Source organism: Meishania litoralis, assembly GCF_042611095.1.
Classification (GTDB): Bacteria; Bacteroidota; Bacteroidia; order Flavobacteriales; family Flavobacteriaceae; genus Meishania; species Meishania litoralis.
The window spans coordinates 576,714-807,399 of the sequence record NZ_JBHFPV010000001.1; the positions used below are offsets into that span (position 1 = coordinate 576,714).

The 230,686-nt window shown below is 43.2% G+C and carries 203 protein-coding genes and 3 tRNA genes (2 of these 206 only partly in view); 79 read left to right on the plus strand and 127 right to left on the minus strand.

What is annotated here, in order from left to right:
* The 4 genes from fabD to ACEZ3G_RS02645 form a co-directional block, all read right to left on the minus strand.
* Positions 1-618: the 5' portion of an ACP S-malonyltransferase gene (fabD, locus tag ACEZ3G_RS02630; RefSeq protein WP_432423921.1), read on the minus strand. The gene continues 267 nt to the left of window position 1, outside the view; 618 of the gene's 885 nt are visible here — the first part of the coding sequence; the start codon lies at positions 616-618; its stop codon lies beyond the left edge, outside the window.
* A 139-nt stretch (positions 619-757) separates the two neighbouring features.
* Positions 758-1,267 carry a gamma carbonic anhydrase family protein gene (locus ACEZ3G_RS02635; RefSeq protein ID WP_432423922.1) on the minus strand — a complete coding sequence of 170 codons (510 nt, stop codon included), beginning with the start codon at positions 1,265-1,267 and terminating at the stop codon, positions 758-760.
* Between the two features lie 26 nt (positions 1,268-1,293).
* Entirely contained in the window at positions 1,294-2,022 is a 729-nt protein-coding gene (locus ACEZ3G_RS02640) for a LytR/AlgR family response regulator transcription factor (protein ID WP_432423923.1), read from the minus strand.
* 87 nt (positions 2,023-2,109) lie between these two features.
* Positions 2,110-4,314, minus strand: coding sequence for a tetratricopeptide repeat-containing sensor histidine kinase (locus ACEZ3G_RS02645; RefSeq protein ID WP_432423924.1), 2,205 nt, complete (start codon positions 4,312-4,314; stop codon positions 2,110-2,112).
* 260 nt (positions 4,315-4,574) lie between these two features.
* On the opposite strand from ACEZ3G_RS02645, the gene ACEZ3G_RS02650 reads away from it, so the two are divergent.
* A complete protein-coding gene (locus ACEZ3G_RS02650) occupies positions 4,575-5,759 on the plus strand; it encodes a vWA domain-containing protein (protein WP_432423925.1) in 1,185 nt (394 codons plus the stop codon).
* Between the two features lie 48 nt (positions 5,760-5,807).
* Here the strand turns inward: ACEZ3G_RS02650 and ACEZ3G_RS02655 are convergent, their stop codons facing one another.
* On the minus strand, positions 5,808-6,818 hold the full coding sequence (locus ACEZ3G_RS02655; protein WP_432423926.1) for a PorP/SprF family type IX secretion system membrane protein: 1,011 nt from the start codon (positions 6,816-6,818) through the stop codon (positions 5,808-5,810).
* Between the two features lie 119 nt (positions 6,819-6,937).
* Here ACEZ3G_RS02655 and ACEZ3G_RS02660 point away from each other — a divergent pair, with 119 nt between their 5' ends.
* From ACEZ3G_RS02660 to ACEZ3G_RS02675, 4 genes are all read left to right on the plus strand, one after another.
* The gene (locus tag ACEZ3G_RS02660) at positions 6,938-7,840 is read left to right on the plus strand and encodes a NifU family protein (protein WP_432423927.1); all 903 of its coding nucleotides are present in this window, start codon (positions 6,938-6,940) and stop codon (positions 7,838-7,840) included.
* A 77-nt stretch (positions 7,841-7,917) separates the two neighbouring features.
* Positions 7,918-8,118, plus strand: a complete 201-nt coding sequence (locus tag ACEZ3G_RS02665; protein WP_432423928.1) for a dodecin family protein — start codon at positions 7,918-7,920, stop codon at positions 8,116-8,118.
* 219 nt (positions 8,119-8,337) lie between these two features.
* Positions 8,338-9,180, plus strand: a complete 843-nt coding sequence (locus tag ACEZ3G_RS02670) for a mechanosensitive ion channel family protein (RefSeq protein ID WP_432423929.1) — start codon at positions 8,338-8,340, stop codon at positions 9,178-9,180.
* A 119-nt stretch (positions 9,181-9,299) separates the two neighbouring features.
* Positions 9,300-10,007: a hypothetical protein gene (locus ACEZ3G_RS02675; protein ID WP_432423930.1), complete on the plus strand. Its 708-nt coding sequence runs from the start codon at positions 9,300-9,302 to the stop codon at positions 10,005-10,007.
* Between the two features lie 797 nt (positions 10,008-10,804).
* On the opposite strand, the gene tsaB is transcribed toward ACEZ3G_RS02675, so the two are convergent.
* The 17 genes from tsaB to cyoE all read right to left on the minus strand — a co-directional run bounded on the left by tsaB (position 10,805) and on the right by cyoE (position 26,609).
* Entirely contained in the window at positions 10,805-11,482 is a 678-nt protein-coding gene (gene tsaB, locus ACEZ3G_RS02680) for a tRNA (adenosine(37)-N6)-threonylcarbamoyltransferase complex dimerization subunit type 1 TsaB (protein ID WP_432425137.1), read from the minus strand.
* 85 nt (positions 11,483-11,567) lie between these two features.
* Positions 11,568-12,998, minus strand: coding sequence for a TolC family protein (locus tag ACEZ3G_RS02685; protein WP_432423931.1), 1,431 nt, complete (start codon positions 12,996-12,998; stop codon positions 11,568-11,570).
* A 28-nt stretch (positions 12,999-13,026) separates the two neighbouring features.
* Positions 13,027-14,178: an efflux RND transporter periplasmic adaptor subunit gene (locus tag ACEZ3G_RS02690; protein ID WP_432423932.1), complete on the minus strand. Its 1,152-nt coding sequence runs from the start codon at positions 14,176-14,178 to the stop codon at positions 13,027-13,029.
* 33 nt (positions 14,179-14,211) lie between these two features.
* Positions 14,212-15,474: an ABC transporter permease gene (locus ACEZ3G_RS02695; protein WP_432423933.1), complete on the minus strand. Its 1,263-nt coding sequence runs from the start codon at positions 15,472-15,474 to the stop codon at positions 14,212-14,214.
* Position 15,475: 1 nt separating this feature from the next.
* A complete protein-coding gene (locus ACEZ3G_RS02700) occupies positions 15,476-16,705 on the minus strand; it encodes an ABC transporter permease (RefSeq protein ID WP_432423934.1) in 1,230 nt (409 codons plus the stop codon).
* On the minus strand, positions 16,698-17,399 hold the full coding sequence (locus ACEZ3G_RS02705) for an ABC transporter ATP-binding protein (protein WP_432423935.1): 702 nt from the start codon (positions 17,397-17,399) through the stop codon (positions 16,698-16,700). The genes ACEZ3G_RS02700 and ACEZ3G_RS02705 overlap by 8 nt, the downstream gene beginning before the upstream one ends.
* Before the next feature lie 106 nt (positions 17,400-17,505).
* On the minus strand, positions 17,506-18,618 hold the full coding sequence (locus ACEZ3G_RS02710) for an efflux RND transporter periplasmic adaptor subunit (RefSeq protein ID WP_432423936.1): 1,113 nt from the start codon (positions 18,616-18,618) through the stop codon (positions 17,506-17,508).
* Between the two features lie 68 nt (positions 18,619-18,686).
* Positions 18,687-19,946 carry an ABC transporter permease gene (locus tag ACEZ3G_RS02715; RefSeq protein WP_432423937.1) on the minus strand — a complete coding sequence of 420 codons (1,260 nt, stop codon included), beginning with the start codon at positions 19,944-19,946 and terminating at the stop codon, positions 18,687-18,689.
* A gap of 54 nt (positions 19,947-20,000) precedes the next feature.
* Positions 20,001-21,248 (minus strand): ABC transporter permease, encoded by a 1,248-nt coding sequence (locus ACEZ3G_RS02720; RefSeq protein WP_432423938.1) that lies wholly within the window; start codon positions 21,246-21,248, stop codon positions 20,001-20,003.
* Positions 21,249-21,369: 121 nt separating this feature from the next.
* On the minus strand, positions 21,370-21,582 hold the full coding sequence (locus tag ACEZ3G_RS02725) for a hypothetical protein (RefSeq protein WP_432423939.1): 213 nt from the start codon (positions 21,580-21,582) through the stop codon (positions 21,370-21,372).
* Positions 21,583-21,596: 14 nt separating this feature from the next.
* A complete protein-coding gene (locus ACEZ3G_RS02730; protein ID WP_432423940.1) occupies positions 21,597-22,124 on the minus strand; it encodes a DUF420 domain-containing protein in 528 nt (175 codons plus the stop codon).
* 1 nt (position 22,125) lies between these two features.
* Positions 22,126-22,851: an SCO family protein gene (locus ACEZ3G_RS02735; RefSeq protein ID WP_432423941.1), complete on the minus strand. Its 726-nt coding sequence runs from the start codon at positions 22,849-22,851 to the stop codon at positions 22,126-22,128.
* Positions 22,841-23,485 (minus strand): hypothetical protein, encoded by a 645-nt coding sequence (locus ACEZ3G_RS02740; RefSeq protein ID WP_432423942.1) that lies wholly within the window; start codon positions 23,483-23,485, stop codon positions 22,841-22,843. Before ACEZ3G_RS02740 ends, ACEZ3G_RS02735 begins: the two co-directional genes overlap by 11 nt.
* A 124-nt stretch (positions 23,486-23,609) precedes the next feature.
* The gene (locus ACEZ3G_RS02745) at positions 23,610-23,993 is read right to left on the minus strand and encodes a cytochrome C oxidase subunit IV family protein (protein ID WP_432423943.1); all 384 of its coding nucleotides are present in this window, start codon (positions 23,991-23,993) and stop codon (positions 23,610-23,612) included.
* A 63-nt stretch (positions 23,994-24,056) separates the two neighbouring features.
* Positions 24,057-25,031 carry a cytochrome c oxidase subunit 3 gene (locus ACEZ3G_RS02750; RefSeq protein WP_432423944.1) on the minus strand — a complete coding sequence of 325 codons (975 nt, stop codon included), beginning with the start codon at positions 25,029-25,031 and terminating at the stop codon, positions 24,057-24,059.
* 96 nt (positions 25,032-25,127) lie between these two features.
* Positions 25,128-25,709 (minus strand): cytochrome c oxidase subunit 3, encoded by a 582-nt coding sequence (locus tag ACEZ3G_RS02755; RefSeq protein ID WP_432423945.1) that lies wholly within the window; start codon positions 25,707-25,709, stop codon positions 25,128-25,130.
* Positions 25,710-26,609, minus strand: a complete 900-nt coding sequence (gene cyoE, locus ACEZ3G_RS02760; protein WP_432423946.1) for a heme o synthase — start codon at positions 26,607-26,609, stop codon at positions 25,710-25,712.
* 114 nt (positions 26,610-26,723) lie between these two features.
* On the opposite strand from cyoE, the gene ACEZ3G_RS02765 reads away from it, so the two are divergent.
* Complete coding sequence (locus ACEZ3G_RS02765) at positions 26,724-27,608, plus strand: MBL fold metallo-hydrolase (RefSeq protein WP_432423947.1); 885 nt, start codon at positions 26,724-26,726, stop codon at positions 27,606-27,608.
* Positions 27,609-27,675: 67 nt separating this feature from the next.
* On the opposite strand, the gene ACEZ3G_RS02770 is transcribed toward ACEZ3G_RS02765, so the two are convergent.
* The 13 genes from ACEZ3G_RS02770 to ruvB all read right to left on the minus strand — a co-directional run bounded on the left by ACEZ3G_RS02770 (position 27,676) and on the right by ruvB (position 49,432).
* Complete coding sequence (locus ACEZ3G_RS02770; protein WP_432423948.1) at positions 27,676-28,395, minus strand: energy transducer TonB; 720 nt, start codon at positions 28,393-28,395, stop codon at positions 27,676-27,678.
* Positions 28,396-28,449: 54 nt separating this feature from the next.
* On the minus strand, positions 28,450-28,851 hold the full coding sequence (locus tag ACEZ3G_RS02775; protein WP_432423949.1) for a VanZ family protein: 402 nt from the start codon (positions 28,849-28,851) through the stop codon (positions 28,450-28,452).
* Positions 28,844-29,224 (minus strand): glycine cleavage system protein GcvH, encoded by a 381-nt coding sequence (gcvH, locus tag ACEZ3G_RS02780; protein ID WP_432423950.1) that lies wholly within the window; start codon positions 29,222-29,224, stop codon positions 28,844-28,846. The genes ACEZ3G_RS02775 and gcvH overlap by 8 nt, the downstream gene beginning before the upstream one ends.
* A gap of 228 nt (positions 29,225-29,452) precedes the next feature.
* Entirely contained in the window at positions 29,453-36,682 is a 7,230-nt protein-coding gene (gene sov / locus ACEZ3G_RS02785; protein ID WP_432423951.1) for a T9SS outer membrane translocon Sov/SprA, read from the minus strand.
* Between the two features lie 5 nt (positions 36,683-36,687).
* Positions 36,688-37,269 (minus strand): Holliday junction branch migration protein RuvA, encoded by a 582-nt coding sequence (ruvA, locus tag ACEZ3G_RS02790; RefSeq protein ID WP_432423952.1) that lies wholly within the window; start codon positions 37,267-37,269, stop codon positions 36,688-36,690.
* 118 nt (positions 37,270-37,387) lie between these two features.
* Positions 37,388-39,694: an NADP-dependent malic enzyme gene (locus tag ACEZ3G_RS02795; RefSeq protein ID WP_432423953.1), complete on the minus strand. Its 2,307-nt coding sequence runs from the start codon at positions 39,692-39,694 to the stop codon at positions 37,388-37,390.
* Between the two features lie 128 nt (positions 39,695-39,822).
* Positions 39,823-41,142 carry an MFS transporter gene (locus tag ACEZ3G_RS02800; protein ID WP_432423954.1) on the minus strand — a complete coding sequence of 440 codons (1,320 nt, stop codon included), beginning with the start codon at positions 41,140-41,142 and terminating at the stop codon, positions 39,823-39,825.
* A 198-nt stretch (positions 41,143-41,340) separates the two neighbouring features.
* On the minus strand, positions 41,341-42,258 hold the full coding sequence (queG, locus tag ACEZ3G_RS02805) for a tRNA epoxyqueuosine(34) reductase QueG (protein WP_432423955.1): 918 nt from the start codon (positions 42,256-42,258) through the stop codon (positions 41,341-41,343).
* Positions 42,259-42,503: 245 nt separating this feature from the next.
* Positions 42,504-43,766: a Kelch repeat-containing protein gene (locus ACEZ3G_RS02810; protein WP_432423956.1), complete on the minus strand. Its 1,263-nt coding sequence runs from the start codon at positions 43,764-43,766 to the stop codon at positions 42,504-42,506.
* Positions 43,767-44,165: 399 nt separating this feature from the next.
* On the minus strand, positions 44,166-44,753 hold the full coding sequence (locus ACEZ3G_RS02815) for a c-type cytochrome (RefSeq protein ID WP_432423957.1): 588 nt from the start codon (positions 44,751-44,753) through the stop codon (positions 44,166-44,168).
* A gap of 26 nt (positions 44,754-44,779) precedes the next feature.
* Positions 44,780-45,343 (minus strand): hypothetical protein, encoded by a 564-nt coding sequence (locus ACEZ3G_RS02820; RefSeq protein WP_432423958.1) that lies wholly within the window; start codon positions 45,341-45,343, stop codon positions 44,780-44,782.
* Positions 45,344-45,491: 148 nt separating this feature from the next.
* Positions 45,492-48,356 (minus strand): hybrid sensor histidine kinase/response regulator transcription factor, encoded by a 2,865-nt coding sequence (locus ACEZ3G_RS02825; RefSeq protein ID WP_432423959.1) that lies wholly within the window; start codon positions 48,354-48,356, stop codon positions 45,492-45,494.
* Positions 48,357-48,409: 53 nt separating this feature from the next.
* Positions 48,410-49,432, minus strand: a complete 1,023-nt coding sequence (gene ruvB, locus ACEZ3G_RS02830) for a Holliday junction branch migration DNA helicase RuvB (protein WP_432423960.1) — start codon at positions 49,430-49,432, stop codon at positions 48,410-48,412.
* A 141-nt stretch (positions 49,433-49,573) separates the two neighbouring features.
* Between ruvB and pckA the strand changes: the two genes are divergently transcribed.
* Together pckA and ACEZ3G_RS02840 are read left to right on the plus strand one after the other, a co-directional pair.
* Positions 49,574-51,169 (plus strand): phosphoenolpyruvate carboxykinase (ATP), encoded by a 1,596-nt coding sequence (pckA, locus tag ACEZ3G_RS02835; RefSeq protein ID WP_432423961.1) that lies wholly within the window; start codon positions 49,574-49,576, stop codon positions 51,167-51,169.
* Positions 51,170-51,289: 120 nt separating this feature from the next.
* Positions 51,290-53,554 (plus strand): acyl-CoA dehydrogenase family protein, encoded by a 2,265-nt coding sequence (locus ACEZ3G_RS02840; RefSeq protein WP_432423962.1) that lies wholly within the window; start codon positions 51,290-51,292, stop codon positions 53,552-53,554.
* A 9-nt stretch (positions 53,555-53,563) separates the two neighbouring features.
* On the opposite strand, the gene ACEZ3G_RS02845 is transcribed toward ACEZ3G_RS02840, so the two are convergent.
* The 9 genes from ACEZ3G_RS02845 to ACEZ3G_RS02885 form a co-directional block, all read right to left on the minus strand.
* On the minus strand, positions 53,564-54,385 hold the full coding sequence (locus tag ACEZ3G_RS02845; protein WP_432423963.1) for a GIN domain-containing protein: 822 nt from the start codon (positions 54,383-54,385) through the stop codon (positions 53,564-53,566).
* A 166-nt stretch (positions 54,386-54,551) separates the two neighbouring features.
* The gene (locus ACEZ3G_RS02850; RefSeq protein WP_432423964.1) at positions 54,552-56,372 is read right to left on the minus strand and encodes a cytochrome c oxidase subunit I; all 1,821 of its coding nucleotides are present in this window, start codon (positions 56,370-56,372) and stop codon (positions 54,552-54,554) included.
* A gap of 39 nt (positions 56,373-56,411) precedes the next feature.
* The gene (locus ACEZ3G_RS02855) at positions 56,412-57,470 is read right to left on the minus strand and encodes a cytochrome c oxidase subunit II (protein WP_432423965.1); all 1,059 of its coding nucleotides are present in this window, start codon (positions 57,468-57,470) and stop codon (positions 56,412-56,414) included.
* 28 nt (positions 57,471-57,498) lie between these two features.
* On the minus strand, positions 57,499-58,830 hold the full coding sequence (locus ACEZ3G_RS02860) for a quinol:cytochrome C oxidoreductase (RefSeq protein WP_432423966.1): 1,332 nt from the start codon (positions 58,828-58,830) through the stop codon (positions 57,499-57,501).
* 13 nt (positions 58,831-58,843) lie between these two features.
* Complete coding sequence (locus ACEZ3G_RS02865) at positions 58,844-59,404, minus strand: c-type cytochrome (protein ID WP_432423967.1); 561 nt, start codon at positions 59,402-59,404, stop codon at positions 58,844-58,846.
* A gap of 2 nt (positions 59,405-59,406) precedes the next feature.
* The gene (locus ACEZ3G_RS02870; protein ID WP_432423968.1) at positions 59,407-59,937 is read right to left on the minus strand and encodes a DUF3341 domain-containing protein; all 531 of its coding nucleotides are present in this window, start codon (positions 59,935-59,937) and stop codon (positions 59,407-59,409) included.
* A 2-nt stretch (positions 59,938-59,939) separates the two neighbouring features.
* Positions 59,940-61,694 (minus strand): NrfD/PsrC family molybdoenzyme membrane anchor subunit, encoded by a 1,755-nt coding sequence (gene nrfD, locus ACEZ3G_RS02875; RefSeq protein WP_432423969.1) that lies wholly within the window; start codon positions 61,692-61,694, stop codon positions 59,940-59,942.
* 37 nt (positions 61,695-61,731) lie between these two features.
* A complete protein-coding gene (locus tag ACEZ3G_RS02880; protein ID WP_432423970.1) occupies positions 61,732-64,893 on the minus strand; it encodes a TAT-variant-translocated molybdopterin oxidoreductase in 3,162 nt (1,053 codons plus the stop codon).
* A 32-nt stretch (positions 64,894-64,925) separates the two neighbouring features.
* A complete protein-coding gene (locus ACEZ3G_RS02885) occupies positions 64,926-66,299 on the minus strand; it encodes a cytochrome c3 family protein (RefSeq protein ID WP_432423971.1) in 1,374 nt (457 codons plus the stop codon).
* A gap of 232 nt (positions 66,300-66,531) precedes the next feature.
* Here ACEZ3G_RS02885 and ACEZ3G_RS02890 point away from each other — a divergent pair, with 232 nt between their 5' ends.
* Positions 66,532-66,903, plus strand: a complete 372-nt coding sequence (locus ACEZ3G_RS02890) for an SPOR domain-containing protein (protein WP_432423972.1) — start codon at positions 66,532-66,534, stop codon at positions 66,901-66,903.
* 34 nt (positions 66,904-66,937) lie between these two features.
* Here the strand turns inward: ACEZ3G_RS02890 and infB are convergent, their stop codons facing one another.
* From infB to rimP, 3 genes are all read right to left on the minus strand, one after another.
* Complete coding sequence (gene infB, locus ACEZ3G_RS02895; RefSeq protein WP_432423973.1) at positions 66,938-69,583, minus strand: translation initiation factor IF-2; 2,646 nt, start codon at positions 69,581-69,583, stop codon at positions 66,938-66,940.
* 76 nt (positions 69,584-69,659) lie between these two features.
* On the minus strand, positions 69,660-70,892 hold the full coding sequence (nusA, locus tag ACEZ3G_RS02900) for a transcription termination factor NusA (protein WP_432423974.1): 1,233 nt from the start codon (positions 70,890-70,892) through the stop codon (positions 69,660-69,662).
* A gap of 13 nt (positions 70,893-70,905) precedes the next feature.
* Positions 70,906-71,367 carry a ribosome assembly cofactor RimP gene (gene rimP, locus ACEZ3G_RS02905; protein WP_432423975.1) on the minus strand — a complete coding sequence of 154 codons (462 nt, stop codon included), beginning with the start codon at positions 71,365-71,367 and terminating at the stop codon, positions 70,906-70,908.
* A 172-nt stretch (positions 71,368-71,539) separates the two neighbouring features.
* Between rimP and ACEZ3G_RS02910 the strand changes: the two genes are divergently transcribed.
* On the plus strand, positions 71,540-72,892 hold the full coding sequence (locus ACEZ3G_RS02910) for a cation:proton antiporter domain-containing protein (RefSeq protein ID WP_432423976.1): 1,353 nt from the start codon (positions 71,540-71,542) through the stop codon (positions 72,890-72,892).
* Positions 72,893-72,921: 29 nt separating this feature from the next.
* Here ACEZ3G_RS02910 and ACEZ3G_RS02915 read toward each other — a convergent pair whose 3' ends face one another.
* Together ACEZ3G_RS02915 and ACEZ3G_RS02920 are read right to left on the minus strand one after the other, a co-directional pair.
* Complete coding sequence (locus tag ACEZ3G_RS02915; RefSeq protein ID WP_432423977.1) at positions 72,922-78,153, minus strand: Ig-like domain-containing protein; 5,232 nt, start codon at positions 78,151-78,153, stop codon at positions 72,922-72,924.
* 276 nt (positions 78,154-78,429) lie between these two features.
* Positions 78,430-78,501 (minus strand) — tRNA-Gln (locus ACEZ3G_RS02920).
* Positions 78,502-78,696: 195 nt separating this feature from the next.
* Here ACEZ3G_RS02920 and ACEZ3G_RS02925 point away from each other — a divergent pair.
* The gene (locus ACEZ3G_RS02925; protein WP_432423978.1) at positions 78,697-82,062 is read left to right on the plus strand and encodes a protein O-mannosyl-transferase family; all 3,366 of its coding nucleotides are present in this window, start codon (positions 78,697-78,699) and stop codon (positions 82,060-82,062) included.
* Between the two features lie 78 nt (positions 82,063-82,140).
* Here ACEZ3G_RS02925 and ACEZ3G_RS02930 read toward each other — a convergent pair whose 3' ends face one another.
* The 3 genes from ACEZ3G_RS02930 to ACEZ3G_RS02940 form a co-directional block, all read right to left on the minus strand.
* Positions 82,141-82,437, minus strand: a complete 297-nt coding sequence (locus ACEZ3G_RS02930) for a thioredoxin family protein (protein ID WP_432423979.1) — start codon at positions 82,435-82,437, stop codon at positions 82,141-82,143.
* A 96-nt stretch (positions 82,438-82,533) separates the two neighbouring features.
* Complete coding sequence (locus ACEZ3G_RS02935) at positions 82,534-83,757, minus strand: metallophosphoesterase (protein WP_432423980.1); 1,224 nt, start codon at positions 83,755-83,757, stop codon at positions 82,534-82,536.
* Positions 83,758-83,812: 55 nt separating this feature from the next.
* Complete coding sequence (locus ACEZ3G_RS02940; RefSeq protein WP_432423981.1) at positions 83,813-84,535, minus strand: copper homeostasis protein CutC; 723 nt, start codon at positions 84,533-84,535, stop codon at positions 83,813-83,815.
* A 40-nt stretch (positions 84,536-84,575) separates the two neighbouring features.
* Here ACEZ3G_RS02940 and ACEZ3G_RS02945 point away from each other — a divergent pair, with 40 nt between their 5' ends.
* The 3 genes from ACEZ3G_RS02945 to ACEZ3G_RS02955 all read left to right on the plus strand — a co-directional run bounded on the left by ACEZ3G_RS02945 (position 84,576) and on the right by ACEZ3G_RS02955 (position 88,932).
* On the plus strand, positions 84,576-85,571 hold the full coding sequence (locus ACEZ3G_RS02945) for an isoaspartyl peptidase/L-asparaginase family protein (RefSeq protein ID WP_432423982.1): 996 nt from the start codon (positions 84,576-84,578) through the stop codon (positions 85,569-85,571).
* A gap of 39 nt (positions 85,572-85,610) precedes the next feature.
* Complete coding sequence (polA, locus tag ACEZ3G_RS02950; protein ID WP_432423983.1) at positions 85,611-88,445, plus strand: DNA polymerase I; 2,835 nt, start codon at positions 85,611-85,613, stop codon at positions 88,443-88,445.
* Positions 88,446-88,587: 142 nt separating this feature from the next.
* Positions 88,588-88,932, plus strand: coding sequence for a T9SS type A sorting domain-containing protein (locus ACEZ3G_RS02955; RefSeq protein ID WP_432423984.1), 345 nt, complete (start codon positions 88,588-88,590; stop codon positions 88,930-88,932).
* A gap of 162 nt (positions 88,933-89,094) precedes the next feature.
* Here the strand turns inward: ACEZ3G_RS02955 and ACEZ3G_RS02960 are convergent, their stop codons facing one another.
* Positions 89,095-89,592 carry a hypothetical protein gene (locus ACEZ3G_RS02960; protein ID WP_432423985.1) on the minus strand — a complete coding sequence of 166 codons (498 nt, stop codon included), beginning with the start codon at positions 89,590-89,592 and terminating at the stop codon, positions 89,095-89,097.
* Between the two features lie 51 nt (positions 89,593-89,643).
* Entirely contained in the window at positions 89,644-92,295 is a 2,652-nt protein-coding gene (locus ACEZ3G_RS02965) for a DUF5916 domain-containing protein (protein WP_432423986.1), read from the minus strand.
* A gap of 257 nt (positions 92,296-92,552) precedes the next feature.
* On the opposite strand from ACEZ3G_RS02965, the gene rplM reads away from it, so the two are divergent.
* The 4 genes from rplM to tsf all read left to right on the plus strand — a co-directional run bounded on the left by rplM (position 92,553) and on the right by tsf (position 95,688).
* Complete coding sequence (rplM, locus tag ACEZ3G_RS02970) at positions 92,553-93,008, plus strand: 50S ribosomal protein L13 (RefSeq protein WP_432423987.1); 456 nt, start codon at positions 92,553-92,555, stop codon at positions 93,006-93,008.
* Positions 93,008-93,394: a 30S ribosomal protein S9 gene (rpsI, locus tag ACEZ3G_RS02975; protein WP_432423988.1), complete on the plus strand. Its 387-nt coding sequence runs from the start codon at positions 93,008-93,010 to the stop codon at positions 93,392-93,394. The genes rplM and rpsI overlap by 1 nt, the downstream gene beginning before the upstream one ends.
* 230 nt (positions 93,395-93,624) lie before the next feature.
* Positions 93,625-94,791, plus strand: coding sequence for a 30S ribosomal protein S2 (gene rpsB / locus ACEZ3G_RS02980; RefSeq protein ID WP_432423989.1), 1,167 nt, complete (start codon positions 93,625-93,627; stop codon positions 94,789-94,791).
* Between the two features lie 72 nt (positions 94,792-94,863).
* Positions 94,864-95,688 carry a translation elongation factor Ts gene (gene tsf / locus ACEZ3G_RS02985; RefSeq protein ID WP_432423990.1) on the plus strand — a complete coding sequence of 275 codons (825 nt, stop codon included), beginning with the start codon at positions 94,864-94,866 and terminating at the stop codon, positions 95,686-95,688.
* 79 nt (positions 95,689-95,767) lie between these two features.
* On the opposite strand, the gene ACEZ3G_RS02990 is transcribed toward tsf, so the two are convergent.
* The 5 genes from ACEZ3G_RS02990 to ACEZ3G_RS03010 form a co-directional block, all read right to left on the minus strand.
* On the minus strand, positions 95,768-96,610 hold the full coding sequence (locus ACEZ3G_RS02990) for a DUF4097 family beta strand repeat-containing protein (RefSeq protein WP_432423991.1): 843 nt from the start codon (positions 96,608-96,610) through the stop codon (positions 95,768-95,770).
* Complete coding sequence (locus tag ACEZ3G_RS02995; RefSeq protein WP_432423992.1) at positions 96,611-97,477, minus strand: DUF4097 family beta strand repeat-containing protein; 867 nt, start codon at positions 97,475-97,477, stop codon at positions 96,611-96,613.
* A 42-nt stretch (positions 97,478-97,519) separates the two neighbouring features.
* On the minus strand, positions 97,520-98,326 hold the full coding sequence (locus ACEZ3G_RS03000; RefSeq protein ID WP_432423993.1) for a hypothetical protein: 807 nt from the start codon (positions 98,324-98,326) through the stop codon (positions 97,520-97,522).
* Between the two features lie 4 nt (positions 98,327-98,330).
* Complete coding sequence (locus tag ACEZ3G_RS03005) at positions 98,331-98,885, minus strand: RNA polymerase sigma factor (RefSeq protein ID WP_432423994.1); 555 nt, start codon at positions 98,883-98,885, stop codon at positions 98,331-98,333.
* A 137-nt stretch (positions 98,886-99,022) separates the two neighbouring features.
* On the minus strand, positions 99,023-100,891 hold the full coding sequence (locus tag ACEZ3G_RS03010) for a M61 family metallopeptidase (protein WP_449288536.1): 1,869 nt from the start codon (positions 100,889-100,891) through the stop codon (positions 99,023-99,025).
* A gap of 161 nt (positions 100,892-101,052) precedes the next feature.
* On the opposite strand from ACEZ3G_RS03010, the gene pyrH reads away from it, so the two are divergent.
* From pyrH to ACEZ3G_RS03040, 6 genes are all read left to right on the plus strand, one after another.
* Positions 101,053-101,760 (plus strand): UMP kinase, encoded by a 708-nt coding sequence (pyrH, locus tag ACEZ3G_RS03015; RefSeq protein ID WP_432423996.1) that lies wholly within the window; start codon positions 101,053-101,055, stop codon positions 101,758-101,760.
* Between the two features lie 43 nt (positions 101,761-101,803).
* The gene (frr, locus tag ACEZ3G_RS03020) at positions 101,804-102,358 is read left to right on the plus strand and encodes a ribosome recycling factor (RefSeq protein WP_432423997.1); all 555 of its coding nucleotides are present in this window, start codon (positions 101,804-101,806) and stop codon (positions 102,356-102,358) included.
* 279 nt (positions 102,359-102,637) lie between these two features.
* On the plus strand, positions 102,638-105,052 hold the full coding sequence (locus tag ACEZ3G_RS03025) for an efflux RND transporter permease subunit (protein ID WP_432423998.1): 2,415 nt from the start codon (positions 102,638-102,640) through the stop codon (positions 105,050-105,052).
* 71 nt (positions 105,053-105,123) lie between these two features.
* Positions 105,124-106,557: an asparagine--tRNA ligase gene (gene asnS, locus ACEZ3G_RS03030; protein ID WP_432423999.1), complete on the plus strand. Its 1,434-nt coding sequence runs from the start codon at positions 105,124-105,126 to the stop codon at positions 106,555-106,557.
* Positions 106,558-106,597: 40 nt separating this feature from the next.
* Positions 106,598-108,055 carry an RNA polymerase factor sigma-54 gene (gene rpoN, locus ACEZ3G_RS03035; protein WP_432424000.1) on the plus strand — a complete coding sequence of 486 codons (1,458 nt, stop codon included), beginning with the start codon at positions 106,598-106,600 and terminating at the stop codon, positions 108,053-108,055.
* A complete protein-coding gene (locus tag ACEZ3G_RS03040) occupies positions 108,055-108,660 on the plus strand; it encodes a hypothetical protein (RefSeq protein WP_432424001.1) in 606 nt (201 codons plus the stop codon). Before rpoN ends, ACEZ3G_RS03040 begins: the two co-directional genes overlap by 1 nt.
* Before the next feature lie 19 nt (positions 108,661-108,679).
* Here ACEZ3G_RS03040 and ACEZ3G_RS03045 read toward each other — a convergent pair whose 3' ends face one another.
* The 10 genes from ACEZ3G_RS03045 to ACEZ3G_RS03090 form a co-directional block, all read right to left on the minus strand.
* Entirely contained in the window at positions 108,680-109,174 is a 495-nt protein-coding gene (locus ACEZ3G_RS03045) for an ExbD/TolR family protein (protein ID WP_432425138.1), read from the minus strand.
* 11 nt (positions 109,175-109,185) lie between these two features.
* A complete protein-coding gene (locus tag ACEZ3G_RS03050; protein WP_432424002.1) occupies positions 109,186-109,794 on the minus strand; it encodes an ExbD/TolR family protein in 609 nt (202 codons plus the stop codon).
* Between the two features lie 175 nt (positions 109,795-109,969).
* Positions 109,970-110,650 carry a porin family protein gene (locus ACEZ3G_RS03055; RefSeq protein ID WP_432424003.1) on the minus strand — a complete coding sequence of 227 codons (681 nt, stop codon included), beginning with the start codon at positions 110,648-110,650 and terminating at the stop codon, positions 109,970-109,972.
* A gap of 83 nt (positions 110,651-110,733) precedes the next feature.
* The gene (locus ACEZ3G_RS03060; protein WP_432424004.1) at positions 110,734-111,216 is read right to left on the minus strand and encodes an ExbD/TolR family protein; all 483 of its coding nucleotides are present in this window, start codon (positions 111,214-111,216) and stop codon (positions 110,734-110,736) included.
* A gap of 26 nt (positions 111,217-111,242) precedes the next feature.
* On the minus strand, positions 111,243-111,851 hold the full coding sequence (locus tag ACEZ3G_RS03065; RefSeq protein WP_432424005.1) for an ExbD/TolR family protein: 609 nt from the start codon (positions 111,849-111,851) through the stop codon (positions 111,243-111,245).
* Positions 111,852-111,858: 7 nt separating this feature from the next.
* On the minus strand, positions 111,859-112,290 hold the full coding sequence (locus ACEZ3G_RS03070; RefSeq protein ID WP_432424006.1) for a hypothetical protein: 432 nt from the start codon (positions 112,288-112,290) through the stop codon (positions 111,859-111,861).
* Positions 112,291-112,314: 24 nt separating this feature from the next.
* Entirely contained in the window at positions 112,315-113,064 is a 750-nt protein-coding gene (locus ACEZ3G_RS03075) for a MotA/TolQ/ExbB proton channel family protein (RefSeq protein WP_432424007.1), read from the minus strand.
* A gap of 87 nt (positions 113,065-113,151) precedes the next feature.
* A tRNA-Ser gene (locus ACEZ3G_RS03080) sits at positions 113,152-113,239 on the minus strand.
* A gap of 69 nt (positions 113,240-113,308) precedes the next feature.
* A complete protein-coding gene (locus ACEZ3G_RS03085) occupies positions 113,309-114,337 on the minus strand; it encodes an asparaginase (RefSeq protein WP_432424008.1) in 1,029 nt (342 codons plus the stop codon).
* Between the two features lie 5 nt (positions 114,338-114,342).
* Entirely contained in the window at positions 114,343-115,110 is a 768-nt protein-coding gene (locus tag ACEZ3G_RS03090) for a TatD family hydrolase (RefSeq protein WP_432424009.1), read from the minus strand.
* 37 nt (positions 115,111-115,147) lie between these two features.
* Here ACEZ3G_RS03090 and ACEZ3G_RS03095 point away from each other — a divergent pair, with 37 nt between their 5' ends.
* Positions 115,148-115,600 carry a retropepsin-like aspartic protease gene (locus tag ACEZ3G_RS03095; protein ID WP_432424010.1) on the plus strand — a complete coding sequence of 151 codons (453 nt, stop codon included), beginning with the start codon at positions 115,148-115,150 and terminating at the stop codon, positions 115,598-115,600.
* 30 nt (positions 115,601-115,630) lie between these two features.
* On the opposite strand, the gene odhB is transcribed toward ACEZ3G_RS03095, so the two are convergent.
* From odhB to ACEZ3G_RS03110, 3 genes are read right to left on the minus strand one after another with little or no spacing between them, the layout of a single operon-like run.
* Complete coding sequence (odhB, locus tag ACEZ3G_RS03100) at positions 115,631-116,872, minus strand: 2-oxoglutarate dehydrogenase complex dihydrolipoyllysine-residue succinyltransferase (RefSeq protein WP_432424011.1); 1,242 nt, start codon at positions 116,870-116,872, stop codon at positions 115,631-115,633.
* A 21-nt stretch (positions 116,873-116,893) separates the two neighbouring features.
* Positions 116,894-117,859, minus strand: a complete 966-nt coding sequence (locus tag ACEZ3G_RS03105; protein WP_432424012.1) for a peptidoglycan DD-metalloendopeptidase family protein — start codon at positions 117,857-117,859, stop codon at positions 116,894-116,896.
* On the minus strand, positions 117,856-120,672 hold the full coding sequence (locus tag ACEZ3G_RS03110) for a 2-oxoglutarate dehydrogenase E1 component (protein ID WP_432424013.1): 2,817 nt from the start codon (positions 120,670-120,672) through the stop codon (positions 117,856-117,858). The genes ACEZ3G_RS03105 and ACEZ3G_RS03110 overlap by 4 nt, the downstream gene beginning before the upstream one ends.
* Before the next feature lie 120 nt (positions 120,673-120,792).
* On the opposite strand from ACEZ3G_RS03110, the gene ACEZ3G_RS03115 reads away from it, so the two are divergent.
* Positions 120,793-121,308 (plus strand): alpha-ketoglutarate decarboxylase, encoded by a 516-nt coding sequence (locus ACEZ3G_RS03115; protein ID WP_432424014.1) that lies wholly within the window; start codon positions 120,793-120,795, stop codon positions 121,306-121,308.
* A 69-nt stretch (positions 121,309-121,377) separates the two neighbouring features.
* Here ACEZ3G_RS03115 and ACEZ3G_RS03120 read toward each other — a convergent pair whose 3' ends face one another.
* The 4 genes from ACEZ3G_RS03120 to ACEZ3G_RS03135 form a co-directional block, all read right to left on the minus strand.
* Positions 121,378-121,731 (minus strand): hypothetical protein, encoded by a 354-nt coding sequence (locus ACEZ3G_RS03120; RefSeq protein WP_432424015.1) that lies wholly within the window; start codon positions 121,729-121,731, stop codon positions 121,378-121,380.
* A 15-nt stretch (positions 121,732-121,746) separates the two neighbouring features.
* Entirely contained in the window at positions 121,747-123,021 is a 1,275-nt protein-coding gene (locus tag ACEZ3G_RS03125) for a metal-dependent hydrolase family protein (protein ID WP_432424016.1), read from the minus strand.
* Positions 123,022-123,118: 97 nt separating this feature from the next.
* Complete coding sequence (galE, locus tag ACEZ3G_RS03130) at positions 123,119-124,135, minus strand: UDP-glucose 4-epimerase GalE (RefSeq protein WP_432424017.1); 1,017 nt, start codon at positions 124,133-124,135, stop codon at positions 123,119-123,121.
* Positions 124,136-124,188: 53 nt separating this feature from the next.
* The gene (locus ACEZ3G_RS03135) at positions 124,189-125,343 is read right to left on the minus strand and encodes a DegT/DnrJ/EryC1/StrS family aminotransferase (RefSeq protein WP_432424018.1); all 1,155 of its coding nucleotides are present in this window, start codon (positions 125,341-125,343) and stop codon (positions 124,189-124,191) included.
* A gap of 92 nt (positions 125,344-125,435) precedes the next feature.
* Between ACEZ3G_RS03135 and ACEZ3G_RS03140 the strand changes: the two genes are divergently transcribed.
* The 4 genes from ACEZ3G_RS03140 (at position 125,436) to ACEZ3G_RS03155 (ending at position 128,598) form a co-directional block, all read left to right on the plus strand.
* Positions 125,436-126,671, plus strand: a complete 1,236-nt coding sequence (locus ACEZ3G_RS03140) for a 3-deoxy-D-manno-octulosonic acid transferase (protein WP_432424019.1) — start codon at positions 125,436-125,438, stop codon at positions 126,669-126,671.
* A gap of 17 nt (positions 126,672-126,688) precedes the next feature.
* A complete protein-coding gene (locus tag ACEZ3G_RS03145) occupies positions 126,689-126,934 on the plus strand; it encodes a hypothetical protein (RefSeq protein WP_432424020.1) in 246 nt (81 codons plus the stop codon).
* Positions 126,935-126,994: 60 nt separating this feature from the next.
* The gene (locus ACEZ3G_RS03150; RefSeq protein WP_432424021.1) at positions 126,995-128,317 is read left to right on the plus strand and encodes a sugar porter family MFS transporter; all 1,323 of its coding nucleotides are present in this window, start codon (positions 126,995-126,997) and stop codon (positions 128,315-128,317) included.
* Between the two features lie 152 nt (positions 128,318-128,469).
* Entirely contained in the window at positions 128,470-128,598 is a 129-nt protein-coding gene (locus ACEZ3G_RS03155) for a hypothetical protein (RefSeq protein WP_432424022.1), read from the plus strand.
* 121 nt (positions 128,599-128,719) lie between these two features.
* Here the strand turns inward: ACEZ3G_RS03155 and ACEZ3G_RS03160 are convergent, their stop codons facing one another.
* On the minus strand, positions 128,720-128,944 hold the full coding sequence (locus ACEZ3G_RS03160) for a hypothetical protein (protein ID WP_432424023.1): 225 nt from the start codon (positions 128,942-128,944) through the stop codon (positions 128,720-128,722).
* Between the two features lie 587 nt (positions 128,945-129,531).
* Between ACEZ3G_RS03160 and msrB the strand changes: the two genes are divergently transcribed.
* The 7 genes from msrB to ACEZ3G_RS03195 all read left to right on the plus strand — a co-directional run bounded on the left by msrB (position 129,532) and on the right by ACEZ3G_RS03195 (position 136,045).
* Positions 129,532-129,981 carry a peptide-methionine (R)-S-oxide reductase MsrB gene (gene msrB, locus ACEZ3G_RS03165; protein WP_432424024.1) on the plus strand — a complete coding sequence of 150 codons (450 nt, stop codon included), beginning with the start codon at positions 129,532-129,534 and terminating at the stop codon, positions 129,979-129,981.
* Positions 129,982-130,044: 63 nt separating this feature from the next.
* Entirely contained in the window at positions 130,045-131,583 is a 1,539-nt protein-coding gene (locus ACEZ3G_RS03170) for a protein adenylyltransferase SelO (protein WP_432424025.1), read from the plus strand.
* Positions 131,584-131,615: 32 nt separating this feature from the next.
* Positions 131,616-131,888, plus strand: coding sequence for a peptide methionine sulfoxide reductase (locus tag ACEZ3G_RS03175; RefSeq protein ID WP_432424026.1), 273 nt, complete (start codon positions 131,616-131,618; stop codon positions 131,886-131,888).
* Between the two features lie 103 nt (positions 131,889-131,991).
* Positions 131,992-132,504 carry a peptide-methionine (S)-S-oxide reductase MsrA gene (gene msrA, locus ACEZ3G_RS03180; RefSeq protein WP_432424027.1) on the plus strand — a complete coding sequence of 171 codons (513 nt, stop codon included), beginning with the start codon at positions 131,992-131,994 and terminating at the stop codon, positions 132,502-132,504.
* A 186-nt stretch (positions 132,505-132,690) separates the two neighbouring features.
* Entirely contained in the window at positions 132,691-133,029 is a 339-nt protein-coding gene (locus ACEZ3G_RS03185) for a hypothetical protein (protein ID WP_432424028.1), read from the plus strand.
* 38 nt (positions 133,030-133,067) lie between these two features.
* The gene (locus tag ACEZ3G_RS03190; RefSeq protein ID WP_432424029.1) at positions 133,068-135,467 is read left to right on the plus strand and encodes a TonB-dependent receptor; all 2,400 of its coding nucleotides are present in this window, start codon (positions 133,068-133,070) and stop codon (positions 135,465-135,467) included.
* Positions 135,468-135,487: 20 nt separating this feature from the next.
* Complete coding sequence (locus tag ACEZ3G_RS03195; RefSeq protein WP_432424030.1) at positions 135,488-136,045, plus strand: type 1 periplasmic binding fold superfamily protein; 558 nt, start codon at positions 135,488-135,490, stop codon at positions 136,043-136,045.
* 175 nt (positions 136,046-136,220) lie between these two features.
* Here ACEZ3G_RS03195 and ACEZ3G_RS03200 read toward each other — a convergent pair.
* A tRNA-Leu gene (locus ACEZ3G_RS03200) sits at positions 136,221-136,302 on the minus strand.
* A gap of 122 nt (positions 136,303-136,424) precedes the next feature.
* Here ACEZ3G_RS03200 and ACEZ3G_RS03205 point away from each other — a divergent pair.
* A complete protein-coding gene (locus ACEZ3G_RS03205; protein WP_432424031.1) occupies positions 136,425-137,813 on the plus strand; it encodes a dipeptidase in 1,389 nt (462 codons plus the stop codon).
* A 99-nt stretch (positions 137,814-137,912) separates the two neighbouring features.
* Here the strand turns inward: ACEZ3G_RS03205 and ACEZ3G_RS03210 are convergent, their stop codons facing one another.
* Positions 137,913-138,491 (minus strand): PhnA domain-containing protein, encoded by a 579-nt coding sequence (locus ACEZ3G_RS03210; protein WP_432424032.1) that lies wholly within the window; start codon positions 138,489-138,491, stop codon positions 137,913-137,915.
* Between the two features lie 116 nt (positions 138,492-138,607).
* Between ACEZ3G_RS03210 and ACEZ3G_RS03215 the strand changes: the two genes are divergently transcribed.
* The 3 genes from ACEZ3G_RS03215 to ACEZ3G_RS03225 all read left to right on the plus strand — a co-directional run bounded on the left by ACEZ3G_RS03215 (position 138,608) and on the right by ACEZ3G_RS03225 (position 142,721).
* The gene (locus ACEZ3G_RS03215) at positions 138,608-138,973 is read left to right on the plus strand and encodes a BlaI/MecI/CopY family transcriptional regulator (RefSeq protein ID WP_432424033.1); all 366 of its coding nucleotides are present in this window, start codon (positions 138,608-138,610) and stop codon (positions 138,971-138,973) included.
* 2 nt (positions 138,974-138,975) lie between these two features.
* Positions 138,976-141,414, plus strand: coding sequence for a M56 family metallopeptidase (locus tag ACEZ3G_RS03220; protein WP_432424034.1), 2,439 nt, complete (start codon positions 138,976-138,978; stop codon positions 141,412-141,414).
* A gap of 206 nt (positions 141,415-141,620) precedes the next feature.
* Complete coding sequence (locus tag ACEZ3G_RS03225) at positions 141,621-142,721, plus strand: DUF4407 domain-containing protein (RefSeq protein ID WP_432424035.1); 1,101 nt, start codon at positions 141,621-141,623, stop codon at positions 142,719-142,721.
* Between the two features lie 5 nt (positions 142,722-142,726).
* On the opposite strand, the gene ACEZ3G_RS03230 is transcribed toward ACEZ3G_RS03225, so the two are convergent.
* The 3 genes from ACEZ3G_RS03230 to ACEZ3G_RS03240 form a co-directional block, all read right to left on the minus strand.
* Positions 142,727-143,098: an Hpt domain-containing protein gene (locus ACEZ3G_RS03230; protein WP_432424036.1), complete on the minus strand. Its 372-nt coding sequence runs from the start codon at positions 143,096-143,098 to the stop codon at positions 142,727-142,729.
* A 289-nt stretch (positions 143,099-143,387) separates the two neighbouring features.
* On the minus strand, positions 143,388-144,470 hold the full coding sequence (locus ACEZ3G_RS03235; RefSeq protein ID WP_432424037.1) for a sialidase family protein: 1,083 nt from the start codon (positions 144,468-144,470) through the stop codon (positions 143,388-143,390).
* Between the two features lie 35 nt (positions 144,471-144,505).
* Positions 144,506-145,354: an AraC family transcriptional regulator gene (locus ACEZ3G_RS03240; RefSeq protein ID WP_432424038.1), complete on the minus strand. Its 849-nt coding sequence runs from the start codon at positions 145,352-145,354 to the stop codon at positions 144,506-144,508.
* A gap of 124 nt (positions 145,355-145,478) precedes the next feature.
* Here ACEZ3G_RS03240 and ACEZ3G_RS03245 point away from each other — a divergent pair, with 124 nt between their 5' ends.
* Both ACEZ3G_RS03245 and ACEZ3G_RS03250 read left to right on the plus strand, forming a co-directional pair.
* Complete coding sequence (locus ACEZ3G_RS03245; protein ID WP_432424039.1) at positions 145,479-146,402, plus strand: dihydrodipicolinate synthase family protein; 924 nt, start codon at positions 145,479-145,481, stop codon at positions 146,400-146,402.
* Positions 146,399-147,889 carry a sodium:solute symporter family transporter gene (locus tag ACEZ3G_RS03250; protein WP_432424040.1) on the plus strand — a complete coding sequence of 497 codons (1,491 nt, stop codon included), beginning with the start codon at positions 146,399-146,401 and terminating at the stop codon, positions 147,887-147,889. The genes ACEZ3G_RS03245 and ACEZ3G_RS03250 overlap by 4 nt, the downstream gene beginning before the upstream one ends.
* Positions 147,890-147,918: 29 nt before the next feature.
* On the opposite strand, the gene ACEZ3G_RS03255 is transcribed toward ACEZ3G_RS03250, so the two are convergent.
* The 14 genes from ACEZ3G_RS03255 to ACEZ3G_RS03320 form a co-directional block, all read right to left on the minus strand.
* On the minus strand, positions 147,919-149,691 hold the full coding sequence (locus tag ACEZ3G_RS03255) for a MutS-related protein (protein WP_432424041.1): 1,773 nt from the start codon (positions 149,689-149,691) through the stop codon (positions 147,919-147,921).
* A 44-nt stretch (positions 149,692-149,735) separates the two neighbouring features.
* Positions 149,736-150,221, minus strand: coding sequence for a DinB family protein (locus tag ACEZ3G_RS03260; RefSeq protein WP_432424042.1), 486 nt, complete (start codon positions 150,219-150,221; stop codon positions 149,736-149,738).
* Positions 150,222-150,223: 2 nt separating this feature from the next.
* Positions 150,224-150,583 carry an MmcQ/YjbR family DNA-binding protein gene (locus ACEZ3G_RS03265; protein WP_432424043.1) on the minus strand — a complete coding sequence of 120 codons (360 nt, stop codon included), beginning with the start codon at positions 150,581-150,583 and terminating at the stop codon, positions 150,224-150,226.
* A gap of 9 nt (positions 150,584-150,592) precedes the next feature.
* Positions 150,593-151,123, minus strand: a complete 531-nt coding sequence (locus ACEZ3G_RS03270) for a GNAT family N-acetyltransferase (RefSeq protein WP_432424044.1) — start codon at positions 151,121-151,123, stop codon at positions 150,593-150,595.
* Between the two features lie 2 nt (positions 151,124-151,125).
* Complete coding sequence (locus ACEZ3G_RS03275) at positions 151,126-151,518, minus strand: Dabb family protein (RefSeq protein WP_432424045.1); 393 nt, start codon at positions 151,516-151,518, stop codon at positions 151,126-151,128.
* Positions 151,519-151,615: 97 nt separating this feature from the next.
* Complete coding sequence (locus ACEZ3G_RS03280; RefSeq protein WP_432424046.1) at positions 151,616-152,239, minus strand: DUF4230 domain-containing protein; 624 nt, start codon at positions 152,237-152,239, stop codon at positions 151,616-151,618.
* The gene (locus ACEZ3G_RS03285) at positions 152,232-152,591 is read right to left on the minus strand and encodes a DUF4260 domain-containing protein (RefSeq protein ID WP_432424047.1); all 360 of its coding nucleotides are present in this window, start codon (positions 152,589-152,591) and stop codon (positions 152,232-152,234) included. The genes ACEZ3G_RS03280 and ACEZ3G_RS03285 overlap by 8 nt, the downstream gene beginning before the upstream one ends.
* Complete coding sequence (locus ACEZ3G_RS03290; RefSeq protein WP_432424048.1) at positions 152,588-153,340, minus strand: cyclase family protein; 753 nt, start codon at positions 153,338-153,340, stop codon at positions 152,588-152,590. The genes ACEZ3G_RS03285 and ACEZ3G_RS03290 overlap by 4 nt, the downstream gene beginning before the upstream one ends.
* 159 nt (positions 153,341-153,499) lie before the next feature.
* Positions 153,500-154,660, minus strand: a complete 1,161-nt coding sequence (hemW, locus tag ACEZ3G_RS03295) for a radical SAM family heme chaperone HemW (RefSeq protein ID WP_432425139.1) — start codon at positions 154,658-154,660, stop codon at positions 153,500-153,502.
* A 60-nt stretch (positions 154,661-154,720) separates the two neighbouring features.
* Positions 154,721-155,323, minus strand: a complete 603-nt coding sequence (gene ruvC / locus ACEZ3G_RS03300; RefSeq protein ID WP_432424049.1) for a crossover junction endodeoxyribonuclease RuvC — start codon at positions 155,321-155,323, stop codon at positions 154,721-154,723.
* 146 nt (positions 155,324-155,469) lie between these two features.
* A complete protein-coding gene (locus ACEZ3G_RS03305; protein WP_432424050.1) occupies positions 155,470-155,946 on the minus strand; it encodes a hypothetical protein in 477 nt (158 codons plus the stop codon).
* Between the two features lie 37 nt (positions 155,947-155,983).
* Complete coding sequence (locus ACEZ3G_RS03310) at positions 155,984-157,054, minus strand: tetratricopeptide repeat protein (RefSeq protein WP_432424051.1); 1,071 nt, start codon at positions 157,052-157,054, stop codon at positions 155,984-155,986.
* 83 nt (positions 157,055-157,137) lie between these two features.
* Positions 157,138-158,691: a TonB family protein gene (locus ACEZ3G_RS03315; protein WP_432424052.1), complete on the minus strand. Its 1,554-nt coding sequence runs from the start codon at positions 158,689-158,691 to the stop codon at positions 157,138-157,140.
* A gap of 10 nt (positions 158,692-158,701) precedes the next feature.
* Positions 158,702-159,064, minus strand: coding sequence for a BlaI/MecI/CopY family transcriptional regulator (locus tag ACEZ3G_RS03320; protein ID WP_432424053.1), 363 nt, complete (start codon positions 159,062-159,064; stop codon positions 158,702-158,704).
* Between the two features lie 231 nt (positions 159,065-159,295).
* On the opposite strand from ACEZ3G_RS03320, the gene ACEZ3G_RS03325 reads away from it, so the two are divergent.
* Positions 159,296-159,805, plus strand: coding sequence for a DUF456 domain-containing protein (locus tag ACEZ3G_RS03325; RefSeq protein ID WP_432424054.1), 510 nt, complete (start codon positions 159,296-159,298; stop codon positions 159,803-159,805).
* Between the two features lie 4 nt (positions 159,806-159,809).
* Here the strand turns inward: ACEZ3G_RS03325 and ACEZ3G_RS03330 are convergent, their stop codons facing one another.
* Both ACEZ3G_RS03330 and ACEZ3G_RS03335 read right to left on the minus strand, forming a co-directional pair.
* Positions 159,810-160,361, minus strand: coding sequence for a nitroreductase family protein (locus tag ACEZ3G_RS03330; protein ID WP_432424055.1), 552 nt, complete (start codon positions 160,359-160,361; stop codon positions 159,810-159,812).
* A 151-nt stretch (positions 160,362-160,512) separates the two neighbouring features.
* Entirely contained in the window at positions 160,513-161,277 is a 765-nt protein-coding gene (locus tag ACEZ3G_RS03335) for a LamG domain-containing protein (RefSeq protein ID WP_432424056.1), read from the minus strand.
* Positions 161,278-161,429: 152 nt separating this feature from the next.
* Between ACEZ3G_RS03335 and hutH the strand changes: the two genes are divergently transcribed.
* From hutH to hutG, 4 genes are all read left to right on the plus strand, one after another.
* Positions 161,430-163,010 (plus strand): histidine ammonia-lyase, encoded by a 1,581-nt coding sequence (hutH, locus tag ACEZ3G_RS03340; RefSeq protein ID WP_432424057.1) that lies wholly within the window; start codon positions 161,430-161,432, stop codon positions 163,008-163,010.
* A gap of 4 nt (positions 163,011-163,014) precedes the next feature.
* Entirely contained in the window at positions 163,015-164,262 is a 1,248-nt protein-coding gene (gene hutI, locus ACEZ3G_RS03345) for an imidazolonepropionase (RefSeq protein ID WP_432424058.1), read from the plus strand.
* A gap of 106 nt (positions 164,263-164,368) precedes the next feature.
* Positions 164,369-166,372 (plus strand): urocanate hydratase, encoded by a 2,004-nt coding sequence (locus ACEZ3G_RS03350; RefSeq protein ID WP_432424059.1) that lies wholly within the window; start codon positions 164,369-164,371, stop codon positions 166,370-166,372.
* A gap of 5 nt (positions 166,373-166,377) precedes the next feature.
* Positions 166,378-167,343, plus strand: a complete 966-nt coding sequence (gene hutG / locus ACEZ3G_RS03355; protein ID WP_432424060.1) for a formimidoylglutamase — start codon at positions 166,378-166,380, stop codon at positions 167,341-167,343.
* Positions 167,344-167,376: 33 nt separating this feature from the next.
* Here hutG and ACEZ3G_RS03360 read toward each other — a convergent pair whose 3' ends face one another.
* From ACEZ3G_RS03360 to ACEZ3G_RS03375, 4 genes are all read right to left on the minus strand, one after another.
* A complete protein-coding gene (locus tag ACEZ3G_RS03360; RefSeq protein WP_432424061.1) occupies positions 167,377-168,264 on the minus strand; it encodes a hypothetical protein in 888 nt (295 codons plus the stop codon).
* Between the two features lie 15 nt (positions 168,265-168,279).
* Entirely contained in the window at positions 168,280-169,437 is a 1,158-nt protein-coding gene (locus ACEZ3G_RS03365; protein WP_432424062.1) for a homogentisate 1,2-dioxygenase, read from the minus strand.
* Positions 169,438-169,811: 374 nt separating this feature from the next.
* Positions 169,812-170,732: a universal stress protein gene (locus tag ACEZ3G_RS03370; protein WP_432424063.1), complete on the minus strand. Its 921-nt coding sequence runs from the start codon at positions 170,730-170,732 to the stop codon at positions 169,812-169,814.
* Between the two features lie 408 nt (positions 170,733-171,140).
* The gene (locus ACEZ3G_RS03375) at positions 171,141-171,830 is read right to left on the minus strand and encodes a Crp/Fnr family transcriptional regulator (protein ID WP_432424064.1); all 690 of its coding nucleotides are present in this window, start codon (positions 171,828-171,830) and stop codon (positions 171,141-171,143) included.
* A gap of 120 nt (positions 171,831-171,950) precedes the next feature.
* On the opposite strand from ACEZ3G_RS03375, the gene ACEZ3G_RS03380 reads away from it, so the two are divergent.
* The 13 genes from ACEZ3G_RS03380 to ACEZ3G_RS03440 all read left to right on the plus strand — a co-directional run bounded on the left by ACEZ3G_RS03380 (position 171,951) and on the right by ACEZ3G_RS03440 (position 185,114).
* Positions 171,951-174,347, plus strand: a complete 2,397-nt coding sequence (locus ACEZ3G_RS03380; RefSeq protein ID WP_432424065.1) for a heavy metal translocating P-type ATPase — start codon at positions 171,951-171,953, stop codon at positions 174,345-174,347.
* 72 nt (positions 174,348-174,419) lie between these two features.
* Positions 174,420-174,638: a cbb3-type cytochrome oxidase assembly protein CcoS gene (gene ccoS, locus ACEZ3G_RS03385; RefSeq protein WP_432424066.1), complete on the plus strand. Its 219-nt coding sequence runs from the start codon at positions 174,420-174,422 to the stop codon at positions 174,636-174,638.
* A 12-nt stretch (positions 174,639-174,650) separates the two neighbouring features.
* A complete protein-coding gene (gene ccoN / locus ACEZ3G_RS03390; protein WP_432424067.1) occupies positions 174,651-176,852 on the plus strand; it encodes a cytochrome-c oxidase, cbb3-type subunit I in 2,202 nt (733 codons plus the stop codon).
* Between the two features lie 100 nt (positions 176,853-176,952).
* The gene (locus tag ACEZ3G_RS03395) at positions 176,953-177,150 is read left to right on the plus strand and encodes a CcoQ/FixQ family Cbb3-type cytochrome c oxidase assembly chaperone (protein ID WP_432424068.1); all 198 of its coding nucleotides are present in this window, start codon (positions 176,953-176,955) and stop codon (positions 177,148-177,150) included.
* On the plus strand, positions 177,147-178,106 hold the full coding sequence (locus tag ACEZ3G_RS03400; protein ID WP_432424069.1) for a cbb3-type cytochrome c oxidase N-terminal domain-containing protein: 960 nt from the start codon (positions 177,147-177,149) through the stop codon (positions 178,104-178,106). The genes ACEZ3G_RS03395 and ACEZ3G_RS03400 overlap by 4 nt, the downstream gene beginning before the upstream one ends.
* 54 nt (positions 178,107-178,160) lie before the next feature.
* Positions 178,161-179,579: a cytochrome c oxidase accessory protein CcoG gene (gene ccoG / locus ACEZ3G_RS03405; protein WP_432424070.1), complete on the plus strand. Its 1,419-nt coding sequence runs from the start codon at positions 178,161-178,163 to the stop codon at positions 179,577-179,579.
* Between the two features lie 6 nt (positions 179,580-179,585).
* Positions 179,586-180,032, plus strand: a complete 447-nt coding sequence (locus ACEZ3G_RS03410) for a FixH family protein (protein ID WP_432424071.1) — start codon at positions 179,586-179,588, stop codon at positions 180,030-180,032.
* 1 nt (position 180,033) lies between these two features.
* Entirely contained in the window at positions 180,034-180,738 is a 705-nt protein-coding gene (locus ACEZ3G_RS03415) for a sulfite exporter TauE/SafE family protein (RefSeq protein WP_432424072.1), read from the plus strand.
* Between the two features lie 17 nt (positions 180,739-180,755).
* Complete coding sequence (locus tag ACEZ3G_RS03420) at positions 180,756-181,244, plus strand: GTP-binding protein (protein ID WP_432424073.1); 489 nt, start codon at positions 180,756-180,758, stop codon at positions 181,242-181,244.
* A 58-nt stretch (positions 181,245-181,302) separates the two neighbouring features.
* Positions 181,303-182,772, plus strand: coding sequence for a vanadium-dependent haloperoxidase (locus ACEZ3G_RS03425; protein ID WP_432424074.1), 1,470 nt, complete (start codon positions 181,303-181,305; stop codon positions 182,770-182,772).
* 136 nt (positions 182,773-182,908) lie between these two features.
* Positions 182,909-184,180 carry an acetyl-CoA hydrolase/transferase family protein gene (locus tag ACEZ3G_RS03430; RefSeq protein WP_432424075.1) on the plus strand — a complete coding sequence of 424 codons (1,272 nt, stop codon included), beginning with the start codon at positions 182,909-182,911 and terminating at the stop codon, positions 184,178-184,180.
* Positions 184,181-184,192: 12 nt separating this feature from the next.
* Positions 184,193-184,693 (plus strand): ClbS/DfsB family four-helix bundle protein, encoded by a 501-nt coding sequence (locus tag ACEZ3G_RS03435; protein WP_432424076.1) that lies wholly within the window; start codon positions 184,193-184,195, stop codon positions 184,691-184,693.
* A gap of 16 nt (positions 184,694-184,709) precedes the next feature.
* The gene (locus ACEZ3G_RS03440; protein WP_432424077.1) at positions 184,710-185,114 is read left to right on the plus strand and encodes a group III truncated hemoglobin; all 405 of its coding nucleotides are present in this window, start codon (positions 184,710-184,712) and stop codon (positions 185,112-185,114) included.
* Here the strand turns inward: ACEZ3G_RS03440 and ACEZ3G_RS03445 are convergent.
* The 9 genes from ACEZ3G_RS03445 to ACEZ3G_RS03485 form a co-directional block, all read right to left on the minus strand.
* Positions 185,111-185,893 (minus strand): ABC transporter permease, encoded by a 783-nt coding sequence (locus tag ACEZ3G_RS03445; protein ID WP_432424078.1) that lies wholly within the window; start codon positions 185,891-185,893, stop codon positions 185,111-185,113. The two genes, ACEZ3G_RS03440 and ACEZ3G_RS03445, sit on opposite strands and share 4 nt — an antisense overlap.
* Positions 185,886-186,596 (minus strand): ABC transporter ATP-binding protein, encoded by a 711-nt coding sequence (locus ACEZ3G_RS03450; protein WP_432424079.1) that lies wholly within the window; start codon positions 186,594-186,596, stop codon positions 185,886-185,888. The genes ACEZ3G_RS03445 and ACEZ3G_RS03450 overlap by 8 nt, the downstream gene beginning before the upstream one ends.
* Positions 186,593-187,831 carry a nitrous oxide reductase family maturation protein NosD gene (locus ACEZ3G_RS03455; protein ID WP_432424080.1) on the minus strand — a complete coding sequence of 413 codons (1,239 nt, stop codon included), beginning with the start codon at positions 187,829-187,831 and terminating at the stop codon, positions 186,593-186,595. Before ACEZ3G_RS03455 ends, ACEZ3G_RS03450 begins: the two co-directional genes overlap by 4 nt.
* Positions 187,831-188,124: a cupin domain-containing protein gene (locus ACEZ3G_RS03460; RefSeq protein WP_432424081.1), complete on the minus strand. Its 294-nt coding sequence runs from the start codon at positions 188,122-188,124 to the stop codon at positions 187,831-187,833. Before ACEZ3G_RS03460 ends, ACEZ3G_RS03455 begins: the two co-directional genes overlap by 1 nt.
* A gap of 23 nt (positions 188,125-188,147) precedes the next feature.
* On the minus strand, positions 188,148-188,582 hold the full coding sequence (locus ACEZ3G_RS03465; protein WP_432424082.1) for a nitrous oxide reductase accessory protein NosL: 435 nt from the start codon (positions 188,580-188,582) through the stop codon (positions 188,148-188,150).
* A gap of 2 nt (positions 188,583-188,584) precedes the next feature.
* Positions 188,585-189,178 (minus strand): hypothetical protein, encoded by a 594-nt coding sequence (locus ACEZ3G_RS03470; protein ID WP_432424083.1) that lies wholly within the window; start codon positions 189,176-189,178, stop codon positions 188,585-188,587.
* Positions 189,179-189,272: 94 nt separating this feature from the next.
* A complete protein-coding gene (gene nosZ, locus ACEZ3G_RS03475; RefSeq protein WP_432425140.1) occupies positions 189,273-191,177 on the minus strand; it encodes a Sec-dependent nitrous-oxide reductase in 1,905 nt (634 codons plus the stop codon).
* A 75-nt stretch (positions 191,178-191,252) separates the two neighbouring features.
* Positions 191,253-191,840 (minus strand): fasciclin domain-containing protein, encoded by a 588-nt coding sequence (locus tag ACEZ3G_RS03480; RefSeq protein ID WP_432424084.1) that lies wholly within the window; start codon positions 191,838-191,840, stop codon positions 191,253-191,255.
* 9 nt (positions 191,841-191,849) lie between these two features.
* Complete coding sequence (locus tag ACEZ3G_RS03485; protein ID WP_432424085.1) at positions 191,850-192,362, minus strand: c-type cytochrome; 513 nt, start codon at positions 192,360-192,362, stop codon at positions 191,850-191,852.
* A gap of 123 nt (positions 192,363-192,485) precedes the next feature.
* On the opposite strand from ACEZ3G_RS03485, the gene ACEZ3G_RS03490 reads away from it, so the two are divergent.
* Positions 192,486-192,917 (plus strand): RrF2 family transcriptional regulator, encoded by a 432-nt coding sequence (locus ACEZ3G_RS03490; RefSeq protein ID WP_432424086.1) that lies wholly within the window; start codon positions 192,486-192,488, stop codon positions 192,915-192,917.
* Positions 192,918-192,990: 73 nt separating this feature from the next.
* Entirely contained in the window at positions 192,991-194,382 is a 1,392-nt protein-coding gene (locus ACEZ3G_RS03495; RefSeq protein WP_432424087.1) for a Gfo/Idh/MocA family protein, read from the plus strand.
* A 98-nt stretch (positions 194,383-194,480) separates the two neighbouring features.
* Here ACEZ3G_RS03495 and ACEZ3G_RS03500 read toward each other — a convergent pair whose 3' ends face one another.
* From ACEZ3G_RS03500 to ACEZ3G_RS03515, 4 genes are all read right to left on the minus strand, one after another.
* Complete coding sequence (locus ACEZ3G_RS03500; RefSeq protein ID WP_432424088.1) at positions 194,481-195,302, minus strand: universal stress protein; 822 nt, start codon at positions 195,300-195,302, stop codon at positions 194,481-194,483.
* Between the two features lie 17 nt (positions 195,303-195,319).
* Positions 195,320-196,681, minus strand: a complete 1,362-nt coding sequence (gene hemN, locus ACEZ3G_RS03505) for an oxygen-independent coproporphyrinogen III oxidase (RefSeq protein WP_432424089.1) — start codon at positions 196,679-196,681, stop codon at positions 195,320-195,322.
* Between the two features lie 86 nt (positions 196,682-196,767).
* Positions 196,768-197,148 carry an iron chaperone gene (locus ACEZ3G_RS03510; RefSeq protein ID WP_432424090.1) on the minus strand — a complete coding sequence of 127 codons (381 nt, stop codon included), beginning with the start codon at positions 197,146-197,148 and terminating at the stop codon, positions 196,768-196,770.
* An 8-nt stretch (positions 197,149-197,156) separates the two neighbouring features.
* Positions 197,157-198,758, minus strand: coding sequence for a sulfatase family protein (locus tag ACEZ3G_RS03515; protein ID WP_432424091.1), 1,602 nt, complete (start codon positions 198,756-198,758; stop codon positions 197,157-197,159).
* 166 nt (positions 198,759-198,924) lie between these two features.
* Between ACEZ3G_RS03515 and ACEZ3G_RS03520 the strand changes: the two genes are divergently transcribed.
* From ACEZ3G_RS03520 to ACEZ3G_RS03535, 4 genes are all read left to right on the plus strand, one after another.
* On the plus strand, positions 198,925-199,809 hold the full coding sequence (locus ACEZ3G_RS03520; RefSeq protein WP_432424092.1) for a nucleotidyltransferase family protein: 885 nt from the start codon (positions 198,925-198,927) through the stop codon (positions 199,807-199,809).
* Positions 199,787-200,881 (plus strand): phosphotransferase enzyme family protein, encoded by a 1,095-nt coding sequence (locus ACEZ3G_RS03525; protein WP_432424093.1) that lies wholly within the window; start codon positions 199,787-199,789, stop codon positions 200,879-200,881. Before ACEZ3G_RS03520 ends, ACEZ3G_RS03525 begins: the two co-directional genes overlap by 23 nt.
* 113 nt (positions 200,882-200,994) lie before the next feature.
* Complete coding sequence (locus ACEZ3G_RS03530) at positions 200,995-202,008, plus strand: zinc-binding alcohol dehydrogenase family protein (RefSeq protein WP_432424094.1); 1,014 nt, start codon at positions 200,995-200,997, stop codon at positions 202,006-202,008.
* A 9-nt stretch (positions 202,009-202,017) separates the two neighbouring features.
* Positions 202,018-203,472 (plus strand): tagaturonate reductase, encoded by a 1,455-nt coding sequence (locus ACEZ3G_RS03535; RefSeq protein WP_432424095.1) that lies wholly within the window; start codon positions 202,018-202,020, stop codon positions 203,470-203,472.
* Between the two features lie 14 nt (positions 203,473-203,486).
* Here the strand turns inward: ACEZ3G_RS03535 and ACEZ3G_RS03540 are convergent, their stop codons facing one another.
* Genes ACEZ3G_RS03540 through ACEZ3G_RS03560 form a run of 5 tightly spaced genes read right to left on the minus strand, consistent with a single transcriptional unit; the run spans position 203,487 to position 208,441 of the window.
* Positions 203,487-204,644 carry an alpha-hydroxy acid oxidase gene (locus tag ACEZ3G_RS03540; protein WP_432424096.1) on the minus strand — a complete coding sequence of 386 codons (1,158 nt, stop codon included), beginning with the start codon at positions 204,642-204,644 and terminating at the stop codon, positions 203,487-203,489.
* Between the two features lie 34 nt (positions 204,645-204,678).
* Positions 204,679-206,001 carry an L-fucose:H+ symporter permease gene (gene fucP / locus ACEZ3G_RS03545; RefSeq protein WP_432424097.1) on the minus strand — a complete coding sequence of 441 codons (1,323 nt, stop codon included), beginning with the start codon at positions 205,999-206,001 and terminating at the stop codon, positions 204,679-204,681.
* An 18-nt stretch (positions 206,002-206,019) separates the two neighbouring features.
* Positions 206,020-206,799: an SDR family oxidoreductase gene (locus ACEZ3G_RS03550; RefSeq protein ID WP_432424098.1), complete on the minus strand. Its 780-nt coding sequence runs from the start codon at positions 206,797-206,799 to the stop codon at positions 206,020-206,022.
* A 9-nt stretch (positions 206,800-206,808) separates the two neighbouring features.
* Positions 206,809-207,663 (minus strand): fumarylacetoacetate hydrolase family protein, encoded by an 855-nt coding sequence (locus ACEZ3G_RS03555; protein ID WP_432424099.1) that lies wholly within the window; start codon positions 207,661-207,663, stop codon positions 206,809-206,811.
* A gap of 4 nt (positions 207,664-207,667) precedes the next feature.
* Complete coding sequence (locus ACEZ3G_RS03560; protein WP_432424100.1) at positions 207,668-208,441, minus strand: SDR family NAD(P)-dependent oxidoreductase; 774 nt, start codon at positions 208,439-208,441, stop codon at positions 207,668-207,670.
* Between the two features lie 301 nt (positions 208,442-208,742).
* On the opposite strand from ACEZ3G_RS03560, the gene ACEZ3G_RS03565 reads away from it, so the two are divergent.
* The 5 genes from ACEZ3G_RS03565 to ACEZ3G_RS03585 all read left to right on the plus strand — a co-directional run bounded on the left by ACEZ3G_RS03565 (position 208,743) and on the right by ACEZ3G_RS03585 (position 213,635).
* Positions 208,743-209,939 (plus strand): Gfo/Idh/MocA family protein, encoded by a 1,197-nt coding sequence (locus tag ACEZ3G_RS03565; protein WP_432424101.1) that lies wholly within the window; start codon positions 208,743-208,745, stop codon positions 209,937-209,939.
* Between the two features lie 133 nt (positions 209,940-210,072).
* The gene (locus tag ACEZ3G_RS03570; RefSeq protein ID WP_432424102.1) at positions 210,073-211,053 is read left to right on the plus strand and encodes a sugar phosphate isomerase/epimerase family protein; all 981 of its coding nucleotides are present in this window, start codon (positions 210,073-210,075) and stop codon (positions 211,051-211,053) included.
* Between the two features lie 90 nt (positions 211,054-211,143).
* Entirely contained in the window at positions 211,144-211,929 is a 786-nt protein-coding gene (locus ACEZ3G_RS03575; protein WP_432424103.1) for an SDR family NAD(P)-dependent oxidoreductase, read from the plus strand.
* An 8-nt stretch (positions 211,930-211,937) separates the two neighbouring features.
* On the plus strand, positions 211,938-212,846 hold the full coding sequence (locus ACEZ3G_RS03580) for an ROK family protein (protein ID WP_432424104.1): 909 nt from the start codon (positions 211,938-211,940) through the stop codon (positions 212,844-212,846).
* Positions 212,847-212,849: 3 nt separating this feature from the next.
* Complete coding sequence (locus ACEZ3G_RS03585; protein WP_432424105.1) at positions 212,850-213,635, plus strand: sugar isomerase domain-containing protein; 786 nt, start codon at positions 212,850-212,852, stop codon at positions 213,633-213,635.
* An 81-nt stretch (positions 213,636-213,716) separates the two neighbouring features.
* Here ACEZ3G_RS03585 and ACEZ3G_RS03590 read toward each other — a convergent pair whose 3' ends face one another.
* From ACEZ3G_RS03590 to ACEZ3G_RS03615, 6 genes are all read right to left on the minus strand, one after another.
* A complete protein-coding gene (locus ACEZ3G_RS03590) occupies positions 213,717-215,027 on the minus strand; it encodes a TRAP transporter large permease (protein ID WP_432424106.1) in 1,311 nt (436 codons plus the stop codon).
* Positions 215,017-215,505 (minus strand): TRAP transporter small permease, encoded by a 489-nt coding sequence (locus tag ACEZ3G_RS03595; RefSeq protein ID WP_432424107.1) that lies wholly within the window; start codon positions 215,503-215,505, stop codon positions 215,017-215,019. Before ACEZ3G_RS03595 ends, ACEZ3G_RS03590 begins: the two co-directional genes overlap by 11 nt.
* On the minus strand, positions 215,505-216,515 hold the full coding sequence (locus ACEZ3G_RS03600; protein WP_432424108.1) for a TRAP transporter substrate-binding protein: 1,011 nt from the start codon (positions 216,513-216,515) through the stop codon (positions 215,505-215,507). Before ACEZ3G_RS03600 ends, ACEZ3G_RS03595 begins: the two co-directional genes overlap by 1 nt.
* Before the next feature lie 66 nt (positions 216,516-216,581).
* Positions 216,582-217,481 (minus strand): SDR family oxidoreductase, encoded by a 900-nt coding sequence (locus tag ACEZ3G_RS03605; RefSeq protein WP_432424109.1) that lies wholly within the window; start codon positions 217,479-217,481, stop codon positions 216,582-216,584.
* Entirely contained in the window at positions 217,409-218,788 is a 1,380-nt protein-coding gene (locus tag ACEZ3G_RS03610) for a putative oxidoreductase C-terminal domain-containing protein (RefSeq protein WP_432424110.1), read from the minus strand. Before ACEZ3G_RS03610 ends, ACEZ3G_RS03605 begins: the two co-directional genes overlap by 73 nt.
* A gap of 161 nt (positions 218,789-218,949) precedes the next feature.
* Positions 218,950-220,326, minus strand: coding sequence for a Gfo/Idh/MocA family protein (locus ACEZ3G_RS03615; RefSeq protein WP_432424111.1), 1,377 nt, complete (start codon positions 220,324-220,326; stop codon positions 218,950-218,952).
* A gap of 235 nt (positions 220,327-220,561) precedes the next feature.
* On the opposite strand from ACEZ3G_RS03615, the gene ACEZ3G_RS03620 reads away from it, so the two are divergent.
* Positions 220,562-221,485, plus strand: a complete 924-nt coding sequence (locus ACEZ3G_RS03620; protein ID WP_432424112.1) for a ThuA domain-containing protein — start codon at positions 220,562-220,564, stop codon at positions 221,483-221,485.
* Between the two features lie 24 nt (positions 221,486-221,509).
* Here ACEZ3G_RS03620 and ACEZ3G_RS03625 read toward each other — a convergent pair whose 3' ends face one another.
* On the minus strand, positions 221,510-222,232 hold the full coding sequence (locus ACEZ3G_RS03625) for a GntR family transcriptional regulator (RefSeq protein ID WP_432424113.1): 723 nt from the start codon (positions 222,230-222,232) through the stop codon (positions 221,510-221,512).
* A gap of 176 nt (positions 222,233-222,408) precedes the next feature.
* Between ACEZ3G_RS03625 and ACEZ3G_RS03630 the strand changes: the two genes are divergently transcribed.
* From ACEZ3G_RS03630 to ACEZ3G_RS03655, 6 genes are all read left to right on the plus strand, one after another.
* The gene (locus tag ACEZ3G_RS03630; RefSeq protein ID WP_432424114.1) at positions 222,409-223,437 is read left to right on the plus strand and encodes a hypothetical protein; all 1,029 of its coding nucleotides are present in this window, start codon (positions 222,409-222,411) and stop codon (positions 223,435-223,437) included.
* Positions 223,434-224,285 carry an MBL fold metallo-hydrolase gene (locus ACEZ3G_RS03635; RefSeq protein WP_432424115.1) on the plus strand — a complete coding sequence of 284 codons (852 nt, stop codon included), beginning with the start codon at positions 223,434-223,436 and terminating at the stop codon, positions 224,283-224,285. Before ACEZ3G_RS03630 ends, ACEZ3G_RS03635 begins: the two co-directional genes overlap by 4 nt.
* A 78-nt stretch (positions 224,286-224,363) precedes the next feature.
* Positions 224,364-225,740, plus strand: a complete 1,377-nt coding sequence (locus ACEZ3G_RS03640) for a c-type cytochrome domain-containing protein (protein WP_432424116.1) — start codon at positions 224,364-224,366, stop codon at positions 225,738-225,740.
* A 15-nt stretch (positions 225,741-225,755) separates the two neighbouring features.
* Positions 225,756-228,665 (plus strand): PVC-type heme-binding CxxCH protein, encoded by a 2,910-nt coding sequence (locus tag ACEZ3G_RS03645; RefSeq protein ID WP_432424117.1) that lies wholly within the window; start codon positions 225,756-225,758, stop codon positions 228,663-228,665.
* A 26-nt stretch (positions 228,666-228,691) separates the two neighbouring features.
* Positions 228,692-229,567 (plus strand): sugar phosphate isomerase/epimerase family protein, encoded by an 876-nt coding sequence (locus tag ACEZ3G_RS03650; protein WP_432424118.1) that lies wholly within the window; start codon positions 228,692-228,694, stop codon positions 229,565-229,567.
* Between the two features lie 328 nt (positions 229,568-229,895).
* Positions 229,896-230,686 carry the start of a DUF1553 domain-containing protein gene (locus ACEZ3G_RS03655; RefSeq protein WP_432424119.1) on the plus strand. It continues 2,452 nt past the right edge of the window, so only the first 791 of its 3,243 coding nucleotides appear in the window; the start codon lies at positions 229,896-229,898; the stop codon falls past the right edge of the window.

Sequence of the window (230,686 nt, forward strand, 5' to 3'; positions counted from 1 at the left end):
CAATTCTTCGCGTGCAGGTTCCATCAAAGGGGAATGAAATGCACCACCAACAGGTAAAACCAAAGCTCTTCTTGCCCCTGCTTCCTTTAACTTTTCACATGCCAAATCGATCGCAGCAATATCGCCGGAAATAACCAACTGCCCCGGACAATTATAATTCGCGGCGACTACGACACCTTTGGTCTCTTCACATATCTCTTCTACAATATGATCTTCAAGACCCAGAACAGCAGCCATTGTACTTGGGTTCATCTCACAAGCCTTTTGCATGGCCAAGGCCCTTTTAGACACCAATGTAAGTCCGTCGTCAAAATTCATTGTTCCATTGGCAACTAGCGCGGAGAACTCCCCTAAAGAATGACCCGCTACCATATCGGGCCTGAACTGATCACCCATCACTTTGCTCATAATAACGGAATGCAAATAAATGGCAGGTTGGGTCACCTTAGTCTCTTTCAAATCTTCCGGAGTACCTTGGAACATGATATCGGTAATCGAAAACCCCAGTATTTCATTGGCATTTTCAAACAATTCTTGCGCTACCTGGTATTTTTCATAAAGATCAAGGCCCATTCCTACAAATTGGGCTCCCTGACCAGGAAATATGTATGCGTTCATCGCCTTTTATTTAAGAGGCGCAAAAATAGCTATTTATTGTTTATTCGGTAAGCGTTCAGGACGAAAAATTGGGCAAGAAATTCAGAAAAATCCATTAATCCCTTACCTTAATAATGAAACAATCAAGTATTGAAAAACCCTACTTGAACCAACTGGAATATTTGACGTAGTTATTGGCTATCCTATCAATTTCACCGGCACTCAGTTCAGGGCTTATATCCTTTATTTTTCTTGCCGGCATACCGGCGAACACAGACCCTTCGGGAACATGGGTGCCCTTGGTCACTACAGCACCTGCCGCTATAATACTATTGCTCTCGACAATGCAGTCATCCATAATGATACTGCCCATCCCCACCAAGACGTTGTCTTTTAGGGTACAGCCATGAACAATGGCATTATGGCCGATCGAAACATTGTTCCCTATGGTCGTCGGCGATTTTTGATAGGTACAATGAATCACGGCACCGTCCTGCACGTTTACCCTATCTCCCATTTTGATGAAATGAACATCGCCACGGAGCACGGCGTTGAACCAAATACTGCAGTCATCGCCCATACTCACTTCACCGACAACGGTAGCATTTTCGGCAATAAAGCAGTTGTTTCCTATTTGCGGTGTTTTTCCATTTATCGTTTTTATTATCATAATACCGGAAGTCTAAAAGTACGACTCTAAAAATAGGCCAATAAATCTTTTTTCTTGGATGCTGAAACCATTAATTCCTTTCCATTGGAAACAATTACACTGCCCCCTTTTCCCTTTTTATACTTTACAATTTCGTTGACATTCACCAAATACGATTTATGAATACGCGCAAAAGGAAATTCTGACAGGGCGTCCTCAAAATATTTTAAGGTTTTGCTCACCAATATCTTCTTGCTTTCTAGGTGTATTTCGGTATAGTTGTCATCTGCTCTGCAAAATACAATGTCGGCAACATCCAAGACTTGAAAACCATCTTGTTGGGGCAGGGTTATCTTACCCTTTACATTCTTGATCACCGGTTGAAGGATCTGGTCGTTCAATGCCGCTTCCTTCTTTTTGATTTCACCGACATATGCTACGGCTTTCACCAGTTCATCGATATTTATCGGTTTCATCAAGTAATAGGCTGCATGGTTGTTCAATGCGTCCATTGCATAGTGGTTATATGCCGTAACGAAAACGGTTTCAAAAGTGCGATCGGGCACTTGCTCCAACAGATCGAAAGCATTGCCGAACGGCATTTCAACATCGAGAAATACAAGGTCCAATTCATGGCGATCGATAAGTTCGATACCTTCTTGAATTGAAGCTGCTTCTCCCTCGATCTTGACATCCTTGCAATACTTTGTCAAATAGTTCTTCAAGATCTCGCGACTGTTCGCTTCATCCTCCACTATGATTGTCTTTAATTCCATATATGCCTATTACTGGTCAATTCAATAAACCCCGAAATCATGCAACTTATTTTCTCCGAACGAAATTTATGCTTCGCAAAAACTCTTTCAATCTTTTTTTAACGTAAACACCACCTTCGTACCTGCCCCGTCGGTTTCGAGATCTGAAATGCTAACATCGACTTTGTCCTTATACATATCATTTAGAATTGCAATGCGTCTTTTGATATTGCCCATACCTTTGGACTTTTGCCTTTTTTGGTTACTGGTCTTCAATTCGGCGGATCTTTTTCGGCCGATACCATTATCAACAATCTCGATTTCGACCGTATCAGGACCCTTTTGGTTCAAAGCGATGCGCAAATACCCTTTTTCATTCTTGTAGCGCAGCCCATGCCAAATCGCATTTTCAATATAGGGCTGCAATAACATTGGCGGTATCCAATAGGCCTCTACATCGATTCTTTTGTCAAGATTTATTTCATAATCAAATTTATCGGAAAAACGGGAATGCTCTAATTTTGTATAGAGCTTCAACAGTTCCAATTCTTTTGCCAATGGTATGAAATCTTCCTCGGAATTTTCAAGTACCGCCCGCATCAAGGTCGAGAACTCACTTAGATAACGATTGGCACTTCTTTCATCGCTCTTGGCGATAAAATTATTGACCGAGTTCAGCGCATTGAAAATAAAATGGGGATTCATTTGTGAACGTAACGATTTCAAGGCCAAAAGGTTATTGGCCAATTTTTGTTGCTGATTGCTCCGGTAGAAAAAGAAAGCGGCCAAACCCGTCAAGACCAATCCTAAAATGAGTGAATAGATGATCCATTGCTGCATTCTATTGCTGCGCTCCACCAATTCTTGCTCGGTAAGCGCCAGGCTGTATTTGCTTTGAGACAATTCCCTTTCTTGTTCCAACCCCGAAATACGACTTTGTTTTGCCGCTATTTCCCTATTGAACCTTGCCGCCCTAGAAATCTCCTGCTCCTTGCGCACGTACAACGTATCGACCAATGCCGCATATTCTTGCAGTGTTTCCAAGGCCTTTGAATATTCGCCGCGGTACTTATAGACCTCTGAAAGTTTTCGTGTTGCATCTTTCTGAACAACAAGGTCATTTTCCACATCGGCCTCTTCGATACTCTGCTTCAAGTAAGGTATGGCCTGATCGTATTGATCTTGAACGATATAGGCATTGGCGATTTTATAATTGTTTCTTTGCGAGGTAATAGTATCAAAATTCGCCAGGCCCTTTGACACTTCAGATTCCGTCTTTGGCATCCTTTTTAGCTCATCACCTATTTTTTTCCTCATCTCGATCTCTTCGACATACTGGCTCCTCTGATTATAGAAATCGGCCACTTTTTCTTTTTCTTGAACAGCGCGTTCGGGCGCAAGGCTGCTCGATAACTTGAGGGAATTGCCGTAATAGGCCTCTGCTTCGATCAATCTATCACCTTTCGCGTAGGCATCACCTATCTTTGAGTTCAAATCGGTCATTTTTGGTGTGATCTGATTTTTCTTGGCTACGGTCAGACCTTGCTCATAGAAAGTAACGGCCATATCGATTTGATCCATACCTGCATAGGCATCTCCTAATATTTCGAACAGCTCGATTCGCTGATAAGGAATCATATCGGTGATATCGACCAACGGCAGTAATATTCTTTCGGCTTCCTCAAAATTATTGTTCAAGATGTATGTACGGCCCAGCAACAAAGTCGTACGCGAAGTTTTGTTCGCCTCAAGAGCGTCTTTATAACTGGTGATGGCCAAATCGAATTGCCTGTGGTATTGATATACTTCTCCAAGAACAGTCAGTGAAATGGCCAGCTGTTTCTTATCGGCACGTTCGCCCAATTCTTCGATAGACCGCGTAATAAAATCAATGCTCTTCGCTATATCGGAACGTTTGTAAAAGTTGGCGGAATCCAGATAAGTCCTGTGCATGGAAACCGAATTCCTTGAATCGCTATTTTTGCTTCCGTCCAAATTTGTTTCAGAATACCCTTCTACCAGAACATCGACATCTTCATCACTTTTAATGATATGCCTAACCGTTTCAAATTCGGGACTTGTAAAAACAAGTTCGTCTCCGATCGAGGCGTTTATTTTGAATCCCCCTATATCATTGGTTACGGCATACATCCCACTATTAGTGGTCACCTCAACTCCCCTGATGGGCTTATGGTTCTCCATCCCCTTCACAGAACCTTCGATTTCCACCTTGACCGCATGTTCCCGCACTTGACAAAAGACCATTGAACAGCCTAGGATAAAAAGTGACAATATATATTTCAACTGATTCATATCACTAGTTCAACAACGTAAACTTAGTTGATTTATGCGGTACTAAAAAATGGTGAAATCGACAAACAGGCCCCGAAACATGGCCTTTTTCATGCTTTGCTTAGTGGAAGTAGGTGTTTACTCATTGGGTAATCCGTTTCACTCATTATCGTTTTTTTACAAAAAATTTGAAAGATACTTTTATCCGAAAATCATTACTGGGCCATTCGTGAAAGGGCCACACATCGAAAAATAAAAAAGAGAATTAAAACCAAGATATCATGAAAAAATCAAAACAATTCTGGGCGCTATTATTTGCGCCCCTTTTTACAATCACAATATATGGTTGTGAAACTAGAAACAATAAATCGGTTCAGCCTCCGATAATTGCCCAGGCAGTCATGGCCGAACACGACCCAATGCCTGCCAGCAATGTCGTCAAAATCGCGCTACTCTTGGATACCAGTAACAGCATGGACGGACTCATTAATCAAGCCAAGGCACAACTATGGGACGTCGTCAACAAATTCACGCACGCCAAGTGCGGTAATGCCGAAAGACCAAAATTAGAGATTGCGCTTTACCAATACGGCAATGACAACCTTTCCTCCAAGGAGGGTTATATACAACAGGTCTTGAACTTTAGCAATGATCTTGACGAAATCTCTGAAAAACTATTTTCATTAACGACCAATGGTGGAGAAGAATATTGCGGTGAAGTGATCGCCACCTCTCTAAAGCAATTGGATTGGGGCAAAAACCCCGATAACCTAAAAATGATATTCATAGCGGGCAACGAACCTTTTGATCAAGGCAAGTTGAATTACACAGACGCCGTTGCCAATGCCAAGGAAAAAGACATCATCGTCAACACCATTTTCTGCGGTAATTACGAACAGGGTATTAATACCGATTGGAAAAACGGGGCGATCTTGACAGGAGGTGAATACATCGCCATTGACCATAATCGCCAAGTAGTGCACATCGAAACACCTTATGACGATATCATAATCCAATTGAATTCAAAATTGAACAACACATATATATCTTATGGATTCTTGGGCCAGTCAAGAATGAAGGCCCAGGCCGAACAAGACGCCAATGCCATGGAACTTGCCGAGGGTGTGGCCGTGAAACGAGCCGTCAGCAAGAGTTCGCGCCTTTACAGTAACTCAACCTGGGATTTGGTCGATGCATCGGAAGAAGCCGAATTCGACGTCGCAAAAATAGAACAGGAGCAACTTCCCGAAGAGCTAAAAGGGAAATCGAGCAAAGAAATCGAATCGTACATTCAAGAGAAAAAATCAGAAAGATCGTCGATACAAAAAGAAATACAGGCGCTCAATATCAAAAGGGAAGCCTATATCGCCAAAAATCAACAAGCAACCCAAAAAGGGGAATTGGAAAACGCTATGTTGAAGGCTATTCAAAAACAGGCGGCCCGAAAGAACTATACATGGGAATAGTAATTGGGCAAACTGATGGAACGAAGGGCTATTTTTAATGGCCCTTTGCTATTGTGCCGCCGGACAATAACAGTCGTATTTTCTTTCAGATTGGCCAAAGTCGTAACCGATCGTAATCTGATGGAACCCCCCGTTATCAAAGCGTATATCTCCCATTTGATACGAGTAGTTATACGAAACCATAAAATTTTTGATATTCGCACCGACTATCGGGGTAATCAATTGTAATCGCTGCTCACCAAAGCTATTCGCGGTCTGAAATTGGGCGCCGTCGAAACTTCTACGATATGACAGCCCGCCCCAAATTCTGCCAAAATCGACATCTTTATAGACCTTGGCATTGATATCCAAGGATTTCTCTTGCGTGAAGTCGGTCATTTGAAACAAGACCGAAGGCTCAAATTGCCATTCTTGTCTTCCGAAAATATACCCCGCCGAGAAAAGGTACCTGCGAAGATTATCTATCAAAAACTGTTCAGGGTTATCTTGCCTATTTCTGTAATAGAGGCTTCTTTTGCTGTTGAGCACGTTCAATACCGCAACGTGGGCATAAAATTCCATTAAGTTATAAGACATGCCAAGGTCAACATTGAAATAAGTGGCACTGATCTTAGACCCGCTTATGGCAGGATCGGGAAGTCGAAATTCAGTTTCGTCGAGACTACTTTGCAAAATAGTCGGGCTAAGACCAAAAGATATTTGATTGAGGTTTCGAATATCGCCGCCGAGCTTGAGATGATGGGCGTAGGTAACTTTCAGGCCCGTCTGTGAATGATAACCATTTGCATCGTTAAAAAAGATCGCTCCGACCCCGCTTGGGGTATCCCCTATTCTGAAGTTGGCATTAAGCGTTTGAAGATTGGGGGCATCTTGCACATCGAACCATTGCATTCTTGCGGTTGCCCTGATCTTTCCTCCTTCACCGATTCCGGCCATCGAAGGATACACCAAGTAATAATTATCCGATAAGTAATCAAAATAGACAGGAATACCTTCTTGGGCCTTGGACTGTAAACCAAACGCCAATAGGCCGAACAAAAGCAATATTCGTTGTTTCATTATAGATTTTGGGGATGCGTTAAAATCGACTAAATATAAAGTATAACGGTCGAAACACCACATTATTATATGTATATTAACTTAGAATAAGTCGTATTTTTGCACAAAATCCCGATACTATGAAAGAGTACTCGATTACCGTGGCAACTACAAACAATCCGGCTATTTTGAAGTTCGAGACCAACCATCAATTGGTAAAGTTCAAGAACTATGAGTTCAAAAACATAGACGAGGCCAAGATCTCACCACTCGCCCAGCAACTTTTTTACCTTCCTTTTATCAAAACAGTATATATATCGGGAAATTTTATAGCTCTTGAACGTTTCGATATCGTTACATGGGATGATGTCAAGGATGAAGTGGCGCAGCAATTGGTCGAGTACCTGAACGCCGGCGAACCTGTGGTCGTCGAGGAAAAATCTACCGACAAGCTGCCCGTCACGGTATATGCCGAAGTTACCCCCAACCCTTCGGTCATGAAATTCGTGGCCAACAAGAGAATCGTACCGAGTGCTTTCGAATTCAAGAACATCGATGAAGCCAAATATTCAGAGCTTGCCAAACAGTTGTTTCAGCTACCTTTTGTAAAAGAAGTTTTCTTTGACGTGAATTACGTTTCCATCAGTAAGTTCGATGTTGCCGACTGGGACGATGTAACTATGCAACTCCGTGAAATGATCCGTGATTTTTTGGCGAATGGAAAAGAGGTGGTCTCACCGAATCTCGGTTTACAAAAAAACAACGGCAACACGACAACGGAACAAAATAATGAAGACCTGGACGATACCTCAAAGGAAATAATAGCTATTCTAGAGGAATATGTAAAACCTGCCGTTGCCAGTGACGGGGGCAACATCCTTTTTAAATCCTATGAGGAAGAAAGCAAGACGGTCAATGTCATTCTTCAAGGGGCATGCAGTGGTTGCCCGTCATCTACATTCACCTTAAAAAATGGTATCGAGACCATGTTAAGAAATATGATGGGTGACCGGGTACAAGAAGTAGTGGCTCTTAACGGTTGATTTTTCGACTGGACATTTACTTTTTACTTTGAAGTATTATTTATTACCTTGTTAAAAATCTAAAAAACAATAGTATTATGGGAGTATTAAAAGTCATAGAGGTATTGGCCAATTCGAACGAGGGTTGGGAAGCAGCCGCCAAAAATGCCGTGGAAGAAGCGTCAAAGTCCGTAAAGAATATTAGGTCGGTCTATATCAACGAGCAGAGTGCCACGGTCAAAGATGGCAAAATAGACGATTATCGCGTGAACGTCAAGATTACGTTCGAGGTAAAGTAAGTCGAAAATTAAATTTTAGAAAGGTCCGTCTTTGCATTTGTTCAGAGACGGACCTTTTTTATTTCAAAGTTTAGCCTCGAGTATCCACATCTTCTATAAACCTCAAAGACCAAAACGATATGAAAGTATTTTTGTCAAAATACATTAACAATATTTTAATCAAGATTTCTTGATAGGGCACTTTCACTTTACTATGTTAGGATCAATCAATTTAATTAAATGAAAGAATTCACAAATTACAAAGAGCATATTGATAACGCCATAGACTGGGTCTGGAACGCTTTGCCAAACCTGCTCATGGCTTTCGGCATTCTAATCATCGGAATATGGATAATGCGACTTATCAATCGTTTGGTACGGAACTTTTTTGACAAAAAGGACTATGACCAAACTTTAGAGACATTTCTTCAAAGTTTCATTAGAATAGCACTAAAAGCCATACTCTTTGTACTTGTTGTAACACAGTTAGGGGTCAAATCATCTTCTTTAGTGGCCATCATAGGTGCAGCGGGACTCGCCATTGGCCTGGCGCTTCAGGGATCATTGGCCAATTTCGCGGGAGGGGTGCTCATATTGCTCTTCAAACCCTTTAAAGTGGGTGATTTTATCTCTGCCCAGGGAGTGGACGGTACGGTAAAGGAAATTACCATATTCACTACAAAACTGAACACCTTTGGTAATCAGGTAGCCATTTTACCCAATGGGCAACTAAGTAACAATAGCATAATAAATTACAATGCTGAAAAACTCCGAAGGGATAAAATCGATATCGGCATCGGTTATGGTTCGAATATCAAGAAGGCCAAGGACATCCTTTTGGAAATCTGTGAAGAAAAGGAAATAATCCTCCCCGAACCTGGGCCCGAAGTATATGTTGGCGAACTGGCCGATAGTTCGGTGAACCTCACACTAAGGTTTTGGACCGTAAATGAAGATTTCTGGTCGGCCCATTTTCATGTACTTGAAGAAATCAAATATCGATTCGACGCCGCAGGCATCGAAATTCCATTTCCACAACGAGTTGTTCACAACCATAGCGAACAGCAGAAAAAAGGTATTTGACTTTTGGCTTATTTGCCAATTTTCCTGCAAGGGTTTCATACATGCTTGAAAACTAGTCATGTATGTTGTGTTCAGCCTATTTTTTTTGTACATTTAAGTATTATCAAATACTCCATCTAATGAAAAATATCGCACTACTCCTTATTTTGGTCTGTTCGTTTTCCAATGCGCAGATTTCGGCCAACAGGTATGTTTTGACACCTGCCCAATTAAAAGGGGAATTGGTAGAGATACCGATTGAAGGCACTCCATATGTCAATGAAATCTTCAAAAAAGGAGAATCCTTTTTTAGTGGCAAGTTTATGGCTGCATCGCTGATGCGGTATAATGCAATGAACGAGGTAATCGAAATTATGGATGAAAATGGGAAGTCTAAAGAGCTTTTACGTAAAAAGAACATAACCGTCGTTATAGATAACGTAACTTATGAAGTAGTCGCATATAAAGAAGGGCAACGAACTAAATTGGGTTATCTAAACCCGATGAATGAAGGTGAAACAATTTTGTATTATAGGCCTAAAAAACAATTCATGCAGGCCGAAAACCCTGAAAATGGTTATGAAGATTATCAACCAGCCGTGTACAAAGATGTGTCAATGTTCTATATCAAAAAAGGGAACGAGCCTGCTGAACCCGTCAAACTAAGAAAAAACCAAATTTTGAGAAGATTGGACCGCAAGAATTCCTTGCTCAAAAAGTTTATTTCCGAACATAACCTGAACCTTAAGGAGAAAAATGATGTAGTCAAGTTGTTGGAATATTATAATTCCCTACAAAAGACCTCCGATTCGTACTCGGGTTGGGGCGAGACTGGTATAGGTTCTTAGGAAGTCGTTCTTATGAAACAAATCGTTTCACAAATTGTTCTGTCGGTTAAACCCCTAATAATGTCCTGATTACTATAAAGTATTTCGCACTAAATTCCCGTTGTTTTAAATTAATTTTTTCATTATTCTTTTTTGTTTTCCCATTAACTATTCTCTGCCAATTATCTGAAGTAGAGACGGTTATCATAAGTTATAAACTTCCCGGGGCAAGTACAGATCGACAAGTCTAAGTCAGTGTCAATGCCTATTGGAACCAAGCATTCAAAACTGGCAAGACCTTTTTACATGGCGAAGGACAAAAAACCGCATTCTTAAGATACGATGCCTATCGGAATCGATTTGAAATTCTTAAGGGCAAGGATATCTTGGGCTACGTTAATAAAGATAGCGATGTCAATATCATTCTTGAGCGCGAAAAATTTGAGTATATCGAATATTTAAATCATGGCAATCTTAAAAAAGGGTATTTTAACCCCTTAAACCTAGGCGAAACTGTACTTTATTTAAGACAACAGAAGATAATCCCTGAAATTGAATTTCTCAATCATTGCTATTAAGATTTCAAACCATCTGCCTTCGAGCTGAAAATCACTTACTACTAAAAAAGACAATCCGGCCAAAGACCTTAACGAACTAAGCCGAAAAGAGGTTTTCGCCGTCTTATAGGACAAATATTCAGAACTAAGGCAATATGCCCTTAAGAACAAACGCCACATGCGACGCGAGAGTGAAGTAATGCAAGTTTTGGAGTACTATGATACGTTAAAATCGGAAGACTCTAACGAAAAATCGGACGATTAGGTTTTTTTACCGCCTTGAACGATGAAGTCCTTTAGATAAAACGGTTCGAAATAAGCTACATCTTCAAAACGATTTTCAACATATTTTTGATGCGATAATAAGCTCATTTCACGTGCGGACGGAACCACCTCAGTAGTAAAGTCAAAATTGGCATGGGTCAAAACCGGTTTGCATTTATCGGCACCGCTTCCGGCAAGAAGTACCTTATGTTTCTTAGCAAATTCTCCAAAAGAACTCTCTTCTATTATTTCAGCTTTGGTTTCGCGTACCTGGTTTCCTTTAGTATCGAATACAGCGGAGTAGACCTCCATTCTACGGGCATCCAATACAGGAATAATAAAATCAATTTCATCGGTTATGACCTGATACGCCATGCTTTTTAGGGTTGAAATCGAAATCAAAGGAACTCCAAGAGCAAAGCATAATCCTTTCGCAGCCGACACCCCAATTCGAAGCCCTGTATAAGATCCGGGGCCCTTGCTTACCGCAATCGCATCGACTTGTTCCATTTTCAATCCGGATCTGTGCAGTACCTCCGATATAAATACATGCAATTTTTCAGCATGCGAAAAGTTCGGTGTATTCTGCTCCTTCAAGGCCAACAGTTCACCATTTTTCGCCAAACTTACCGAACAATTGGTAGTGGCCGTTTCCAAGTTCAAGATTATCCCCATAAGGAACAAAGATACGTTCAACGAACAAACCTGCAAGATTCGAATGAATTGCAGGTTTGTTGCCATTGAGTTAGAAAATTGAGTGTTATTTTAATTCTATCGGAAGCCCAAAGTAAAACTCCAATACCTTTACCCTGAAGATATAATCAAATTTAGTCCTTATTACCTCGGCTTGGGCATTATCCAAACGGGATTGGGCTTGGCTAAAATCGAAGGCATTCATCAAGCCGACATCAAAGCGTTCTTTTGAATAGTCATAGGCCAATCGTCTCGCATCAAGTGTTTTTTGTGCCGCTTCATGCGCTTTGATCGCCGCTTGGGCATCGTTCCATGCCTGATTGATGACATTTTCAAGATCTAGTTTGGCCTGATCCAGCTGTAATTTCGAACGTTCAAGGTTTATTCGGTTTCTTTTGACACTATTTCGTGCCGAAAAACCATTGAGTATGGGTATGTTCAGACCCACACCAAAAGAATGCCCGTCATTGACGCCCAATTGATAAATAAATGGGTCCATTGCCTCCACTATCGGTCTCCTATTCGGGGCTACAACTGCTTGTCCGGTACCTTCGACGGTTCCTATTTGGGTCGTTGGGTTGTTGGGGTCGATTTCAAAACCACCAATGATGTCTTGGTAAGATGCCCTCGTATTATAATTATAAAATCCAGAAAGTCTAGGGTACAAGGCACCTTTTGCCAATTCAATATCGGTTTCCGCCAACTCTATATTCGCTTCGGCGAATTTAATCTCATTTCTTTGTGTTACAGCCTTTGCGAAAATCTCACTGGGTGAATTGTTCAAAATAGTTGTGGGTTGAATATTGAATTCTTCATTGGCCACATCGAAATTCTCATAGTCATTTATCAAAAGTAGTTGCGCCAATGCTATTTTCGACAGTCGTAGATTGTTCTCTGAATTCACAATCTGTTGCAATTGTGTCGCGGCCGTCGCCTCGATCTCCAGTAAATCTCCCCTAGCGACGACTCCTGATTCGACCAATTCGGTCGTACGTTTCAAGTCCTGCTCGGTGACGGCATATTGCGCCTTGGCAACCACAAGGTTTTCCCGATTAAAAAGTATTTGAAGATAACCGTTGGCCACAGCCAAAGAAATATCGTCTTTCATGTTGTCCAAACGATACTGGTTGGCCAAAAGCGCTAGATTCGACCTTCTGAGACGATTGACATTCTGCAACCCATTGTACAAATCGACGTTCATACCTACACCACCCGAAGTAAACATAGTCGTTAAATTCTCTAGAATACCAGTAGTGACGTTCTGGTTGAGACCTATGTTCCATGAGTGTGACGCTTGGGCATTGATGCTAGGAAGAAAATTGCCCTTGGCGTCAAGCTTGTTCACCTCGGCATCTTTTAGGTCCAATTCCGATTGTTGAATGGTGATATTGTGCTCCAACGCATATTCAACGCATTCTTGCAATGTCCACTTTTTATTCTGTGCCGATAAAATCCCGACCGAAAATACGATCAGTAAAGCCGTTAATCTACTATTCATTTTTTGATTTTTTGATTTTGATTGATGATTATGCTTCGCTATCTTCTTCGGAATCTTCCTCATCCTCGCCTTTCTTGATAGGTTCGGTTTGATTCCATTGTTTTACCTGATCTTCTTCCGTAATTCCGGAGATAATTTCAACATTCACACCATCTGATATCCCGATTTCAACGTCTTTTCTCTCGAACTTTTGTTCTTCAGGCGAACCTACGGCTACCTCGACATAGGGCTTATCGGTCTTGTTGTCAAACTGCAGAAGTGCTTCGGGAATGACCATAACGCTATCCCTTTTCTCCAACACCATCGAGGCATTCGCACTGTAACCTGCCCGAATAAAAATACTATCGTTGACCTCGACATCGCCCTCTATTTTGAATTGAACGGCACCTGTCTCCTCTACCCCTTTGGGCGCAATGAATCGTAATTTGGCATCGAGTTCAGTACCTTCTACGGCCCCCAAACTAATCTTGAGGGGCGTACCGACCTGCAATTTTCCGACCTCGCCCTCATCGACTTTTCCCTCGAAAATCATTTTTCCCAAATCGGCTATCGTGGCTATCGTGGTACCGTCATTAAAGTTGTTACTCTGTATCACTTGGTCGCCCTCTTCAACAGGTATTTCTAAAATTGTTCCATCAACGGTCGCCCTAATATTGGTATTGGCACTTGAGGAACCGCCTGCCGAACCTACACGGATAATCTGATAATCGGACTGGGCATTGGAAAGTTCTTGTTTCGCTTGATCAAATTGCAATTGAAGGTTATTAAAGTCTTGGCTTGAAATAACGCCCTTATCGAATAGGGCCTTGTTTCTATTGTACTCAATCTTCACATTGTTCAGTGCTATTTCGGCATTTCTGACTCGCCCCCTGGCCTGGTTCAACGATTGCTCGTTAGGAACCACTTTGATTACCGCTATCAAATCACCGGCTTTTACCTTGTCCCCTTCTACCAAATAAATCTTATCGATAATACCCGAAATCTGGGGTTTGATCTCAATTTCATCTTCTGGCACCACTTTACCCGTAGCCACAGTTTTCTTCTCTATATTGGAAATAAAAGGCTTTTGGGTTTCATAGGTTACAGAGGACTTGCTGTTCGATTTAATGAAAAAAGCGGCAGCCCAAAGTGCGCCAAGCACTAAAAGTCCGATCAACGAGTATTTAACAATTTTGTTCATTTTCAAGTTATTAGTTGTTTTACGGTTTTTCTGTTATTCTTCCCTTAGTGCGTCAATAGGTTTGATGCTTACCGCTCTTTGGGCGGGTATTAATCCGATCAAGGTTCCCAAAACCACCATTATCAGCAGTGCACCCAAGACATAGGGTATCGGTACGGTCGGATTGGTATAAGGAAAATCAATGTCTTTTGTCAGGTTATTTATCAAGGCCAAAACACCCGCCCCTAAGATTATGCCTATTATTCCCGATAGAACGGTCAAGAAAACGGATTCCAATATAATCTGGTTACGAACCTCGGCCGGGGTAGCGCCTAATGCCCTGCGAACCCCCAATTCCTTAGTACGTTCTTTTACCGAGATCAAAAGAATATTGCCAATACCGATTACCCCGGCCAAAATGGTAGCTATGCCCACAATCAAGGACAAGAATGTCAATCCTTGGGCAAAACCCATTATTTTACTGAATGCCTCGCCCAAATTAAAGGATCCGAATGCCCTTTCATCTTCGGGATCTACCCTATGTATATTCTTTAAGAGCATTTTTACATCTTTTTCGACCTGTACAACATCGGCATCATCATAGGCAGCTATGCAAAGGTATCCTACATTTTCTCCGGTATTGTATAGTTTTCTGAAAGTCGTGAAGGGAATGAATATGGCACTATCATTGTCAAAACTAACGCCTTGCGCCAATTTATGGACACCTATTACCTGAAAATAAACACTGCCGATCCGGATGTATTGCCCGATCGGATCTTCATCTTTTTCGAACAGTTCCTGTAAATTTCGCTCACCTATCACGCATACCTTCCGCGCCTGTTCGATATCCTCATCATTAATGAAGCGACCGCCATCGAATATTTTTTTTGTAGCGATCTTGGTATATACCGGATAATCGCCATTTACGGTATAGGTACCCGATTTTTGACCTCGCACCGTATAGACCGGTTCAGTACCAAATTCACCCATATCTATTCGCGGGGCAATGTATTGGATTTCGGGAATTCTATTTTGCAGATCGGTAACATTATCGAGCTTCAACTGCATCTGCCTTCCGGTTTTATAACCACCATATGGCATGCTTGTGCTCTGGCCCCAAACGAACATGCTGTTCATCGATACCGTTTTGAAGACTTTGTCAAAACCATTGTCCATTCCTTTGGCCGCACCAGAAAGTCCTATATAAACAAATATTCCCCAAAGCACACCGATCATCGTAATGATGGTCCTGGTCCTATTCTTGCTGATAGAACCAAAAATTTCTTGCCAAGTATTTCTGTCAAATATAAATCTCATATTATTCGTCTCTTAAGGCTACAATAGGTTTTATGCTTGCAGCTCTTTTGGCCGGAATATATCCGGCTATCGCACCAAAGAGAATCAGTATAACGGTAGCAAAAATCGCCAAGCCAGTATTTATAAAAGGATTTGTTATAAAAAAATCTTCGAGTTTTTCTCCTAAGGAGCTCAAAATTGCTATTCCTATGATCATACCCAATATTCCTGAAATTGTGGTAATAAAAACCGACTCTAAAAGTATCGAACTGATTACCGACCTGGGTGTAGCTCCCAAGGCTTTGCGAATACCTAACTCTTTGGTACGCTCCTTTACCACAAATACCATGATATTACTTATTCCGATAATTCCGGCCAGTATAGTGCCAAAGGCGATAAAACCGCCTATATAGGCCAATACACTGGCAAATTGCTGATTTTGTTTTAACTGGTCGGCTACATTTCGAATGAAAATACCCTGCTGATCATTCGGACTGATATATTTTTTTTCCCTTAAAAATTTGTCCAAGCTCTTATCAAAGGCCATCGCTCCGGCATAACCTATCTCGGGTTTGAAGGCCACGATCATTTGATCGACCTTATCGGTATTTTTTTCAATAAGCTGCCTTGTCGTATATGGAAGATACAGTCTGCGTTCTTCATCATCGCCACCATCGTCTTGATACACACCGATGACCTTGAACATGCTACCGCCAACATCTACATATTTACCGATAGCATCTTCGGTGCCGAACAAATCTTGCTCTACCAACCTTCCGATAACGGCATACTTCGTGCGATTCTTTACATCTTGCTCGTTGAGGTAACGCCCCCGCATAATAATCGTCTTTTCGGCATGTTGGTGCGAAGGTGCCACCGCTCTTGTAGAATAGTTGTTAGACTCGTTCTTATACTTGACCAAGGCACTTCGGGTTATTCTAGGAGTCACATATTCCATGAATAAGGGAAAATTCTCTTCAATATCGACAAGATCGCTATTGTCAAACTCTATCTGACGCCCCGATTTGTATCCCTTATATGGTACAGTGGTCCTACCCGCAAACAAGTAAAATGTGTTACTGGCATCGTCACTGAAAAATTTATTGAAGGTATTTTGCAGACCATTGGTGAGACCGACCAGCGAAACGAATATAAGGATACCCAACGCTACGGTAAAGCCCGATAAGAACGTACGCAGTTTGTTCTTTTGTATGGTCTCGAATATCTCTTTCCAAGTATCTCTACTAAACATACGCGGCAGCCCTAACTTGCTTTACTTTTTTATCTTCTAGAATAATACCGTCTTTCAAGTGCACGATACGTTTGCACATGTTCGCGATATCGGGTTCGTGGGTAACAATGAGTATGGTATTACCCTGGTCGTTTATCTTCTGGATGAGGTCCATGACTTCGTAAGAGGTCTTACTATCAAGCGCACCTGTAGGCTCATCGGCCAAAAGCACTTTTGGTTCTGCCGCCATAGCCCTTGCAATCGCCACTCTTTGCTTTTGACCACCTGACAATTCACTGGGCAAATGTGTGGCCCATTCTTTTAAGCCTACTTGGTCCAAATATTTCAGAGATTTCTCTTCGCGCTCCTTTCTTGGCATTCGCTGGTAATACAAGGGCAAAGCCACATTTTCCATGGCCGTCTTATAATTGATCAGGTTGAAAGATTGGAATACGAAACCCAGAAATTTATTCCTATAGTTCGCGGCCTTCGTTTCATTAAGGTTAACTATCGGAACCCCATCTAACGTGTAAGAACCTTCGTCAAGTTCATCGAGCATCCCCAAAATGTTGAGTAAGGTTGATTTTCCTGATCCGGAAGAACCCATAATTGCAACTAGTTCTCCTTCTTCGACCGAGAAATTGATTCCTTTAAGTACATGCAGGGAATTGCTTCCCATTTTATAGGATTTATGAAGGTCTTTGATTTCTATCATATCGGTAAAGTTAATTGGCTAGGTGCTACCCTCTGGAATACGTGAATAAGACACCTAAGGTGTTAAAATGTTACAAGATTTGCTCTAAATTTTATGTTAAAATAAATCAACCGCCAATTTCCTCAGGCTTAATAGCGTTCCAGACCTTGATTTTATCATCTTTACCAATACCGGATTTTACCTCGACAAATATTCCGTCGCTTATGCCCAATTCAACATCGCGTCGCTCAAACTGTTGCTCTGCTGTCTCAACTTCGACAAAAGGCTTTTTGGTTTTACCATCAAACTGTACCAAACCCTCCTTCAGCGCCATAACACTGTCGGCCCTTGCCAAAATAATCGATGCGTTGGCACTTAGCCCGGCACGAATGAATGTGGTATCTTGCTTTTTCAAAGTACCTTTGATTTCAAACTGTATTGCACCGTTCTCTGCATTTCCCTTAGGTGCGATATAATCGAGAACTGCATCAAAAACCGTATTTTCAATGGCCCCTACCGTGATTTCCAAAGGCAGGTTCTCTTTTAGCTTTCCAACCTCCGATTCATCCACTTTGCCTTCAAAAATCATTTTTTCGACATCGGCGATAGCAGCAATGGTCGTTCCTTCATTGAAATTGTTCGCCTCTATTACCTGATTGCCGACTTCGACGGGCACTTCTAGAACCATACCACTTACCGTGGCCCTTATCTGGGTATTGGCCGTTGAACCATAACCCTTTGTAGTACCGGTCTTTACGATATCGAAACGCTTATTGGCCGCCCGATAGGCCTGTTGTGCCTGATCAAAACTTACCTGGGCACGCTCCAGATCCACCTTAGAAACAACTCCCTTATCGAACAATGTCTTTTGTCTGTCCAAATTTCTTTTTTGGTCGTCAAGGTCTATCCTGGCCGCATCAATATTATCACGTGCGCTGTTCAACGCATCGAGATTCGGCACTACCTTTATTCTTGCCAAAAGGTCACCCGATTTGATGTAATCGCCACCTTCTACATAAATTTCTTCTATCACGCCTGAGATATTGGGTTTTATCAGTACTTCCTCCAATGGTAAAATACTTCCGGTCGCCACCGTTTTTTTGATAATCGTCTGTGTCGTCGGAGTCTCGGTTTCATAGACTACGGGGTCCTCGGCGTTTTTGGAGTACAGGTAGTACATGGCGCCTCCGAAAGCCAATATGATTGTCAGCAAAATGATGATGGTTACTCTTTTCTTCATTTTCTTGTTTATTTGATTGATGTATTTGAATTGTCTTATTAATTAATTGCCGATAGCCAGGCCATATTCTACTCTGTTCTTAACGCTTCGATTGGTTTCACCTTTATAGCGCTGTTCGCTGGAATAAAGCCCGCCAACAATCCCGATACTATGAGAATGACCAAAGCGGTAGTCACCACGCCTAAGTTAACACTTGGGTTCACAAACATCATGACCGGACCGCTGACATCCAACACATAGTTGATTCCATAAATAATGAACGCCCCAAAAGCGATACCCGCCATACCCGAGATTATGGTCAAAAAAATGGATTCCAACAATATTTGCTTTTTGATGGACCACGGACTCTCTCCCAGGGCGCGTCGAATTCCTATTTCCTTCGTGCGCTCCTTCACGACGATCAACATAATGTTGCTTACACCGATAATACCCGAAAGTAAGACCAAAATACCTACAAAATATGCGATGAGTTCCAAAGCCCCAAATAGACTGACCACGCGCTGAAACTGTTCGTTAAGGTCAAAATGCCCTATTGCCCGTTCATCTTCGGGATGAATTCTGTGGTTCTCTTTTACTATACTGAAAATCTGTTCCTTGATTTCGGTAATTGGAATTTCATCAACTGCCGTTATGGCCATCCAACCTACATCGTCGCCCCTATTGAATGCTTGTGAAAACGATGTGAACGGTATATAGATTTCTTTTTGGGCATTTTCGCTATCGCCATCGACATTCGATTTTTTGTAGGTGCCGATGACCATAAAATTGACATTGTTGATCTTGATATATGAGCCCAGACATTCTTCGCCAACATCATAAAGGCTATTTCGAACATCGACACCGATAACGGCCACCTTACGCTTTTCATTGATATCACCATAATTGATAAACCTACCCGAGGTGATATCCATGGGTTCTTGCTTTATTATCTCAGGATAATCCCCATAGACACTGAAAGCACCCGTTTTTAAACCATGAATAACATTGTTCGAACCCCGAAAATTACCCAATTGGTTTCTGGGAGAAACAAATTTCAACCCATCTACATTCTCCCAAATATCGGCGAGATCGCTCGTCTTATAACTAAACTGCCTGTCTTTCGGAAGCCCCTTGTAAGCTTTGGTCGCGGTTCGGGTCCACATGAACAAGGTATTTGTTGCGATATCGCCGAAATCGGCGCGTATGCCGTTTTCGAGCCCCTTGCCCGCGGCCAGAAGAATTATCAAGATCAATATTCCCCAAAAAACGCCGAACGCGGTCAATACCGTTCTGAACCAATTGGTGGTCAGCACTTGTAAAATCTCGTTCCAACGATCTTTGTTAAACATCTAATTGGTTTAATATGATAACTATGAAGGCATAATCTTGATGCCCAAAGTCGCTTATTCTTCTTTTAAGGCCTCAATCGGTTTTATACGAGCTGCTCGCCAAGCAGGGAAAAATCCTGCCAAAGTGCCCGCAAAAATCAATAGAAAAACAGTTGTCAAGGCCACATTGAAATCAATCGAAGGGTTAGAAACATAATCGACTTCGACATTAGGCCCTACCAATTCCAATAAACCCATGCTAACGATGAGTCCCCCGAAACCGGATACCGCTGTAACGAAAACAGCCTCATGCAAAATCATGCCGACAATTGACCAAGGCTTGGCCCCCAATGCTTTTCGGATTCCAATTTCACGCGTGCGCTCCTTAACGATGATCAACATAATATTGCTCACACCAACGATACCGGCAATAATGGTACAGACACCCACGAACCAAAAGAAAGATTTTATACCCATCATCAGGTTCATAAATCGCTGCACATTCTCCAATGTATTGAAAGTGTTTATGGCGCTTTCGTCATCAGGCGCTACTGTATGCGCTTGCTTCAAGTATGTCTTTATTTCGTCGGTAAATCTTACAGATTCCTCTAAAGTCTTTTCGAAAGTAGCTGCCGGTTTTAAGGTAAAAAACATCATATTTAGACTGTCACCACCGTTAAAAACACGTTGGCCCGTACTAAGCGGAATATAGACCCGGTTTTCTTCGCGTTCACCCCCCTTGTCACCATACACACCAATAATTTGAAAACTCAAATCGGCTATCTTCAATTCGCGGCCAACGGGATTTTCCTCATTTTGAAGGAGCTCCCTATGAATTTTATTACTGATAACGGCAACTTTGGAAACCGATTCATGGTCCTTATAGTTCAAAAAACGGCCCTGAGAAATGAACTCGTTCTCTATATGTTGGTATTCAGGTGAAATGCCCTGCACCGAATAGGCACCGGATTCTTTTTTGTAGTTGATACTGGCATCAAAAACCCTGAAGTTAGGGGACTTGTATTCCAACTCATCGGCAAACTTGTCCTCAACATAGGCATAGTTCTCATTTCTCAACGTGATCGGACGACCGGGGTTCAGTCCCTTATATTCCTTTGTCGTGACCTGAGTCCAAACACCAATACGATTGCTGGCATCTTCTTCAAATTCAAGGGCAATACCATTTTGCATGCCCTGTCCGAAACCCAATAAAATAACAAGTATAAATATTCCGGAGGCCACCGAAATACCGGTAAGAACCGTTCGCAATTTATTCTTACGAATCGTTTCGAAAATCTCTTGCCATCTTTCGATGTCAAACATGAGGTTGGTGTTGATTGATTGATGAACTAGCTCTATACAATATTGAGCTATTATATTATCATAAGACTATAAAGTGATGTTAATGTTACAGCTTAATGTGTTAAAATTTAATAAAGCTGGCTCAATTGCGTAATTTTCTATAGACGAAGTAAAACAGGCCCGCAACCAAAATGTACGGTATGGCCATTAAGTAGACAATACCGTTGTTAATTCCTTCGGCGACACCGTCATTGCCTCCGCTTTCAAGTACGGCCCTGCACATGGCGCATTGCGCTTCGGAGTCAATCGGGACCATGAAGGCGATAAAAATCAATATGAGATATCTTTTATACATAAATTACCGACAGTTCAATAATATGGTGAAATCATCAGATAAACCACTACACCCGAAACAGCCACATAGAACCAGATCGGAAACGTAATCTTTGCCAATTTTCGATGGCCGGCAAAATTCCCTGAATAGGCTCTGGCAAAGGTCTTCAGCACCAAAGGAATTATAGCTACCGAAAGAATTATATGCGATATCAGTATAAAATAATAGGCATACGCCATAAGGCCCTGGCCACCAAACTTTGTAGGAGCCGCGGTCATATGGTAGGCCACGTACATTATTAGGAATAGCACCGACAATGCAATACATGACATCATCAAAATACGATGCGTTTTTTGTTTTCCATTTTTGATGGCCCAGACCGCTATTAAAAGTAAGACCGCGGTAACCGCATTAATACCCGCATAAATAGGAGGCAAGAAACCCAGTCGTTCTACATTAGGAATTTTCACTCCAAATAGAATGGCGACCAGCACTGGAACGATAACGGACACAATTGTAATGGCTCTATTGAATTTTTTTTCGTTTGCCCCTATTTCACCCATGTTATTCTTCCAATAATTTTTTGATATCCTCTTTAAGAATGCTTATTTGCTCAGACTCCCCATGTTCATTTTTTCCTTGTTCTTCGGTAATCGCGCCTCTGTAATATATAATGGGATTTCCATAATCGTCGACCCTTGAACGGATGTAACCCTTTTTATCAATTAGGGCAAAAAGGCCCGAATGCTCAAACCCTCCCGGTACATCGGGAGCTTTTGCCGCAAAAATATTGAACCCAACGTTTGCCAATTCATAGATCTTTTCAGTATCTCCGGTCATCAAATGCCAATCTAAATCTGAAATTCCATGCGCTTCGGCGTATTCCTTCAAAACCTGGGGCGTATCGTATTCGGGTGTTATTGAAAAAGAAGCAATACCAAATTCATCTGATGCGCCAAACTCTTCTTGAATCGAAACAAGATTATTGGTCATGACAGGGCAAATGGAAGGACAGCTTGTGAAGAAGAACTCGACAACGAAAACTTTTCCCTTGTAATCCTTATCGGAAATCACCAAACTGTCTTGGTTAATAAACTGAAAGTTGGGCACCCTGCGTTTCTTTCCGTTCAAAAGAACATATGCCAATTCTTGGTCATTGTTCTTTACATTCATACGATCGTTCTCCACGACCGTACCCTCTTTTACGCGATCCACGATTCTCGGAACAAAGATAATACCGAATATCAAGACGATCAACGAAACCCAAACATACGTGTACTTACCTTTCACCTTGCATCAATTTTCTAGTGGTATTCTTCTTTAAGGCCAGACGGTATTCCGCCAAAATGATCTTTACATCATCGACCATCTTATTATTAAGGTCTGCAACCGAGGTAGCATCAAAACCATATTTAGTGCCCACATCTTCATCATCGTCCCTACCGCGAAGATTGCGGTCCTTGTCGATTATAAAGACGTACGGGGTCGATAGACTTTCATCCAATGACAAATTGGTATTTAATGAGCCGAACAATTCTGCTATATCTTGTTCTTGCATGAAGATGAAATTCCACTTGCCGGTGTCGGACAAGGCACCCAGCTCTTTCCTCAACCCAACCGTTTTTTCTTCGACACCCTCGGGAACGACCATGACAAATTGAAAATCATCAAATTCGTAAAATCTTTTGTATATCTTCTGATTGAGGTTGAAGGCATGGCCCTTTTTGTTGTCCAAATCATTTCCTAAAAAGCCCAATATGGTAATCTTATCGTTCAAAGTTATGGACGATGGACGCCCATTCAGACCATTTACCTTTTCTGTCAAGGTAGCCAGTTTCCCAAAATTATTCACTCCGGAGGCAAAAAAGAGATAGACCACCAGAGGCAATATGAACAGTACGAACAATACAAAGGATTTCTTCATTGACCAGAATTCGAAATTAGGTTGAAAACCCAGATACCCTATTGGGATTCTAATGGACAAAAATAAAAAAGACGGTTGTCATACCGTCTTTTTATGCTGTTAATATTGAAGTTTTCAACCTATTTTAAAAATTCCATTTCACAAAACCATCCTTGAAAACATTGTAAATGTAATCGGCTTCGAACAGAAGAATGAATACCAAATAAAGCACTAAGAATATCGGCGTCCATACTATGGCCCTTCTCAAGGCGCTTTTTTCATCCCTTAAGTGCATGAAATCCCAAGCGATATAATAGGCCTTTACCAAGGTCAATGTGATGAATATCCAATTCAGGAGCTTCATTCCCAAAAAGTAGGAATGCGTCAAAGAATGTGGTTTGATAATACCCAGAGCGACCTCCACTGCCGTTACTATGGTCAAAAACACCAGTACGCCCCAAATTTTTTGGGTATTGGATTTAAACTTTAAAAGTCCCCTGAAAATCTCAAGTTTATGTGCGTGTGCCATGCTAAAATACTCTTGTTTTATAAATTTTATGCTTCGATTCTATATGCGTCCGTATACCAAATACTAAACCAAATAGAAGAATGTAAATACAAATACCCAGACCAAATCTACAAAGTGCCAGTACAACCCGACTTTCTCAACCATTTCGTAATGACCACGACGTTCGTAGGTACCCAATATGACATTGAAGAAGATGATGATATTGATAACCACCCCTGAAAATACGTGGAAACCATGAAAGCCGGTAATAAAGAAAAAGAAATCGGCGAAAAGTCGGCTGCCATACTCATTGCGGATTAGGTTCGCCCCTTCCACGACCTGAGAGGCATCCCTTATTTTTTTCAAAGATTCCTCACGATTGAGCACCACCTTCTCACCATCTTCGTTAATGGTCTCGGTGCGGATAAGTATATTCGGATTGGCCATTAGGCCTTCTTTAACTTCGTTCACCGTGTAACTGGGCATATAACCCTCAGACATAAACCAAACCCCATCTTTGCGATCAAGTTCGGTACGCTCACTGGGAATCGTCTTTGCGAAATCGGCCAGTGCGGCCCTTTCACCGGTATCTGCCTTTACAAATTGCAGAATTCTACCACCCTTGGTCTCGATCGCACCGTAATCACCCTTGATAAAGGTTGCCCATTCCCACGCTTGAGAACCCACGAATATCGCACCTCCGATAATCGTAAGAAACATATACCATACAACCTTGTTCTTTTGCATTCTATGACCGGCATCAACGGCCAATACCATGGTCACCGAAGACATGATCAAGATAAATGTCATGAACGCCACATAGTACATTGGGTAATTGCCATGAAAGAAAGGCACGTGGGTAAAAACCTGATCGGCTATCGGCCATGTCTCGATAAACTTAAATCTCGAAAAGCCGTACGAGGCCAAAAAACCTGAAAAAGTCAAGGCATCGGACACGAGGAAGAACCACATCATCAATTTGCCATAACTTGCATTTAAAGGCCTGTTGCCGCCCCCCCAAACTTTCTCTTCAGTAGTGGTAGTTACCGTTGAATCCATATAGTTTTTAAAGTATGATTAGATTATTCGCAAATTTACATTTTTTTCGCCTATACAAAAGGGAATCTCTATCAAAACCATAATTACCCGAAAATATTATTTCACCAATAGCATAAACAACATGAGATAGACCCATAAAAGATCTAAAAAATGCCAAAAAGTGGCCCCCAGTGAAATACCCAACATTCTCTCGGGGGTGTATTTAGCCTTTATCTGATTGTACAAAACGACCAATAGCGATATGATTCCTGCGGCGACATGTACGATGTGGACGGCCGCGATCAAAAACACATACGACATCTTAATATTGCTGGTGGGGCCGGTAAAGTAATACCCTTGGGCGACCATCTCTGAAAAACCCTGGAATTGAAGTACGATAAATACAATTCCGAGCGCCAATGTCGCCCAAAGCAAGTTGGTACATGTGCTTCGTCTATTTTCCTTAATTGCTTTTTTGGCGAAAAAATAGGTAAGGCTGCTGATAATAATGACCGCCGTACTGACGAAAAAAGATGAGGGCAATTCCAAATCGCGCAACCAATCTTCGCGTGTACTGCTTACTATGTAAGCACTTGTCCATCCGGCGAAGGCCATAAGAAGACTTACGATACCAAACCACAGCATCATCTTTTTTGCCCTATCGTTCTTTTCGTACTGTGTTCCTTGGGTCAAATCCATTTAAACAAACTTATCGATTACGTAAACAATTTGCATAAGCGTTATGTAGCTCACACTGGCCAACATCAATTTTCTTGCGGACCCATTATCCCTTTTTTCGAATAAACGAAATGCGAAAAACAACATTACACAGCCCATTAAAAATACGAGGGTCGCTGCCGGAACCGAGAGTTCCAATCTTCCCGTAATTCCGAATACAGGTATTACTGAAATGACCATCATCCAAATAGTGTACATAATTATCTGTAGGGCCGTGCCTTTGTCTTTTTTTCCGGTCGGAAGCATTTTAAACCCTCCTTTTCTATAGTCGTCGTCCAACATCCAACCCAGCGCCCAAAAATGCGGAAACTGCCAAAAAAACTGAATCATGAACAAGGTGCCCGGTTCGATGCCAAAATCATTGGTCGCCGCTACCCAGCCAAGCATGAAGGGAATAGCACCAGGAAACGCACCCACAAATACCGACAGCGGCGTCTTTGTCTTCAACGGGGTGTAAACACTGGTATATAGAAATATAGAAATGGCACCGAACATGGCGGTCTTAGGGTTGAGCACATAAAGGGATACAACCCCCAACAAAGTCAAAACAATAGCAATGGCCAAGGCTTTGTTCACCGACATTCTACCCGATGGTATCGGTCGATTTTTAGTGCGGCTCATCAGAGCGTCAAGGTCTCTTTCGATAACTTGGTTATAGGCATTTGAAGCCCCTACCATACAATAACCGCCAAAAGCCAGCAACAGCAACGACCTCAAATCAACATTGTACGCCCCGAGCAAATAACCTGCGATAGATGAGAACACGACACTCACAGCAAGTCTTGCCTTGGTAATTTCTTTGAAGTCGGCAAAAACCAAACTCCATGAGCCGCTTCTTGCCGTACCCGCCACAGTTTTCATTGTTCTTTTGCGTAAGAGTGCAAAGATAACCCGCTACTATTTTTTTTACAACCAATCGACCCTATTTATCTTATCTTTGAATATCTACCATAACAACCAATGCATCAAACAATTATGAGAAAACTCAAATTACTTTTTCTTTGCTTGTCTTTTGCCTTTTTTTCAAGCAGTATCGTCGCACAAGACCAAGAGGTGAACATTGCGATTGACACCCTTTCAAATAATATCTATATGCTAACCGGACAAGGTGGAAATATCGGTATCTATGTTGGCCAAGATCATGCATTCATGATCGACGACCAATTCGGTCATTTGAGCGATAAGCTTAAAACCGCCATTAGCAAACTTACCGACAAGCCCATTGCATTTTTGTTCAATACCCACATGCATGGAGATCATACGGGAGGGAACGCAAACTTCAATACACCGACCACCACCATAGTGGCCCATGACAATGTTCGAAAGACCATGGCGGCAAAATCGGTCGAAGACCCGAAATTCGATATCAAAATGCTTCCTGAAGTAACTTTTTCTGACGATATCACCTTCCATGATGGTCATGAGACCATTATGGCCTTTCATGTACATACAGCACATACCGACGGCGATGCCATGGTTTATTTTTTAAAAAACAACGTGCTGCACATGGGCGATACCTATTTTGCCGGTCGCTATCCATATATCGATCTTAAAAGCGGAGGTACCGTGAATGGTTATATCGAAGCCCAGAGAAAGGCACTTCTCGTTATCAACGACGATACAAGGATCATTCCGGGCCATGGAAGACCTTCTAACAAGAAAGAACTTGAAGTTTCGGTAGCTATGTTGGAAGAAATCAAAAAAATGGTTCAAAAGGAAATCGATGCCGGAAGGTCATTGGAAGAGGTTAAGAAAAATACGGAATTGACGAAGAAATATGATTCGAAGTACGGGCAGAATTTCATCAACCCTGAACGTATGCGCGAGATTTTCTATACCAGCCTAACGAATAACGATTAAACCTGCTTGCATAAAAAAACCTTGACTTTGCTGTCAAGGTTTTTCGAAATCCTATTTTTTTGTGCTTCTATTGTAATTTGAAGGTAATCGGCAAACTAAATGGAACCCTTACGGCCCTACCCCTCTGTTTACCGGGCGTCATTTTCGGAAGTTTACCGATAATCCTGGCGGCTTCGGCCTCTAGGTTTTTATCCGGTCCACGCATTCTAACGCTACCTATACTACCATCTTTTTGAATCACGAAGTTCACATAAACCTTACCCTGAACACCCATTTCCTGTGCAATTTCCGGGTATCTAAAGTTCTTTACAACGTGTTTTTGGATCATGGTCTGGAAACAATCACGCATCGCTTTTGCACCTTTTCCTTTTTCTCCTTCACAACCTGGGTAAATAGGTACATCTTCAATAACCGCAAAAGGAACATCAACATCTTCCTCGACTTCTTCGACCGCGACATCTTCTATTTCTACGATTTCCTCTTCTTGGCTGGTCTCGGTAGATTCGATAACGGTCTCCTCCACTTCCTCTTCATCTTCGACTACTTCGATTATTTCGGGTGCTGCCGGCGGCGGCGGCGGTGGTGGGGTCTTGATCTGCTCCGTCATAGGAACTTCTTCGTCAAGATCATCCTCAACGTTCATAGAAATGTCGTAATCGTTCGTCTTGTCATATGTCTTCCATTCAAAAGAGATGTAGGTCAACAACATGACCAAGAATAGGCCAATAACAAAATAGAGGCCACTATTTCTGCCAACATCTGCTTTCGGATTCTTTTTCAGTTCCATAATCTGTGAATTTTAATGTTCGCTAATTTAATTAAATAATTGAGAAAAAAACAACTATTGCCTCCAATTTAACCGCGTATTTCTAGAAAAAAAGAAATTTATGGCCAATACGCCCAACAAAGCGCCAATGCTATTGGCCAGAACGTCAAAAACATCGCCCTCTCTGTCGAGCGTGAATACATGCTGAATTACCTCAATAATTATACCAAAAAGTACCATTGCAAAAAAGGCCGAAAACAAGGTTTTTCGATAAGCACTATTTCCGTTACTGTATTCCCGTTTTGCCAATATTCCCAAAACAACCGCTACGAAATAGAATATAAAATGTACGGCCTTATCGAGATGCGGAATTTCAAAACTTGGAAGATCATCATCGTCGAAAGAAAATAAGCTGGACCATGTTACAAACACCATCCAGCTTAGAAATGCAATCTTGAAGAAATGCTTTTTAAGCACCAATCAATTCTTTGTAGTCATCGGCACTTAACAAGCCACCTATTTGTGAACTATCACTAATCTTTACCTTTATCATCCAGCCTTGACCATAGGGGTCACTGTTTACTTTTTCGGGCTCATCTTCCAACACTTCATTAAATTCGATAATCTCGCCGCTCAATGGCAAAAACAAATCTGACACGGTCTTGACCGCTTCAACAGTTCCAAAAATTTCTTCTTGTTCTAATGTCTCATCGACCGTTTCAACCTCCACATATACGATATCACCCAACTCTCCCTGTGCAAAATCGGTTATGCCAATAGTGGCAATATCACCATTTATCATTACCCATTCATGGTCTTTGGTATATTTCAATTCGGATGGTATATTCATTTTTCAAATTTTTATTGATCGAGCAAATGTAAACGATTCTTGTTATGTTTTCAACAAAGATCAAAACAAAAACGTGCAGGTTTTTTTTAAATCTCAAGATTTCTTAATGACAGCTACTTTATTACTTGGACCCCGGTCATTTGATCAAATACCTTGTTGGTCGCGGTCAAAAAATTCGCGATTAAACTTATGCGGAACAAAACTGAAACTGTTTGAGAACAACCTAAATTAGTTTCCGAAGTTATAACGTAGTGTGAAACCCGTATTGATCGTGGTTTGCGGAAAAGCGGTAGATACCGCGAATTTTGAAAATGAATGATCGTAGAAAAACAAAGCGGCCAAATTCTTGCTCAGGGCATACTCGGCACTGAACTTTATGGACAAAAGATTCTGACCCGAGGTAATTTGATTGTTATCGATGTCGAGGTTTCGAATAATGGTAATGTTATCTCTTAGGGTCATATCGGCCTTGAGGTTCAGATCACCTTTCAACCGTGTTTTGTTACCCCCTATGTTCGTCACAAATTGTACGTCTTTTATACGATAGCCCAGACCCAAGGTATATTCCTTACCGTTTATCTCGGTCATCAGGTTGTTGTCGAAACTCAGCGACATGGTCCTATCGGTACGCATCTCTGCAAGGACACTCACTGAATTTTGCATCTCAAAGTCGACGCGCATCAGCGGATTGAATTGATCGGTCAACACCACATTATTTAGGATAAGCTCGGGCAGAAAATCACCGTTCTCATCAACGGGGTTCTGCCCTTCTGAAAGTAGCTGGGTTCGCTCCAGATTCGTTTGGAAAGAATTCATACTGTAGGCAGCACGGTAACCGTGACTCAATGAAAAACGTTTAAACTTCTTTTTGAACCATTTGTTGCGCATCAATCCCGTGTACTTGATATTCCAATTGGGTATGGGTATTTGGCGAAAAACATCAAGATTCACCCGATCGGCATCTTGACCGGTATAGGCGGCAAAGAAAGCGGGCAACAAGACATCTTGCTGGGTATTGCCATAACCCACAGGGAAACTACCATCGGTGGTCGGTGTTTCTCCACGTTCGGCGGCCAGCCGGTTGGCAATGGTAATTCTATTTTCTTTGAATTTTTCAAAGGTAGCGGAAGTAAATTCATCGCTTTTGCCAAAGGCCGTACCGATCATCATCGTCGAAATGCTAAAATTGCCATAGTCGTTGACCAATCCGTTTTGCTCTTGCAACCAAGCTTGAAGATCGTAGTTCTCTTGACGGCTTTTCGAGTATTGACGATCCGCAACCAAATCAATGGTCAAGTCTTGGGTCGGTTGGGCCGTTGCGGTAATATTCAACTGCCTACTGGTATTCTTCATATATTGTTCGTTGAACTCATTGAAGTTGGTCAACCAACCCCGTTTTGCGGCCTCATAGCGCACATCGGACTGGCTACCGAACACAAAGCCAAGACTGGGCCTTGCGGTACCAATAAAACCTATCGACTGGGTATAGCCCGGTAAGACCGTTCCGTTGGTTTCACTGAAGTTGATATTCAGACGCTTGACCATGGTCAGAACATCCACAGCGGTGTTAAATAATCCGCTTGTCTTACCCTTGGTCTTTTCTTTATTCGATGCCGGATTCCCTGCTTTGTCCCTTCGAACCGGTGCCTCATTCGCGGTGGTCTTGCCATCTCGTTTTTTAAGCCCTAAAAGATCATAAAGTTTCTGAAGCCCCATCGAAGCGGTCAAATTGTGCGTGTTGGCATTCTGTACCGTATTGATCGATACCGGATTTAACTGGCTGACAGGAATATTCGGATTTTGGGCAACCGCAACCGCCTGATTCAAGGCATCGCCACCGCGCTGCCAATCAAAATTACTGGTATAACTGTACTGCGCGTTCATGAAATCAAGTGCCGGAATCTTGGCAAAGGGAAGCTCGTAGTTCAGTTCCATTTGCTGTGCATGACGATTAGGAACGCCGATATCGAAAAAGCCATCCCACAAATCCAACTCTTTAAGTATTTCAAGATTGCCTTGGCCATCACGTGTTTCACCCAGATAATTTCGTACGATATTGTTGTTACTACCCGTAAGGTTCAGGCGAAGTGATTTCGTCAAAGCGTAATTGATCGCATATTGCCAATTGAATTGATAGTTGCGCTGTTGAAGTTCTGGCAACTCCAATCTTTCGACCCCCTCTTCAACAACATCCCTAAAACGTTGCTGGTTGAATTGTCGATTGATATTCGAATTGACCGAGATCGTAGCGGGCAGCAAGCTCAAGTTCAACTCTTTGAGCCATTTCCAATATTTACCCGTAAATAATGAGTCCTTTTTTGCAAAAGGCGCCAGTTCGACCGGTTCAAAACTGTGATTGTACACAAAACCTGTATTTACGTTTTGATCCCGCAGGCTGGCGATCTCAAAATCGCGATGATCGGTCTCATTATACGAATAATTGAAGGTAAAGTTTTCAATGTCATAAAAATTGGCATCCGCCTCTTCGCCACGTTCCTTGCGTACCCCTATAAAATTGATGCTCGTGCGCTTGGTGTAGTCCTCCGCCTGTTCTTGAAGATCGTCGGCCGTTTCTTGATCCGGTGCCGAAGCTACCAAATCATCCAATTTCAGGTCATCGTATACCGGATCAAATTCCGGGGTAATGAGTTCCTCAGAAATACCATAATTAAACGGTAGTTGAATTCCCCACTTTTTTGGCAACAATTGACCCAAGTTCACATTGGTGACCACATCGTATGAAATCGCATCTTCGCGTAATCGCTCGTTGGGCATTTGATCAATGGCACCGAAACCTGAAGTGCTTCTTCCACCCGTGGCCGACACATTGGCAAAATCAGCGATATTGGCATCAACAGCGGCAACAGCGGCCCACCCGCCATTATTGTCGAGTCCGGCCAAACGTAGCTCATTGAACCAGACTTCGCCCCTAGCGGGCAAATTATCGGTATTCTTGACCCCTACCATCATGCTTCGAATGCTGCCCAAGGAAGGATTTCCGCGAATCCCTACACGAAGGCTTCCCTCGGGTCTCGGGGCGAATTCAGCGACGGGTATTATCTCCCCATCCACAATATCGAAAAATTGTACTTCGCTCAAGGCGATGTCATTTCGGTTGTTGATACGGATCGACTTGATCTTGTTCAGGTCGGCAAGAGCGATTTCCAGCCTATTTGCTTCAGGCCAAATCTCACTTTCTGAGGAAGCACCATGGGGCGTGAATTCCAAAGGCAATTCCATCTGATAGAAGTTCTGCGAAAAATCGGTACCGATCCTTAGGAAACCTACCAGTGGTTTTGTTCCGCTCGGAAAATCACTTTCGTCGATTTCTTCGGCATGAATGAACATTTTTATTTTTTCGTATTGGCGTACATCGATATTGATATTCTTGAATACGCCACGCGAATCTTCTGACTGTAAGTTTTCTACCAAAAAGGAAAGCGAAGCCTCATTTTGGCGAATAATGGTATTGTTATTGTTCAACCTTTCGCGAATGACCCCTGGAGGCAATATATAAGGTATGGGCTGTCTTCTTTCATTTTCTTCAATATTGACCGTGTTCACATCGACCGTAGTGCCATCATCGGCAGGGTTGTTGTCTATGTCCTCATCTTGGAGCGTCTTGGTGTACGCCCGCCAATCGCCTTTGCCGAGGTCAAGAGTTGCAAACCGAAGCACTACGTCATTCGAAAAACCGGTAAGGTACATGCGCATAAAACTTATGGACCGAAAATCGGTAATACCCCCTTCGGTATCGGTAAAATCGCTCAACGGTATCTTGTATTGGATCCATCTACGGTTCAATGTAGAGCCATCGGGCAACTCGGGAGTAACATCTTCTTTGATGTCGGTAACATATTTGTCATTTATCGTTGTGTTCGGTTTGATGGCGATACGGTACTCATAATAACTGTTGACGGTATTCATGGTAAGGTCACGGTCAATATCCTCGACATCGGGCAAGGTCGTCGAACCCCGATTCGTATTGGTTACCTCGACAGGTGAATTACCGTCGGGGTTGTTAAAATCTTTATAGCGCTCCAAGATACTTCCATCGCGATTTAGGTAATAGGTATAATTATCCAAAGCTGGGTCTTCTGGCGGACCATTATAAATCGGTTCGGTCTGACCTTCGGGTATCTCACCCTCTGCTACATCATCAAGACCATCGTAGCCCACATCTTGTAAAGTACGGTTGTTCTCATCGGCATCAAAGGCATAGACCAATGCTTGGGTAGAGGGTACCTGACCCCAATCGGTGGGTCGAACCGGGTCGGTCGTCTGTGTCGGAAGGCCGTTTTCATATTGTTTACGCCCGTCTTTCAATACATCTTCAGAAATATTGCCCAAGTTGATGACCAACTCGCCATCGTCGGTGGCCAACCCGTCAACATAAGGATCTAGCACCCAAAATTGTACAAATTCTACGTTGGCCTGTTCAAAGTTGGTACTGCTCAACGAGCGCATTATGCCCCCCCATTTCTTTTCTGCAAGCGTCGTTTCAAAATCGGGATTCGTATTATAGGGTCCTTTTTCGTTGGGATAATAGGCCAAATCTAAAGTGCCCTGAACAGTCGTTTGGCCTTGGGCAATATCGATCTGGGGAAACACCTCATCGATAAAAATCCGCCGCGTCGCATTGGTCGAGATATCACTATCGCTGATTTCAGAAGGCCGTTGGTTCGTATAGAAAATCGGGTCGATGGTGTACCAAGCCATTTTGGCCCTTCCTTGGCCCGTTATCAATCCTGTATCCAAAGGGTCGGTCAAAAATTCTATAGGCGGACTGGCCATCGACCACCCCAAGGAAGAACGGATATCGATCAATGCCTGTGCCCCTTCGAAATCATCGAGATAGGTCGTTGTCTCCCCCTGAAAATCGGCATTTTTGGGCGAGTTCGGGCGCAACCAGGCTACCTCGCCACGAACGGACAAGTTCGATGGCACATCGGTATCGATATTGGGCAAATGATTGACCATTCGGGTCAAAAAGGGAATCTCTGTCGAAAAATTACCATTGACACCAAAAATTGTATTGTTCACGGGTTCGGTGCCATAATTTGATTTTTGGGTCAACGGCCTCTCGTTCAAATTCAAGAGGGTTGCCCCCATCACAAAATTTTTGTTGAACTGATGTTCTACATTGACACCCGTAAACCTTCTCGTCTGTTGACCGAAAACGGCATTGTTCTCTACCGAGATATTGATGGGCGTGTTCGATGCCTCTAAGCTGGGATCCAATATCTGTACCGTACCGGCCTGATAATTGACCGTATAGTCAATACCTTCTTGCAACTGGCGGCCACCCGCGGTTACCCGTACCGATCCACGAGGTACATTGAAGGCCCCAATAGGAATACCATTGCTGCCTTCGGACTTATAACGTCCTTTTAATTGGAACCTATTTTTTTCCGCATCTTCAAAAGAGGCCGCCTTTGTAGATGAATATAGGTTCCTATAGACATATTTTTTTTGGTTTTCATTATATCCTTGATCATCGTCTACGTCATAGGTTCCGCCACCCAAACGTTCGAACAAGTACTCGCCAAAAGGTTCGACCTTGGTAAAGATGATAAGCCCTTGTTGCATGTTGACCGTAATACCGGGAACAAAATCGAAGAAACCGTCACCACCGCTCTGCACATCGTTATATACGTTGAGGCGATCTAGATTGAAGACATCCAAAAGAATTCGTTCTTGAAATCCATCGGGCCATCCCGACCCAGGACCTTCTATTACAGGAGTAATATAATTTCTGGGTGTAGGATCGGAATAAAGGATATTCAATTTAAAATCTTCTTGGCTCAACCGGAAGGCCCCGGTGGCGTAGATATTCTTCATCATCAAATCCCAGATTGGATCCGAGACATTTGTAATATTGCTTTTTAAAAGCTTTAGAATGAGGGTGTTGTTATCGATTATCGGATTCGTGCCGTTGATGCCGCCTGTCACCGTTGTCGCATCCAAACCTCCGTTGGCGAACTCACCTACTTGGTACACTTGTCCGTTATAAGTATACTGATAGGCCACGCCCAAAACCTCATCGTTGCTCAAACGTTGATTCAGCGAAATATAGCCCAACTGCGAATTGAAGGTGTAATCACGGGTCAACTCAAGTTTTCTGGCGTTTTCTAGTATGGCATAATCAAATCCCTGATTGGGACTGTAACCATTGGCGAACCTTGATGAATTAAATCCGCTTTCAACGGTAGCGATGTCACGAATGTCATCGTTCAATGCCCCCGTTCCGATTTGTCCGGGATCAAAATCGTTGGCATCATTGCGCGGCAATTGAACCCCGGCCACATCGAAGAAACCAGAGGTGCCCCCATTGGCCCTTCCGACCCGTGTATTCTCAGGGTTCGGCTCGCCCAAATCTTGAATACCGACGACATTTCTAACGTTCGTGGTAAGTTGGCTCCGGTTGGTTACCCAAACCTCAAGCCGGGTTATCTGTACCTGGCTCTTTATGTAGGGATAGTTGGCCAAAGCCTCGTCATAATTATTCCTGAAAAAATGGGAAAGAAAGAAATGTTTGTCCTCGTCATAATCCAATGCCGTCAACGAAAATTCGTTTATGGTGCCGCCTCCTTGGGCGACCACCGTATTGTTCTGTGAACGCTGCTCAGAAAATACTGCGGTAACCTTTGTCTTACCGAATTGCAATTGGGTCTTTACCCCAAAAAGGCTTTGCGCCCCGGTTATCAGCGAACTGTTCAGCGGCATATTGACATTACCGACCTCTATTTTCTGAAGGATGTCGTCTTCGGTAGGCGTATAATCCAACTTCACGATATTTTGAAAATCGAAGGTGGCCTCGGTATCGTAGTTGGCGGTAACCTGTAGCCGTTCGCCTATTTTGCCCAACATACTTAGACTGATCCGTTGGTCAAAATCAAAGGATAGATTCGTACGGTTTCTCGGCGAAAGTGATGGGTTGTCGTTCTTCTGCCAGATAACGCCTAGATCCATGGCCACTGAACCCTGTGGTATCACCTCGATCGTATTACCCCCGAAAACCGATTCGAAAAAGTCGTTGTTGATGTAGAAATTGGGAAGCAGGTTCTTTCGGGCCTCTTCGCTACCCTCCTTCTTGCCCGAATGGGCATCTGATTTTTCCTTAAAATAATTTTTGATATCCTCTTTGCGAACCATCTCCATGTACTGTTCAGGAGTCAGGATTATCGGATAGCCAATATCGAAATCGCCGATGCTTTCATTATAGATGTAGCGATCTAACTTTGGGTCATAGATATATTTGGAAACAATGCTGTCAGGATTGTCAAGCACCAATTTTCCCAAGGAAAAGCCTGTCTTGACAGAATCGCTCTCCTGTTCGGGCCGCTCTCCTTCATTAATTTCTTGCGCGTAGGAAAAATCCGCTACAGTCAGCAAAAGAACAGATAGGAAGAGTAGCTTAAATATGGATTTAAGAAATTGTTTTGCCCCGTTTTTCAAACTTATTACAAATTTTTCAGCGCCAGTTTAATGATGTTCTCGACGCTTAAGGTGGTATCTTGGCTTAAAACCTTTTCGACAGCCTTTTCAGCCTGTCTTCTGGCAAATCCAAGAACCTCTAATGCAGATAACGCTTCTTCTTTATTTGTATTGTTCGATTGAACGGAAACTTCGCCAATATCGTAGACTTTTAAAATCTTGTCGCGCAAATCTAAAATTACCCGTTGGGCCGTTTTGGCACCTATACCCTTGATGGCCTGTATCGACCGCACATCTTCGTTTGCGATCGCATCTCGGATCTGTAGTGGTGTCATCGAAGAAAGCATGGTTCGTGCGGTACTCGATCCAATACCTGAAACGGACAATAGCAAACGAAAAATCTCTCGTTCAGTTTTCTCAAAAAAACCAAAAAGAGTATGCGAATCTTCTTTGACCTGTAAATGAGTATATAGATTGATACTTTCCGTATCCTTTATTTGCGAAAACGTATGGAGTGAAATGTTCACAAAGTAGCCTACCCCACCACATTCAATAATAAGATGTGTCGGGTTCTTTTCTACAAGTTTGCCTCTTAAGTGATGGATCATGGAATTAAAGTTCAAATTACAAACATCAAGTTCAAAAAAAGGCCAGCTGATGAACGCTAATGCGCCGATGATAGCAATCTAATGCTACCTAGTATAGCCCAGTCAATACTGACAACCGCTACCGATTACCATTCACCATTGTCTTGGCCTTCTTTCTTTTTTCCCGTTCTTGTGCATCGATTGCGGCCACTGCCGCCATATTGACAATTTCATCGACACTTGCCCCTAAGGGAATGATATGTACCGCCTTGCGCAGGCCGACCATTATCGGCCCGATACTATCGGCATGGTTAAGTTCCTTAAGCAACTTGTAGGTAATGTTCGCTGATTCCAAGTTGGGAAAAATAAGCGTATTCACCTTCATGCCGGATACTTTTGAAAAAGGAAATTTACTCGAACTCAATTCTTTGTTCAGGGCAAAATCGGCCTGGATCTCGCCATCTACCAAAAGGTCAGGATCTGTTTCGTGCAAAATACCGACCGCCTTTCTCACCTTGTTTGCAGAAGCATGGTTTGAAGAACCAAAATTCGCATAGGATACCAGAGCGATGACCGGACTAAAACCAAATGTTTTTGCAACATTGGCCGCCATTCTTGTAATCTCGGCCAATTCTTCGGCATTAGGATCTATGTTTATCGATGTATCGGCCAAGAAAATCGGACCGCGGTCGGTTGCCATTATATGTACCGTCGATACCCTTTTGACGTTGGCCGCCCTTCCAATTACTTCAAAAATAGGTTTGACCAAGGTAGGATATGCCCTTGAATAGCCCGAAATCATACCATCGGCATCACCTTCCAACACCATCATAGAGCCATAATAGGTACGCTCGCGCATTTTCTGTCGGGCACCGTACAAGGTAACCCCGTCGCGTTGTCTATCATGGAAATATTTACGAGCATATTGTTCACGTTTCTTATCGGCCTCATCGGCATGCGAATCTATGACCATAATATCGGCGTCAAAATCAAGTTCTTTTTTCAAAGTCTTGATAATATGTTTTTTTCCTAAAAGTATAGGAACGGCGATTCCTTCTTCATAAGTGATCTGCGCGGCTTTCATAACGTCCAATTGGTCCGCCTCGGCAAATACGATCTTTTTTGGCTTCATTCTCGCCCGATCGTGCAATTGCCTGACGATTTTATTATCGTTGCCCGAACGCTGTAACAGTTCTTCTCGATACTTGTCCCAATCTTCGATAGGCATCCTCGCGACACCACTGTCCATCGCCGCTTTTGCCACCGCTGGGGGAACCTCTGCAATCAATCTCGGATCAAAGGGCTTGGGTATAATATATTCCCTACCGAAGGCCAACCGGGTCTTGCCGTAGGCAATATTCACTTGTTCGGGAACATTTTCCTCGGTCAATCTGGCAAGGGCCCTTACGGCGGCCATTTTCATTTCTTCATTGATCTTGGTCGCCCTTACATCTAACGCACCCCTGAAAATGAATGGAAATCCTAAAACATTGTTCACCTGGTTCGGATGATCTGATCGACCTGTTGCCATGATGATATCATTACGCGTCTTCAGCGCCAAGTCATAGTCTATTTCAGGGTTTGGATTGGCCATAGCAAAGACAATCGGGTCTTTTGCCATCGATTTCAGCATCTTTGGACTAACGATATCGGCAATGGATAGTCCAATAAAAACATCGGCATTCTTCATGGCCTCTTCCAAAGTATCGATTTTGCGGTCCGTGGCAAACTCGAGCTTTGCGGGGGAAATATTCTCGGCATCGCTTCTAATGACCCCCTTGCTATCCAACATGACGATATTTTCTGCCTTTGCCCCAAAAGCCTTGTACAACTTAGTGCAAGAAACGGCAGCTGCCCCAGCGCCACTGATTACAATATTTACCTTTTCAATTTTTTTCTTTGCGATCTTCAATGCGTTAAGCAGTGCCGCCGCCGATATAATGGCCGTACCATGTTGGTCATCATGCATTACCGGAATGTCGAGTTCTTCTTTTAACCTACGCTCGATTTCGAAAGCCTCAGGGGCTTTAATATCCTCTAAATTGATTCCGCCAAAAGTGGGCGCTATTATTTTTACGGTCTCGACGAACTTGTCAACATCTTTTGTGTCAAGTTCGATATCGATTCCGTCGATATCGGCAAAAATCTTGAAGAGCAGGCCTTTGCCCTCCATTACGGGTTTTGATGCTTCCGGACCGATATCGCCCAAACCCAAAACTGCCGTACCGTTTGAAATGATGGCCACTAGGTTGCCTTTTGCTGTATAGCGGTATACATTTTCCTTTTCCTTTTTGATTTCGAGACAAGGTTCGGCCACACCCGGGGAATAGGCCAACGCGAGGTCGCGCTGCGTTGCATAAGGTTTCGTCGGAACCACCTTTATTTTGCCCGGTTGGGGCTTAGCATGGTAGATCAAGGCTTCCCTACGTTGCTTTTGCTTGCTCATATAGTGCGATTTTTGAAAACAAATTTAAGGGTATTCTTTAGAAAAGTATGCTTGGAAAAGCTTTTAATCAGGCAGCAACGTTTTATAGAAGCAACATAGGATTATGAACACAGACTTTATCAATAAATCTATAAATCATCATTAATTTCTTTGCTAACATTTAAGCGCAAAGCGAGAAGCGCCGCAATAATAAAAAAGGCCCCTGCAAAAAGCATGGCATTTATTGCACTTCCGCCCAAAAGATACTTGTAGATTGGGCCAAAGCTCAAGGTTTCGATTCCCATGGGTATTACGATCATCATGTTCAAGATACCCATATAGACACCTCTTCGTTCTTGTGGAACCACTTTCGACACCATCGTATAAGGTATTCCCATCATTGCCGCCCAACCAATACCGAACAAAACCATAGGCGCCAAAACCAGTATGGGGTCTTTGATAAATGGAATTGAAAATAGTGCCAAGCCCGTACCTATCAAGCTGTAGGCGTATATTTTTTTACCTCCATATTTTAAGGTCAGCGGAACTAATGCAAGGGCAACGACCATGGTTACAATATTATAGGTCAGGCTCATTTGGGCCGATTGTGAAGCAGCCTCGGAGGTGGAATAGCCCAAAGTCGCCTTGAACAGAGGTGTTATGTACTGCCAATACACAAATAGCGCATACCATTGAAAAAGATAGACCGCACCCAATTTCCACATGAAAGAAGGCATTTCTTTTATTGCTTCGGCTATTTCTTCAAATGGTTTGGCGATTCGACGGCCAAACGAAAGGCTTCTATTGCGCTGAATTTCAGAAAGTTCCCCTTCGGAAGGAGGGATTTCAGGCGTTTTCAATACCGACCACAATATGGTCGTTATCGACAGGATGCCCCCGATATAAAATGAATAATACAACCATTTCGGAATCTCGCCTGCAACTTCAATCGAATCGCCACCGAACAAATATTGGAACAAGACAATCGATCCATTCGCCAAAAGTATTCCCGCTCCTACAAAAAGACTCTGCATTTGGTAACCCAAACTCAGTTGTTTTTCGGGTAATTTATCGCCAACAAATGCGCGATAAGGCTCCATTGCCATATTATTTCCCACATCGAGAATCCACAGTAATCCGACCGCAAACCATAAGACAGGACTTGTCGGAAAGGCAAATAAACAAAGACTTCCTATTATGGCACCTATCAAGAAATAGGGTTTTCTTCGGCCCCATCGCGGTGACCAAGTCTTATCGGACATGGCACCGATAATAGGTTGTACTATGAGTCCGGTGACGGGACCGGCGATATTCAAAATCGGCAACATATCTTCCGGTGCGCCCAGATAAAGAAAAATAGGGTTAATAGCAGTTTGTTGAAGGCCAAAACTATATTGAATGCCTAAAAAGCCGACGTTCATATTGAAAATCTGCCAAAAACTAAGGCTCGGTTTTTTTATCAAGTTCATTTGAAGAAAGTTTGGTCGTAAATCAGTCTAACAATATAACATATAAACAAATAGAAAACCTAAATTTTACTCGATAATCGAGATTTAAACCTGCGGGGCGGCCAAATGCTCCGCCGCTTACCCGACAAACATTCAGCCAAGTAGTTTACTATAAAAAACACCGCACGGCGATACTCAGGACGCCCTATTCAGGCTTGGTCAACCTAAAAAATCGATATTTCTTTTCAGCCCCGAAAACTTGGTGCGCTTGACCGCGGATTTCTGAAATACTTTTTTAAAAACATCTTCGGTAATCTCCTCCCAATCCTTTTTAGACATGGACAACAACTCCGGATGCGGGTCGAACAAAGGCTCATTATGGGCTTTTGAAAACCGATTCCAAGGGCATACGTCTTGACAAATATCACAACCGAACATCCAATCGTCGAATTGTCCTTTTACCGAAGAAGGAATCTCGTTCTTCAGTTCAATCGTAAAGTATGAGATACATTTGCTGCCATCGACCACATACGGTGCTACTATGGCCTCGGTGGGACAGGCATCGATACATGCGGTACATGTACCGCAATGGTCAGTCACGGGCATATCATATTCAAGTTCCAAATCGACTATCAGTTCGGCAACAAAATAGAAAGAGCCCACTTCCTTGGTCAATAGATTGCTATTCTTGCCAATCCAGCCAAGACCGCTTTTGGCGGCCCATGCCTTGTCCAACACCGGTGCTGAATCTACAAAGGCCCGCCCGTCGATGTCTCCGATTTCATCTGAAATAAACTCTTGGAGTTTCCTTAATTTGGACTTTATTACGTGATGATAATCTTGTCCGTAGGCGTATTTGGAAACCTTATACGAATCAGAGTTTTGCCTTTCGGAAGGATAATAGTTCAACAACAGCGATATTACCGATTTGGCCCCTTCGACCAATAATCTCGGGTCCAACCGCTTGTCAAAATGATTTTCCATATACCCCATTTCACCGTGCATGCCTTGATTGAGCCATTTTTCCAATCGCGGGGCTTCTTCTTCCAAGAAACAGGCCTTTGAAATTCCACAAGACAAAAAACCGAGGCGCTTGGCTTCGGTTTTTATCAAATATGTTCGTTTACTTAAAGACATAGATCGAAGTTAAACATTATACCACCATTGATACAGAAAAAATGCTTGATTGTCATAATGAGTTTCAGTGTTTTTATTCTTATAAACTATAAACATGAGCATGTTTTCAATTTTTATTATGTAAATCGGATAGTAAATATTTGGAAGCAGGCCATATAAAAAACGACCGAGGTGCCTAAAAGTTAGCACCTCGGTCGCAAATAACTTGAAAGGGCACAAAGCCCAAAAAAGATTAAAACTTATATCTATTTACCATCCATGGCCCACACATCATTCATAAAACCATTGTCTAACCCACCAATGACCCATACCTGATCGTTGAATACAACTGTAGAGTGCTCACCTCGGGCCGCAAAATTAGCAAGTGGGAAGGATTGTGCCCAACTTATGCCATCGTCACTGTACCATATATCATTCACTGCTGTCGTAGAAAACCCACCAATGACCCAAAGCTTATCTTGGAAACCAGTCATTGTCATGTTTACAGGTGCTGCAGAAAAAGGTGCGTCTGAGGTGGCCTCGGTCCACGTCACACCATCTTCGCTATACCATACGTCTCTATAGTTAATATTACCGTTCCAGCCCCCAGTAACCCAAATCTTGTTATCAAAGACTGTAGTGGCATGTCCGGACCTGACCGGAAATTGTGCCGAGGCAGTCGCCTCTTCCCACGTAACACCATCGGTGGTGAACCAAACGTCATTCTTGTAGTCAACACCATCATAACCACCCATAACAAAAAGTTTGTCTCCTAACACAGCAGCGGTCAGCCCATCTCTAGCTCCAAAACCGGCCGCAGCATTCCGTTCAGTCCAATCTGTCCCATTCGCACTAGACCAAACATCTTGGCGATATCCTGTAACATCTTCACCGCCAATTACCCATAACTGATCCAGAAAAACGGCCGAGGCATGACTAAACCTACCTACAAATCCTGCCGCTTCAGTGACCAAGGACCAAGTTGCTCCATCGGTAGATGACCAAACATCATCTTGGAAAGCCACATCATCTTCTCCAGCAATCACCCAAATTTTGCCATCAAATACAACCGAGGTATGACCCTTTCGTGCTGTAAATTCGGCTGCGGCAGTAACTGGTGATGTGGGAGCTGTTAAACCTCGAGTGGTGAAACCAAACACACCACTTGAAGTGGTTGCTCCATTAGCATCCTTAGCAACGACCTTCCAATTATAGTTCGTCGCAATATCAAGACTATTTGTTACCGCTGTAGTTGTACCTGTAAGGCCACCAATTAACAGTGTCGAAGGGTCCGAAGTCCTATCTAGAAAGACCTCATAACTTACGGCATCACCTTCTGGATCTGTTGCGGTCTCCCATGTAAATGTGGGCAGAAGATCAATCCCTTGTGCTCCATTGGGAGCTTCCAATAAGTTAAAAGCTTCAGGAGCCTTATTAACAGGGTCGATTGGCGGCGAGCCATCATCATTGCCGCATGAAAACGTAACAACCACTGTTAAACATAAAAAACTAAGACGAGTTATTTTCATAATCTTATTATTTTGACTTAATATTTGATTGCTTACTTAAAAAATCCAATTCGCAGATATTTTCTAAATAATATTAGAACCAACAACTTCGTTCGATAAGTGAATGACAATCACTGATTTTGCGAACAAAAATAATAAAACTTTAATCGGTTGTTAATGATTTTTCGACGTATGGAACATTTTATGTCGAACGAAATTCCGGTATAGGGCGATTCATGCCATGAAACAAGGGGTATTTGTTTTGAATGGTTGATTTTGACTCCTAATTGGTTGTTAATAAAAAACTACCTAATTACTTATAAAAAAACCGAGGCGCTTGGCTTCGGTTTTTATCTTTTGTGTCATCATACTTCGGTTCATATTCCGAAGGTACGTTAATTTTTAAATTTACTTATGGCATCAAGATGAAGGTGGAATGTAAGCCGGTACTACATTTTCTATGGGCTTTATCGATTTAAGATAAGAGAAAATGGCCTCTATATCTTCATCTGTCAGATAGGCATAATGCCTGGGCATGGGGGGCATTATAGGTCTGGAACTTTCCAATCCCTTGAATTTGGCCTCCCGTAAAGCCCTGGTAAACTGCTCCAAGGTCCACGTGCCTATACCCGTCTCATGAGGCGTTAAGTTTCCTGCAAAAGAAGTACCCCAAGGACCTACGGCTGCGGTCAGATCCCCTTTAAAAAGAACCCAAGGCCCTAATAGAACATTTTCAGGCACAGGGGGAAGCCCTGCGGCAGTCTCAAAGCCCATCATATACTTTTCAATATCGTTTACGGGGCCATGCTCCGACATTTTTTTTGGCGTATGGCAATCCGCACATCCAAGAACATCGACCATATATTTACCCCGTTCCACTTTGTTTGGGGCATCTGCTTTACTTTCGGTTTCGCTCGAAGCGATAGTAGTGTCCTTTGCTTTTTTCTCAGTGCAAGCCAATAGTATCGTCACCAAAGCTGCCATTATAAATGTGATTTTGATTCTCATATATTTTTAATTTAGAAATTCGACATCTAATTGTTGGATGGATTCGATACTGGTACATCTGGATTAAACGCGGCAAATACACCGTCTGGATTTTCAAGAATCACCCAAGCATGTAATGTCCATGAGCCACCGGCCACATTTGGATTGTAATGCCAGTGATCCATATCACCTGCAAAACCTTCAGGAGCTGTTGGGGAAATTGCTTTTGGCACGGCATATTCTACACCCACTAATTTTAGTTTGCCTTGTTCATTTGGAACATACAAGAGGATTTCTGGTTTCTCTATTTCAAATTCACCATCGATCAACCCCACGTTAATGTAGTGGAATCCCATATTTGGCACATAAGGAGATGGATTAAAAGGGTAAGGGTCGGCATAACCTGCCTTTTTGGCCTGTTCAAAACTATGGAAACGCATTGCCGCCTTCCGAACTTTTTTCAATTGGGATTCCAAGTTCTCCATTTTCGACTTTACAGAAACCATGTTCAAATCTGACTCTAAGTCAACTTCTTCCTTAGAGCAAGCGATAAAGATGAGTAGCGATACCATAAATGCCAATAGATTAATTTTTTTCAATGTTGTTTTCATAGTTTTTGAATTTTAATGAAACGATATTTATTTATTGGGAACCGTGGCACTAAATTCACAATAAGCCAAGAATGGCATTGCCACACATGTTGCACATGTTAACAGTTTTGTTTCATTCAAAACAACTTACTGATAAACAGATATTTAACTACTTTATATTTTTGTTGAGAGGCAGTTCACTAGGAGAGATACCAAATTTTTCCTTGAAGCTCTTCGCAAAATAGGAGAGATTTGAAAAGCCGACGCTATAGGCCACTTCAGAAACATTACCGGTATTATTCTGTAGAAGTTTGTGAGCAGTATTTAGGCGTATTTCAGAAATGAGCTGGTTGGCGGATTTATTGACCAGCGCCTTTAACTTTCGATGCAATTGTGCGCGACTGAACCCAACGGAACTGGCCAGAAGTTCTACTGAAAAAGTAGAATCGTCTAAATGCGCTTGAATGATTTTAATCACCCTTTGAAGAAATTCATCGTCCATGGAGTTCAATTGAAGTCCATCTACTAGCAAGCCATCGGTTTCCTTGACTTTTTGCCAAAGCCTTTCCCTTATGGAAATCAAGTTTTTTATGCGTACCAATAATTCATCGGAGGCAAATGGTTTGGTCAAATAGGCATCGGCCCCATGATGTAGTCCCTGCATCTTGTTTTCCTGTCCGGACTTCGCCGTTAATAAAATTATAGGGATATGACTGGTCTTGGCGTTGGTCTTTAGGGCATCGCACAATGTAAATCCATCTTTTTTGGGCATCATCACATCGCTAATAATAATGTCCGGTATTTTTTCCAGTGCAATTCTCTCACCTTCCTCCCCATCTTTGGCAAGTAGAATATGGTACGTTTTTTCCAGGATATTTTTGACATGGAACCTTAGATCATCATTGTCTTCCACCACCAGCGCAATGGGCAAATCGGTCTCGGATATTTCATGACCATTTACTTCAGCCGATACTGGTATAGCATTCTGCTTCTCATCAGATACGACCAATTTTTCACCCTCTACGACAATTGCTGATTTAGGAAGTCCTTCCAAGGTTATGGGAAGTTTTACATGAAAAGTGGTACCCTTGCCCAGGGCACTTTCTACTTTGATTTTTCCTTGATGCAATTCTACCAGCTCTTTGGTTAGCGCTAGTCCGATTCCAGAACCTTTGCCTTCTGAACTCTCAACTCTATAAAATCTATCAAATACATTTGAAAGATTTTCTTTTGAAATTCCCTTACCGGTATCTGAAACCGATATTTGAATACAATCGTCAATAAAACCGACGGAGACCGAAACCTTTCCACCGGCACCGGTATATTTGAACGCATTGGACAAAAGATTGTTGATTATTTTCTCCAATTTATCCCTATCAAAATATGCCTCCTTGGAATCTGAACTAAAAACAACCCCATAATCGACCTTCGATCGCTCGGCCATACTATCAAAAGAAAATATGACCGACTTAAGAAAGGGGGCAATATCGTTTTTTCTCAAAGAAAGTACCGCGGTACCGCTTTCCAACTTTGACAGCTCCAAAAGTTCGTTGACCAACGATTGCAGCCTTTTGGAATTTCTCTGCACGATACCAAATTCCTTTTGGTTCAAGGTTACATCTGCCTGACCATTTTCCATTTGAATTCTCTTGGCATTTTCTATAGGACCTTGAATCAATGCAAGCGGCGTTCTAAATTCATGGCTGATATTGGTGAAAAACCGGGTCTTTAAATTGTCCAAATCTTTCATTCGAAGCATCTCGGCCTGTGAACGTTCCGCTTCCAAACGTTCCAACTCCGCTTTCTTGGCCAAGGTCTGTCTTCTATATGCTATGCCAAAGGAATAAATAATGATCTGTAAGAAAATACCTGTGGCATACGGATCTAAACGAAATGGTGGAGTGATGAGTTGAAGGGACCAGAGCGTTCCAATAATAAGGGATAAACAGGCAACTAAAGAACCTATTCCAAAATATTTAGCAAAAAGATCTTTTTTAAGTATAAGCTCTATGGAAACCGCTAAACTTAACAGCGTATAAATATTCAATATTATATAATGGAAGCCCACACCGGTGAAATAGGTCTGTGGTTCTGCGATGATCACATAAATAGTTGTAAATACAATTTCAGCTAAGACGAGAAGGGCCAGTATCAACATTCTCTTATCCGTTTTAGGGAACTTTCTTTTTGAGTCAACAAAAGCCCTTCCAAAAAACCACCAAGAAAAAAATTGCCCATTGGCCAATAAAAACCAAATGACGTACCTAAGTGTAATAATATTGCCTATAATCAAACCAGTGGTCATGGCTTGAGTTACGGTGCAAAAAAATAACCAAAAACAAAACCACAGATATATAGAATCTTTTAAATAAAGGTATTGGAGAAAGTGATACACCAAAATAATAAAGGTGACCCCAAAAAGAAAAAGGTTAAAACTACTATGAAATTGATTGAATTCATGATAGAAAGGTTCATCGGGACTACGAGCGGTTAAATTGAAATATGCAGGATATCCGATACTATTACCTTGGGCCTTAATAACAAATGTAATGGTTTCATTTACTGGAATTTCATCCAGTTTAATAGCATTAAGAACCCAATTCCCTTGGTAATCCCTTTCATTCTTTGAATACTCTACCCCGGTCTTTTTATGGAAGAATAAACCTTTTTCCCCATAGGCATAAACATCAACTTTGCCATTACTTTTGGTCCAAGCTGGCGGACCTATCATTTTGTCCTTAAAATGCAGGGTCCAACCAACTAGAGGTTCTTTTGTTTTTAAACTAAGTTTCCCCCAATAGGTCTTGCCAACATCCAAATATCGCGGTAATTCATTTGCTTTGAGAGAAGAAAGGGTCGTATCAGAAAGTACCCTTTGGGGAGTTAATACTTTATTGCTATCGGCATACACCCTTAAAACATTATCCAATGAATGCACCGGATAGCGCGTATCAAAAACATATGTGTCTTCTTGTGAGCGTACTTGGCCCACCAAAAAAATCAAAAGAAAAAGGATATAGTATGAAAAACGCATCTAAGCAAACCGATTCAATAGGTTTACGACAAGATAAAAAGAAATTAGAAAGTTTAGAACAACCCCGGTTGGTTTCCCCCTTTGACCCTGCCCAAATGCCTATAAGCCAGTTCGGTGACTTCACGGCCCCGAGGGGTACGCATGATAAAACCCTGTTGGATCAAAAAAGGCTCGTAAACTTCCTCGATAGTTTCAGCACTTTCCGATACGGCAGTGGCCAGCGTAGTAATACCCACAGGACCACCCTTGAACTTATCGATAATGGTGGTAAGAATTTTATTGTCCATCTCATCAAGGCCATGTGCGTCAACATTTAAAGCCTTTAGCCCGTATTTTGAAATCTCCATATCGATATTACCATTTCCTTTGATCTGGGCGAAGTCGCGCACACGTCTCAGCAATGCGTTACAGATACGGGGTGTACCCCTGCTTCTACCAGCAATTTCTATCGCGGCATCATTGCTGATGGGAACCCTGAGTATATCTGCGCTTCGTTGCACGATCGTTGACAACAATTCGGTATCGTAGTATTCCAAACGACTAGAAATTCCGAAGCGTGCCCTCATGGGCGCGGTCAATAACCCCGAACGGGTGGTGGCCCCCACCAAGGTAAACGGGTTTAAATTGATTTGCACTGAACGGGCATTGGGGCCCGTTTCGATCATAATGTCGATTTTGTAATCTTCCATAGCCGAATAGAGATATTCTTCCACTATGGGGCTCAAACGATGAATCTCATCGATAAATAGAACATCTCTTTCTTCCAAATTGGTCAGCAGACCGGCCAAATCGCCCGGCTTGTCCAATACTGGTCCCGAGGTAACCTTAATTCCTACCTCAAGTTCGTTTGCGAGAATATGGGCGAGGGTGGTTTTACCGAGCCCTGGAGGGCCATGGAACAACGTATGATCCAGAGCTTCATTCCGTTGGTTGGCCGCCTGTACAAAAACCTTCAGGTTTTCAAGAACCTGCTCTTGACCGGTAAAATCGTCAAAACTCACCGGTCGCAAGGCTCTTTCGATATCTATTTCCTCTGGGGAAAGATGTTCACCTGTTGCATCCAAATACTCGTTCATATAAAAGCAAAGATACTAAAAGAAAGCCTCAAAAAATGTCCAATAGAACCTGCCTTATTAAAGCAAAATGACAATTATCATCTTTTTTGAATATAACAATCAAGACCTTTATGTTCAATTGTCCACATTAAACAAAAAACCATGTCAACACCATTCAATTTAGAAAATTATGGCATCCACACCACCAACATTTATAGAAATACCAGCGTCCCGATTCTATATGAACTGGGCCTCCGATTAGAAAAAGGCACCGCCATTTCAGATGTAGGTGCGCTTATGACCTATTCGGGCGAAAAAACGGGCCGCAGTCCAAAAGATAAACGTATTGTAAAGCATCCTGATTCAGAGGGCAACATCGATTGGGGATCTATCAATATCGGTTTGGACGAACATACTTTTATGGTCAATCATGAAAGGGCCATCGACTACCTGAACATTTGTGAACACCTGTATGTCGTAGATGCTTTTGCAGGCTGGGATCCAAAGTACCGGATAAAGACCCGAATTATCTGTACCAGGGCCTACCATGCACTCTTCATGCGAAATATGTTGATTATGCCCACGGAAGGAGAACTTGCCGATTTTGGAGAACCTGACTACGTTATTTTTAATGCAGGACAGTTTCCTGCGAATCAGTATACTTCGGAAATGACATCGAAAACCAGTGTCGATATCAATCTGGAAAGAAAGGAAATCGTGATTCTAGGCACCGAATATGCCGGTGAGATGAAAAAGGGAATCTTTTCGATCATGAACTATTTGATGCCTTTGCAAAATGTACTTCCGATGCATTGCTCGGCCAATGTGGGTGAAAATGACGATGTAACCATTCTATTCGGCCTTTCGGGTACGGGCAAAACCACACTGAGTGCCGACCCTAAACGAAAGCTCATCGGTGACGACGAACATTGCTGGACCAATGAAGGTACTTTTAATATTGAAGGTGGCTGTTATGCAAAGGCCATAGACCTTTCCGCTGAAAACGAGCCCGATATTTTCAATGCCATAAAATTTGGCACCGTACTTGAAAATGTGGTTTATAACAAGGAAACGCGGCAAGTGGATTATTCAGACACTTCTATTACCCAAAACACAAGGGCTTCTTATCCAATTCATTATATTGATAACGTTCAGATGCCATGTAAGGCAGGCCACCCCGAAAATATTACATTCCTGACCTGCGACGCTTTCGGGGTGCTGCCCCCGGTAAGCAAACTGAGCCCTGAACAAGCGAGTTATCACTTCATTTCAGGCTACACGGCCAAAGTGGCAGGTACCGAAATGGGCGTAACCGAGCCTCAGGCTACTTTCAGTGCCTGTTTCGGCGCTGCCTTTATGATGTGGCATCCGAACAAATATGCAGAGCTATTGGCCAAAAAAATCAAAGAGCACAAGGTCACGGCTTGGTTGGTCAATACCGGATGGACAGGTGGCGCCCATGGTGTAGGTTCAAGGATCAAATTGAAATACACCCGTGCCATGATCGACGCCATTCACAACAAAGATTTTGATAGCGTAGATTTTGTTAAAGATGAGGAATTCGGGTTCCAAATTCCAACGAGCTGTCCGGGTGTGCCTTCCGAGGTTCTTGTTCCGAAAAACACTTGGGATGACAAAGCCAAATACGATGAAGTCAAAAAGAAACTCATAAAACTCTTCACCGATAATTTCAAGCAGTTCGCAACCGATGTCAATGCGGATATTGTTGCGGCAGGGCCTAAAAATTTAGCGTCATAATATTAGTTAGTCATAATTCTGTTTTCAGAAAGTCTCCGTCGTGCCAATACGGCGGGGACTTTTGTTTTACCCGGTCAAAAGGTGATACACATATTGCTCTAAATATTGTAATTTCATTGCATGCAAGAAAACGATTATTCCCCAGGGCTTCTTCAATACATTCCCTTTTTCTATGTCATTTGGTCCGATGACCTTATAACGGCCTCTGAGCTGAATATTGTTCAAAAAGCCATTGCCCAAGACACCGCGCTTACAAAAGGCGAACAAGACCTATTGTTTTCATGGTTGAATCCTGAAAGTCCGCCTTCGGATGAGGAGTTTAAAAAATGGAAACACGTTGTATCGAGTTCTAAAGTCAAGTTGATCGAAAGCGAGACCTATCCATTGACTACCTTCAGCCAAAAGGTCGTTTGCCAGTATCATGATACTTGTCCGTTTAACGACAACCTAAAACATATCGAGGTAAATCTGGGCATACAGCCCAATCACTACAACCATCTTTTTGATGTGGAAGTGGTTCATGAAAGTACTTCCGATTTTTATGACGCCAAGGAAATCGACATGCTTTTAAAGGGAAAGCACGCCAATGTTGTAGATGATTTCAGAACCGTTTTAAAGAACGGTATTTTTAAATGGGACATCCATAGAAATAAGGAAGAATTTCGTGAAGTTGTTCTGGATCAAGTAAAGTTTCTTGCCGACAAAGGCTATGGGGCCCTGGCGTACCCCAGCGAGTACGGCGGAACAGGAAATATGGAAGGCTATGCATATATTTTCGAAAACCTGATATACGCCGACGCCAGTCTTACGATAAAATTCGGGGTACAATTTGGCCTTTTCGGAGGGAGTATTCAAAAATTGGGTACCAAAAAACATCATGACAAATACCTGAACGATGCCGGCAACGCACATTTATTGGGCTGCTTCGCGATGACAGAAACCGGTCATGGATCCAATGTTAGGGGCATTAAAACGACCGCTACTTACGACAAGACATCAGATAATATTATTATTCACACTCCCGGAAGAAATGATAACAAAGAATATATCGGCAATGCCCTTCATTCAAAAATAGCCTCGGTGTTCGCGCAGCTCATCGTGGACGGAAAGAACCAAGGTGTACATGCTATTTTAGTTCCCCTCAGGGATTCTGACCATAACGTACTTCCGGGAATCAAAGTGGCCGACAATGGCTACAAACTAGGATTGAACGGTGTGGATAATGGTAAAATATGGTTTGATCAGGTTTCGGTTCCTCGAGAAAATCTTTTGGACAAATATGGCAAGATCGAATCGGACGGCACATACCATTCGGACATTAAGAATCCTAACAAGCGTTTTTTTACCATGTTGGGTACACTGGTGGGGGGAAGAATCTGCGTAGCGCGGGCCGGGCTAGGAGGTGCTAAAATGGCCCTTGCAATAGCCGCTAAACATGCACTTAAACGCAGACAGTTCAACGATAGCATCAAAATACAGGAAGATTTATTGATGGACTATCCAACGCACCAATTACGTTTGACACCTTTGGTCGCCAGCGCCTATGTATATCATGTTGTCTTGGATAAAATGATGGAAATCTATTGTGATGATGCGCAGCCCGACAAGCGAAAAGTCGAGACACAGGTCGCAGGGCTCAAGTCTATTATCACATGGTATGCCAATGAAACAATTCAAGAGTGCCGCGAGGCCTGTGGTGGAAAGGGATATCTTATCGAAAATCGAATTGCCGACCTCAAGGGCGATGTTGATATCTTTACGACTTTTGAAGGCGACAATACAGTACTATTACAATTGGCCGCCAAAGGTGTACTTTCCGATTTCAAAGCTGAATTCAATAGCGCCGGTTTTACTTCGGTCCTTAAAATATTGGGCATGCAGTTAAGTGATAAGCTCACCACAATCAATCCGGTTTATTCGAACAAGGTCGATAAGGATCATTTGTACAACCCAAAGTTTCACAAGCACGCCTTCGACTATAGAACCCGACGATTGACCTATACCTTGGCCATGCGCATTCGAGATTACATCAAAAAGGGCATTCCATCGTATCAGGCTTTTTTGAAAGTGCAGACCCATCTTTTGGTATTGGGCAAAGCCTATAGTCATGAATTGGCTTACAACATTTATTGCGATTTCACCAATGGAATTACCGATAAAAAAAATAGGTTGCTTTTTGAAAAACTTGGAACACTACATGCCTTGCATGAACTTCGAAAAGATGCCAGCTGGTATCTCGAACAAGGCTATTTTGGCAGCAACAAATCAAAGGCGATCCGTCAACGGGTCGAAAGATTATCTACCGAGTTGCGCCCTCATATTGGTGTACTTGTAGACGGATTCGGTATTCCCTCGCATTGTATGACCGCGCCTATTGCCGAATAAAAAACCGCGCTACTTTTCTCTATGAAGTTGTGACGTGTCGAGAAAATCAATCAATTTGATTTTTGCCGGACCATAAAAATAGGTTTTCGAATCACCTCGCGAAGAAAGTTCAAAATCTGCGTATGCATTGATACGCGCGCTTGGCGAACCTTCTAGATCCGCACTTACCGTATTGGCTTCCAATTTTTCAGCTTTTAGGCTTGAATTACCCGAAATATTGACTAAAAATGTATTGGTAGTTCCTTCCAACTTTGCCCCCGCACTCTCGGTCATTTTTAATATGTTTGAATCACTTACTGCATAAATACCGACATCGATTCGATCTTTTAGAACTATATTCAAAGAATCGCTGTTGATATTTAAATCGCCCGAACTGCTTCCTTCCATATGTACTTGAACAAATGTACTATTGGTGTTCAATTGTAATTTGGAACTGCCAAAAGTATTGATATAAAGCTGCTCACTTGAAATGATGTCCTTCATTTCAATTCGACCATCGAACATCGTTACGGACTCTAAGTAATTATAATCGATTGTAATATCCAACTTCTTTTTACCGGTAATCTTGTAATACGATGTGATGATCAAAGTACTGTCTTGAACTTCAAATTTCAGTACATCGATCAAGTTGTCGTCAGCAGAAATAGCATAACCTTCAGATGAAGCCTTCTGTAAGGTGATATCCAGATCATCTTTTAACTCTATTGCGTTGAAGGCCGGCAGGCTCTCGCTTACCTCTACAACGTTCCTGTTACCCTTGATCTTTGGTTTGCGCTGACCCATCGCCTGAAAACATAAGATCAGGGCGATAAAAAATATCATGTTCTTCATATCGTATTCTTGTTATCAAGGAAGCTATTTTCTTTCTTGAATCGAAACCTTCCTTTAAAATAGAAAAACTCCCTCAAAACCCATACCGGGGAATTATGAACTAAATGTATCAAAAAAAATGCCCAACTTAAAAAGTAGGGCATTTTTGTCAAAACAAATAAAAGTTTTAATGCTGCAATTCTTCCTCATCCTCTTGTAGAGGTACCGTTTGCGGCACAAAATCTTGACCTGGAATCACATAATCACCATTCTCATCGGTCTTACTGTAATCATATGCCCAACGATGAACTTCAGGTATTGGTCCGTCCCAGTTACCGTGAATATGCTTAACCTCGGCAGTCCATTCCAAAGTAGTGGCTTTCCATGGATTTTTAGGACCTTTCTTCCCGAAGAAGATACTGCTTATAAAATTATAGGCAAATACCAATTGAGCACCCGCAGTTATCAGCGCGAAAACGGTCATCAACACCTGTATGTTGGTCATCTCGTCGAACATTGGAAAAGCGGTGTTCTCATAATATCTTCTAGGTACCCCGGCCATACCGATAAAGTGCATCGGAAAAAATATACCGTACGATCCGACCGCGGTAATCCAAAAATGGACATAACCCAAATTTTTATTCATCATTTTACCCTCGAACATTTTGGGAAACCAGTGGTAAACTCCAGCAAACAATCCATATAATGCGGAAATACCCATTACCAAATGGAAGTGAGCTACCACGAAATAGGTGTCATGGACATTGATATCCAAGGCGCTGTCACCTAAGATGATTCCCGTCAATCCCCCGGTAATGAAAGTCGATACCATGGCAATGGAAAACAACATACCAGGGTTCATCTGTAAGTTTCCTTTCCATAAGGTGGTAATCCAGTTAAACGCCTTTACAGCTGAAGGAATGGCGATCAACAAGGTTGTAAATGTAAATACCGATCCAAGAAAGGGATTCATTCCGGAAATAAACATGTGATGGCCCCAAACTATGGTCGACAAAAATGCAATGGCTATGATAGATGCAATCATGGCCCGGTATCCGAAAATCGGCTTTCGTGAATTAACCGCCATAACTTCAGATACGATACCCATTGCTGGAAGAATTACGATGTATACCTCAGGGTGTCCAAGGAACCAGAACAGGTGTTCGTACAATACCGGCGAACCGCCTTGATAATGCAACACTTCTCCCTGAATAAAGATATCAGATAGGAAAAAAGATGTTCCGAAGCTTCTATCCATCAACAACAGCAATGCCGCCGAAAGCAACACGGGAAAGGAAATTACCCCGATAATCGCCGTTACCAAAAATGCCCAAATAGTCAACGGCAGCCTGGTCATTGACATTCCCTTCGTCCTTAAATTGAGTACCGTAACAATATAGTTCAATGAGCCCAATAGTGAGGAAGCAATGAAAATTGCCATGGATACCAACCATAGGGTCATACCCATACCTGAACCTGCCTGTGCCATTGGCAACGCACTAAGGGGCGGATAAATCGTCCAACCAGCTGCCGCCGGTCCGGCCTCGACGAATAATGAAATCACCATGATAACGCTTGACAAGAAGAAGAGCCAGTATGAAATCATATTCAAAAAGCCCGATGCCATATCTCGTGCACCTATCTGCAACGGTATCAATAGATTACTGAAAGTACCACTCAAACCAGCAGTCAATACGAAGAATACCATAATAGTTCCATGAATGGTAACCAAGGCCAAATACATATCGGCATCCATAACCCCGCCGGGGGCCCACTTGCCCAATAATGTTTCCAAAATCGGAATGGATTCACCGGGCCAGGCCAACTGCATTCTGAACATAAGCGACATGGCTATACCAATGGTTCCCATAATAAGGCCCGTAATCAAATATTGCTTTGAGATCATCTTGTGATCTTGGCTAAAGATATATTTGGTTATAAAGGTCTCTTTGTGATGATGATGCCCTTCTGCATGATCTTCTACGTGTGCGTGTGCTGTGGCAGACATTCTTATTTTGTTTTTATTAATCTTGTAAAACTATATAATCTATTGCATCGAAGCCATCGTCTGACCGAACGTCTGTTGCGCCTTCATCCATTCGTTGTATTCTTCTTCGGTCTCAACAATAATTTTCATCTGCATATTATAATGTGACTTTCCGCAAATTTTGTTACAGAGCAAAACATAGTCGAATTCCCACGGATCTGAATTGGGTTCGCCGTTCGCAGCCCTTTCGGCCCTGATAATATTCGTTCGTTCGACCTTATCGATAACATCAGGGTTTTGTCTCATATCGGCAGTTGTTGTTATCGGTGTAAAAGAAAACTCTGTAATCATACCCGGAACACAGTTCATTTGGGCCCTGAAATGAGGAAAATAAGCCGAATGCAGAACATCTTGCGAACGAAATTTAAAGTTGACCTTTCGACCGACCGGAAGGTGCAGTTCTTTAACAATTACGTCATCGGAAGCATAGGTGTCGGCTTCGTCGAGTCCGAGTACGTTCGCCCTGTCGATATCGATCATCCTAACATTGGCCCCTCCTAATACGTTATCGGCCCCCGCATAGCGCGCGGTCCAGTTGAATTGTTGGGCATAGAGCTCCACAACCAAGGGGTCATCATCTTCGTTAATGTCCATTATATTGGTCCACGTGTACAACCCCCAAAGGATCAATGCAGCCAATACGATAACGGGAATAATAGTCCAAATTGCTTCCAACTTATTACTATCGGCAAAGAACAGTGCCCTTCTACCTGCCTTACCACGATATTTATAGGCAAAATAATGCAACAAGAACTGGGTAAGCGTCTGTACGATGAAAATGATCACAAAAGACATCAGCATCAAGCTATCGTACTCGGCACCATGGGCCGAAGATGCCTCGGGCAAAAGAAACTTGCCGTATTTCCAAAAACTAAAAATGGTTATTGCATAAATGAATATCAGAAACGCAAGCAATAGGTACGCATTGTTCTTGTTGTCCTGTTCGTTCGCAATCTGTGCAGTCTCCGTTCTCAACTGGGATAATTCGAAAATTTTGGTCATTTGCCAAATGGCAATGAAAACCAGTATTAAAACGGCTAAAGTTAATAATGTAGTCATCGTATGATTTAGTATTATACTTTACTTACTAATAGTGAAAATGCTTGCTTTCTTCAATAAATGGATTACGTTTCGGTTGCAATGGCACAGTTGAAAGTGCCCTGAAAACCCAAAAAATAAAGAATCCTGCAAAAAACATTATCGCACCGATCTCAGTGGTACCAATGTACCATTGGTCTCCTACGGTCGAAGGCATGATCATATTGAATATATCAATATAGTGTCCTACCAAAATTATAATTCCGGCCATGATCACAAACCAATTGACACGCTTGAAATCACTATTCATCAATATCAAGAAAGGAAACACGAAGTTCATCGCCACCATTCCAAAAAATGGCAGTTTATAATCTTCGATGCGGGCAACGAAATAGGTAACCTCTTCCGGAATGTTCGAATACCATATCAACATGAATTGCGAAAACCATAGGTAGGTCCAGAAAATACTGAAACCGAACATAAACTTGGCCAAATCATGTATGTGGCTATCGTTAACATCGGGCAAATGGCCTTTTGATTTTAAGTAGATGGTTACCATCGCTATTACGGTCACCCCTGAAACTATCATACCGGCAAAAGTATACCAACCGAACAAGGTACTGAACCAGTGTGGTTCCACGCTCATGAGCCAATCCCAAGACATAATCGATTCTGAAACCAAATAGAAAACCAAAAAAGCGGCCGATATTCTAAAGTTTAGTTTGAAATTGGAATTATCATCGGCCTCATCTTGTTTCAAGGATAATTTTCTTGAATACTCACGATATAAAATCCAACCGCCCAAAAAGATAGCGGCACGAATCAAAAAGAAGACGGGATTCAGATAACCCGATTTTCCCTGCAGCAGATGGTCATGGGCCACAACATCGGCGTCCATCCAAACGAACAAGTGGTTCATGTGCATTACCGAAAGTACCAGAATGACGAATACGATTATACCTCCAGGAACCAAATAAGCCGTTATACCTTCCATGACCCTGAACAACAAAGGTGACCAACCGGCCTGCGCGGCACGCTGAATCGCATAAAAGGCCAATACTCCCAAGGAAATCATCATGAAAAAGAACGCGGCAACATATAAAGCGGCCCACGGCTTGTTGCGCAATTGCTGAAGTAGATGCTCGTCATGTGAAGAATCATGTACTTCCCCATGACTTTCTGCCGCGACTCCATGCCCTTCATCGGCATGTGTTGCCTCGGCACCATGTGAACCTCCGTGACCATCACCATGGGCTGCAACCATTTCTTTTGCCTCTTCTACGGTACTCGGCATTGTAACAAAACCATAAGCCATTGCCAAGGCACCTACTACCATCAAAACGATGGCACCAATTTTTAACCTATTCGAAATTGTGTACATATTTAGCTATGTATTATTTTATTAAGTCTTGCTTCAACTTCATGACATACTCCGACACCTGCCACATTTCATGTGTATTCAATTGAGCGGCATAAGAACCCATTGAGTTCAAGCCATACTGAATTGTATGAAAACTAGTGCCTACCGTAATATTACGGGCGGCATCGGCATAACTGGGCACACCCAAGATTTTTTCACGTTTGACCAATGTACCTTGACCATCACCTTTGTCGCCATGACAGATGGCACAGTAAATGGTATAAAGCTCACGGCCGGCAGCCAAATTTTTGTCCATCTGCAAAGAATCCAAAGGGCTCTGGTTCAACCTTGCCAGTTCTTTTCCTTCTGGAGTATTTTCAAACTCATACGGCATCCATCCGCGTGGTATCGTATTGGCTGGAGGCACCATCGCCTCTTGGTTACTTGGCAAAAAGCCAATCTCGCCGTAAGTCTCATAACCCACAGGCTCATACATATTGGGCATGTATTGATAGTTGCGGCTTTTTTCATGCATACAAGAGGCCGTTATAAAAAGAAGGCCAAATACGCCGATTATTTTTCCAACACTTTTCATACTTAATGAAGGTTTTTTTCTGATACGTTTATCTCTACAGCACCGGTATCCAACAGTAGATCTTTCAATTCTTTTTCATTGTCATGAATTTCGATTTCCATGACAAAATGGTCGTCCGTAGTACGCACATCAGGATTTTCCGCTTTTTTGAACGGCCATAGTTTACTTCTTAAATAGAAGGTAATAACCATTAAGTGTGCGGCAAAAAACACCGTCAATTCGAACATGATCGGTACGAATGCCGGCATGTTCTCGATATAGCTGAAACTGGGTTTGCCACCGATATCCTGTGGCCAGTCTTCGATCATAATATAGTTCATCATCACGATGGCCACGGTCAAGCCCAAACAACCGTACATAAATGATGTAATGGCAATACGTGTCGGGGCAAGGCCCATTGCCTTGTCCAAACCATGTACTGGAAACGGGCAATATACTTCTTCGATATGATGCTTTGCAGTTTTTACTTTCTTGACCGCATGCATCAGCACATCGTCATCATTGTAATATGCGTGAATAACTTTTGATGCCATTTCTACTTCTTGTTATTTAATTTTCTTGCCTGACCTGCCCAATCGTCACGTTGCGCTCTTCCCGGGAAAGCCTCGGTAATGGAATCCAACAGGTTATATTCTTTTTCGGTCATTCGGCTTACCTGTGAAAACGTGAAAATTCCAATCTGGTTCAAGGTTTTTTCCATTTTCGGACCTATTCCTTTGACTTTCTTCAAATCATCGGGCGTTTCCTTAGAGGGGTCAAAAGTACCGATGGAATCAAGCAAACTTGAAACTTCCTTCTTTTCCGATGGAGCTACTCTAGGTTTTTCCTCGACTACATTTTCAACGACTTCATTAACAAGTTCTTTTTCTTTCACAACACCACTTTTACCAATCTGGTATAATGGCTGACCAGCATCTCGCAACCTCTTGTATTTCTCCCCGGATGATTTCAAAATAGACTTAACCTCTGCCTGGGCAATGACCGGGAACGTTCTGGCGTATAAAAGAAATAATACGAAAAAGAATCCCAAGGTACCAACGAAAATCCCTATATCGACATAGGTTGGAGAGAACATTGTCCATGAAGAAGGAAGATAATCCCTATGTAACGAGGTTACGATAATCACAAAACGCTCGAACCACATACCTATGTTCACGATAATCGAAATAAAGAATGAGAACATAATGCTGGTACGCAATTTCTTGAACCACATGAACTGGGGTGAGAACACATTACAGGTCATCATTGCCCAATAGGCCCACCAGTACGGTCCGGTCGCCCTGTTCAAAAAGGCGTATTGTTCGTATTCGACTCCCGAATACCACGCCATGAAAAGTTCGGTGATATAGGCACAGCCCACAATCGAACCTGTAATCATTATCACTATGTTCATCAACTCGATATGCTGTACTGTAATGTAGGCCTCTAAATGACAAACCTTACGCATAATGATCAAAAGCGTGTTCACCATCGCAAAGCCCGAGAAAACGGCCCCAGCGACAAAATACGGTGGAAATATGGTCGTATGCCAACCCGGAATCACCGACGTGGCAAAGTCAAACGATACGATGGTGTGTACCGAAAGTACGAGTGGGGTGGCCAAACCTGCCAGTACCAAAGACACTTCCTCGAAACGTTGCCAATCCTTGGCACGTCCCGTCCATCCAAAGCTCAAAAGACTATAAATCTTCTTTTGAAAGGGTTTTACGGCCCGATCACGGATCATCGCAAAATCTGGCAAAAGCCCCGTGTACCAGAAGACCAACGAGACTGATAAATATGTGGAAATCGCAAATACGTCCCAAAGCAAGGGTGAGTTGAAGTTGACCCATAGGGATCCAAACTGGTTAGGAATGGGCAATACCCAATATCCTACCCAAACACGCCCCATGTGAATTACCGGGAATAGACCCGCCTGAATAACCGAGAAAATGGTCATCGCTTCAGCGGAACGGTTGATGGCCATTCTCCATTTTTGCCTAAAAAGCAATAATACGGCCGAAATCAATGTTCCAGCGTGACCGATACCTACCCACCAAACAAAGTTGGTAATATCCCAGGCCCAGCCAACGGTTTTGTTCAATCCCCAAACACCTATTCCGGTAGAAATGGTATAAACTATACAACCGACCCCCCATAGGAATGCCGCCAAGGAAATGGAAAAAACAATCCACCAATGTTTATTGGCCCTTCCTTCGATAGGAGCGGCGATATCCACTGATACATCGTGGTAATCCTTATCTCCAATTACCAAGGGTCTTCGTATAGGTGCTTCGTAATGCGACGCCATAATTTATTATCTAGTTACGTTCCTTCTTTTCGTGTGTTTATGCTTCGTTGGTATTTCTCACTTTAACGTGATAGAAAACATTAGGTTTGGTGCCGATATGCTCCAACAAATGGTACATTCGATCACTCTTCTTTAATTCGGCCACCTTGCTGTCCTCATCGTTCACATCCCCGAACACCATGGCTCCACTACCACAGGCCGCCGAACAGGCAGTCTGGAATTCACCATCCTTAATCGATCTTCCATCACGCTTGGCATCCAATATCGTCTTCTGTGTTTTTTGGATGCACATAGAGCATTTTTCCATTACTCCACGCGACCGAACATTGACATCAGGATTGATTACCATTTTGCCCAGATCATTGTTCATATAGTAATCGAACTCGTCGTTGTTATTGTACAGGAACCAATTGAACCTACGTACTTTATACGGACAGTTGTTCGCACAATATCGGGTTCCTACACAACGATTGTAAGCCATATGGTTTTGTCCTTGACGACTGTGTGAAGTTGCGGCCACAGGACACACCGTTTCACAAGGGGCGTGATTACAATGCTGGCACATTACGGGTTGAAACGCCACTTGAGGATTGGCCGAAGGACTCTCCATTTCGCCAAAACCGCCCAGCGACCCTTTTTCTCCCCAAAGACCGTCAAGTTCTTCTTTCTTGGTATCGTCTTCTTCGAAAGTATCTTGTGAAGAATAATATCTATCGATACGCAACCAGTGCATATCGCGACTCTTTCTAACTTCTTCCTTACCGACTACCGGAACATTGTTTTCCGCATGGCACGCAATAACGCAAGCCCCACAACCGGTACATGCATTTAAATCGATTGACAGGTTAAAATGATGCCCTATCGAACGGTCAAAGCTATCCCACAAATCAACAGTTGTGGCCGGAACTTCTTGATGGTTCAATGAAACCTGGGGTACCGGGTTCCATTCGGCATGATTGCGCGTGTTGAAAACTTCAAGGGTCGTTTCCTTAATGATATCGCCCCTACCCATGAGCGTATTATGCAATTGAACACAAGCAAACTCATGCTCTCCAAAAGATTTTTCCAAAGTTACGGTCTGGGAAGCATTAAAATCTTGATATAAGGCATAAGCATTAACCCCCGTCTGCATTTCAGACTTCATTCCGACTTTCTTTCCATAGCCGAAAGAAAGACCAACAGATCCGTTCGCCTGGCCAGGTTGAACGATTACGGGAACCTTGTCAATGGAAACCCCATTAACCGTTAACTTAGCATAACTACCGTTCAATCCGCCGTTGGCAACATTGAAGTTTTCCAAGCCTAATTTCTCGGCATCGGCTTTTGAAACGGTCACATAATTGTCCCATGAAACCCTGGTAATGGGATCGGGGAATTCTTGCAACCAAGGGTTACCAGCTTGCTGGCCGTCGCCCATGCCCACTTTTGAATATAGGGTCAATTCCATTCCACCGCCACTTGTGGCGTTTGAAAGATTACGTACCGCCGAAGCAATCGGCACGGCGGCCGTTTCGGCCACTTCTTCAGATTCAGAACCAACTTCTTTATCACCAACCACGGCCGTCGATATGGCCGGATCAGCGGTTTCACCTTCCAAGACCATAGCCTCACCAGCGGATACAAAAACACCATCTTGAAGTGCCTGGTTCCAACTACCTCCGTTAAGAATGTTCGTATTCCAGGTTTCCTTAATATAATCATAATAGGTTTGGCCCCTATCCATCCATTTTAACAATGCACCCTGAAATTGTCGGGTATCGAATAATTCACGGATTACAGGTTGTGCCAAACTATAATATCCTTTTTTGAACTGGGCATCTCCCCAAGATTCCAAATAATGGTTGGAAGCCGCAGCATAGGTGGTAACCTCTGTCGTTTCGTTCCAATTTGCAGTGAACGAAACGGAAAGGGCCACTTTATCAAGACCTTCTTTAAAATCGGCCGTATTTGGCAAGGAATACATCGGGTTGACACCATCCATCAATAAAACACCTACCTTGCCCGCCTTCATATCGGCAATCAATTGATTGACCGCATCTACATTACCCTGTCTCGTATATCTTGGAGCAACGGTATCGAAAGCTTTGCTGCCCAACATTTCGTTTATTGCAAGCACAACGGACTGGGCGTCTACATCGTCTAGTCCTGTTACCACAACGGCAGCCGAGGTATTCTTTCTAATATCTGCGGCAGCATTGTCAACGGCTCTTTGCGCGTAATCGGGAAGCTCACCACCGATACTTGTACCATTCAAAGTAGCATATAGCTTGGCCAAGGCGACTTTCTGTTGCATCGGCGTCAAGGGCACTCTTTTATCCGCATTGGCACCGGTCAACGACATATTCGCCTCGAACTGTACGTGGCGTGACATTTTTCCATTCTTAGGGATACGTCCTTTGGAATAGCCGCTATCATAACCGCCACCTTGCCAGTCTCCCAAGAAATCGGCACCAAATGAAACTATCGTTTCCGCCTTTTCAAAATCATAATCGGCCATTGCGCGCTGACCATATCTGTTTTCGAACGCGGTCAACGCCGCATCTTCAGATATGGCATCATAGACCACATGGTTTACATTTACATAGGTCTCTTTGAACTCGGAAATCAATCTTTCAGTAGATGGACTCGCATAGGTCGGTGTCAAGACTGCAATTTGTTTTCCTGAATTTTTAGCCGTTGCCAGCTGGGCCTTGACCGTTGCGTCCAATGCATCCCAATCTACAGGTTCTCCATTGGCAACAGGCCCTTGTAATCTTGTACTATCATATAGCGATAAGACCGAGGCCTGCACCCTGGCATTTGCATTACCACCTACTTTGGCGTCGGTATTGTTCTCTATTTTTATCGGACGGCCCTCTCTGGTCTTTACTAATATACTGGCAAAATCAAAACCATTGGCTATCGTAGTGGCATAATAGTTTGATACTCCCGGAACAATAGTTTCGGGCTGCACTACATAAGGAATTGATTTTACCACAGGGCCTTCACATGCCGCCATGGCAGCAGCAGCGGTACTGAACCCGACATATTTTAGGAAATCACGTCTATTGGTCTGGCTTGAGTCCAAAGTTTCCTTATCACCCAAAAATTGGTCAACAGGAATCTCTTCAACAAACTCATTCTGCCGTAGCGTCTCAACAATGGAATCGTTAGGATTTAACTCCGCTTCGCTTTTCCAATATTTTTTATTCGATGCCATACGTATAATTCTGTAATTAGCTGCTTAGTTCTTTAATAATGACACTTCCCACACTCCAATCCACCCATCTGGGCTGCCGTTAGGTTCTCGACCCCATATTTCTTGGAAAGCTCGGCATGTATTTTTTCGTAGTACTCGTTACCCTCGACCTTTACGTTGGTCTCCCTATGACAATTGACACACCAACCCATGGTCAATGACGAATATTGGTACATGATCTCCATTTCCTCGACGGGGCCATGACAAGTCTGGCATTCAAGACCGGCCACCGATACATGCTGCGAATGGTTGAAATAGGCAAAGTCGGGCAAATTATGGATTCGAATCCATTCTATCGGTTGCGATTCGCCAGTATATTTTTGATTTTCCTCGTCCCATCCAACCGCTTTGTACAATTTTTTAATTTCTCCGGTATAGAATTCATTCGTATAGCCGTTTGCCAAATCTTCCCTGCTCGGACCTTCGGGATTACCCTTGTATTCGTAAATCGATTTGTGGCAGTTCATACAAACATTCAACGATGGAATACCCGAGGTTTTGGAAACCCTTGCCGAAGAGTGACAGTATTTACATTCTATTTTGTTGTCCCCGGCATGAATTTTATGCGAATAGTGGATTGGTTGAATGGGCTGGTATCCTTGATCCACACCGACCTGCATCATCCAACCATAGGCAAAGTAACCTGCGGTCAACAACAATAGGATAGAAGTGACCAAAACCAAAAACTGGTTTTTGGCAAAAGCCTTCCAAATCGGGGTTCGGTTTCCGAATTCTTTTTCGACATCGATCCCATTGGAGGCCATCACCCTTTTCAAAGTCTTGTTCACCGAGAACAACATGAACACCAAAAGCGCAAAGACCAAGGCCAAGGCCCCAAGAATCAATTCATTTGATATGCCCGATGATTTGGCATCGGAACCCGCATCGGTCACTACCGTAGCAGCCGCAGCGGGAGCTGCCACAGGAGCGGCCGTATAAGCCAAAATATCATCGATATCCGCGTCCGATAAGGTCGGAAAAGCCGTCATTGCCGCCTGATTGTACTCATTATATATCTTATTGGCATAAGCGTCGCCCGATTTGATCATACCAGGACTATTCTTAATCCATGCATACAGCCAAGCCTTATCCAACCCTTCGTCATCTGCCAAGCGGCTTTCTACGTTTGCAAGGGCAGGCCCTGTCATTTTACGGTCCAAGGCGTGACAAGCGGCACAATTTTGATTAAAAAGAGTCTTTCCTTTCACGGCATCGCCCGCACCCGACCCCTCAGTTACCTCTGTGATATCGCTCTGCTCGACGGCCGCGTCTTCTTGCGCAATAACCGATTGTGAAAAAAACAGGATTAGTAGTAAACTGAAACCTAAAACTTTGGCTAGTTGATCGCGGTATTTACCCTCTTTCATATATAAAATATTTCAAAAGAAACTTTGGCACGATAATTCCTTTCTAAAGGATAAAAGTGGTGGTTATCCGTACCTAAATTGATGGCAAAAATACGACATAGACTTTATTTTGAAAATGTTAACGGATTTATAATTTATAATTTATAATTGTTCTAAATAAATGGAGATTAATTACCTTTCACAATTAAAAACTACCTTTGTCGAACACATTAATACTCAATCGGATAACAATATGAAATCCTTCTTTTTCATGCTGGCCGTCACGTTTGCCACCACATATGGAAGGGCACAAAATGGCAACATAAACATCAAGCAGGACCAGAAAATAGCCGAACTGCTCGATATCTACAAATCTGCTAATTCGGATACCGAATACTATACGATACAGGTAGGTTTCGGATCAAGTTCGAAAGCCGAAAAAATCAAATCGGAGGTCGAGATAGACTTTCCCGAACTTCCGGCAAGAACGGTTTTTGACTCCCCGACTTTTCGTGTTCGCGTCGGTCGTTTCAAGAAAAAACTCGATGCAGAACGAAAGTTCATCGAAGTGCGAGAAAAATATCCTGATGCGATGTTGTTAAAACCAAAAAAATCGACCAAGTAGGTCGATTTTTTTCCTTTTTTCAAATGTCGTATAGTTATTTCAGCTGTTTCTTCACGGCAACTTCTTGGAAAGCCTCAACAATGTCGCTCTCTTGAATATCATTGTAATTCTTAATCTGAAGACCACAATCATAGCCTTTGGAAACTTCTTTGACATCATCTTTAAAACGTTTCAAAGAGGCCAACTCACCCGTATAGATTACGACACCGTCACGTATTAGGCGAATATTTGAGTTTCTAAAGACTTTTCCACTGGTTACCATACATCCGGCAATAGTACCGATCTTGGAAATTTTGAAGGTCTCACGTATCTCGGCCGTTCCGGTAATCTCTTCCTTGATCTCGGGCGAAAGCATACCTTCCATAGCATCTTTCAAATCATTGATGGCATCATATATTATGGAATACATTCTGATATCAATCTCTTCTTTCTCGGCGACCGATCGGGCATTGCCCATTGGTCTTACGTTGAACCCGATAATGACCGCATCGGAGGCCGAAGCCAACAACACATCGGATTCGGTAATAGGCCCGACGGCCTTGTGTATGATATTGACCTGAATCTCATCGGTGGACAATTGCTGGAACGAATCGGTCAACGCTTCAACGGATCCATCAACATCACCTTTAAGAATAATATTCAACTCTTTGAAATCACCTAAAGCGATACGTCTTCCGATTTCGTCCAATGTAATATGGCGTTGGGTTCGCACCGATTGTTCGCGCTGCAATTGCGCCCTACGGTTGGCGATGCCCTTGGCCTCACGTTCGTCTTCCATGACATTGAACTTGTCACCTGCTTGAGGGGCACCATCAAGACCCAAAATCGAAATGGGTGAAGACGGCCCTACCTTTGTCACATTTTTGCCACGTTCATCTTGCATGGCCTTGACTTTACCGCTACAGATACCCGCCAATACATAATCACCTATTTTTAACGTACCGGCCTGAACCAAAATTGTCGAAACATACCCTTTTCCCTTGTCCAAAAAGGCTTCGACAACAGTACCAGATGCCAATTTATTGGGGTTTGCCTTCAATTCTAAAAGTTCGGCCTCCAACAATACTTTTTCAAGTAATTCCTTTACACCCTCACCGGTCTTTGCAGAAATATCGTGCGATTGGATCTTACCACCCCAATCCTCCACCAAAAGGTTCATATTTGCCAAACCTTCCTTAATCTTATCAGGATTGGCCGTTGGCCTGTCAATCTTGTTTATTGCGAATACAATGGGTACCCCTGCGGCCTGGGCGTGGCTAATGGCCTCTCTGGTCTGGGGCATAATGTCATCATCGGCCGCGATTACGATAATCGCAATGTCAGTGACCTGGGCACCTCGCGCACGCATGGCGGTAAAGGCCTCATGACCCGGAGTATCCAAGAAGGATATTTTCTGCCCATTATCCAAGGTTACGGCATAGGCCCCGATATGCTGGGTTATTCCACCACTCTCGCCTGCAATCACATTTTCTTCTCTTATATAATCCAATAACGATGTTTTACCATGGTCAACATGGCCCATTACAGTAACGATTGGCGCCCTCGGTTCCAAATCTTCGGGAGCATCTTCTTCCTCAACGATACTTTCTTCGATATCGGCAGTAACGAATTCCACCTCATAGCCAAATTCTTCGGCCACTATAGAAAGGGTCTCAGCATCAAGTCTTTGGTTCATGGTTACCATAATGCCCAACGACATACAGGCAGAGATAATCTCGGTCGTAGGAACATCCATCATCGTTGCCACCTCGCTTGCTGTCACAAACTCGGTCACCTTGAGTATTTTACTTTCAAGTTCTTGCTGTTCTAGATCAGCCTCGGTCTGCTGACGGTGCTGATCTCTTTTATCCCTACGATACTTGGCACCCTTTCCTTTTTTCGATTTTCCTTGAAGTTTTTCAAGGGTCTCGCGAACCTGCTTTTGTACATCCTCTTCAGTAGGCTCGACCTTATTGGCCGTAGCAAAACGCCTACCTCCTTTTCTATTATCGGAACCTGGACCGCGTGGGCTATCCGTCTTGCTGACGATTCGCTTTCTACGCTTCTTTCGTTCATTCGTTTCCTTTTTCTCGGAATCTTCTTTCTTTTTCTTAGGTTTCTGAAACTTTGAAAGATCTATCTTGTCACCCGCTATTTTTGGGCCCGACAGTTTTTGGTACTGCGTAGCGATTTTCTCCTTCGGTGGATCAATATCTATAGAAACTTCATCTTTTTTCGAGGTCACCGCTTTAGAATCGTCTACCTCTTTTGCCGGAGCCTCTACCTTCTGCTGTTTCTTAGCCTCTTCGACTACTTCTTTTTGAACCTTTTTTTTGGGCTCCAAATCAATCTTGCCCACGGTTTTGGGGCCACTAAGTTCTGCTTTGGCCTTGACCACTTCAGAGGCCGCTGAACGCCTTTCACGGACCAACCTTCTTTCTTCTTGCTCCTGCTCTAACTGCAGTCGTATGGCTTCTTTCTCCTTGCGCTTTTCTTCGCCTACTTCTTTGGATGCAACTTTCTTGCTTTTATCGGTCTGAAATTCATCTTGGAGTACCGCGTACACTTCATCGGATATCTTTGTAGTGGGGCGCGCTTCGATTTCGTGCCCCTTGGACGCGAGAAAATCAACGGCCCTGTCCAATGAAATATTGAACTCCTTGAGCACCTTGTTAAGCCTTATTTTTGCAATTCCTGCCATAAATACTTTTTCCTAATTCTTCGAAAACCCGGCATGAGCCCACCCAGATCTACGTTTATTTGCCGCTAATATATAGCTAATCTTCTAATTCTTCTTTGAGTATGCGTATAACTTCCTCTATCGTCTCTTCTTCCAAATCGGTACGTTTGACCAAATCGTCAACATCTTGTTCCAATACGCTACGGGCGGTATCCATACCAATTTTCTTGAATTCCTCGATTATCCAAGCCTCTATTTCATCTGAGAATTCCGTCAATTCCACATCTTCTTCAACACCTTCACGGAAAACGTCGATCTCGTATCCTGTCAATTGCCCGGCCAATCTGATATTGTGTCCGCCGCGACCAATGGCCTTTGAAACCTCCTCGGGCTTTAGGTAGACCTGAGCCGTCATTTTTTCGTCGTTCAATTTTACCGAAGATACCCTGGCGGGGCTCAGGGCCCTTGTCACCATTAACTGAGGATTGTTCGTCCAATTGATAACGTCTATATTTTCATTGCCCAGTTCACGAACGATACCATGAATGCGGCTACCTTTCATACCCACACAGGCACCAACCGGATCAATACGGTCGTCGTACGAGTCAACGGCCACTTTGGCTTTTTCCCCAGGAATACGTACGGCCTTCTTAATGGTTATGAGTCCGTCAAAAACCTCAGGGATTTCTTGAAAGAACAATTGCTCCAAAAACTTGGGAGAGCTTCTCGACATAATAATAGTAGGCTTACTGCCTTTCAGTTCAACGCTCTCGATAATGCCCCGAACATTGTCTCCTTTCCTGAAAAAGTCGGATGGAATCTGCCGATCTTTCGGAAGGATGATCTCATTTCCTTCGTCATCCAACAAAATAATGGCTTTATGCCTTATATGGTGTACCTCTGCCGTGTAGATTTCGCCTTCAAGGTCTTTGAACTGCTTGTAAATGGTCGTATTGTCATGTTCATGGATCTTCGAGATCAGGTTCTGCCGCAGGGCCAATATGGCCCTTCTTCCCAAATCGATCAATTTGACCTCCTCCGACACATCTTCGCCCACCTCGAAATCGGGCTCTATCTTTCGTGCCTCCGACAACGAAATCTGCTCGTTGGGCTCTTCTACTTCACCATCCTCTACCACAATGCGGTTTCTCCAGATTTCCAAATCGCCCTTGTCAGGGTTGATAATGATATCAAAGTTTTCATCAGATCCGAATTTCTTCTTAAGGGCGTTTCTAAAAACATCCTCCAAGATCGCCATCAACGTAACCCTATCGATAAACTTGTCATCCTTGAACTCCGAGAAAGACTCGATCAGCGCAATATTTTCCATTACTTAACTAGAATTAAAATTTTAATATAACCTTTGCTTCCTTAATGTCGGCGAATGCGATTTCACGCTTTTTCCGAACCGTAACCTTCCCTTTTCCGACGGGTTTGGGTTCCCGTGCTTTCCATTCCAAAACAATTCCATTATCGGTCGTTTCTATCAAATTGGCCTCGAAACTTTCTTCAAGGGTATCGACCTTGACTTTTCTACCGATATTCTTTTTAAACTGTCTAGGCAAGAGTAGCGGAGATGCGGCACCGGCCGACATCACCTCAATTGAAAAATCTTCTTCCTCCCTATCTAAATTGTGTTCGATGGCCCTACTTATCGTTATACAATCTTTGACGGTAACGCCATTATCGCCATCCAAGACTACTTTGATCTTATTGTCGGACGAAACCGAAAAATCGATCAAGAACAACGACCCATCCTTTGTCAGGGCATCCTTTAAAAGCATATCTACTTTCTCCTTCAACATAACCCTAAGAAATAAAAAAGAGGACTATAACGGTCCCCTCATGAATACTTTGATATCCTTTCAGTCGTGCAAATATACATTTTTTTTGAAACAAAAATAATTATCGGCCCAAACCTTATTCAAAGCATTTAATAGTACTTTTAAGGAAACTAACCGATCACTACCGATATTTATGGATATTCTTTCATCTTTCGACCTTATTATAGCTGCGGCCGTAATCGTTATTCTTTCTTTCTGGTTCAACGGCATTTCCAAGAAGACGAACATACCTTCGGTATTGATGTTGATCGTGCTTGGCGTAATTCTGCAATATGTTCTGAAATTTTTCGTGCCCGATATTCCTGATTTTGCCGGGTCGCTTGAAATTTTAGGAACAGTGGGGCTTATTATGATCGTTCTCGAGGCCGCTTTGGAATTGGAGCTGAAACGTGAAAAGCTGTGGCCCATTCTCAAATCGATGGCCGTGGCACTGATCGGCCTGGTCGCTTCGGCATGGGTGGCCGCATTGATCATTTATCAATTCATACCCGAGATGACCATGCAATCCGCTTGGTTGTATGCGACCCCTTTGTCGATTTTATCAAGCGCCATCATCATACCCAGTGTAGGTGGATTATCGGCTGACAAGAAGGAATTTCATATTTACGAAAGCACCTTTTCGGATATTATGGGGATTATGATGTTCTACTTTCTGGCCGGGGGATTAGATCCTGCCGACGACTCCGGGGTGACGGGATTTGCCGGAAATATTGTATTGACCATAGTCGTGGCACTGGCCGCCAGTTATGCACTCATCCTTATCTTTCAAAGAATAAAGAGCCAGGCCAAACAGTTTTTGCTCATCGCCGTGCTATTATTGCTATACGCCGTCGGCAAGAAAATGCACCTGTCTTCTTTGATTATCATTCTGGTTTTCGGATTGGTCATCAAAAACATCAAAGTGTTTTTTCCGGGAAAAATGGATGTTTTTCTTGAAAACGAAAAAATACACCAAATCTATCATGAACTGCATATCATTACCCTAGAAACGGCTTTTGTCGTACGCACCTTTTTCTTTGTAATTTTTGGCCTTTCTATCGTTCTCGCCTCATTGTTCAGCTTAAAGGTGGCCCTGATCAGTATATTGATCATCGCATCGATCTATACCATTCGCTTTGCACTGTTACGTATTTTTGTAGGGAAGGATATATTACCCCAACTTTTTATCGCCCCAAGGGGATTGATCACCGTACTACTTTTCTATGCCATCCCCGCACAGGCACAAATCGCAAGTTTTGAGTCGGGCGTACTGCTTTTTGTAATCATCGCCACAAGCCTGATCATGACCTGGGCCATGATCAAGGACAAAAAGAAAATGGGCACCCTACTGGACGAAATCGACCAAGAACTATTGGAAAGAAACGAGGCCGAAGACGCACTTCGCGAAAAAGAACTGAATCCTGAAATGCATGAACACAACACAACCAAAATCAACAATCCAACACGTCAAGAATCTCGCGATGAGCTTGACCCAACTCTAGATTAAGGCTTTTTGGACGACTATCATCGATAAAATCATTCTTTAATAAACTTTGCCCCTTTTTGTTGACTGCCGATCGTTAGGTATAAGTAGTACATTCCAGGACTAAGATCCCCAACATATATTTGAAAGACCCCATCTCCCAATAATTGCGTTTCCTCCCTTTTTAGTGCAAGTACATTTTTTCCGAAAGCATCATAAATATAGAACATTTCGACAGGGCTGTCTACATCACCAGAAACCATAATATTCAATAAATTTCCAGCTGGGTTTGGATACAATTCTACTTCTGTGATAGCAAGTGATTGTTGCTTCGAAGAAGAGGCCGTACTCGTCGTAAACGGGGAGAGCACCTCGCCCGGAACCACCTCGACGGGGAGCGCGCCGTCGCCGTCGCTCGGCCTGCGCCAGCCCACCGCCAGATTGTCCCCGAAGGCCTCCTCCTTCATCAGGGCCTCAATGTAGTAGCGCTCGCCACGCTCAAGATAGATGCCCGAAGACTTCTGCGTTGCGAACTTGTCCCACTGCCTGCTGCTGGCCCAGTCGTCGTGGTGGGCGATCCTCGCCTTGCCAGAGGCATCGGCCGTCGCGCTGAGGCTCAGCTCGGCATGGTTGTTCGCCGCGACCCAGAAATAATACGTGCCCGTCTCGGGAGCGCAGAGGTAACCCCTCACCCTGACACCGTAGTCGTCGCCCTGGTTGCTCTCGATCTCGAAAAGCGAAAGCTCGGCGGAAAGCGTAGGGCTGTCGGGATAGGAAGGGGCACCCGTAAGGTTCGCGATCGAACTGCCCGGTATACCGTCGTAGCGCTCCATCAATATCGTGCCCGAGGCCGTACAGGGATCGGGATTGGGAGCCGTGACGGTAACCGCCGACTGTGCCGTGAAGCCCCCGTCAACAGTGGTCACCGTGACCGTGGCCGTGCCCTCGGAGACACCCGTGACAAGACCGGAACCGTCGACCGTCGCGACCGAGGCGTCGCTCGTAGACCACGAAACGGAACCGTCGCTCGCCCCTGACGGCGACACCGTCGCCGTAAGTAACGCCGAACCGCCCTCGGAAACAGTCAGCGAAGACGGATCCAAGTCCACACCCGTGACGGGGACAAGCTCATAGGCCGCCGGGGAGAGCACCTCGCCCGGGACCACCTCGACGGGGAGCGCGCCGTCGCCGTCGCTCGGCCTGCGCCAGCCCACCGCCAGATTGTCCCCGAAGGCCTCCTCCTTCATCAGGGCCTCAATGTAGTAGCGCTCGCCACGCTCAAGATAGATGCCCGAAGACTTCTGCGTTGCGAACTTGTCCCACTGCCTGCTGCTGGCCCAGTCGTCGTGGTGGGCGATCCTCGCCTTGCCAGAGGCATCGGCCGTCGCGCTGAGGCTCAGCTCGGCATGGTTGTTCGCCGCGACCCAGAAATAATACGTGCCCGTCTCGGGAGCGCAGAGGTAACCCCTCACCCTGACACCGTAGTCGTCGCCCTGGTTGCTCTCGATCTCGAAAAGCGAAAGCTCGGCGGAAAGCGTAGGGCTGTCGGGATAGGAAGGGGCACCCGTAAGGTTCGCGATCGAACTGCCCGGTATACCGTCGTAGCGCTCCATCAATATCGTGCCCGAGGCCGTACAGGGATCGGGATTGGGAGCCGTGACGGTAACCGCCGACTGTGCCGTGAAGCCCCCGTCAACAGTGGTCACCGTGACCGTGGCCGTGCCCTCGGAGACACCCGTGACAAGACCGGAACCGTCGACCGTCGCGACCGAGGCGTCGCTCGTAGACCACGAAACGGAACCGTCGCTCGCCCCTGAAGGCGACACCGTCGCCGTAAGTAACGCCGAACCGCCCTCGGAAACAGTCAGCGAAGACGGATCCAAGCCCACACCCGTGACGGGGACCAAAGCAGGTTCAACAACAACAGTGGTAGTATCGGTGAAGCCTCCATCGCTTGTCTTACCCGTAATCGTTGCGGTTCCCGCCAAAATACCGGTAACCCTTCCTGAGGAATCTACGATGGCAATATCAGTATCTGAAGAGCTCCAGTCTATCGTTTGATCCGTAGCATCAACGGGAATAATCGTTGCAATAAGCGATTTAACATCACCCTCCCTTATGCTCAGCGTTTCAGGAGCAATATCAAGACCGGTAACAGGAACCGTGGCAGCCTCGACCAAAATGGTGACCGAATCGGAAAAACCTCCATCGGTGGTAGTTACAGTAACAGTAGTTGTGCCCTCGGAGACCCCCGTAACCGTACCTGTATTGTCCACAGTGGCGATACTTAAATCGGCAGAGACCCAATCGACCGTTTGATCCGTGGCATCTGAGGGAGTCACGGTAGCGGTCAGGGATTGGGTACCGCCCTCTACAATAGTAATTGAATCTTGGTCAAGGTCGACCCCGCTAACTTTAATAATAGGGGGACCGTTGAAATAGTCAAAAGCCGTGCATGGGATTACCTGAATAGGTACTGAACCATCACCATTGCTGGGTTTTCGCCAACCAACTGAGAGATTATCTCCCCCACCTCTTTCGTTCATCAAGGCCTCTATATGATAATTCTGGCCTGCCACTAAATCAATACCAGCCGATTTTTGGGTGGAATATTTGTTCCATTCCCCATCTCTTGACCAATCATTATGATAAGCGATCCGCACCTTATTGGCCTCACTGGCATCGCTACTAATACTTAATTCGACATTGTCGTCACCGGTAACCCAAAAGTAGTAAGTACCAGTTTCGGGGGCTTTCAAAAGTCCTTTTACGCGCACCCCGTAATCATCATCGACATTGATCGGTATTCGAAACTCGTTAAGTTCATCAACGGCTGTCGGTGAATCGGGAAAATTGACATTGCTCTTCAATTCAGCAATGGAAGTTCCGGTCACATTTTCAAAAGTTTCCATAATAATCCTATCCTCGCAAGGGTCCGGATCGAGTTGGTTAATCCAATCTTCGATTAGTTGTACGGCCTTATCGTCGATCTTATTTTTTGCGATCGGGGGCATACGAATGGCCGGATCTGTACTATTCATCCTATGATATAGAATTGAGGTCCCTATATTGCCCGGATCGACAATTCTTTCGTCGGGTATTCCCAAGGGCAGGTAAGGAGAAGCCGTCAAAACACCCGTTTGTTCCAAATCTAGGTTCAGCCTCAGATCGAAATCCCCGCGATTTCCAGTACCTGGCCGATGACAATATGCGCAGTTCAAATCTAAATAAGATCTGGCCCTGTCGTCCAATGTTGCCAATGGGTCTGTTATTGCTTTGGAGGTAAGTATAGTACCGGTATCAGCATCGGTAACACTTTGATCCAATATTCCTAAATGGCTTAAAGTTACCAATTGATTGGCCGTTCTACCGGTTTGGGGATATGTATAGTCTTTGTTCAAATATCTGGCCCTTGGACCTAAGGTTCCACCTGTAGTTGGATTGTGACAGCTAACACAATCAATGGTACTTGGATAATTCCAGGTTTGGGTACCCGAGCTGCCATCAGATTTAATGATGTCCAGATTTTCTTCCAAGCCTCCGGTCAGTAGAATAGCATCTGTTTGCTGATCATTCCACTTATAGGTCACAAAATAGAAATTGCCATCATTGGCCTTTATCGAAAATCGTGTTTCCAAACGTTTTACGATACTAGGATTTCGCTCATCGATAGGTAGTTCAAAATGTTTTACCAAAACGGTTCCGATTGGAAAATCCCAGTCATCGACATCGGAGTATGATATCTTTTCACCCGCTGTATCATGAATTCCATCATTAGGAATTGCCATCCAACGTTTCTTTAAAGCCCCGTCGGACCAAAAAGATTCGACCAAATCATAAGGAATAAGACCTTCGGTGGGCGTCAAATTGACCAGGTCTGAAAAAGCACCTGTCTGCGACAACAATCGTGGAGTGTTTCCGAAACCCGTGTTTTTCGATGTAATCTTAAAAAGCGAGGAAACACCTTGCTTTAAGATATATAGTTCGCCTTGTTTGTCTTCACCGAACGAAATTATATTGGTAGACGTAAAATTGCCATATTGTTCGTATATGCCCGTATTTATATCAACAGTAAAGATTTCTTCGCCACTACCATAGTCGGCGCAAATGTATTTGCCTTCAAGTTCTGGGATCTCATTTCCGCGATATACATAACCTCCGATAATGGCGTTTGCCTCGGCTCTCGGAAAAGCCACTAATGGCTGTTCGTGCGACATATTATTATAGAGGTTTTGCACACAGAAAGTGCTATAATATAGGCCTTCATAGAGAGGCCAACCATAATTTTTCCCTTTTTTGACAATGTTGATTTCTTCATGTCTTCCCCCTCCGATTTCACCGACATATAATTCACCGGTCAACCTATCTTTGGTCATTCGATGGGGATTTCTATGGCCCAAGCTGTAATATTCTTCGAAATTCTGACCCGTAGGGCTCAAAAAAGGGTTGTCATTTGGGATCCAATAGCCATTGCCTGTTATCTCATCGAAAAAACCATGGTCATCGGGCATGGTTCTAACCGGGGCATGACTTTTAGTAGGATCTTTATCCACATCCAATCGTAAAACCCCTCCATCAAGATTATTAACTATATCCTGTGCTTTTTTGAATGCAGTTTGATCACCGGTGGTCAAATATAAAAAGCCATCGTCTCCAAAGACAAGGCCACCCCCCCTATGGGTAGTACCGTACATTCTAAGTTTGAGCATGATTTGTTCGCTAGACTCCTGCACAGTCAAGCTATCAGGGTCGGCTTGATATCTTGCCAGAATCAAAAAATTACCCCAATATTCTTCGCTATTACAACTTTGTGTGGTATAACTATTGGGAAAATCATTGCTATTTGCATCCTCGGTAGTGTACCATACATAAAAATAGTTCTTACCGGGGGAGCCAAATTCAGGATGTAGGGCAAGGCCCAGAAATCCTCCATCCCACACTACGCCGACTTTCTCCGATAAATCCAACATGGAATTCTTCACTGAGACACTTGGAGTTTTATCGAACCAAAAGATTCGTCCATCCCTTTGGCCTATGATAATTTTATTTCCATTGGGAACTTCATTAAAGGTCAATGGCGAATCAAAGCTCAGATTGGGAAAAACAGGTTCATAAGGTAGGCCCTGTGGCAAACTAGCGGGAAAATTACCGTTTAGATATGCGCCAATTGGTTCAGCGCTATCTAAACCAGAACCCGCAAAATATGGAGCGGTACCCAAAAAAATCAGTGATGATCCAATAGCAATATAGCCTCGAACCTTTTTTCGAAGTAGTCTTATTTTCATATCGGTCGATTATAATTTCGTAAAAGTGGTCGATTTCATTATATTGAATGGTAGTTTATCGATGTTCTGCCTTTTAATTCGCCAACAAGTTATGAGACAGCAAAACACTTTAAACTTTACATGGAAAGAATGAACTTTAGCCATTCAGAATGGCCTAATCATTTTATCTTGAAGTTTTGTGACAAAGGGAATGAAGTTGTTCAAATTTAACCCTTGCTGGAAAATAAAAATCCCGAAACCACATATTAAGGAAACGGGATCAATATTATTTTTTTGTTGGCCTACTAGGACTCGAACCTAGAATGACTGGACCAAAACCAGTAGTGTTGCCAATTACACCATAGGCCAATAACTTTACCACGACCGAAAACCTAAGTTCGGTATAAGAGCGTGCAAATTTAGAACAAAGTTTGGTTTGCACAAACATTTTTGACTACAATAGCTTAAAAAGCACAGCAGGGTGCGCTGTTAACGATTTATAAAATTCTAGCCATAAATCTATTATAATCACTAAATTCGCCCCATCGAAAAATCAAACATTGCATGTTTTCAAAGAACTTCGAGAAATGGGACACGATCCTCGGATGGGCCGTTTTTTTTATAGCCCTTATCGTTTATGCCACTACGGTCGAACCTACGAACAGTTTTTGGGATGCCGGTGAATACATAGCTACCTCTGCAAAGTTACAGGTCGGCCACCCTCCGGGCGCACCCCTTTTGCAAATGATCGGTGCCTTTTTTGCCTTGTTCGCCTTTGAACCCGATCAGGTGGCCCGAATGGTCAACTATGTGTCTGGAGTTTCAAGTGCTTTCACTATTCTCTTCATGTTCTGGACGATTACCAACCTCGTTCGAAAACTTATGGGCGAAGGAAAAAAATTGACCAATAGCATGGCCATCGCTGTTTTGGGAAGTGGGGTCGTGGGAAGCCTAGCCTTTACCTTTTCCGACAGTTTCTGGTTCAATGCCGTAGAGACAGAAGTGTATTCCATGGCCAGTTTTATCATGGCGTTATTGTTATGGCTTGGCCTAAAATGGACGGACAACCTTGAAGACCCAAGGGGCGATCGTTGGTTGGTACTGATTTCTTTCGTGGTTGGGTTGACCTTTGGAATACAGTTCATGGGCTTTTTGGCCATACCCTCCATTGGTTTGTTATATTATTTCAAGACCTACAAAAAGACAACAATAAAGAACTTCTTGATAGCAAATGTCGTAGTAATCGGAATATTGATGTTGGTCTATAAGTTTTCGCTGACCTATGTCTTGAAATTATTCGGATGGGGCGAAGTCTTTTTTATCAATAGTATCGGACTACCTTTTAATTCTGGATCCATTATTATCGGACTGCTTTTTGTCGGCGCATTTTATTGCGGATTACGATATACGCGAAAGAACAATTTCAGAACGGCCAACACCATCGTACTCTGTTTGATGTTCTTGTTTCTTGGTTTCTCTTCATGGATAATGCTTCCGATCCGCGCCAATGCCAACGTAGTCATAAACGAGAACAATCCTGCCGATGCCCGTGCACTCTTGGCCTACTATAACCGTGAACAGTATCCCGGGGTCGACAGCCCTGTTTACGGCACGTATTACTCCGATATGTTCGCGCCGGCAGGGGAGGACAAAGATGAAAAACCGAAATACGAAAAAGACGAAACTTTAGGAAAATACGTAATTGTCAATCATTACGAAGGTGCTTTGCAAGGTCCGAACCCCCAGCATCGTGGTATTCTCCCTCGAATGTGGAGTGGCCAGAACGCCGAGAATTACATGAAATATTTTGGCCCGCTCGATTTTAAGATGAAGCAGTCGAACGATGAACTTCGAAAAGCGGTCGATCAAGTAAAGACGGGGTTCGCCAATGGTGAAATCGATGCCGAACAATACATCAGTTTTCTCAAACGGTTTAACGAATACCTCGAAGTGCAACCACCGACCGTTTGGCAGAACATTAAGTACATGTTCGAATTTCAGTTCGGTTATATGTATTGGCGGTATTTTATGTGGAATTTCGCCGGAAAGGAAAACGATGTTCAGGGTCGATATAATGGAAATGGCAATTGGCTGTCGGGCATACCCATAGTCGATGCGGCCCGTTTGGGCAGCCAAGATAATCTTCCGACCGATATCAAAGAGAACAAGGCGCGCAACACTTATTTCTTTTTACCGTTGATCCTGGGGTTGATCGGATTGATTTTTCAGGTTTCTAAAAATCCCAAGCAGTTTTGGGTACTCGCCATTTTTTTCCTGTTTACGGGCATTGCCATACAATTCTACACGAATCCATCGATCTTTCAACCCCGTGAGAGGGATTATTCATTGGTTGGATCGTTCTACGTATTCTCCTTATGGATCGGTCTTGGGGTTTATGGTCTTTTCGATGAATTCAAAAAGTGGTTGACACCCAAAATATTGGCCCCTCTGGTAACCGTCGTCTGCCTTTTGGCAGTCCCTTCTGTCATGGCATATCAAAATTGGGACGACCATGACCGTTCGAACCGATATACCGCCAATGCCTCGGCCAAAGCTTATCTCGACTCGTGCCAAGAAGATGTTGGAGCAATTTTGTTCACCATTGGCGATAACGATACATTTCCTCTTTGGTATGCACAAGAAATCGAAGGGTATCGTACCGATGTTCGAATTGTTTGCACCAGTCTTTTCGAAACCGATTGGTACGTTGACCAAATGAAACGTAAAGCCTATGAAAGTGATCCGATTCCATCGCAAATAACCCATGACAAATACCGCTGGGGATCCCGTGACGTTTTGTACCATCAAGGTATTACAGAGAATCGATGGCCCATCAAAGACTTTGTCAATTGGCTAGATAGTGACAAGCCTCAGACCAAGCTCAAACACATCTTACAACAACAAGGTGCAGATTTGAGCGACTATTCGATGAACACTCAAAACATCGTCTATTATCCGACCAACAAGATTCGCATTCCGGTAAACAAAAAGAACGTCTTGGAAAGCGGATTGGTCAAAATGAAGGACAGTGCCGATATTGTGGACTATATCGATATCGATCTGCCAACAAGTGCCATCACAAAAAAGAGTATGATGATGTTGGATATTCTGGCCAATAACGATTGGAAAAGACCAATCTATTTTTCTGGAGGAAGTTTTGACGATGCAGAATATATTTGGATGAAAGACTATCTGCAATTAGATGGTATGGCGTACAAGTTGGTGCCGATCAAAACCGAGCGGAAGAATTCGTTCGAATTGGGTAGGATAGATAGTGATCTGATGTACGATATCGTAATGAAATGGGACTGGGGCAATTCAGGGAGTCCCGATATCTACCACGATCCACAGACCCGTATTCAAAGTATTTCGTACCGTAGCAACCTGGCCCGATTGGTCGAGACCTTGGTGGCCGAGGAAAAAATCGACAAGGCGAAAGACATCATCAACTTGGCCATGGATAATATGCCCGTCGATTATTTCGGTTACTACACTTTCGTGGAACCTTTTGTCGATGGCTATTTCAAGGTCGGAGAAACGACAAAGGCAAGGGAATTGTTCGAAAAGCTAAAGACCAAATATCAAGAGCGATTGGAATATTATTCAGGCATGACCTTAGATGCACAATATAACAACATAGACGAGATTATTTCGGATATGGAAGGTTATCGGAGAAATATAGACATCCTTATCAACAATAACGACCGCGAATTGGCCGAAAAGGAAACCCTCGTCTTCAATGAATACATCGATAAGTTCGATCATTTCTATAAAAGTGAAGAGCCTTCGATAGAACCCGAATCAAAGAGAAATCCCGATATGGTCGATACCGTTGAAACCTTGGACACCATGGCTCAAGATGCCAACTCAACGGACAATACGGAGATATCTGAAGAAATCAACGATTCTACCCTAGTACCCCAAAACTGACACTTTGTTCGGTATGTCAATAGAAAACCGAGGTCAAAAAAAATGGGATTATAACTGAAAAGTTGTGAAGGTCTGACCTTAAACGTATTCACTGAGAATACCGATCAAGGTATTGGCGTCTTGCTCCCCGCTCTGGCGCCAGACCATCTCCCCCTTTTTGTAGATCATAAGGGTCGGTAGCCCCTTAACGCGAAGTGCTTGCGACAGTTCTTTGTTCTTGTCGACATCGATCTTAATGACTTTGCCCTTATCGCCCAAAGCGGCCGCCACATCGCGCAATACGGCGTGCATGGCAGTGGATTGCTCGTTCCATTCCGCATAAAAGTCCAACAACACCGGAACTTTTAAATCTATAAGGTCGCCGAATTTTGACATATATGAAGCATTGCGTTATGCGCCAAATGTAGTAAAAAATGTGAAAATATCGATGTTACAAGGCTTTTTGTAATCTGTAAGTGACATTCTATTGTCTTAAACCTTCTTTTTCAAGGTAATAACCGAAATCTCGGGCCATATGCCGACCCTGCCCGGATACCCTAAAAATCCAAAACCACGGTTCACATTGATATATTGACCCAATTCTTTATAGATTCCCGCCCAATATTTATACCGCCATTTTACGGGGCTCCATTTGATCCAACCGGGAATCTCGATACCGAACTGCATACCATGGGTATGGCCGCTAAGCGTCAAATGATAATGATACTCATCGTTGATAACCACATCTTCCCAATGCGATGGATCATGGCTCAAGAGTATCTTGAAATCGTCTTTCATGATATTGTCCGACGCTTTTTTCAGGTCCCCGGCTTTCTTGAAACCTCCCCTGCCCCAATTTTCGACACCGATAATTGCAATACGGTCATTTTCCTTTTGCAAGTAGCGACTTTCATTGAGCAATAGGTCAAAGCCCATTTCCTTTTGTAAGGCCATCAAGTCTTGCAGGTTCTGACTTTTGGCCTCAGGCGTATCCCAATCGACATAATCTCCATAATCGTGATTTCCCAAAATCGAAAATTTGCCATCCGGGGCATGAAGAGTAGCGAACAATTGCTTCCAAGGATGCATCTCTTCCGACTTATTATTGACCATATCGCCCGTAAAAAAAAGCACATCACTTTTTTGTCGGTTGATCAGGTCAATGGCATACTCTATTTTTTCCCTATTGTCAAAACTTCCGCTATGCACATCGGAAATCTGGGTAATACGATAGCCATCGAAAGCACTGGGCAGATCATCGAATTCAAGATCATAATTCAAAACCCTATAATTGTATTTGCCCTTGTACATACCATAAAGCAAGGCACCGAACGGGATTGCGGCAATACCCATGCCCAAAAGGCTAAGAAACCTTCTTCTTTCAGGAATCGTGAAAGTCTTCGTTACACCAAAAAACTTATGGTAGATTCCGGCCAAAAGCCTAAAGATATCTTCTGAAAAAAGAAACAAGATGGTAATCAACTGAAAAGCCATCATGGTCAGCAAAAACCCGAAGGCATAACTTTTTGGACGGCTCAAAACCCTGCCGGGCACTTCACCTAAAGTAAATTGATAAATAAAATTACCAAGTACCAGAAGCGATAGCGCAATGAAGAGGTAATAGACCCAGGGGTATCTTGTAGCCGCCTTTAATGCTTGCAGCGTGTAAAGCGCAAGTGCGAGATAAATAACGATAAAGATAGCCCAACGAAGCATTTCTGTTTTTTACAAATGTACCCGATCAAAAGGTATACGTTGACCCGTTTAGATTTTATTTAACTTCATTTACGATCCTGCCAATCGTTTCGAAATCAGATATACCTATTTCATTATCCTTTAAAAAAGCAGGTGAGTTCATCGACACTTTGGGAGTCTGCTTCAATGTTCTTTCGAACTTGACCGCTGATAAATGAACGGCATTAAACCCTATCTCGGCAAATTTGCGAATGTTCTCAGGACGGATTCCACTTCCCGGCATTATTTTGCAAGAAGCAGCCTTTTGATGCAGGGTTTCCAACATTGCAATACCCTCCGGCGCGGAGTTTTGTTGCCCTGAAGAAAGAATATAGTCGACTCCGATATTTTCCAGTTCCTCTAATGCCATAAAAGGTTCGACGACCCAATCGAAGGCACGGTGAAATGTAAATTTCATTGGTCCGGCAGCTTCCTTAAGTCTAGAGGTTCGGTCAATATCCAAACGCAAATCTTCGTACAGAATACCCGCTACGACTCCTTCAAAACCCATATCGCGGCAAAGGGCGATATCCTTTTTCATGATTTCATACTCATCCTCAGAAAAAGTAAAGTCGCCACTTCGCGGACGGATCAATACATGTATCGGTATAGTCACCTTTTCCTTGACTTTCTTTAACAATCCATAAGAAGGTGTAATACCCCCAACAGCGAGTTCGGAACAAAGTTCGATTCTATCCGCCCCTGCTTTTTCGGCATTCAGCGCAGATTGCAATGAATTGGCGCAAACTTCTACTAGCATTTACCTATATTTAATGCCCTAAAAGTAAACATACCTCCCCATGCAAAGAAGAAAGTTCCTTAAAAATTCCACAACGGCAACAGCCGGATTACTTAGTGTACCGTTACTTGCATCTTGTAAGGATGAAAACAAGAATGCGGCCATCGACAAAGCGGAGGCCAGGCCAGTACGGCCCATAGCTATCTGCACCTGGAACTTTTACAATGCTACGGCAAGGGCCTGGGAAGTCTTGAAGGATGGAGGAAGCGCGCTGGATGCCGTCGAGCAAGGGGTTATGGTCGAAGAGGCAGATGTAGAGAACCAAACGGTAGGGGTCGGTGGGCGTCCCGATCGTGACGGAAACGTAACCCTGGACGCCTGTATCATGGATAAAGACAGCAATTGTGGTGCGGTACTTTGCATGCAGAACATCGCCCACCCCATTTCGGTGGCGCGCAAGGTAATGGAAGAAACCCCACATGTGATGTTGGCGGGAAAAGGGGCCGAGCAATTCGCCTACGAGCAAGGCTTTGAAAAAACAGACCTCTTGACCGAAAAGTCAAAAGAGGAATGGCTCGAATGGAAAAAAACGTCAAAATACGAGACCCCCATCAATATCGAAAACCACGATACAATTGGCATGCTGGCCATCGATAGAAACGGTGATATCGCAGGGGGTTGTACCACTAGTGGCATGGCCTACAAAATTGCCGGACGCGTGGGCGATTCGCCTATCATCGGTGCCGGACTATTCGTCGATAACGAAGTTGGAGGTGCCACGGCGACCGGAGTAGGCGAAGAAGTCGTTCGCACGGTAGGCAGTTTTTTGATCGTAGAATTGATGCGACAGGGCAAATCGCCTCAAGAAGCCTGTGAAGAAGGGGTAAAACGTATCATGGAAAAGAACAAGGACCGTGACGACTTTCAGATCGGTTTTATCGCCATCAACAAAAAAGGCGATACCGGAGGGTATTGTGTGCATCCCGGTTTTAGTTACAGCATGTTTACCGAAGAGGGCCAGACCAACCATCCGGCCGAGTCATTCTTAAAATCTTAAGTATAAAATATTAATCGCACATCTTCTAACAACCCGAAAATGGCAGAACAAAAAAGACTCTTTTTACTCGATGCATACGCACTGATATTCAGGGGCTATTACGCTTTGATCAAAAACCCGCGCATCAACTCAAAAGGAATGGACACTTCGGCCATAATGGGTTTTATGAACTCTCTTTTCGATGTCATCAAACGTGAAAAACCCGACCATCTGGCCGTCTGTTTTGATAAGGGCGGGAGTGTGGAACGTACCGATCTCTACGAAGATTACAAAGCGAACCGCGACGAAACTCCCGATGCCATCAAAGTGGCCGTACCCTATATTCAAGATATTCTTAAGGCCATGCACATTCCCGTTGTCGTGTTGGAAGGCTGGGAGGCAGATGATATCATCGGCACCCTTTCAAAACAGGCCGAAAAAGAAGATTATAAGGTCTTTATGGTAACCCCCGATAAGGATTTCGGTCAATTGGTCTCCGAGAACATCTTTATGTACCGTCCGGCCCGTTTGGGCAATGGCATCGAGATATGGGGAATCCCTGAAGTACAAAAGCGTTTCGGGGTAGAACGGCCCGAACAGGTAATCGATTACTTGGGTATGATGGGCGATGCCAGTGACAACATACCGGGACTTCCCGGGGTCGGAGATAAGACCGCCAAAAAATTTATCGCCGAGTTCGGTTCTTTGGAAAATCTATTGGCCAATACCGACAAACTCAAGGGAAAAATGAAAGAAAAAATCGAGGAAAATGCCGAATTGGGCCTGCTCTCGAAAAAATTGGCGACCATTTGCGTCGATTGTGATGTGAAATTCAATGCCGAAGATTATGAAATGTCGGTTCCGGATGCTGAAAAAGTGCAGCAGATTTTCGAGGAGTTGGAATTTAGAAGGCTGAAAGACCAGTTCATCAAGATATTCTCAGGTGAAACCGATACGCCCCAGACCCAGGTCACCAGCACCCCGACCGCCAAAAAAGAAGCGCAGATCGCAGGTGGAGGTCAATTTTCGCTTTTTGGCAACGATGGCTCCGGGGCAGCCACTATAAAAGATGCTTCAAGCAGAAAAACAATAAAAGACGTGCCACATGTCTACCAAAGCATAACATCGGGTATGGCAATGAAATTATTCGTACAAAACCTGATGGCACAGCGATCGGTCTGTTTCGATACGGAAACCACGGGCATTAACCCGATTACCGCCGAGTTGGTCGGAATCGCATTTTCATGGGAAGCAGGAAAGGGATTCTACATACCGTTTCCGGAAGACAGGAAAGAAGCCCAGGAAATCATCGAACAGCTTCGTCCCTTTTTCGAAGCGGAGGACATCGAGAAAATAGGGCAAAACCTAAAATATGATATCAAGGTCCTGAACAAGTATAATGTAAGGGTCAAGGGCAGGTTTTTCGACACCATGTTGGCACATTATCTGATCAATCCCGATATGCGGCATAATATGGACGTGCTTTCAGAAACCTACCTCAACTATACTCCCGTTTCGATTACCGAACTTATCGGTAAAAAAGGAAAGAACCAATTGAGCATGCGCGAGGTACCTCTCGAGCAACAGACCGAATACGCGGTAGAGGATGCCGATATCACTTTTCAGTTGGCGCAACACTTTAGGCCTGAATTGGCAGAGGCGAAGACCGAAGATCTTTTCAACGATATCGAGATTCCCTTGTTGCACGTACTTGCCGATATGGAACTTGAAGGCATCAATCTTGACAAAGAGTTTCTGAAATCACTTTCAGATGAGCTGGAGAATGATATTAATAACTTGCAAACGAAGATTTACGAAGCTGCTGGCGAGGAATTCAACATTGCTTCGCCCAAACAATTGGGCGAAATTCTTTTTGACAAGATGAAATTGGTCGAGAAGCCTAAAAAGACAAAGACCGGCCAATATTCGACGGCGGAGGATGTACTTTCATATCTGGCCAAGGACCATAAAATCATTCAAGACGTTTTGGATTACCGTGCCCTTAGCAAACTCAAAAGCACCTATGTCGATGCACTACCAGAGCAGGTCGAACCATCAACGGGAAGGGTACACACCGACTATATGCAAACCGTCGCGGCAACGGGCCGTTTGAGCAGTAACAATCCGAATCTTCAGAACATTCCGATTCGCACCGAGCGCGGGCGGCAAGTTCGAAAGGCATTTGTTCCAAGAAACGAGGATTATACCTTGCTCGCCGCCGACTATTCACAGATAGAACTTCGCATTATTGCGGCGCTTAGTGAAGAAACCACCATGATCGAGGCCTTTAAAAACGGGGAGGATATTCATGCCTCTACGGCCTCCAAAGTTTTCAACGTTCCCATCGATCAGGTTACCCGTGAACAACGAAGTAATGCCAAAACCGTCAACTTCGGAATCATCTATGGGGTATCGGCCTTTGGATTGAGCAATCAGACCGATTTGTCGCGATCGGAATCGAAAGAACTCATCGACACCTATTATAAAACCTATCCCAAATTACGGAACTATATCAGCGAACAAATCGACTTCGCCCGTGAGCATGGGTATGTACAGACCGTTCTGGGAAGACGCAGGTATTTAAAGGATATCAACGGAAGCAACCAGGTCGTTCGTGGCGCTGCCGAACGCAATGCTGTGAACGCCCCAATTCAAGGAAGCGCGGCGGACATTATCAAGATTGCGATGATCAACATCCACAAAAAACTTTTGGAAGGTGATTACAAGACCAAAATGTTGTTACAAGTGCATGATGAACTGGTGTTCGATGTCTACAAACCTGAATTGGATAAAATAAGGCCCTTGATAAAATCGGAAATGGAAAACGCCTATAAACTTTCCGTTCCGTTGGATGTCGAATTGGGAGAAGGAAACAATTGGCTCATGGCGCATTGAGATTTCAAGACTAGGGTAACAACAAAATTTCAAAAAGCTATGCTCGATTGTTAAGCTTTTGCAAAAATAATACGAACGATCGATGAAATGCGTTCTTTACCTAGAACCTATATGAAGCTCAATCCTTTAACGAAGAACCATTGTGAAAAAGCTTCTATTACTAACGGTGCTGCTCTTGGGTTTACAGACCATCTCGGCCCAAAACAAAGATAATGGCGTTAACCCTGCCACCCAAGACATCAAGACCGAAAAAGTCAAGGTATTTCCGAATCCGGCCACGAACGTGGTGAACGTATTGGGACTATCTAATAGCTTGAAAGCCGATATCATTGTTTCCGATATCTATGGAAACATAGTCTTGCAGCATCAGTGGCAAATCAAGAACCAAGCCTTGAACCTACCTATTTCCAATCTTGAACCCGGAATCTATATGATCTCCATCCGTTCTCAAGAACAGCACATCAAAACGAAGTTTTATAAGAACTAGCAATGTATTTTCTTAGTCAAATACAAAATTGTAACAGGGGGCTTTTCATGATCTAAAATGCTCAAATTTAAGCCATTGATATCTTAAAATTTGAATCTTTTTCAAGCAAAAAAAGCCCCCTATCGCAACTGCGATCGAGGGCCATTTTTCTGATTTACTATTCTATTTTCTTACGAATAGCAGCTCTCCGCTCGCATTAAAATTGGGAATATCCAAATCTGCCGCATCAACACGCATTATATTACCTTCGATAGTCGCACTTATCATCTTGCTAGTTGAGTCTGTATCAACATATGTGATCACCTCACCATCATAGGTATACGTGCTTGTCTCAGTATCTACTTCGGTAGGACATGGAACATCGAGACCGGTGCTGGTCGCATTTATTTCAAGATAATTGGCCGAACTCTCCAGGATCACACTTAAATCGGCATAGAACGTTAAAGAAAGAATATAACAGTCCTTTGCCGTTAAGTGATTTAAGATATCCCTACCGAATTTGGCCTCATCACTGGCCGTTTCGTTGTCTATCTTCAATTCGGTCGCTTGCCAAGTGCCGACAATGGCCTCCTGACCTTGAGGACCTTGATCTTCCTTATCAGAAGAACATGAAAAAATAAGTGTGGATAAGGTCAACAGAGCAAAAATTGTACGTTTCATGGTTCGTAATTTAGTTTTACGCTCATAAAACGCAGAAATCAACTTAATATTTTATAACACAAACCGGTAGGTAGCTTTCAAAAGAAAGATGTTCTGCGGTTTGCTATCACCAAAAATATTATCCCCAAGACTATTAAAAAGTCTGTCCATTGGATTGCCAGATCGGGATTGGTCCTGTGACCATACCAAGAATACTTCTGATCCCGGGATATACTCCCAACGGACCACAAGATTCGACCTAAATTGAATGAAAGAAAAATCGGGATTATCAAATGTGAAATCAACATTGCCGTCCAGGTTTTCATCGACCGAATAAACATCATCGGCAAAAGCGATCTGATTTCCAGAATACAATGTTATGCGATCATCAAAAACTTTGGCCATGGGGTCTGTCACTTGTTTAAATTCAGAATACCGCCCCCTTGAGATAAAGGGCTGCCCCCAATATTGAATGGTCAGGTTCGGGTTTATGGTATAGTTGATTCGCAAAGACATGCTCAAGGTGCGCTGTTCGACCTTACCGTTCAGGTATCTTACTTCACCGGTCACATCGATATTATCAATGAATTGAAGCTTATCATTGTTAATGCTGTACTCCGGAAATGCCGAAATGCGCAGCGCATTAAACGGTTGATATGAAAATCCTGCTTCGATATAGTAGGTTGCGTAGGAATTGTCAAGTGCCTTACCTCCTCGATGAAACATACTGTACCTTAACTTTTTTCGGTTATCGGTGTTGATACCGTTCCAAAAGCTAATGTCCGAAGACTGCCTTAACCTCGGGCCTCCACGAAGCGCAAAATTCGAATATTGGATCGGTTTATAGTTAAGGCCTAGATTGGTGAACCAGTTGTTTTTCCAGTTCTGCCAACTATTGGTATTGAACTGCAACATATTGTGATTGCCCTCAAAATCCCAAGCACTCCAATGATTATAGTTAATACCGACTTTTCTGAAAATACTATCGGGTTTTAAAGTCTGGTAGCCGATCCAGGTATAGTGCCTTATATCATCTGCCCTGGTTTGAAACCCGATGTCGTTGATTTCGAGTTCAGGGGAACGCCAGGTGGCACCCGACTCGAATTTCCAGTGCCCATTACCTATCTTACCGATCTGTACATTGCCCCCGGAGCCCGTCATCGATGTACGCTCGGGGTCGACCTCGACGTGATCGGCATCGACACGCTGAAACAAGTGCGCTATAGATTCTTGGGTATTTTGTATTGCTTCAGCACTTCCTTTGATATGGCTCCAAATAAGATTTCCGCCCAAATACCAGTCACGTTCGTTCCATTGATGCTTAAAATCAAACCCTCCGGAATATGCCGATTTATGGAGAAAATCGACATTTTCGGAAAGATTCTCGCGATTGGTAGCTGTAAACATTCCGCCAATGAACGTATTTCTGTCGTTAAAATCTTTTTGAATTCGGCCCACAAAGTAATTGGTCAACGGTTCGACCAATTCTTCCCTGCGCAAACCCGTATTTTCTATGGTCGCATATTTTCTAGCGGTAACACTTTCCAATACTCCGATCGACCAGCCATCTTTAGTTTTTCCACTGAATTTGGCAGCACCCAAAATATTGGTATTCTCAGGCTGGTCAACGAATTCATCGCCGGTCGCGTTGGGATATCCTTGGGGACTTCGGCCAATTCTTCTTGAATAGAAGAGATTGTCGGATCCAAAGGTATTGCCTGCCTCAGAATTTGAAACGCTATAATCGAATATGTTTTTGTTCTCGACAAAGAAAGGTCGTTGTTCTCTGAAAAAAATCTGAAAACCGTCGAGGGCGATAGCCGATGGATCTGCTTCTACCTGACCGAAATCAGGGTTTATGGTCAAATCTAAGGTCAGGTCATTCGTAATTCCGATTTTGGCGTCGAGGCCACCCGTCAGTTTACCATCGTTTCCGTCTCTAAAGGGATTACCCGTTTCGGCTTCATAGGTTTTTATACTTGCTACGGTATAGGGTTGTATCTCCAATTGTTTTTGAGGTTGCAAATTTAAAAGTCCATGTAGTTCTCCAAACTCGCTGACAAATCCTGGAGTGTCCGCCGGAAGCCTTTGCCAGACATGACGCTCCTCTTCCCTAAAATACCGTCGCATGACCTCTAGCCCCCAAGCCTGTTCGCCCGATTTTCCGAATTTCAGTTGGCTCAACGGAATTTTCATCTCGGCTGTCCATCCTTCCGAATCTATATTCGTTCTGGTATACCAGATCGGGTTCCAGCTTTCGTCTTCACTTCCCCCGTTATTCGATTCAAAGACATCTGATTTCACTCCCGCCGCAGATACGATAAAGCCAAATGCAGTTCGCTTATCATGATAGCTGTCAATGAAAATTCCTATCCAATCGCCATCGAAACTATCCCTTCTTGAGAGACGTTTTACGATTTTATCGGGTTCGTCATCAAAACACCTGATGGCGATATAGAGAAATTTAGGATCATAGATAATCTTGAATCGGGTCTGATGGCTAGGCGGTGTATTTTCATCGGGGCGGGTCTCGATAAAGTCGTTGCCCCACTCGACCGTGTTCCAAGATGGATCATTCAAAAGTCCATCGATTACGGGCGCGGGTTGATTGACAATGGTCTTGGTCCGGTATATTCGTTTGGGTACTACAGAAGTGGAATCTTGTGCAAAGGTCGTAAATTTTACAAAACACAATGCCCAAGCTAATACAAGGCAGGTTCTCATGGGTGATTTTTTGATCGATGTAACTTAAAGACTCGCCAAACTACAAGGAGTTACAACACATCTTCCTTTTTAAGATTTTTTTAACAATGACAATATAAACACTGATGCGGTCAATTGAGCGCTTAGCATGGGAACGGTCAAAAAGGGAGAAAAAATGAAAAAATAATCAGAAACCTGCATTTGTATTTCAAGTAATTTAATGTACATTTGCAGCCCATTTCTGGGGATTGAAGTGTTTAATATATAAAAACAGTAGTGTGGACACATTAAGTTATAAGACCATTTCGGCCAATAGAAAGACCATTGACAAGCAGTGGTTATTGGTAGATGCAGAAGGAGAAACACTTGGACGTCTTGCCTCTAAAGTCGCAAAAATGCTTAGGGGAAAGCACAAGCCAAATTTTACGCCGCACACTGACTGTGGGGATAACGTGGTCATTATCAATGCCGAAAAAATAACAATGTCTGGCAACAAATGGGAGTCGAAAAATTACTTGCGTTATACGGGGTATCCCGGCGGGCAACGATCGACTTCTGTCATTGAGGTATTGCAAAAGCATCCTGAACGCATTATCGAAAGAGCGGTAAAGGGAATGTTACCCAAAAATAGATTGGGTGCCGAGCTTTTCAGAAACCTAAAAGTTTATGCAGGCACCGAACATGGTCAAGAAGCACAAAAACCGACTGTAGTCAACCTAAAAGAGTTTAAGTAATGGAAACGATTCACAAAATAGGAAGAAGAAAAACGGCGGTTGCCAGAGTATATGTTTCGGAAGGCAAGGGAAATATCACGGTCAACCAACGAGACCTCAATGACTATTTCACTACGGCGACACTTCAATACAAGGTAAAGCAGCCTTTCGCCCTAACAGGCACCGAAGACAATTATGATGTTAAGGTCAATGTCTACGGTGGTGGAATTACCGGACAGGCAGAGGCCATTCGTTTGGCGTTGTCACGGGCAATGTGTGAAATCGACGACGAGAACAGGGCAACTTTAAAACCAGAGGGACTTTTGACAAGGGATCCCAGAATGGTAGAGCGTAAGAAATTCGGTCAGAAGAAAGCCCGTAAGAAATTCCAGTTCTCGAAACGATAAATTGTACAACAGACCATCCGCCTTTGGCGGATGTTTCGATTATATTTTATTAACAAGTTCATTGAAAGTTTTCCGTCCGAGGCGGAAGCAATTAAAAATCCTTAGGCCATTTCAATTCAACATGGCCAAGGTAAATTAGTTTAGCATCTAAATGTTGAAGGCTTCCCATTTACTATTATGGGATACCACTTCGGCATTGCTAATTCAAAAGAACGTAAACTAAATTAAAAATGGCTAAAAAAGTCGAAGTAAAAGATTTATTGGAAGCAGGTGTGCATTTTGGCCACCTAACGCGAAAGTGGAACCCTAATATGGCGCCCTACATCTACATGGAGCGAAACGGGATTCACGTAATCAACCTTTACAAAACAGTTGCAAAAATGGAGGAGGCCAATGAGGCCCTCAAAAAAATTGCAGCTTCAGGGCGAAAAATTCTTTTCGTTGCCACCAAAAAACAGGCTAAAGACATAGTGGCCGAAAAAGTGGCGAACGTAAACATGCCTTACATTACCGAAAGATGGCCGGGCGGAATGTTGACCAATTTCGTTACTATCAGAAAGGCGGTCAAGAAAATGGCATCCATCGACCGTATGAAAAAAGACGGCACTTTTCTGACCCTATCTAAAAAAGAGCGGTTACAGGTGGATCGTCTGCGTGCCAAATTGGAAAAGAACCTTGGTTCAATATCTGAAATGACACGTTTACCAGGAGCATTGTTCGTCGTTGATACAATGCGCGAGCATATTGCCGTAAAGGAAGCCCAAAAATTGAACATTCCGATTTTTGCGATGGTCGATACCAATAGTGATCCCCGTGACGTCGATTTTTTAATCCCTTCCAATGACGATGCTTCCAAATCGATAGACATCATCATGACACAGGTAACCAATGCGATAGCGGAAGGTTTGGCCGAACGTAAATCAGAAAAGCAGTCAAAAGACGAAGGAGATGCTGAAGATGTGGAAGAAACAACAAATACGGTTGTAGACGACATGGAAGATGAGACCCTTGACGAAAAAGTGCCTAAGGTAAAAATTGAAAAGCCAGCAGTGGCCAAATTCAAGAAGGACGTTGAAGAGCCGAATGAAGAAAAGGCCGAAAAGGTAGAGGCTCCCAAAAAATCGAAGGCAAAAGCGGATAAAGGTGACGACGACCTTACAAAAATAGAAGGGGTGGGGCCTAAAGCGGCTGAAGCCCTTATCAACGCAGGTTTGGATACTTTTGAAAAGGTCTCCAAAGCCGAGCCGTACGCAATAAAGGAAATCTTGACCGAAGCAAGTTCGAGAATGGCGCATCTTGACCCGACTTCATGGCCAAAGCAAGCTAAAATGGCGGCAGATGGTAAATGGGACGAACTTAAAGAATGGCAAGATCAGGTCAAAGGTGGCGTAGAGTAAGTTAGCACAGATAAAAAAATATTCAAAAAGACTTCCCGTCAGTCAGGGAATGACAACTAAAGAATTCGAATTATGGTAAAAATTACCGCAGCAGACGTAAATAAATTAAGAAAGACCACAGGAGCAGGCATGATGGATTGTAAAAATGCCCTGGTCGAAGCCGAAGGAGATTTTGACAAAGCGATTGAAATACTTCGTAAAAAAGGACAAAAAGTAGCCGCAAAGAGGGCCGATAGAGATTCTTCGGAAGGTGCGGCCATCGCGAAGGTCAATACTGAAAATACTGAAGGTGTAATCATCTCATTGAATTGTGAGACCGATTTCGTAGCAAAAAACGAGACATTTGTAACCTTGGCAAACGAATTGGCCGAATTGGCATTGGGCCACGACAACAAAGACTCGTTCTTGGCCGCCGATTATAATGGCATCTCCGTTCAAGAAAAGTTGACCGAGCAAACGGGTGTCATCGGCGAAAAGATAGAGATTGGCGGGTTTGCCAAGCTAAGTGCGCCTTTTGTTGGTTCTTATATTCATGCGGGCAATAAAATTGCTACTTTGGTAGGCCTTTCAGCTGCCGTTGAAGGTGCTGCCGTTGCCGCCAAAGATGTGGCCATGCAGGCCGCTGCAATGAATCCTGTTGCCCTGAACGAAGAAGGTGTTGACCAATCGATTATCGATAAGGAAATCGAAATCGCCAAAGATCAATTGCGCCAGGAAGGAAAACCGGAAGCCATGTTGGACAATATAGCAAAAGGTAAATTAAAGCGTTTCTTTAAAGACAATACTTTGGTAAACCAAGATTTCATTAAAGACAGCAAACAAAGTGTTGCCCAGTATGTAAAATCGGTAAATGCCGATCTGGAAGTTACAGGATTTGAGCGTGTGGCTTTAGGATAAATCTTTAGATCATACCAAAAACAAAAAGCCCCGGCCAATGGCCGGGGCTTTTTGTTCTATCGGAACTTCGATTTTATTTTTACCGGAAGATAATATAACCGTTAAAGGTCTTAAAAAGCATTTCAGGTCCTCCACCATTGATGCTTCCATTGACCCATTGTTCGATTTTGACCTTGTATTTTCCCCCGGAATTATTTTTATCGACTACAGGCTTTTGCTTATCCAAGGCCATGTCAAAATCGGTGAAGATATCGCCCATTTCCGATTTCAGCTTTAAATCGGCTTTTGTTGTACTTGGAAACGTAACCTCCAAATCACCGTTCATACTACTAAAAGCCATACTCGCCCCACTGTTGACCGATATAAAATTCACTTTGATATCACCGTTGACCGTATCTGCAGAAACGGATCCGCTTACGTCTTCAACCGTTATCTCCCCATTGACATTGCTGATCTCGAACTCGCCCTTAACGCCATGTACCGTAATGTTTCCTTTGTTTACCGTACCTAATTTCAGAGAAAAATTCACGGGTACTTTGATTTCAAGATTTGTGGGCTTGTTCCATTGTTCATTGATGATCTGCACCGTATTGTTTTTTTCCTCGGCACTTATTTTCATGGAACTGTTTTCGATTCGCTTAAGTCCGTCTTTTTCCTTTTTGTCCTTTCGGCGGTTGTCATTTCCAAAGGAAGCCTTGACGATTACTTCGGCACCCTCATAGGCCATTACGTCGATAGATCCCGCCAATTGTTCGACAATCAACTTACCAGAACTACCAGGATTGCTCAAAGGTACCGTGAACAGTTCGACACTATCTTCTTGGGCATTTAAAATCAGGGGTACCCAAAGCAATGCAATAAAAACTATCTTTATTTTCTTCATGATATCGTATTTTAAATTCTCTTGTCTTATTGAACTCATTTAGATTTTTTTGATTATCACATCACCGTTCAAAGTCTCAAAGTCGAATTCAAGACCGCCTTTACCGATCTGTACCACAGGTTTCGCTTCATAGCGATACTTCGTGTTCTTACCACCAGATCCGTCTTTAGTAGTCTTGGCATATTGATTTGAGATATCGAAATCGGTAAATAGTTCACCGTTCATGCTTTTAAAAGCTATGTCTGCAGAGAGGTCTTTTTGATAGGTAATATTGATATCGCCGTTCAACGAATAATATGTTGACGAAGCGACCGGATTATCGGCATACGAGATACGGACTTCGCCATTGATACAGTGTACTTTGGTCTGACCCGTTATGTTCATCAATTCAATACCTCCGTTGATATTATTGGCATTGATATAGGTGCCCCTAGTATTCTTGACCAAAACCTCACCGTTATTGATAGCACCGACCTTAAGCCGGCTTTCTTTTGGCATTTTGACCTTGAAATTGAGTGTGTGCTCATACGGTGATTCTTCCCAACCATTACAATCGATTGAAGTAAAACGACCGTCCTTATAATGCATATTGGGCACATCTGGGTAAACGATCAATCGACCATTTGCGTGCAACACATTGACCCCGACTTCCTTTTTGCCGAGTTCCAGATCGTTCGAATTACGTGCGGAAATAACCTTATCGACTTCAAGCAGTACAATGTCGCCATCATAACCTTCAACGGTTATCGAACCGTTGAGATTATGAACTTCGAGCATTCTTTCATTTCCGGTGTTCTTGTAGGCAAGTTCTTTTTTGATAACCTCTTTGAACTCTTTTTTTTGCGCCGTGGCGTTTTGCATGCCCAAGAATACCACTAAGGCCATACAGGTAATCGTTTTTTTCATGTTTCTAAAATTTGACTGTTCGTAAATTAATTGATGAATATTTTAAATTATCGATGCTATCGATGTTTCCAGTTTCTTCTTGACCGATGCATCCAATTCTTTGGAACGCATAAGTTTCTTGAACGGTTCAATCGATCTTTTCTCTTGCAAAGCCACCATTAGATTGGCCAGTGTCACTTGAACGATAGGCGAATCTTGTTTTACTATAGACTGTACCAAACCTTCCCGCACCAAAGGCTCGTCGAGATAGTTGGTCAATGATTCTATGGCGGCCAAACGTACATTTACATTGGCATCATTGTTCAATGTCTGTAACAAGGCATTGATTACCTTTTCGTCGACCTTTGCAATTTTATTGGCCTCATTGATACCTTGCAGCCGTTTGTTGGCCGAAGGCTGATCCAATAAGGTGAGTACCAGTTTTTCACGTACGGCTTCGGTTTCACCGTTTTCGACGACCGTAGTCTTTACAAACCTCTCGGATTCACTTTCGGAATTTAAATAATAACCTAAACCAACTCCCAAGACAAGCAATAAAATGCCATAGGCCATCTGCGGTTTCCAAAGGATTTCGACAAATGTGGCCAACCAATCTCTGGAATTTCCTTTGGACTTTTCGACTTTTTCGATTTCACCGTGGAGCATCTCAAAAAAGCGCCCGTCCATCGCTTCGGAAGGCTCGGGAACTTTGCCTTCGCCAAGTCCATTCCAAGTTTGTTCCAAGGTTTCAAACTGTTCTCGATGTTCAGGATTCGCTTGCAGGAATTCTTCGAACCCTCTTCTTTCATCCTCGTTCAAAGTATCCGTCAGATACTCCATCATCGCTATTTCAAACTTTTCCTTATCCATAGTATCAACTATTTTCCAATTGCAAAAAAATGCTGCGCAGATCGTTCAAGGCCCTATGGGCCTTTACCTTGGCCGCTCCTTCACTACAACCCAACATCTCCCCTATCTCGCTGAACTTAATTTCTTTGTATTTACTTAAAATCAATATTTCACGTTTTTCTAACGGTAATTTCTGCATGGCCCTGTTCAACAACGATACCGAATCATTTTGATCCATTATAGAATTCAAATCCTTGTCATCGTACAGTTTGTATTCCACTGAATCCAAATCGCTGTGCCTATTTTCGTTCTTGTTCTTTCGGTAATAATCATAATTCACATTACGGGCCGTCTTGAACATCCAGGCACTATAAGACCCTTCTCCTGTGAAGGTATACCTGTATTTCAGCATTCTTACGAAAACATTCTGTACCAGATCCTCGCTAATAGCGGCATTGTTGTTCATGTTATAAAAGAACCCGAACAATCTTTTTTTATGGCGCTCGTACAGAAGGCCGAGTTTATCGAACTCGCCGGATTTTACTTTAAGCATCAATGCGTTATCGGTCAGCTGCTGCATTTTTTTGTCTTCAAAAGGGTAAACCGAGGTTTTTGGAAAAGGTTACAAAAAATTCAAAATTTCTTTTAAGGTAGTTTTTTCGAACAAAAAACGCCACCTGATCGGTGGCGTTATAAATTTAAAGAAACGAGTATCATTTAGCCTTTGAGCCATGCTTCCCGAAGTGCTGATTGTTCGGTACTTGAACCTTCAGCGGTAACTATTTCATCTACCATTAAAGTCGGGCTTCCCACTTTGCCTTCCACAGCAATTTCTTCCCCATCGCGATCGACTGTCATCTTAATTTCCGTATCGGGTGTCCATCCAAAGCTTTGTCCTATTATCGGGCGAATCGCCTCCAAGTTGATGGGTGTGTCGTTGATGCTCTTGATGACATCACCGCCCTGAAGACCCAATTCTTTATAGAAAGTGCTCAATTCGATTCCCTTTCGAACAAAAACGGCATTGTCATTAGACTGATCGACATCGATAAAAGGAACCTCACCATCAAGAAAATAACCGGTCTGCTTTTCCGAAGTTGTTGTTTCAAGACCAACTTTGGCCAGATAATGGGCATAGTCTATTGGCGTATCGCCGATAACGTGTGTTTCAAAAAACTCCCGCACTTCAGGGTAGGTCATCGCAACAATCTCTTCGATCAAATTTTCATCTTTGAACGGTGTATTGTTGCCATATTTCTTCGAAAGCTCTTTCATCATCCATAGCACTCCCTTTTCACCATTGCTTTTCTCACGCAGCAATATATCAAGGGCCATATTGATCAATGCCCCTTTTTCATATACATTGGCATAATTTGCCTTATAAGGTTCCTCTAAAATATTTTGGCTCATCACGGTAAACGACATCGCATCGTCATAAGATTTTGCATTGTTTATTTTGCCGATGATGCGCTCATAAAATTCCGTCTCATCGATCAACCCTTGCTGTATCTGAAACAAATTGGCAAAATATTCGGTGGTACCTTCGTACATCCAAAGATGTTGTGACATTTTCGGGTCGTTGAAATCAAAATACTGAATCTCTTCTGAATGAACGTTCAACGGGGTAACGATATGAAAGAACTCGTGTGAGACCACATCGACCATTGCCTGTTCCAATGCTTCTTTTTGCATCACTTCGGGCAGGACCACGACCGTTGAAGTATGATGTTCCAAAGCTCCAAACCCATTGGCATCAGTATCCCCCATTTCAGACAGGTACAACAAAATGTTATATTCTTTTGTACCATCGACATCGCCCAAAAAGGTTTTTTGGGCGGCCATCATTTTTTCCATACGTTCTCTCAAACCAGAGGCCGTGTACGTTCCATTTGGAGAATACACGCTTAACGTAACGGTAATATCATTGATCTTGAAAGATTCTGTGTTCGGTCTTGAATATAATATCGGATTGTCGATGACGTCGAAATAACGACTCGCCAAGAAAACCTCTATATTCGGATCATCGGTTTCGGTTTTCTTTGTTAGGGATGTGGTAGATTCCAATCCTGTTGGCTTTTTGACCGATAGTTCGTAAGGCACCTCCTTAAGACCATCAAAATAGCCCACAAAACCATGTAGGTTCAGCATGAAATTTTCACCCTTTAGAATATTCGTGCCTGCCGGGGAAAATACGGCCTCGTCAATTTCGTTTTCGGAATCGTAGGTATCGTTGACCCAGTAGGTAACCTTGTCCAGGTTTTTTCCGTTCGAAATGTTCCAGGTATTATCATCGGCCTTAGAAACGACCAGTTCTTTTCCATCATAATCCAAAGCCTTAAGACCTTCGATATACTTACCGTAGTTGTCACTGCTATAAGTACCCGGAACCGTTTTGGGTATATAAAACGAAACCGTTTCTTGAGCAAAGGCGCCAGGATCGATCTCGACCATGACCTTATCGTCAACAATATTGTCAATATCCAAAATGGCACTGATCGGAGTTTTGTCGGCTGCAGGGATCGACTTTGCAGCACTACAGCCGTATAGCATGCCAACAACAAGCATTATTATTCCTAATTTTCTGATCATCATATATAAAGTTATCGGTTTTAAAGCGCTGCAAGATTATAAAATTCAGTACACATGAAGGACATTATTATGAAATAATTAAGGATTCTTTTACGCCTAACCTTACCTGCTCTCCATAATTTTTTTTGACTATTTTTGTTCTGAATTAAACACGACCGATGCAATACAAACGAATACTTTTAAAACTTAGCGGCGAGGCCTTAATGGGCGAAAAGCAATACGGAATAGACGGTAAGCGGCTCGCCGAATATGCTCAGGAAATCAGGGAAGTAGTCGAAAAAGGAATCGAAGTTGCCATTGTAATCGGGGGAGGAAATATCTTTAGGGGCCTGGCAGGTGCAAGCAGCGGTATGGATCGCGTTCAAGCAGACCACATGGGCATGCTGGCGACGGTCATCAATGGTTTGGCCCTTCAAAGCGCATTGGAAATTCAAGGAGTGCAGACGAGATTGCAATCGGCCATTCAGATCAATGAGGTCGCAGAACCTTTTATTCGCAGAAAGGCAATGCGACATTTGGAAAAGGGCAGGGTCGTTATTTTTGGTGGAGGTACGGGCAATCCGTATTTCACAACTGATTCGGCGGCAGTCTTGCGAGCGATTGAAATGGAAGCCGATGTTATTTTAAAAGGTACCCGGGTCGATGGTATCTATACCTCAGACCCCGAAAAAGACTCTAACGCGACCAAATTCGATACGATATCTTTTAACGATGTTCTTAGAAAAGGGTTAAAGGTGATGGACACGACCGCCTTTACCTTAAGTCAGGAAAACCAATTACCCATTATCGTGTTCGATATGAACAAAAAGGGAAATTTGGCGAAAATCTTGGAAGGTCAAAATATTGGTACGATAGTAAATCTATAACTCCGGTACAATTTGTGCTTATCATATTATTAAAGTTTTACATATGAATGAGGAAATTACATTTATTCTAGATGCCGCCAAGGAAAGTATGGATGCAGCGATCACCCATTTAGAGAAGGAATTCGTTAAGATCAGGGCAGGCAAGGCAAGCCCTTCGATGTTGTCTAATGTCAAGGTAGATTATTATGGTTCGCAAACACCATTGTCACAAGTATCGAACATCAATACTCCCGATGCCCGTACGATTTCGGTACAACCTTGGGAAAAATCTCTGTTGTCTGAAATAGAAAAGGCCATTATGAACGCTAATCTGGGGTTCAACCCGATGAACAATGGCGATTTGATCATAATCAACGTACCGCCGCTTACAGAAGAGCGAAGGATACAATTGGTCAAACAGGCCAAAGCCGAGGCCGAAGATGCAAAAGTTGGCGTTAGAAATGCCAGACAAGATGCCAACAAAGAAATTCGAGAGCTCGATATTTCTGAAGACCTCGAAAAAAATGCCGAAACCGATGTACAAGAACTTACCGATACCTATATCAAGAAAATTGATAATTTTCTAGGGGTAAAAGAGGCTGAGATCATGAAGGTGTAATCACGTTACCAAAAAGTTTTTAGGCGACCAATGGTCGCTTTTTTTTGTTTGAATGTTCTTTTGCTTCAACACGGCATCCCACCAATATTTTTATATCCAAAAGAAAAAATCAATATTCATTACGGAATAAAAACAGCCGTTCTAGGAACACAATCTTGCATTTTCTACCTTTGCCCTGTTTTTGGCAAGGAAAAAGACCATGTCATATCGCGGGCTTACTTCGAACCGATGGCTATATAGGGTATTAATTATTGGCAAAAGCAAAAGTCGCATTCTAAAATGGTAGCTAAACTAACACAAGGTTTTTGGGCAAGAACTGCACGGATCATCTTACGCAATCGTATTTTGATCTTGTTTTTGGTAGCGGCCTTTACCTTTTTCATGGGCCTTCAGTGGGATAAAATGCGCTTTAGTAGTTCTCAAGCAAACCTATTGCCAGATGAGCACCCTGTTAATGTTCAGTACCAATCATTTTTGAACCAATTCGGCGAGGAAGGCAATGTTATTGCCTTCGCCATTCGCGACAGCAGTCTTTTTACCACTGAAAACTTCAATCGCTGGAACAAGCTCAGCAAACAATTGGCTGCTTTCCCCGAAGTTGATTTTGTCATTTCAACGGATAATCTTCAAGAATTGAAAAAGGACAATACAAAGCAAGAATTTGTATTGGATGCCCTTATCAAATCTCCCATAAAGTCGCAATCGGAATTGGACACCATCACCAAACATCTTTTTAACGATTTACCTTTCTACGACAATCTATTGTACAATGCAGAAAGTCGAACGGTTCGTACCGTATTGTATTTAGACAAGGATATTGTCAATACCTCTGTACGCAAAGATTTTGTTCTAAAAGATCTTACCACGTTAATAAATGATTTTGAAATGGAGACCGGTCTCGATGTCCATGTCTCTGGCATGCCCTATATTCGAACCCTAAACTCGCAGAATATCATTGACGAGATCGGCAAATTCATTCTTGCCGCGTTGGGTGTGACCTCGCTTATTTTCTTTTTCTTTTTCAGAAGTTTCCGTGCCACTATCATATCGATGTTCGTTGTTATCATCGGTGTAATGTGGGCTTTCGGATTTTTGGGACTGTTGCAATATGAAATCACGGTACTTACCGCTTTGATTCCTCCCCTGATCATTGTGATCGGAATTCCAAATTGTATTTTTTTGATCAATAAATACCAACAAGAGGTAAAAAAACATGGAAATCAGGCCCTCTCTTTACAACGGGTCATCTCCAAAATCGGAAATGCCACATTGATGACCAATGTGACCACGGCTTCCGGTTTTGCAACATTCATAATTACCGACAGTAAACTCTTGAAAGAATTTGGTATCGTAGCCTCGATCAATATCATAGGAATTTTTATCATTTCACTTCTTGTCATCCCTATTGTATACAGTTTCATGTCGCTTCCGAAAACGAAGCACTTGAAACACCTTAACAAACGTTGGATCGATGCCTTTGTCAATTGGATGGAACACCTCGTTCGTGAAAAACGAATATCGGTTTATATCGTATCGATCGCTTTGTTGGTCATCAGCATCATTGGCATATATCAGATAAAGATATCGGGCAGCCCCATTGAAGATATGCCCAAAAACAAACAGTTTTTCAAGGACATTCGTTTTTTTGAGGAAGAATTTGATGGCATTATGCCCGTTGAAATCGTGGTCGATACCAAAAGTCCAAAAGGTATAATGAAACCTGCTACCCTCAAGCGGATGGATCAATTAAGCGATGTGGTCGAAGAAATTCCAGAACTATCAAGACCCGTCTCAGTGGTCAACTTGGTCAAATATAGTAAACAGGCCTTTTACAACGGCATACCGAAGTACTATCAATTACCCACAACGCAAGAGCATAATTTCATCATGCAGGTGGCCGCTAAATCATCGGGAAATAGTAATCTTTTAAAAAGTTTTGCCGATAGTACCGGACAAATTGCACGGATTACGACATTTATGAAAGATGTCGGCACCGAACGTATGGAAGCTATCGAAAGTCGACTTCAAGAGAATATCGATAAATTTTTTCCGTCCGAGCGATATGACGTATATATGACAGGCAGTGCGCTTATTTTTCTAAAGGGCACCAAATATCTGGTCAAGAACCTAGTGCTTTCGTTGGCGTTTGCCATATTTCTGATCGCACTTTTTATGGCATACCTCTTTCGTTCTTTTCGCATGATCATTATTTCGCTCATACCCAATTTACTGCCATTGGTAATTACTGCAGGGGTCATGGGCTTTGTAGGCGTACCGATCAAGCCATCGACTATTCTGGTCTTCAGTATTGCCTTCGGCATTTCGGTTGACGACACCATACATTTTTTGGCCAAATATCGCCAAGAATTGATTGCCAACAAATGGCGGATCCAGAAGTCTGTTTATGCAGCTTTGCGCGAAACGGGTGTCAGTATGTTCTACACTTCAATTGTACTCTTTTTCGGTTTTTCGGTATTCACCATATCGAATTTTGGGGGCACGGTCGCCCTTGGGGCGTTGGTTTCGGCAACACTTCTATTTGCCATGCTCGCCAATCTTGTATTGTTACCTTCATTATTACTTTCGTTGGAGCGTAGCATTGCCAATAAAGAAGTTTTGAAAAAACCACAGATCGATATTTTGCCCAAAGAAGAAATGCGGCGTGGCAAGAATGTCGACGATGGCACTTCATAAGTCCAATAATTGGCTTTTTCAAGTCGGTTCTTTTTTATCAAAAACCTATCTTTGGGGTCTAATTTTTGAAGATGGTTTCAATCAGCATAAAAGAATTACTTAATAAGGAGCCCTTATCGCAAGAGGTCACCGTAAATGGTTGGGTCAAAACCTTTAGAAGCAATCGGTTTATAGCCTTGAACGATGGTTCAACTATCAACAATATTCAATGCGTTGTAGATTTCGAGCAATTCGATGAAGCATTGCTAAGGCAGATCAATACCGGTGCCGCTTTAACGGTAAAAGGCACTTTGGTAGAAAGCCAGGGCAAAGGGCAAAATGTTGAAATTCAGGTCAAAGATGTAACCGTTCATGGAGGTGCTGACCCTGAGACATATCCCATTCAACCCAAAAAGCACTCTTTGGAATTTTTAAGGGAAAAAGCCCATCTTCGCGTTCGCACCAACACTTTTGCCGCTGTAATGCGCGTGCGCTCGGCCTTGTCATTTGCCATTCATCAATATTTTAGAAAAAACGGATTCTATTATTTTCACGCCCCCATAATCACTGGATCCGATGCCGAGGGAGCAGGCGAAATGTTCAGGGTAACAACTTTAGATGGAAAAAACCCACCTTTAGATGGCAATGGCAATATTGATTACAAGGAAGATTTTTTTGGAAAGGAGACCAATCTGACCGTCTCTGGCCAATTGGAAGCAGAGGCCTATGCCATGGGCCTTGGCAAGGTATACACCTTCGGACCGACTTTCAGGGCCGAAAATTCGAACACTTCTAGGCACTTGGCCGAGTTTTGGATGATCGAACCAGAAATGGCCTTTTTTGATCTTGATGCCAATATGGACCTTGCGGAAGATTTCATCAAAAGCGTAATCAAGTATATTCTTGAAAATTGTGAAGATGATCTCGTTTTCCTGGAAAAGCGATTACTCGATGAAGAAAAATCGAAACCTCAGGCCGAACGTAGTGAAATGGCCCTAATCGATAAGTTGAAGTTTATCGTGGAAAACCGTTTCAAAAGGTTGACCTATACCGAAGCAATCGAAATTCTTAAAAATTGCAAGCCCAATAAGAAGAAAAAATTCCAGTATATAATCGAGGAATGGGGAGCGGATCTGCAAAGTGAACATGAGCGTTTTCTCGTCGAAAAGCACTTTAAGTGCCCCGTAATTCTCTTCGATTACCCGGCAAATATTAAGGCCTTTTACATGCGTTTGAACGAAGATGGCAAGACGGTGCGCGCAATGGATATTTTGTTTCCCGGTATCGGTGAGATCGTTGGCGGATCGCAGCGCGAAGAACGTCTTGACATACTAAAGGAAAAGATGGCGGCCTTGGACATACCCGAGAAAGAACTTTGGTGGTACCTTGACCTACGAAAATTCGGTACCGCCGTACATAGTGGTTTTGGCCTTGGTTTTGAAAGATTGGTTCAATTCGCTACTGGAATGGGAAATATACGGGATGTAATCCCTTTTCCACGAACCCCCCAGAATGCGGAGTTTTGATTTGAATTCGTTAACTTTATAAGGCACTCAATCGACCTGTATGCTAAAGCAACATTTACAGTTCAAATTATCTCAAAAGCTATCCCCCCAGCAGATTCAGCTCATGAAGCTGATACAACTTCCTACACAAGCTTTCGAACAAAGGTTAAAACAAGAACTCGAAGAGAATCCTGCCTTGGAGAGCGGCAAGGATGAATCAGACCTCATCAATGATGACTACGACGACGTATTCGAAGGTGAAACGGATAATGAAACCATAACCGCTGAAGACATCAATATCGACGAATATCTCAGCGATGACGAAATACCCGACTATCGCACCAAGGCTAACAATTACAGTGCCGACGATGAAGAAAAAAGTGTACCCTATGCAGCGGGTATCTCTTTCAATCAGTACCTTCTAAATCAACTTAACACTGAATATTTGACCGAGGAGGAATGGGCCATTGCGGAATTTTTGGTGGGTAGCGTTGACGAAAGCGGATATATTCGAAGGCCATTGACCGATATCTTGGACGACCTCGCATTCACACAGAACATATATACCGATGAAAAAACCATTGGTAGAATATTGAGAACGGTACAAGAGTTGGACCCCCCAGGGGTAGCGGCCAGGTCTTTGGAGGAGTGTTTGATAATACAACTTAAACGAAAAGAACCCACACCAAGCGTTCAATTGGCACAGACCATACTTGAAAAATCATTTGAACAGTTTACCAAGAAACACTATAAAAAACTAATACAAAAACATAGTATTTCAGAAGTACAATTAAAAGATGCCATATCGGAAATTGAGAAACTGAACCCAAAGCCCGGCGGGTCATATTCAGGAAACAACCGAATCGTCGAGCATGTCGTGCCCGACTTTTCCATTAAGATCATCGATGGCGAACTCGAACTTTCCCTTAACGGCAGAAACGCCCCCGAACTTCATGTTTCTAGGGAGTACAGTAATATGTTGAAAGGGTATAAGGATGCCAAGGAGAAATCTAAATCGCAAAAAGATACTGTACAGTTCATCAAGCAAAAATTAGATGCGGCAAAGTGGTTTATCGACGCGATACGCCAAAGGCAGCAGACCCTTTTTATTACGATGAACGCCATCATGCAATATCAGAAAGAATATTTCTTGACCGGAGATGAGCGCAACCTTCGCCCCATGATATTGAAGGATATTGCCGATGAAATACATATGGATGTTTCAACCGTCAGTAGGGTGGCAAACAGCAAATATGTCGATACGCCCTACGGGACCAAATTGATCAAGGAATACTTTTCTGAGTCAATGAAAAATGACCAGGGAGAAGATGTCTCTACCAAAGAAATAAAGAAAATTCTTGAAACCGTCATCGGTGAGGAGAACAAAAAGAAGCCACTTACCGATGATAAACTGGCCTCCATATTAAAAGAAAAAGGATATCCTATCGCGCGAAGAACTGTTGCCAAATACAGGGAGCAACTAGATATTCCCGTGGCACGGTTGAGAAAGCAAATCTGATGGGGAAGTTTCTAAAGTTGGTTTCATTGGTGTTCCATCCACTTTTTGTTCCGATTGTGGGTACTTTGACCTATTTTATCATTACCCCTAAATATAGTCCCCTCGAAATTCAGGGAGGCAATGTTCTCCCTATTTTTATTCTCACGGTTATCATCCCAATAATTTCATTTTTAATCCTGAGAAATCTAGGTTTGGTCACCAACATTCATATCCCCGATATTCGTGAAAGAAAATATCCGCTGTACATCAATATCCTACTCTTGTTCTTGATCCTGTACAAAGTGATCCCGAATAATTACATTGTGGAGCTATACTATTTTTTTTTAGGGCTCATCGCCGCTTCCATGACCGCCTTATTGTTGTTGTTTCTCAATCTTAAATGTAGCATGCACTTAATGGGCATGGGCAGCCTATTGATGTTCATGATTAGCCTGAGTGTTCATTTTGAAATCAACATAACCATAGCCTTGAGCATAATAACCTTGTTGACGGGACTTGTGGCCAGTTCAAGACTTTATCTAAAGGCACATTCCAAGGCCGAATTGTTCATCGGGCTCTGTATCGGTATGACCACTCAATTGTTGACCGTCAAATTTTGGTTATAAAACTAGGTTTCAGTCCAATTTAATTATCGGTTTTTCTTAAATTCATAAAAGCATCGCCATCGTAGGTCGTATAATTTACCTTTAATGCGTTTACTTTACGCAACTCTTGTTTAATGTCCGATATCAGACCCATACCTGTACGCTTATCAACTTTTAGTGAAATGGTGGCATATGGCCTTAAATGTGCTGGCATCTTGCCAATCTGTTCGAGCACATAGGTACCAATATCGCTCACTTCGGCATATTTGTCGTTCAATTGAATTTTTGGTTCGGATCCGAAAACTGCGCTATATTTTTCTGTAGGTCTCCCCACATGAATATAGATGATGCGATCTTTCTTTTCCATTTTTTTGACCTCACTGGCATTGGGCAGTTCATTGGCGACTTTCAATGTTGAATCTTTCATAACCGTTACCGTCATAAAAAAGAACAGAAGCATAAAAACAATATCTGGAAGTGAAGCGGTAGACACTGGAGGAACTCCGCCATCTGTCTTGTTGGAATATTTTATCATCATGTATTGGTTTATTTGATTTCGGCCTCCGATAATTTTTGTGGATAGCGTCTTTTGATAGTTTCAATTTTCTCTTTAAGTTTTGCCTTTCTACCCTTTGAGGTGACATTGAGGTATTCAGATTCCATATCGGTATATTTTACCCCATATAATTTTAACGCTTCTCGATTTCTCAATTGATTATAGGCACCGACCAATTCGTTTTGTATGGCTATAAAGGTGGCATAACCAGTATCCCGTTCGCTGCTAAGCGAAATAACCGCTTTGTTCGGGTTTTCGGAAGAAAATACACTTCTTTCCCCCTGACAATAATCACAATAGTGCTCTGAGTCTAGAGTAGCACCTCCATTATCGATAAATGCGACTGCGATCCTTCTTAAATCAGTAATATCAACCAATTCATTATCGACGAGAATCTCATTATTGTGATTGACCTGTACGAGTAGTATGTTTTTATCATTATAGGGCAATGGCGGCGATATATCAATCGGCGAAAGCATACGATTAAAACCGACATCGGTCTCGATACTGGTGGTCACTAAAAAGAAAATCAATAATAAAAATGCGATATCGGCCATTGAGCCCGCATTTACCCCTGGTGTTTCTCCCCTGTTTTTCATACTTAAGTGGTTTATGTATTGGACAATACTATTTTTGCCCGCCAGGCAGGTGTTGAAAACATGTGAATTCTGGGGCACTAAATGTTGCTCTAGGAAGGAAAGGTTGTTTTAAGGGAACATTTACCAAGCATTTCCCAACCAAAAAGTAGCAACTTTCGTGCCACGACCACTAATATTAAAGGATATAAAATATGAAACCTACACGCAAAGGCTTCATTTCAATGGGTTCACCGTCAATGGTGATATCATCCTTAAAAATGCTACTCAAGGCATAATAGACGTGGGCGTTGAAAGTATTCCATCCAAAACTGAATGTCAACCCATATTGAAATTGGCGCACATCGCCGTTGGAGAACGATATTTTTTCACTTTCGGTAACAAATTTTGACCTACTTGCAAAAACATATCCCAATTTCACCCCGGTATATATTCTCCAAAACTTATATTCTTCGAGAGTGGAGTTTCTCCAACGATACTCTATCGGAAGTTCAATCAAGTGGTTTTCTATCTTACTTCTCTTAAGATCCACATTACTACCTACCGGGGAATAAGTAATAACACCGTTGATTTCCTCAGCTTTCATATTTGAATAATAGGAATTGACAGCATAGCCCAAACCTAATCCAAATGCCCTTGTTCTGCTCCGATTGATGGGAAAATCCCTGACTAGACCACCTTGAAGGCCATATGATAAGTTACGCTGGGTAATATCGTTGGGTTTGTTCCTAACAAAATTATAGGTAATGCCCACATAGAATTGATCTTCCAAATAATTAGTATCGAGCGGTTTCGAAATACCTTGGGCAGACACCTGAGAGGCACAATAAAGAAGTAAGATTGAGAAAACAAATCTCATAGTATTAAAGTTACAACAATTGATAGCACAAAAAAACGCTCCAAATAAATATTTAGAGCGTCTTTGGTTCTTTAATAACTAATTTAATTGATGTTGTTGAAGGCATCGCCTTCATACGTAGTGTAGTTCACCTTTAAGGCATTGACCTTACGCAATTCCTGTTTAATGTCAGATATCAATCCCATATTTGCATTCTTATCGACCTTAAGTGAAGTGGTCAATACATTTTGAAGTTCTTGGGCCTTTTTGGCACGTTCCATCAAAATAAAATCACCGACCTCCGAAGGGCTTGCAAACTTATCGTTCAACTGAATCTTCGGCTCACTACCGAATGTACTTTGATATTCTTGGGTAGGGGCACCCACGTAAATGGTGATTACCCTATCCTTTTTCTCAAGCTTTTTTATTTCACTGGCATTCGGCAAAGTATTCTCTACTTTGACCGTACTGTCTTTCATTACCGTTACGGTCATGAAAAAGAACAAAAGCATGAAAACGATATCAGGCAAAGAGGCAGTCGATACCGCAGGTAGCTCTCCACTCTTTTTCTTGGCAAATTTTGACATAATATTATCTTCTTTATAAAAATCGTTTAATTCGACGTAGAAGTTTCCGCCTCGGAAAACTTTTGAGGGAACAAATCTTGAATTCTTTTCACCTTCTCCTTTAGTTCGTCCCTAACGCCGCTCGGTGTTTCCGGATTAAGATACGTCGCCTCCATGTCGGTAAAATCTTGACCATATAAGCGTTGTGCCTCACGATTTCGCAAGTCGTTATATGCACCCACAATTTCGTTTTGAACCGTAATATAGGTACCGTACTTGGTCTCCCTATCATTTTTTAAGGAAATAATGGCCTTGGTGGGATTATCTGAAGATTCCGCATCTTTCTTGCCCTTACAATAGGTACATGTACCATCACCATTATTGTCCAGGAAATCCATTGCCTTAACTCTAAGCTCTTTGAGGCCTATTATATTATCATCGGCGAGCAATTGACCATTTTTATTGATCAATACCTGAAATATATTTTTCTGCTTGATAATAACATCCTCTTCCGGTGGTTCAATCGGCGGCAACATACGGTCCAAACCTGCGTCAGTCTCAATCGTGGTGGTCACCAAGAAAAAGATCAACAACAAGAATGCGATGTCGGCCATCGAACCGGCGTTTACTTCTGGTGCTCCTGCTCTTCTAGGCATAATTTTATTATTTACTGGTCATTTTTTTCAAGCCTCCATATAACATTGCCCCTACGGCAACAATGGTAAGGATAAAGAACACATTCAGTCCCATTCCAATCTTCTTGACAGTAGATTCATTCGACATGGCCATATATTCATCGGCAACGTCGGTACCACTAGACAATACATAAGAAATAATAACGACCACTGCCAAGCCCGCCACTCCGAAAAGTGTTCTTTTCAAACCGGCTGGATTGGAGAATACGTTCTTTAATCCGAAGATCAAACTTGCGGCGACAGCGATTGCCAATAGAATATAGGTTATCCAGAACATGGCGTTCATCGCACCGCTTTGAGCGGCCTCGTTGGCAGGCATCTCTTTTTCGGGCAACATAAACCACAGTACCGCACCTATCAGACCCAATACTATTAATGCTATTTTAACTATTTTGTACATAATATTTTTGGTATTAAGTCAGACTTATTTTTTATGGTCTACCAACATATCGATCAATGAAATCGAAGAATCTTCCATATCATTGACGATACTATCGATCTTTGCAATGATATAGTTGTAAAAGATTTGAAGGATAATGGCCGTAATAAGACCGAATACCGTAGTCAATAAGGCCACCTGAATGTCACCCGCAATAAGTGAGGCACTTAAGTTACCGACGGCACTAATCTTTTGGAAGGCCTGAATCATACCGATTACCGTACCCATGAACCCAAGCATCGGGGCAATGGCAATGAACAAGGACAACCAAGACACATTTTTCTCTAATTGGCCCATTTGAACACCTCCATAGGCAACAACCGCTTTTTCGGCATTGTCAACTCCTTCGCCAGCCCTATCCAATCCTTGGTAATAAATCGATGCAACGGGGCCTTTTGTATTTCTGCATACTTCTTTTGCGGCTTCAATACCTCCTGAAGCCAATGCATCCTCAACTTGCTGCTTCAACTTGGTCGTATTGGTGCTGGCCATATTCAAGTAAATGATACGCTCGATGGCCACCGCCAAACCGAGAATCAAACACAAAAGAACAATACCCATAAACCCGGCACCTCCCTGAATGAACATTTCCTTTAATACTTGAGTAAAGCCTTTCTCGGCTTCCGGCGCCGCATCTTGCAAAACCATCATCGCCGAAGTAGCTTTTGCACTTACTGTATTTGTACCTGCTACAAATAACCCAGCCGTTGCCAGGATAGAGAATAATTTTTTCATTTTTTCAAACTTAAATTAGTTAGTTAATAAAGAATAAGGTTTAAAGATAAAAAAAAAACGTAATAAACAAAGTAAAACGATTCGTTGCAGAGAGGAAGGGATTCGAACCCTCGATACACTTTTGGTGTATACACACTTTCCAGGCGTGCGCCTTCGACCACTCGGCCACCTCTCTAAGTTAGCCTTTTAAGGGTTGCCCAAATAACGAAAAAAATATTAGTTGAAGAAATTAAAGCCGGTATTTTTATGACATTTCTCCGCGTAGCGAAGTCTCGAATATTGTTTTCATCAGCTTAGGGGAAATACCGTTTCCGAGGAGATACATAAGTTTAGTTATTGCCGCCTCAGATGTAATATCCTTACCATTAATGACTTGCATCTTTTCAAGTCGTTGACTTGTCTCATATTGGCCCATAATCACACTGCCTCCTGAACATTGGGTGACGTTAATAATGAACAAACCCTTGGCAATTGCCTTTTCAAGTTCCAGCAGCAACCATTCATCGGTAGGCGCATTGCCAGCACCATAGGTCTCCAAAACCAACGCCTTAAGGCCGGGTATTGCTAGCACACTCTTCAAAACCGATTCGTTAAGTCCTGGAAAAAACTTCAATATGGCGACGTTGTTATCGAGGTCTTTATGAACACATAATTTTTTGTGGTCGCTTTTTGGGTATAGGTTGGCCTCATGCACTTTAAGGTGCACACCTGATTCCGCAAGCGCAGGATAATTCAAAGATGCGAATGCCTCGAAATGTTCAGAATTGATCTTGGTTGTACGATTGGCACGATACAATTTGTATTCAAAATACAATCCTACTTCTTGTATCACCGGGCGACCGCTTTTTTTCAAAGCGGCAATTTGAATCGAGGTTATGAGGTTTTCCTTGGCATCGGTTCTCAGATCACCGATTGGTAGTTGGCTTCCCGTGAATATCACTGGTTTCGTTAAATTCTCAAGCATGAAACTCAGGGCAGAGGCAGTATAACTCATGGTATCACTACCGTGCAGTACGACAAAACCATCATGACTTTCAAAATGATCTTCGATAATCGTTGCTATCTCGACCCAATGTCCAATATTCATATTCGATGAATCGATAGGCTTCTTGAAAGAAATGCTATCTATATGACAATCCAATTGGGCCAGTTCAGGTATGTTCTTCTCAAGCTTCCTGAAATCGAAAGGCTTTAAAGTTGCCGTTTCATAATCCTTCATCATACCGATGGTTCCACCTGTATATATGAGCAATATGTTCGTTTCGTTCTTCATATTATCTAGATACCGAAGACATTGATCGAGTTCTTGGTCGTAGTTTCAATAATGGTTTCAGTAGAAACCCCATAAATATCCGACAATCTTTCTAGTACATGAACCAGATAAGCGCTCTCATTTCGCTTTCCACGTAACGGCGCCGGAGCCAAATAAGGTGAATCGGTCTCAAGCACGATATGATTTAAATCAATTTGGTCAAGAAAGGTATCCAACTTTCCATTTTTAAAGGTGACGACACCGCCGATACCCAATTTCATATTATAGGAAATGGCCTTTTTTGCCTGTTCGAAAGTTCCTGTAAAACAATGGAAGACCCCGAAAAGATCTTCCGCTCTTTCACCTTCCAAAATTTCAAAAATCTCGTCAAAAGCTTCCCTGCAATGTATGACGATCGGAAGTTTGTGCTTTTTTGCCAATCGGATCTGATTTTCAAAGGCTTCCTGTTGTTCCTTTAAAAAGGTCTTGTCCCAATAAAGGTCGATCCCTATTTCACCGATTGCACAAAACTCATATTCTGACAACAACTGTTCAACATGACCCAGTTCCTTCAAAAAATCATCCTTGACATGTGTAGGATGCAGTCCTGCCATCAAGAACATATTCTCGGGATAGGCTTTTTTCAAATCAAGCATTCTTTGGGTATAAGTCGAGTCGATAGCCGGTATAAAGAACCTTTTTATACCATTTTTAAAAGCCCTTTCTATAACCTCTTCACGATCTTTATCGAAGGCCTCACTATATAGATGCGTATGGGTGTCGGTAATTATCATCACACAAAAATAGGACTATCTTTGTCAAAAAGAATAAATGGCCAGCCTTAAAAAGCTTCTGCTAAGAAAAAGGTACATCAAAATACCTTTGGTGCTTACCGCTACGAATCACCTTGAAATTGTGGCACGAATCAACGGAGTGAAGGGTAGGTTTATTTTAGATACCGGTGCTTCGAACACCTGTATCGGCTTTAATAAAATTGATCTGTTCAAACTCACTTCTGAAGAGACAGACATAAAGGCCGCCGGTGCCGGTGCTACCAATATGGAAACACTGATCTCACCCAAAAACCAAATTCAAATCGGTGATTGGAAGAAGAAAAAAATCAAAATCGTACTATTCGACCTCGTTCATGTAAACGAGGCGTTAACTGCACACAATGCCCTGCCAGTCGATGGCATCATTGGCGCCGACGTACTCAAAAAGGCAAAAGCGGTAATCGATTATGGCAAAAACTGCGTTTATTTGAAATCAAAGCACCCGAAATAGCGTCATACGAAAACCTCAGATAATCTGACCTTACATTTCCAATGCCTTTTTAACATCGTTATCCATTAAGATTTCTTCAGGGCTTTCCAAGGCCTCTTTTACCGCGACCAAAAAGCCAACAGATTCTTTACCGTCGATTATTCTATGATCATAAGAGAGGGCCACGTACATAATCGGGGCAATGGCGATCGCACCGTCACGGACAATGGGACGTTCGACAATGTTATGCATGCCCAGAATAGCGCTCTGCGGAGGATTGATGATCGGTGTTGACAGCATCGAACCGAAAACACCACCATTCGTTATGGTGAAGGTACCGCCCGTCATCTCATCGACAGTTATCTCGCCTTCCCTAGCACGTATCGCCAATCGTTTTACTTCTGATTCGATACCCCTAAAAGTTAGGTTCTCGGCATTTCGAATAACAGGCACCATCAATCCTTTCGGGCCCGACACGGCGATACTGATATCACAGAAATCATACGAAATCATTTCCTTGCCATCGATCATCGAATTCACCGCCGGATACATTTCAAGTGCACGGACCACAGCTTTTGTAAAAAATGACATAAAGCCAAGACTAACCCCATGTTTTTCTTTGAAATCTTCTTTATACTTCTCCCGCAATGCAAAAATCGGAGACATATCCACCTCATTGAACGTGGTCAACATGGCCGTCTCATTTTTGGCGGCCACCAAACGTTCGGCGACCTTGCGTCGCAACATCGAAAGTTTGGATCGGGTTTCACCCCGATTTCCCCCAGTGGGGCTTCCCATGGAAGGCACCGCATTCACCGCATCTTCTTTGGTGATTCTGCCATCTCTTCCCGAACCTTTTACGGCCGTGGTGTCCATTCCCTTTTCGTCCAATATCTTTTTGGCGGCCGGAGAAGGTGTTCCAGAAGCATAAGTTTCTTTCTTTGTAACCGTTTCAATGGCCTTTTTGTCATCGGCCTCTTTCGTTTCTTCCGACTGGTCATTTGCGGTATTGACATCGGAACTTTCAGCTCCTTGGCCCGAATCGGTCGGTTTGGCGGCACCGGTATCGATTAAACATACCACGGCACCAACGGCAACGGCATCGCCTTCCTCGGCTTTCAAGGTAATCGTTCCACTCTCTTCGGCAGGAAGTTCCAGGGTTGCCTTGTCGGAATCCACTTCCGCTATTGCCTGGTCTTTCTCGACATAATCGCCATCTTTTACAAGCCATTCCGCAATTTCGACTTCTGTTATCGACTCCCCCGGGGAAGGAACTTTCATTTCTAGAATCATTCTAATGATTTTAAAGTATTCTTAATTTACATTTTCAATAAAGTCTTCCTTTACCGGAAGATAATCCGTTTTTAATTCGCTATTGACCATAATTTGGTCAAAAAACAACTTCGCCCCAGTGGACTGAAGCATGTCAACATGGTTTTGTAGACTCAAGTGCAAATGGGGTTCGGTCGAATTTCCTGAATTTCCGCATTGGCCTAAAAGCTCTCCTTGCCTGACATCTTGCCCCTCTTGGACAACTATACTTCCTTCTTTTAAGTGAGCGAACAAAATGAACTCGCCATTATCAGTCTCTAAAACCACGGTATTACCCGTTAATTGCCGTGGATTCAATTCACCAGGAATATTATCGTGCACCCCGGTAACCACCTTTGCCACCCTCGCATCACATGGGGCAATAATCTCTTTGCCAAAGGCAAAATAGCTCTCGTTCTTTTTAGGATCGCCCTCATAAGAGCTTCCATTGGCGACCATCAAGATATCGTAGGCGTACTGCTGATCGGCATAATCTACATGATAGTTCTGTTCAACGGTGGTGCCTCCCCAAAAAACAAACCATTTACCGTTGAAAGGCAGCGCCATCTTTGTAACGTTTCTTTCTAAAACGGGAATCTCATCATCTTTTAATGGTTTTATGGCAAGTCCGTTTATCCTGTTTTGTGGTGTCAAAGAAATTAAGACTTCGGCCACCGCCCTTTCAAAATCCGTTCTATAAATGTGCGCTCCTTTATCGATTCGGTCAAACCTCATTTCAGTAATATCACCCATAAGGTTGTTGACGTTCTGTTCAAAAAATGCCAATGTTTGCTCTCTGGGCAAGGCTTTTTTCATGTCTACATTAAAACGGTCAAAAATCGCGATATAATCACGGTCGTTATATCGGGACATAAATTCAGTCGCCGCCTCGGCGTACCTTCCTTGTTCTTCTTGCGAAAAGGAAGCACCAAAAGTGAACAAGAGCAGTAGCAAGGTTACGAATCTCATTTGGCTTTCTCAGTTTTGACCTTTGGACGGGTCATATTGTTCTTAGACCTATCGAATACATAATCGATAACCTGTTGATGTCGCATTTTAGAACGTACCGCACTACCGGCAGCCGGTGATGCGTAGAATCGCCTCGATGCGACCCTGAACTTGTTCGCATCACTAAAATGCATCATCAAATGGCTCCATGCCCCCATATTACGAGGCTCTTCTTGCGCCCACACCAAATCATCGGCAAACTTATATTTGGCAATGATTTTCTTCATCGCTTCGCTCGGCAACGGAAACAACTGCTCCAGGCGGACAAGAGCCACGTCATCACGACCCTCTTCTTCTCTTCGGACCAGCAAATCATAATAGAATTTTCCGGTGCAGAACACCAACGATTTTACTTTTTTCACATCGGCGGATTCATCGTCAAGAACCTCTTGAAAACTTCCATTTGCCAAATCTTCGATCGTCGAAACGGCTCTTGGATGCCTCAATAAACTTTTTGGGGTAAAAATGACCAATGGTTTTCTAAAATCGACCTTCATTTGTCTCCTCAGAATATGAAAAATCTGGGCAGGGGTCGAAACATCCGCCACATACATATTATCTCTCGCGCATAATTGCAGATAACGTTCCATACGTGCCGAAGAATGTTCGGCACCTTGGCCTTCATAACCATGAGGAAGCAACATGACCAATCCGTTTTGTAGCTTCCATTTATCTTCGGCGGCGGATATATATTGATCGATCATGATCTGTGCGCCGTTACTAAAATCACCGAATTGGGCCTCCCAAATGGTCAATGTGTTCGGACTTGCCATGGCATAGCCATAATCAAAACCTACAACGCCGTATTCCGACAACAAAGAATTGTAGATTTGAAACCGCCCCTGCTTTTTCGAAATATTGTTCAAGAGCATAACTTCCTCTTCGCTCTCCTCAACCTTCATAACGGCATGACGGTGTGAGAAAGTCCCTCGCTCAACATCTTGGCCCGACATACGCACATCAAAACCTTCATACAATAAAGTTCCATAAGCCAAAAGTTCACCCATGGCCCAGTCGAGATTATTGGTCTCAAAGAACATGTTTCTTCGGTCCTTTACCAATTTTTCGACCTTTCGCAAGAATTTTTTATCGGAAGGAAGTTCGGTGATCGCCTTGGCGATCTCGGTCAGCTTCTTTTTATCGAACGAAGTGTCGACCGAATCCATCATTTCCCATTCACGCACATTGACGAAACCTTTCCATTCGTCGGCCATAAAAGGCGTTATGATCGTCTTGTCCTCTTTTCTTGAGTCTTCCAATTCTTCTTCCAGTGAAGCTTTGTACTGCTCTTCAAGTTGCTTGACATATCCCTTTTCAATTACCCCTTCGGCCAAAAGGCGTTCAGCATAGATATCGCGTGGGTTTTTGTGCTTTGCGATCGCTTTGTACAATTTAGGCTGGGTAAAACGCGGTTCGTCCCCCTCGTTGTGCCCATATTTTCGATAGCCCAATAAATCGATAAATACATCGCGTTTAAAGCGCATTCGATATTCCAGGGCAAAAAGGGAAGCATGTACGACCGCCTCTGCATCATCGGCATTTACATGTAGAACGGGACTCAAAGTAACCTTACCTACATCGGTACAGTAAGTCGACGTTCTGGCATCGAGATAGTTCGTGGTAAAACCGATCTGGTTGTTGACCACGATATGGATCGTACCCCCGGTTCGATAACCGTCAAGATCTGCCATCTGAACGACCTCGTAGACCAGGCCTTGCCCCGCAATGGCCGCGTCACCATGTACCACGATCGGTAAGACTTTGGAAAAATCGTCGGCGTAATGCGCATCTTGCTTGGCTCTGGTAATCCCTTCGACCACCGCCCCAACAGTCTCTAAATGCGATGGATTGGGGGCTATGTTCATTCTTATCTTCTTGCCGTTGTCGGTTTTCCTTTCCGAGGTCCATCCCAAATGGTACTTCACATCTCCATCGAAAATCTCTTCCTCATAATCCTTACCATCGAATTCGCTGAAAATATCCTTCGCCGCCTTGCCAAAGATATTTGTAAGCACGTTCAAGCGGCCGCGGTGCGCCATACCCATTACAAACTGTTCGACGCCCAATCGCGCGGCGCGTTCAACAACCGCATCCAAAGCAGGAATCAGCGATTCGTTGCCTTCCAGTGAAAATCGCTTTTGACCAACGTATTTGGTATGCAAGAACCCTTCAAAAGAAACGGCCTCGTTCAGCTTCTTTAAAATGTGCTTCTTTTGCGCGCTATCGAACTTCGGGTGGTTATCATTGATATTCAACCAATTTTGAATCCATTCGATACGTTCAGGGTTTCGTATGTACATATATTCGACCCCAATGGCATCACAATATATCTTTTGCAAATGGACTATTATTTCACGGAGCGTAGCGGGGCCCAGACCCAAAATCTCCCCTGCGTTGAACAACGTATCAAGGTCTTCGTTGGAGAGCCCAAAATTTTCAATATCAAGGGTCGGGGAATACTTTCTTCTCTCCCTTACCGGATTAGTTTTTGTGAACAGATGCCCCCTACTGCGATAGCCATCGATCAATCGAATGACCTGAAACTCTTTTTGCAATGACCGGGGCATGTCCAAGGGCTGCCCGTTGTTTATGCCCGCAGCATCCGTTATCGTCTGAACATCCAGTTCATCGAGCGAACTTTCAACGCCAAAATCGAAGCCTTGAAAGAAAGCTCTCCAACTTGGCTCTACGCTATCGGGATGTTGCAGATATTTGTCATAAAGCTCTGCAAAAAAAGAAGTGTGTGCAGTGTTTAAAAAGGAAAATTTATCCATAAAAAGGTTTCTCTATCCTACAAACAAAATAAATTCAAAAATACAACATTTACATTTTCTGCATGTTATCTTAGTGGCAATAATGAAGAAACTAATAGGATAATCACAAAAATAGATCAAATGGCGACCAAAAACATTTTATCGTGCCTTATCTTATTTGCTATAGGTTTTGTTGCTACCGCCCAGAATCCGAATGCCAAGGGCGACTTTTGGCGCCATGTTCGATTTGGTGGCGGACTTGGTCTCGGATTTACAAACGGCGGTTTCAATGGTTCAATCTCGCCCAGTGCAATCTATCAGGTCACCGACAATTTTGCCGTTGGCACAAGTCTCAGTTTCAACTATGCCAAATTCAATGACAACAAGCTATTGGCCTATGGCGGAAGTGTTCTTACGCTGTTAAACCCTATTGATTTCGTTCAATTTTCAGTCGAATTCGAAGAACTTCGTGTGAATAGAACCCTTGCTGCAATACCTAATGACATTAAAGATGATTATTGGTCTCCCGGCCTATTTCTGGGCCTGGGCTATACCGACAGAAATTTCACTGTCGGCATTCGTTACGATGTACTCTACGATGATCAAAAAAGTATTTACGCCAATGCCTGGACGCCCTTTGTTAGGGTCTATTTTTAATAATCTATGCGGTGCCATAGGTTATTTGTAGAGCACCATTACAAATACCCATCATATGAGTTCTGCCGCTCAATCGAATTCTTCTTTAAATCTGACCTTTTGTAATTCTCGGCGAAGTATCGAGAAGGTTACCATCTCGGCAAATTCAACAATATCACTTTGATTAGTGTCTTTAAGTGTACTTTCTGGAATATCTATCAAGTACATGAGGTTAAGATAGTCATTGAACTTTTCCATAAGAAGAAAATAGATCTTTTCATGAAGCTCGCGTTTTAAATCCTGAGGAGTAATCAAAAGTGTAAACCCCACAGATATGTTCGCCAATTGAAAATCTTTCAGCAGTTGCACGATTAGCTTTGTGTAGCGATTTTCTTTCTGGGCCTTTTGCAGAACCTTGATACAGTTAACATGATGCTCGTTCATTCTTTAAACAACCATTTACTGCTTAAAAACTTCACCATTCTTCATCACAAAAACGACATTTTCAAGCGTATTTACATTCTTAAGAGGGTTTTCGTCAACGGCAATTATATCGGCCAGAAAACCGCCTTTCAATTGACCCAGATCATTTTCCATGCCCAATAATTCGGCATTGATAATTGTTGCAGACCGTATCGTTTCGATAATGGGCATACCCGCCTCGTGCATGAAACCAAATTCTTTGCCATTTTCACCGTGAGGAGAAACCCCGGCATCGGTTCCGAAAGCGATAGGAACTCCCTTTTTATAGGCCTTGCCGAACGTAGCTTGGCTGACAGGACCTATTTCGCGTGCTTTCTGGGCCACTATCGGGGGAAGAAACCCAGGTATCTCGGCCATTTCGGCCGCTGCCTTGCCTGCAGAAATAGTGGGCACCAAATAAGTTTTATGTTGTATCATCAGATCCATGGTTTCCTCACTCATCAGGGTACCATGCTCAATAGTTTTAATACCACCTTTGACCGCCCTTTGCATACCTTCATCGCCATGGGCATGGGCCGCGGTCAACATGCCGTAATCTTTGGCCGCTTCGACGATACCCCTAATCTCTTCTTCGGTAAACTGGGGATTTTGCCCGTTCTTTGCCACGCTCATTACACCACCGGTTGCCGTAATCTTGATTACGTCGGCCCCATTCTTGTAGCGTTGCCGTACCGCTTTCTTGGCATCTTCAGGAGAATTGACAACACCTTCCATAGGCCCGGGATCCCCCATCAATTCCTTTTTCATTCCATTGGTTGGGTCCGCATGCCCCCCAGTGGTCCCGATGGCCTTGCCCGCCGTGAAGATTCGGGGCCCTTTCACAACACCTTTGTTAATTGCGTTTCGTAGTGCGATATTCACTCCTGAGCCCCCCAAATCCCTGACCGTGGTAAAACCGGCCATCAAGGTTCGTTCGGCATAGACAGTTGATTGAAAAGCGATATCGGCCTCGTTCTTGGTAAAACGCTCAATGTATCTCGAAGGACTCGATTCTCCTTCGATATGAACATGCATATCTATGAAACCGGGAAGTACAAACTTACTTTTCAAGTCTATGACCTTATCATTCGAAGTACCGTTGACAAAGCCGTCTTGAATACTTTTTATCCGGTCACCGGAAACAATAATGGTTTTTTCGGATAATAATCCACCCGATTGGGGATCAACAATCTTTCCACACTGTAAATAGTAGTCCTGCGCCGTAATAACCGTGGTCAAAAATAGGATGAACAGCAGTAGCAGTTTTTTCATTCTGTTGGTATTTCAAATAAAATGAGGGGAATATACGTAATATTCCCCTCATTATCATAATTACCTTTAAATGGTCCTATTCTATTTCAAATGGGCGTCATCCCCGTATTTTCCGTTCCCAGTCCCATGCAGATTTCATTGCTTGGTCAAGGGTATACTCGGCCTTCCAACCCAAAACTTTGTTCGCCTTGGTCGTATCGGCATAAGCGGTAGTTATATCACCTGGCCGTCTTCCGACAATTTTGTAGTTCAGTTTTTTTCCCGAAACCCGTTCAAAACTTCGAATGGCCTCCAAAACCGAACTTCCTTTGCCCGTGCCCACGTTGAAGACTTCATAGTTCTCTTTATTTTTGGCTTCTAAAAGTCTTTTTAGGGCGACCACATGGGCTTTTGCCAAATCGACCACATAAATATAGTCGCGTATGCATGTGCCATCTTCGGTCGGGTAATCATCACCAAAAACGGATAACTGTTCTCTTAAGCCAACACCGGTTTGCGTAATAAACGGGACTAGATTTTGCGGAACGCCTATCGGCAGCTCCCCTATTTCGGTGCTCGGATGTGCCCCCATCGGATTAAAATAACGCAGCGCGATCGCATTCAAATTGGGGGTCACCTTACATGTATCGGCAATAATCTCTTCGCCCATCTGCTTTGTATTGCCATAAGGAGATTCGGCCGGTTTGACGGGCGCATCCTCTGTAATCGGCATCTTATCGGCCTGACCGTAAACGGTACAGGAAGAACTGAAAATGAAGCTCGACTTATCCTTTTTTTTCAGTTCCTTTAACAAATAAACAAGGGTGCCAATGTTATTTTCATAATACAGCAATGGTTTTTCAACACTTTCGCCAACGGCCTTGGACGCCGCGAAATGGATAACGCCCTCGACATCATGGTGCCTTTTGAAAAAATCCTCGACTTTGGCTTTTTCCTTAAGATCCAGCTTTTCGAAAATCGGGGTCTTACCCGTAATGGCCGTAATTCCCTTCAATACATTTTCAGAAGAGTTCGAGCAATCGTCTATAATGACCACTTCGAAACCTTCGTTTTGCAATTCGACAACTGTATGCGAGCCGATAAAGCCCAACCCGCCCGTAACAAGTATTTTCATTTAATTATAATCTTTGGTTAGTGTACGAACGTCAAAATTAGCAATATCGTTTATCACGCATTGACAAAACCGATGACCGTAGATGAAATAAAGGCAATCTGCTCATCATCAAGCTCGGTATGCATCGGCAACGAGATGACCTCTTCGACCAACTGATTGGTAACCGCGAAATCTTTTTCATCATATCTAGTGTCGGCATAAGCCTTTTGCCTGTGCAAGGGTATCGGGTAGTATACACCGCACGGAATATTTTTCTCGCCCAGATGTGTGACCAAGGCATCCCTTTTTCCATTGGTTATCCGTAAGGTGTACTGATGAAAAACATGGCAATCACATGTATCGTTACCATCTTTGCAGGTGTGGTTTGTTCTGGGCAACACTATGTTTTCCTGACCGTAAAAAGCGGCCGAATACTTGTCTGCGGCTTCCCTTCTACGGTTGCAATATTCATCCAATTTTGGCAATTTGGCCCTTAAAACGGCGGCTTGAATCGAATCTAAACGTGAGTTTACGCCCACGACATCGTGATGGTACCTTTCATACATGCCATGGTTCACGATTCCTCTTAACCTATGTGCAAGGGTATCATCATTGGTGAAAATAGCCCCTCCATCTCCATAGCAACCCAGATTTTTAGACGGAAAGAATGAAGTCGCACCGACGTGGCCCATGGCACCTGATTTTTGTTTATCGCCATTTTTAAAAGTATAGCTGGCACCTATGGCCTGGGCATTATCTTCAATGACATAAAGATCATGCTTTTCGGCAAGTGCCAAAATTGCATCCATATCGGCACATTGGCCAAATAGATGAACAGGCACGATTGCTTTTGTCTTTGGTGTAATTGATCTTTCTACAGCGGCCAAATCGATATTGAAAGTCTCGGGATCCACATCGACAAGAACCGGGGTCAATTGCAAAAGGGCGATTACCTCGACCGTTGCGGCAAAGGTAAAATCAGCGGTAATGACCTCGTCGCCCGGCTTCAAACCCAACCCCATCATGGCAATCTGTAGGGCATCGGTACCGTTAGCGCACGGAATAACATGTTTGACCCCCAAATAATCTTCAAGTTCTTTTTGAAAAGCATGTACTTCCGGTCCATTGATAAAGGCCGATGTTTCCATTATATTGACCAGTGCGGAATTGATTTGGTCTTTTATTCCCTCATATTGGCCGCCCAAATCGACCATCTGGATTTTTCTCATCGCGAATTTTAAACAAGTTTCGACACAAAAATACGAAACGGCGAACTATGATTTCTTTAAAGAAACGTAATTTAGCCCCAAACGATACTTAGGTGCAATTTGTCTATAATTTTGTAGCGCTCATCAGCTGGTTCTTTTTAAAAGCGGTGGCACTTTTCAACCCAAAGATCAGGCTTTTCGTTCAAGGCAGAAAAAATGTCATTCCGACCTTAAAGAATGCCATTTCAGGATCCGATGAAATTATATGGGTACACGTCGCATCATTGGGAGAGTTCGAACAAGGGCTTCCAATAATGGAGAAATTACGCACCGAATTTCCAACGTATAAAATATTGGTAAGTTTTTTTTCCCCATCGGGATATGAAATCAAAAAAGATACCCGGGTCGCAGACCTGACCACATATCTTCCTATCGATACGGCCAAAAATGCCACTCTTTTTTTAGAATTTGCCCGTCCTAAATTGGCCATATTCATCAAATATGAAATCTGGCCGAACTATTTGAAAGAACTAAACAAGAGACAGATCCCGACCATTTTGGCCTCCGCTATATTCAAACAGAACCAAATATATTTTAAATGGTACGGTGGCTTTATGCGCGACACCCTGAGAACCTTTTCGCATATTTTTCTACAGGACGATTCGTCAGCCCGATTGCTCGAATCTATAGGAATAAAAAATACAACCGTTAGCGGTGACACGCGCCTCGATAGGGTTTCAGAAATTTTGGAACGCGATAACCGGCTTTCTTTTCTAGAGCAATTCAAAAAGAACCGTCTGTGCTTTGTGGCAGGAAGCACCTGGCCAGAAGATGAGGCTATTCTTGTCGATTACATAAACAACGCGCCCAAGGGCCTTAAGTATGTCTTGGCACCCCATAAAATCGAAAACAACAAAATATTGGGGCTGACCGGGGCGATTTCGAAGAAAACGGTACGCTATTCAAAATTTGATGAAAATACCATTGCCGACTTTGAGGTACTCATTATTGACCATATCGGACTGCTGACCAAAATATATAGCTATGCGGATATTGCCTACGTGGGCGGGGGTTTTGCCACAGGTCTTCACAATACCCTTGAACCTGCCGTTTTTGGAATTCCTGTAATTGTCGGCCCTAATTACCATGGTTTCAAGGAGGCCGAAGATCTAGTGGCCAAAAAAGGGATTCTATCGGTCGCCGATAGCTTTCAGTTCAGTGAACTGATGAAAAAATTGCTCGACGATGTAGGACTTCGTTCAAAAAGCGGAACCATAAACGCATCCTATATTTCCAAAAACAAGGGCGCAAGCATCCAGATTATTGAGTACATCCGTAAATTACTCTGAACCTGTTTTGCCCTGATATGAATTTTTTTAGGATCATCCTACTTTCGGCCATATGCCACACTTTTATTTCTTGTCGCGAAACTTTGGGAGAACAACACCAAGATTCTAGAAAAGAACAATCGGTTCCATCATACGATTCGGTGCAATTGCGAAAAACACCTGACGTTGACAAGTCACGTGATTCTGACGATACCAAACCTAAGAAACCTTTACGGTCTAAAAAACGTGATACACTAAAACCATTGCAGGCGAAACTGCAATAAAATGACTTGAGTTCGTTTGTCGATTTTTGTTAGCTTTACAAAAACCAACAAACCATCTCAATGAATTCCAAGATTTTAAGAATTTCCATGATCGCTGCACTAGCAGGATTTTTGTTCGGATTCGACACCGTAGTTATCTCAGGGGCGGAGAAAAAATTGCAACTCCTTTGGAACTCCTCAGATGCCTTTCATGGTACGGTCGTAATCGGAATGGCCCTTTTCGGCACGATAGTAGGAGCCGTATTCGGTGGCTTTCCTACCAATAAAATAGGTCGAAAAAATACACTAATTTGGATTGGAATACTTTTTACGGTCTCGGCAATTGGTTCTGCATTCGCAAATGATCCTTATACTTTTGCCATCGCAAGGTTTATCGGAGGTCTGGGAATCGGGGCCTCGACCGTTGCGGCACCCGCCTACATCTCGGAAATTGCCCCCGCCGAACATCGTGGCAGACTGGTCGGCCTATATCAGTTTATGTTGGTATTCGGTATTTTGATGGCATTCGTTTCGAATTATGCCCTGAGTGATATGGGTGATGATGATTGGCGGTGGATGGTCGGGGTAGAAGCCTTCCCGGCGATTATCTATACTATGTTCGTCTTCACTGTGCCCAAAAGTCCGCGTTGGCTTTTGACCAAAAACAGAATTCACGAGGCACGCGAAATTCTTGCCGCGACAAATCCTGAATTGACGGTAGAAGCTTTACAAACTAGTATGGATGCCACACAAGGAAAGCATGAAAACTCCGAAAGCATTTTCATGAAGAAATATCGATTTCCCTTGATATTGGCATTTTTGATCGCTTTTTTCAACCAATTTTCGGGCATCAACGCATTTTTGTACTATGCCCCACGAATTTTTGAATCGGCCGGATTGGGTGAAAGCACTGCACTATTAAGCAGTATCGGTATCGGAATTACCAATCTGTTATTTACTTTGGTCGGCATATTCTTGATCGACAGGTTGGGCCGAAAACAATTAATGTATATAGGTTCGGTAGGGTACATCGTATCGTTATCATTGGTATCGGCCGCCTTTATCTTGGAGTGGAGCGGACTAGCGGTACCCATTTTTCTTTTTCTTTTCATTGCTTCTCATGCAATTGGCCAGGGGGCTGTTATCTGGGTATTCATTTCAGAAATATTTCCGAACCACCTTAGAGGTTCGGGACAATCATTCGGCAGTTCAACACATTGGGTACTAGCTTGGCTCATACCTTCATCAATTCCATTTTTGTTCGGGTGGATAGGCCCAGGGCCCGTGTTCGCCTTTTTTGCCTTTATGATGGTGCTCCAATTATTGTTCGTTCGTTTCATGATGCCAGAGACCAAGGGCGTTTCTTTAGAGGCCCTTACCAAGAAATTGATCAAAGGAGAATGATAGACCAAGGTCTTTAAGCTTAACGGCTTGTCGATTATTTCGACCTTTTATCGCCTGAACACACTAATTATGAAGCTGTTAGTCGAAATAATTGTTGAAAAATCCTATTATTCGACTTCAAATCACTACATTTAAGGTAAATAATAATAATCATGGAACAGGAAATTACCTTCGGCGCAAGGTTATTGAACGGTTTCTTAAGTGTAATGGTGGTCGTTTTGGTAGGTATTTTACTTGCCGTTGTCGTTAGCCTTATACTTTGGGCGTTCGGTTTCTTTTAGAAAATGCCGTATTAATTTCCCCAAATTTTGTGCCCCTATTTATTGTTTACCATTTTGATTTTGACAAGTACCAAAAAAGCCCCTTATCGGGGCTTTTTTTAGTCTGTTCCAATCATTAAAACTAATCTACGGTAAGCCTGCCGTTTAACCGTTTATCAATTTTCTTTTTCTTTACGGTTATTCTTTTCATGAGATCCATCAACTTCTCATCTTTGGTCTCCTTATATACCTCGTTGATCTTCAATATTAAATCCTTGGCTTCCCGAGAAGCCGTTACCCTATCGCTAGTAGACATATTGCTCATTTTCCTACTCTCGAATTCCAGGGCCAATTCTGTAAAATCCATGCTTGTTTTTATGCTAAGATACTTTAAACCAATAGGTTTAAGGTCCAGTATCCATTGTTAATCCTTATTAAATAATCAGCTTTCTATATTTGTGAAAACTTTAATATGCACAATATAGTAAGTGAAATCTTAAATTTAAATTAAATCATAACATTTTAATAAAAAAATAATCGAAACAGAAACACTTCCCGACATATAGGTCTATCTAACCAATCGGATCCGTACTAACTTTTTCGCGATACCCGATGTAACAAAGATTTTATAACGAAGATGCAAGAAGTTATGATAAGGGCATTTACGTACATATTAAAGCAACCGCGCTACATCATTACTTAAATACACTACCTTTCAATGTTATGAATGGTTTGTAACGGCAATAGCCATTGGTTCAAATAGTATTCGCCAGGTAAAACTTCCCTTTCATGACATTTTGTTTCTAATCACCCACTAACTTGAACTATGCGTATTTATGAACCTGTAAATTGAATTACTCTTGGTTATTAATTAAAGCACTTCAAGCCCAGGGCCCAAATAAAATATAATATGGTTTTGATAGTATATTTGTATAATACTATAAAGATCGAAGCATGTTAACTTGGAAAGACATTATACACTTTACGGTTAGTGGAAACCCAAAACCTGATCGAAGGGTTGAAAAGACCGAAGAGGAGTGGAGGGCGATATTGACTCCCGAACAATTCAGAATCACGCGAAAGGCTGGAACCGAAGTACCTCACAGTGGCGCACTATGCAGCAGATATGATGCCGGAAGATACAACTGTGTATGCTGTGGCACCCCTTTGTTCGATTCGACGATAAAGTTCGATTCAGGCACGGGTTGGCCAAGTTTTACCCAACCCATGAAAGAAAACGCGATCAAGTATATCAAGGACAGTTCATTTGGCATGGTTCGTGTCGAGGTTCAATGCAACACGTGTGACGCCCATCAAGGCCATGTCTTTCCAGATGGCCCGGAACCCAGTGGTCTAAGATATTGCATCAACTCCGAGTCGTTGATACTCCAGACGGATGCATAAAAAGCGCTTTAATATAACCAAAGGGGCATCATTTTGACTTTAAGTTTAAAAATAAACGACCGTTTGACCAAAGAGTTGCCTGCCGACCCTATTAAAGAAAATGTAAGAAGACAGGTAAAGGAATCTTGCTTTTCTTATGTTAAGCCAAAAAAACCTGGCAATCCGTTTCTTTTACATACATCTCCCGAAATGATCGGAGCACTAGGTCTTTCGGATGCAGATAGCAGTTCAAAAGATTTTTTGGAAGTATTTACAGGCTCGCAGATTTTGCCGAAAACCAATCCCTACGCCATGTGCTATGGCGGACATCAATTCGGCAATTGGGCCGGACAATTAGGTGATGGAAGAGCTATCAATCTTGCCGAAATAGAACACGACGACAAACGCTGGGCATTACAATTGAAAGGTGCAGGCGAAACTCCGTATTCACGCTCTGCAGATGGCCTTGCAGTGCTTCGCTCCTCCATTCGAGAGTATCTGTGCAGTGAGGCCATGCACCATTTAGGAGTTCCAACGACTCGCGCATTGTCCTTGGCACTTTCAGGGGATCAAGTATTGCGCGACGTCATGTACGATGGAAACCCTGCTTATGAAAAAGGAGCCATTGTTACCAGGGTCGCCCCATCATTTCTGCGTTTCGGAAGTTATGAGATTTTTTCGGCAAGAGGAGATAAGAAGACATTGAAGACATTGGTCGATTACACCATACGCAACCACTATTCCCATCTCGGGAAACCTTCAAAAAAAGCATATGTCAATTTTCTCAAGGAAGTGGCCATCAAGAGCTTGAAAATGGTCATTCATTGGCAAAGGGTAGGTTTTGTGCACGGCGTTATAAACACTGACAACATGTCGATTTTAGGACTCACCATAGATTATGGCCCTTACGGATGGTTGGAAGGTTACGATCATGGATGGACACCTAATACCACAGACAGGGCAAACAAACGATATCGTTACGGCGCCCAGCCTCAAATCGTGCTATGGAATCTATTTCAACTGGCCAACGCCCTCTATCCTTTAATCGAACAAGCCGAACCCCTTGAAACCATATTGAAAGAATATCAGGAAGAACTTGATGCAGCCCATTTAGCGATGATGCGGTCTAAACTCGGATTACAACTAGAAAACAATTCTGATATTATGCTAATTGAGGTTTTGGAGAAGATGATGCAGCGTTCTGAGACCGATATGACCATTTTTTTTAGAAATCTGGCCAATCTTGAAAAAGGCGCTTATGAAAATTGGTTTCCCGTGGTGAAAAAGGCTTTTTATAGACCCGAAGAAATAAGAGATCGAATAAAAGAAGAATGGTTTGATTGGTTTAAAAACTATGCCGAAAGGTTATCCTTGGAAAAATTAGGCGATAATCAACGTAAAATTGAAATGAACAAGGTCAACCCCAAATATGTTCTGCGCAATTACATGGCCCAATTAGCGATTGATGAAGCCGACAAAGGAAGTTATGGACTGATTGAAGAGCTATTCGTGTTACTGAAAAAACCCTATGATGAACAGCCGGGCAAAGAAAAATGGTTTGCCAAACGGCCCGAATGGGCTAGACACAAGGTAGGATGCTCCATGCTTTCCTGTAGCTCTTGAAAAATTATCGGCCAAACCTTATGGTGTAAATAATGAACGAATCGGTTCTAAATATGATGGATAAAATACCCGAAGGTTATTCAGAAGGTATTTATTGCGGTACCAAATATGGAATAACAAAAACCTTTTTCAATAAGGGCAAATCACTTAAAATTTTTGGCAAGGCCCTGGGAGGATCTGATTTTGTAAGTTTCAATTATTATTTCATAAAAAATGAAGGTTTATTAAAGCCATGTGAGATGCCTGAATCAAAAGTCATTGATTTTCTTCAAAAATTGATGCTTACGCCTGACAAGGAACAATGAGCCATAAATAATCGCTTTGAATTGACTTTCGCGTTATTCCATGTAATTTTATTATGCGATTGCAGACTAAATAAAGAAGTTTTCTAAATAAAAAAATATCAAAATGGACCATTATAAGAAAGCATATATTGCCGGTGGTTGTTTCTGGGGCATGGAAGACCTTTTTAGACTACGGCCCGGCATCAAGGATACCGAAGTAGGGTACCAAGGTGGACAAAATGACCATCCTACCTATAGTAATCATCCTGGGCATGCCGAAGGTATCGAATTGACCTATGACCCTAATATTACATCTTTCAAAGAAATTTTGGACTATTTTTTCAGAATGCATGATCCAACCACCATTGACCGGCAGGGCAATGATAAAGGTTCAAGTTACCGTTCTGCCATTTTTTATCAAGATGAAGAAGAAAAGGCGATTGCGAAAGAAATAATCGAGATCGTCGATGCCTCTGGCAAGTGGCAGGGCAAAGTGGTCACCACCTTGGAACCCTATTCTACCTTTTGGCCCGCTGAGGAATACCATCAAGACTACTTGGTGAAGAATCCCAATGGCTACACTTGTCATTACCTCAGATTCGAAGATAGTTTTATAAAAGAAGCGGCAAGCCGATAATTCGTTATCCACCCCTCTTTTTTTGCAAATGTGAGAATAGCATTTCAATGAATTAAGTATGAGATATGTTGAACCCACCAACAATAATCCCAAGCAATTTTCTCTGGTATCCAAATAATTACAAAAGTTTTCATTATCGTTTCATATCTTTACGATTACATTTTTCAGTTGGAAAATACAATTTAGGTGAGTACCCAAAAAAAAATTGGACATATCATTGCAGCATTGATGCTATTGGCGGCATTGATGCTACCTACCACTGTACAGTTTTTTCATATCGTAGATGGTGAATCTCACGAACAAGTTGAGTGTAAAGACCAGAGCACCCACATTCACCAAGGCGTTCCCGACTGTCAGGTATGTCAGTTTCATTTGGCCTCTTTCAACTATGATTTGGCCCGATATTCCGATTTTACCCCTACTATTGTACCGTCAAGGGTTGAAAATCAGTTTCGTGTACTTAGACTTCATTCCTTCAAAGTAACAAATACCCAATTAAGGGCGCCCCCACAGTTTCTTAGTTAAAAAAAGAACCCAGTTTTTATTTTAATCAAGAATTCCATATGCGTTTCTATGTAATGGTATTATTGTTATTGAGCAGTATACCTTCTATATCGCAAAATTGCGATTATACCCTTTCGGGCACGGTGGCCGACCTACACGATGGCTCGGTTCTGGTCGGTGCATTGCTGATCGTAGCCGGCACTGAACAGGCGGTCGTGACCGATGTGGACGGAAAATTCGCTTTTGCCGGTCTATGTGAGAACACCTATTCGATACAGGTTTCTCACCCCTTCTGTATCACAAGGGGGTTTTCGGTGAAAGTATCGGGCAATACGACCCGAAATTTTCAGTTGGAACATCATTTGGAAGAGCTCAATGAAGTGACAATTCAGGGCAAGGCTTTCCAGAACAAGAGCAAGACCTCTTTTGAAAACGAAATATCAATAGTCGAATTGGAGCGTTTCAGCAACGGTTCTTTGGGTGATGCCCTAAATAGCTTGAGCGGTGTTTCATCATTGAACACGGGAAATACTGTCGTAAAGCCTTTGATCAATGGTCTGCACAGCAGCCGTGTGATCATCATGAACGATGGGGTACGGATGGAAGATCAAGAATGGGGCGCCGAACATGCTCCCAATATGGACATCAATACCGCCGGGAACATTACTTTGATCAAAGGAGCAGGAGCTTTGCAGTTTGGTGGCGATGCGGTTGGCGGGGTCATTATCACAGAGGCGCCGAAGGTTTCCCTAAAGGATAGTCTCTACGGAAAGACCTCATTGACAGGGGCTTCGAACGGAAGGGGCGGATCACTGACCTCTCGGCTTACCAAAAGTTTTCAGAGTGGTTGGCACGGTACCGTACAAGGAACCGTGAAGCGGTTTGGCGATTTTGAGGCACCGGACTACGTGCTGAGCAACACCGGTATTTTTGAGCGTAATGCCTCATTGCGTATCGGCCTAAATCGTTTCTCCTATGCGATAGAAGCCTATTATACATTGTTCAAGAACGAGATCGGTATTTTGCGGGCTTCCCATTTGGGCGGCGCGCAAGACCAATTGCGGGCGATTAAAAGTGACCGACCGTTGGTAATTGATGATTTTACGTACGACATCGCCGAGCCCAGACAAGATGTCACCCACCATTTGGCCACGTTCAAGGCATTCAAAAGGTTCGATGGTTTGGGCAAATTAAGTCTGCAATACGATTTTCAGCGCAATCATAGACTCGAATTCGATATCAGGCGTGGGGATGATAGGGACAAGGCCTCGTTGGACCTTCAATTGGACACTCATACTTTGATGTTGGATTTAAATTCGCGTTTCTCGGAATCGGTAAATTTCAAAGCCGGATTATCGGCCCGTTACCAGAATAATTTCGCCGATCCCGGCACTGGTGTACGACGCTTGATTCCCGACTATGATAAATACGACTTGGGCGTGTATGGAATCTTGGATTATCGATTGAACGAAAGCTGGTTCTTAGAGGCAGGGGGGCGTTTTGACTATACGTATATGGATGTTTTCAAGTTTTATCGCACTTCCTTTTGGCAGTCACGCAACTATGACACCCTTTTTCCAGAGTTGGTAATCGAAGAGGTGGGAAACCAAATTTTGACGAATCCCCAATTGAATTTTTATAACCATTCGGCAACGGCAGGTGCGACCTATTCTTTTGGAAAAGGTTACAATCTGTTCATTAATTATTCATTGGCTACCCGTGCCCCTAATCCTTCAGAACTCTTTAGCGAAGGGTTGCACCATTCGGCCTCCAGGATCGAGCTGGGAGATTTGCGTTTCGATCCCGAGACCGCCCATAAATTTTCCTCGACGCTGCAGCGCGAGAATGAAAATTTCGGTTTCTCGTTGAATCCGTACATCAATTTGATCAATGATTTTATCGTTATCGAACCAACGGAAATCCAACAGACCGTTAGGGGCAATTTTCAGGTTTGGGAATACCGCCAGACCGATGCCCGATTATTGGGTGTGGATGTGGATGCCTCCTATGCCTTCGCCAAAAATTTCCGTTTCGACCACCAATTTTCCTTTGTCAAAGGATATGACCGCAGTCAAAAGGAAGCCTTGATCGATATTCCACCGGTCAACACCAAAAACGGACTGGTCTATCATAATCGCGATTTCAATAATATATGGTTGCAACTGCAAAGCGAATATGTGTTTCGGCAGAACGAATATCCAAATAACAATTTTGAAGTGTTCATACCGGAAACCGAAACATTTGAAATTGTAGATGTAAGCACGCCACCAAGCGCTTACCATCTGCTAAATTTTAATTCGAGTATCGACTTTGACATTAGCCAAAAGTCGACACTTACCTTAGGCCTTGAAGTGACAAATATATTTAACACTTCATACCGAAACTACCTGAATCGACTGCGCTTCTATGCCGACGATTTAGGCAGAAACCTTTTACTTCATCTTAGAATTAATTATTAATTTTTTTAAAACAAAAGACAATGAGAATTTTGAAATATATAAGCATAATATTGTTCACGGGAATTTTATCGATCGCTTGCTCAAGTGATGACAATGGCACTCCGATGGCCGTAAACGAAGAAGAGGTGATCACCACATTGGCCGTTACCCTAACCCCTGATGGGGGTGGCACGGCCATTACACTGCAGACCCGAGATTTGGATGGTGACGGCCCAAATGCCCCAGAGATAACCGTTTCAGGAAATTTGGCGGCAGGGGTCACCTACAATGGCAGCATTGTTTTATTGAACGAAACCGAAACGCCTGCCGAGGACATTACAAAAGAAGTGGTGGCAGAAGCCAAGGAGCATCAACTTTTTTACACTTCCGGCGGTGGACTTGAAATAACCACTGCGTACATTGATACAGACAGTGATGGCAACCCATTAGGGACCAAATTCACCCTTACCGCCGGAAATCCCAGTTCGGGCACGCTCACCTTTACATTGCGCCACGAGCCTACAAAACCTAATGCCGGACTCTCCAATGCAGGCGGAGAGACCGATTTGGAGGCAACTTTTAGCGTTACTGTCGAGTAGGCCTGATATTATTTTACAGTAGATCGAAAAAAGCCGACTTTTAAAAGTCGGCTTTTCTATTTGTACAGGCGGAGAGACTTATTTCGGCTACGCTCAGCATAAACTTCTCGTCTCTCCTTACAATATGATTTTGTCAAAATAAAAAAGCTTCTCGTTCAAGAGAAGCTTTTTACAGTACAGGCGGAGAGACTCGAACTCTCACACCTTGCGGCACTAGATCCTAAGTCTAGCGTGTCTACCAATTCCACCACGCCTGCATTTCCCTCCCGATTGTATCGGGAAAAACGGGATGCAAATATAAGGCAAAAATTCAATTTTAAAATAGATCGACTTTAAAAAGTTCTTTTGCTAATTTTAGCCAAAGAACAAACTCGCTTCCATGCAAAACATTCAACATTACATTGCCCAAAACAAAGACCGATTTATTAATGAACTTTTCGAATTGCTTAAAATTCCCTCGATAAGTGCCGACTCGGCATTTTCCCAAGATGTGATAAATACCGCCGAAATGGTCAAAAAGTCATTGAAAGAAGCCGGTTGTGATATCGTGGAAATCTGCGAGACCGATGGGTACCCGATCGTATATGGCGAAAAAACGATCGACGAGAATCTACCTACGGTTTTAGTCTACGGACACTACGATGTGCAGCCTCCCGACCCAATGGATTTATGGAATTCTCCACCATTCGAACCCGTAATCAAAGAAACATCTAGACACCCTGACGGTGCTATTTTTGCCCGAGGTGCCTGTGACGATAAAGGACAATTCTATATGCATGTCAAGGCAGTGGAATTCATGATCAAAACAGATCAATTGCCCTGTAATGTAAAATTTATGATCGAAGGTGAAGAAGAGGTCGGTAGCAAAAGTCTTTCTGCATTTGTTGCTGGCAACCAGGCAAAACTTGCCAATGATATCATCTTGATCTCAGATACGGGTATGATCGCGAACGACGTGCCCTCTATCACTACCGGTCTTCGAGGCCTTAGTTATGTCGAGGTCGAGATGACCGGTCCGAACCGAGATCTGCATTCAGGGCTCTACGGCGGTGCTGTGGCCAATCCGATAAATGTTTTGAGCAAAATGATCGCTTCGCTCCATGATGAAAACAACCATATCACCATTCCCGGTTTTTATGATAAGGTCGAGGAATTGACCGCTGAAGAAAGGGGCGAGATGGCCAAAGCTCCCTTTAGCCTTGAGGATTACCAAATGGCATTGGACATCGAATCGGTTTACGGCGAAAAAGGATATACCACCAATGAAAGGAACTCCATTAGGCCTACCTTGGATGTCAACGGTATCTGGGGCGGTTATATCGGCGAGGGTGCCAAAACCGTGATTGCCAGCAAGGCCTATGCGAAAATCTCCATGCGTTTGGTACCCCATCAAGATTGGCAGGAAATCACCCGATTGTTTACCGAACATTTTGAGAATATCGCCCCAAAAGGAGTAAAAGTGAAAGTTACGCCCCACCACGGTGGACAGGGCTATGTGACCCCAATCGATACGATTGGCTACCGAGCAGCTTCAAGAGCATATGAGACCACCTTCGGAAAAAAGCCGATACCACAGCGTAGTGGAGGAAGCATTCCTATCGTTTCCCTTTTCGAAAAAGAATTGGGCAGTAAAACCATCTTAATGGGTTTTGGTCTTGACAGCGACGCCATTCATTCGCCCAACGAACATTTCGGTATCTGGAACTATCTAAAGGGCATTGAGACCATTCCTCATTTCTATCATTTTTTTACCGAGATGAGTTCTTGATGTTGGATGTTGAATCATGGATGTTGAATGTTGAATGTTGAATAAAGAAACAACTATCAACTATCAACTATCAACTATCAACTATCAACTATCAACTAATTACACCTTCTTCACATATTTGGTAATGATCACGATATGTTGACCGTCAACCTTGCCTTCTATATATTCGGCGTTATCCCGATCCAAAGAAATCCTTCTGACGGCCGTGCCCTGCTTTGCCACCATGCTTGAACCTTTGACCTTCAGGTCTTTGACCAAGACAACACTGTCGCCATTTTCAAGGATGGCTCCATTGACATCTCTATGGATTATTTTTTCGCTTTCCGACAATCCTTCACCGGTCGCCTTCGCCCAAAGCAGTGTTTCATCATCGAGATAGAGCATATCCAATAGATCCTGCGGCCATCCTTCGGCTTTCAGACGTGTGAGCATTCGCCATGCCACTACCTTTACGGCATCGTGTTCGCTCCACATACTATCGTTCAAACAACGCCAATGATTAGGATCCATTTTAGCCACATCCTCAATTTGACCGATACAGGCGCTACAGGCCAATAAACTTCCATCTACACCACCCGTCGATACCGGCGGAACTTCATATACTTGCAAATCAGCTGTGGCCGAACATAGTTCGCATTTTGAACCACTTCTGCCTTGCAACACTTCCAATAAACCCATTCTATTCGTTTTTGAAGATTGCAAACTTAATACAATCCCAAGAATTTTTCCTTTCTACATTTGTAGAATTAAAATATTTGTTCTATGTTTGTAGAACATTCTCTAAAAACGTAGAAATGCAACTATCAAAATCGGAAGAAGAATTAATGAATTTGCTCTGGAAACAGAAAAAGGCCTTTATGAAAGACCTACTGGATGCCTACCCCGAGCCAAAACCTGCGACGACAACGGTCGCCACGCTTTTGAAGCGCATGACCGATAAAGGTTTCGTCAATTATAAAAGTCTTGGCCGATCTAGGGAATATTACCCGTTGGTCAAAAAGAAAGACTATTTCTCAAAACACGTAAACGGACTCATAAAAAACTTTTTCAATGACAGTGCCAGTCAGTTTGCCTCATTCTTTGCGCAGGAAACAAACCTTAGCAAAACAGAATTGGAAGAATTAAAAAAATTGATCGATAACGAAATAAAAAAGAAATAACCATGGTCATTTTCCTTGTAAAATCCGCTGCATGCATGCTCTTTTTCTTTCTTTTCTATAAGCTTTTGCTGGAACAAGAAAGCATGCATAAATTCAAACGGTTCTATTTATTGGCAGCCCTTGTGATTTCTTTTATAATACCGAGTATTGTCTTGACGGAATATGTTGAAGTACGGCCCGCAACATCATCCTTGCTCACCACCATACCTTCTGCAACCCCTGAAACAAGCCAAAATCCAGTAGCCGCCCAAGCCATAGACCCATTTGATTGGACGTTGTTTCTTTGGATTGTTTACGGAATAGGTTTCCTCGGTTTCGCAATCCGGTTCTTCGGTCATCTTTTTCAGATACGCAAAAGAATCAAGAAAAACCCCAAACTAAAAGGTCTTTTTATCACAAAAGTGCTTTTGTTGGAACAATTACCTCCGCATACTTTTTTCAGTTACATCTTCGTGAACAAAAAGAAATTCGAAAACAACGACATCCCCGAAGAAGTGATGCTCCATGAAGAAACCCATGCCAAACAGCGGCATAGTATCGATGTGCTGTTCGTCGAATTTTTACAGATTTTATTCTGGTTCAATCCGCTTGTGCATTTGTATAAGACGGCCATAAAACTCAATCACGAATTTTTGGCGGATAATGCCGTACTAAAAAAGAACCAAAATAGCACCAACTATCAAAATACATTGCTCTCGTACTTATCACACGATAGCGCCGAAAAATATCAGTCGACCGGCATCGCGAATGCCATTAATTATTCATCAATCAAAAAACGTTTCACCATTATGAAAAAACAAACATCGAAGAAATCTATCTTGTTAAGAAGCCTTTTGCTAATACCCTTATTGGCCTTGCTGTTATTTGGATTTAGCTCAAGTAAACTGGTTGTAAAAAAGACCAATTCCGCCCTTGAAATTACGAATTACACCGCGAGAAGCTTAAGTATCGAAATTCTAGAAAACGGCAACTACTTAATTGAGGAAAAGAAGGCTAACAAGGATAACTTTAAGGAGGTGATCAATCAATTCAACACAGATGTCAAACCTGAAATTAGAAATAAGATTTTGAACATTCATTTGACCTCTTCCAAAGAAATTGCCAATAGTGAAATCTGGTTTGTATATAATTCCGTTTTAGAATATGGCTTTTACCGTATAGTCACACCTAATCAAGAGATTATTAGAGAAAAAGGAAATAAGCCCTTTGCTGATGAAGTTGACAGGTTAAATGAATTGGCACCCAATTTGATTGAAAAAGGATCTGACAATCTAATTAAATCAAGACTGAATCAATTTCAAATTCTCGTAACCAGTACCCCAAAAGGAATAAAATTAAATTGCATAGAAGGTTGTGCATGGTTAGAATTAGATTTCACGCTCGATACCGGAGCAAAGCAATTACTGGATAAATATGGCATGGTGGATTCAAGACAAGTGAACGAAAAAAACACTGACAATCTCCTGATTTCATTCGAAAAAACAGGAGAAAAAATATTACTCCATGGACTCAAAGGGACTGCCTGGAATAAACTAAGCTTTTCCCTTGCTGAAAATAAACCTCAAAAAATCAATCAGTTAGGCAATGTAACCGAGCAACAAAACTTTTCAAAAGAACAAATTCTCATCGCTGAAGTTATCGAAATCCGTATTAATAAATCAGGGCAAGTTCTGATAAAAGACAAAATAGTCTCCATGGACGAATTGCCAACATACCTATCAAAAATAAATACACACCTTTCCTTCGAACAGCGAAAAAAAACTGTTCGATCCATTGTAAGAGTGGATACCAACACCCCAAAAGATGTAATACAAAAAGTGGATCAGATCCTAACAGAGTATGGTTGCGCCACGATTAATATTATAGGTGCGGAGGATTCGCCTCGGTCAAAAGTTCAAAGTAGTGCGACCCGCAAGGAAATGAAGGAGTACAATGCCTTGGCCAAAAAGTACAACGAGATGGATCGCTCGAACATGATCATCAAAAAGAAGGATGTCGAAAGGCTAAAATATATCTATGGTCTAATGTCGGACAAACAACGTGCCGATGCCGAACCTTTTCCCGATTTCCCAAAACCGCCACCACCACCGCCTCCTGCCCCTGTTCCCGATATAGAGGATGTAAAGGAACTTCCTCCACCTCCTCCTTCACCAAGAATGCATAAAGGACGGTCATCAGATGTTCCTCCACCTCCGGCCCCAAGAGGGGTAAATGAGATTATCGAGGTTCCACCCCCTCCTCCTCCGCCAAAAACGCCATTGGACCATGTCATAGAAATGGCAAAAAAAGATGCGGTTTTCTACTATCAAGACGAAAAAATAAGCTCTGATAGGGCGATTCAAATTCTGAAAGAGAACGATAAGATCAATATCGATTCACGCGCGAACGGAAAGAGGCCTATTGTAAAATTATCGACGGCGCCAATCGTAATCGAAAACTGACAAAATCATAATTTTTATCCAAAGCCTCGAAATTCGAGGCTTTTTTTGTAACAAAACGACCAAGGTCGCGTTCTAATACTATTGTTCCCTTTTCTTACACCTACCTTTCTGCTATTGGTCCCGGTTCGAGCGCAATCAAGAACTATCTATTATCTTTTGACGGCACTCGGCTAGACGGTAGTTATTAATTCATCGATCAATCGACTATGTTACAAGACTTTTTCATTCTCTGCTCTGGGGCCGATGCGGCCATTTTAAAAACGTGTTCAAAAGGTGAACAGAACAAGTACGCCGGTATAGGCGCGACCGTTTTCTTCACTGCTGTAATGGCCTTCATTGCCAGTTCTTATGCTCTTTATACCGTTTTTGACACTATCTGGTCCTCGGTTTTTTTCGGTTTACTATGGGGATTGCTGATCTTTAACCTCGATCGGTTTATCGTTTCCACTATCAAAAAACGAAACAGTTTCGGCAGTGAACTTGTACAGGCCTCTCCAAGAATCGTTTTGGCCATCATCATTGCAATGGTCATTTCCAAGCCTTTGGAAATGAAGATTTTTGAAAAGGAGATCAATCAGGTGTTGCTCGAACAGAAGAACGAAATGACATTGGCCAACAAGCAACAGCTTGCCCTCCAATACACGCCTGCCGTGGACAAATTGAATCAAGAGATCGTTGGCCTTAAAGCGGAAATAGCAGCGAAGGAGGCCGAAACCAATGCACTATACGACACATATATATCGGAGGCGGAAGGAAGGGCCGGAACCATGTTATTGGGAAAAGGCCCCGTATATAAGGAAAAACGTGAGAAGCACGATGCCGCATTGGCCGAACTTACAGCATTAAAGGAAACCAACAACGAGAAAATAAAAGGTATCGAGGCGCAAATTGCCGCCCTGAATACCGAGTATGCCCAGGTAGTGAACGACTCGCAGCCCATAATCGATGGTTTCGACGGACTCATGGCCCGCATAAACGCCTTGGGAGAATTGCCGTGGATGCCTTCATTTTTCATATTCCTGTTGTTTTTGGCCATAGAGACCTCGCCTATCATCGCCAAATTATTGGCTCCAAAGGGTGAATATGACCTAAAATTGGAAGATGAAGAGAGCACCTTAAAAACCTGGGTAACCCAGAAAGTAATGCAGCGTGAAAAATTATTGGCCACAGATACCGAACTGAACGAAAAAATCTATGGGGAAATTGCCGAGGAAGAAGCGGTTTACGCCTACAAAAAACAGAAGGCCGAAGAACTATTGAAGTTACAGGCCGATGCTTTTCACGATTTACAGGTAAAAAGCCTGTAGAGTTCCTAGCCAACGTAATCGCCCTGCATACTGGATTCTGTCTCCTTCAGAAAAATATCGATTGTCTTTAATATCTTTTTAAAGTCTTCGTCAAGTTCCGTATCACCAATATGTAATTTTTCCTCATGCTGTTCAGCGAAATCAGATGCCTTTGGCATTCCCAATACCCGAATCTTGTGCTTCAGTTTATGCACCATTTCTGCCGCGGCCCTTGGTTCTCCCCGATTGATATGAAAAAGGTATTTACCTAAATTCATGGAAAATTCATGCTTAAGACTAGCTACGAACTTCTGCTCAAAATCAAAATCAGAAGTACCGGCCAGCTCCACTACATAAGCCAGATTTGGGGACTCCTCCCTATAATTATTACGCTGCATAACAACCATTGAATGACAAAATGGTGTGAATTTGTTGCTCTGAGTCAAAATCTTCTCTTTAAGTCAACTACCTATACAAAAGTAGGAATTATATTACTTTTATATAATTTTTGTTGTGAAACACTTAATCTAGGTAGGTCATTTACGCAATATGTGTTTTTTCGTAAAGTTGAATCCCGATATAGATGCCGAATGCGAAAAGAAAGACAGCCAAGAGGGTTTAAAACAAATAGATCTAATCAATTTTGAAGAAATCAGGGCTTTATCACCATACAAACTTCTAAAATGTCTATTTCAGTTTTTCGGGGTTCAAGGTTATGTACTTGACGGTCTTTCGATTCCAGGTGTAGACCAAATGTATTGTTTCATCCTCAGCTTGTATGACTGTGGGATACGAATATTCTTCTCCCTCCTTGTCCGTAGTTTTGCGCAAAGGTTCAAGATCCAAAATACGTTTCCACTCTTTACCATTCTTTGAAATTGCGATACTCAAAGGAACCCTATCGCCCCAATTTTTTTCGGTCGGATTATAGACCAAAAGTTGTCGGCCATCTTTTAACGTGATCCCATCGATACCCGAATTGGGGTTCGGAAGCGAAGTGGCCGTCATTTTGCTCCAAGTTTTTCCACTATCGGTAGACCAGTTTTGACCGATTACTCCATTTTTTGTCCGGCTCAATAATTGAAATTTTCCGTTACCATAATAATAGATTACGGGTTGTATGGCTCCAAATTTATCTGGATCATTAAGTGGGCCGGTTTTGGACCAACTCTTTCCAAAATCATCGCTGGTTTCAATGTGAATCGTCCAAACTCCATCTTTCGTTTCGTTGCTCGATGGAGAGAGAATTGTACCATCGCCCAGCTGGATAGGTTGGTTCTTGATGGGCCCTAATATACCTTCCGGAAGTTTTGCAGGTTCGGACCATGTTATGCCATCATTTTCAGAGGTCATTACCATACCCCACCATTCTTGCGGACTCGGCCCTACTTTATAGAACAAATGCAATGACCGATCTTTGGATTTGAACAGCACGGGATTCCAACATGGATATCGCGTATCATCTTCTTGAACCCCGTTGACGACCTCGACCGGAACCGACCAAGAACCGTTTACATTTCTAGAGACCCAAATACCAACATCCTTATTTTTTTCCTTGGTGCCCCCAAACCAAGATGCAACGACCGTTGCATTGCTCACTGCGACCGTAGAGGCGTGGCATTCAGGAGTCAAGGCGTCCTCCAAATCGTAAATAAACTCTTGGGTCATTACGGCCGGATGATCTAGAGGTCGAACCGAAGGTAATTTCTTTTCTTGCCCTAGACCAAAAATGGCCGTATTCAGGGCCACAATGATGAATAGTATTCTCATATTATATGGTTATTTATACTCATTTGAGCCCAAGATCAAGCAAGGCTTTTTCGGTACTCCGAAGGGGTCATACCCATGATACTCTTAAAATAATGGTTGAAATTGGCCAAATTATTATAGCCGCTTTCGAAACAAATCTGGGTTATCTGCCTATCTGATTCTGCCAACAACTTGGCCGCCATACCAACACGTACCCGCTTGACGTACTCCATAAATGTAAGATCGGTCTTTTTTTTGAAAAACCTACAAAACGAACCTGGGGCCATGTGCAATAATGCAGCAGCTTCTTCTAAACGAACGCCTTCCTGAACATGCTGAAAAACATATTCGTAGACCTTGTTGATCTTCTCAAGATTCTTTGAGAAGGAATCCGTTTTGTTTATGGGGTTCGAGAGTTTTTCACGCCCCTCGACCTGTAGCAGCAAATTAAACACTTTCAATAGCTCTATATAATATTCGAGACCTTCAAGCCATGTCATTTTTTCAAACGTTGCCTGAATTTTGCCATAATCCTCAACTTTAAAACGTAGGCCCCGTTCCGATTGCCTTAAAAGTCGCAATACTTTTTCCAACTCGGGCATCCTGAAAAAATCCGATTTCATAACATCCTCCGAAAAATGGGTAACGATGCAAAAAGAAGTGTTTTCCTTTTCGCAAGGCGACAATTCCCAACAATGTGGAAGATCAGGCCCCATCAACACCAAATCGCCCCTTTCAAATCCTGAAATATTGTCGCCCACGATCCTACGGCCCGATCCCGATAAGATGAAATTAAGTTCGAAATTTTTATGGGAATGAATATTATCCACAGACTTCAAAGGAAGTTTTCTCGTAATGAACGAGTGCCTATCGGGAACATGAATCTTCTCAAAAACAAATTCCATAACATTTATATTAACCCCAATCCTTCAATTTACAACTTAAATGGATTTTTTTGAGTTAAAAAATCATGTATTTAGCACAATATTTTAGTAGCGCAAAAATCGATTTTGAGCGTTATTTGTTTTTATGGACTTACCGCTCAAAGGAATCATACCGCCTTTGGTCACCCCATTAACTGAAAATGGGGAACTCGACTTACATGGCCTCAATAATTTAATCGGCCATGTCATGGGCGGCGGGGTACACGGATTATTTCTTTTGGGCACTACGGGAGAAGGAACGAGCCTATCTTACAAAATAAGAAGACAAATGGTTACGGAGACCTGTAACCTTGTTCAAAACAGCATTCCCCTACTGGTATGTATCACCGACACGGCATTGGAAGAGTCATTGCATCTGGCCGAACACGCAAAGCAAGCGGGTGCCGATGTTCTGGTCATTGCACCTCCCTACTATCTGCCCATTTCACAAACTGAAATGCAAGACTATTTAGAACTACTGCTGCCCAAATTGCCGTTGCCCTTTTTATTGTACAATATGCCAAGCTGTACCAAATTGAACCTATCCATAGATACGATCAAAAAGGCTCGAAACATGGGCGCCCTGGGAATAAAGGACAGTTCGGGTGATCTGGATTACCTAAAAACATTGCTCAAAGAATTTGAGAACAATAAAGACTTCTCGATCATTACCGGTTCCGAACTATATCTGCCAGAGACCATCTTGAACGGTGGACATGGTGCCGTAGCCGGGGGCGCCAATTTTTTTCCCAAGCTATTTGTAGACCTTTATGAAGCCTCATTGGCGAGGGATATGCAGAGAATTACGTTACTTCGTAAAAAAATAGTCCAAATAGACAATACCATCTACAACGTGGGGCAGAACAGTTCAAAATATATCAAGGGCATTAAAAGTGCACTAGCGGCTTTGGGTATCTGTGGTGATTTTACGGCTCCACCCGTCGCGCGTTTTGACGAACTTGACCGTGGAAAAATCAAAGCGCATATGGATGAATTTTTCTTGGACACCTCATTCAGCCTTACCAAATGAACTATGAACTAGGCTACATCGATCTTGCCATAATTATCATCTATGGCCTCATACTGTTGGGTATGGGCGTATATTTTTTTAAAAAAAGTAGATCTTCCGAGCAGTTCATGGTCGCAGGCAAGAGCATTCCTGCCTGGGCAGCGGGCATCGCCGTCATGAGCACCTACACCAGTAGCATCTCATATATCGCCGTTCCGGGCAAGGCCTTCGATGATAATTGGCACCCTTTGATCTTCGCACTGACCGCCATCCCCGTAACCTGGTTCGTGACCAAATATGTCATTCCCCACTACAGAAAAAACAAAATCGTATCGGTCTACAGTTATTTGGAAGAAAAAATCGGCGGTTGGGGGCGACTGTACGCCGCGCTTTCATTCTTGCTCTTTATGGTCGGAAGGGTGGCCGTCATACTATATCTTTCATCACTTTTATTGACCTCGTTCGTCGATACCGATATCGGTACGGTCATCGTGCTCGTAGGAATCGTAACGATATTGTACACCCTAATGGGAGGTATGGAAGCCGTCATTTGGACGGATGTAATGCAGTCAGTGATCATGATCGTAGGTATACTTTTCGTAAGCTATGTGCTGACCGCAGAAGTTTTTGCCCGACCCGAATATCTAATACAAAAGGCAGTCGACCAAAATAAGTTCAGTTTAGGAGATTCCGACCTTTCTCTAGGAAGCCGTACGATCTGGGTCATGGTCATTTACGGCATTACCGAGAACATTCGCAATCTTATCGCCGATCAGAACTATACCCAAAAATACAGTTCCGTAGCCACCGAAAAAGAAGCTAAAAAATCAGTTTGGATCGCCATGTTGATCTATTTGCCGTTGACGATTATCTTTTTGTTTATCGGTACGGCCTTGTTTTCGTTCTACGGAGGTAGCGAACATATTCTCAATGAAGCGATTACCAAGGGCGATGAGGTCTTTCCTTTTTTTATAGCCAATGAATTGCCCATTGGCGTAAAAGGGTTGATGATCGCCGCTATAATGGCCGCATCGATGAGTACCGTTGATTCGGCCTTGAACAGTTCGGCGACCGTTATGTTCATCGATTTTTACAAAAAGTATTTTAAACCCGGTGCCTCAGAAAAAAACAGCCTAAAATTCTTACGTCTTTCGACCGTTATCTGGGGAGTACTCGGTATCGGGTTTGCGCTTTTGATGATCCGGGCAAAAAGCGCGTTGGATGTTTGGTGGCAGATTTCCGGGATTTTCGGCGGGGGAATTCTAGGTCTCTTTCTACTGGCCATTTACAACGTAAAAATCACAAGATTACAGGGAGTCGTATCGGTAGTCTTTAGTATTCTGATCATCATTTGGGGTACGTTCGCAAGGGATTTGCCCGAAAACTATTCGTGGATCGAATGTACCATAGACCCCATACTGATCGGAGCGATCGGCACTGCGGCCCTAATCGGACTGGCATTGATTTTTGCCATGGGGAATAAACGAACCAAAAAGGTCAAGATCTAAGTCCTTGGGTTGACGACATGGAGACTAAATCAACTCACGATTCCCATCTTCTTTAAAAGAAAGGAAGCATTCATATTCTGACAAATACCTTCTTTGAATTTATAGTCAAAATGAAGTTCATTGTCTATGATCTCCGCATCGAAAAAGTAGTTCTTGATCTGCGACAGTTCTTCGCTTACTTTGCACAGACTCAGGTCGTGCGTGGCGATGATTCCCGTTGATCTTGAGGCCACCAATCGTTCAACGAACTTTCTTGATCCCTTGGCCTTGTCGGTACTGTTCGTACCTTTCAATATTTCATCGAGAACGATAAAATAGCGGTCTTTTTGAATTTGATCGACGATAAACTTCAGACGTTTCAACTCAGAAAAGAAATACGATTCATCATCGGTCAAAGAATCGGTGGTACGCATGCTCGTAATCAATTTAATGGGCGAATAGATCGTACTTTTCGCACAGACCGGAAGACCGATGTTGGCCATCATGATCTGCAAAGAAACAGTGCGTAGAAACGTGCTCTTACCCGCCATATTGGCCCCGGTAATGATGAAAAATTGTTCATCGTCGATTTGAAAATCGTTAGGCACACACTTTTTAGGGTCCAAAAGAGGATGCCCGGCCTCTTCTGATTTTATGACTATGTTCTCCGAAGTCAACTTCGGAAAAGTATAGGCAGGGTGATTAAATGCAAAATTTCCCAGGCTGTTATAAGCGTCGAAAAAGGCGATGGTATTGAACCAATTCTCGGTTTTTGCCCCGTGTTTCGCTACCCACGCCTCGATTTTAAAGCTTAGGTCAAGGTCTCGAAGCAAGAAAGCGTTGGTGAAAATACTTACGAGAATATTATTGCGTTGGTCCAAGGCCCCAAGCAACTTTGAAAACCGTTTTAAAATAGCAGAGGTTTTTTCATTTTCCGAAATAATCGTTTCCCTTCTCTCCTTAAGCAATTCAGAATCAAAATCAACAGCTTCCAAATCATGGATCAACTTTTGGTATTGGTTGAAAGTGCTTTGAATTTTTGCGGTATCAGATGAAAGTTTATTGACCGCTTTAAAATACTTTGCCGTTATGCCCAGGCCCAAAAGAAACCAAAGACCCAATATCCATCCCGGAACAAAATCCACAAAAAACCCTATGAACAACACCGCTGAAATTATGGAAAAAACCATCGGAAGGGTTTTCATAAAGGCAGGCAAAAATGGTTGGTAACCTTGCATCCATTTATTAATTGCCTTATAGGAGGTTTCGGTTTTTACCAATGAAGCTATGGCCAAAAACTCTTGGCGCCAATCGTACATCTCCCTCAGTTCTTGAATCGCTTTTTGTTTTTGCGCAATGTCAAGAATTGCGTTTTTGGTCAACAAGGCGGCCAACGTATCACTACCCTGTTGTAAAGCTGTACGGTTCAGATATTGGTAAAAAGAACCCCTACCGAACAAGTCGATATCTTGGCTAAAATGATGGCAGGGGTCTTTGTATTCGTTGCCCTGGGGCAAATCGCCAAAATCCCGTCCGAGGACTTTCAGTTCGGTTTTATTCAGGTCGATAAGTGCCAGAAGTTTATCTCTTTGATACTGTAAATCGGTATGTCGGGAAACCAAATAAAGGAAAAGTGCCATCCCAGGAATCAAAATCGCCAAAATCAACTTTATATTCCCCCAGCTCAGATAAATGCCGAACACCGTAACTATAAAGACCAACAAACGCAACAAGCTGGAACCCGAGAGATTTTGCTTGACTTTTGCCAAATGCCCGTCATATTTATTGATACGTTCTTGAAAAAATGAATGGAGGTCATGCATGAAAAGATACCCTAAATTATGAGGCCAAAGATATGTATTATTGACTAGCCCGAGTGGTTTGCCCTATGCATGGCGTGCAACATGGCTATTTGGCCCAGATGGTAGATGTCATGCTGCGAAATACTGGTCAAAATAGGCAGAAAAGTGTACTTTTTACCGGGCACTTGTTCTTGCAGTATTGTCTCGGGCAGGTCGGATAGTTTTTCGATAAGTTCATTCTGCGTCTCGACCAACCTGTCTTTCAGACCATTCCATTCCTTCTCGGTATGTATATGAATGATCGTCCAATCTTCAGGGCTGTCAATTTTCAGGTCATATTCCAAATCACCGTGCAATTTTTTCAAAAGAAAAATACGCCAGTTGATGATATGTTGTACCAAAACGGCAATCGACTTTGCACTATATTTCTGGTCGTTCACGATTTCCCAAGGGATGGAATCCAACTTTTCCATCATTGAGATTCCGTACCACGGCTTGCCGTTAAAACACTCCTTAAGATTATGGATGATATGTTCAAATTCAGTGGTCATATTTAATCAAGGGCTTCAAATTCGGTCTTTAACTTTCGTGTAAATTTTGAGACCACCAAGTCATACGAGTGATCGGTCAACTCCAAAATCAATTTCGGAGGAAGGGATTCCAACAACAGCGTATTCCAATGCACTTTGTTCATATGATATCCCGCAATGATATCGCCATCGTATTCCTCTCGAAGTGAAATAGCCCTTTCGGGGTCGCATTTCAAATTGACCTGTGACGGGGTTCTTTCCAATCCCGATAGGGCAAACATTTTACCCATAACCTTAAAGACCAAAGTCTGTTCGTCAAAAGGGAAATCTTCGGTTACGCCTTTTTTCGATAAGCAATACTCCCTGAATTCTTCAATGTTCATATTCGCTATTTAATGCGCCAATCTTGAAATAAACTCCAGATCCGGCCAATAGTACCTTGTCTTTGTAATCTCGCAATCTCCGATATCGATGTCATTTATGGTCTCCAAAGCATTTCCGCCGATACGTTCATAAAACCTTGCCGCTTTTGTATTGCCGATCAAGACCCATAGGTACATTGAAGTTCTGCCTTTTTCTTTCAAAAGGCCAGCTGCATCTATCATCAACCGCTCTCCGATTCGGCGACCTATAAAATTTGAATCTACATGTAGATTATCGATAAGGGTGCCATATTTTTGATGATCATCGATATAGCCACAGATGAACCCGACTATTTCATTGCCTATTTCGGCAACCAGGACGAATTGATTCTGGCGCGGGTTTTCAAGACGACCCTTCCAAACGGTCAATCGTTCCTCCACAACCTTATTGTCTAAAAAATTATCGCTGAGAGCCCCGCGGTAATTCTGTTGCCAACTTTTGGCATGTAGCGCCGCAATGGCCCTATAATCATGTTTTGAAGCAGTCCTAAAAGCAATCATTTTCAAATACCCTGCGAATCGTAGACGATTACTTTTGACCAGAGGTCGCTAGATTCTTCAATGAACAATTTATGCGGTGCCTCGTCTTGATAATTCTGTTGCGCCTCGGCCGATTCAAAGGTTACGATCAATGAATAGGTGAACGAACCGTCTACCACATCACGGCTCGCCTTTGGGGGCTTGCCGATAAAATTGGTCTTGGCATAGGCCGAATTGTCCAAAAACTTCTGTAGAGAAGTCTCAAAAGCGCTTCGGTCTTCATGGCTATCGGGATTCTTTAGCCAAAAATAGACGGTGTGCGCAAAATTAGGGTCGAATTGTTTCATTTCATTTTTCGTTTGGCCGTAGGTGGTAACGGCGGCAATTAATAATAAGGTGCAAATAATTTTTTTCATGTGTTTAACTTATTGTCATTCAATGGTCACATGTAACCTTTGAGAAAAAAATAATCTTTGTTCTGTGGGTTTAAGGATTATTTTAATCATGTCGGTTTCATTTCTCAAGTATTTTTTTCTGATTTTCTGCCAATTCCAAAGCGGAATAGTCCAATTTCCAACCGATGGTCTCCGCAATTTTCTCTATCAAAAGCACGGCCTCCAAAGCTTCCTTTTTTGCCGTTTCCATGAGTCCGCTTTTCGGTATTTTATCCATGATATGTTGCCGCGCCTCTTTGTTCAAGTTGGTCAGGTCATCTGAAGAAAATGTGTTGAACATGCTGTTCTTGATATCGTAGAACTTCAGATGGGGTTCGATCGACAATACTTCGGGTTGTGGAAAATGGGTCAGTATAATTTTCTTCTTATCGGTGTCGGCCCGCATTTCTATTTTTCTAAAATCGTAGCCAATATGGGTCTTGGCATTGATAATGACCAAGGCTTTCTTTCTGCCGGCGAAAAGATTCATGAACAGGTCTTTGGTATTCTCATACGAATATATTTCGGCAAAATCGCCTTCGACCGAAATCAACTTGCAGACACTTCTGATCTTTTCCAACAGTATGACGGACTGTTCGTTGGTACGTTCTTTCTGTTGCTTCGAGCGAAAACGGGAGAACAGCCAATACATGATGATGGCCCCGAGAATAAATCCTATAACGAGCAGGGGAAAACTATCCATTTTTCTTTCCTATTTCACCTAAATGGGTAAACTTGAATCCGTTATCGTATTTGAGTCCGTAACCAAAAATCCTGTCCAAGCTGGCATGGGCGAACAAAATTACCCCGGTCAATTGAAGTAAAGGTACTGAAAGATAGATCCCCATAAAATATATGGCGACGGCTAGGCCTTTATGATGAAACAAATTGTACGTAAAAGCGCCTATTCTGTTTCCAAAAAGATAACCAATCATCCCGATATCCGGGATCAATATCAGCAGAAGAAACAACCACCATTGATAACCAAGTAAACTGAACAGATAAATGCCCAAAATGAACATAAACAATTCTTCCAACTTCAATATCGCATTCATTCTTCCAAAATTTTATATAAAACTGGACGGCTCGGACTTGCGTCATTTTCAAAAGGGGCCACCTGTAGGTTCAAAAAATAAGTACCGTCATTTATGTAATTGGGAACAAAAACGAACTCGGTTATGGTTGCATTTTTCCGAATTTTCCCCGTTGTGTTCCAAAAGGCATTGTGCGCCAACAAAGCCCCATTGTCTTTTTCCTTGTCCACAGATGGCAAATCGATCAGCAAATGCTCGACATTTCTGGCCGCCAAAAATTCGGCCGTCTGCTCCAACAAATAGGGCGGATTCGTATTCGAATATTGTCGCGATAACTTGTCTTTCAGATTAGGGATTGTTCTGATGACCACGGCATTTCTCTTTTTATCGCCCAAGGCATACTGCATCTGCTTTCTCGAAATCACGAAATCGTTTTGGTACTTCTCGGGGGCGATGGTCACCAACTCGGCCAAAAAGAAAAACCTGTTCAAGTTCTTATTTACCGAATGGAATTCCTCGGTGATATGGCCTACACATTCGGTGTGCGTAACATGCGCATGCGGATTGAACCAAATATCATTGAAGTTCGTAGAGGCCCCTTCGGAAACTTTACCGATAAACTCGCCCTCGGTATGCGGTTCGATTCTCGGTTGATCTAGGTACCATGCGTTCACATTGGTAAAATTACCGAACAGGGGTATCGAAATATCCAAGGGCTTCGAAAGATCGATCCTGTAGTTTGTATCGTTGTTTTTTATAGTGGCTATCATAGGCCTCTCCCCAACCCTCTCCAAAGAAGAGGGAGCAAATTAATGTTCTTGATACTTTACGGGTTGACAATCTATCCCATAAACCATTCTTTGTAAATCAAAACTCTGGGGCATCTCGTTTTTACGATCGTAATGCTAGCATCCAGTAGTCCTTCAAATTTACTTCTTTTCCAAAAAAAACAAATCGGCCGCGATTCCATCGACCAAAAACTTTCCTTTTTTGGTAACCTTTAGAATATCATCGTCAAACGTCAGTAAACCTTGATTTACATATTCCCGGCACTGCTTTGTTAGATAGTTCGAATATACGGCCCCATAGGCCGACGCAATTTTTTGTAATGATACGCCCCAGATCGTTCGCAGTCCCGTCATGATATATTCGTTATATCGATCGGTCGTAGTCAACATTTCGCTTTCAATTAGAAGCCTTCCTTCGTCGATGCCCTTTAGGTATTTTGAATTATTGCTCACGTTCCAGCTACGCCGGGCCCCATCAAAAGAATGTGCGGAGGGGCCGATACCCAAATATTTTTTTCCTTGCCAATAGGCCGAATTGTTTTTTGAGAAAAAGCCTTCTTTGCCAAAATTCGAAATTTCGTAATTGATAAGACCATTGGCTTGCATGATATCGACCAGCATATAAAATTGCCTCCCTGCATCTTCCTCGTCTACGTCGGCCACTTCTCCCTTTTTGACCATATGTGCCAAAGCCGTCCTTGGTTCAACGGTCAAAGCATAGCTCGAGACATGCGGAATGCCATATGTCAAGGCCTTATCTATATTTTTCTTCCAGCGTTTATCGTCCATCCCGGGAATACCATAGATCAAATCGATTGAAATATTTTCAAACTTCTTAGAGGCTTCCGAAATGCAGTTTTCAGCTTCGCGGGCGTTATGTGCCCGGTTCATCAACTTTAGATCGTCGTCGAAAAATGATTGTATACCTATGCTGAGGCGGTTGATCCCGCTGTCAATATAGTCCGCAAAGATAGTTCTCGACTGCGCTCGAACAGACACCAAATCATCGGGATTGGCCTCCAAAGTGATTTCTGGGGTTTGGGAGACTTGATAGTTATCGTAAACCGTACGAATCAATCGATCGATTTCTTGGGATGTCAATACCGATGGTGTGCCTCCCCCAAAATAAATGGTTTCGACGATTTCACTTCCAAATTCATTTTTTCGGAGTTCCAGCTCTTTTTGCAAGGCCAAGACCATCGCATCCTTTTTTGCCATTGAGGTAGAAAAATGGAAATCGCAATAATGACATGCTTGTTTACAAAAAGGAATGTGGATGTAGATGCCAAGCCCCCCTCTTATCCCCCCAAAGGGGAGATGCTTTTCTGATGCGTTCAAGGTTTTAGATTCCAAAGGGATGAACTATTTTTTCTTTTTTCTCAAATCGATGTTCGAAGCAATGGTGGTTCCCCTTTTGGTAATCAGTTGGCCATTCTGCTTCACGAAAGCCTCCCAACCTGAATAACTTTTACCGACCTCAACACGACCTTCATTATAGAAATGACATACTGCCGCGGCCAAGCCATCGGTACTATCAAGATTTTTGGGCAAGGTTTTCAATTGCAAGGTACTTTGCAACATCTTCGCGACCTGTTCTTTACTTGCATTGCCGTTGCCCGTAATGGCCATCTTTATTTTCTTGGGAAGGTATTCGGTAATGGGGATCTGTCGTGATAATCCGGCAGCCATGGCCACACCCTGTGCACGCCCCAACTTTAACATCGATTGCACGTTCTTGCCATAAAAAGGAGCTTCAATGGCCATTTCATCTGGGTGATAGGTGTCTATAAGCTGTAATGTACGTTCAAAAATGAGTTTGAGCTTGGTATAAGGATCTTTGTACTTGCCTAGCTGCAGCTCGTTCATCTGAACGAATTCCATCTTCTTGTCAACGACCTTGATAATACCGAACCCCATAATCGTGGTTCCGGGGTCGATGCCGAGTATGATCTTTTCCTTGGACAATTTTTACGTTTTGGTTTTAAGTATTCCACAGCACTTTGACTAGCTCGGTGCGACGGATAGGGATTACGATTTTAGGCCTACATATTTGAAATTATACCTGTGTTTGAACTTGTATTTGTAATTGAACTTGAATATGTGCTTGAACTTCATTTGGCATTCAATTCAATGGGGATACGATATTTGCTTTTAACGGGAACGCCCCTTTTCAGGGCGGGCGCAATTTCAGGAAGCCCCTTAAGGCCCTGAACGATAATACCGTCGAACTCGGGCATCTGCAAGTCGATCATTCTACTCTTCTCGATATTCAAAACCTCAATATTCCCTTCTTGATCGACAATGAAATCAACATAGATCGTGGCGTTTATTCCTTCATTTAGAACAAATTCAAATTCTTGCAATGTGGTTGTAAAGTGCTTTATTACTTCGTTTTTAAAACAATCCTTCTGTGCCGATTTGTTCGAAAGTTCGTCACAATTTTCAAAAAGGGGATAGTTATCGACCTCGTTCCAATCGATATCGCGCATTTCTTGATTGACCAGTTCACGCGTTTTTTTTTCCTTCGACTTTTCAAAATCACAGGAAACAAAAAGAAAAGTGATCACTAAGAACCAAAAAATTCGCATCCACCGTATTACTTGCGCTGAAATTACGATTTTTAAGTCATTCGTGTGCCATATGGATTTCTTGCTTCAGTTCTGAAATCCGTTTTTTAACGAAATCGGATAGGTATGTTTTCTCAGCACCAAACTTTTTTATGAAGCCTTCATAAAGTTCCCATTTGGCTTTTGGGTCTTTGTAATATTGATCGGCGACCGTGCAAATTTGATAGTAGGCCCTATGATCGGTTTCATCTTCGTTATAGGCCAATCGATAGTAACTCAGGGCAGACTCCAAATCTTTCCTTGTACGAGCCAGGCTGGCCAATGCAGTATATTCTTGGCTTAAATTGGGCTTTTTGGCGGTTATGGCCTTCTTGAAATAAACCTCGGCACTATCGATCTGTCTTTCCTTATAGAAAGTGTATCCCAGACCGTTATAGGCATCGGGCGCAAAATCAGGAAATTTTAGCAAGTCCCGATACATCTTTTTAGCCTTTTCGAATTCCCACAGCTGATAATAACTGTGTCCCAGTTTTTCATAGATATGTGGTTTTTCCTCCCGCAGTTCAAGCAAGCGCTCGAAAAGAGGTGCCGCCCCTTTATAATCGTAATCGTTAAACATTGCCAAGGCCTTTAGATTGAGCAGGGCTACATCGTCTTCGTAAAACCGCAACCCCATATCGATAAAATGCAAGGCTTGTTGCTTCTCCTTTTTGACAACGAAGTATCTACCCAACTGAAAAAGGCTTCGTAAATGAGTGCTATCGATAGCGACCGCATATTTATAGGCGACCAGACTACCGGCATCATTTGCCATTTGGCGATACGTTTCACCCATGTAATAATAATATTCAGGGTTGTCATTTTCTTCTTGGGTGAGGGCGTAAAAAACCCCATTGGCCTTTTGAAACCTTCCTAGCTTAAAATAAAGTTTGCCCAGTTCGAATTGCGCAACGTTCGAGGTGTTGTTTGAGGCGATCAGGCCTTCATATTCCAAAATAGCCTTATCATAGTTTCCAATAGCATTATACGCCCTGGCAATCTGAAGTTTTGAAGTCGCAGAACCATCTTTTGCATACTGATTTATGGCTTCTGAATAATTGCCCAACCGATACAGGCTATCGGCAATCATTGTCGGCCCGTCTTGTGCATAAACGTTAAAACAAGAGATTGTAAGAAAATATAAAATCGCCTTTTTCAACTATCAACTTCTTTTTATTGCAACCTGAAGGTAATCGGAACCGAAAACGGCACCTTGACCAACTCGCCTTTGTGCTTGCCCGGCATCATCTTGGGCAATAGACTGACGATACGTTCGGCCTCGGCCTCCAACAATGCGTCAGGACCCCGTTTTTTTAATTCGGTCACATGGCCTTGTTCATCGATAATAAAACTAAGGTATACCTTGCCCTGTATGCCTTTTTCTTGAGCTTCTTGGGGGTATTTGAAATGTTGCACAATGTGCTTTCTCATCATGTCTTGAAAACATTCGGTCTTATCATTTACATTTTCGCAGCCTGGAAAAATGGGCGGTTCATCAACTAGTCGAAAAGGCATCATCTTCCCATTGCCATCAATTCCAACAACTGTTTCTTCGTCTTTGGATGATTCCGTAATTATCATCATAGTAGCCGAAATTTTTTCGTCATGTCCATCAATTGTAATATAAGAACCATCGTCCGAATGGACATATCGGACAGCATTGCTATTAGCATCTTGTACTTGCACCGCCCAAGTTTTAGGCTTTTTCGAGAGGTTTACCAATGAGCTAAATACCAAATTTTTTTCTTCATCCGTTAAATTTTTGATATCACCAACAGCATAAGAAACGAATACATCATATTTTTCTAAATATTTCGTACTGGACTTGCTAGACAAGTCGCTTTCCCCTATTTCCGGTGATTCTATTCTTATATTCTCCTGTTCACAAGAGGTATAGACCAACATCCCTAAAACCAAGGGCACCAACATCAAATACTTTAATTGCCAAACTTTTTTTGATTTTGCTTTTTGTAACATGACTATTCGTTTTTTGATTAATGAACTTTTAAAAAATTGATTGATAAAAGAAATGTTCTCGGTCTGAAATATTTGCGAAAGCAAAACTTCGTACTGTTCTTTTTTATGGGTCTTGGCGACGTAAGAATCGGCGATGAACTCGTGCAGTTCAGAAACCCGTTGCTGATAAACATATACCAAAGGGTTGAACCAACCTATGATACGCATCAACTCAAAAAACAGCAGGTCCCATGAATGTTTTTGCTCAATGTGTACCAACTCGTGCCGTATGATACTTTGATGTTCCCTTTGCAAAACCTTGTCACCCAAGAAAATGAACCTAAAAAATGAAAAGGCCATTTGACTGTTCGCAATGACTATTCTTGTGAAATTTGGAAAATATCGAATCTCTCCATTTTTTCGAAGTCGGTAGATCTGAAATAATTTATGGCCAAAGTAAATCGCGGCCAAGAACATTCCCCCGAACAAAATCGTCTCTCCCCAAGAAATATTGAATCGCGGGCCTTCGGTCAGAGAACCGTTACCGATTGCATCGATATCCGCCAAGAACATGGGGTACACAAAATACCGTTCGGGCAAAGTACTCCTTAAAGCCTCGATCTTGACCCAGGGAAGCACCAGGGACAATACATAGGTGCCGATCAGGTACGCACGGTTCCATTGGAAAAAAGTTTCCCTTTTGAGCATAAAATCATAGATGACGAGGAACACCAATTGAAAGGCGATACACTCCAACATATATTGTATCATCGTAAAAGTTTTAATTATCGGTTTTCTTTATCTCTTTTAAAATGGATTCCAATTCGGAAAGGCTCAAATCGTTATTCTTCATAAAAAAGGAAACCATACTCTTAAAGGAACCCTGAAAATAACCATCGACCAATTTGTTGATGGACTGGTTGCTGTAGTCCGATTTCTTGACTACCGGAAAATACAGGTAACCCTTACCCTCTTGCTCGTGATCCACAAAACCTTTACTTTCTAGAATGCGCACTATGGTCGATACTGTGTTGTATGCCGGTTTCGGGTCAGGTAGTTTTTTGATGATGGCCGCCACATTGCATTTTTGCAACCGCCATAAAATCTGCATTACCTCTTCTTCGGCTTTTGTAAGTTGCTTCATGAATTAAAGTGTTTTATTATGGTTTCATCCTTCACGGGAGTCTTTTTGAACTAATTTTTTAGTTGAATGATAAAACAAATATAACTAAAGCTTTAGTTTTAACTAATTTTTTAGTTTAAAAAATCGAAAACTTATAAAATATTAAAAAACCATAAAGTTCGATGTGTAACAAATTCGGTTTATCTTCGTCCAACGGGGAACTGCTCCCTTCTGGGAGATAATGATCACCTTATGGATATTGCACTTTTTGTTATTGGTTTTATCTTGATGTTCGTGGGTATTTTGGGGAGCTTCTTGCCCGTACTTCCCGGGCCACCGGTAAGTTGGCTGGGGCTTCTTTTGCTCTTCATGACCCAAGCGGTAGCCGACGATTGGTGGGTTTTGGGAATTACCGGGGCGGTGGCGCTGATCGTTTTTGGGCTTGATTATGCCATACCTGCAATTGGAACCAAAAAGTTCGGCGGTACAAAAGCAGGAATGATAGGTGCGACCCTTGGATTGATCGTCGGTCTTTTGGCCCCCATTCCCGGCGGCATTATTATCGGGCCTTTCGTGGGTGCATTTATTGGGGAAATCATCAATAAGGCAGATCAAAAAACAGCCTTAAAGGCCGCCTTTGGATCATTTCTTGGATTCTTAACCGGTACTTTTATGAAATTGATCGTTACCCTTATATTCTTGGGCATCTTTATCTCTACGGCTTGGGATTATCGTCGTGCCCTATTTCCTTTCTTCGATTGAGCGCTTATCCCCAGACCACTTTATCCTCGATCGGCCTTCGTGTCATTTCAGGAATTTCCCCTTCGTAATACCCCATATAAAAAAATCCCAAACATTTTTCTCTGGGCGCCAGTTCAAAGAACTCGTCCATATATTTTATAAGTCCGGGCGAACTCCAATAACAACCAATGCCCATTTCGGTGCAACAGAGCCACATGTTCTGCACGGCCATGGCAGTGGCGGCGATCTCTTCCCATTCAGGTAAACTTTCCAATGAATCTCGCTGCATGCATATGACAATAATTGCCCCTGCCCTTTTCGGATTGTCCATTAACTTTTTGGCCTTGAACTCTTTTGGTCTGGGCTCGGTTTCCAAATATTTTAGAGATAAGAACAGCCCCAATTTTTCTTGAGATTCGCCTTGTAGAACTTTAAAGCGCCATGGTTCGGTCTTTTTATGGGTAGGTGCCCAGTTGGCCGCTTGCAGTATTTTTTCAATATCCGATTTCGCTATTGGTTTATCGATATATTGATTGGGAAATATGGAGCGTCTTCTTCTAATAATATCGTATATCATAGACTATGTCTTAAGGGTCTGTTTTCTATTAATAAAGTTAATACGTGAGTATTGTAATATTAATTCGAAAATAGCAACTTATCAAGACCATTGACATAAAAAATCAAGGTAACACGGGCAGTAAAATTAGAAAATGACTCTAGGTGAAAGCTTACTCAAGTCCGTTACCCTGATATAAATCCAGTACTTCCGTCGGGTTCAATGCCTTTTCATATATAATGAAGTCGTCTATGGCCCCTTTCCAAAACGTATCGGGATCATTGGTCGTATCTTCACGAATAATAGCCCCTAGATAAGAGTCCAACGTAAAATCAGGCGACACATCGGTCGAACCATTGGCATTAGCCTGTTGGGCGACCAATGTTCCGTTTATATAAATCTTGCTATGATTATCCTTTTGGTAAACCCCAACCACATGGAACCATTCATCATCATCAAAGTCATGACAGTTGTTTTTCCAACCCGAATCAATGTAATTGTCAAAGCAAACCGCAGAGTTTGAATTATCGAGTTTTGTAATCCTGATATTGCAGACCGTTCCTTGGCGCATTACGACTACCAGATTGCCGTTGAACGGTTCTTCGGGTTTGAACCAACCGCTTATCGAATAGGCGCGACCCGATTCGCGAAGCGGATTTTCAAATTTAAGACGATCATCGATGCCATCAAAGTAAGCGGCACTTTCAGGGTTTCCTTGACGGTCTTCTGCGAACACTACGCCTCCGCTTTGAATGCCATTGTTGCCCGTTCCCGCAATATTGATAAAGTTACCATTGAAATTATAATGTAGCAAGGGCTCTTCACTATAGGGTTTTTCTTCAATTTCATTATCGTTGCTACACGCTTGCAGCACCAAGAATAATGATAGGCCATATAGGCTCTTCTTCGACCAAAAACTGACTATACTGTTATTCATTTATATCGATTTGGGGGCACAAACTAGCTATTTAATGGCCATCTTCCCATTTCTTGTGTCTATCGGTTCTTAAAATCGTTAAAAGGTCATTAATTGTAAGTGCAACAATTAAAATTAGAATCGATATTTTTGAAAAACGAAGCGACCAATTCATGACGAATTTTCCAAAAACATTTGATCTGGGAGAAGGCCATTTGACTTCAGGAATTGCACTTGCCATCTCCACTGGGCATACAAAGCTCAAAATCAGCGCCACGGCGAGACAAAAGATAAAATCGAGTTGGAAGGTGGTACAAGAGATTGTCGAGCAGGGGTATCCTGTCTACGGGATCAATACCGGTTTCGGGCCACTATGTACAACAAAAATATCAAAGAACGAGACCAAGGTACTACAGACCAACATTCTCAAAAGCCATAGTGTCGGGGTGGGCGAACCGATCGACACAGAAATCGCCAAACTGATGCTTATTCTCAAAGCTCATGCTTTGGCCAAGGGCTATTCGGGCATTTCAGAAACAACTTTGGAAAGGATTATATGGCATATTGAAAATGACGCTGTTCCTGTGGTTCCTTCACAAGGTTCGGTGGGCGCTTCCGGTGATCTCGCCCCACTTTCGCATTTGTTCTTACCCTTGATAGGTCTTGGCAAAGTGCATTATAAAGGGAAAGTCATTTCGACACGTACGCTCTTTAAGAAAGTAAAGTTACAACCCTTGGAATTAGGTCCGAAAGAAGGGTTGGCCCTCATCAACGGCACCCAGTTCATAGCCGCCCATGCCATAAAAGCCGTCGAAAAGTTACAAAGTTGTTTGGCACAGGCCGATATTATAGGGGCCATGATGATCGAAGGATTGCAGGGGTCCGTTAAACCTTTTTACAACGAATTACATTCCGTCCGGCCTTATAAGGGAAACATGCATGTTGCGAAAAGGGTCAAAAGACTTTTGAAAGGTTCAGAAATTCTTGAGGACCATATCGATTGTGAACGTGTTCAAGACCCGTATTCGTTGCGTTGCATTCCGCAAGTGCACGGTGCCAGCCGAACTGCATGGTTGCATTTGAAGGAACTCCTGGAAATCGAACTGAACTCCGTTACCGACAACCCCGTGATCATTAGCGATGAGCTGACCATTAGTGGGGGCAATTTTCATGGACAACCCTTGGCCATGGCCTTGGATTATGCCTGCTTGGCCGCATCGGAAATCGGTAATATTTCAGATCGTCGTATTTACTTGGCGTTAGAAGGCAATAGTCCCGGTGTGCCCAAATTGTTGATGGAAGATACAGGGATCAATTCCGGTTATATGATCTTACAGTACACCAGCGCAGCTTTGGCAAGCGAGAATAAGGGACTGTGCTTTCCTTCAAGTGCCGATAGCATACCGACTTCCTTGGGACAAGAAGATCATGTAAGCATGGGCTCCATCTCGGGGAGAAAAGCCCTGCAGGTCATCAAAAACGTGGAAAAAATATTGGCCATTGAATTATTGACCGCCGCGCAGGCGTTCGAATATAGAAAACCCTTAAAATCCGGGGTTTTCTTGGACGAGATCCACAAAGAAATCAGAAAAAAAGTTGCCTTTGCCAAAAAAGACAGGGTCTTCGCCGACGATATTGAAAAAGGCATTGAAATGATAAAGGACAAAACCATTATTAAAGTTATCGAAAGGGTCAAAAAGCAAAAGAAGTTAAGATTTGAAGTGCCCTATTCCGAAGAATTCGAGAATTATTAAGAATATGAGCGACCTAAAACTTATTGGCCCTTTCAAACAATTGCTCCCGATGACAGGTTTGCCCCTCAAAGGTGCCCTATCGGACGACCAACTTATTGTTTTAAAAGATGCTGGAATCCTGATTGCGGATGACAAAATACATGCGATAGACAACTTTGACGAACTCAAAAAAGCATTTCATGAAGCGGAAATCTACGAGTTAAAAGGAAACCATACGGGGCTGCCCGGATTTGTCGATTCGCACACCCATATCTGTTTCGGGGGTTCACGTGCCAACGATTATGCGATGCGAAATGCGGGCATGACCTATCTAGAGATCGCCAAAGCGGGTGGCGGCATTTGGGACACCGTGACCCAAACCAGAAAGGCAAGTCAAGAAGACCTCGTAAAAAATACAGCCAAAATCGCAAAAAGACATTTAAAAAACGGCACGACCACGATAGAGGTAAAAAGCGGTTATGGGTTATCCGTTGATGAAGAACTGAAGATACTACGGGCCATAAGAAGGGCCAATATGGAAACCTATGCAGATTTGGTTCCGACCTGTCTCGCGGCACATATGCTTCCCAAGGATTTTGCAGGAAGTGCGGAGGATTACCTGAATGAAATGGCGACCACACTTTTTCCCATTCTAAAACAAGAAGGCCTCACAACCCGAATCGACGCCTTCATCGAGGAAAGTGCCTTTTCTGCCAAACAAATCGCCCCGTATTTTCAAAAAGGAAAGAATATGGGTTTCGACCTCACCGTACATGCCGACCAATTTACAACCGGAGGTAGCCAGGTCGCGGTGGATTTTGAAGCACTTAGCGCAGACCATTTGGAAGCTAGCGCGGAACGTGAAATCGAACTTTTGGCCAAAAGCGGCACCATTGCCACTGCCTTGCCCGGAGCCTCCATAGGGCTAGGATGTTCCTTTACGCCGGCCCGCAAGATTTTAGATGCCGGCGGATCCGTATCCATTGCGAGCGACCATAACCCTGGTTCGGCACCCATGGGCGATCTGTTGACCCAGGCGGCCATTTTGGGAGCTTTCGAGAAGTTATCGAATGCAGAAGTTTTGGCGGGAATTACGTTTCGGGCAGCGGCCGCCCTGAAATTGCAAGACCGTGGTCAACTCACGAAAGGCTTTTTGGCCGACCTTGCCATTTTCCATACAGATGATTACAAGGAAATTTTATACAACCAGGGCAACCTAAAACCGTGCAGCGTCTGGAAGAACGGAACGAAAGTTTTTGATAAACATAGTTGAAAAGTACCGAGTACAAGGTTAGAAGTATGAAGTATGGCGAATGGCGAACAGCGTATAGCGTATAGCGTATAGCGTATAACGTATAACGTATAACGAACATAGTCAAATGAACTTTAAAGAAGAAATATTACAAGGCATCCCGGCAAAGCTTCCCCCAATAAAAAAATATGAAGCCAACGCCAATCATGCACCCGTACGCAAAGAAATCCTGTCCCCGGTTGAAAAAAAGTTGGCTGTTCGCAATGCCCTACGCTACTTTCCCAAAGCCTGGCACACCGAGCTGGCCGCGGAATTTGCCCAAGAATTGAAACGATATGGTCGAATCTATATGCATCGTTTCAAACCAAGTTATGACATATATGCACGTCAGATTGGGGAATACCCGGCTAAAACACCTCAGGCCGCAGCCATCATGCTAATGATCCAAAACAATCTGGATCCGGCAGTGGCACAACATCCGGAGGAGCTGATCACATATGGGGGCAACGGTGCCGTATTCCAGAATTGGGCGCAATACCTTCTGACAATGCAATACCTGGCCACCATCACCGAAGAGCAGACGTTGCACATTTATTCGGGACATCCGATGGGGTTGTTTCCATCTTCAAAAGAAGCGCCTCGTGTGGTAGTTACGAACGGCATGATGATTCCCAATTACTCCAAGCCAGACGACTGGGAAAAATACAATGCCCTCGGAGTGACCCAGTACGGTCAGATGACCGCTGGTTCGTATATGTATATCGGCCCACAAGGAATCGTGCATGGTACGGCCATTACCGTTATGAACGCTTTTCGCAAGGTTTTGAAAAAGGATGAATCCCCGGCCGGAAAAGTTTTCTTGACGGCCGGCCTTGGAGGTATGAGCGGCGCCCAGCCAAAAGCGGGCAACATTGCCGGATGTATCACGGTATGTGCCGAGGTCAATACGGCGGCAGCTACCAAAAGACACGCACAGGGCTGGGTCGATGAGCTCATCGTCGATATGGATAGTTTGGTTCTCAGAACAAAATCGGCGATCAAAAAGAAGGAAGTCGTTTCACTTGCCTTTATCGGCAACGTGGTCGATGTTTGGGAGCATTTTGACAAAGAAAACATTTTCGTGCACCTCGGGTCGGACCAGACATCGTTGCACAACCCCTGGGCAGGGGGTTATTATCCGGTCGGGCTTTCTTTTGAGGAATCGAATCGCATGATGAGTGAAGACCCTGACACCTTTAAAACAAAAGTTCAGGAGTCCCTTAGAAAGCACGCAGCGGCGATAAACAGGCACACCGCAAAGGGTACTTATTTCTTCGATTACGGAAATGCCTTTTTATTGGAGGCCTCACGTGCCGGGGCCGATGTATTTGCTACGAATAGAATTGATTTTAAATATCCTTCCTATGTACAGGATATTCTTGGGCCCATGTGCTTTGATTACGGATTCGGGCCTTTTCGTTGGGTATGCACTTCGGGAAAACCGGAAGACCTGCAAAAAACGGATGCGATCGCATTGACCGTCATGAAGGAGATCAAGGCAAATGCACCGGAAGAAATCCAACAGCAAATGCAGGATAACATTAAATGGATCTCGGAGGCCGAACAAAATAAGTTGGTCGTTGGTTCCCAAGCAAGGATCCTATATGCCGATGCTGAAGGACGGACCAAGATTGCGGAAGCCTTTAACCAGGCCATCGCTTCAGGCAAGATTTCAGCGCCGGTAGTTCTAGGAAGGGATCATCACGATGTAAGCGGTACCGACTCCCCGTTCCGGGAGACGAGCAATATTTACGATGGAAGCAAATTTACCGCCGATATGGCCATTCACAATGTCATTGGCGACGGTTTTCGAGGAGCTACCTGGGTATCCATCCACAATGGCGGTGGTGTCGGTTGGGGCGAGGTGATCAATGGCGGGTTCGGCATGGTGCTCGATGGAAGCGGGGAAGCTTCCAAAAAGTTGAAAAATATGCTGTTCTATGATGTGAACAATGGCATATCGCGTAGAAGCTGGGCGCGTAACGCAGAAGCCGTGTTCGCCATCAAAAGGGAAATGGAGCGCACGCCCGAACTCAAGGTCACTTTACCCAATTTAGTAGAGGACGGATTACTAGAAAACCTATTCGATTAAACCCTATGGGCAACTTTGTAAAACCTGATAAAAAACTGTGGACTGGCAGAATTTCTGACCGACAACTTTACTTGCATGAAAAAGTAGAGTTCGTTGATCTAAATGAATCGAACTTGGAACATCCCCAAAAAACATTTGCGATAATAGGCTATGCCTGTGACGAAGGTGTCAAGAGAAACCATGGTAGAACGGGGGCTTTCGAAGGCCCTGATGCCATTCGAAAACAATTGGGCAAAATGCCCAATCATTTGGATACCGGCACACGGTTTCTCGATATCGGCACGATCCAATGTTCTGACGGAAATATGGAAGCGACCCAAGATCTTGTAACTGAAAAAGTACACCAGCTCTTGAACAGCAGTGCCTTTCCCATTCTATTGGGTGGCGGACATGACATTGCCTACGGACATTACAACGGTATCAGAAAGCATTTAGGAAGCGGCAAGTCGCTCGGCATTATCAACTTTGATGCACATTTCGATCTACGGAATAATTCAAAAGGAAACAACTCGGGCACCCCTTTCTTTCAAATTGCCGAAGATTGTAAAGAAGATGGTTCGGCATTCAAATACCTCTGTCTGGGCGTTCGAAAAGATGCGAACGATGCCGAATTGTTCGTAACCGCCGAAGCATTGGACGTTACCTATATGCCGAGCGAAAAGTTTTCAATGTCGTACCCTAAAATTGTGGTGCGAGAATTATTGGATTTTATCGCACAAGTAGACCATATCTACGTGACCATAGATCTGGATGGGTTTTCATCGGCCTATGCACCAGGGGTCAGTGCCCCTTCTCCAATGGGCTTTTGTACTCAAATCGTATTGGAGTCATTGGAACTTATCATCAAATCACAAAAAATGGTTTCATTCGATATTGCCGAAATGAACCCGAAATACGACATCGACGATCAAACTGCCAAGTTGGCGGCATCATTGGTTCACTTTACTATAACTTCTTTGAACGGTCAATAAGAAAATAGAGGTTATATGACAACAAGCCCAAGATCAATCCGTGATCCATACGGGCTTGGTTTCCTTGTCGTTCACAGAGACAAGCCTTGGTCTGGGCATACTACCGTCGAAAATCAATTTCGAGGCGAACAATAATCTTTCATTGCCCCTGAAAGCGACCCAATGGGGCGTATCTGGGTCATCTAATTGCCAGACTATTTCCCTGTTTCCGTTTTCATCGATACTATAAAAACATCTTTTTCCCCAATAGGCCACCAACAACTTTCCATCCGAATAATCGACATCGAAGATTTGATTCCTACCTAGGGGAGGTTCATCGACATTTTCGTCTATCAGGTTTTTCCATTCCTTAAAAACATTGCCTTGATCATCGGTCAACCAACATCTATCATCGGCCAATAATAGAATGTTGCCATCGGTCAAAAATCTTGCCCTTTTCACTTCTCGTCCGAATTCGAGAAAAGGTTTCGGGGCCTTTCCTTTTTTCAATCTTAAAATATCCGGATAGCTGCAAAAAACTATTTCATCATCTGAAGGCATTGCGAAACCACCCTCGCCAATTCTCCATTCATCTTTGAACCAAGGCCAAATCTCTTCAAATTCGCCATCTAAAGACCCTTTCAAAACTCTTGCCTCAAACGTGTCATTTTCTTGAATATATTTTCTTTCGATGAGATAAACCGTTCTGCTCTTGGCGTAGGCCATAAAATCACTTGCGGGAAACTTAGAGGTTATCAACGGTCTAGGTTCCGTACCCTCCTTCCAAATCATGATACAAGCATGGTGGTCTTTGTCTTGCACGGGATTGATGTACGACCAAAGCACGTAATCGTTAACAACGATCAAATTACCGGTCGGGTGTGAATGAACCTTGAACGCGAACATTACGATCGTAAATAAGGAAATAACTCTTAAACACATGGCTCTTATTAAGTTTTATTCCAACCAACTTTGATAATACTTGCCATCATCGATATCCAGGGCAGCCTGCGTCAATTGCAATGGTTTGAACGTATCGATCATTACGGCAAGTTCTTCGGTGCCTTTTTTGCCAATACTTGCCTCATAAGTACCGGGGTGCGGCCCATGTGGAATACCGGCCGGATGCAATGAAATATAGCCTTGATCGATACCCTTTCTGCTCATAAAATCGCCATCGACATAATATAAGACTTCATCAGAATCTATGTTCGAATGGTTATAGGGTGCCGGTATCGCCTCGGGATGGTAATCGTACAATCGTGGACAGAACGAGCAGACAACAAAAGCAGCGGTCTCAAAAGTCTGGTGTACCGGGGGCGGTTGGTGCACACGGCCCGTGATGGGCTCGAAATTATGTATGGAAAATCCGTAGGGAAAATTATAACCGTCCCAGCCAACGATATCAAAAGGATGCGTTGCATAAATCAAATGGTGCAATTGCCCTTGTTTCTTGACCTTTATCAAAAACTCTCCCTTCTCATCGTGGGTCTTTAGGTTTTGGGGCAACTTAAAATCCCGTTCGCAGAATGGAGAATGTTCAAGATGTTGCCCAAACCAGTTACGATATCTTTTCGGGGTATAGATCGGATGATACGATTCGGTTATCAAAAGCCTATTGTCATTTGTATTGAACTCCATTTGATAGATCATTCCTCTTGGAATCAAAAGATAATCGCCATATTCGAATGGAATTTCACCGAGCATAGTTTTTAAAGTTCCCGTTCCTTTATGGACAAATAAAAGTTCATCGGCATCGGTGTTCTTATAAAAATAATCTGTCATTGATTTTTTTGGCGCCGCCAGGCCAACATGAACATCGCCATTGAAAAGCACTACCTTTCTACTTTCCAAAAAATCATCCTTGGGCTTAATCTCAAGACCCTTTAACAATCGTGATTTGATATTGTAATCGACCGCGGCCCTCGGAGAAATATCCAAAGTCTTCCCCACATCTTTAACCTGTGTCGGTCGGTGAACGTGGTACATCAACGACGACATTCCATCAAAGCCAATGGTACCGAACAACTGTTCATAATACAGGGTTCCGTCTTCCTTTTTGAATTGCGTGTGTCTTTTCTGGGGAATTCTTCCGAGTTTGTGATATAAGGGCATAATACCAAGAATTTAGTCTTCCATAAAAATACGACAAATACTGCTTTGGCAATCCCATGTTGAAGTTTTACGGTACTCCTACCGATTCGAGCGTCCAAGACCTTATACTTTTGCAAAGGCTGACAAAAGTTGCGGTATTTTCTAAAAATTAAGGAAACTTCTGTGGAATTCGAAATGTGACAGACGTAGGCCTGCCTCCTAAAGAAGAAACAAAAAAAGCCTTCCTTTTATGGAAAGCCTTTCATTGGCCCTAACCCGCCTAAGGGTTATGGGTCACAACACAACACGGCAAAGATAACAAAGGTTTTGACAATGACCAACACAAGACGGCCAAACTACGAATTCGTCAGTGTTATGTTTTCGATAAAAACCGATCAATCGGAAACTGACATTGCCCGCCTCTCCTTGTTTGTGGAAGGTTTACCCATCCCTAACTCAGGTATAACCAACAATGGAATCTGAGTATGAAAGGCTACACGTTTAATAACAGGTTCTCGGGTAATTTTTTCCATATAACTATGCTGAAAATTCAGCATTGCCAAAAGATGTATATCCAGCTCTTTGGCAAATACCTCAAGGGTTTTGGAAACGGAATTCAATTCAGAGACCGTATGAACGTAATGTTCGACATCAGCAAAATATTTGCGCAGCATGTTCAAATTGAACTGCTGTAGCTCGGTCAATGCCTTGATCTCATATTGTACATGAACAATGCGTATGGTAGCGGCAAAGGCGTTTGCCATTTCAAATATCGGTCGCAATTCAGATTGGGTAAAGAATCGGTTGAAGTCGGTCGCAAAGGCAATTTCGTTCGGCGTGGCAAATTCAAAATGCTCTGGAACCGCCAAGACCGGACAATTTTTTACGGCCTTGATAATTCGTACCGTATTACTGCCCATAAAAACTTCTTCGAGGCCCGATGCTCCTTTGGTACCGGTTACGACCAAATCGATATTGTGGTCTTCGACGGTCTCCTTTACCTGATCTATCAATAAACTAAATGAAGATATGGTCTTAAAGCTGTGATTCTTATAATATGAATTCGACTTGATCCGCAGCAAAACCTCTTTCAATCCGCGTTCAGAATGCAGCCTTGCCCCATCTCCTGACATAACGGTACTGGAACCTGAGGCCATAAAACGGCTACTGGCTATTGCCGGGGTATAGGTGTTCAATAAATGAAAAGTACACTCCTCATTTTTATAGAGTTCGATGGCATACCGAATCGCATTCCAAGCATTTTCAGAGAAGTCGGTAGGTATTAGAATGTTCTTCATTTCGTTCGTAAAAATCATAGCGTAAAACTAGAGCAAGACAAAAACCGAAACTATGACATATATCAGGTTTTAAATGGCCTTGATCAAGGTTTTGACATATTGTCAAGCGTTCATTTTTAATAGTTTAACATTCCAAAAAAAACTTAGATCATGAAGAAAGAAGCTATCAACGTTTCACTTCTCGAAAGGGGAAATGACAATCTTTACAAAATCAAGTTTCCCAATCTGCAGATTCCCGTCGAAGTGAACGAAGAACTCTACCAATAAATGCTGCACAGTAATCAATACCGGTTTGTAAATCGATTTACCGGTAGGGCAAAACAGCATTCGGCATAGAACCCAGACAAATAATCAAAAATGAAAATGCCCAAACGGCTTTGCCGTTTGGGCATTTTTCATGAACTCATAGAGCGGGTATGACCTATCTCAAAACCCTTCGACCAAATCTAAAAGTTTTCGTTCTTCTATGACCCCAATTTTCTTTCCGGAAGTCTTAATAAAGCCATTCTTTTTGAAGTCCGAAATAATTCGAATACACGATTCAGTGGCCGTACCTACGACGTTTGCATAATCTTCACGCGAAAGTGTCAGGCTTAAAAATCCATCATCGTCTTCACCGTAATTGTTCTTAAGGTAAAGAAAGGCCTCTGCCATGCGTTGTTTGACCGTTTTTTGCGACATGTTCACGATAACGTCATCGGCTTCCTTTAGGTCATGGGCCATGTGCCTTAATACTTCCACGGCAAAATTGGGGTTCGTGTTCAAGGTATCGGATATAATTTCCTTCGGAATAAAGCAAACCTCCATATCGCTAATGGCAACGGCACTTAAATTCGTCAACTCTTCGGCTATGACCGAACGCTGCCCCATTACCTCGCCTTTACTGGCCAATTTTACGATTTGATCCTTGCCATTGGCACTTAACTTCGATAATTTGGAAACCCCGTTACGAACACAGAATACGCCGTCCAATTTTTCACCTTCCTCAAAAAGTGCCTCGCCTTTTTTGACCTTTTTAAAAACCTTGGAATCAGAAACTTTTTTCAGCTCATCCTTGTTCATGGCGCGAAGCGCGTTAAACTGTCGAATGATACAATTTTCACACCTACTTTCCATCTCCATAATTTTTATACCTTGATCACAAATTTAGTATTGGCAATATAAGCAAAACCTGACAATTATCATTTTATGTATGGTCTTCGCTTTGCACCTTTGCCCTAGGTATAAGCAAATATAATGGATAGACGCAATTGCTATCATTGTGGTGATGATTGTGGCAAAGACCCGATCGAATTCGACGAAAAAGAATTCTGTTGCAACGGCTGCAAGACGGTTTACGAAATTTTTTCAAGCAATGACCTTTCGCAATATTATGATATTCAGGCGGCAGCGGGCGCTACCCCAAACTCCATCGAGGGAAAATACGATTTTCTCGACAATCTAGACATTATCGAAAGATTGACGGAATTCAATGATAATGGCCTTCAGATCGTAAATCTTTACATTCCGCATATTCACTGTAGTTCGTGTATCTGGGTGCTTGAAAACCTTAAAAAACTCAATGCCCATATTACCGATTCGCAAGTTGATTTTCCTAAAAAAACAATACGCGTATCGTACAAAAGCACCGATATTTCACTTAAGGAATTGGTCGTATTACTGGCCCGTATAGGTTATGAACCTTACATTTCGCTGGATGATTTCGACAACGAGAAAAAAGGAAACGATCGGAGCCTGGTCTACAAATTGGGGGTTGCCGGCTTCGCCTTCGGCAATGTAATGTTCCTTTCCTTTCCCGATTATTTTGACTTGTCATCAAGTACCGAATCTGGTGGCGAGTTTTGGCTCAACCGCTATGAGGATGTTTTTCGTTGGCTGATGTTCGCTTTTTCGCTTCCCGTTGTCTTTTATGCCGGAAGGGATTATTTTATTTCGGCCTACAAGGGCCTCAGCTCTAAAATATTGAACATAGACGTACCTATCGCGTTGGGTATTCTCGTACTTTTCATGCGCAGTACCATAGAGATCATCTTCGATTGGGGAAGCGGCTTTTTCGATTCGTTGACCGGATTGGTGTTCTTTTTATTGTTGGGCAAGTTCTTTCAGCAGAAGACCTATTCGTTTCTTTCTTTTGAGCGCGATTATAGATCGTATTTTCCGATTGCCATAACCCGTATAACCTCGAACGGTAAGGAAGAAAGCACCCAGGTTCATCAAATCAAGAGGGGTGATCGGTTGCTGATCCGCAATGGCGAATTGATTCCGGTCGATGGAATCCTTATCAGTGGAAATGCGCGCATTGATTATAGTTTTGTCACCGGAGAATCGCACCCGGTACGCAAGGAATCGGGCGACAAGGTTTTTGCAGGTGGCAAACAATTGCAGGGCGCCATAGAGATGGAAGCCCTTAAATCGGTTTCACAATCGTATTTGACGCAACTTTGGGGCAATGCTGTTTTTCAGGAAGATAAAGCGAGTAAATTCCAAACCTTGACTGACAGTATCGGCAAGCGATTTACGCTGGCTGTATTGACAATAGCGACCGTGGCAACGGCCTTTTGGCTTTATTTCGACCCGGGCAAGGCCATGAACGTATTTACGGCGGTGCTTATTATAGCCTGCCCTTGCGCCATTGCCCTGGCCGCACCATTTACCCTGGGCAACATGTTGAGAATATTCGGCCGAAAAAAATTCTACCTAAAAGATACACGAACAATCGAACAATTGGCCCAGATCGACACGGCGATCTTCGACAAGACCGGAACCATCACGACCACAAAAAGAAGTACGGCGACTTACGAAGGAATGCCGTTGACGGCGCAAGAAGAGTCTCTTTTGAAAAATACGCTTCGCGCTTCGAACCATCCATTGAGCAGAACGCTATATGAATTGTTGGCCGAACAGAATATCTATACATTGGATGAATACGAAGAACATTTGGGCAAAGGCGTCGAAGGCACGAAGGGTGACGGAAGTATTAAGATCGGATCGGCGGATTTTGTCGGAAACCAGCAACCATCGGATGTATTGAACACCTCGGTGCATATTAGCAGCAATGATAGCTACAAAGGCAAATATATATTTCACAATCAATATCGAGACGGTGTTTCGGAAGTCTTTCAAGCAATGTCGGAAACGTTGAATCTCGCTGTTCTTTCTGGGGACAATGCGGGCGAGAAAACGAGACTTGAAACACTGCTCCCGAAACTTACCCCTTTCTATTTCAACCAAAAGCCCGAGCATAAATTAAGGTTCATAAAAGCTTTACAAGAAAAGAACAAAAGAGTGTTGATGGTAGGTGACGGACTGAACGACGCGGGCGCCTTGGCTCAGGCCGACGTAGGTATCGCCATTTCGGAAAACGTCAACGTTTTCTCCCCTGCCTGTGATGGAATTTTGGATGCTTCGAAATTTCGGCAATTGTACGCTTATATCCTCGCGTCCAAAAAAGCAATGAAAATTATCAAGCTCAGCTTCGTACTGTCGTTACTATACAATCTGGTCGGACTCTATTTCGCGGTAACGGGCCAATTACAGCCCGTAATAGCTGCAGTTCTAATGCCACTGAGTTCGATTAGCGTAGTCGCCTTTGCGACCTTGATGACCAATTTATTGGGAAGAAATTTGAAATAATCCATGAACATGATATATGTCATGTTTATTAATAAAGCCGCTATGTAGTTTTACATCCGAATTCAGGTAGGTATGAGTGTTATTTATGTGTTATTGACAATCAGTATTGTTGTAGCCGTTATCTTCTTCGCAGCATTTATTTTGTCCGTCAAAAGTGGACAATACGATGATTCTTATACTCCATCGGTACGTATGCTGTTCGATGACGAATTGGTCAAACCTACAACGATTCAGGCTTCATCAAAAAAACTGAAAAACAAAAAACCTAACAAAGAAAAACCAACTAAATAAAAAAGTTTGATTATGGAAGTACAGCAGTTCTATTATGATAACAAGATCGTAAAAAAATTCCTCTATGCGACAATGCTGTGGGGTATAGTGGGTATGACCGTAGGCCTATTGTTGGCCTTTATGTTCTTATTCCCGAATATGACCGATGGCATATCTTGGTTGAGTTTTGGACGTTTACGGCCATTGCACACCAACGCGGTTATTTTTGCATTCGTGGGCAATGCCATTTTCGCAGGCGTATATTACTCCACCCAACGTTTATTAAAGGCACGTATGTTCAGTGATTTGCTGAGCAACATCAATTTCTGGGGCTGGCAATTGATAATCGTTGCCGCGGCCATCACCTTGCCTTTGGGCTACACCACCTCTAAAGAATATGCAGAACTTGAATGGCCTATCGATATCGCCATTGCCTTGATCTGGGTCGCTTTCGGTGTCAACCTGATCGGTACAATGATCAAGCGCCGGCAACGTCACCTATATGTTGCCATTTGGTTTTACGTTGCCACTTTTGTAACGGTGGCGGTACTCCATATTTTTAACAGTCTCGAACTTCCGGTAAGTGCCTTGAAAAGTTATTCGGTCTATGCTGGTGTTCAAGATGCCCTGGTTCAGTGGTGGTACGGTCATAACGCGGTGGCATTCTTCTTGACCACTCCTTTTTTGGGACTCATGTATTATTTCGTGCCCAAAGCGGCAAATAGGCCTATCTATTCGTATCGACTGTCGATCGTTCACTTTTGGTCCTTGATTTTTATCTATATATGGGCCGGCCCTCACCATTTATTGTATTCCGCACTACCTGATTGGGCACAAAACCTTGGGGTCGCCTTTTCGGTTATGTTGATCGCACCTTCTTGGGGCGGTATGATAAACGGATTACTTACCCTTCGTGGGGCATGGGACAAGGTTCGTACCGACCCGACTTTAAAATTTATGGTGGTCGCCATTACCGGCTACGGTATGGCTACTTTTGAAGGGCCGATGCTTTCCCTTAAAAATGTGAACGCTATCGCTCACTTTAGTGATTGGATCATTGCCCACGTACACGTAGGGGCCCTGGCCTGGAACGGTTTCTTGACCTTTGGTATGATTTATTGGTTGGTACCGAAAATGTTCAAGACACGATTGGCTTCGGTCGGATTGGCAAATTTTCACTTTTGGATAGGCACCTTGGGCATCATTCTTTATGCATTGCCGATGTACGTCGCAGGTTTCACCCAGGCCTTGATGTGGAAGGATTTCAATCCTGATGGCACGTTGGTCTACGGCAACTTTTTGGAAACGGTCAACGAAATCATACCCATGTATTGGATGCGTGCTATCGGCGGAAGCCTATATATTATTGGTGCCATTGTAATGATCTACAATGTCGTGGTCACCATCCGTTCAGGCAGCAAGGTCGAGGACGAACTTGCCGAGGCTGCTCCATTGACACGTGTGGCCAAGCATAGAACCGCCGGGGAGACCTTTCATACCTGGTTGGAACGTAAACCGATCCAACTGACGATTTTGGCCACCGTTGCCATTTTGATCGGGGGCATCATCCAGATCGTACCGACAATTTTGGTCAAATCGAACATTCCGACCATAACAAGTGTAAAACCCTACACCCCATTGGAACTGGAAGGTCGCGACCTGTACATACGCGAAGGTTGTGTGGGATGCCACTCTCAAATGATCCGGCCTTTCAGAAGTGAAGTAGAGCGTTATGGTGAATATGCCAAAGCGGGAGAGTTCGTATACGACCATCCCTTCCTATGGGGCAGCAAACGTACAGGCCCCGATTTATTAAGGGTCGGTGGGAAATACTCCGACAACTGGCACTTGAACCACATGTACGACCCGCAGAGTACCTCTTCAGGTTCCATTATGCCCGCCTATCAATGGCTGGTACGCAATAAACATGACCGTAGCGGAATAGAGGCCAAGATGAGGGCCATGGTCTCGTTGGGTGTTCCCTACTCGGACGAGGATATTGCCAATGCCCAGGCCAATATGGCCGAACAGGCCGAGCAAATAGAGAAAAACCTTTATACGGATCCCGATTTTGCCAAGACTTATGAGGCCGACAAAAAATATGCCGCCGAAAACGGTCAGGAATTCGTGGAAATGCGCGACAGGGAAATCGTCTCGCTCATAGCCTACCTGCAACGTTTGGGTACGGATATCAAAGTAAAGGATACTGACGAAATGCTATCTCAAAATAAATAGGATATGGGATGTTCGACATCGGATTAAAGAAAAGAGGACGATATTTTTCAACGATCCAGTCGAACATCCCACTTCTAAAATCTAACATCTAAAAAGAGTCATGCTAAAATTTGTAAAAAACCACATGGAGAGTATCGAAGGTGTAGCTACCTACCCCATGATATCGCTACTTATCTTCTTTGTTTTTTTTGCGCTGCTTTTTTGGTGGGTATTTACCGCCTCGAAAGCGTACATCAAAGAAGTCAGCGAACTGCCTTTGGAAAATGATAACAACCAACCTAAAGAAGATTTATTATGAGAACGAATATTCCTTGGTGGATACGCATCCCCGTACTGTTTTTCCTCATTCTCGGACTGATGGAATACTTTATAGATTCCGGTGACAAACCGGCCTTTATCGAATACCCGATCACCCAGTTCTTCATGTTGATGGTATTGTTGATCTTGATCGCCATCGAATTAATTCTGAATTCGGTTGAAAATGTGATGTTCCAATCAATGACCAAAGAGGCACAGACCCGTTATCTCGAATCGAAGTCAAAGGCCTGGGAATGGGAATGGGGCAAAAATTTCTGGAAAAAAATCACTGGAAACAAACCCATCGAGAAAGAGGGCGAAATCATTCTCGATCACAATTACGACGGTATTCGTGAATTGGACAACAATTTGCCGCCATGGTGGGTCTGGATGTTCTATGCAACCATTATTTTCGGTGTCATCTATTTGGTAAGGTTCCATATTTTTAAAGATTACGACCAAGATTTGGAGTATGAACAGGAAGTAGCCGCTGCCCAATTGGAAATCGAGGCCTACAAAAAAACGGCCAAAGGTTTGGTAGATGCCAGTACCGTTGAGCTTTTGACCGATGCAGCCGACATTAGCGCGGGCAAGACGGTTTTTGAAAACAACTGTGTAGCCTGCCATATGGCCGATGGCGGTGGCGGTATCGGGCCGAACCTGGCCGACGACCACTGGATCTTGGGAGGAGGTATTAAAGAAGTATTTACGACCATATCGGAAGGCGGTCGCGACGGCAAGGGTATGATTTCATGGAAACAAACCCTTAAACCGGTCGAAATGGCACAGGTAGCAAGCTACATTTTGCAAGAAATAACCGGTACCACGCCCGCCAATCCGAAAGCTCCAGAAGGTGAGCTATGGGTAGATCCGAACGTACCGAAACAGGAAATTCCCGAACAGGTCACTGATTCGACCATAGTCGTAACCGACTCGACAACGGTGGCGATCAATTGATTACAATATTCCCAATGAGGTCGTGAGGGACTAGCTGAGCAGAAGGAAAAAGAAATGGCACAGGATCAGGAAAATTTTAGGGATTCCATCGGCACCATTAAAGAAGATGGCAAAAGGGCTTGGGTTTTTCCTAAAAAACCGAGTGGCAAGTTTTACAACTACCGAAAATACGTCAGCTATTTCTTGTTGATTTTCTTGGTGACCTCACCTTTTATAAAAATCAACGGTAACCAGTTCTTGATGTTCAATGTTCTTGAACGTCGTTTCAACATTTTCGGTTTCCCGTTTTATCCACAGGATTTTCACCTCTTTGTAATCTCGATGATTATCGGGGTCATTTTTATCGCCCTGTTCACCGTAGCTTTCGGGCGTATTTTCTGCGGATGGATGTGCCCCCAGACTATTTTTTTGGAGATGGTCTTTCGAAGGATCGAATATTGGATCGACGGCGACCGCGGCGCACAGATCAAATTGGACCGCCAACCTTGGAATGCGGAGAAAATCAGGAAACGGGTATTAAAATGGACGATTTTCTTTATCATTTCATTTATCATAGCCAATGTTTTCTTGGCCTATCTCATAGGTAGCGATCGCCTAATCCAATACATCACAGACGGGCCGTTACGCCACATCAGTACAATGGTCTCACTATTGATCTTTACGGCAGTCTTTTATTTTGTGTTCGCATGGTTCAGAGAGCAGGTCTGTATCATCGCTTGTCCGTATGGACGAATGCAGGGCGTTCTATTGGACAACAAATCGATTGTCGTAGCCTACGACCATAAAAGGGGCGAAGGTGAAAACGGTCGAAAAAAATGGCGAAAGAACGAAGACCGCCAGGCACTCGGCCATGGCGATTGTATCGATTGTTCTCAATGTGTGAACGTTTGTCCGACGGGAATAGATATCAGAAACGGGACCCAGCTTGAATGCGTAAACTGTACCGCCTGCATCGACGAGTGCGATACCATAATGGAAAAGGTAAACCTCCCAAAAGGGTTGATCCGCTATGCCAGTGAAGACGAGATTACCAAAAAAGAAAAATTCAAGTTCACCCCGCGCCTGAAAGGCTATACCGCCGTATTGACCATTTTGACAGGGGTATTGATCGGTATGCTTTTCTTGAGAAACGACCTAGAGGCCAACATTCTAAGGTTGCCCGGGCAGTTATACGAACACAAGGAAGGCAATATTATAAGCAATGTATATACCTATAAGTTGTTGAATAAAACTACCGAAGATGTCAAAGATGTTACCTTTAGATTGATATCCCATAAAGGAGAAATCAAACTGGTACGCCACGAAAGTTTCATTGTACCTGCCGAAGAATTGGCCGAGGGCACCTTGTTCATCGAAATCAACGCATCTGAACTCAATGGTGATAAAGACAAACTGAAAATCGGGGTCTATAGCAATGATAAATTGGTCGAAACGACAACTGCAAGATTTTTGGCGCCGAGAAGCTATAATTAGAATACTATGAAAATAAATTGGGGAACAGGCATCGTAATCGCTTTCATCGTATTCATAAGTTTTATACTATTCTTTGTAGTTCGCATGGCAACCGATGATCGCGCCAATCACGATTTGGTCACAAAAGATTATTATAAAGACGAGCTTGGTTACCAAAAAGAAATCGACGCAGAGACCAGTGCCAAGAATGCCGATCTCAAATTAAAGTTAAAAAGAACACCTGACGGGTTGTTGGTCGTCTTTCCTGAGAAGGTAGATACTAAAAAGTTAGAAGGCAATGTGTTCCTATATAGACCATCCAATAAGCACTTGGATTTCGACTTACCCATAAGTTTATCCAATTCACATTTGCTCATACCTGACAAACGCCTGTTGGATGGTCGCTGGGACATAAAAATCTCATGGAAGTATCTAGGAGAGGAATATTTGCACAAAGAAAGTATAACCTATTGAAATGCTGTTATCCGCAATAATACTGGGTCTTATGGGAAGCCTCCACTGCGTGGGCATGTGCGGCCCCATTGCCTTTATGCTTCCGGTAGACAGGTCGAACAATTTTAAAAAATTCGGTCAGATATTTATCTATCATTTCGGAAGGCTCATGGCCTATGGCATTATCGGGCTGGTTTTTGGTCTCGTGGGCAAAGGCCTGTATATTTTCGGAATGCAACAAAAACTATCGATTGCAATCGGTGTCTTGATGATCGTTATAGTACTCGTTCCTTACAGAACATTTGCCAAATACAACTTTTCAAAGCCGGTTTATAGAATTATATCGAGTATAAAAAACCGTCTTGGTCAAGAGCTCAAAAAGAAAACCCCGGATACATTTCTGACCATTGGATTTTTAAACGGATTCTTGCCATGCGGCCTTGTCTATATGGCCTTGTTCGGCGCCATCGCTATGGGTAACGCCGTTGAGGGCAGCCTATACATGGTATTGTTCGGGTTGGGAACTATTCCCCTCATGACCAGTGCCATCTATTTCGGAAACCTTCTTAAAGTAGGGGCTCGAAGAAAAGTACAAAAAATGATTCCGGCCTTTGTGGTCCTGGTGGCCCTACTTTTTATATTGCGCGGTCTCGGTCTGGGCATACCGTACGTGTCGCCCAAACCCGTTACCGAGATGATTACGGCAGAAGTGCAATGCCATAACTAGAACATAACTGCTAACATGTGAAAACCATACCGAACGACATTGTACTCAGGCCGCGGTTTCAGTTAGAAGTTCCCGACCATCACGAGAAACTGCTTAAGGCTTTTGAAGACTCAGAGGTCAAACCGTTTCTGGTAAAAAGGTTGGACGAGCATATTTTTATAAAGTTCAATGCGAAGCACAATCATTTTTGGTCTCCACAATTACATTTAGAGATTGTCGAAATGGATGAAAACAATAGTCGGCTCTTTGGTATTTTCGGGCCCAACCCCACCCTATGGACCTTTTTCATGTTCCTGCATTTTGGCGTTGCGACCATATTCATCATATTAGGAATTTGGGCCTATTCAAGTTCTTCATTGGGCAAATCGTACACCCTTCAACTAGCCCTTATGGGCTTTATGGTCGTTTTGTGGGTCGTGCTCTATTTCTTCGGAAGGGTGGGCAAACATAAAGGAAAACCGCAGATGCATGAGCTTTACCAGTTTATGTCGAGGGTTTTGACTTGAAAATTTTTTAAATCATGGCATGGTTCATATATTTAACGCCCAAATACTCGAACACTAGATGAAACACATTTTTTTATTTTTACTGATAGCGAGCCCATATTTTTTTACGCATGGCCTTTATGCGCAAGAAGTCGAGGCGAACGAACCGACCGGTATAGAGAACGTAGCCTATAAATGGGGCAAGATGGCTTTGGATGCCACGGCATCCGACACGGAGCGTTTCAAACCAAGACCGACCATAACCTCCCGTTATTTAGGCCTGATTTTCGTATCCATTTTCGATGCATGGTCACGCTATGATGAAAATGCAGTTCCTGTGTACTTGAAGAATGTAGACCGGAGACCCGCAAAAGAACATAGTATTGGCAACAAAGAAATCGCCATAAGCTATGCCGCTTTTGGGGCAATGAAGGAATATTATTATTCCGATACCGAAATGTTCCGAAAGCTAATGGTCGAACTGGGTCTCGATCCCGATAATGTCTCCATGGATCCAAATACGCCCGAAGGCATTGGCAATCTTGCGGCAAAAGCGGTCATCGAAGCCCGAAAGAACGATGGTAGTAACCAGTACGGTGAAGTAGAAGGATCTAACGGCGAACCCTATTTTGACTATACGAACTACAATCCGGTCAACACTGCCGACCTAAATACGGATATCAATCGTTGGCAACCTAAATACTTTTCAGACGGAAAAGGCGGGCAATATGCTCCTGGTTGCCTTACCCCTTTTTGGCAGCATGTAAAACCGATAACCTTGAAGTCTGCCGATCAGTTCAGGCCAGGCCCTCCGCCAATGGTAGGTTCTGAACAACTTGAAAAGGAAGTCAAAGAAGTCATCGACCTACAGGCCAACCTTACCGATGAAGACAAAGCTTTGGTAGAATTTATGCGTGATGGACCACAGTCGGTACAACAGGCGGGACATTGGTTAAAATTCGCCCAAGATGTTTCCAGAAGGGACAACCATACTCTCGACGAGGATGTAAAAATGTATTTTCTTGTTGAAATCGTCGCAATGGATGCCTTTATTGCCTCATGGGATTCTAAGATGTTCTATGACTATGCGCGGCCGTACGCCCTCGTACACGATTACTATCAAGATCAGGTCATCAAAGCATGGGGCGGACCCGGAAAAGGTGTGATAGAAATGCAGGGCGATCAGTGGCGACCTTATTCGCCCGATATCTTTTTATGTCCGCCCTTCCCTAGTTATACTTCTGGCCATAGTACTATTAGTGGGGCTTGTGGAGAAGCGCTCAGGCTTTTTACAGGAGACGATTATTTTGGTGAGCAGGTCGAACTGATTCCCGGCTCGATGACCGAAACCGATTCGAAAAATTTCGGCGAACCTGTCATACTCAAATTCCCAACTTTTACAGAAACGGCCAATATGGCCGGTATATCGCGTGTCATGGGCGGTTACCATATTCAAGCTGATAATGTAGCAGGACTACAATTAGGTCGTGATGTGGCAGCCGAAGCTTGGAAGTTCTATAACAGTCATTTGGGCAAACCTATAAACTAACACAGATTGTTGCAATTTGAAGGGGAGACCATTGGTTTCCCCTTTTTTGTTACCAGCATCTTGAGAAACATGACATAGCTCATGTTTTTAGTGGGTATTCCTATTGAAATTTGCCCCTTCAAATTATTCCAAAAAAATGAAGATTGTTTCAAAGGCCGAGGCCGTATCAGTAATACGTTCTGGCGATCGCGTGTTCGTTCAAGGAGCGGCAATGACTCCCAACGAACTGATCGACGCATTGTGTGAACGCTATGTAGAGCTTGAAAACGTAGAAATCATCTCAATACATACAGAGGGAGAGGCCCAATATACTCAAGAACCCTATTGTAAGGCTTTCAACCTCAACTCATGCTTTGTCGGAGGAAATGTCAGAAAAGGGGTAAATACGTTTCGGGCAGATTACATTCCCATCTTTTTGAGCGAGATTCCCCTTCTGTTCAAACAGAACATTCTACCTTTAGACGTAGCCATCGTTCAGGTTTCACCGCCCGATAATCACGGGTACTGTTCGTTGGGGGTGTCGGTCGATGTCGCACTTCCCGCCATCAGAACGGCCAAAAAGATAATCGCGCAGATCAACCCTCAAGTGCCCCGGACCCATGGTACGGGTATCGTGCATACCAACCAAATTGAACTTGCTATCGAAGTGAACCGGCCCATTCACCAACATGAACCTACGGAGATTACTGAAATAGAAAATAAAATAGGTGTCCAGGTAGCTTCGTTAATCGAAGACGGGGCGACCTTGCAAATGGGTATCGGCAACATTCCGAATGCCGTACTGTCAAACCTGAACAACCACAAAGACTTGGGCATTCATACCGAAATGTTTTCAGACGGAATATTACCGTTGGTCAAGAGCGGTGTGATCTCGGGCGAGAAAAAAGTGGTCAAAAAAGGCAAGATAGTCAGTTGTTTTGCGGTAGGCTCCCAAAAACTATATGATTTTGTAGACGACAACCCGATTTGCGATTTTAGGGATTCGGGCTACACCAATGATACGGCCCGAATAAGAAGAAACCCGAAAGTTACGGCCATAAACAGTGCCATCGAAATCGACCTGACCGGCCAAGTATGCGCTGATACCATTGGAAGCTATCAATTTTCAGGTGTCGGCGGTCAAATGGATTTTATTCGCGGCGCCTCACTTTCAGAAGGAGGAAAGCCTATTTTTGCAATATCGTCGACCACAAAGAAAAATGTCTCCAAGATAGTACCCTTTTTGAGGCAAGGTGCCGGAGTGACGACCACAAGGGCCCATGTACATTATGTGGCCACCGAATATGGCGTCGTCAATCTTTTTGGCAAAAACCTCAAGCAAAGGGCGAAGGCGCTGATCTCGATTGCACATCCAGACCATAGGGAAGTATTGGAAAAGGCCAGTAGCGAGCGGTTAATAGAGAAATAAAACAATTGAAAAATGGCAAGACCGAAGACCAAAGAAGAACTGTTGACACTAAGTCAAAAAAACTTCGAAAAATTATTCAACTTTATTGAAAGTTTTTCAAAAGAAGTACAATTGAAGTCTTTTCGCGAGGGCACCTTGAACAGAAATATCGGTGACGTACTGGCACATCTGCACCACTGGCACCTTTTGCTATTAGATTGGTACAAAATAGGAATGGCAGGAAAAAAACCGCAGATGCCGGCCGAGGGTTATACATGGAAGACCATGCCAGAGCTGAACAAAGAAATTCAATTGAAGTATCGCAAAACCGGTTTAGATGAGGTTAAAAAACTATTGAAAAGCTCGTTTGAAGAAGTTCAAAATATCATCAAAAATCACTCAAATGAAGAACTCTTTACAAAGAAAAAGTATCACTGGACAGGAAGCACCTCATTAGGAGCCTATTTGATATCGGCTACCTCAAGTCATTATGATTGGGCCTTAAAACTCATCAAAAAACAAATGAAAAACTAATTTTGAGATATCGGACGTGGAAAACGATCAAGAAAAAAAGGATATTATAAATAGGGATGATGTTTCGCGATTGGTGACGACATTCTATGGAAAAATCCGTAAAGATGATACACTCGGGCCCATATTCAATACTATTATCACCAACTGGGAAGACCATTTTGAACTGCTTACCGATTTTTGGGAAACCCAACTTTTTCTTCGACGGAAATATCATGGCAACCCCGTAATCGCCCATCAAAAAGTCGATGAAAAAATAGGACATTCGATTACCCCTGAACATTTCGGGCTTTGGCTTAACCTTTGGTTTGCGACCATCGATGAACTTTTTGAGGGCGAGACTGCATGGATCGCCAAAAATAGGGCGCAGAAAATGAGCACGATGCTGTTCATGCAAATCTATCAACATCGTAAGAAGACTTAGAAATCTTTCTTCTTTGACTTATACGCGAGCCGAAAAACTGGCAAAATCGTCCAGAAAAGTAATACCCCCATTGCCACCGTCAACCCCAGGTTTGTACCGAAGAACTGTTTGAAAACAGCCCCGGTATATCCCAACAAGGCCGAAATATCCAACTTTAGCAAAATCAAGGTCCTTGACAGGTCGATAGGGTTGAACATCGTTGCCGCCAACGAAAATGAATCTAACGGATATTCCTCAAAGACAATAAGCGACAATAAAAAGAAACCGTCATAGATAACCGCCAAAAACAACCATAATAGAACGGCGTACCCAAAACCCTTGATTTTATTTTCATTTGAAATTGCAATATTAAAGGCCAAAGCGGTAAAAATGAAGGTCAAGAAAGACCCGATGATCAAAAGCAGTGAAAAATTCCAAATAGCTTCACTTCTGAACAGTCCATATAAAACAAAGGGTATGCCCAAACCCAATGCCAAACTTAAAGTCAGCGATCCGGCCACACCGAAATACTGCCCCAAAAATATAGTGGACCGTTTTAGGGGTTGGGCCAGCAATAACTCGGTAAATTCTTTGGAGCTGTAAAAATACATGACCCCGAATATCGTACCGATCAACGGTACTAACACGATAATGACGTTCATTAATGTGATTACCGCTTTCGAGAGATCGTTGTTAAGAAACAATAGCACAAAACCCAAAGCGAGGTAGAACAGAAAATACACATAGCTCCAACGGCTTCGTATCAGATCATAGAAACTATATTTCAATATTTTAAACATCGGCGCTATTTATCGAGATATCGGCTATGGCATGCTCAAAATCAGTTTGGCCCGTCTTGTTTTTCAGTTCTTCTATACTGCCCTTAAAATATATCTTGCCCTCTAAAAGATATATGATCTCATCGGCCATTTCTTCTACAAACCGCATGATATGTGAAGTAATCAAAATCGTTTTGCCCTTCTGTTTTCCTTCAAGAATCAACTCCTTTAAACGGATCAAAGAGGCTGGATCCAGTCCCGTGGTAGGTTCGTCCAAAATCATTAGCGGGCCATCGAACATAAAGGTCAAGAGAATGTTCACTTTTTGCTTGGTGCCGCCCGAAAGAGTACTTAATTTTTTATCGAGAAAAGGTTGCATGCCGAACAGGTCGATCAACCGCTCTTCATTGCCCTGTTCGCGTCGAAGATCCTTTATCATTCGAATAAGTTCTTTGACCCTTAGGTTTCCGGGAAAATTGGCAATCTGCGGTAGGTAGTCGATTTCTTGACGGTATTTCCAGCTATTCTTGATGTTGGTTTCCAAGACCGAAATACTACCTTTATTAGGAACGACCATGCCCAAAATGCTTTTGATGAGGGTCGTCTTCCCCGAACCGTTCGGACCAAGAACGGCAAAAATTCCTCCTTTATCTATCTCAAGATCCACCCCTGACAGCACTTGGTTCTTACCGAACTTTTTATGAAGGCCTTGAATTTTGATCATCGTAATGGTTTTATTAGGGGGTTGGCATCCAATAGATTATCAGGGGTAAATATGGGGGACACCCTTTCAGAAAAGTCGATGATATCCATAAACAGACTACGCAATAGCACAATGGTTTCGGGGGTGCGGTTTACGACATATGAAAAGAGCTTCACCGGTCGATAAGGTATATCTCCGATCCCATTCTTATCAAGGTCATAGCCCGTATAACCACTCCAATAGTTACGCTCGAACTTATTGTCGTTCAAGTTGCTATTGTACGAAATATCAAAAGAATTGTATAAAAAATTGTTGTTTACGAACGAATTGGTGTAACAGGCCCCACGCACCTTGATGGCCCATCCGTTTTTGACGAAATCATTGTTTTTGTATTCGATCCGATTCGACCCCTCGATGTTGATGCCGACGGTATTTTCTTCGAAGGTATTGCCATTGATCTCGGCATCGTTGATTTCTTTCAATAACATTCCGAACGAAGCCGTACCCCAATTTTTTCTAAAGGTATTGCCCTGCATCTTTATCTTCTTCGAGAACATAACGGCGACACCGGCCCCGTTGTTCTCGAAAATATTCTCGGTATAGATATCATCGTTCGAAAACATGAAATGTAGTCCGTATCTGAGGTTGTTCGAGCTGATGTTGTTATGAATTGTAATATTGTCTGAGAATTCAAGATAAATGCCATCTCGAACATGCTGCACAATGTTCCGTTCGACCGTCACGTTCTTCGAATACCAAAGCTGAATGCCATTGCCCGAATTATACTCATCGACCGCGTCGCCAATAATCTTGTTGTGATAGACCCTGCCATTCTTCGACTTTTCAAGATAAATTCCGAAAAAAAGCTTTTCCAGCACAACGTTTTGAATCAGGAAATTTTCACTTTCGACGACTCTAATGGCCGCATAATCGGCGGTATAGCTTGTACCTACATTGATGATAAAAAGTCCGTCGACTGTGACACTATCGGAAACGATGGTAATGATCTCGCCTTTATCGTCGCCATCGATAACGGGATAATCTTCACCCAATAGCGTCAATGGTTTGTCGACCTTTATATTGAATTCCTTATAGGTGCCCTTTTTGATCAACAGGGTATCAAAATCGGAAGCCTGGGCCACGCCCTCCCTTATGGTCGTTACGGCACAAGATTTACAGATTTCAATGGTCTGGCACCATAAATGATTCCCTAATAAAAGAAAAAAAAGGGCGAAAATGCCGTCGGAACATTTCATTATCTGATAATAAGGAATTTTGAATTTTCGTTGGCCCGTACCCAATGCTTCTCTTCTTTTGGAAAACTGAAGTATTGCCCATTTTTCAACTGGAATTCTTTATCATTGATATAAAATACCATATCGCCTTCGAGCATAATCAAATGGGCATCGGAAGGCGACGAATGCTCAGGAAAAATGGCATCTTTCTCCAAACTGATGCTCAAGATTTCAAGTGCATCGGTCTTGGCCAATTTCACAACGTTCAGTTTGTTGAAAGGTTGTTTTCCGATCTTATCGTTTTTAATATACATTTTCTTGTTATTGTTATCTTCGATCAGTCTTTGAACCTGTCCATTAGCTCTTCCCATGAATAAATCTCACCTTCATGTTCCACTTTTGACTTCTGCGCTGCGCCGATGGTTTCAAAGGCAGTTAAAAACTCCCCCATCGGACTTGGAATTCCCTCGCTCACCAAATAAGTTGCTTTTGTTGCATCGATCAATTCTCCGGGTGCATTGTAATCATTGACCAAAAAAATAGCGATTTCGGAATTATCGATATCCCCCAAATGGTTCATCATACATTCAGAAGCGTCAAACTTGAAGACCTTACCTTTTTTGGTAACAATTTGGGCGGCATGTTGTTGGTCGACTATGGTCATGCTACAAAAATAGCAAGCATCGGATCCATAGTTAATCTCTTCAGGGGCGACCTTACAAGAGGCGAGAACCAAAATCAAGAATCCTAATAAAAATGTTTTGTTTTTCATATTTAAGCCTGAAATCTATTTTCCTTTCTTCCCACAAAAAAGGCGACCAACCCAAGTACGATGCCTAAACCAAGACAATAGGCTCCCAACTGTGGATACGAGTGTGCCCTGAAGTTCAAGATATCCTTAGTACCAAATAATGGAGGTTGAAAGCCCATTGGCGTGCCATCTTCATTGGTGAACTTCATAATTGCCCTCGGATCTAGATTGTGACCGTAATCGTGTTCCCAGAGATAGAAATCAATAAGCCCCGCCGTACTGACCAAGACCATCATGATAAACCAGTATAGAAACCATTTGTAATTGCCTTTCCATGCAACGAACAAACCGATGAGCGTGGTCAAGATTATACCGATAGGAAAAATCTTGAACTCGGGAATGGCATCGGGAATGTACTTCATGCCCACATAATGGTTCATCAGATTGATATTCTTGATATCGTGCGGATTGGCATCGGCAAAGTCATTGATATAGATATCCATGCCCAAAGGGGTTGGATACTGTGGGGCTTCTAAGGTAATATTCCATAACGGGAACAAAAAGAGCATCAATGGCAATAAGGCCCCCAATAGCATTATGATTCGCGATTTCTTCATGGTAAAGACATTTACTATCATTTAAATAAAAAGCGGGAAGGTCTTGGAACTCAACCCGCTTTTCTGCTTGAAAAAAGTACTCTATAGGGTTAATCTATTCGCCCAAAGACCATTTCAGGTCAATGTTCGAATCAGCAGGGGACACCCTTACATACCCCTGCATTTCTTGATGCAATGCCGAACAAAAATCGGTACAATAAAATGGCCACACGCCCACCTGCTTAGGTTCCCAAACAAATGTTTCGGTCTGCCCGGGCATTATCAAAAGCTCTGAGGTATTCGCACCGATCATGCTTACACCGTGTGGTACATCATAATCTTGTTCCAAATTGGTCACATGAAAATAAACCTTGTCACCGACCTTGATTCCCTCGATATTATCAGGGTTGAAATGGCTGCGGATCATCGACATGTATACATGTACTTCTTTTCCGTTGCGTTCTACCCGCACATCGGCATCAGAGGTCGTAGCATATTCATGCTTGTTCTTTGATAACTCGTAAATCTTTTTGGAACGTTCTTTTACAATATCAGCGGCAATACCTGCTGCATAATGGGGCTCACCGACAGTAGGGAAGTCCAATAACAGTTCCATTTTCTCTCCCGAAATGTCATATAGCTGTGCCGATTGGGTTACTTCCGGTCCGGTGGGCAAATACCTGTCTTTGGTAATCTTGTTCATGGCCACTACATATTTACCAAATGGCTTCCTTGAATTGCCTCCGGGTATCATCAAGTGCCCTACGGAATAATAGCATGGTTGCCTGTCGATGACTTCCCAAGTACCTACATTCCATTTTACCACCTCCGATGAGATAAAGAAGGTTGTATAGGCATTTCCATTTCCGTCAAATTCGGTGTGCAATGGCCCAAGTCCACCACTTTTGACCGTTCCGGCCAAGACATCCTCAAATTTTAGGATTGGTATGCCATAGGCATCTCCATCGAATTTTTCCCCTTCGATGGCCGCCAACATTTTGGTAAATGAGTGTACCGTCAAATCGGCTGACAATTTACCGTTACCAACAATATACTCACCTGTCGGATCCACGTCACAACCATGGGGTGACTTAGGGGTGGGCAAGAAAAATACGGCACCGGGCACTTCGGTGGGATCGACTACCAAAACCTCTTTTTTCATGGTAGAAGTTGCCGTATGGGTTTCTTCATCATATACGTTGTGCGCATAATTGGCGGGCATTTTTGTTCCCCCGCCATTGTTCACATATTCCTCGATTTTCTTCCAGTTGACGGCGGCTATAAAATCCTTGTCGTTTTGGGAAGCGTTTACCTCCATTAGTGTACTTGCCTCTTCGGTATTGTATGTCGTGAAGAAGAACCAACCATGAGAAGCCCCCCTACCGGGATGGGACAGGTCGTAGTCGAAACCGGGCATCAACAACTGGAATTTGATATCCATACCCCCATCTTCAGGATTGACACTGATAAATGAAAGTGCCCCTTTAAAGTTGCCCTTGTACTCGTTGATCGGCATATCGCGTTGTGGCACGGGAACCGAAAAACGGGTTCCGGCGACGACATACTCTGTATTCTCGGTAACGAAGGATGAACTGTGGTTACCGGCACTATTCGGAATTTCGATAATCTCCGTGGTCTCGAAAACACTTAAATCGATTTTTGCGATACGTGGAGTATTGTTGCCGTTGATGAAGACATAACGCCCGTCAAGTTCACCATTGGTCTGCGAAATATCGGGGTGGTGTGAATCGTCCCAAGGCACAAAACCATGCGAGGTGTTCAGCATAGGCTTGGTTTCCTCGTTATAGCCCCACGCCTTCTCGGCATCTTGTGAAAAAACGGGAATCACTTTAAAAAGTCTTCCCGATGGAAGTCCGTAAACTGACAATTGTCCACTGAACCCTCCAGAGATAAAAGCGTAGAACTCATCATGCTCACCCGGGTTTACATATACCCGTTCTGCCGCATTGGAAGTCAACGCTCCACTGGTCGTTTTGCTCTTGGGCTGACAACTGCTCATTATGGCGGCCACCCCCAAAATACTCATTGCTAAATATGCTATTTTCTTCATTTCTTATCTTTTATTTATTGGTTGTTATTCTTCGGAGGGGGGTAAGATGACTTTGTCGACCACATGCACGATTCCGTTACCTGCTTTTACGCTTGCTATGATTTTGGCGCCTCCTACATATACATCATCACCTTTTACTTCAACAGTAGTATTTTGATCATTGGCCTGACCCAGTTTTTTGAATTTCTTCAAAAAATCTTTACTGTAGTTACCTGGCGTCACATGATGTTTCAAAATATTGGCCAAGGCATCTTTATTCTCGGGCTTCAATAAATTTTCCACGGTACCTTCGGGCAACGCATCAAAGGCGGCATTGGTAGGTGCAAAGACCATTAACGGACCCGCGTTGACCAGGGCATTTTCCAACCCTGCGGCCTGTACCGCCGCGACAAGGGTCGTGTGATCTGGCGAACCTATTGCAATGTTCAACACATTGGGCATAGATTCGTCATCTTTGATAAAGGCCTGTCCCGTTTTTTCGGTTTCCTCTGCCTCTGCAACGGCAGGTGCCGTTTTGGGGTTCTCGTTCTTGGACTCGTTTTTACAACCGCAAATCAATAGCAGCAATAAAAACGACCCAAACAATGTTTTGAGGTTGGTGATTGTTCTCATATGTTCATATTATTTTAAGGTTCTAAAGAATTCCAACACACTTCTCGCCTGCTCTTCGGTCAAGCCTTGGTTGGCCATAGGAGCCCCGTTGAACTCCGTCAAAAGGTCTTTGGCCAAAGGATCGTCTTTGACCATACCTTCGGGGTTCAAAATCATGTTCATCACCCATTCTGGACTACGCCTTTCAAGAATTCCATTCGGAGCAGGACCGATAAACTTTTTACCGACCCTATGACAGGCCAAACACATTTGGTTATATACTTCCTCACCTTTTTTGGCCATGCCCTCATCGATTTCAGCGGGAAGATCGAGCGAGGTTATCGGGCCGACACCCTTGTTAGACAGGTCGATTCTTTCCGATGCAGGTGTTGCATCTGCGGCAGGGGCAGCGTCAGCCGGTTTTTCGGTCGCGGTCTTTTGACGATCGACACTGAAACCTTCTTTTTTCTTATCTTCCTTCCCTCCACAACTTAGTATAAGCATGGATAAGAATAAAGTGAAACCTTTGAGTACTATTTTCATTTCGTGCATTTTAATTGATTAATTGCATCAAAAGTAGTGGGGCACATGAACTATAAATATGACTTTGGTCATGTTTAATATAAAAAGATATTTTTATCCTTTATTTTTGAAAAAAGAAAACAAATGCTTTCCAATTCATCAAAATACGCTCTAAAAGCCGTTCTATACTTGGCGGTCAATTCTACCGAAAACCACAAGATATTGGTAAAAACCCTTAGTAGCCGGATCAATGTTCCGAAGGCCTACCTATCTAAAATACTACAGGAACTCTCGAAACACAATCTAGTATCTTCCACAAAGGGGCCAAAGGGCGGATTTTACCTGGCCGAAGAAAATCGAGAGGTGCGACTCGTACAGATTGTCAACACAATTGACGGAGACAATCGATTGACTTCATGTTTGCTGAGTTTGAACCAGTGCAATGCAGACTATCCGTGTCCCTTGCATGACCTGGCCGGGAAGGCCAAGAGCAACTTTTTGAAAAATCTCGAAGAAACGACAGTTCAAGATTTGGTTTTCGATATTGCATCGGGCAAATCGTTTTTACCACTTTGAACATCCATATTTTGTCACGCACTTCAAAATTGTGTATTTTACTAATATCTTTGACCGTCTGAAAAATAAAAAAATGAAAAAGAACAACTCGCGCAGGTCATTTCTTAAGAAAGCGACGATCGGTACAACGGTATTGGGTGCTTCACCAATGGTTTTTGCTTCTTCCCTTAAGCAAACACTACCGCTGAGCAGAACGTATGAACCAGCATTATTTTCGCCCAACGACCAAATCAATCTAGGCCTTATCGGGGTCGGCATCCAAGGTATTTACGACACCAAATCGGCCCTGCAAGTGGCCGGTGTGAAATTGGTCGCGGCCAGCGATCTCTATACCGGTAGGTTGGATCGGGCAAAAGAACTTTGGGGAGCCGACATATTCGTTACCCGTGATTATCGAAAATTGCTCGAACGCAAGGATATCGACGCCGTAATCGTCGCCACCCCTGACCATTGGCACAAAAAGATTGTCGTAGATGCGCTAAAAGCCGGCAAAAATGTGTACTGTGAAAAACCTATGGTACAAAAATGGGAAGATGGGCAAGAAATTATCGCTACCCAAAAATCTACTGGAAAATTATGCCAAATAGGAAGTCAAGGCATGTCATCATTGGGTAACGAAAAAGCAAAACAGCTCTACGAAGATGGGGCAATTGGCGACATCGTCATGCTCGATTTCTATAATGACCGCTACTCGGCCGAAGGCGCGTGGCAATATCCAATTCCTCCAGATGCAAGCCCTGATACCGTCGATTTCGATACTTTTTTAGGAAGTGCACCAAAAGTACCCTACGAAGCCAAACGGTTTTTCCGATGGAGAAATTATAAGGATTACGGAACGGGGGTTGCAGGCGACCTTTTTGTTCACGCCTTTTCAACGCTCAACTATGTCATCAGTTCAAAGGGTCCGAACCGTGCCCAGGCTACGGGAGGTCTGCGCTATTGGAACGACGGCCGTGATGTGCCCGATGTCAGTATTACGCTCTACGATTACCCAAAAACGGACACCCACGCAGCCTTTAATGCGGCTTTCCGTATTAATTTCATCGCCGGTAGCGGAGGGGGTGGCGGTTTCAAGCTTATAGGCACCGAAGGTGAAATGGAGGTCGGTCAAAATTCAGTGACCTTACGACGTTCAAAATTGGACATGGTACCCGACGGATATTCGATGATAGCCTATACCGAGGCCACACAGAAAAAAATAAGCGATGCCTATGCAGCGCAAAATCTCGAACCTAGATCAGGGGCCTTGAAAACGGGCGAAACAAAATGGGAGGCCCCGAATGATTATAAAGGAGGCCATTACGATCACTTCTACAATTTTTTTCAGGCCATTCGTGGAAAGGGCCAAATAATCGAAGACCCTACTTTCGGCCTTCGGGCCGCCGGGGCCGCACTTTTGGCCAATGATAGCTACTACCAGAATCGCCCAGTCAATTGGGATCCGATCGCTATGAAAACAGTCTGACAAAAATCACGGCGACAACATTCAATACAATAGGGAACCCCGACGGGGTTCCCTATTTTCACATCAAATAATTATTGCCAGCAAAGAGCGGACAACCACTATATTTTAAAGGTTACAACAGGCAAGTCCGAATGATTGGCAATATCTTCACCAATACTTCCCATAAAGAAATGGGAAAGTCCCTTTCGGCCATGAGTAGGGATACCGATGGCATCGGCCCCACTGTTTTCACTGTAGTTCAGAATACCTCTTTCGACCGAATAGTCATTATAAATAGACACTTCGATACCTACATTAGCCTTGGCCAAAAATTGATTTATTCGCTCATAGGTATCGGCAGTGCTCAAAAAACTATCTCCAGGAGTATTGACATATACCATATCCAAATCTGCGGAAAGCATATCGGCAAACGCCTTGGCTTTCTGAAAGGCAAGGAGGTTCTCTTCTTTGAAATCCGAGGCAAAAACAAAGCGGTCCACTTTGAAGTCTTTTATCTCTTTTTTTATGACCAGCACAGGAATATCTGCATTTCTGACCACTCTTTCTGCGTTTGAACCAACAAAAATTTCCTTGAGACCGTCTGTTCCATGAGAACCCATTACGATCAACTCGGCATTATGTTCTTTAGCCACTTCATTGACTTCACTGAAAACCTTGAAGTGTTTGATGATCGGGGTAAGTTGAATTCCTTTAAGATAAGGCTTGTCCAAAAACTTGTTGAAACGTTTTTCGGCCAACTTTATTAGAAAAACAGTCTGTTCAGGATGAAAGCCCTCAGACGATGAAATCATTGCCTGGTTGAGCTCCAACATATGAAGCGCCAATATTTCCGAACCGTGCTTTTTAGCCAATGAGGCTGCTACCTTTAAAGCGTACTCGGATTGTTCCGAAAAATCCAAAGGGACTATTATTTTTTTCATCTTTCTCTGTTTTAGGATTAAACTGTCATGGAAAACAACTGGGTTTCCGGCTTGTTTCTATGTAGCAAAACGTCAAAGGCCATACAAATGTTGCGAATAAAAGGTCGTCCTTTTTCGGTCACATCGATATGATTTTCAGAAACGACCACCAATCCGTCGGTTTCCATTTCGCGTAATCTATCCTTGACTTCGTTCAATTTATCAAAATACATATCTTGGCCTGCCCAAGAAGATTCGAAATGGCACATTAAATTCAAAATATGTTTTCTTACGACCTGGTCTTCCGAAGTCAATATGTGCCCCCGATAAATAGGTATGATATCATTTTCAACCAAATGTTGGTACTCTTCGATGCTCTTTACGTTTTGGGCAAAACTGTACCAACTATCACTGATGCTCGAGGCGCCAAGACCTATCATCAATTGGGTCTTTGAGGCCGTATAGCCCATAAAATTTCGGTGCAATGCACCTGACTGCATCGATTTGTAGAGCGTATCGCCTGACAGTGAGAAATGATCCATTCCTATTTCATGATAACCAACTTCCGCTAAAAGTCGTTTCCCTTTTTCATACTGAGCCCTTTTTTCTTCGCCCGTAGGTAAATCGGTGTCCTTATAACCTCTTTGGCCGTTGCCTTTCAACCAGGGCACATGGGCATAGCTGTAAAATGCCAATCGGTCCGGCATCAAATCCTTGGTCTTTAAAATGGTCTGTTCGACATGTTCCATTTTTTGAAAAGGAAGACCGAAAATAATATCATGGCCTATTGAAGTATATCCGATTTCGCGGGCCCAATCGGTAACTTCTTTGACCTTTTCAAAAGGCTGTACGCGATGTATCGCTCTCTGAACGAACTCATTGTAGTCTTGAACGCCAAAACTCACTCTTCTAAAGCCGACATCGTACAAAGTCTGCAAATGTTCTCTAGAGGTGTTATTGGGGTGGCCTTCGAAACTAAATTCGTAATTATCGGCATGATCGGCGTTTCTGAATATTCCATTGATCAGACGTTTCAAGTTGTCTGGTGAAAAGAAAGTAGGGGTGCCCCCGCCCAAATGTAATTCTTTGATCCTTGGCCTTGTTTCGAAAAGATCGCAGTATAACCTCCACTCTTTAAGAACGGATGTTATATACGGACTCTCAACATCATGACGTTTGGTAATGCGTTTGTGGCATCCGCAGAAAGTACACATGCTTTCACAAAATGGGAGATGTATGTACAGGCTTATGCCCTCAGAGGCATTACCTTCATTAAAACTCTGCTGTACCGTAGATTTCCATTTCCTGCCCGAAAATGTTTCCATATTCCAATAGGGCACCGTAGGATAGCTTGTATAACGTGGTCCTGGGATATTGTATTTTTGAACGAGGCTGCACATAGAATAGAATTGCTCATTACAAACTTACGTGCACTTTACGCTACAAAACATGATAAATATCAGTTCGGCCTATACCGATATCTCCCCTATTTTCTTGTTTTCAACAACGCCTTGGTCTTATTCTCATTCGCCCTGAACTTGACTATCTCTGATATAAGGCCAAGAGGTATCGGTGCATTCAAAGGGAATTGCACCGAGCCTTTTCCCTGCTTATATTTCGACAGTTCTTTTTCAAATTTTTTGTGACCGGAAGGAGTCGCATAGAACCCGATATGCTTTTCATAAGCCGCAAAATAGACCAACATACCATGATATTTGAATGCAGGCATGCCGTAGCTTATCGTTTCTTCGGCATCGGGTGCCGACTTTCGAATAGTTGCCCTGATATCTTTAAGAACCTGTCGGACATCTTCGGGAAAGGATGCTATGTATTCGTCAACATGTGTATGGATAATTTTTCCCTTCATTTATGTCACTAATTTGCTTTTACCGACACTTTTTTTAGTTCATTTCCCTCACCATCTAAAATATAGGGTTCAAAATCGGTATCGCTTACCCAGCCGGCCTTCGGGTTTTTACCGGCCATAAAATCGGCATAAAAATTTCTACCGTTTACAAAAGGCGCCTGCTCGTACAAAGGGCCATAACCGATCATGCGCAAATCACCCTGCGCCAAAAGCCTGCTCTCCATTTCTGATTTGAGGGAAGCCTTCTTATCAGCGTAGACCGGGTCGGCCGCCAGATTGTTCATACAAAAAGGGTCATTTTCTATATCGTAAAGTTCTTCTTCGACCCTTTTTCCGAAATTCATCTTCCAATATTTTTTATTGCCATTTCTCCTCAAATTCAAGATTTCGGTCTTGGTCGGGCTTCCGTCGGTATTCAAATAACCCGTTTCGGGATTGCCCTTGGGCCACCTATCGATTTCATAATTCCTTATGTAAAGCATGTTGTTCTTATGAATACCGCGAATCGGATAACCAATGTCACCGGGTCTTCCTGTATCGTGCCTTTCCTTGCCCACAAGAACATAATCTCGATCGGCTTCAATTTGCCCCGATTTCTCCGAATCGATAATATTCATCAAACTTTTCCCCGTGGCAGGATGCATTCCCGAGGATTGCCAATCGACCCCGGCCGCTTCCAAAAAAGTCGGGGCAAGGTCTATAAAACTGATATAATCGTCCACTACCCTACCTACGGATTTCATTTTATCCTTCCAAAGAATGGCCATGGGAATATGGTTCGCATTTTCATATTGATCGCCCTTGACCCTCGGAAACGGCATGCCGTGATCGGAGGTAACCACGATCAAGGTATTTTCCAACTGGTTCTTCTGCCTTAAAGTCTCCAAAATCTTCACGATATGTTTGTCGGTATCCTCGATCTCGAAGGCATAATCGAGCAAATCGTTTCGCGTAAACTCATTATCTGGCCAATAGGGCGGAAAATCTTTGATCATGTCCTCTGTTTTTCCTCCCAACCTCTTGCCCGAACCATATTCGTACCCCCGATGCGGTTCAATACTACCGACCCAAAAACTCCAAGGCTGGTCCTGGGGAACCTTTTCCAAAAAATCCTTGAAATTGCCACTGTAATCATTGTTTGAAATACCCTTTGTGGCAGGCTGTAACTTTTTTTCATTGAAGGCACGCCCCATGACTTCACGTTCCCGGCCATCTGCCGTAAGCGTCACTGCCGGGCCGTAACCTTTTGAAGTATGACCAGTTGCGTACCCATTTTCCAACAGTACCTCTTGATAGGTCTTGAACCGGGGCGGAAAGTAAATTACATGGTTTGCGGCGGCATCGAGCTGCCACGGATTCCTTCCGGTAATTATCGATGCCCTTGAAGGCGCACATTTCGCATTGGGCGTGTAGGCCCTGTTGAAAAGAATACCTTCTTTGGCAATCGCATCAAAGCCCGGGGTGTTCACATAGGTACTTCCGTAAACACTCATGTCCAATCCGGCATCATCGAAAATAATGACCAGAATATTGGGTCGTTCATTGCCCTGCGACCGTGCCCCAAAGCACAATAAAATGAATAGTATAAGTATCAGTCTTTTAGTCTTCATGCGCAAAGGTCATTTTTGGGTCCAAATTATTTATCAATCCATTTCCAAAATAGAAAAATATAGTGTGAAAATCTACATTGGTATAGATTATTGTTAGGTATGTCGATCATCGGAAGTCGTTTTGACTGTAATGTCCTACTTTTGCACCGTTAAAAATTTAAATTTTATGACCTTACTTTTAATGGCGGCCGGAAGCGGCAGTAGATATGGAAAGTTAAAACAGTTCGACGACCTAGGACCTTCAGGAGAGTTTTTGATGGAATTCGCCATGTACGATGCCCTAAAAAACGGATTCGATCATATTGTGGTCATTACCAAAAAGGAATATATACATCACGTTACCGAACAGATGGAGGGAAAACTTCCTGCCGGAATCAAATTGGATGTTTTGGCCCAAGAAATAACCGATCTACCCGACGGGGTCGTTTACACCGGAGAAAGGCCCAAGCCCTGGGGCACGGCGCATGCCGTTTGGACCGCCAGAGATGTCATAGACGGGCCTTTTGCCGTTATCAATGCCGATGATTTTTATGGGGCAGCGGCCTATCGCAACGCTGCCGATTTTATGCGAGCCCACAAGAATGACAATACATTTGCCTTGGTAGGCTATACGCTAAAAGATACGCTATCGGAGCATGGTACGGTCTCCCGTGGGGTATGCCAAGTGGACGGCGAAAATCTGGTTTCGGTAAATGAGCGTTTAAAACTAGAACAAGATGGCGATATCGTCATAGACCGCGATTCTCAGAACAGGTATACCGGTGAAGAGCAGGTAAGCATGAATTTTTGGGTCTGTAAACCATCTATCTTTGAAAAGATCGAAAACGATTTTAGAACGTTCCTTGCCGATGAAGAGCTGGCCAAAACCAGTGAACTGTACATTCCGAAAATAGTTCAAGATATGTTACAGGCCGGTGATATTTCGGTAAAGGTGGTTCCTTCCGATGGCGAGTGGTTCGGTGTCACATACGCAAGTGACAGGGAAAAGGCCGTAGAATATCTGCGCCAAAAAACCACCGAAGGCGATTATGCTTCTCCATTATGGAACTGAGATGAGCAAATATTCCGATACGACCTTAAATACAGTGCTATGCAACTTTGAAGTATCTCAAAAGCAGTATACTTTTAAGCCGCTGACCGATGGGTATATAAACGACACCTTTCTAGTATTGGACAATGACCTTTCGGCGTATATTCTTCAACGGGTAAACCATCAGGTCTTTAAGGACATGAAGGGGCTTATGCGCAACATAGACAAGGCGCTTAAACAACTCGATGCCCCTGATTATCAAAAGATAACATTGATCAAGACCATACACGGCAAAAAGTATTTTGAAGACCAAGAAGGGTACTGGAGGTTAATGACCTTTATTGACCATAGTACCGCCTACAATACTACCACCGATCCAAAAATAGCTTTTGAGGCGGGCCGAATAATAGGGCTGTTCCATGTATTATTGAAGGATGTGAAAATCAATGACTATATAGAACCAATTCCACGTTTTCACGACCTCGATTTGAGAAGCGAACAATTTAATCGATCGCTTCAAACGGCCAACTCCGATAAACTGCATGTTTCAAAAGATATGATTCTCTTTGCCGAAGATGTCTTGGGAAAGCTTTCTGAACTGACACAAAAGAAATTACCACTACGAATTTGCCATAATGACACCAAACTCAACAATATTCTCTTCACAAAAAAGGAGAACAAGGCACTCTGCCTGATCGATCTTGATACCTTGATGAAAGGCCATTTTTACTATGATTTCGGCGATGCCATTCGTACTATCGCGAACACCGCACTCGAAGATGAGCAAGACCATAGTAAGATTACCTTTGACAAAGACCTTTTCACGGCCTTTGTGGACGGACTCGTATCGGTCGGCCCATTTTTGTCGCAGGAAGAAATCGATACCGTACATTTGGGTGCAGTTTTCATGCCCTTTATTCATGGGCTTAGGGCTTTGACCGATTATCTTAACGATAACATTTACTACAAAGTGGCCTACGAAAATCAAAACCTTGACCGTTGTCGCAGCCTTTTTGATTTTACGCAGAAAGCCCTTCTCAATCTGGACTATATGAAAAGAACCGCTGCAGAAAAACTGACTTCCGCTTCTTAAAAAGAAATTATCATCTTTTTTCCAGTGTAATATTCAAGAAAGTAGATTTCACTTGGTTATATTTATATGTCCTACTTATTTTTAGGCAAATACTGCTGCTTTTAAAGGATTTTATGAAATATATCGTTTGTCAAAAACCGGGTGAGTTTATTTTAAAGGAAAAAGAAAAACCCATCAAAAAACCTGGTGAGGCACTATTAAAAATCAAGAAAGTCGGTATTTGCGGAACCGACCTACATGCCTATAAAGGAAATCAGGCTTTTTTTACCTACCCTAGAATATTGGGCCATGAGTTGGCCGCCCGAATCGAGGAAATCGATGAAAACGACAAAGGATTGAAACCCAGTGAAAGTGTTGTGGTGATGCCCTACCTCAGCTGCAAAAAATGTATCGCGTGTCGTAACGGAAAAACGAATTGCTGTACAGACCTTAAAGTCTTGGGCATTCATACCGATGGGGGAATGCAAGAATTTGTATCGTTACCCATTGACCTTTTGATTCCCGCAAAAAACCTTAGTATTGACCAAATGGCCATTGTAGAACCCTTGGCCATTGGCGCCCATGCAATCCGTAGGGCACAGATAAAAAAAGGCGAAACCATTGTAGTCATCGGATGCGGCCCTATTGGAATTGGCATAATGAAATTGGCAAAGATTGCGGGTGCAAAGGTAATAGCGATGGACACCAATACAGAACGGATTGATTTTGTCAAGAATGAAATAGGGGTAGATCATGCCATAATTGCCGATAAAAAAAAATTTGAAAGCGTGGCCCAACTGACCAATGGCGATTTGGCAACGGCTGTATTTGACGCAACGGGACATAAAGGCGCTTTGGAAACCGGTCATCAATACATGGCGCATGGTGGCAGATATATCTTAGTAGGTCTTTCAAAGGGAGAACTAAGTTTTCAACATCCGGTCATTCATGCCAAGGAAACAACCTTGTTATGCAGTCGAAATGCGACCTTAGACGATTTTGAACATGTTATCGAAGTATTGGGTTCGGGCCGATTTCCCATAAATTCCTATATAACCCATACTGTGCACTTTACTGAAATGATCGGTCATTTTGACGATTGGCTGGAGCCCAGCAATGGGGTAATAAAGGCGACAGTCGAATTTTAGTCTTAATAAATGGAACCACTGAATAGAACCACCGTCAAAGACTTACCAACCTTGCCGTTAAGAATAATGCAATTCGGCGGTGGTAATTTCTTGAGGGCATTTGTCGGTTTAATGGTACAGATACTAAACGAAAAAGCCAATTTTGATGGTGCTATTGCCATTATCAAACCTACGGAAAGGGGCGATTACCAAAAATTAAAATCACAGGACGGGTTGTTTACCGTTGTATTGGACGGAATCAAAGCCGGGGAATCGATTGCCGAGAAAAAATTGGTCACCTGTGTTCAACAGATCATCAACCCCTATATCGAATGGCGACAATATCTTGATCTCTCCAAGGAGGCCGATATGCGATTCATTGTCTCGAACACTACCGAAGCGGGCATAAAATTTAACCCAACCGACGGTTATACGGATGTTCCTCCCAATGAGTTTCCGGCCAAACTAACGGTTTGGTTGCACCATCGCTATTTGCATTTCAATGCCGACCCATCGAAAGGATGCATCCTTTTACCCTGTGAACTCATTGAACAAAATGGTACAACCCTAAAACAATCGATCCTGGATTATGCCGATTATTGGGCTTTGGACGATGGCTTTAAAAAATGGATCGATGAATCAAACTATTTTTGCAATACCTTGGTCGACCGTATCGTATCGGGCCACCCTATAGATCGGGCCGAAAAGATACAAAGTGAAATAGGTTTTAAGGATGACCTTTTGGTTGCGGGTGAATATTACCACAGCTGGGTTATAGATGGTCCAGACCTAGTTCAGGCCGAATTGCCTTTTGCAAAGACCGACCTCAACGTCAAATTCGTAAATGATCTCTCCCCCTACCGGGAAATGAAAGTCCGTATTCTTAACGGTGCCCATACAGCCATGGTACCCGTAGGGTATTTGTGCGGATTTCGTTTGGTCAATGATGCCATTGAAGATATCGAGATAAATAATTTCGTAGAATCAATGTTATTGACAGAAGTATGTAAAACACTTGACTTTGAAGAAGCGACCAAACATGCATTCGTTCGAGACGTATTGGACCGTTTTCGTAATCCTGTGTTAAAGCATCAGCTTATCAGTATTGCGTTGAATAGCACTTCTAAATTCGTGACGAGACTTTTGCCGACCCTAAAGGACTATCTGGCGCTCGAAAAAAAACTTCCCATGCATTTCGTCTTTGCGTTTTCTGCCTTGATACTTTTTTACAAAGGGAAATGGAACAATGAAAAAATTGAATTGAACGACAATTACCAAGTGTTGGATTTCTTCGATACCCTATGGAAGGATTTCGAAGCGAAAAAGGTAGACCTTTCCGAAATGGTACAGGCCATTTTAGGAAACCAAGCGATATGGGGCGAAGATTTGAACGCTATCCAAGGTCTTTCCGAACAGGTCATTGTATATATAAAAGCTATTCAAAAACAGGGTATTCGGGCCAGTCTGCAATCGATTCAGGCATAAATATCGAATAACACTCATTTCAAATGCTTCGGAAAATCCTCGACACGTTCGCAACAAATCTGTTCCATTACCTGTTTGAGCTGCGTTTTTAATAGCGAGATCGTATGATTACCGCCCGCTTTGCCGAGAGCCGAAACTCCGTACATAAACGAACGCCCCATAAAGGTGAACTTGGCCCCACTTGCCAAGGTTCTGGCGATATCAGGACCGGATCGCATACCACTGTCCATCATGACGGTTATTTGGTCTCCATATTTTTCGGCGATCCTTGTCAAAGGTTTGATGGTAGATTCACCGGCATCCAACTGCCTACCGCCATGGTTTGAGACGATGATGCCATCAAGACCCAAACGAATGGCCTTTTCGGCATCGGCTTCGTTCGCTACACCTTTGAGCACCAGTTTGCCCTTCCACATATCGCGGATCGGTTTAATTTTTTCCTCGTTCAACCTTCCCGAAAAGGTTTGGTCCATAAATTTCCCCAACTGCTTCAAATCAAGATTCTTGGGCATATACGGTTTCAAGGTCTCAAAATTAGGCTGGCCATGGATCAAGGTTCTCATGGCCCATTCGGGCTTGCCCAAAATTTGGATTATGTTCTTGATCGACATTTTTGGGGGCATGGCCAAGCCGTTTCTAATATCACGTGGCCGGAAGCCGAAAGTCGGCACATCACATAAAATGACAAAAACCGGACATTCAGCAGCCTGGGCCCTTTTGATGATGTCGTCCCTCAGCCTATTTTCGGCCGGATGGTACAATTGAAACCACGCACGGCCTTCGGTCAATTCGGAAATGCGTTCAATACTACTGGTCGAGACCGTACTCAGCACAAAAGGTATGTTATGCTCAAATGCCGCCTTTGCCAATATTTCAGGAGAATTCGGCCACATGAGTCCTTGTAAACCTACCGGGGCGATACCGAACGGAGCGTCATAGGTATGGCCGAACAATTCGGTACTGATATCTGACCCGGCATGTTTGCTCAAATACTCGGGTATCAGTTCAACCTCCCTTATTTCTGAAGTGTTTTTGTGCAGGTTCACATCTTCGTTGCAGCCCCCATCCAAATACTCAAAAGCAAATTTGGGGATTTTTTTTTGAGCCCTTTTTCGCAAATCCTCTACCGATGGATATTGTGCATTAAAAGTTATATTCGTAATTCTTCCCATTTCCGATGACCTAATGCTATTTGTTCAAATTTTCCTAGCCGACCTTGTAAGCCTTTAAGGTACGGTATCCATAAATTGCGACGACCAAGAAGCACACCAAAGGCAAAATAAACGAGAAATTCACCTCAGGCACTCCTAGAATCGTAATATCGTTATAAGCACTTCCTCCCATATCAAGAATCATTCCCTGTAAAACGGGCATAAAGGCCCCACCGACTATGGCCATGACCAAAAATGCCGAAGCCGGTTTTGCATCGTCGCCCAATCCTGTGAGGGCAATTCCATAAATGGTCGGAAACATCAGCGACATACAAAAAGACACAAGAACAAGACTATATAGTCCTCCCATTCCCTGTATAAAAATAGTGCCCAAACAAAAGATAACGGCCAAAATCGACAAGAGCATCAGCAATTTTCCTGAATTGATAAATTTAAGGAGATAGGTACAAAGAAAACGGCCGAGCAAGAAAATAATCAGGGCCGCATAGGCATAATTTACGGCTTCCCGATTGTCGATGCCCAGATTTTCGGCATACTGATAGATATACGTCCAACACATGATCTGGGCGCCTACATAGAACATCTGGGTCAAAACCCCGCCCACAAAACGTTCTTTCTTGAAAATACGTTTTATGGAGCTGAACATATCGGTGGCATTTTCATCTTCTTTCTTTTCGGGCATTTTTACCAAGGCGATGAGAACCATCATAAATATGACAAAAAGGCCCAAGGCAACATACGGGTTTCTAATTACCTGTAAATCAGATGTTTTTACGGATGCCTTTGCCGCACCCGTCAAAGTTTCATAAATAGGGTTTCCGTTTACATCGAGGTCATCAGATCGTAAGGCCGCCAAAATAAAGGTCTGGGCCACAAAAAGCCCTGTCAGGGCACCGATAGGATTGAACGACTGTGCCAAATTCAAGCGCTGGGTAGCGGTCTCCTCGGCACCCATATCCAAAATAAACGGATTTGAAGTAGTTTCCAAAAATGCAAGACCGAAGGTCAGTACGTACAAAGCCACTAAAAAGAACATGTAATTCTCCATCGCAGCGGCTGGATAAAACAACAATGCCCCGGTCGCATACAATGCGAGTCCGACCAAAATACCGGTTTTATAAGAGTATTTCTTGGCCACATACGCAGCCGGAAGTGCCATGGTAAAATATCCTCCATAAAAAGCGGCCTGCACCCAAGAAGCTTGGGTATTGCTGAGTTCCAATATTTTCTTGAAGGCGGAAACCATGGGGTTCGTAATGTCGTTGGCAAAACCCCAAAGCGCGAAAAGGGAAGTTATCAAAATAAACGGAAGTAGTATCTTTTTGGATACCACGGGCGGTTTTTGGTCGGTTTTCATGTCATATGGTCTTTTTACTTATAAAGCCCTGTCAAGATGGGTATATCCGCCATCGACAAAAATGAGCTGCCCCGTGGTATGGCTCGATTTAGAGGATAGCAGAAAAACTACCATATTGGCGATTTCCTCGGCGGTGGTCATTCTATTCCCCAAAGGGATATTGGCAACAATACTCTCCAGCTTTTCTTTTGAATTTGGAAATGTTTTTATCCATCGGTCATACAGCGGTGTAAAACATTCGGCAACAATTACCGCATTTACCCGTATGTCATAGGGCAGCAACTCAACCGCCCATTCACGTGTCAGGGCATTTCGGCCACCATTTGCCGCAGCATATGCCGAGGTTCCTCCTTGTCCGGTCATCGAAGTCTTTGAACCGATATTCACGATGGACCCCTTGCTTTTTTTGAGCGCGGGCAATGCATAATGCGCCATCATATAATAGTGGGTAAGATTTCGATTGATAGAACGCAAAAAATCTTCGTAGTTGCCATTTTCAAGACCTACCCCATCGTTGATACCTGCATTATTGACCAGCCCCTCGATCCTTCCAAACTTTTCAACGGTGCGTTCGACCGCCAGCCTACACTGTTCGGGGTCGGTAAGTTCGGCAAAGGCGTAATAGGCTTTATTTCCATCTTTTTCGATTTTCTGTACCGCCGTCATTACATCGTCTCGATTTCTACCGATTATCACCGGAATCGCCCCCTCATCGGCCAACACATTACAAATACCGTTACCGATACCTTTTGAGCCTCCGGTGACCAAAATGACCTTATCTTTTAGTTGTAAGTCCAAATTGATAGCTTATTTATAGGCACGTGCGGTTTGTTTCGAACTTCCCAACCCTTCGATACCGAGTTCTACAACGTCGCCGGGTTTCAGATATTTAGGTGGGTCAAAACCGAGGCCCACCCCGAAAGGCGTTCCTGTTGAAATAATGTCCCCCGGAAGCAAGGTCATAAATTGGCTAATGTAGCTGACCACCTCCTGCACATTGAAAATAAAATCATTGGTTGAGCTGTTCTGAACCATCTCGCCATTCAACTTCAACCATAAATTCAGATTGTTCGGGTTCGGTATTTCGTCTTTAGTGGCAATGTAAGGTCCTATGGGCGCAAAAGTATCGCATCCTTTACCCTTGCACCATTGGCCTTCTTTTTCGATCTGAAAGGCTCTTTCACTATAGTCGTTGTGCAACACATAACCTGCCACATGGTCGTATGCATTGGCTTCGGAAACATACGAGGCCTTCTTGCCGATAACAATGGCCAACTCGACCTCCCAATCGGTTTTTTCACTACCTTTTGGTATTATCAGATCATCATTGGGGCCTACAACGGCCGAAGTCGCCTTAAAGAACAAAACCGGTTCTTTCGGTACGGCCATACCCGATTCGGCAGCATGTTGGGCATAATTCAAACCTACGCAAACAATTTTTGAAGGACGTGTCATGGGAGGGCCTAGACGCGTATCTTTCGATACTTTAGGACAGTTGCCCATATTCGTTTCCAACCAAGAGGCCAACCTTGCTATGCCATCGGTACCGAAAAAGTTTTCGTCATAGTCTTCACCGAAACCGGAAACATCGATCCATGAACCATCTTCTTGTTGCAGACCCGGTTTTTCATTGCCCTCTTTACCAAAGCGTATTAATTTCATGTGTTTAAGCGTTTAGTTTGATAAACCCACCATCGATTGGAAAGTCGGTTCCCGTTATGAAAGAAGCTTCATCTGAGCATAAATATAAGGCCAAATTGCCAATTTCGTTAGGGGTCCCCATTCTTCCGATCGGTTGGGTCTTTGATAATTTGTCGAACATCTCCTTTTCCCGGCCCGGATAATTTTGGGCAATAAATCCATCTACAAAAGGTGTGTGCACCCTCCCGGGTGAAATACTATTGCACCGAATTCCGTATTCCAAATAATCCTTGGCTACCGAATAGGTCATCGTAAGCACTGCGCCCTTTGACATTGCATAGGCAAAACGATCGTTAATACCAACGGTGGCCGCAACGGATGCCATATTGAGAATGATTCCTCCTTTTTCTTTCATAGAAGGAATGATGGCGTGTATGCAATTATAGACACCTTTGATGTTGACCGAATAAATCCGGTCCAGATCAGTTTCTTTTGTCGTTTCTACATTACCGACATGGGCAATGCCCGCATTATTGACCAAAATGTCTGCCGGGCCATCGTTCAAAATAGCCCCCATAACTTTTTTGACTTCTTCGTGTTCAGCCACGTTGCAAGCATGCGCCACCGCTTTACCACCTGCTTCGGTAATTTTTGCAACGGTGTCGTTCGCAAGATTTTCTTGCAATTCCAAAATATGTACAAAAGCACCACTTTCTGCAAGCGAAATACAAATGGCCTTACCAATTCCACTGCCCCCTCCTGTTACAATTGCTACTTTGCCCTTTAAACTGAATTTCATTTTCGAATATTTTGATACGAACCTTGATTGGGTTCGACTTAAGAACTTCCTTAAATCTTTCGTTTTGGAAATGTAAAAAGAAATAACCGAATTTTGTTTTTAAGTTGCCCACAAATCTTGTTTTCCTTATTTCAAATCGCATGTAATTGTAAAGGTGGTTCAAACCGATATATTTTGGCTGGCATCCACGGGTTAAAATACTTACATTTACAGATACACACTTTTTCAAGTATCAGGGCATTCAAACTTTAAAGCATAAGAAAGTACATGCGGCGTTATGATGTCCACAATTAGTTAAAATATGAAAATCGCCATGTTGGGCTCTGGTTTTATAGCCCGCTTTTATGCCGAATCGTTACATGCACAGCGACGTGTAGACCGTCTAACTATGGTCTATTCGAGAAACGAACAAAACGCGAAACGCTTCGCCAAAGATTATGGCCTGGAGCATTATAGCACTTCGATGGAAGAAGCTATTGCGCACCCCGATGTTGATGTGGTCTTGATCTCCTTGCCCAATCATTTGCACGAGCCAGCGGTTCTGGCCTGTGCCAAGGCAAAAAAACACGTCATCTGCACAAAACCATTGGGGCGGAATGCCGAAGAGGCCAAACGAATGCTCGACGCTGTCGAGAACGCCGGAATCTTTGGAGGTTATCTAGAAGATCTTTGTTACACGCCGAAATTCCTAAAATCGATGGAAAGTGTCAAACGCGGCGATATCGGCCGCGTACTTTGGGCAAAATCTCGTGAAACGCACCCCGGCCCGCACAGCGATTGGTTCTGGGACAAGGAAAAATCAGGGGGTGGTGCGATCATCGATCTTGGGTGCCATTGTGTAGAGATCAGCCGTAATTTTATTGGGAAAAATATCAAACCCATCGAAGTCATGTGCTGGGCCGACACCCAGGTCCATCCCATCGATGCCGAAGATCATGCCATCGGACTTGTAAAATATGCCAACGGCGCCATCGGCCAGTTCGAAGTCAGCTGGACGTTCAGAGGGGGAATGGATCTTCGTGACGAAGTCATGGGTACCGAAGGCACCATTTGGGTCAACAGTTTTTTGCGTACCGGTTTTGAAATGTTCAGCACCGGAAAGGGTGGTGAAGGCTACGTCGCAGAAAAAGCAGAGTCAAGTACGGGCTGGTTGTTCCCTGTTGGAGACGAGGCCCACGAACTTGGCTATCCGCACATGTTTACAGATATGTTCACGGCCATCGAAGAAAACCGGGACCCGCTGGAAACCTTCTACGACGGTTATGTAGTGAATGCTATTTTGGATGCCGCTTTCAAGTCCGCTGACAGCAAGACATGGGAACCTGTCGTTTTAGAGGACTGGCGGGGCGATGAACCAGAGGACAACCAAAAACGATGGAAATCATACGATGACGACCATTATCTTATTAAAGAGGAGATTTTGCCCAATGGAGATGTGACCATTATCTTAAAGCATAAAACAACTGGGGAAGTCTCTAGAAAAGTAACCTTGGCGTAAAGACGTTTATAAAAGTACAAACCATGAAATAAGCCATAACAATTCTTGATACCCGCCGATATGTTCAATGGCGAATGACACCTGCTTGCCGTTAGACAGGTCTGACCGATCAAGAACAATAAAACTTGAACAGATGAAAAACAAGATTTCGAGACGAAGTGCCATCTCCTCGGGATTGAAAGTCGGTGCCGCCGGTATATTGGGCCTTGGCTTCAACGGCGCAAAAGAAAACCCACATACGGCTCGTACAACGCTATCAAAAGCAAAATTACCCCTAAGGGTAAGCCTGAACACTTCAACTTTGATGGCCTACAAACTCACGGTCGATCAACAGATCGATTTGGTCGGAAAAGCGGGTTTTGATGGCATTGAACTATGGATGCGCGATATCAAGGCATATGCAGGTAGTGGCGGAAACCTATCCACCTTAAAAGAAAAACTCGAAGCTCATAATCTGGTCTTGGAGAATATCATAGCGTTTTCAGAATGGTGCAGTGACGATTCCGATAAACACAAAGAAGCATTAAAATTGATGAAGTCGGAAATGATCATGGCCGCAGCAATCGGTGCCAACTATTTTGCCGCCCCCGTTCAGGGAATCGAACAGATAGACCCGACCAAATACGATGAGTACGCCAAACGTTATCGGGCCATATTGGAACTTGGTGATGAAACGGGCGTCGTTCCGGTCATTGAACTTTGGGGAATGGGAGCTCTACATAAGGTTTCCGATTGTGCCAAAATCGTCATTGACAGCAAGCATCCGAAAGCAACCATGCTGCTCGACTTTTACCATGTTCATCGCGGAGGAAATGATTGGAATATGATCAGCACCTTGAACGCCGCAAATTTCCCGGTCATCCATATGAACGATTATCCTGGAAGTCCGGAAGCCGCGTTATTGACCGATGCCGACCGCGTATTGCCCGGTGAGGGTGTCTGTGATTTCAATGACATTTTGCCAAAGCTTTATGCCGCCGGGTTTCGGGGAGGGCTTTCGGTAGAGCTTTTCAACAAAGGCTATTGGGAAACCATGGATCCTGAAACACTGCTCAAAAAAAGTTACGATACTACACGTTCAACTATAGAAAGTGCATTGCCGAACGTCAAATAAAAAAACAAACACCTTATATACCGATTATTGCCAATTAGGTAGAATTTCGTTTCAATATGGCATACGATATTAGTTTACATTCTGAAATCAATGGACTTTAAAAATACTTCTTATATCATAATGGGCGGCACCACGGGCATGGGACTATCGGCCGCAATCGCCCTTAATGATAATGGTGCCAATGTGGTAGTCGTAGGCAGAAATCCGGAGAGCTGCAAAAAGGCGCAGGAAACCTTAGGGGATAACTGTATCGCGATCAGTGGCGATGCCACCGAACCCGAAACCATGAAAAAGGCCATTCACATGGCGCATGACACGTTCGGAGTTATTTCTGGGCTTTTTCATGTTGCCGGAGGCAGTGGGCGAAAATGGGGCGACGGCCCGCTTGACAAAATTACGCTGGAAGGTTGGAACAAGACCATGGAACTAAACCTGACCTCTTTGATGCTTTCCAACCAAGCGATGACCAACTATTTTCTCGAACATAAAAAGGAAGGCATAATCCTTAATATGGGTTCGGTATTGGGGTTCTCACCTTCTCCCAAATATTTTACGACCCATGCCTATGCAGCCGCCAAGTCAGCGATTATCGGGTTCTCGAAATCCATCGCGGCCTATTATGCGGAACATAACATCCGTGTAAACGTCATTGCCCCGAGCCTATTCATTACCCCTATGGCCAAACGTGCCGCCGAAGATGCAGAAATTCTATCCTTCTTAAAAACAAAACAACCGTTGGACGGTGGCCGCCCGGGAGCTTCGGAAGATATTAATAATGCCGTATTGATGTTCTTGCACCCCGAATCAAGATTTATTACCGGACAGGTTTTGGCAGTGGATGGAGGCTGGTCAATAAGCGAAGGGCAATACCAATAGGCAACCGGATGGAAAAGCATTATCTTGGAATCGACATTGGCGGCACGAAAATTAAAATAGTCGTTATCGATGAAGTAGGCGAAATTCTCGAAAAGAACGAAGTCTCGACCGATGATGGAAGTGGCGAAGCCCAAGTTTGGAAACAAAAAATAATAGCCACCATTCGTCAAAAAACGGAACAATATACCAATGGAAATTCAGATATATTGCCTTGCGGCATTTCCGCACCAGGACTTGTGGATGCCCAAAACAAGATGATACTCCATATGCCGGAACGATTACACGGCATCGAAAATTTCAATTGGTCGGTTGAGCTCGGCCGTAATATCAAAGTCATCAATGATGGGCACTCGGCCTGTATCGCCGAATACGAATCGTTTTATCGTGCCAAAGGAGTACAACATTTTTTGATGCTTACTTTGGGTACGGGCGTGGGCGGCGGAATTATTATCGATGGTAAGCTATATCAAGGAAATCTGCAACGCGCCGGACATGTAGGCCATATGACGGTAAACATAAATGGTTCTCAGACCATGACAAATATGCCCGGAAGTCTCGAACATGCCGTAGGAAACTTTTCGGTTTTTCAACGCACCGAAGGCACTTTTAAAAGTATTCGAGAATTGGTCAAAGCCTATGAAAATGGGGATTTAAAAGCTAAATCTTGGTGGTTGGAATCGGTACGCAGACTGGCCGTGGCCTTGGCCTCTTTAACAAACATCCTTTCTCCTGAAATCATTGTTCTAGGAGGTGGTATCACCGCCGGTGCCGAAGATTCCCTTTTAAAACCCTTAAAAGAATTCATGTCGGATTACGAATGGCGCCCGGGCGGTCATCGAATCAAAATCGAAAAAGCAAAATTGGGAGAATACTCCGGGGCCATCGGTGCCGCTTACTATGCTAAAAACAATATATAGAAAATGAGCCTAACAAAACAATTTTTAGAGAAAGGCAAAGGGATTATTGCCACAATCGAAAAGCAAGAACCCGTTATTCAGGAAGTCGCCGAATTGTTCGCCCGATCCATATTGAACGGGCGCATGGTACATCTTTTCGGTTCTGGGCACAGTCGAATAATGGTCGAGGAAATGTGGCCGAGGTATGGCTCGTTTCCGGGGTTTAATCCCATAGTAGAGTTATCGCTCTCTTTTCATAATCTCGTGGTGGGCGCCAACGGCCAACGTCAGGCGATGTTCCTTGAAAACGTTCCGGGATTGGCGGCCCGAATCTTGCGTAATTTCGATACCGATGAGAGAGATACCGCTTTGGTCATTTCCTCCAGTGGGTGCAATGTCGTACCTATTGAAATGGCCGAAGAGTTCCAAAAGCGCAATATTAAAGTAGTCGCCCTGGTCAGTAAACTACATTTGGAAGGGAGTTCCTCGAAAAAATCAGACGGCAAAAAATTGACCGATTTCGCCGATTATACTCTCGATACCGGTGCACCCTTGGGCGATGCCATGATCTATCTCAACGGCCTCGATTCGCCGGTTGCCCCCGGATCTACTTTGGGCGGGGTTTTGTTGATCAATTCCATCAAAGCCGAAGTGGCAAGCATTCTTCATAAAAATGGAAAATCACCAAAAGTGCTGAGCAGTGGAAAAATAGTAGGCGAGCAACGAGCGATAGATCTTTTTGAATCGGCTTATGACGAACATGCCCATCTAATGGCAAAATTGTATGAAAATATTGGTAGACACCAATAAACCAACCCAATTTATAGTGAAGTACGGTTTACCTACTTCTTCAGTCCTGACCTGGAAAACTTTAGCTAAATATGGGTATTATCAATCGATAAGCCCAAAAACTCTGGGCATCCATAATGAAAGTTCTGGCACATAGGTCAATAATAAAAGAACCAAGACCATCGCGCCCAATAAGGGCAACAAAGGTCTGATCACCTTGGTTACCGATACGTTGGCAACGCCACTGCCAACGAACAACATTGTACCGACCGGCGGAGTGCACACACCGATGCACAAATTCAGAACGATGATCATACCGAACTGCACAGGGTGCATATCCAAAGCCATAACAACGGGTAAAAATATGGGTGTGAATATCAATACCGCCGGGGTCATGTCCATAAACGTACCTACTACCAATAAGGTAATGTTAATGAACAAGAGCACCAATAATGGGTTCTTCACAGACTCCAGTAGAAATCCTGTAAGGTTCTGAGGAATCGATTCAAAAGAAAACAACCACGACATGGCCATGGACGTTGAAATCAAGAACATGACTATTGCCGTTGTTTTGGCGCTCTTTAGGAGTATCGGGCGAAAATCGGAAAACTTCAATTGTTTGTTATAAAAACCCAATAGTATGGCATAAACGACCGCAATGGCAGCCGCTTCGGTTGCCGTAAAGACGCCTCCGACAATACCGCCCACCACGACTATCAACAGGGTAAGGCTAAGAAAGGCTTTGCCAAAATCACGGAACACCTGTTTAAAACCCACGCGCGGGGCACGGGGCAGTCCTTTTCTCATGGCATATATATAGACCATTACCATAATTGCCAATCCGACCAAGATACCGGGAATATATCCTGCGATAAAGAGTGCCGCGACCGAAGCCGTACCCCCACTCGCCAGGGCAAAAATTATGAGTACATTGCTCGGTGGAATCAAAAGACCGGTCGTAGAGGAGGTCATATTCACCGCCGCACTATATTCCCTTGGGTAGCCCTCTTCTTCCATTTTTTCGGTCAAGGTGCTTCCTATCGCCGAGGCAGCCGCAATGGCCGACCCCGAAATCGCCCCGAACAGCATGGCCGAGATAACGTTTACGAAAGCCAATCCGCCCGGAAAACTTCCTATCAAAGATTTGGCAAAAGCGATAAGTCGGTCAGCGATTCCCCCGCGGTTCATTATTTCGCCGGCCAAGATGAAAAAAGGAATGGCCAAGAGCGCAAAATTGTCTATACCTGTGGTCATTCGCTGACTGATAGTCGTAATCGACGGCATAAAAATCATATTCAAGACCAACGTCAAGGTCGATGAAATGCCGATGGCATAAGCGACAGGAACACCATAAGCCAAAAGGGCGAAAAAGCTCAAAAACAAAACCAAGATACTGATAGTCTCAATGCTCATCGGAAGTCGTATTAAAAGTTCTTCGAAAATGATATATGGAAAAGAAAATAATAAGTGCCCCGCTTATGGGAACGATAGCATACACAAACCCAAGAGGAATATTGAGCGCGGGGGATATCTGGCCCAATGTCAAGGTGGTGTAGACCAAGTTGCCGCCTCCGACAATCATGACGACAAAAGCGAACAAGGCCATAATAATCTGAATGATGCGTTGCCTTTTTAACCTTTTTTTCTTGGGAAGCTTCGAAAGCAAGAAATCCATCGAAAGGTGCCCTTCCTCCTGTCCATTGATATAGGCCGCACCCAGAACGGTCAGCCAGATCAGGGCGAACCTGGCAAACTCTTCCGTGAACGAACTAGACTTGCCTATTACATAACGTGAGACTACCTGCCAAACTACATCGAGTACTAAGAGACCAAAGATGATCACAAGAAACGATTCGATGAACTTGTTCAAAATGCGATACGTTCTATGCATTAGTTTTCCAGTATTTTTTCGATTACCTCTTTCATCTTGGGGTCTTTCATCATGCGCTGCAGCACTGGCCTTGATTTATCCGAAAACCGGCTTTTATCAGGGTAGACAAATTCAACCTGCGCTTTCTTCAGCACTTCCATGTTCTCCTTTATTGTTTCTTGCCAATAAACGCGCTGTCGCTCCACGCTCTCATCGGCCGCTTCTTGAAGCCATTCTTTTTCGGTCTCGCTGAGCAAGTTCCAAAACTTTGTACTGACGACAACTACATCGGGTACCATGGTGTGCTCATCAAAGGTATAGTACTTACAGACTTCATAATGATTCGAGGTCACAAATGAAGGAATGTTGTTTTCGGCGCCATCGACCACATTTTGCTGTAAGGCCGTGTAAAGCTCACCATAGGCCATGGGCGTTGCCGATGCACCCAGGGTGTTGACCATTTCAACCGACATTTGGTCGTTCATTACACGGATCTTCATTCCATTTAAATCGTCGGGCGAATTCACCGCTTTGTCTTTGGCGTAAAAGCTTCGGCTTCCGGCATCATAAAAACAGAGCCCTCGTAAAAGATACTCGGTACCGCTTGCCAGCAACTGTTTGCCAACTTCGCCTTCCAACACGCTAAAAAGGTGTTCACTATCCCTAAAAAGATAAGGAATACTGGTCACCTGATATTCGGGAGCGAAGTTCGACATTGATGCTGCACTCACCTTGGTCAGCGCAATGCTTCCTATTTGCAATAATTCCAATACCTCCCGCTCGGTTCCAAGCTGACCGTCAGGAAAAATCTTAATCTGCAACTTGCCACCCGACTTCTCTTCCAAGAATTTTTGCATATCTAAAATTCCTTTATGAACTGGGTGCGTAATTGGAAGTGAATGTGCAAAAAACAAAGTCTTGGTATCCGGGCCCGATTCGCAAGAATTAAAAAGGACTCCTAGCAGCAAAAGGAGTACTACGGTCAAGACTATATTCTTCGTACCATTATATTTTTGGGAATATCGTTGCATAAGCGTTCTAATATTATTCAAATAGAGCACAATTACTGTGCATTCACTATGGACCCAACCTACGGCCTAGACACCTGAAAATGAGCTAAACCCGCCATCTACATCGAAAATACCCCCGGTTACGAAGCTTGAGGCATCGCTCAAAAGGTAATGTACCATACCGTTGAGTTCGGAAGCATCGCCAAAGCGCCCCATAGGAGTGTTCATAATTATTTTGTTGCCCCGATCCGTAAAGGAACCGTCGTCATTGGTCAGCAGCCTTCTGTTCTGGTTGCCAATGAAAAATCCGGGAGCTATGGCATTGACCCTAATTTTATCACCATGTTTCGATGCGAGTTCATGGGCCATCCATTTGGTGAAAATATCGATACCAGCTTTCGCCATGGAATATCCCAATACCCTTGAAATCGTTTGCTTGGCGGCCATCGAAGATATATTCACGATGGTTCCATATCCTTGTTCCACCATTAACTCGCTCAAGACAATAGTTGGAAGCACCGTACCGAACAGGTTAATATCGACGACTTTTTTGGTGTCGCCAAGCGATATGTCATGTATGGTTTGGTCTGGCCTCAAGGTCGCCCCTGGAATATTGCCCCCTGCCAAATTCACCAATCCGTCTATTGGCCCGATTTCTGTGCCGATCTTTTTACCGATTTTTCTCAGTTCGGCCTCGTTCAATAGATCAATGACGAAAGCACGCGCATTGCCATCGGATATGGCATCAAGCTCTTCAATTTTTTTATCCAGTTTTTCGGGTGACCTACCCAACAAGATTACCTTGGCCCCATTGCGGACCAAGTATTCGGCTATGGAACCTCCCAGGGCTCCGGTAGCCCCGGACAGTGCATAGGTTTTGTTTTCTATTGAAAATTGGTTGTCGGTCATTTCGTTTATTTTTCCTTGGCCATCTTGTAGGCCTCGATGGTCGTGTAGTACTTCGTTATCATATTTGGGACTTCCCATTCGGGAAGCGCTCCATTTTCCAAGTACTTTAAATAGTTCTCCGTCACCTGGCCAAAATGGGCTTCATGCCCTATTTTGAATCGATCGGGAATATTTATTCTCCAGAGCGAGTCGGAAACTTTTTCAAAGGTCGTACCGTTAAAATTTGCGGCTACCGCGGATTCGATAGCTCCTTTTAAACTATCCTCAAATCCATTTGGATCCTTTGCTTCAATATATAAAATGGGCCTGTAATTTTCTTCCTCTCCCTGCTTGATCACCAAATTGCTCTTCGTACCCCGCATAATGCTATAATGCGTATCACCGGTTCCTTCCGGTGCCTGATAATTCCATATTACCGAAACCTTGGCATGTTTGCCCTTGATTTTATAGTTCATCTCTCCGTTTGAATACACGTTCAATTTTCCATCGACAATATCCTTTTGCAAGTAATGGGGAAATTCTTGGAGGCCCGTTACTTTTTCAAATTCTCCTTTGGTCAAGATGGTCGGCCACCTTCGGGCCGATAACATTTCAACATCGGCGGAATCAACAAGTTGCCCTGGAAATGCTTCCCATTGAACCAAATCCACCAAATGAGTCGTTACGTCGACAATACCTTCACCTTCTTCATTAATATCAAAGAACCATGGCGGCCTGACCAAAGGTTGCCCCGAAACATATTTGAAAAAATGATGGACACTCTCCTTACTTATGGCCGGTTCTTCAAGATTTCCATCGACCAATTCGCCAAAAACATCGGGCAAGGTCGAGAAAAGTTTTTGCAATGCCGTAGTCGATTCAAAACGTTCGGTCATGATGTCATAGACCAACAAGCCCTTTTCATCGGCAATTTTAAAGACCTCTTTCAATTTCTTAAATCCCGCTGGATCGATTACCAAAGGTTTGTCGGCATATACGTTCAACCCGGATTTTACGGCCGCCAAGATGTAGTCTATCTTTTTTGAGTTCTTGCCCGCCACGATCATCACGTTGCCCGGTTTTTTATCGAGCATTTGTTCCAAGTAATCATCTCCATAATACTTTTCGACTTTCCATTGTGTCGGATAATCTTCCCTGGAATTGTAGGCATCGATCTTATTTAAAAAGTCGAGTACCTCGTCACCTTTTGGAGCAAACAAATAAATTGTTGAATCTACCTGTCGATACATGGTCTTATGTACCAAAGCGGCATGAAAATGCCCTGGATCCAAGGTCATGAGTTTTACTTTTGATAATACTTCATCTTGGGCCGCCATGGATTCTTCCTTTTTTTCCCCACAAGAAAGCATGAGACAAAACAATGTAAAGAGCAAACAGTTTCTCATACGAATTTCATTCAAAAATTTTGATTCTACAGCCTGATCAGCTATGGGTGGATTCTATAAACAAGCATTAAATATAACCATTCAAATCTTTAATGGGTTTTTCTAAACTACGTACCTGTGATTTTGGAATGGGGTGTCCAAAAGCTATTCCGTCTTGGCGTTTAGACCTTTACATAATCCGTTCCGTAAGGTTTTCGTTGCTCGCGCCGAAGCATTGCATTGGCCTCATCGTCGTTGATGAATTCTTCCTTTTGGTCGTCCCACTCCAACTTTCTATCAAATTGCATGGCAATATCGCTGATCAAACAAATAACACATGCCTTATGTCCTTTTTCAATCGGTGAGATCGGTTGCTTTCTGGTTTTGATACAATCGAGCCAGTTGCCGTGCTGGTCGTCTATTTTTTCAAGATGGATCTCATTTTCAGCAATGACCGATTCCAAGATTTTTGGATCTGATGCATTTAAGGCTTTTGCACTTTTTTCTTTGTCCACCGGATCGCTTGCCGACGCTTGGTAAGCACCCCGCGATACAAATATCCAACCGTCATCGCCGATATATTGCACCCCATTGGTATAGCCCCCACTTGTATAAACGGTAATACCGTTATCGTATTCGTGTTTGACGAAGAAATCGCCATGTACGTTCCATAATCCCGATTTTGGGAATTCTGCCAAAGCCTCAACGGACTTTGGGCCCGTCAATTCGGTATCCATCCCCCATGCCGCGGAATCATAGTGGTGTTGTCCCCAACCAGTAATCATTCCGGCACCATAATTTCGAATTCTCAACCAACCCGGGCGGCCATAACCTTCTTGCGGGTGTACCCCAATCTCCGTATAGGGCACTTCAGGGGTCGACCCCAGCCACATATCAAAATTTAGATTCGAAGGCACTGGCATTTCGGGGGCCAGAGGCCCCGCAGGATCTCCTGGCAGACCTATTTTTACGGTATGTATTTTGCCGATGCGGCCATTTCTTACCAATTCGGCAGCAACCCTAAATTGGGGCATGGCGCGCTGTTGGGTACCCACTTGAAGGATAACGTTCTTACTTTTAACCGCTTCCTGTAACTGTTGTCCTTCCCTGACCGTCAATGACGTTGGTTTTTGCAGGTATATATCCTTACCGGCCAAGGCAGCTTCCAAGGCGGGTTGCGAATGCCAATGATCGGGCGTACTGATCATGACCGCATCGATATCCTTGTTCATCAACAACTCACGGTAGTCTTCATAAACCCTAGTATCCATATATTTCTCCTTACCCGTCTTTTTTTGATAAAATTCATCGGTAAAGGTTTTGGCATACTGCGCCCTTTTTGAATCCAAATCACAAACCGCAACCAGGCGTGCTTCGTCAAACTGCATGGTATCGGGCATGTCGTGCCCCAGGGCTATTCGGCCACACCCGATCTGACCGATATTTATCTTATTGCTCGGCGCGTCCTTTCCAAGTACATGGGCCGGAACTATGCTCGGGAACCCTACCATGGCAGCGGTACCCAAAGTCGTTTTACTGATAAATTTCCTTCTTTGCATATCTGGTATCTGTTGATTTAATTTGAATAAATTCCGTTAATCTGTTTTTGCATATTTCGATTCCCTTGACCCGAGCATTGTGACACCATCAGATTTGTATTGTTCGCCCTTTCTCAAAAAATACGCGTTTCAAAAGTTTCTTTTGACCGTTCATTTAAGTTTACTATAAAACTATTCTTAAATTTGACGATCATCGGTTGTGAACGTTAACGAAATAACATAAAAAGCGGCAACAATGCAAAGATTATTGGTTTCATTTCTAACATTTTTGATTCTAGGGTCCGTTCAGGCCCAAAGCCTTGAGCCCATTGAAATTACTTCTGAGTGGCTCTCAAAAATCGAAAGATCGGCCCCCTCGGAACCCACTATAAAGAATACTGAAAAAAGAAAGATCCTGGTCTTTTCAAAAGCACCGGGGTTTTACCACTGGACCATTCCGCATAATGTTGAAATGCTTAAAATACTTGGCAAAAAAACGGGTGCTTTTGAAATCCATATCGGCTACGATATAGATAATTTCGAAAAGAAAAACCTCAAAAAATACGATGCCCTAATACTGAACAATTCGAATCCGAGCGGACCTGATCGAGATTTGTTCGCGGATCTTTTAAAGCAGAACACAACATTTACCGATAGCGAAATCAAGGAAAAGGCGGCACAATACGAACAAAACCTCTTGAACTATGTAGCCAAAGGGGGAGGGTTGATGATAATGCACGGTGCCATTACATTGCAGAACAATTCGATGGTATTCAGTAAAATGACGGGGGGTAGCTTTGATTATCACCCGAAACAGCAAGAAATACATGTAAAGGAAGTTGACGCGAACCATCCATTGGTAAGGGCTTTCAAAGGAAAGGGACTTACGCATATCGACGAGCCCTATTTTTTCAAAAATGCATATGCGGATCATAATTTCAGGCCCTTGCTTTACATGGAAGTCGACAAATTGGAAGGGGTGACAAAAGAGGTCGATGAAAACAAGATTTATATTTCATGGATCAAAAGGTATGGCAAAGGCAGGGTGTTCTACAGCTCGCCCTCGCATAATGCCCATAGTATGGACAATCCTGAATTACTGGAGTTTTTCCTGGATGGAATACAGTATGTAGTAGGAGACCTCAAATGTGACGATAGTCCGCTCGGGAAACGGAAATGAAATTACCACTTAAACAGCGATCCGTTATAAAAAATAACTGTTTCTAATCGGGTATTCCGATGTGTCGCAATACAGATCTCCGTATAAGTTCAATCCCGGCTTGCTGGTTCGAAACCGAACCGAAATATGTAGAATGGGGGCCCCTTCAAGAATATTCAGCTTTTTTGCCACATCGATCGATGCGGGTTTGGATCTGAGCTCCTGTTCCGCCCCCATAATCTCGATCAAATGCTTCCGGCTAAGCGTCTTAAAAAATGAACCATCGACAAATTCGTCCGATTCGATGAGTCCCAGGGCATTGAGTGAATACCAATTATTTTCCAGCACCACAGGGTGGCCGTTGATATTTCGTACCCGTTGAAAATAAACGCATTGCGATTTTTGCTCTTCATTGGTCAGGGTAAAGGGTATAATAGGGTCCCATCTGGCAATCCGAGATGGTTCGGTCACAATAGTCTCCACCTCATAGTCGATGGATCCCGATATTCCTTTGACGGTGAGCAAACCCAATGACTTTCCCCTTTCAATAACTTTGCTTCCCTTGCCCTGTTCTTTTACTATAAACCCTTCTTTCAAAAGTTCGTCCAGCGCCTTGCGTATAGTTGTCCTGGTAATACCGAACCGGTTACAAAAATCATTTTCGGACGGCAGATAACTGCCGATAGGATATTTACCCGTCTGTATCCTTTTTTTAATATAATCTCGAATAGTACGGTACTTATGCTTTTCAAGTTTTTTGTCGCCCATATTCTTGAAGTTCGGAACCTGCCCTAAAAAGTCGGAAAAGTATGAAATATTACTTGTACGTACAAGTTGGAATGGTTACTTTAGCCTATCGATGGGTTCCGGATACCTTTGTAATTGAGTCGAAATAGAATAGAGTTTCAGGAGCCCATGGATCAATCCCTTTAAAACGCAAACACATGCCCAATATTCCTATCAGGACCACGGTAGTCGGCAGTTATCCCTTTCCCGGATGGCTTGAATTCGTATCACAGAACCTTGATCAATTTGGTGCCGCCGACATCGAAGAGGCCATTGAAGATGCCGTTATCGCGGCAATTCACGACCAAACGACGGCCGGCCTAGATGTCATTACCGATGGCGAACAAACCCGATTGGACTTCAATCTGTCTTTTTACGGTTTTATCAATGGAATCGAAAACAACACTTCAGACACCCGAAAATTCGGTCCACCTGCCCATGACCAGCGCGGAAAAAACAATATCATCGGAAATCTGGCCGCACCCAACGGCCTTGGTGCGGTAAAAGAATTTGAGCGCCTAAAGAAATTAGCGCCAAAAGGCCCGGTTTTAAAAGCGAGTATTCCCGGCCCTTACACTTTGGCCGGTAGATTATTGCCAAATGGCACATACAAAGACCGTTACGAGATTACCGAAGCTTTGCTGCCCATTATCAGCAACGAGCTAAAAGCTTTGGTAGCGGCTGGTTGTACCGAAATTACGGTTGACGAACCATCGATGAGCTGCTATGCCTACAAGGCCGACACAAAGCGTTTCGTCGACATCTTCAATCGTACGGTAAAGCCGATCAAAGAAAAATGCAATCTCAGCACGCATTTATGTTTTGGCAATTTCAAGGGAAGGCCGGTAGGATATCGCAGCATCAAACCGATGTTGCCGGATTTTTTGGATATGAATGTCGACGAAATACATATCGAAATGGCCAATCGCGAGTTCGCAGAAATCGAACTGCTCGCGCCTTTTGCCGAAAAAATGAACGTTGCCGTAGGTATCATAGATGTCAAAAATTACTATATCGAAACCGTTGACGATGTTGTGCAGCGAATCAATCGCTGCCTAAAATACGTTCCAGCAGAAAAACTATCGGTCGCTCCCGATTGCGGCCTAAGCCAAACGGCCCGTTGGGCCTCAAGACAAAAGCTGATCAACATGGTCGCTGGGGCGAAAAAAGTTCGTGGATCATTATGAGCTTAATTCCCGCCCTAAAAAAGAATGAGAATCTAATTGCCGAAATGAACGGCTTTCTTTCCGAAAAAGATGGTTTTCGTCTTTGGTGGTTGGGCCAAAGTGGGTATGTATTGCAATGGAACGGCAAACGGATCTTGATAGACCCCTACCTTTCCGATTCGCTCACCAAAAAATATGCGAAGACTGAAAAACCCCATATGCGCATGAGTGAGTTGGTGGTGCGACCCGATTTATTGCGGAATATTTCCGTAGTAACTTCAAGCCATAACCATACAGATCATTTAGATGCCGAAACCTTGATTCCAGTCTTGAAAAACAATCCCGATATCAAATTCATCATTCCGGAAGCCAATCGTAGTTTCGTTGCCGATCGGGTACAATGCGATTATGATTTTCCCATAGGCATGAACGACGGTTTTACCTATACAATCGATGGATTTACTTTTGTCGGTATCCCCGCAAAACACAACGAATTGGCACGCGATGAAAATGGCAATTGCAAGTTCATGGGATATGTCATTCAGTTTGGAACCTACTCCATTTACCATAGTGGAGATACCTTATGGTTCGAGGGCATGGTGGATCTATTGAAACCTTTCAATGTCGATGTCGCCATACTGCCCATCAACGGAAACAAGCCCGAAAGAAAAGTTGCGGGAAACCTGAACATTGTCGAAGCGGTGGAATTGGGACTGGCGATCAATGCAAGATATGTGATTCCCTGTCATTACGATATGTTTACCTTTAATACTGCAGATGTCAATGATTTTGCGGCCGAAGCAGATAAAAGAGGGCAGCGCTATCGAGTGCTCGGGGGAGGTGAAAAATTTAGATACAAAAACCCGTAGGTTTTTCTTTTAGAGCTCAAAAAGGTATCTTACTGAATGGTTCAAAGCCTTACAATTTGATGCCCAAAAACAAGTATTATGATCGCATTGGAGTTCACCACTTTTATCGGCCGTTTTCATCCGCTTTTCGTGCATCTCCCTATTGGTTTTATAATCTTGGCCATCTTATTGGAGGGGTGGGAAAGTTTTAAGAAAAAGGGGAATCCAAGTAGGTTGATTCCGATCGCGTGGTTCATCGGTGGCCTAGCGTCATTTGTAGCCGCCCTTTGCGGATGGTTTCTTGGAGAAACCGGACTCTATATTGAGGAACAACTTTTTCTGCATCGTTGGCTGGGCATCGCCCTTGTTCCCATTGCTTTTATCGGTTGGTGGATCAAAAGAGCACCTGAGCAATATCCAAAACAACTACAACACGGCTTCAATATTTTATTGATTGTTTTATTATCCGTTGAAGGGCATAAAGGCGGCAACCTAACCCATGGTGAAACATATTTGACCGAGTTCGCCCCTGAACCGATACGAAACCTTTTTACCTCACAAAAAGATTCTGTTTTCAATCTTCGATCCAACAACCCAGATTCAGTAATAGTATACACAGAATTGATACAACCTATTTTTCAAGCGAAGTGCGTTTCTTGCCACGGCAATGAGGTTAAAAGGGGGGCACTGAATATGAGCCATCCAGATTCCCTTTCACTTGGCGGCGACGGAGGCGATGTTATAGTACCGGGCAATCTCGAGGACAGTGAACTTTTCAGAAGAATCACGCTCCCGCAAAAGAATGTCAAATTCATGCCTCCTACATCAAATGTATTGACCTATGACGAAATCAAGACCATAGCATGGTGGATCGAACAAGGGGCATTGTTCGAAAGTAGGGTAAGCGAGCTAGAAGTCGATAAAAACTTAAAACCGGTACTGTTGCGTAGATATGGGCTAAATACCACCCCTCGGCCTTGGTATGAAAAAGTACAGGTGGCCCCGCTGGACAGTACTCAGATTGCCCTGCTTATGCAACAAGGTTTTTCAGTAAAGACCCTGGGCGCCAATAACCCGTTGTTAGATGTCGGGTATAAGGGCACTGACCTTTCACCTGAAAAATTGGTGGCCCTGGAACCTGCGAAAGAACATATCACCTGGTTTTCGTTGACCGGAACCAATATAAAGGACGAATGGCTTTCCGGGCTTTCTGGTTTTGTGAACCTTACCCGTTTGGAATTGGACAAAACCTCAATCTCTGATTTAGGAATCGCCCACCTCAACGATTTATCCCATTTAGAGGTGCTCAACCTTTATGCCTCACAGGTTTCCGATGCCTGTTTACCAATATTACAAGAACTTCCTGCATTGAAGCGGGCATATCTCTCTCGAACGAAAGTGACTTTTGATAAGGCAAAAGCCATTGAAGATGAAGACGGTTTGACCATTATCATTGCTGAAAATGTCAAAAATTAACCTAAGAAGAATCGAATGACCTATTTCATTAATAATGCGATCCAAGTAATGTTCTTGGCGATTGTTTCCCTTTTTGCAGTGGGCTGCAACGACCTAAGAGGCGAGCACTATACAACACCCGACCTTGAATTTAAGACTGAAATCGAAGACGGATTCGTGGTTCCGGTGGGTTGGGATATCGCACTTTGGGCCGAATCACCATCTTTATACAATCCGACCAATATGGATGTTGATGCCAAAGGACGCATCTGGGTTACCGAAGCGGTCAACTATCGTGATTTTAATAATGATCCCGAGAAACGTTTGAACTTTGAAAAAGGAGATCGCGTCATGATACTGGAAGATACCGATGGGGATGGCGTCAGCGACTCATCCAAGGTATTCGTGCAAGACAAAGACCTTGTCGCCCCCATGGGCATTGCCGTTCTGGGCAACAAGGTTTTTGTGTCTTGTGCCCCATCACTACTAGTTTATACCGATGAAAACGGGGATGATGTTCCCGACAAAAAGGAAGTCTTTCTCAAAGGTTTCGGTGGATTGGATCACGATCACAGTCTGCATGCGCTCATCGCCGGACCCGATGGTAAATATTACTTCAACACGGGCAATGCCGGACCTCACTATGTAACCGATAAAGCCGGTTGGCAATTGCGTTCGGGGAGTGTTTATACAGGAGGAACGCCGTATAACAATGAAAATGAACCGGCCCTGGTCAGCGATGACGGTCGTATTTGGGTAGGCGGTCTAGCACTGCGAATGGAAAAAGACGGTACCGGTCTGGAAGTCGTGGGCCATAATTTTCGCAACTCTTACGAAGTTGCTTTGGACTCTTACGGAAATATGTGGCAAAATGACAATGACGACCAAGTGGTAACCTGTCGTGTAACTTATATTATGGAAGGTGGTAATGCAGGTTTCTTCAATGCCGATGGCAAACGTACGTGGCAAGCAGATCGAAAACCGGGGCAAGATATTTTCTCTGCCCACTGGCATCAGGAAGATCCGGGGGTAATGCCGGCAGGGGACAACACGGGTGCAGGATCTCCAACTGGTGTTGTGGTGTATGAGGGCGAGGCTTTTGGCCCAGAATATCAGGGAATGCTTTTAAGCGCCGATGCCGGGCGAAACGTCATCTTTGCTTATCAACCTTCAAAAGAAGGTGCCGGCTTTCATTTGAAAAGAAGGGATTTGATTACCTCTATGCAAGAATCTACCGAAGGATATATTTGGAACGATATCGATGATGACAAACGAAAATGGTTTCGGCCCAGCGATGTTGCCGTGGGCACCGATGGGGCCATTTACATTGCCGACTGGTACGACCCCGTAGTGGGCGGACATCAGATGATGGACAGTCTCGGATATGGCCGTATATACCGCCTTACACCTAAGGGAAAGAAATTAAGAAATCCACTTTTGGATTTGACGTCCGTTGATGGCCAAATCGATGCCCTGTTAAATCCAGCGGTCAATGTCAGAAACCTTGGGTTTGAAAAGTTGCTTCAAGAAGGGGAAACCGTTGTGCCAGAGGTTCAAAAAATAATGGAATCTGACAACCCGCTACATAAGGCGCGGGCAATCTGGCTTTTGTCACAATTAGGAAGCAAAGGAACCAAGATAGTTGAAAACATCCTCGAAAAAGAACCCGACCCGCGATTGAGGGTAACGGCCTATCGGGCCTTAACCGATAACGAAAACTCGGTTCTGAAATATGCTTCCGTGGCGGTCGATGATCCTTCGCCAGCCGTTCGGAGGGAAGTGGCCATATCGCTTCGCGATATTCCATGGGCTCAAAGCGAAAAGCTCATTAAAGAACTATTCGAAAGCTATGATGGAAAAGACCCTTGGTATTTGGAAGCACTCGGTATGGCTTCGGATGGAAAGGAGGAAGAGGCCTATGCCGCATTGGTATCCGATCAACCGGAAAATCCGACGGAATGGTCAGTTAATTTTGCTTCATTGGTCTGGCGGATGCATCCGAAATCGGCGGTCGAGGCACTGAAAAAAAGGGCAATGGCCGAGAACCTAAGTGATTATCATAAAGCAAGGGCAGTCGATGCCTTGGCATTTATCAGTGACAAAACAGCAGTTGCCGCAATGATCGATTTAAAGAATTTCGAAGAGCACCTAGAAATTCAAAAATTGGCGCGTTGGTGGGTTGATTTTCGAATGACCAATGATTGGTTTTCCCTTTGGGATTGGCAATCCGAAACGGGGATTACCTTTGAGCTTACCGAAGCGATCGAACGCCAACAAGAAACACTTCTCGATGAGAAGAAGCCGTTTTCCGAAAGGGTAGCGACAGGCAACATAATGGCCGGTACTTTGATCGGCGGGCGCTTGTTGATTTATCTTGCCTCGGAAGACAAACTTTCCAATAAACTAAAAAATGCAATCTCCGCGGCCATTTTTGAAAATCCCTCGTTAGAAATTAAGACATTGGCTCAAGAGTATTTTTCAAAACCCACAGAAGAACGGCTTTCCATTTCCAGTATTTTGGCGTTACAAGGAGATAAGTCAAAGGGCGAAACCCTGTTTTCCTCAAAATGTATCACCTGTCATACCAACGGTATTATCGGCAACGACATCGGGCCTGCCCTATCAGCTATAGGCGAAAAATTTGATAAAACGGCCATGCTCGATGCCATTGTCCGTCCAAATGCATCCATCGTTTTTGGCTATCGGCCAACCATGATCAAAACAAAGACCGGGCAGGTCTTCTATGGTTTTCTACTTTCTGAAGCCGAGACCACGGTTCTCAAAGATATAACAGGAAGGCAAATAGTAATCGCCCCTGATGATATCGAAGTCCAAAAGAAGATGAAACTGGGCCTGATGCCCGATGCCAAAACCTTGGATTTGAGCCATCAAGATTTGGCAGATCTAAGTACGTATCTGTTAAGTTTAAAAAATAGCGATCTTTAGAACACAACGTAGACGAAAAACACACTATGAAAAATTCAATTGGCAGAAGAGATGTTCTTAAATCCTCGATTGGCGTTCTGGGCCTCGGTTGTTTATCGGCCTTCGACATTTTCATGGGTGACCCAAAAAACCGTTTTAAGATAGGGGCTTGTGACTGGTCAATAAATCAATTGGCAAAAATAGAGGCCATCGAAGTCGGCAAAAATATAGGTCTCGATGGTGTACAGATCAGCCTTGGCACTTTGAATGATGATATGCACCTACGAAAGCCTAAAATTCAACAGTACTATAAGGAAGCCTGTAAAAAACATGGCATGCAAATCGGCGGTATCGCCATTGGTGAAATGAACAACATTCCCTATAAATCAGATCCGCGTGCCGAACAATGGGTCTCCGATAGCATCGACGTTGCCAAAGCCCTTGGAGTAAAGGTGGTCTTGTTGGCATTCTTTCATAAAGGCGACCTTAAAAATGACATCGAGGGAACAAAAGAGACCATTCGCAGATTAAAAAAGATAGCCCCAAAGGCCGAAGACAGCGGAGTTGTTCTAGGATTGGAAACCTGGTTGAGTGCCGAAGAGCACATGCATATTCTCGATAGCGTAAACTCCACAAGCGTAAAAGTGTATTATGACGTTGCCAACTCGAACAAAATGGGTTATGACATCTATGAGGAAATACGTCAGTTGGGCAAAGAGAATATTTGCGAGTTCCATGCCAAGGAGAACGGTTTTCTTCTCGGAAAAGGTAGAATCGATTTTCAAGCGGTCCGCAGGGCCGTCGATGATATCGGCTATGAAGGCTGGGTGCAGATTGAAAGTGCCGTACCCAAAAAGACGGATATGTTCGAAAGTTACTTACACAATAACAAATACCTTAGATCGGTCTTAAATGAAAAATAAGCTTGTTAAGTTTTGAATTCCATCATCCCTCAAGGGAAATGTTTGCCATACAAAACACATTCAATATAAATAAGCAAGCCCTTGTAAACCATGAAATGGCCGGTTTTGTACGTCGAATTGAAAAATAACTTGACCGGCAAAATTTTTAAGGGTTTGGTATGAAGATAGGATAGAAATAACAAAAAAAATCGGTTAGGGGCCTATAGAAAAACCTCAAATTTATGAGTTATGGTTATACTATCAATTTAAATGAATATAATCTAAGTTGTTTATATTTAAATATGCTATTCTTTTATGCTTAGAACAGGAAAATATTAAAATCACAGGGATGTTTCATGTAAAATATATTTTCTACATAGCAAGTCTGACCACCTTAGTTTCGTGTGTGGGCCCAAATCTTCCCGAATCGGTGCAGTCGGCCTACGAAAAACTTCCGCAGAAAATCGATTTCAACCAGCACGTCAAACCAATTCTCTCCGATAAATGCTTTATCTGCCATGGCCCTGATAAAGCAAAAGTAAAGGCGGGACTGCAATTGCACCTACCCGACTTGGCCTATCAGGAATCGAAAAACAATCCCGGCACCTATTCCATAAAGCCCGGAAATGCAGACAGGAGCGATTTGGTTCATCGGATCCTATCAAATGATCCCGAATACAAAATGCCCGAACCTGAATCGCACCTCACCTTAACGGATTACGAAAAGGCAATGCTTGTCAAATGGATCGAAGATGGTGCCGAGTACAAAGACCACTGGGCATTCACCGCTCCGGAGAACAAAGAACCCCCAAAAGTAAGACTCCATGACAAAGTAGGTAATCCTATTGATAATTTTATTTTAGCGAAGTTGGAAGTTGAAGGATTAAAACCCAATCCGCCCGCTGACAAAGAAACCATTTTACGCAGACTGTCATTCGACCTGACAGGCTTACCGCCAACAATCGAAGAAATCGACAATTTCGTGAACGATGATTCGCCCGACGCTTATGAAAAACAAGTAGATCGTTTATTGGCCTCGCCCCATCATGCCGAACAATTGACCTTGGATTGGATGGATCTTTCGCGTTATGCCGATACGCATGGCTACACGGTGGATCGTTATCGCGACATTTCGCCTTG

Excerpts from the sequence above, each read along its gene's own strand:
- ACEZ3G_RS02635 (WP_432423922.1), bottom strand. The coding sequence starts at position 1,267 with ATGATAATAAAAACGATAAATGGAAAAACACCGCAAATAGGAAACAAC.
- ACEZ3G_RS02640 (WP_432423923.1), bottom strand. The coding sequence starts at position 2,022 with ATGGAATTAAAGACAATCATAGTGGAGGATGAAGCGAACAGTCGCGAG.
- ACEZ3G_RS02645 (WP_432423924.1), bottom strand. The coding sequence starts at position 4,314 with ATGAATCAGTTGAAATATATATTGTCACTTTTTATCCTAGGCTGTTCA.
- ACEZ3G_RS02650 (WP_432423925.1), top strand. The coding sequence starts at position 4,575 with ATGAAAAAATCAAAACAATTCTGGGCGCTATTATTTGCGCCCCTTTTT.
- ACEZ3G_RS02655 (WP_432423926.1), bottom strand. The coding sequence starts at position 6,818 with ATGAAACAACGAATATTGCTTTTGTTCGGCCTATTGGCGTTTGGTTTA.
- ACEZ3G_RS02660 (WP_432423927.1), top strand. The coding sequence starts at position 6,938 with ATGAAAGAGTACTCGATTACCGTGGCAACTACAAACAATCCGGCTATT.
- ACEZ3G_RS02665 (WP_432423928.1), top strand. The coding sequence starts at position 7,918 with ATGGGAGTATTAAAAGTCATAGAGGTATTGGCCAATTCGAACGAGGGT.
- ACEZ3G_RS02670 (WP_432423929.1), top strand. The coding sequence starts at position 8,338 with ATGAAAGAATTCACAAATTACAAAGAGCATATTGATAACGCCATAGAC.
- ACEZ3G_RS02675 (WP_432423930.1), top strand. The coding sequence starts at position 9,300 with ATGAAAAATATCGCACTACTCCTTATTTTGGTCTGTTCGTTTTCCAAT.
- tsaB (WP_432425137.1), bottom strand. The coding sequence starts at position 11,482 with ATGGGGATAATCTTGAACTTGGAAACGGCCACTACCAATTGTTCGGTA.
- ACEZ3G_RS02685 (WP_432423931.1), bottom strand. The coding sequence starts at position 12,998 with ATGAATAGTAGATTAACGGCTTTACTGATCGTATTTTCGGTCGGGATT.
- ACEZ3G_RS02690 (WP_432423932.1), bottom strand. The coding sequence starts at position 14,178 with ATGAACAAAATTGTTAAATACTCGTTGATCGGACTTTTAGTGCTTGGC.
- ACEZ3G_RS02695 (WP_432423933.1), bottom strand. The coding sequence starts at position 15,474 with ATGAGATTTATATTTGACAGAAATACTTGGCAAGAAATTTTTGGTTCT.
- ACEZ3G_RS02700 (WP_432423934.1), bottom strand. The coding sequence starts at position 16,705 with ATGTTTAGTAGAGATACTTGGAAAGAGATATTCGAGACCATACAAAAG.
- ACEZ3G_RS02705 (WP_432423935.1), bottom strand. The coding sequence starts at position 17,399 with ATGATAGAAATCAAAGACCTTCATAAATCCTATAAAATGGGAAGCAAT.
- ACEZ3G_RS02710 (WP_432423936.1), bottom strand. The coding sequence starts at position 18,618 with ATGAAGAAAAGAGTAACCATCATCATTTTGCTGACAATCATATTGGCT.
- ACEZ3G_RS02715 (WP_432423937.1), bottom strand. The coding sequence starts at position 19,946 with ATGTTTAACAAAGATCGTTGGAACGAGATTTTACAAGTGCTGACCACC.
- ACEZ3G_RS02720 (WP_432423938.1), bottom strand. The coding sequence starts at position 21,248 with ATGTTTGACATCGAAAGATGGCAAGAGATTTTCGAAACGATTCGTAAG.
- ACEZ3G_RS02725 (WP_432423939.1), bottom strand. The coding sequence starts at position 21,582 with ATGTATAAAAGATATCTCATATTGATTTTTATCGCCTTCATGGTCCCG.
- ACEZ3G_RS02730 (WP_432423940.1), bottom strand. The coding sequence starts at position 22,124 with ATGGGTGAAATAGGGGCAAACGAAAAAAAATTCAATAGAGCCATTACA.
- ACEZ3G_RS02740 (WP_432423942.1), bottom strand. The coding sequence starts at position 23,485 with ATGAAGAAATCCTTTGTATTGTTCGTACTGTTCATATTGCCTCTGGTG.
- ACEZ3G_RS02745 (WP_432423943.1), bottom strand. The coding sequence starts at position 23,993 with ATGGCACACGCACATAAACTTGAGATTTTCAGGGGACTTTTAAAGTTT.
- ACEZ3G_RS02750 (WP_432423944.1), bottom strand. The coding sequence starts at position 25,031 with ATGGATTCAACGGTAACTACCACTACTGAAGAGAAAGTTTGGGGGGGC.
- ACEZ3G_RS02755 (WP_432423945.1), bottom strand. The coding sequence starts at position 25,709 with ATGGATTTGACCCAAGGAACACAGTACGAAAAGAACGATAGGGCAAAA.
- cyoE (WP_432423946.1), bottom strand. The coding sequence starts at position 26,609 with ATGAAAACTGTGGCGGGTACGGCAAGAAGCGGCTCATGGAGTTTGGTT.
- ACEZ3G_RS02765 (WP_432423947.1), top strand. The coding sequence starts at position 26,724 with ATGAGAAAACTCAAATTACTTTTTCTTTGCTTGTCTTTTGCCTTTTTT.
- ACEZ3G_RS02770 (WP_432423948.1), bottom strand. The coding sequence starts at position 28,395 with ATGGAACTGAAAAAGAATCCGAAAGCAGATGTTGGCAGAAATAGTGGC.
- gcvH (WP_432423950.1), bottom strand. The coding sequence starts at position 29,224 with ATGAATATACCATCCGAATTGAAATATACCAAAGACCATGAATGGGTA.
- ruvA (WP_432423952.1), bottom strand. The coding sequence starts at position 37,269 with ATGATCCATCACTTAAGAGGCAAACTTGTAGAAAAGAACCCGACACAT.
- ACEZ3G_RS02795 (WP_432423953.1), bottom strand. The coding sequence starts at position 39,694 with ATGAGCAAGCAAAAGCAACGTAGGGAAGCCTTGATCTACCATGCTAAG.
- ACEZ3G_RS02800 (WP_432423954.1), bottom strand. The coding sequence starts at position 41,142 with ATGAACTTGATAAAAAAACCGAGCCTTAGTTTTTGGCAGATTTTCAAT.
- queG (WP_432423955.1), bottom strand. The coding sequence starts at position 42,258 with ATGTCTTTAAGTAAACGAACATATTTGATAAAAACCGAAGCCAAGCGC.
- ACEZ3G_RS02810 (WP_432423956.1), bottom strand. The coding sequence starts at position 43,766 with ATGAAAATAACTCGTCTTAGTTTTTTATGTTTAACAGTGGTTGTTACG.
- ACEZ3G_RS02815 (WP_432423957.1), bottom strand. The coding sequence starts at position 44,753 with ATGAGAATCAAAATCACATTTATAATGGCAGCTTTGGTGACGATACTA.
- ACEZ3G_RS02820 (WP_432423958.1), bottom strand. The coding sequence starts at position 45,343 with ATGAAAACAACATTGAAAAAAATTAATCTATTGGCATTTATGGTATCG.
- ACEZ3G_RS02825 (WP_432423959.1), bottom strand. The coding sequence starts at position 48,356 with ATGCGTTTTTCATACTATATCCTTTTTCTTTTGATTTTTTTGGTGGGC.
- ruvB (WP_432423960.1), bottom strand. The coding sequence starts at position 49,432 with ATGAACGAGTATTTGGATGCAACAGGTGAACATCTTTCCCCAGAGGAA.
- pckA (WP_432423961.1), top strand. The coding sequence starts at position 49,574 with ATGTCAACACCATTCAATTTAGAAAATTATGGCATCCACACCACCAAC.
- ACEZ3G_RS02840 (WP_432423962.1), top strand. The coding sequence starts at position 51,290 with ATGCAAGAAAACGATTATTCCCCAGGGCTTCTTCAATACATTCCCTTT.
- ACEZ3G_RS02845 (WP_432423963.1), bottom strand. The coding sequence starts at position 54,385 with ATGAAGAACATGATATTTTTTATCGCCCTGATCTTATGTTTTCAGGCG.
- ACEZ3G_RS02850 (WP_432423964.1), bottom strand. The coding sequence starts at position 56,372 with ATGTCTGCCACAGCACACGCACACGTAGAAGATCATGCAGAAGGGCAT.
- ACEZ3G_RS02855 (WP_432423965.1), bottom strand. The coding sequence starts at position 57,470 with ATGACTACATTATTAACTTTAGCCGTTTTAATACTGGTTTTCATTGCC.
- ACEZ3G_RS02860 (WP_432423966.1), bottom strand. The coding sequence starts at position 58,830 with ATGTACACAATTTCGAATAGGTTAAAAATTGGTGCCATCGTTTTGATG.
- ACEZ3G_RS02865 (WP_432423967.1), bottom strand. The coding sequence starts at position 59,404 with ATGAAAAGTGTTGGAAAAATAATCGGCGTATTTGGCCTTCTTTTTATA.
- ACEZ3G_RS02870 (WP_432423968.1), bottom strand. The coding sequence starts at position 59,937 with ATGGCATCAAAAGTTATTCACGCATATTACAATGATGACGATGTGCTG.
- nrfD (WP_432423969.1), bottom strand. The coding sequence starts at position 61,694 with ATGGCGTCGCATTACGAAGCACCTATACGAAGACCCTTGGTAATTGGA.
- ACEZ3G_RS02880 (WP_432423970.1), bottom strand. The coding sequence starts at position 64,893 with ATGGCATCGAATAAAAAATATTGGAAAAGCGAAGCGGAGTTAAATCCT.
- ACEZ3G_RS02885 (WP_432423971.1), bottom strand. The coding sequence starts at position 66,299 with ATGAAAGAGGGTAAATACCGCGATCAACTAGCCAAAGTTTTAGGTTTC.
- ACEZ3G_RS02890 (WP_432423972.1), top strand. The coding sequence starts at position 66,532 with ATGAAATCCTTCTTTTTCATGCTGGCCGTCACGTTTGCCACCACATAT.
- infB (WP_432423973.1), bottom strand. The coding sequence starts at position 69,583 with ATGGCAGGAATTGCAAAAATAAGGCTTAACAAGGTGCTCAAGGAGTTC.
- nusA (WP_432423974.1), bottom strand. The coding sequence starts at position 70,892 with ATGGAAAATATTGCGCTGATCGAGTCTTTCTCGGAGTTCAAGGATGAC.
- rimP (WP_432423975.1), bottom strand. The coding sequence starts at position 71,367 with ATGTTGAAGGAGAAAGTAGATATGCTTTTAAAGGATGCCCTGACAAAG.
- ACEZ3G_RS02910 (WP_432423976.1), top strand. The coding sequence starts at position 71,540 with ATGGATATTCTTTCATCTTTCGACCTTATTATAGCTGCGGCCGTAATC.
- ACEZ3G_RS02915 (WP_432423977.1), bottom strand. The coding sequence starts at position 78,153 with ATGAAAATAAGACTACTTCGAAAAAAGGTTCGAGGCTATATTGCTATT.
- ACEZ3G_RS02925 (WP_432423978.1), top strand. The coding sequence starts at position 78,697 with ATGTTTTCAAAGAACTTCGAGAAATGGGACACGATCCTCGGATGGGCC.
- ACEZ3G_RS02930 (WP_432423979.1), bottom strand. The coding sequence starts at position 82,437 with ATGTCAAAATTCGGCGACCTTATAGATTTAAAAGTTCCGGTGTTGTTG.
- ACEZ3G_RS02935 (WP_432423980.1), bottom strand. The coding sequence starts at position 83,757 with ATGCTTCGTTGGGCTATCTTTATCGTTATTTATCTCGCACTTGCGCTT.
- ACEZ3G_RS02940 (WP_432423981.1), bottom strand. The coding sequence starts at position 84,535 with ATGCTAGTAGAAGTTTGCGCCAATTCATTGCAATCTGCGCTGAATGCC.
- ACEZ3G_RS02945 (WP_432423982.1), top strand. The coding sequence starts at position 84,576 with ATGCAAAGAAGAAAGTTCCTTAAAAATTCCACAACGGCAACAGCCGGA.
- polA (WP_432423983.1), top strand. The coding sequence starts at position 85,611 with ATGGCAGAACAAAAAAGACTCTTTTTACTCGATGCATACGCACTGATA.
- ACEZ3G_RS02960 (WP_432423985.1), bottom strand. The coding sequence starts at position 89,592 with ATGAAACGTACAATTTTTGCTCTGTTGACCTTATCCACACTTATTTTT.
- ACEZ3G_RS02965 (WP_432423986.1), bottom strand. The coding sequence starts at position 92,295 with ATGAGAACCTGCCTTGTATTAGCTTGGGCATTGTGTTTTGTAAAATTT.
- rpsI (WP_432423988.1), top strand. The coding sequence starts at position 93,008 with ATGGAAACGATTCACAAAATAGGAAGAAGAAAAACGGCGGTTGCCAGA.
- rpsB (WP_432423989.1), top strand. The coding sequence starts at position 93,625 with ATGGCTAAAAAAGTCGAAGTAAAAGATTTATTGGAAGCAGGTGTGCAT.
- tsf (WP_432423990.1), top strand. The coding sequence starts at position 94,864 with ATGGTAAAAATTACCGCAGCAGACGTAAATAAATTAAGAAAGACCACA.
- ACEZ3G_RS02990 (WP_432423991.1), bottom strand. The coding sequence starts at position 96,610 with ATGAGTTCAATAAGACAAGAGAATTTAAAATACGATATCATGAAGAAA.
- ACEZ3G_RS02995 (WP_432423992.1), bottom strand. The coding sequence starts at position 97,477 with ATGAAAAAAACGATTACCTGTATGGCCTTAGTGGTATTCTTGGGCATG.
- ACEZ3G_RS03000 (WP_432423993.1), bottom strand. The coding sequence starts at position 98,326 with ATGGATAAGGAAAAGTTTGAAATAGCGATGATGGAGTATCTGACGGAT.
- ACEZ3G_RS03005 (WP_432423994.1), bottom strand. The coding sequence starts at position 98,885 with ATGCAGCAGCTGACCGATAACGCATTGATGCTTAAAGTAAAATCCGGC.
- pyrH (WP_432423996.1), top strand. The coding sequence starts at position 101,053 with ATGCAATACAAACGAATACTTTTAAAACTTAGCGGCGAGGCCTTAATG.
- frr (WP_432423997.1), top strand. The coding sequence starts at position 101,804 with ATGAATGAGGAAATTACATTTATTCTAGATGCCGCCAAGGAAAGTATG.
- ACEZ3G_RS03025 (WP_432423998.1), top strand. The coding sequence starts at position 102,638 with ATGGTAGCTAAACTAACACAAGGTTTTTGGGCAAGAACTGCACGGATC.
- asnS (WP_432423999.1), top strand. The coding sequence starts at position 105,124 with ATGGTTTCAATCAGCATAAAAGAATTACTTAATAAGGAGCCCTTATCG.
- rpoN (WP_432424000.1), top strand. The coding sequence starts at position 106,598 with ATGCTAAAGCAACATTTACAGTTCAAATTATCTCAAAAGCTATCCCCC.
- ACEZ3G_RS03040 (WP_432424001.1), top strand. The coding sequence starts at position 108,055 with ATGGGGAAGTTTCTAAAGTTGGTTTCATTGGTGTTCCATCCACTTTTT.
- ACEZ3G_RS03045 (WP_432425138.1), bottom strand. The coding sequence starts at position 109,174 with ATGATAAAATATTCCAACAAGACAGATGGCGGAGTTCCTCCAGTGTCT.
- ACEZ3G_RS03050 (WP_432424002.1), bottom strand. The coding sequence starts at position 109,794 with ATGAAAAACAGGGGAGAAACACCAGGGGTAAATGCGGGCTCAATGGCC.
- ACEZ3G_RS03055 (WP_432424003.1), bottom strand. The coding sequence starts at position 110,650 with ATGAGATTTGTTTTCTCAATCTTACTTCTTTATTGTGCCTCTCAGGTG.
- ACEZ3G_RS03060 (WP_432424004.1), bottom strand. The coding sequence starts at position 111,216 with ATGTCAAAATTTGCCAAGAAAAAGAGTGGAGAGCTACCTGCGGTATCG.
- ACEZ3G_RS03065 (WP_432424005.1), bottom strand. The coding sequence starts at position 111,851 with ATGCCTAGAAGAGCAGGAGCACCAGAAGTAAACGCCGGTTCGATGGCC.
- ACEZ3G_RS03070 (WP_432424006.1), bottom strand. The coding sequence starts at position 112,290 with ATGTACAAAATAGTTAAAATAGCATTAATAGTATTGGGTCTGATAGGT.
- ACEZ3G_RS03075 (WP_432424007.1), bottom strand. The coding sequence starts at position 113,064 with ATGAAAAAATTATTCTCTATCCTGGCAACGGCTGGGTTATTTGTAGCA.
- ACEZ3G_RS03085 (WP_432424008.1), bottom strand. The coding sequence starts at position 114,337 with ATGAAGAACGAAACGAACATATTGCTCATATATACAGGTGGAACCATC.
- ACEZ3G_RS03090 (WP_432424009.1), bottom strand. The coding sequence starts at position 115,110 with ATGATAATTACCGACACCCATACGCATCTATATAGTGAGGCCTTCGAT.
- ACEZ3G_RS03095 (WP_432424010.1), top strand. The coding sequence starts at position 115,148 with ATGGCCAGCCTTAAAAAGCTTCTGCTAAGAAAAAGGTACATCAAAATA.
- odhB (WP_432424011.1), bottom strand. The coding sequence starts at position 116,872 with ATGATTCTAGAAATGAAAGTTCCTTCCCCGGGGGAGTCGATAACAGAA.
- ACEZ3G_RS03105 (WP_432424012.1), bottom strand. The coding sequence starts at position 117,859 with ATGAGATTCGTAACCTTGCTACTGCTCTTGTTCACTTTTGGTGCTTCC.
- ACEZ3G_RS03110 (WP_432424013.1), bottom strand. The coding sequence starts at position 120,672 with ATGGATAAATTTTCCTTTTTAAACACTGCACACACTTCTTTTTTTGCA.
- ACEZ3G_RS03115 (WP_432424014.1), top strand. The coding sequence starts at position 120,793 with ATGGCGACCAAAAACATTTTATCGTGCCTTATCTTATTTGCTATAGGT.
- ACEZ3G_RS03120 (WP_432424015.1), bottom strand. The coding sequence starts at position 121,731 with ATGAACGAGCATCATGTTAACTGTATCAAGGTTCTGCAAAAGGCCCAG.
- ACEZ3G_RS03125 (WP_432424016.1), bottom strand. The coding sequence starts at position 123,021 with ATGAAAAAACTGCTACTGCTGTTCATCCTATTTTTGACCACGGTTATT.
- galE (WP_432424017.1), bottom strand. The coding sequence starts at position 124,135 with ATGAAAATACTTGTTACGGGCGGGTTGGGCTTTATCGGCTCGCATACA.
- ACEZ3G_RS03135 (WP_432424018.1), bottom strand. The coding sequence starts at position 125,343 with ATGAGAAAAATCCAGATGGTCGATTTGGGCGGCCAATATGAGGGAATA.
- ACEZ3G_RS03145 (WP_432424020.1), top strand. The coding sequence starts at position 126,689 with ATGAATTTTTTTAGGATCATCCTACTTTCGGCCATATGCCACACTTTT.
- ACEZ3G_RS03150 (WP_432424021.1), top strand. The coding sequence starts at position 126,995 with ATGAATTCCAAGATTTTAAGAATTTCCATGATCGCTGCACTAGCAGGA.
- ACEZ3G_RS03155 (WP_432424022.1), top strand. The coding sequence starts at position 128,470 with ATGGAACAGGAAATTACCTTCGGCGCAAGGTTATTGAACGGTTTCTTA.
- ACEZ3G_RS03160 (WP_432424023.1), bottom strand. The coding sequence starts at position 128,944 with ATGGATTTTACAGAATTGGCCCTGGAATTCGAGAGTAGGAAAATGAGC.
- msrB (WP_432424024.1), top strand. The coding sequence starts at position 129,532 with ATGTTAACTTGGAAAGACATTATACACTTTACGGTTAGTGGAAACCCA.
- ACEZ3G_RS03175 (WP_432424026.1), top strand. The coding sequence starts at position 131,616 with ATGAACGAATCGGTTCTAAATATGATGGATAAAATACCCGAAGGTTAT.
- msrA (WP_432424027.1), top strand. The coding sequence starts at position 131,992 with ATGGACCATTATAAGAAAGCATATATTGCCGGTGGTTGTTTCTGGGGC.
- ACEZ3G_RS03190 (WP_432424029.1), top strand. The coding sequence starts at position 133,068 with ATGCGTTTCTATGTAATGGTATTATTGTTATTGAGCAGTATACCTTCT.
- ACEZ3G_RS03195 (WP_432424030.1), top strand. The coding sequence starts at position 135,488 with ATGAGAATTTTGAAATATATAAGCATAATATTGTTCACGGGAATTTTA.
- ACEZ3G_RS03205 (WP_432424031.1), top strand. The coding sequence starts at position 136,425 with ATGCAAAACATTCAACATTACATTGCCCAAAACAAAGACCGATTTATT.
- ACEZ3G_RS03210 (WP_432424032.1), bottom strand. The coding sequence starts at position 138,491 with ATGGGTTTATTGGAAGTGTTGCAAGGCAGAAGTGGTTCAAAATGCGAA.
- ACEZ3G_RS03215 (WP_432424033.1), top strand. The coding sequence starts at position 138,608 with ATGCAACTATCAAAATCGGAAGAAGAATTAATGAATTTGCTCTGGAAA.
- ACEZ3G_RS03220 (WP_432424034.1), top strand. The coding sequence starts at position 138,976 with ATGGTCATTTTCCTTGTAAAATCCGCTGCATGCATGCTCTTTTTCTTT.
- ACEZ3G_RS03225 (WP_432424035.1), top strand. The coding sequence starts at position 141,621 with ATGTTACAAGACTTTTTCATTCTCTGCTCTGGGGCCGATGCGGCCATT.
- ACEZ3G_RS03230 (WP_432424036.1), bottom strand. The coding sequence starts at position 143,098 with ATGCAGCGTAATAATTATAGGGAGGAGTCCCCAAATCTGGCTTATGTA.
- ACEZ3G_RS03235 (WP_432424037.1), bottom strand. The coding sequence starts at position 144,470 with ATGAGAATACTATTCATCATTGTGGCCCTGAATACGGCCATTTTTGGT.
- ACEZ3G_RS03240 (WP_432424038.1), bottom strand. The coding sequence starts at position 145,354 with ATGGAATTTGTTTTTGAGAAGATTCATGTTCCCGATAGGCACTCGTTC.
- ACEZ3G_RS03245 (WP_432424039.1), top strand. The coding sequence starts at position 145,479 with ATGGACTTACCGCTCAAAGGAATCATACCGCCTTTGGTCACCCCATTA.
- ACEZ3G_RS03250 (WP_432424040.1), top strand. The coding sequence starts at position 146,399 with ATGAACTATGAACTAGGCTACATCGATCTTGCCATAATTATCATCTAT.
- ACEZ3G_RS03255 (WP_432424041.1), bottom strand. The coding sequence starts at position 149,691 with ATGCATGACCTCCATTCATTTTTTCAAGAACGTATCAATAAATATGAC.
- ACEZ3G_RS03260 (WP_432424042.1), bottom strand. The coding sequence starts at position 150,221 with ATGACCACTGAATTTGAACATATCATCCATAATCTTAAGGAGTGTTTT.
- ACEZ3G_RS03265 (WP_432424043.1), bottom strand. The coding sequence starts at position 150,583 with ATGAACATTGAAGAATTCAGGGAGTATTGCTTATCGAAAAAAGGCGTA.
- ACEZ3G_RS03270 (WP_432424044.1), bottom strand. The coding sequence starts at position 151,123 with ATGATTGCTTTTAGGACTGCTTCAAAACATGATTATAGGGCCATTGCG.
- ACEZ3G_RS03275 (WP_432424045.1), bottom strand. The coding sequence starts at position 151,518 with ATGAAAAAAATTATTTGCACCTTATTATTAATTGCCGCCGTTACCACC.
- ACEZ3G_RS03280 (WP_432424046.1), bottom strand. The coding sequence starts at position 152,239 with ATGGATAGTTTTCCCCTGCTCGTTATAGGATTTATTCTCGGGGCCATC.
- ACEZ3G_RS03285 (WP_432424047.1), bottom strand. The coding sequence starts at position 152,591 with ATGAATGCGATATTGAAGTTGGAAGAATTGTTTATGTTCATTTTGGGC.
- ACEZ3G_RS03290 (WP_432424048.1), bottom strand. The coding sequence starts at position 153,340 with ATGATAGCCACTATAAAAAACAACGATACAAACTACAGGATCGATCTT.
- ACEZ3G_RS03305 (WP_432424050.1), bottom strand. The coding sequence starts at position 155,946 with ATGCGAATTTTTTGGTTCTTAGTGATCACTTTTCTTTTTGTTTCCTGT.
- ACEZ3G_RS03310 (WP_432424051.1), bottom strand. The coding sequence starts at position 157,054 with ATGATTGCCGATAGCCTGTATCGGTTGGGCAATTATTCAGAAGCCATA.
- ACEZ3G_RS03315 (WP_432424052.1), bottom strand. The coding sequence starts at position 158,691 with ATGATACAATATATGTTGGAGTGTATCGCCTTTCAATTGGTGTTCCTC.
- ACEZ3G_RS03320 (WP_432424053.1), bottom strand. The coding sequence starts at position 159,064 with ATGAAGCAACTTACAAAAGCCGAAGAAGAGGTAATGCAGATTTTATGG.
- ACEZ3G_RS03325 (WP_432424054.1), top strand. The coding sequence starts at position 159,296 with ATGGATATTGCACTTTTTGTTATTGGTTTTATCTTGATGTTCGTGGGT.
- ACEZ3G_RS03330 (WP_432424055.1), bottom strand. The coding sequence starts at position 160,361 with ATGATATACGATATTATTAGAAGAAGACGCTCCATATTTCCCAATCAA.
- ACEZ3G_RS03335 (WP_432424056.1), bottom strand. The coding sequence starts at position 161,277 with ATGAATAACAGTATAGTCAGTTTTTGGTCGAAGAAGAGCCTATATGGC.
- hutH (WP_432424057.1), top strand. The coding sequence starts at position 161,430 with ATGACGAATTTTCCAAAAACATTTGATCTGGGAGAAGGCCATTTGACT.
- hutI (WP_432424058.1), top strand. The coding sequence starts at position 163,015 with ATGAGCGACCTAAAACTTATTGGCCCTTTCAAACAATTGCTCCCGATG.
- ACEZ3G_RS03350 (WP_432424059.1), top strand. The coding sequence starts at position 164,369 with ATGAACTTTAAAGAAGAAATATTACAAGGCATCCCGGCAAAGCTTCCC.
- hutG (WP_432424060.1), top strand. The coding sequence starts at position 166,378 with ATGGGCAACTTTGTAAAACCTGATAAAAAACTGTGGACTGGCAGAATT.
- ACEZ3G_RS03360 (WP_432424061.1), bottom strand. The coding sequence starts at position 168,264 with ATGTGTTTAAGAGTTATTTCCTTATTTACGATCGTAATGTTCGCGTTC.
- ACEZ3G_RS03365 (WP_432424062.1), bottom strand. The coding sequence starts at position 169,437 with ATGCCCTTATATCACAAACTCGGAAGAATTCCCCAGAAAAGACACACG.
- ACEZ3G_RS03370 (WP_432424063.1), bottom strand. The coding sequence starts at position 170,732 with ATGATTTTTACGAACGAAATGAAGAACATTCTAATACCTACCGACTTC.
- ACEZ3G_RS03375 (WP_432424064.1), bottom strand. The coding sequence starts at position 171,830 with ATGGAAAGTAGGTGTGAAAATTGTATCATTCGACAGTTTAACGCGCTT.
- ACEZ3G_RS03380 (WP_432424065.1), top strand. The coding sequence starts at position 171,951 with ATGGATAGACGCAATTGCTATCATTGTGGTGATGATTGTGGCAAAGAC.
- ccoS (WP_432424066.1), top strand. The coding sequence starts at position 174,420 with ATGAGTGTTATTTATGTGTTATTGACAATCAGTATTGTTGTAGCCGTT.
- ccoN (WP_432424067.1), top strand. The coding sequence starts at position 174,651 with ATGGAAGTACAGCAGTTCTATTATGATAACAAGATCGTAAAAAAATTC.
- ACEZ3G_RS03395 (WP_432424068.1), top strand. The coding sequence starts at position 176,953 with ATGCTAAAATTTGTAAAAAACCACATGGAGAGTATCGAAGGTGTAGCT.
- ACEZ3G_RS03400 (WP_432424069.1), top strand. The coding sequence starts at position 177,147 with ATGAGAACGAATATTCCTTGGTGGATACGCATCCCCGTACTGTTTTTC.
- ccoG (WP_432424070.1), top strand. The coding sequence starts at position 178,161 with ATGGCACAGGATCAGGAAAATTTTAGGGATTCCATCGGCACCATTAAA.
- ACEZ3G_RS03410 (WP_432424071.1), top strand. The coding sequence starts at position 179,586 with ATGAAAATAAATTGGGGAACAGGCATCGTAATCGCTTTCATCGTATTC.
- ACEZ3G_RS03415 (WP_432424072.1), top strand. The coding sequence starts at position 180,034 with ATGCTGTTATCCGCAATAATACTGGGTCTTATGGGAAGCCTCCACTGC.
- ACEZ3G_RS03425 (WP_432424074.1), top strand. The coding sequence starts at position 181,303 with ATGAAACACATTTTTTTATTTTTACTGATAGCGAGCCCATATTTTTTT.
- ACEZ3G_RS03430 (WP_432424075.1), top strand. The coding sequence starts at position 182,909 with ATGAAGATTGTTTCAAAGGCCGAGGCCGTATCAGTAATACGTTCTGGC.
- ACEZ3G_RS03435 (WP_432424076.1), top strand. The coding sequence starts at position 184,193 with ATGGCAAGACCGAAGACCAAAGAAGAACTGTTGACACTAAGTCAAAAA.
- ACEZ3G_RS03445 (WP_432424078.1), bottom strand. The coding sequence starts at position 185,893 with ATGTTTAAAATATTGAAATATAGTTTCTATGATCTGATACGAAGCCGT.
- ACEZ3G_RS03450 (WP_432424079.1), bottom strand. The coding sequence starts at position 186,596 with ATGATCAAAATTCAAGGCCTTCATAAAAAGTTCGGTAAGAACCAAGTG.
- ACEZ3G_RS03455 (WP_432424080.1), bottom strand. The coding sequence starts at position 187,831 with ATGAAATGTTCCGACGGCATTTTCGCCCTTTTTTTTCTTTTATTAGGG.
- ACEZ3G_RS03460 (WP_432424081.1), bottom strand. The coding sequence starts at position 188,124 with ATGTATATTAAAAACGATAAGATCGGAAAACAACCTTTCAACAAACTG.
- ACEZ3G_RS03465 (WP_432424082.1), bottom strand. The coding sequence starts at position 188,582 with ATGAAAAACAAAACATTTTTATTAGGATTCTTGATTTTGGTTCTCGCC.
- ACEZ3G_RS03470 (WP_432424083.1), bottom strand. The coding sequence starts at position 189,178 with ATGAAGAAATCGCGAATCATAATGCTATTGGGGGCCTTATTGCCATTG.
- nosZ (WP_432425140.1), bottom strand. The coding sequence starts at position 191,177 with ATGAGCAGTTGTCAGCCCAAGAGCAAAACGACCAGTGGAGCGTTGACT.
- ACEZ3G_RS03480 (WP_432424084.1), bottom strand. The coding sequence starts at position 191,840 with ATGAGAACAATCACCAACCTCAAAACATTGTTTGGGTCGTTTTTATTG.
- ACEZ3G_RS03485 (WP_432424085.1), bottom strand. The coding sequence starts at position 192,362 with ATGAAAATAGTACTCAAAGGTTTCACTTTATTCTTATCCATGCTTATA.
- ACEZ3G_RS03490 (WP_432424086.1), top strand. The coding sequence starts at position 192,486 with ATGCTTTCCAATTCATCAAAATACGCTCTAAAAGCCGTTCTATACTTG.
- ACEZ3G_RS03495 (WP_432424087.1), top strand. The coding sequence starts at position 192,991 with ATGAAAAAGAACAACTCGCGCAGGTCATTTCTTAAGAAAGCGACGATC.
- ACEZ3G_RS03500 (WP_432424088.1), bottom strand. The coding sequence starts at position 195,302 with ATGAAAAAAATAATAGTCCCTTTGGATTTTTCGGAACAATCCGAGTAC.
- hemN (WP_432424089.1), bottom strand. The coding sequence starts at position 196,681 with ATGTGCAGCCTCGTTCAAAAATACAATATCCCAGGACCACGTTATACA.
- ACEZ3G_RS03510 (WP_432424090.1), bottom strand. The coding sequence starts at position 197,148 with ATGAAGGGAAAAATTATCCATACACATGTTGACGAATACATAGCATCC.
- ACEZ3G_RS03515 (WP_432424091.1), bottom strand. The coding sequence starts at position 198,758 with ATGAAGACTAAAAGACTGATACTTATACTATTCATTTTATTGTGCTTT.
- ACEZ3G_RS03520 (WP_432424092.1), top strand. The coding sequence starts at position 198,925 with ATGACCTTACTTTTAATGGCGGCCGGAAGCGGCAGTAGATATGGAAAG.
- ACEZ3G_RS03525 (WP_432424093.1), top strand. The coding sequence starts at position 199,787 with ATGCTTCTCCATTATGGAACTGAGATGAGCAAATATTCCGATACGACC.
- ACEZ3G_RS03530 (WP_432424094.1), top strand. The coding sequence starts at position 200,995 with ATGAAATATATCGTTTGTCAAAAACCGGGTGAGTTTATTTTAAAGGAA.
- ACEZ3G_RS03535 (WP_432424095.1), top strand. The coding sequence starts at position 202,018 with ATGGAACCACTGAATAGAACCACCGTCAAAGACTTACCAACCTTGCCG.
- ACEZ3G_RS03540 (WP_432424096.1), bottom strand. The coding sequence starts at position 204,644 with ATGGGAAGAATTACGAATATAACTTTTAATGCACAATATCCATCGGTA.
- fucP (WP_432424097.1), bottom strand. The coding sequence starts at position 206,001 with ATGAAAACCGACCAAAAACCGCCCGTGGTATCCAAAAAGATACTACTT.
- ACEZ3G_RS03555 (WP_432424099.1), bottom strand. The coding sequence starts at position 207,663 with ATGAAATTAATACGCTTTGGTAAAGAGGGCAATGAAAAACCGGGTCTG.
- ACEZ3G_RS03560 (WP_432424100.1), bottom strand. The coding sequence starts at position 208,441 with ATGAAATTCAGTTTAAAGGGCAAAGTAGCAATTGTAACAGGAGGGGGC.
- ACEZ3G_RS03565 (WP_432424101.1), top strand. The coding sequence starts at position 208,743 with ATGAAAATCGCCATGTTGGGCTCTGGTTTTATAGCCCGCTTTTATGCC.
- ACEZ3G_RS03570 (WP_432424102.1), top strand. The coding sequence starts at position 210,073 with ATGAAAAACAAGATTTCGAGACGAAGTGCCATCTCCTCGGGATTGAAA.
- ACEZ3G_RS03575 (WP_432424103.1), top strand. The coding sequence starts at position 211,144 with ATGGACTTTAAAAATACTTCTTATATCATAATGGGCGGCACCACGGGC.
- ACEZ3G_RS03580 (WP_432424104.1), top strand. The coding sequence starts at position 211,938 with ATGGAAAAGCATTATCTTGGAATCGACATTGGCGGCACGAAAATTAAA.
- ACEZ3G_RS03585 (WP_432424105.1), top strand. The coding sequence starts at position 212,850 with ATGAGCCTAACAAAACAATTTTTAGAGAAAGGCAAAGGGATTATTGCC.
- ACEZ3G_RS03590 (WP_432424106.1), bottom strand. The coding sequence starts at position 215,027 with ATGAGCATTGAGACTATCAGTATCTTGGTTTTGTTTTTGAGCTTTTTC.
- ACEZ3G_RS03595 (WP_432424107.1), bottom strand. The coding sequence starts at position 215,505 with ATGCATAGAACGTATCGCATTTTGAACAAGTTCATCGAATCGTTTCTT.
- ACEZ3G_RS03600 (WP_432424108.1), bottom strand. The coding sequence starts at position 216,515 with ATGCAACGATATTCCCAAAAATATAATGGTACGAAGAATATAGTCTTG.
- ACEZ3G_RS03605 (WP_432424109.1), bottom strand. The coding sequence starts at position 217,481 with ATGGGAAGTCCCAAATATGATAACGAAGTACTACACGACCATCGAGGC.
- ACEZ3G_RS03610 (WP_432424110.1), bottom strand. The coding sequence starts at position 218,788 with ATGAGAAACTGTTTGCTCTTTACATTGTTTTGTCTCATGCTTTCTTGT.
- ACEZ3G_RS03615 (WP_432424111.1), bottom strand. The coding sequence starts at position 220,326 with ATGCAAAGAAGGAAATTTATCAGTAAAACGACTTTGGGTACCGCTGCC.
- ACEZ3G_RS03620 (WP_432424112.1), top strand. The coding sequence starts at position 220,562 with ATGCAAAGATTATTGGTTTCATTTCTAACATTTTTGATTCTAGGGTCC.
- ACEZ3G_RS03625 (WP_432424113.1), bottom strand. The coding sequence starts at position 222,232 with ATGGGCGACAAAAAACTTGAAAAGCATAAGTACCGTACTATTCGAGAT.
- ACEZ3G_RS03630 (WP_432424114.1), top strand. The coding sequence starts at position 222,409 with ATGCCCAATATTCCTATCAGGACCACGGTAGTCGGCAGTTATCCCTTT.
- ACEZ3G_RS03635 (WP_432424115.1), top strand. The coding sequence starts at position 223,434 with ATGAGCTTAATTCCCGCCCTAAAAAAGAATGAGAATCTAATTGCCGAA.
- ACEZ3G_RS03640 (WP_432424116.1), top strand. The coding sequence starts at position 224,364 with ATGATCGCATTGGAGTTCACCACTTTTATCGGCCGTTTTCATCCGCTT.
- ACEZ3G_RS03645 (WP_432424117.1), top strand. The coding sequence starts at position 225,756 with ATGACCTATTTCATTAATAATGCGATCCAAGTAATGTTCTTGGCGATT.
- ACEZ3G_RS03650 (WP_432424118.1), top strand. The coding sequence starts at position 228,692 with ATGAAAAATTCAATTGGCAGAAGAGATGTTCTTAAATCCTCGATTGGC.